This window comes from Synechococcus sp. M16.1, assembly GCF_014279895.1.
Taxonomy (GTDB): Bacteria; Cyanobacteriota; Cyanobacteriia; order PCC-6307; family Cyanobiaceae; genus Parasynechococcus.
In genome coordinates, this window is the sequence record NZ_CP047954.1 from 1624089 (window position 1) to 1849251 (window position 225163).

Annotated in this window: 237 protein-coding genes, 4 tRNA genes, 3 rRNA genes and 1 pseudogene (2 of these 245 only partly in view); 132 read left to right on the forward strand and 113 right to left on the reverse strand. The window is 58.7% G+C overall.

Features of this window, described 5'->3' with window-relative positions; all coding sequences use genetic code 11:
* Both rplU and rpmA read left to right on the forward strand, forming a co-directional pair.
* Positions 1-195, forward strand: the 3' portion of a protein-coding gene (gene rplU / locus SynM161_RS09385; protein ID WP_011365073.1) for a 50S ribosomal protein L21. It extends 171 nt beyond the left edge of the window; the window shows 195 of its 366 coding nt (coding positions 172-366); the start codon falls outside the window, past its left edge; its stop codon occupies positions 193-195.
* Between the two features lie 45 nt (positions 196-240).
* Positions 241-507, forward strand: a complete 267-nt coding sequence (gene rpmA, locus SynM161_RS09390) for a 50S ribosomal protein L27 (protein ID WP_114989469.1) — start codon at positions 241-243, stop codon at positions 505-507.
* An 82-nt stretch (positions 508-589) separates the two neighbouring features.
* Here the strand turns inward: rpmA and SynM161_RS09395 are convergent, their stop codons facing one another.
* Positions 590-1342, reverse strand: coding sequence for a bifunctional 2-polyprenyl-6-hydroxyphenol methylase/3-demethylubiquinol 3-O-methyltransferase UbiG (locus SynM161_RS09395; RefSeq protein WP_186541035.1), 753 nt, complete (start codon positions 1340-1342; stop codon positions 590-592).
* Between the two features lie 41 nt (positions 1343-1383).
* Between SynM161_RS09395 and truB the strand changes: the two genes are divergently transcribed.
* The 3 genes from truB (at position 1384) to SynM161_RS09410 (ending at position 3365) form a co-directional block, all read left to right on the forward strand.
* Positions 1384-2292 (forward strand): tRNA pseudouridine(55) synthase TruB, encoded by a 909-nt coding sequence (gene truB / locus SynM161_RS09400; RefSeq protein WP_186541036.1) that lies wholly within the window; start codon positions 1384-1386, stop codon positions 2290-2292.
* Positions 2293-2345: 53 nt separating this feature from the next.
* Positions 2346-3089 (forward strand): YebC/PmpR family DNA-binding transcriptional regulator, encoded by a 744-nt coding sequence (locus SynM161_RS09405; RefSeq protein WP_186541037.1) that lies wholly within the window; start codon positions 2346-2348, stop codon positions 3087-3089.
* 105 nt (positions 3090-3194) lie between these two features.
* Positions 3195-3365 carry a Nif11 family protein gene (locus SynM161_RS09410; RefSeq protein WP_071823080.1) on the forward strand — a complete coding sequence of 57 codons (171 nt, stop codon included), beginning with the start codon at positions 3195-3197 and terminating at the stop codon, positions 3363-3365.
* Positions 3366-3395: 30 nt separating this feature from the next.
* Here SynM161_RS09410 and SynM161_RS09415 read toward each other — a convergent pair whose 3' ends face one another.
* From SynM161_RS09415 to SynM161_RS09425, 3 genes are read right to left on the reverse strand one after another with little or no spacing between them, the layout of a single operon-like run.
* The gene (locus SynM161_RS09415; RefSeq protein WP_186541039.1) at positions 3396-3659 is read right to left on the reverse strand and encodes a hypothetical protein; all 264 of its coding nucleotides are present in this window, start codon (positions 3657-3659) and stop codon (positions 3396-3398) included.
* Between the two features lie 19 nt (positions 3660-3678).
* Positions 3679-4389 (reverse strand): glucosamine-6-phosphate deaminase, encoded by a 711-nt coding sequence (locus tag SynM161_RS09420; RefSeq protein WP_186542637.1) that lies wholly within the window; start codon positions 4387-4389, stop codon positions 3679-3681.
* Positions 4390-4405: 16 nt separating this feature from the next.
* Positions 4406-5893, reverse strand: coding sequence for a SpoIID/LytB domain-containing protein (locus tag SynM161_RS09425; protein ID WP_186541040.1), 1488 nt, complete (start codon positions 5891-5893; stop codon positions 4406-4408).
* Between the two features lie 5 nt (positions 5894-5898).
* On the opposite strand from SynM161_RS09425, the gene SynM161_RS09430 reads away from it, so the two are divergent.
* Together SynM161_RS09430 and psbV are read left to right on the forward strand one after the other, a co-directional pair.
* Entirely contained in the window at positions 5899-6858 is a 960-nt protein-coding gene (locus SynM161_RS09430) for a ribonuclease Z (RefSeq protein ID WP_186541041.1), read from the forward strand.
* A 73-nt stretch (positions 6859-6931) separates the two neighbouring features.
* The gene (gene psbV / locus SynM161_RS09435) at positions 6932-7444 is read left to right on the forward strand and encodes a photosystem II cytochrome c-550 (protein WP_222929014.1); all 513 of its coding nucleotides are present in this window, start codon (positions 6932-6934) and stop codon (positions 7442-7444) included.
* Between the two features lie 49 nt (positions 7445-7493).
* On the opposite strand, the gene SynM161_RS09440 is transcribed toward psbV, so the two are convergent.
* From SynM161_RS09440 to serA, 4 genes are all read right to left on the reverse strand, one after another.
* Positions 7494-7880, reverse strand: coding sequence for a hypothetical protein (locus SynM161_RS09440; protein WP_115010139.1), 387 nt, complete (start codon positions 7878-7880; stop codon positions 7494-7496).
* 99 nt (positions 7881-7979) lie between these two features.
* Positions 7980-8279, reverse strand: coding sequence for a ferredoxin (locus SynM161_RS09445; protein ID WP_006043345.1), 300 nt, complete (start codon positions 8277-8279; stop codon positions 7980-7982).
* Positions 8280-8434: 155 nt separating this feature from the next.
* Positions 8435-9322 carry a 50S ribosomal protein L11 methyltransferase gene (prmA, locus tag SynM161_RS09450; protein WP_186541043.1) on the reverse strand — a complete coding sequence of 296 codons (888 nt, stop codon included), beginning with the start codon at positions 9320-9322 and terminating at the stop codon, positions 8435-8437.
* Entirely contained in the window at positions 9322-10908 is a 1587-nt protein-coding gene (gene serA / locus SynM161_RS09455; protein ID WP_186541044.1) for a phosphoglycerate dehydrogenase, read from the reverse strand. The genes prmA and serA overlap by 1 nt, the downstream gene beginning before the upstream one ends.
* 106 nt (positions 10909-11014) lie before the next feature.
* Here serA and SynM161_RS09460 point away from each other — a divergent pair, with 106 nt between their 5' ends.
* From SynM161_RS09460 to SynM161_RS09485, 6 genes are all read left to right on the forward strand, one after another.
* Complete coding sequence (locus SynM161_RS09460; protein ID WP_114989480.1) at positions 11015-11515, forward strand: hypothetical protein; 501 nt, start codon at positions 11015-11017, stop codon at positions 11513-11515.
* Entirely contained in the window at positions 11515-12291 is a 777-nt protein-coding gene (locus tag SynM161_RS09465; protein ID WP_186541045.1) for a photosystem II S4 domain protein, read from the forward strand. Before SynM161_RS09460 ends, SynM161_RS09465 begins: the two co-directional genes overlap by 1 nt.
* A 72-nt stretch (positions 12292-12363) precedes the next feature.
* Positions 12364-12435: transfer RNA gene (locus SynM161_RS09470), tRNA-Val, on the forward strand.
* Positions 12436-12477: 42 nt separating this feature from the next.
* Positions 12478-13863, forward strand: coding sequence for a UDP-N-acetylmuramoyl-L-alanine--D-glutamate ligase (murD, locus tag SynM161_RS09475; protein ID WP_186541046.1), 1386 nt, complete (start codon positions 12478-12480; stop codon positions 13861-13863).
* Positions 13864-13948: 85 nt separating this feature from the next.
* Positions 13949-14395, forward strand: coding sequence for an EVE domain-containing protein (locus tag SynM161_RS09480; protein WP_186541048.1), 447 nt, complete (start codon positions 13949-13951; stop codon positions 14393-14395).
* Positions 14379-15107: a hypothetical protein gene (locus SynM161_RS09485; RefSeq protein WP_186541049.1), complete on the forward strand. Its 729-nt coding sequence runs from the start codon at positions 14379-14381 to the stop codon at positions 15105-15107. The genes SynM161_RS09480 and SynM161_RS09485 overlap by 17 nt, the downstream gene beginning before the upstream one ends.
* Here the strand turns inward: SynM161_RS09485 and SynM161_RS09490 are convergent.
* From SynM161_RS09490 to SynM161_RS09505, 4 genes are all read right to left on the reverse strand, one after another.
* Positions 15059-15304 carry a DUF2811 domain-containing protein gene (locus SynM161_RS09490; RefSeq protein WP_186541050.1) on the reverse strand — a complete coding sequence of 82 codons (246 nt, stop codon included), beginning with the start codon at positions 15302-15304 and terminating at the stop codon, positions 15059-15061. The genes SynM161_RS09485 and SynM161_RS09490 overlap by 49 nt on opposite strands.
* A 313-nt stretch (positions 15305-15617) precedes the next feature.
* Positions 15618-15989, reverse strand: a complete 372-nt coding sequence (locus SynM161_RS09495; RefSeq protein WP_186541051.1) for a DUF1818 family protein — start codon at positions 15987-15989, stop codon at positions 15618-15620.
* A gap of 10 nt (positions 15990-15999) precedes the next feature.
* Complete coding sequence (locus SynM161_RS09500) at positions 16000-16227, reverse strand: DNA-directed RNA polymerase subunit omega (protein WP_025362489.1); 228 nt, start codon at positions 16225-16227, stop codon at positions 16000-16002.
* 42 nt (positions 16228-16269) lie between these two features.
* Positions 16270-16554: a hypothetical protein gene (locus SynM161_RS09505; protein WP_186541053.1), complete on the reverse strand. Its 285-nt coding sequence runs from the start codon at positions 16552-16554 to the stop codon at positions 16270-16272.
* Between the two features lie 62 nt (positions 16555-16616).
* Here SynM161_RS09505 and SynM161_RS09510 point away from each other — a divergent pair, with 62 nt between their 5' ends.
* From SynM161_RS09510 to SynM161_RS09520, 3 genes are all read left to right on the forward strand, one after another.
* Entirely contained in the window at positions 16617-18191 is a 1575-nt protein-coding gene (locus tag SynM161_RS09510) for an Hsp70 family protein (protein ID WP_186541055.1), read from the forward strand.
* 101 nt (positions 18192-18292) lie between these two features.
* Positions 18293-19138 (forward strand): hypothetical protein, encoded by an 846-nt coding sequence (locus SynM161_RS09515; protein ID WP_186541057.1) that lies wholly within the window; start codon positions 18293-18295, stop codon positions 19136-19138.
* A gap of 30 nt (positions 19139-19168) precedes the next feature.
* Positions 19169-19390: a ferredoxin-thioredoxin reductase variable chain gene (locus SynM161_RS09520; protein ID WP_186542639.1), complete on the forward strand. Its 222-nt coding sequence runs from the start codon at positions 19169-19171 to the stop codon at positions 19388-19390.
* Here SynM161_RS09520 and pyrR read toward each other — a convergent pair.
* The gene (pyrR, locus tag SynM161_RS09525; protein ID WP_186542638.1) at positions 19374-19925 is read right to left on the reverse strand and encodes a bifunctional pyr operon transcriptional regulator/uracil phosphoribosyltransferase PyrR; all 552 of its coding nucleotides are present in this window, start codon (positions 19923-19925) and stop codon (positions 19374-19376) included. The two genes, SynM161_RS09520 and pyrR, sit on opposite strands and share 17 nt — an antisense overlap.
* Positions 19926-20032: 107 nt before the next feature.
* Here pyrR and gpmI point away from each other — a divergent pair, with 107 nt between their 5' ends.
* Both gpmI and secG read left to right on the forward strand, forming a co-directional pair.
* Positions 20033-21670: a 2,3-bisphosphoglycerate-independent phosphoglycerate mutase gene (gene gpmI / locus SynM161_RS09530; protein ID WP_186541059.1), complete on the forward strand. Its 1638-nt coding sequence runs from the start codon at positions 20033-20035 to the stop codon at positions 21668-21670.
* The gene (gene secG, locus SynM161_RS09535) at positions 21670-21900 is read left to right on the forward strand and encodes a preprotein translocase subunit SecG (RefSeq protein ID WP_006849683.1); all 231 of its coding nucleotides are present in this window, start codon (positions 21670-21672) and stop codon (positions 21898-21900) included. The genes gpmI and secG overlap by 1 nt, the downstream gene beginning before the upstream one ends.
* Before the next feature lie 268 nt (positions 21901-22168).
* Here secG and SynM161_RS09540 read toward each other — a convergent pair whose 3' ends face one another.
* The 3 genes from SynM161_RS09540 to groES form a co-directional block, all read right to left on the reverse strand.
* On the reverse strand, positions 22169-22588 hold the full coding sequence (locus SynM161_RS09540) for a hypothetical protein (RefSeq protein ID WP_255441768.1): 420 nt from the start codon (positions 22586-22588) through the stop codon (positions 22169-22171).
* 155 nt (positions 22589-22743) lie between these two features.
* On the reverse strand, positions 22744-24378 hold the full coding sequence (gene groL / locus SynM161_RS09545) for a chaperonin GroEL (RefSeq protein WP_006851861.1): 1635 nt from the start codon (positions 24376-24378) through the stop codon (positions 22744-22746).
* 77 nt (positions 24379-24455) lie between these two features.
* The gene (gene groES, locus SynM161_RS09550; protein WP_006850452.1) at positions 24456-24767 is read right to left on the reverse strand and encodes a co-chaperone GroES; all 312 of its coding nucleotides are present in this window, start codon (positions 24765-24767) and stop codon (positions 24456-24458) included.
* 223 nt (positions 24768-24990) lie between these two features.
* On the opposite strand from groES, the gene atpD reads away from it, so the two are divergent.
* Both atpD and atpC read left to right on the forward strand, forming a co-directional pair.
* Positions 24991-26454, forward strand: a complete 1464-nt coding sequence (atpD, locus tag SynM161_RS09555; protein ID WP_115010090.1) for a F0F1 ATP synthase subunit beta — start codon at positions 24991-24993, stop codon at positions 26452-26454.
* A 74-nt stretch (positions 26455-26528) separates the two neighbouring features.
* On the forward strand, positions 26529-26939 hold the full coding sequence (atpC, locus tag SynM161_RS09560) for an ATP synthase F1 subunit epsilon (RefSeq protein ID WP_186495957.1): 411 nt from the start codon (positions 26529-26531) through the stop codon (positions 26937-26939).
* A 169-nt stretch (positions 26940-27108) separates the two neighbouring features.
* Here atpC and SynM161_RS09565 read toward each other — a convergent pair whose 3' ends face one another.
* A complete protein-coding gene (locus tag SynM161_RS09565) occupies positions 27109-27624 on the reverse strand; it encodes a 30S ribosomal protein PSRP-3 (RefSeq protein WP_186541061.1) in 516 nt (171 codons plus the stop codon).
* A 54-nt stretch (positions 27625-27678) separates the two neighbouring features.
* On the opposite strand from SynM161_RS09565, the gene SynM161_RS09570 reads away from it, so the two are divergent.
* Positions 27679-28449 carry a TIGR01548 family HAD-type hydrolase gene (locus SynM161_RS09570; RefSeq protein WP_186541063.1) on the forward strand — a complete coding sequence of 257 codons (771 nt, stop codon included), beginning with the start codon at positions 27679-27681 and terminating at the stop codon, positions 28447-28449.
* A 41-nt stretch (positions 28450-28490) separates the two neighbouring features.
* Here SynM161_RS09570 and SynM161_RS09575 read toward each other — a convergent pair whose 3' ends face one another.
* The 3 genes from SynM161_RS09575 to gmd are packed head-to-tail and all read right to left on the reverse strand — an operon-like array spanning position 28491 to position 31919.
* Positions 28491-29816 (reverse strand): aminopeptidase P N-terminal domain-containing protein, encoded by a 1326-nt coding sequence (locus SynM161_RS09575; RefSeq protein ID WP_186541065.1) that lies wholly within the window; start codon positions 29814-29816, stop codon positions 28491-28493.
* A gap of 34 nt (positions 29817-29850) precedes the next feature.
* Positions 29851-30846 carry a GDP-L-fucose synthase gene (locus SynM161_RS09580; protein ID WP_186541067.1) on the reverse strand — a complete coding sequence of 332 codons (996 nt, stop codon included), beginning with the start codon at positions 30844-30846 and terminating at the stop codon, positions 29851-29853.
* Positions 30843-31919, reverse strand: coding sequence for a GDP-mannose 4,6-dehydratase (gene gmd, locus SynM161_RS09585; protein WP_255441769.1), 1077 nt, complete (start codon positions 31917-31919; stop codon positions 30843-30845). The genes SynM161_RS09580 and gmd overlap by 4 nt, the downstream gene beginning before the upstream one ends.
* Positions 31920-31986: 67 nt before the next feature.
* Here gmd and SynM161_RS09590 point away from each other — a divergent pair, with 67 nt between their 5' ends.
* The 5 genes from SynM161_RS09590 (at position 31987) to ald (ending at position 37764) form a co-directional block, all read left to right on the forward strand.
* Positions 31987-32991, forward strand: a complete 1005-nt coding sequence (locus SynM161_RS09590) for a CNNM domain-containing protein (RefSeq protein WP_186541079.1) — start codon at positions 31987-31989, stop codon at positions 32989-32991.
* Complete coding sequence (locus SynM161_RS09595; RefSeq protein ID WP_186542640.1) at positions 32988-34283, forward strand: GTP-binding protein; 1296 nt, start codon at positions 32988-32990, stop codon at positions 34281-34283. Before SynM161_RS09590 ends, SynM161_RS09595 begins: the two co-directional genes overlap by 4 nt.
* A 1-nt stretch (position 34284) precedes the next feature.
* Entirely contained in the window at positions 34285-34866 is a 582-nt protein-coding gene (locus SynM161_RS09600) for a nicotinate-nucleotide adenylyltransferase (protein ID WP_186541081.1), read from the forward strand.
* Positions 34866-36551 (forward strand): NAD+ synthase, encoded by a 1686-nt coding sequence (locus SynM161_RS09605; RefSeq protein ID WP_186541083.1) that lies wholly within the window; start codon positions 34866-34868, stop codon positions 36549-36551. Before SynM161_RS09600 ends, SynM161_RS09605 begins: the two co-directional genes overlap by 1 nt.
* A gap of 73 nt (positions 36552-36624) precedes the next feature.
* On the forward strand, positions 36625-37764 hold the full coding sequence (ald, locus tag SynM161_RS09610) for an alanine dehydrogenase (protein WP_186541085.1): 1140 nt from the start codon (positions 36625-36627) through the stop codon (positions 37762-37764).
* Here ald and SynM161_RS09615 read toward each other — a convergent pair.
* From SynM161_RS09615 to SynM161_RS09680, 14 genes are all read right to left on the reverse strand, one after another.
* Positions 37761-38189 carry a YchJ family protein gene (locus tag SynM161_RS09615; RefSeq protein WP_186541087.1) on the reverse strand — a complete coding sequence of 143 codons (429 nt, stop codon included), beginning with the start codon at positions 38187-38189 and terminating at the stop codon, positions 37761-37763. The genes ald and SynM161_RS09615 overlap by 4 nt on opposite strands.
* On the reverse strand, positions 38189-39214 hold the full coding sequence (locus tag SynM161_RS09620; protein WP_255441770.1) for a DUF3326 domain-containing protein: 1026 nt from the start codon (positions 39212-39214) through the stop codon (positions 38189-38191). The genes SynM161_RS09615 and SynM161_RS09620 overlap by 1 nt, the downstream gene beginning before the upstream one ends.
* Positions 39215-39237: 23 nt before the next feature.
* A complete protein-coding gene (locus SynM161_RS09625; RefSeq protein ID WP_255441771.1) occupies positions 39238-39378 on the reverse strand; it encodes a hypothetical protein in 141 nt (46 codons plus the stop codon).
* A gap of 41 nt (positions 39379-39419) precedes the next feature.
* Positions 39420-39749 carry a 2Fe-2S iron-sulfur cluster-binding protein gene (locus SynM161_RS09630; RefSeq protein ID WP_114989502.1) on the reverse strand — a complete coding sequence of 110 codons (330 nt, stop codon included), beginning with the start codon at positions 39747-39749 and terminating at the stop codon, positions 39420-39422.
* A 32-nt stretch (positions 39750-39781) separates the two neighbouring features.
* Positions 39782-40492 carry a TIGR02466 family protein gene (locus SynM161_RS09635; protein WP_186541091.1) on the reverse strand — a complete coding sequence of 237 codons (711 nt, stop codon included), beginning with the start codon at positions 40490-40492 and terminating at the stop codon, positions 39782-39784.
* 104 nt (positions 40493-40596) lie between these two features.
* The gene (locus SynM161_RS09640) at positions 40597-41547 is read right to left on the reverse strand and encodes a F0F1 ATP synthase subunit gamma (protein WP_186541093.1); all 951 of its coding nucleotides are present in this window, start codon (positions 41545-41547) and stop codon (positions 40597-40599) included.
* 13 nt (positions 41548-41560) lie between these two features.
* Entirely contained in the window at positions 41561-43081 is a 1521-nt protein-coding gene (atpA, locus tag SynM161_RS09645) for a F0F1 ATP synthase subunit alpha (RefSeq protein WP_011365131.1), read from the reverse strand.
* Between the two features lie 57 nt (positions 43082-43138).
* Positions 43139-43687 (reverse strand): ATP synthase F1 subunit delta, encoded by a 549-nt coding sequence (gene atpH, locus SynM161_RS09650; RefSeq protein WP_186541095.1) that lies wholly within the window; start codon positions 43685-43687, stop codon positions 43139-43141.
* Entirely contained in the window at positions 43687-44169 is a 483-nt protein-coding gene (locus tag SynM161_RS09655; RefSeq protein ID WP_186541097.1) for a F0F1 ATP synthase subunit B, read from the reverse strand. The genes atpH and SynM161_RS09655 overlap by 1 nt, the downstream gene beginning before the upstream one ends.
* Complete coding sequence (locus tag SynM161_RS09660) at positions 44169-44633, reverse strand: F0F1 ATP synthase subunit B' (protein WP_006851720.1); 465 nt, start codon at positions 44631-44633, stop codon at positions 44169-44171. The genes SynM161_RS09655 and SynM161_RS09660 overlap by 1 nt, the downstream gene beginning before the upstream one ends.
* A 69-nt stretch (positions 44634-44702) precedes the next feature.
* Complete coding sequence (gene atpE / locus SynM161_RS09665; RefSeq protein ID WP_006851467.1) at positions 44703-44951, reverse strand: ATP synthase F0 subunit C; 249 nt, start codon at positions 44949-44951, stop codon at positions 44703-44705.
* Between the two features lie 170 nt (positions 44952-45121).
* Positions 45122-45847, reverse strand: a complete 726-nt coding sequence (atpB, locus tag SynM161_RS09670; RefSeq protein WP_006852023.1) for a F0F1 ATP synthase subunit A — start codon at positions 45845-45847, stop codon at positions 45122-45124.
* A gap of 24 nt (positions 45848-45871) precedes the next feature.
* Positions 45872-46210: a hypothetical protein gene (locus SynM161_RS09675; protein ID WP_186541099.1), complete on the reverse strand. Its 339-nt coding sequence runs from the start codon at positions 46208-46210 to the stop codon at positions 45872-45874.
* Positions 46211-46256: 46 nt separating this feature from the next.
* Positions 46257-47426, reverse strand: coding sequence for a class I SAM-dependent methyltransferase (locus tag SynM161_RS09680; RefSeq protein ID WP_186541100.1), 1170 nt, complete (start codon positions 47424-47426; stop codon positions 46257-46259).
* Positions 47427-47572: 146 nt separating this feature from the next.
* Here SynM161_RS09680 and SynM161_RS09685 point away from each other — a divergent pair, with 146 nt between their 5' ends.
* The 4 genes from SynM161_RS09685 (at position 47573) to SynM161_RS09700 (ending at position 52150) form a co-directional block, all read left to right on the forward strand.
* Complete coding sequence (locus tag SynM161_RS09685; protein WP_186541101.1) at positions 47573-50524, forward strand: phycobilisome rod-core linker polypeptide; 2952 nt, start codon at positions 47573-47575, stop codon at positions 50522-50524.
* Positions 50525-50930: 406 nt separating this feature from the next.
* Positions 50931-51416 (forward strand): allophycocyanin, encoded by a 486-nt coding sequence (locus SynM161_RS09690; protein WP_114989510.1) that lies wholly within the window; start codon positions 50931-50933, stop codon positions 51414-51416.
* Between the two features lie 39 nt (positions 51417-51455).
* Entirely contained in the window at positions 51456-51944 is a 489-nt protein-coding gene (gene apcB / locus SynM161_RS09695; RefSeq protein WP_114989511.1) for an allophycocyanin subunit beta, read from the forward strand.
* 5 nt (positions 51945-51949) lie between these two features.
* Complete coding sequence (locus SynM161_RS09700; protein WP_006851140.1) at positions 51950-52150, forward strand: phycobilisome linker polypeptide; 201 nt, start codon at positions 51950-51952, stop codon at positions 52148-52150.
* A gap of 57 nt (positions 52151-52207) precedes the next feature.
* Here the strand turns inward: SynM161_RS09700 and SynM161_RS09705 are convergent, their stop codons facing one another.
* Positions 52208-53014 (reverse strand): TlyA family RNA methyltransferase, encoded by an 807-nt coding sequence (locus tag SynM161_RS09705; protein WP_186541102.1) that lies wholly within the window; start codon positions 53012-53014, stop codon positions 52208-52210.
* Between the two features lie 96 nt (positions 53015-53110).
* On the opposite strand from SynM161_RS09705, the gene SynM161_RS09710 reads away from it, so the two are divergent.
* The 7 genes from SynM161_RS09710 to SynM161_RS09740 all read left to right on the forward strand — a co-directional run bounded on the left by SynM161_RS09710 (position 53111) and on the right by SynM161_RS09740 (position 57736).
* Complete coding sequence (locus SynM161_RS09710) at positions 53111-53311, forward strand: hypothetical protein (RefSeq protein ID WP_186541103.1); 201 nt, start codon at positions 53111-53113, stop codon at positions 53309-53311.
* Positions 53312-53495: 184 nt separating this feature from the next.
* On the forward strand, positions 53496-54659 hold the full coding sequence (locus SynM161_RS09715; RefSeq protein WP_370593053.1) for an FtsW/RodA/SpoVE family cell cycle protein: 1164 nt from the start codon (positions 53496-53498) through the stop codon (positions 54657-54659).
* On the forward strand, positions 54659-55036 hold the full coding sequence (locus SynM161_RS09720; RefSeq protein ID WP_186541104.1) for a DUF6165 family protein: 378 nt from the start codon (positions 54659-54661) through the stop codon (positions 55034-55036). Before SynM161_RS09715 ends, SynM161_RS09720 begins: the two co-directional genes overlap by 1 nt.
* Positions 55037-55090: 54 nt before the next feature.
* Entirely contained in the window at positions 55091-55804 is a 714-nt protein-coding gene (locus SynM161_RS09725) for a cytochrome c biogenesis CcdA family protein (protein ID WP_186541105.1), read from the forward strand.
* Positions 55804-57135: a cytochrome c biogenesis protein ResB gene (locus tag SynM161_RS09730; RefSeq protein WP_186541107.1), complete on the forward strand. Its 1332-nt coding sequence runs from the start codon at positions 55804-55806 to the stop codon at positions 57133-57135. Before SynM161_RS09725 ends, SynM161_RS09730 begins: the two co-directional genes overlap by 1 nt.
* 32 nt (positions 57136-57167) lie before the next feature.
* The gene (locus tag SynM161_RS09735) at positions 57168-57395 is read left to right on the forward strand and encodes a ribbon-helix-helix protein, CopG family (protein WP_186541109.1); all 228 of its coding nucleotides are present in this window, start codon (positions 57168-57170) and stop codon (positions 57393-57395) included.
* Positions 57392-57736, forward strand: coding sequence for a type II toxin-antitoxin system PemK/MazF family toxin (locus SynM161_RS09740; RefSeq protein ID WP_255441772.1), 345 nt, complete (start codon positions 57392-57394; stop codon positions 57734-57736). The genes SynM161_RS09735 and SynM161_RS09740 overlap by 4 nt, the downstream gene beginning before the upstream one ends.
* 9 nt (positions 57737-57745) lie before the next feature.
* On the opposite strand, the gene queF is transcribed toward SynM161_RS09740, so the two are convergent.
* Positions 57746-58135: a preQ(1) synthase gene (gene queF / locus SynM161_RS09745; RefSeq protein ID WP_186541117.1), complete on the reverse strand. Its 390-nt coding sequence runs from the start codon at positions 58133-58135 to the stop codon at positions 57746-57748.
* A gap of 125 nt (positions 58136-58260) precedes the next feature.
* On the opposite strand from queF, the gene SynM161_RS09750 reads away from it, so the two are divergent.
* Complete coding sequence (locus SynM161_RS09750) at positions 58261-58599, forward strand: P-II family nitrogen regulator (RefSeq protein WP_186541119.1); 339 nt, start codon at positions 58261-58263, stop codon at positions 58597-58599.
* A 9-nt stretch (positions 58600-58608) separates the two neighbouring features.
* On the opposite strand, the gene SynM161_RS09755 is transcribed toward SynM161_RS09750, so the two are convergent.
* From SynM161_RS09755 to SynM161_RS09785, 7 genes are all read right to left on the reverse strand, one after another.
* Positions 58609-59361, reverse strand: coding sequence for a YdcF family protein (locus tag SynM161_RS09755; protein WP_186541121.1), 753 nt, complete (start codon positions 59359-59361; stop codon positions 58609-58611).
* 42 nt (positions 59362-59403) lie between these two features.
* A complete protein-coding gene (locus SynM161_RS09760; protein ID WP_186541123.1) occupies positions 59404-61287 on the reverse strand; it encodes a nucleoside-diphosphate sugar epimerase/dehydratase in 1884 nt (627 codons plus the stop codon).
* Positions 61287-62270, reverse strand: coding sequence for a glycosyltransferase family 4 protein (locus SynM161_RS09765; RefSeq protein WP_186541125.1), 984 nt, complete (start codon positions 62268-62270; stop codon positions 61287-61289). The genes SynM161_RS09760 and SynM161_RS09765 overlap by 1 nt, the downstream gene beginning before the upstream one ends.
* A 6-nt stretch (positions 62271-62276) precedes the next feature.
* Positions 62277-63170, reverse strand: coding sequence for a hypothetical protein (locus SynM161_RS09770; RefSeq protein ID WP_186541127.1), 894 nt, complete (start codon positions 63168-63170; stop codon positions 62277-62279).
* The gene (locus SynM161_RS09775) at positions 63170-63973 is read right to left on the reverse strand and encodes a glycosyltransferase (RefSeq protein WP_255441773.1); all 804 of its coding nucleotides are present in this window, start codon (positions 63971-63973) and stop codon (positions 63170-63172) included. Before SynM161_RS09775 ends, SynM161_RS09770 begins: the two co-directional genes overlap by 1 nt.
* Before the next feature lie 619 nt (positions 63974-64592).
* On the reverse strand, positions 64593-65054 hold the full coding sequence (locus tag SynM161_RS12235; protein ID WP_186541129.1) for a hypothetical protein: 462 nt from the start codon (positions 65052-65054) through the stop codon (positions 64593-64595).
* Between the two features lie 1251 nt (positions 65055-66305).
* On the reverse strand, positions 66306-67154 hold the full coding sequence (locus tag SynM161_RS09785; RefSeq protein ID WP_186541132.1) for a glycosyltransferase family 2 protein: 849 nt from the start codon (positions 67152-67154) through the stop codon (positions 66306-66308).
* 628 nt (positions 67155-67782) lie between these two features.
* On the opposite strand from SynM161_RS09785, the gene SynM161_RS09790 reads away from it, so the two are divergent.
* The 13 genes from SynM161_RS09790 (at position 67783) to SynM161_RS09850 (ending at position 85086) form a co-directional block, all read left to right on the forward strand.
* Positions 67783-69621, forward strand: a complete 1839-nt coding sequence (locus SynM161_RS09790; protein ID WP_186541134.1) for an ABC transporter ATP-binding protein — start codon at positions 67783-67785, stop codon at positions 69619-69621.
* Positions 69622-69754: 133 nt separating this feature from the next.
* Positions 69755-70573, forward strand: coding sequence for a hypothetical protein (locus SynM161_RS09795; protein WP_186541136.1), 819 nt, complete (start codon positions 69755-69757; stop codon positions 70571-70573).
* Between the two features lie 311 nt (positions 70574-70884).
* Positions 70885-71562: a hypothetical protein gene (locus SynM161_RS09800; RefSeq protein WP_186541138.1), complete on the forward strand. Its 678-nt coding sequence runs from the start codon at positions 70885-70887 to the stop codon at positions 71560-71562.
* 104 nt (positions 71563-71666) lie between these two features.
* On the forward strand, positions 71667-72590 hold the full coding sequence (locus SynM161_RS09805; protein WP_186541139.1) for a hypothetical protein: 924 nt from the start codon (positions 71667-71669) through the stop codon (positions 72588-72590).
* A 3-nt stretch (positions 72591-72593) separates the two neighbouring features.
* On the forward strand, positions 72594-73733 hold the full coding sequence (locus SynM161_RS09810; protein WP_186541141.1) for a bifunctional 2-polyprenyl-6-hydroxyphenol methylase/3-demethylubiquinol 3-O-methyltransferase UbiG: 1140 nt from the start codon (positions 72594-72596) through the stop codon (positions 73731-73733).
* Between the two features lie 226 nt (positions 73734-73959).
* Positions 73960-74673: a cytidylyltransferase domain-containing protein gene (locus tag SynM161_RS09815; protein ID WP_186541143.1), complete on the forward strand. Its 714-nt coding sequence runs from the start codon at positions 73960-73962 to the stop codon at positions 74671-74673.
* Between the two features lie 76 nt (positions 74674-74749).
* A complete protein-coding gene (locus tag SynM161_RS09820) occupies positions 74750-75655 on the forward strand; it encodes an N-acetylneuraminate synthase family protein (protein WP_222930176.1) in 906 nt (301 codons plus the stop codon).
* Positions 75652-77388, forward strand: coding sequence for a nucleotide sugar dehydrogenase (locus SynM161_RS09825; protein WP_186541145.1), 1737 nt, complete (start codon positions 75652-75654; stop codon positions 77386-77388). The genes SynM161_RS09820 and SynM161_RS09825 overlap by 4 nt, the downstream gene beginning before the upstream one ends.
* A 431-nt stretch (positions 77389-77819) precedes the next feature.
* Positions 77820-78917 carry a glycosyltransferase family 1 protein gene (locus tag SynM161_RS09830; RefSeq protein ID WP_186541146.1) on the forward strand — a complete coding sequence of 366 codons (1098 nt, stop codon included), beginning with the start codon at positions 77820-77822 and terminating at the stop codon, positions 78915-78917.
* A 138-nt stretch (positions 78918-79055) separates the two neighbouring features.
* On the forward strand, positions 79056-80054 hold the full coding sequence (locus tag SynM161_RS09835; protein ID WP_186541147.1) for a capsular polysaccharide synthesis protein: 999 nt from the start codon (positions 79056-79058) through the stop codon (positions 80052-80054).
* An 885-nt stretch (positions 80055-80939) separates the two neighbouring features.
* Positions 80940-82115, forward strand: a complete 1176-nt coding sequence (locus SynM161_RS09840) for a polysaccharide biosynthesis/export family protein (protein WP_255441774.1) — start codon at positions 80940-80942, stop codon at positions 82113-82115.
* Positions 82115-83749 (forward strand): Wzz/FepE/Etk N-terminal domain-containing protein, encoded by a 1635-nt coding sequence (locus SynM161_RS09845; protein WP_186541149.1) that lies wholly within the window; start codon positions 82115-82117, stop codon positions 83747-83749. Before SynM161_RS09840 ends, SynM161_RS09845 begins: the two co-directional genes overlap by 1 nt.
* Positions 83713-85086 carry a hypothetical protein gene (locus SynM161_RS09850; protein WP_186541150.1) on the forward strand — a complete coding sequence of 458 codons (1374 nt, stop codon included), beginning with the start codon at positions 83713-83715 and terminating at the stop codon, positions 85084-85086. The genes SynM161_RS09845 and SynM161_RS09850 overlap by 37 nt, the downstream gene beginning before the upstream one ends.
* A gap of 444 nt (positions 85087-85530) precedes the next feature.
* Here SynM161_RS09850 and SynM161_RS09855 read toward each other — a convergent pair whose 3' ends face one another.
* Together SynM161_RS09855 and SynM161_RS09860 are read right to left on the reverse strand one after the other, a co-directional pair.
* Complete coding sequence (locus SynM161_RS09855; protein ID WP_186541151.1) at positions 85531-86781, reverse strand: rhamnan synthesis F family protein; 1251 nt, start codon at positions 86779-86781, stop codon at positions 85531-85533.
* Entirely contained in the window at positions 86774-87250 is a 477-nt protein-coding gene (locus SynM161_RS09860; RefSeq protein ID WP_186541153.1) for a hypothetical protein, read from the reverse strand. Before SynM161_RS09860 ends, SynM161_RS09855 begins: the two co-directional genes overlap by 8 nt.
* A gap of 224 nt (positions 87251-87474) precedes the next feature.
* Between SynM161_RS09860 and SynM161_RS09865 the strand changes: the two genes are divergently transcribed.
* From SynM161_RS09865 to SynM161_RS09885, 5 genes are read left to right on the forward strand one after another with little or no spacing between them, the layout of a single operon-like run.
* Positions 87475-90180, forward strand: coding sequence for a glycosyltransferase (locus tag SynM161_RS09865; protein ID WP_186541155.1), 2706 nt, complete (start codon positions 87475-87477; stop codon positions 90178-90180).
* An 18-nt stretch (positions 90181-90198) separates the two neighbouring features.
* Positions 90199-93012, forward strand: a complete 2814-nt coding sequence (locus SynM161_RS09870; RefSeq protein WP_186541157.1) for a peptidase domain-containing ABC transporter — start codon at positions 90199-90201, stop codon at positions 93010-93012.
* Positions 93012-94283 carry an HlyD family efflux transporter periplasmic adaptor subunit gene (locus SynM161_RS09875; protein ID WP_186541159.1) on the forward strand — a complete coding sequence of 424 codons (1272 nt, stop codon included), beginning with the start codon at positions 93012-93014 and terminating at the stop codon, positions 94281-94283. The genes SynM161_RS09870 and SynM161_RS09875 overlap by 1 nt, the downstream gene beginning before the upstream one ends.
* Positions 94280-94561, forward strand: a complete 282-nt coding sequence (locus tag SynM161_RS09880; RefSeq protein WP_186541161.1) for a hypothetical protein — start codon at positions 94280-94282, stop codon at positions 94559-94561. Before SynM161_RS09875 ends, SynM161_RS09880 begins: the two co-directional genes overlap by 4 nt.
* On the forward strand, positions 94554-95324 hold the full coding sequence (locus SynM161_RS09885; protein ID WP_186541163.1) for a peptidylprolyl isomerase: 771 nt from the start codon (positions 94554-94556) through the stop codon (positions 95322-95324). Before SynM161_RS09880 ends, SynM161_RS09885 begins: the two co-directional genes overlap by 8 nt.
* Here the strand turns inward: SynM161_RS09885 and SynM161_RS09890 are convergent.
* A complete protein-coding gene (locus SynM161_RS09890; protein WP_186541168.1) occupies positions 95307-96344 on the reverse strand; it encodes a hypothetical protein in 1038 nt (345 codons plus the stop codon). The two genes, SynM161_RS09885 and SynM161_RS09890, sit on opposite strands and share 18 nt — an antisense overlap.
* Before the next feature lie 61 nt (positions 96345-96405).
* On the opposite strand from SynM161_RS09890, the gene SynM161_RS09895 reads away from it, so the two are divergent.
* Positions 96406-97605, forward strand: coding sequence for a glycosyltransferase (locus SynM161_RS09895; RefSeq protein ID WP_186541169.1), 1200 nt, complete (start codon positions 96406-96408; stop codon positions 97603-97605).
* On the opposite strand, the gene SynM161_RS09900 is transcribed toward SynM161_RS09895, so the two are convergent.
* Positions 97593-98753, reverse strand: coding sequence for a hypothetical protein (locus SynM161_RS09900; protein ID WP_186541170.1), 1161 nt, complete (start codon positions 98751-98753; stop codon positions 97593-97595). The two genes, SynM161_RS09895 and SynM161_RS09900, sit on opposite strands and share 13 nt — an antisense overlap.
* Before the next feature lie 118 nt (positions 98754-98871).
* Here SynM161_RS09900 and SynM161_RS09905 point away from each other — a divergent pair, with 118 nt between their 5' ends.
* Both SynM161_RS09905 and purB read left to right on the forward strand, forming a co-directional pair.
* The gene (locus SynM161_RS09905) at positions 98872-99441 is read left to right on the forward strand and encodes a hypothetical protein (RefSeq protein ID WP_186541172.1); all 570 of its coding nucleotides are present in this window, start codon (positions 98872-98874) and stop codon (positions 99439-99441) included.
* A gap of 118 nt (positions 99442-99559) precedes the next feature.
* Positions 99560-100855: an adenylosuccinate lyase gene (purB, locus tag SynM161_RS09910; RefSeq protein WP_186541174.1), complete on the forward strand. Its 1296-nt coding sequence runs from the start codon at positions 99560-99562 to the stop codon at positions 100853-100855.
* Here purB and SynM161_RS09915 read toward each other — a convergent pair.
* Entirely contained in the window at positions 100813-101529 is a 717-nt protein-coding gene (locus SynM161_RS09915; RefSeq protein WP_186541175.1) for an SDR family oxidoreductase, read from the reverse strand. The genes purB and SynM161_RS09915 overlap by 43 nt on opposite strands.
* 83 nt (positions 101530-101612) lie before the next feature.
* On the opposite strand from SynM161_RS09915, the gene SynM161_RS09920 reads away from it, so the two are divergent.
* Entirely contained in the window at positions 101613-101828 is a 216-nt protein-coding gene (locus tag SynM161_RS09920; RefSeq protein WP_115081034.1) for a Nif11-like leader peptide family natural product precursor, read from the forward strand.
* 118 nt (positions 101829-101946) lie between these two features.
* Positions 101947-102081 (forward strand): hypothetical protein, encoded by a 135-nt coding sequence (locus tag SynM161_RS12145; RefSeq protein ID WP_255441776.1) that lies wholly within the window; start codon positions 101947-101949, stop codon positions 102079-102081.
* A gap of 10 nt (positions 102082-102091) precedes the next feature.
* Here SynM161_RS12145 and SynM161_RS09925 read toward each other — a convergent pair whose 3' ends face one another.
* Both SynM161_RS09925 and SynM161_RS09930 read right to left on the reverse strand, forming a co-directional pair.
* The gene (locus tag SynM161_RS09925; protein WP_370593056.1) at positions 102092-102595 is read right to left on the reverse strand and encodes a DUF2808 domain-containing protein; all 504 of its coding nucleotides are present in this window, start codon (positions 102593-102595) and stop codon (positions 102092-102094) included.
* 104 nt (positions 102596-102699) lie between these two features.
* Positions 102700-103215, reverse strand: coding sequence for a hypothetical protein (locus tag SynM161_RS09930; RefSeq protein WP_186541186.1), 516 nt, complete (start codon positions 103213-103215; stop codon positions 102700-102702).
* A gap of 1236 nt (positions 103216-104451) precedes the next feature.
* Between SynM161_RS09930 and SynM161_RS09935 the strand changes: the two genes are divergently transcribed.
* From SynM161_RS09935 to SynM161_RS09960, 6 genes are all read left to right on the forward strand, one after another.
* On the forward strand, positions 104452-105363 hold the full coding sequence (locus SynM161_RS09935; protein WP_186541188.1) for a decaprenyl-phosphate phosphoribosyltransferase: 912 nt from the start codon (positions 104452-104454) through the stop codon (positions 105361-105363).
* Positions 105363-106925, forward strand: coding sequence for a flippase-like domain-containing protein (locus SynM161_RS09940; RefSeq protein ID WP_186541190.1), 1563 nt, complete (start codon positions 105363-105365; stop codon positions 106923-106925). The genes SynM161_RS09935 and SynM161_RS09940 overlap by 1 nt, the downstream gene beginning before the upstream one ends.
* Entirely contained in the window at positions 106922-107863 is a 942-nt protein-coding gene (locus SynM161_RS09945; protein ID WP_186541192.1) for a lysylphosphatidylglycerol synthase transmembrane domain-containing protein, read from the forward strand. The genes SynM161_RS09940 and SynM161_RS09945 overlap by 4 nt, the downstream gene beginning before the upstream one ends.
* Before the next feature lie 586 nt (positions 107864-108449).
* Positions 108450-109175 (forward strand): SDR family NAD(P)-dependent oxidoreductase, encoded by a 726-nt coding sequence (locus SynM161_RS09950; RefSeq protein ID WP_186541194.1) that lies wholly within the window; start codon positions 108450-108452, stop codon positions 109173-109175.
* Entirely contained in the window at positions 109112-110566 is a 1455-nt protein-coding gene (locus tag SynM161_RS09955) for an FAD-binding oxidoreductase (protein WP_255441778.1), read from the forward strand. Before SynM161_RS09950 ends, SynM161_RS09955 begins: the two co-directional genes overlap by 64 nt.
* 199 nt (positions 110567-110765) lie before the next feature.
* On the forward strand, positions 110766-112286 hold the full coding sequence (locus SynM161_RS09960; protein ID WP_186541196.1) for a hypothetical protein: 1521 nt from the start codon (positions 110766-110768) through the stop codon (positions 112284-112286).
* A gap of 360 nt (positions 112287-112646) precedes the next feature.
* Here SynM161_RS09960 and SynM161_RS12150 read toward each other — a convergent pair whose 3' ends face one another.
* Both SynM161_RS12150 and SynM161_RS09965 read right to left on the reverse strand, forming a co-directional pair.
* Complete coding sequence (locus SynM161_RS12150) at positions 112647-112769, reverse strand: hypothetical protein (RefSeq protein ID WP_255441779.1); 123 nt, start codon at positions 112767-112769, stop codon at positions 112647-112649.
* A 235-nt stretch (positions 112770-113004) separates the two neighbouring features.
* Positions 113005-113373 carry a tyrosine-type recombinase/integrase gene (locus tag SynM161_RS09965; protein ID WP_370593057.1) on the reverse strand — a complete coding sequence of 123 codons (369 nt, stop codon included), beginning with the start codon at positions 113371-113373 and terminating at the stop codon, positions 113005-113007.
* Between the two features lie 87 nt (positions 113374-113460).
* Between SynM161_RS09965 and SynM161_RS09970 the strand changes: the two genes are divergently transcribed.
* The 3 genes from SynM161_RS09970 to SynM161_RS09980 all read left to right on the forward strand — a co-directional run bounded on the left by SynM161_RS09970 (position 113461) and on the right by SynM161_RS09980 (position 116247).
* On the forward strand, positions 113461-113640 hold the full coding sequence (locus SynM161_RS09970; RefSeq protein WP_186541198.1) for a hypothetical protein: 180 nt from the start codon (positions 113461-113463) through the stop codon (positions 113638-113640).
* 1585 nt (positions 113641-115225) lie between these two features.
* Positions 115226-115624 carry a hypothetical protein gene (locus SynM161_RS09975; protein ID WP_186541200.1) on the forward strand — a complete coding sequence of 133 codons (399 nt, stop codon included), beginning with the start codon at positions 115226-115228 and terminating at the stop codon, positions 115622-115624.
* On the forward strand, positions 115624-116247 hold the full coding sequence (locus SynM161_RS09980; RefSeq protein ID WP_186541202.1) for a hypothetical protein: 624 nt from the start codon (positions 115624-115626) through the stop codon (positions 116245-116247). Before SynM161_RS09975 ends, SynM161_RS09980 begins: the two co-directional genes overlap by 1 nt.
* Before the next feature lie 561 nt (positions 116248-116808).
* Here the strand turns inward: SynM161_RS09980 and SynM161_RS09985 are convergent.
* Entirely contained in the window at positions 116809-117189 is a 381-nt protein-coding gene (locus tag SynM161_RS09985) for a hypothetical protein (protein ID WP_186541204.1), read from the reverse strand.
* Between the two features lie 30 nt (positions 117190-117219).
* Between SynM161_RS09985 and SynM161_RS09990 the strand changes: the two genes are divergently transcribed.
* A complete protein-coding gene (locus tag SynM161_RS09990; protein ID WP_186541206.1) occupies positions 117220-117471 on the forward strand; it encodes a hypothetical protein in 252 nt (83 codons plus the stop codon).
* Between the two features lie 2 nt (positions 117472-117473).
* Here the strand turns inward: SynM161_RS09990 and SynM161_RS09995 are convergent, their stop codons facing one another.
* The 3 genes and pseudogenes from SynM161_RS09995 to SynM161_RS10005 form a co-directional block, all read right to left on the reverse strand.
* The gene (locus tag SynM161_RS09995) at positions 117474-117671 is read right to left on the reverse strand and encodes a hypothetical protein (protein WP_186541208.1); all 198 of its coding nucleotides are present in this window, start codon (positions 117669-117671) and stop codon (positions 117474-117476) included.
* 188 nt (positions 117672-117859) lie between these two features.
* Entirely contained in the window at positions 117860-119290 is a 1431-nt protein-coding gene (locus SynM161_RS10000; protein WP_186541210.1) for a M48 family metalloprotease, read from the reverse strand.
* Between the two features lie 247 nt (positions 119291-119537).
* Positions 119538-120628 (reverse strand): annotated as a pseudogene (locus SynM161_RS10005) (tyrosine-type recombinase/integrase).
* A gap of 286 nt (positions 120629-120914) precedes the next feature.
* Between SynM161_RS10005 and SynM161_RS10015 the strand changes: the two are divergent.
* Complete coding sequence (locus SynM161_RS10015) at positions 120915-122057, forward strand: class I SAM-dependent RNA methyltransferase (RefSeq protein ID WP_186541211.1); 1143 nt, start codon at positions 120915-120917, stop codon at positions 122055-122057.
* On the opposite strand, the gene SynM161_RS10020 is transcribed toward SynM161_RS10015, so the two are convergent.
* Both SynM161_RS10020 and SynM161_RS10025 read right to left on the reverse strand, forming a co-directional pair.
* The gene (locus SynM161_RS10020) at positions 122058-122444 is read right to left on the reverse strand and encodes a phage holin family protein (protein ID WP_186541213.1); all 387 of its coding nucleotides are present in this window, start codon (positions 122442-122444) and stop codon (positions 122058-122060) included.
* A complete protein-coding gene (locus SynM161_RS10025) occupies positions 122444-122866 on the reverse strand; it encodes a YqjD family protein (RefSeq protein WP_186541215.1) in 423 nt (140 codons plus the stop codon). The genes SynM161_RS10020 and SynM161_RS10025 overlap by 1 nt, the downstream gene beginning before the upstream one ends.
* Before the next feature lie 59 nt (positions 122867-122925).
* Here SynM161_RS10025 and SynM161_RS10030 point away from each other — a divergent pair, with 59 nt between their 5' ends.
* The 3 genes from SynM161_RS10030 to SynM161_RS10040 all read left to right on the forward strand — a co-directional run bounded on the left by SynM161_RS10030 (position 122926) and on the right by SynM161_RS10040 (position 128117).
* Positions 122926-123282, forward strand: a complete 357-nt coding sequence (locus SynM161_RS10030; RefSeq protein WP_186541217.1) for a hypothetical protein — start codon at positions 122926-122928, stop codon at positions 123280-123282.
* Positions 123283-123332: 50 nt separating this feature from the next.
* Positions 123333-126941 carry a chromosome segregation protein SMC gene (smc, locus tag SynM161_RS10035; RefSeq protein ID WP_186541221.1) on the forward strand — a complete coding sequence of 1203 codons (3609 nt, stop codon included), beginning with the start codon at positions 123333-123335 and terminating at the stop codon, positions 126939-126941.
* A 90-nt stretch (positions 126942-127031) separates the two neighbouring features.
* Positions 127032-128117 (forward strand): PRC-barrel domain-containing protein, encoded by a 1086-nt coding sequence (locus SynM161_RS10040; RefSeq protein WP_370593143.1) that lies wholly within the window; start codon positions 127032-127034, stop codon positions 128115-128117.
* Between the two features lie 25 nt (positions 128118-128142).
* Here the strand turns inward: SynM161_RS10040 and msrB are convergent, their stop codons facing one another.
* From msrB to SynM161_RS10055, 3 genes are all read right to left on the reverse strand, one after another.
* Positions 128143-128544, reverse strand: a complete 402-nt coding sequence (msrB, locus tag SynM161_RS10045) for a peptide-methionine (R)-S-oxide reductase MsrB (RefSeq protein WP_114988670.1) — start codon at positions 128542-128544, stop codon at positions 128143-128145.
* A gap of 28 nt (positions 128545-128572) precedes the next feature.
* Positions 128573-129856, reverse strand: a complete 1284-nt coding sequence (locus tag SynM161_RS10050) for a glycosyl transferase (RefSeq protein ID WP_186541226.1) — start codon at positions 129854-129856, stop codon at positions 128573-128575.
* A gap of 9 nt (positions 129857-129865) precedes the next feature.
* Positions 129866-129947, reverse strand: a tRNA-Leu gene (locus SynM161_RS10055).
* Between the two features lie 120 nt (positions 129948-130067).
* On the opposite strand from SynM161_RS10055, the gene accC reads away from it, so the two are divergent.
* Positions 130068-131414 carry an acetyl-CoA carboxylase biotin carboxylase subunit gene (gene accC / locus SynM161_RS10060; RefSeq protein WP_186541231.1) on the forward strand — a complete coding sequence of 449 codons (1347 nt, stop codon included), beginning with the start codon at positions 130068-130070 and terminating at the stop codon, positions 131412-131414.
* A gap of 2 nt (positions 131415-131416) precedes the next feature.
* On the opposite strand, the gene SynM161_RS10065 is transcribed toward accC, so the two are convergent.
* Positions 131417-131737: a YggT family protein gene (locus tag SynM161_RS10065; RefSeq protein ID WP_255441781.1), complete on the reverse strand. Its 321-nt coding sequence runs from the start codon at positions 131735-131737 to the stop codon at positions 131417-131419.
* An 89-nt stretch (positions 131738-131826) separates the two neighbouring features.
* On the opposite strand from SynM161_RS10065, the gene psbX reads away from it, so the two are divergent.
* The 4 genes from psbX to SynM161_RS10085 are packed head-to-tail and all read left to right on the forward strand — an operon-like array spanning position 131827 to position 133940.
* Positions 131827-131949: a photosystem II reaction center X protein gene (gene psbX / locus SynM161_RS10070; RefSeq protein ID WP_006851281.1), complete on the forward strand. Its 123-nt coding sequence runs from the start codon at positions 131827-131829 to the stop codon at positions 131947-131949.
* Between the two features lie 49 nt (positions 131950-131998).
* Complete coding sequence (locus SynM161_RS10075) at positions 131999-132931, forward strand: Ycf66 family protein (RefSeq protein ID WP_186541235.1); 933 nt, start codon at positions 131999-132001, stop codon at positions 132929-132931.
* A 5-nt stretch (positions 132932-132936) separates the two neighbouring features.
* Positions 132937-133467 carry a hypothetical protein gene (locus SynM161_RS10080; protein ID WP_186541237.1) on the forward strand — a complete coding sequence of 177 codons (531 nt, stop codon included), beginning with the start codon at positions 132937-132939 and terminating at the stop codon, positions 133465-133467.
* Complete coding sequence (locus tag SynM161_RS10085) at positions 133464-133940, forward strand: hypothetical protein (protein ID WP_186541239.1); 477 nt, start codon at positions 133464-133466, stop codon at positions 133938-133940. Before SynM161_RS10080 ends, SynM161_RS10085 begins: the two co-directional genes overlap by 4 nt.
* Here SynM161_RS10085 and SynM161_RS10090 read toward each other — a convergent pair whose 3' ends face one another.
* Genes SynM161_RS10090 through SynM161_RS10100 form a run of 3 tightly spaced genes read right to left on the reverse strand, consistent with a single transcriptional unit; the run spans position 133941 to position 136524 of the window.
* The gene (locus tag SynM161_RS10090) at positions 133941-134141 is read right to left on the reverse strand and encodes a chlorophyll a/b-binding protein (RefSeq protein ID WP_114988677.1); all 201 of its coding nucleotides are present in this window, start codon (positions 134139-134141) and stop codon (positions 133941-133943) included.
* 9 nt (positions 134142-134150) lie between these two features.
* Positions 134151-136127: an ABC transporter ATP-binding protein/permease gene (locus tag SynM161_RS10095; RefSeq protein ID WP_186541240.1), complete on the reverse strand. Its 1977-nt coding sequence runs from the start codon at positions 136125-136127 to the stop codon at positions 134151-134153.
* Between the two features lie 55 nt (positions 136128-136182).
* Positions 136183-136524 carry a histidine triad nucleotide-binding protein gene (locus tag SynM161_RS10100; protein ID WP_115131770.1) on the reverse strand — a complete coding sequence of 114 codons (342 nt, stop codon included), beginning with the start codon at positions 136522-136524 and terminating at the stop codon, positions 136183-136185.
* Between the two features lie 74 nt (positions 136525-136598).
* Between SynM161_RS10100 and SynM161_RS10105 the strand changes: the two genes are divergently transcribed.
* Positions 136599-138140, forward strand: a complete 1542-nt coding sequence (locus SynM161_RS10105) for a YifB family Mg chelatase-like AAA ATPase (protein ID WP_186541241.1) — start codon at positions 136599-136601, stop codon at positions 138138-138140.
* Here SynM161_RS10105 and SynM161_RS10110 read toward each other — a convergent pair.
* The 4 genes from SynM161_RS10110 to def all read right to left on the reverse strand — a co-directional run bounded on the left by SynM161_RS10110 (position 138134) and on the right by def (position 139850).
* Positions 138134-138283 (reverse strand): hypothetical protein, encoded by a 150-nt coding sequence (locus SynM161_RS10110; RefSeq protein ID WP_006851286.1) that lies wholly within the window; start codon positions 138281-138283, stop codon positions 138134-138136. The genes SynM161_RS10105 and SynM161_RS10110 overlap by 7 nt on opposite strands.
* Positions 138284-138363: 80 nt before the next feature.
* Positions 138364-138984 (reverse strand): DUF3747 domain-containing protein, encoded by a 621-nt coding sequence (locus tag SynM161_RS10115; RefSeq protein ID WP_370593060.1) that lies wholly within the window; start codon positions 138982-138984, stop codon positions 138364-138366.
* Between the two features lie 59 nt (positions 138985-139043).
* Positions 139044-139241, reverse strand: coding sequence for a hypothetical protein (locus SynM161_RS10120; RefSeq protein ID WP_186541252.1), 198 nt, complete (start codon positions 139239-139241; stop codon positions 139044-139046).
* A 3-nt stretch (positions 139242-139244) separates the two neighbouring features.
* Positions 139245-139850 carry a peptide deformylase gene (gene def, locus SynM161_RS10125; protein WP_115009393.1) on the reverse strand — a complete coding sequence of 202 codons (606 nt, stop codon included), beginning with the start codon at positions 139848-139850 and terminating at the stop codon, positions 139245-139247.
* A gap of 49 nt (positions 139851-139899) precedes the next feature.
* Here def and SynM161_RS10130 point away from each other — a divergent pair, with 49 nt between their 5' ends.
* Both SynM161_RS10130 and SynM161_RS10135 read left to right on the forward strand, forming a co-directional pair.
* The gene (locus SynM161_RS10130) at positions 139900-141837 is read left to right on the forward strand and encodes a prolyl oligopeptidase family serine peptidase (protein ID WP_186541254.1); all 1938 of its coding nucleotides are present in this window, start codon (positions 139900-139902) and stop codon (positions 141835-141837) included.
* Positions 141838-141938: 101 nt separating this feature from the next.
* Positions 141939-142112, forward strand: coding sequence for a hypothetical protein (locus SynM161_RS10135; RefSeq protein WP_186541256.1), 174 nt, complete (start codon positions 141939-141941; stop codon positions 142110-142112).
* A 6-nt stretch (positions 142113-142118) separates the two neighbouring features.
* Here SynM161_RS10135 and SynM161_RS10140 read toward each other — a convergent pair whose 3' ends face one another.
* The 5 genes from SynM161_RS10140 to SynM161_RS10160 are packed head-to-tail and all read right to left on the reverse strand — an operon-like array spanning position 142119 to position 147209.
* The gene (locus tag SynM161_RS10140) at positions 142119-143399 is read right to left on the reverse strand and encodes a SufS family cysteine desulfurase (protein WP_186541258.1); all 1281 of its coding nucleotides are present in this window, start codon (positions 143397-143399) and stop codon (positions 142119-142121) included.
* The gene (locus tag SynM161_RS10145; protein WP_186541260.1) at positions 143396-144574 is read right to left on the reverse strand and encodes a SufD family Fe-S cluster assembly protein; all 1179 of its coding nucleotides are present in this window, start codon (positions 144572-144574) and stop codon (positions 143396-143398) included. The genes SynM161_RS10140 and SynM161_RS10145 overlap by 4 nt, the downstream gene beginning before the upstream one ends.
* Positions 144575-144576: 2 nt before the next feature.
* Entirely contained in the window at positions 144577-145365 is a 789-nt protein-coding gene (gene sufC, locus SynM161_RS10150; RefSeq protein WP_115080608.1) for a Fe-S cluster assembly ATPase SufC, read from the reverse strand.
* A gap of 42 nt (positions 145366-145407) precedes the next feature.
* Positions 145408-146847, reverse strand: coding sequence for a Fe-S cluster assembly protein SufB (sufB, locus tag SynM161_RS10155; protein ID WP_186541262.1), 1440 nt, complete (start codon positions 146845-146847; stop codon positions 145408-145410).
* A 5-nt stretch (positions 146848-146852) separates the two neighbouring features.
* The gene (locus tag SynM161_RS10160) at positions 146853-147209 is read right to left on the reverse strand and encodes a ferredoxin-thioredoxin reductase catalytic domain-containing protein (RefSeq protein ID WP_038553034.1); all 357 of its coding nucleotides are present in this window, start codon (positions 147207-147209) and stop codon (positions 146853-146855) included.
* Between the two features lie 158 nt (positions 147210-147367).
* Between SynM161_RS10160 and SynM161_RS10165 the strand changes: the two genes are divergently transcribed.
* The 6 genes from SynM161_RS10165 to SynM161_RS10190 all read left to right on the forward strand — a co-directional run bounded on the left by SynM161_RS10165 (position 147368) and on the right by SynM161_RS10190 (position 151358).
* Positions 147368-148012, forward strand: coding sequence for a metalloregulator ArsR/SmtB family transcription factor (locus tag SynM161_RS10165; protein WP_186541264.1), 645 nt, complete (start codon positions 147368-147370; stop codon positions 148010-148012).
* The gene (locus tag SynM161_RS10170; protein WP_186541266.1) at positions 148012-148350 is read left to right on the forward strand and encodes a hypothetical protein; all 339 of its coding nucleotides are present in this window, start codon (positions 148012-148014) and stop codon (positions 148348-148350) included. The genes SynM161_RS10165 and SynM161_RS10170 overlap by 1 nt, the downstream gene beginning before the upstream one ends.
* Positions 148351-148430: 80 nt before the next feature.
* Positions 148431-149024, forward strand: coding sequence for a phycobiliprotein lyase (locus SynM161_RS10175; RefSeq protein WP_186541267.1), 594 nt, complete (start codon positions 148431-148433; stop codon positions 149022-149024).
* A 108-nt stretch (positions 149025-149132) separates the two neighbouring features.
* Positions 149133-149903 (forward strand): phycobilisome rod-core linker polypeptide, encoded by a 771-nt coding sequence (locus SynM161_RS10180; RefSeq protein ID WP_370593062.1) that lies wholly within the window; start codon positions 149133-149135, stop codon positions 149901-149903.
* Between the two features lie 184 nt (positions 149904-150087).
* On the forward strand, positions 150088-151161 hold the full coding sequence (locus SynM161_RS10185; RefSeq protein WP_186541268.1) for a DUF4912 domain-containing protein: 1074 nt from the start codon (positions 150088-150090) through the stop codon (positions 151159-151161).
* Positions 151152-151358, forward strand: coding sequence for a hypothetical protein (locus SynM161_RS10190; protein WP_115080616.1), 207 nt, complete (start codon positions 151152-151154; stop codon positions 151356-151358). The genes SynM161_RS10185 and SynM161_RS10190 overlap by 10 nt, the downstream gene beginning before the upstream one ends.
* Positions 151359-151375: 17 nt before the next feature.
* Here the strand turns inward: SynM161_RS10190 and SynM161_RS12240 are convergent, their stop codons facing one another.
* On the reverse strand, positions 151376-151525 hold the full coding sequence (locus tag SynM161_RS12240) for a hypothetical protein (RefSeq protein ID WP_370593063.1): 150 nt from the start codon (positions 151523-151525) through the stop codon (positions 151376-151378).
* Positions 151526-151586: 61 nt separating this feature from the next.
* Between SynM161_RS12240 and SynM161_RS10195 the strand changes: the two genes are divergently transcribed.
* Together SynM161_RS10195 and SynM161_RS10200 are read left to right on the forward strand one after the other, a co-directional pair.
* On the forward strand, positions 151587-152798 hold the full coding sequence (locus tag SynM161_RS10195) for a phospholipase D-like domain-containing protein (RefSeq protein WP_370593064.1): 1212 nt from the start codon (positions 151587-151589) through the stop codon (positions 152796-152798).
* 54 nt (positions 152799-152852) lie between these two features.
* On the forward strand, positions 152853-154745 hold the full coding sequence (locus tag SynM161_RS10200; RefSeq protein WP_186541271.1) for a tetratricopeptide repeat protein: 1893 nt from the start codon (positions 152853-152855) through the stop codon (positions 154743-154745).
* Between the two features lie 675 nt (positions 154746-155420).
* Here SynM161_RS10200 and SynM161_RS10205 read toward each other — a convergent pair.
* A complete protein-coding gene (locus SynM161_RS10205) occupies positions 155421-156131 on the reverse strand; it encodes a hypothetical protein (RefSeq protein WP_186541273.1) in 711 nt (236 codons plus the stop codon).
* 462 nt (positions 156132-156593) lie between these two features.
* Between SynM161_RS10205 and SynM161_RS10210 the strand changes: the two genes are divergently transcribed.
* The gene (locus tag SynM161_RS10210) at positions 156594-156965 is read left to right on the forward strand and encodes a hypothetical protein (RefSeq protein ID WP_186541275.1); all 372 of its coding nucleotides are present in this window, start codon (positions 156594-156596) and stop codon (positions 156963-156965) included.
* Between the two features lie 12 nt (positions 156966-156977).
* Here the strand turns inward: SynM161_RS10210 and SynM161_RS10215 are convergent, their stop codons facing one another.
* A complete protein-coding gene (locus tag SynM161_RS10215; RefSeq protein ID WP_186541277.1) occupies positions 156978-157217 on the reverse strand; it encodes a hypothetical protein in 240 nt (79 codons plus the stop codon).
* Positions 157218-157234: 17 nt separating this feature from the next.
* The gene (locus SynM161_RS10220; protein ID WP_186541278.1) at positions 157235-157585 is read right to left on the reverse strand and encodes a hypothetical protein; all 351 of its coding nucleotides are present in this window, start codon (positions 157583-157585) and stop codon (positions 157235-157237) included.
* Positions 157586-157695: 110 nt separating this feature from the next.
* Between SynM161_RS10220 and SynM161_RS10225 the strand changes: the two genes are divergently transcribed.
* Positions 157696-159354: an alpha-D-glucose phosphate-specific phosphoglucomutase gene (locus SynM161_RS10225; protein WP_186541279.1), complete on the forward strand. Its 1659-nt coding sequence runs from the start codon at positions 157696-157698 to the stop codon at positions 159352-159354.
* 69 nt (positions 159355-159423) lie between these two features.
* Here SynM161_RS10225 and SynM161_RS10230 read toward each other — a convergent pair whose 3' ends face one another.
* From SynM161_RS10230 to SynM161_RS10240, 3 genes are read right to left on the reverse strand one after another with little or no spacing between them, the layout of a single operon-like run.
* Positions 159424-159717, reverse strand: coding sequence for a hypothetical protein (locus SynM161_RS10230; protein ID WP_186541280.1), 294 nt, complete (start codon positions 159715-159717; stop codon positions 159424-159426).
* A complete protein-coding gene (locus SynM161_RS10235; RefSeq protein WP_186541283.1) occupies positions 159717-163148 on the reverse strand; it encodes an efflux RND transporter permease subunit in 3432 nt (1143 codons plus the stop codon). The genes SynM161_RS10230 and SynM161_RS10235 overlap by 1 nt, the downstream gene beginning before the upstream one ends.
* Before the next feature lie 9 nt (positions 163149-163157).
* Positions 163158-164231 (reverse strand): efflux RND transporter periplasmic adaptor subunit, encoded by a 1074-nt coding sequence (locus SynM161_RS10240; protein WP_186541285.1) that lies wholly within the window; start codon positions 164229-164231, stop codon positions 163158-163160.
* A 154-nt stretch (positions 164232-164385) separates the two neighbouring features.
* On the opposite strand from SynM161_RS10240, the gene SynM161_RS10245 reads away from it, so the two are divergent.
* Complete coding sequence (locus SynM161_RS10245; RefSeq protein ID WP_186541287.1) at positions 164386-166551, forward strand: AAA family ATPase; 2166 nt, start codon at positions 164386-164388, stop codon at positions 166549-166551.
* Positions 166552-166599: 48 nt separating this feature from the next.
* On the opposite strand, the gene SynM161_RS10250 is transcribed toward SynM161_RS10245, so the two are convergent.
* Both SynM161_RS10250 and SynM161_RS10255 read right to left on the reverse strand, forming a co-directional pair.
* A complete protein-coding gene (locus SynM161_RS10250) occupies positions 166600-167232 on the reverse strand; it encodes an alpha/beta hydrolase (protein WP_186541289.1) in 633 nt (210 codons plus the stop codon).
* 303 nt (positions 167233-167535) lie between these two features.
* Complete coding sequence (locus tag SynM161_RS10255) at positions 167536-167964, reverse strand: thymidylate synthase (protein WP_186541291.1); 429 nt, start codon at positions 167962-167964, stop codon at positions 167536-167538.
* 160 nt (positions 167965-168124) lie between these two features.
* On the opposite strand from SynM161_RS10255, the gene bcp reads away from it, so the two are divergent.
* Positions 168125-168592, forward strand: coding sequence for a thioredoxin-dependent thiol peroxidase (gene bcp, locus SynM161_RS10260; RefSeq protein ID WP_186496137.1), 468 nt, complete (start codon positions 168125-168127; stop codon positions 168590-168592).
* Here the strand turns inward: bcp and SynM161_RS10265 are convergent.
* Both SynM161_RS10265 and SynM161_RS10270 read right to left on the reverse strand, forming a co-directional pair.
* Complete coding sequence (locus tag SynM161_RS10265; protein WP_186541292.1) at positions 168570-169295, reverse strand: type III pantothenate kinase; 726 nt, start codon at positions 169293-169295, stop codon at positions 168570-168572. The two genes, bcp and SynM161_RS10265, sit on opposite strands and share 23 nt — an antisense overlap.
* Positions 169296-170063, reverse strand: coding sequence for a phosphoadenylyl-sulfate reductase (locus SynM161_RS10270; protein ID WP_186541293.1), 768 nt, complete (start codon positions 170061-170063; stop codon positions 169296-169298).
* Positions 170064-170130: 67 nt separating this feature from the next.
* Here SynM161_RS10270 and SynM161_RS10275 point away from each other — a divergent pair, with 67 nt between their 5' ends.
* Genes SynM161_RS10275 through SynM161_RS10300 form a run of 6 tightly spaced genes read left to right on the forward strand, consistent with a single transcriptional unit; the run spans position 170131 to position 178072 of the window.
* Entirely contained in the window at positions 170131-171276 is a 1146-nt protein-coding gene (locus tag SynM161_RS10275; RefSeq protein WP_186541294.1) for an NAD(P)/FAD-dependent oxidoreductase, read from the forward strand.
* Positions 171273-172949, forward strand: a complete 1677-nt coding sequence (gene hflX / locus SynM161_RS10280; RefSeq protein WP_186541302.1) for a GTPase HflX — start codon at positions 171273-171275, stop codon at positions 172947-172949. Before SynM161_RS10275 ends, hflX begins: the two co-directional genes overlap by 4 nt.
* Positions 172937-174754, forward strand: a complete 1818-nt coding sequence (locus SynM161_RS10285) for an SLC13 family permease (RefSeq protein ID WP_186541304.1) — start codon at positions 172937-172939, stop codon at positions 174752-174754. The genes hflX and SynM161_RS10285 overlap by 13 nt, the downstream gene beginning before the upstream one ends.
* Positions 174755-174783: 29 nt before the next feature.
* Entirely contained in the window at positions 174784-176199 is a 1416-nt protein-coding gene (locus SynM161_RS10290; protein WP_186541306.1) for a TrkH family potassium uptake protein, read from the forward strand.
* A gap of 24 nt (positions 176200-176223) precedes the next feature.
* Positions 176224-176928: a TrkA family potassium uptake protein gene (locus tag SynM161_RS10295; protein WP_115160742.1), complete on the forward strand. Its 705-nt coding sequence runs from the start codon at positions 176224-176226 to the stop codon at positions 176926-176928.
* A gap of 4 nt (positions 176929-176932) precedes the next feature.
* Positions 176933-178072: an anhydro-N-acetylmuramic acid kinase gene (locus tag SynM161_RS10300; protein ID WP_186541312.1), complete on the forward strand. Its 1140-nt coding sequence runs from the start codon at positions 176933-176935 to the stop codon at positions 178070-178072.
* Here the strand turns inward: SynM161_RS10300 and SynM161_RS10305 are convergent.
* Positions 178069-178362 (reverse strand): hypothetical protein, encoded by a 294-nt coding sequence (locus SynM161_RS10305; protein WP_186541314.1) that lies wholly within the window; start codon positions 178360-178362, stop codon positions 178069-178071. The two genes, SynM161_RS10300 and SynM161_RS10305, sit on opposite strands and share 4 nt — an antisense overlap.
* A 105-nt stretch (positions 178363-178467) precedes the next feature.
* Between SynM161_RS10305 and SynM161_RS10310 the strand changes: the two genes are divergently transcribed.
* Together SynM161_RS10310 and SynM161_RS10315 are read left to right on the forward strand one after the other, a co-directional pair.
* A complete protein-coding gene (locus SynM161_RS10310) occupies positions 178468-178767 on the forward strand; it encodes a hypothetical protein (RefSeq protein ID WP_186541316.1) in 300 nt (99 codons plus the stop codon).
* Between the two features lie 47 nt (positions 178768-178814).
* Entirely contained in the window at positions 178815-179045 is a 231-nt protein-coding gene (locus SynM161_RS10315) for a hypothetical protein (RefSeq protein WP_186541318.1), read from the forward strand.
* On the opposite strand, the gene SynM161_RS10320 is transcribed toward SynM161_RS10315, so the two are convergent.
* The gene (locus SynM161_RS10320; protein ID WP_186541319.1) at positions 179023-179199 is read right to left on the reverse strand and encodes a hypothetical protein; all 177 of its coding nucleotides are present in this window, start codon (positions 179197-179199) and stop codon (positions 179023-179025) included. The genes SynM161_RS10315 and SynM161_RS10320 overlap by 23 nt on opposite strands.
* Positions 179200-179269: 70 nt before the next feature.
* Between SynM161_RS10320 and SynM161_RS10325 the strand changes: the two genes are divergently transcribed.
* The gene (locus SynM161_RS10325) at positions 179270-180994 is read left to right on the forward strand and encodes an ATP-binding cassette domain-containing protein (RefSeq protein ID WP_186541321.1); all 1725 of its coding nucleotides are present in this window, start codon (positions 179270-179272) and stop codon (positions 180992-180994) included.
* A gap of 114 nt (positions 180995-181108) precedes the next feature.
* Entirely contained in the window at positions 181109-181297 is a 189-nt protein-coding gene (locus SynM161_RS10330; protein WP_006849805.1) for a hypothetical protein, read from the forward strand.
* A gap of 10 nt (positions 181298-181307) precedes the next feature.
* Here SynM161_RS10330 and SynM161_RS10335 read toward each other — a convergent pair whose 3' ends face one another.
* Positions 181308-182444, reverse strand: a complete 1137-nt coding sequence (locus SynM161_RS10335; protein WP_370593066.1) for a trypsin-like peptidase domain-containing protein — start codon at positions 182442-182444, stop codon at positions 181308-181310.
* A 138-nt stretch (positions 182445-182582) separates the two neighbouring features.
* On the opposite strand from SynM161_RS10335, the gene SynM161_RS10340 reads away from it, so the two are divergent.
* The 8 genes from SynM161_RS10340 (at position 182583) to SynM161_RS10375 (ending at position 188285) form a co-directional block, all read left to right on the forward strand.
* Complete coding sequence (locus SynM161_RS10340) at positions 182583-182855, forward strand: DUF2973 domain-containing protein (protein WP_186541323.1); 273 nt, start codon at positions 182583-182585, stop codon at positions 182853-182855.
* A gap of 33 nt (positions 182856-182888) precedes the next feature.
* Positions 182889-183272 (forward strand): hypothetical protein, encoded by a 384-nt coding sequence (locus SynM161_RS10345; RefSeq protein ID WP_006851931.1) that lies wholly within the window; start codon positions 182889-182891, stop codon positions 183270-183272.
* A gap of 222 nt (positions 183273-183494) precedes the next feature.
* Complete coding sequence (gene hrpB, locus SynM161_RS10350) at positions 183495-185999, forward strand: ATP-dependent helicase HrpB (RefSeq protein ID WP_186542652.1); 2505 nt, start codon at positions 183495-183497, stop codon at positions 185997-185999.
* 88 nt (positions 186000-186087) lie between these two features.
* Positions 186088-186228: a chlorophyll a/b-binding protein gene (locus SynM161_RS10355; protein ID WP_011365253.1), complete on the forward strand. Its 141-nt coding sequence runs from the start codon at positions 186088-186090 to the stop codon at positions 186226-186228.
* Positions 186229-186340: 112 nt separating this feature from the next.
* On the forward strand, positions 186341-186517 hold the full coding sequence (locus SynM161_RS10360) for a hypothetical protein (RefSeq protein ID WP_186541324.1): 177 nt from the start codon (positions 186341-186343) through the stop codon (positions 186515-186517).
* Positions 186507-187670 (forward strand): exodeoxyribonuclease VII large subunit, encoded by a 1164-nt coding sequence (gene xseA / locus SynM161_RS10365; protein ID WP_186541329.1) that lies wholly within the window; start codon positions 186507-186509, stop codon positions 187668-187670. Before SynM161_RS10360 ends, xseA begins: the two co-directional genes overlap by 11 nt.
* On the forward strand, positions 187670-187939 hold the full coding sequence (gene xseB, locus SynM161_RS10370; RefSeq protein ID WP_186541330.1) for an exodeoxyribonuclease VII small subunit: 270 nt from the start codon (positions 187670-187672) through the stop codon (positions 187937-187939). Before xseA ends, xseB begins: the two co-directional genes overlap by 1 nt.
* Positions 187932-188285, forward strand: a complete 354-nt coding sequence (locus SynM161_RS10375; RefSeq protein ID WP_115009326.1) for a DUF2834 domain-containing protein — start codon at positions 187932-187934, stop codon at positions 188283-188285. Before xseB ends, SynM161_RS10375 begins: the two co-directional genes overlap by 8 nt.
* Here the strand turns inward: SynM161_RS10375 and SynM161_RS10380 are convergent.
* The 11 genes from SynM161_RS10380 to SynM161_RS10430 all read right to left on the reverse strand — a co-directional run bounded on the left by SynM161_RS10380 (position 188261) and on the right by SynM161_RS10430 (position 200522).
* Positions 188261-188611: a hypothetical protein gene (locus SynM161_RS10380; RefSeq protein ID WP_186541332.1), complete on the reverse strand. Its 351-nt coding sequence runs from the start codon at positions 188609-188611 to the stop codon at positions 188261-188263. The two genes, SynM161_RS10375 and SynM161_RS10380, sit on opposite strands and share 25 nt — an antisense overlap.
* Positions 188612-188664: 53 nt before the next feature.
* Positions 188665-189597 (reverse strand): YihY/virulence factor BrkB family protein, encoded by a 933-nt coding sequence (locus tag SynM161_RS10385; RefSeq protein WP_186541334.1) that lies wholly within the window; start codon positions 189595-189597, stop codon positions 188665-188667.
* Between the two features lie 130 nt (positions 189598-189727).
* Positions 189728-189844 (reverse strand): 5S ribosomal RNA (gene rrf / locus SynM161_RS10390).
* A 110-nt stretch (positions 189845-189954) separates the two neighbouring features.
* Positions 189955-192822: ribosomal RNA gene (locus tag SynM161_RS10395) — 23S ribosomal RNA — on the reverse strand.
* Positions 192823-193257: 435 nt separating this feature from the next.
* A tRNA-Ala gene (locus SynM161_RS10400) sits at positions 193258-193330 on the reverse strand.
* Between the two features lie 9 nt (positions 193331-193339).
* Positions 193340-193413, reverse strand: a tRNA-Ile gene (locus tag SynM161_RS10405).
* A gap of 184 nt (positions 193414-193597) precedes the next feature.
* Positions 193598-195083, reverse strand: a 16S ribosomal RNA gene (locus SynM161_RS10410).
* Together the 16S, 23S and 5S rRNA genes with 2 tRNA genes alongside form the textbook arrangement of a ribosomal RNA operon.
* A 607-nt stretch (positions 195084-195690) precedes the next feature.
* On the reverse strand, positions 195691-196494 hold the full coding sequence (locus SynM161_RS10415; RefSeq protein WP_186541336.1) for an inositol monophosphatase family protein: 804 nt from the start codon (positions 196492-196494) through the stop codon (positions 195691-195693).
* Entirely contained in the window at positions 196488-198218 is a 1731-nt protein-coding gene (locus tag SynM161_RS10420) for a TolC family protein (RefSeq protein ID WP_186541338.1), read from the reverse strand. The genes SynM161_RS10415 and SynM161_RS10420 overlap by 7 nt, the downstream gene beginning before the upstream one ends.
* A gap of 23 nt (positions 198219-198241) precedes the next feature.
* Complete coding sequence (locus SynM161_RS10425; RefSeq protein WP_186541340.1) at positions 198242-199639, reverse strand: TIGR03279 family radical SAM protein; 1398 nt, start codon at positions 199637-199639, stop codon at positions 198242-198244.
* Between the two features lie 19 nt (positions 199640-199658).
* Positions 199659-200522, reverse strand: a complete 864-nt coding sequence (locus SynM161_RS10430; protein WP_186541342.1) for an undecaprenyl-diphosphate phosphatase — start codon at positions 200520-200522, stop codon at positions 199659-199661.
* A 110-nt stretch (positions 200523-200632) separates the two neighbouring features.
* Between SynM161_RS10430 and SynM161_RS10435 the strand changes: the two genes are divergently transcribed.
* The 3 genes from SynM161_RS10435 to nadB all read left to right on the forward strand — a co-directional run bounded on the left by SynM161_RS10435 (position 200633) and on the right by nadB (position 203592).
* A complete protein-coding gene (locus SynM161_RS10435) occupies positions 200633-201343 on the forward strand; it encodes a DUF3120 domain-containing protein (RefSeq protein ID WP_186541344.1) in 711 nt (236 codons plus the stop codon).
* A 112-nt stretch (positions 201344-201455) separates the two neighbouring features.
* Positions 201456-201863 (forward strand): photosystem II complex extrinsic protein PsbU, encoded by a 408-nt coding sequence (psbU, locus tag SynM161_RS10440; RefSeq protein WP_115160837.1) that lies wholly within the window; start codon positions 201456-201458, stop codon positions 201861-201863.
* A 70-nt stretch (positions 201864-201933) separates the two neighbouring features.
* The gene (gene nadB / locus SynM161_RS10445; RefSeq protein WP_186542654.1) at positions 201934-203592 is read left to right on the forward strand and encodes an L-aspartate oxidase; all 1659 of its coding nucleotides are present in this window, start codon (positions 201934-201936) and stop codon (positions 203590-203592) included.
* Between the two features lie 13 nt (positions 203593-203605).
* On the opposite strand, the gene SynM161_RS10450 is transcribed toward nadB, so the two are convergent.
* Positions 203606-204535 carry a vitamin K epoxide reductase family protein gene (locus tag SynM161_RS10450; protein ID WP_115080497.1) on the reverse strand — a complete coding sequence of 310 codons (930 nt, stop codon included), beginning with the start codon at positions 204533-204535 and terminating at the stop codon, positions 203606-203608.
* An 85-nt stretch (positions 204536-204620) separates the two neighbouring features.
* Here SynM161_RS10450 and rimO point away from each other — a divergent pair, with 85 nt between their 5' ends.
* On the forward strand, positions 204621-205997 hold the full coding sequence (rimO, locus tag SynM161_RS10455; protein WP_186541350.1) for a 30S ribosomal protein S12 methylthiotransferase RimO: 1377 nt from the start codon (positions 204621-204623) through the stop codon (positions 205995-205997).
* Positions 205994-207217 carry an MFS transporter gene (locus SynM161_RS10460; RefSeq protein WP_186541351.1) on the forward strand — a complete coding sequence of 408 codons (1224 nt, stop codon included), beginning with the start codon at positions 205994-205996 and terminating at the stop codon, positions 207215-207217. Before rimO ends, SynM161_RS10460 begins: the two co-directional genes overlap by 4 nt.
* On the opposite strand, the gene SynM161_RS10465 is transcribed toward SynM161_RS10460, so the two are convergent.
* On the reverse strand, positions 207210-207302 hold the full coding sequence (locus SynM161_RS10465; protein WP_011365270.1) for a hypothetical protein: 93 nt from the start codon (positions 207300-207302) through the stop codon (positions 207210-207212). The genes SynM161_RS10460 and SynM161_RS10465 overlap by 8 nt on opposite strands.
* A 144-nt stretch (positions 207303-207446) precedes the next feature.
* Between SynM161_RS10465 and SynM161_RS12160 the strand changes: the two genes are divergently transcribed.
* On the forward strand, positions 207447-207848 hold the full coding sequence (locus SynM161_RS12160; RefSeq protein ID WP_255441783.1) for a DUF4070 domain-containing protein: 402 nt from the start codon (positions 207447-207449) through the stop codon (positions 207846-207848).
* Positions 207849-207851: 3 nt separating this feature from the next.
* Here SynM161_RS12160 and SynM161_RS10475 read toward each other — a convergent pair whose 3' ends face one another.
* From SynM161_RS10475 to SynM161_RS10490, 4 genes are read right to left on the reverse strand one after another with little or no spacing between them, the layout of a single operon-like run.
* The gene (locus SynM161_RS10475; protein WP_170951317.1) at positions 207852-208259 is read right to left on the reverse strand and encodes a DUF4346 domain-containing protein; all 408 of its coding nucleotides are present in this window, start codon (positions 208257-208259) and stop codon (positions 207852-207854) included.
* Positions 208260-208268: 9 nt separating this feature from the next.
* A complete protein-coding gene (locus tag SynM161_RS10480; RefSeq protein ID WP_186541352.1) occupies positions 208269-209444 on the reverse strand; it encodes a GNAT family N-acetyltransferase in 1176 nt (391 codons plus the stop codon).
* Positions 209445-209477: 33 nt separating this feature from the next.
* A complete protein-coding gene (locus SynM161_RS10485) occupies positions 209478-210155 on the reverse strand; it encodes a dihydrofolate reductase family protein (protein WP_186541353.1) in 678 nt (225 codons plus the stop codon).
* A gap of 11 nt (positions 210156-210166) precedes the next feature.
* Positions 210167-211087 carry a 6-carboxytetrahydropterin synthase gene (locus SynM161_RS10490; RefSeq protein ID WP_186541354.1) on the reverse strand — a complete coding sequence of 307 codons (921 nt, stop codon included), beginning with the start codon at positions 211085-211087 and terminating at the stop codon, positions 210167-210169.
* Between the two features lie 51 nt (positions 211088-211138).
* Here SynM161_RS10490 and SynM161_RS10495 point away from each other — a divergent pair, with 51 nt between their 5' ends.
* Complete coding sequence (locus tag SynM161_RS10495) at positions 211139-211714, forward strand: shikimate kinase (RefSeq protein WP_186541363.1); 576 nt, start codon at positions 211139-211141, stop codon at positions 211712-211714.
* A gap of 3 nt (positions 211715-211717) precedes the next feature.
* On the opposite strand, the gene SynM161_RS10500 is transcribed toward SynM161_RS10495, so the two are convergent.
* Positions 211718-211981, reverse strand: a complete 264-nt coding sequence (locus SynM161_RS10500; RefSeq protein WP_115009308.1) for a chlororespiratory reduction protein 7 — start codon at positions 211979-211981, stop codon at positions 211718-211720.
* On the opposite strand from SynM161_RS10500, the gene SynM161_RS10505 reads away from it, so the two are divergent.
* Positions 211980-212657: a DUF6816 family protein gene (locus SynM161_RS10505; protein ID WP_186541365.1), complete on the forward strand. Its 678-nt coding sequence runs from the start codon at positions 211980-211982 to the stop codon at positions 212655-212657. The two genes, SynM161_RS10500 and SynM161_RS10505, sit on opposite strands and share 2 nt — an antisense overlap.
* Here SynM161_RS10505 and SynM161_RS10510 read toward each other — a convergent pair.
* Positions 212623-213348, reverse strand: a complete 726-nt coding sequence (locus tag SynM161_RS10510; RefSeq protein WP_186542655.1) for a glutathione S-transferase family protein — start codon at positions 213346-213348, stop codon at positions 212623-212625. The two genes, SynM161_RS10505 and SynM161_RS10510, sit on opposite strands and share 35 nt — an antisense overlap.
* Before the next feature lie 59 nt (positions 213349-213407).
* Here SynM161_RS10510 and SynM161_RS10515 point away from each other — a divergent pair, with 59 nt between their 5' ends.
* The 5 genes from SynM161_RS10515 to SynM161_RS10535 all read left to right on the forward strand — a co-directional run bounded on the left by SynM161_RS10515 (position 213408) and on the right by SynM161_RS10535 (position 217680).
* Positions 213408-213614: a DUF751 family protein gene (locus SynM161_RS10515; protein WP_186541367.1), complete on the forward strand. Its 207-nt coding sequence runs from the start codon at positions 213408-213410 to the stop codon at positions 213612-213614.
* Positions 213614-214036: a 30S ribosome-binding factor RbfA gene (rbfA, locus tag SynM161_RS10520; protein ID WP_186541368.1), complete on the forward strand. Its 423-nt coding sequence runs from the start codon at positions 213614-213616 to the stop codon at positions 214034-214036. Before SynM161_RS10515 ends, rbfA begins: the two co-directional genes overlap by 1 nt.
* Entirely contained in the window at positions 214017-215618 is a 1602-nt protein-coding gene (locus SynM161_RS10525; protein WP_186541370.1) for a glycoside hydrolase family 3 N-terminal domain-containing protein, read from the forward strand. The genes rbfA and SynM161_RS10525 overlap by 20 nt, the downstream gene beginning before the upstream one ends.
* Positions 215619-215683: 65 nt before the next feature.
* On the forward strand, positions 215684-216886 hold the full coding sequence (locus SynM161_RS10530; RefSeq protein ID WP_186541372.1) for a glycosyltransferase: 1203 nt from the start codon (positions 215684-215686) through the stop codon (positions 216884-216886).
* Entirely contained in the window at positions 216883-217680 is a 798-nt protein-coding gene (locus tag SynM161_RS10535) for a uroporphyrinogen-III synthase (protein WP_186541374.1), read from the forward strand. Before SynM161_RS10530 ends, SynM161_RS10535 begins: the two co-directional genes overlap by 4 nt.
* Here the strand turns inward: SynM161_RS10535 and SynM161_RS10540 are convergent.
* Genes SynM161_RS10540 through zds form a run of 4 tightly spaced genes read right to left on the reverse strand, consistent with a single transcriptional unit; the run spans position 217656 to position 220041 of the window.
* The gene (locus tag SynM161_RS10540) at positions 217656-217967 is read right to left on the reverse strand and encodes a hypothetical protein (protein WP_186541376.1); all 312 of its coding nucleotides are present in this window, start codon (positions 217965-217967) and stop codon (positions 217656-217658) included. The two genes, SynM161_RS10535 and SynM161_RS10540, sit on opposite strands and share 25 nt — an antisense overlap.
* A 4-nt stretch (positions 217968-217971) precedes the next feature.
* On the reverse strand, positions 217972-218163 hold the full coding sequence (locus SynM161_RS10545; protein ID WP_186541378.1) for a hypothetical protein: 192 nt from the start codon (positions 218161-218163) through the stop codon (positions 217972-217974).
* Positions 218138-218575: an SRPBCC family protein gene (locus SynM161_RS10550; protein WP_115009301.1), complete on the reverse strand. Its 438-nt coding sequence runs from the start codon at positions 218573-218575 to the stop codon at positions 218138-218140. The genes SynM161_RS10545 and SynM161_RS10550 overlap by 26 nt, the downstream gene beginning before the upstream one ends.
* Positions 218575-220041: a 9,9'-di-cis-zeta-carotene desaturase gene (gene zds, locus SynM161_RS10555; protein WP_186541380.1), complete on the reverse strand. Its 1467-nt coding sequence runs from the start codon at positions 220039-220041 to the stop codon at positions 218575-218577. Before zds ends, SynM161_RS10550 begins: the two co-directional genes overlap by 1 nt.
* A 70-nt stretch (positions 220042-220111) precedes the next feature.
* Between zds and SynM161_RS10560 the strand changes: the two genes are divergently transcribed.
* From SynM161_RS10560 to SynM161_RS10580, 5 genes are read left to right on the forward strand one after another with little or no spacing between them, the layout of a single operon-like run.
* The gene (locus tag SynM161_RS10560; RefSeq protein ID WP_186541381.1) at positions 220112-220504 is read left to right on the forward strand and encodes an iron-sulfur cluster assembly accessory protein; all 393 of its coding nucleotides are present in this window, start codon (positions 220112-220114) and stop codon (positions 220502-220504) included.
* Positions 220505-220553: 49 nt separating this feature from the next.
* Positions 220554-220973, forward strand: a complete 420-nt coding sequence (locus SynM161_RS10565; RefSeq protein ID WP_115080526.1) for a hypothetical protein — start codon at positions 220554-220556, stop codon at positions 220971-220973.
* A 46-nt stretch (positions 220974-221019) separates the two neighbouring features.
* Positions 221020-221187, forward strand: a complete 168-nt coding sequence (locus SynM161_RS10570; RefSeq protein WP_170950923.1) for a hypothetical protein — start codon at positions 221020-221022, stop codon at positions 221185-221187.
* A gap of 14 nt (positions 221188-221201) precedes the next feature.
* A complete protein-coding gene (locus tag SynM161_RS10575) occupies positions 221202-222371 on the forward strand; it encodes a lipid-A-disaccharide synthase-related protein (protein ID WP_186542656.1) in 1170 nt (389 codons plus the stop codon).
* Complete coding sequence (locus SynM161_RS10580; protein WP_115160820.1) at positions 222368-222640, forward strand: hypothetical protein; 273 nt, start codon at positions 222368-222370, stop codon at positions 222638-222640. The genes SynM161_RS10575 and SynM161_RS10580 overlap by 4 nt, the downstream gene beginning before the upstream one ends.
* On the opposite strand, the gene SynM161_RS10585 is transcribed toward SynM161_RS10580, so the two are convergent.
* Positions 222588-223517: a TIGR01777 family oxidoreductase gene (locus SynM161_RS10585; protein ID WP_186541382.1), complete on the reverse strand. Its 930-nt coding sequence runs from the start codon at positions 223515-223517 to the stop codon at positions 222588-222590. The genes SynM161_RS10580 and SynM161_RS10585 overlap by 53 nt on opposite strands.
* Before the next feature lie 82 nt (positions 223518-223599).
* Between SynM161_RS10585 and SynM161_RS10590 the strand changes: the two genes are divergently transcribed.
* On the forward strand, positions 223600-223854 hold the full coding sequence (locus SynM161_RS10590; protein ID WP_186541383.1) for an NAD(P)H-quinone oxidoreductase subunit O: 255 nt from the start codon (positions 223600-223602) through the stop codon (positions 223852-223854).
* Here SynM161_RS10590 and SynM161_RS10595 read toward each other — a convergent pair.
* Positions 223833-225163 carry the 3' portion of a glycosyltransferase family 39 protein gene (locus SynM161_RS10595; RefSeq protein WP_186541384.1) on the reverse strand. The gene runs 736 nt beyond the window's last position, so the window shows 1331 of its 2067 coding nt (coding positions 737-2067); its start codon lies off the right edge, out of view; it ends in the stop codon at positions 223833-223835. The genes SynM161_RS10590 and SynM161_RS10595 overlap by 22 nt on opposite strands.

Sequence of the window (225163 nt, forward strand, 5' to 3'; positions counted from 1 at the left end):
GGCACCACCCTCGGCCAGCCCTACGTCAAGGACGCCACCGTGTCCCTGAAGGTGATGGCCCATCGCCGTGGACCCAAGGTGATCGTTTACAAGATGCGCCCCAAAAAGAAGACCCGCCGCAAGAATGGTCACCGGCAGGAACTCACCCGGGTGATGGTTGAGTCCATCTCCGTGGGCGGCAAGGCCATCAGCTGACCTCTCCCCCTCGCTCCATCAACCGCCCCACCAGCATCTCTTCTCATGGCACATAAAAAAGGCACAGGCTCAACCCGTAACGGCCGCGACTCAAACGCCAAACGCCTTGGTGTGAAGGCCTACGGCGGCGAAACCGTTACCGCCGGTTCCATCCTGATCCGCCAGCGCGGCACCTCCGTTCTGCCCGGCGTCAATGTCGGCAAAGGCAAGGACGACACCCTGTTTGCCCTCACCGACGGCATCGTGAAGTTCGAATCGATCCGCCGCGGCCTGCGCAACCGCAAGCGCATCAACATCACTGCAGCGGTCTGAGTTTCAAGGCCAACGTCAATCCAAAGCCCCGATGCCAGCTGGCACCGGGGCTTTTTTGTTGGCAACTTGTGTTGCAGCAGCCTCAGGAACGCCGGTAGAGCCGAGCCGTGATCAACAGGGGGTGAAACACCTCCAGGAACTGAGCCTGCAGGGTGCGGAAAAACCCATCCACCAGGGCCGGATCATCGAAATGGAAGGGGTACTCGCCCTGATGGCCTTTGAAGAAGTACCAGTTCAGAAGCGCGATGGCCCCGGGGGCCATCCGCTGGTGAAACTCCAGCAACTGCGCCGAGGGATCCGGCAGGTGTTCCAGCACATCGAGGCAGACCACCGCATCGAAACGAACATCGCCCGTGCTGCTGAGGTCGCGATGCACCGAGAGCTTGTCCGCCAGCCCCAGGCTTTGCGCCCGTTGCTGAACAAAAGCCTGGTTGTGGGGATTGAGGTCGACAAACCAGACGTGATCGACCTCCGGCAGCGCCGCCGCTGATAGGGCGTGGGTGCCGATGCCACCGCCGAAATCCAGCACCTGGCCCTGCACCGCCATGCCCTGCAGCCGCAGCGTGTCGGCGATGTAGTCCGCACTGGAGAGGTGCCAGGCCGCCAGCTCCAGCAGGTGTCCCGTGCCCACCGTGTCCTCATAGAAGGCGGTGGCGTCCTCCGGCCGGAACGCACCGGGATGCAGATCCGCCAGGTCGTCGGTGCTGCTGGGCAGACGCTGCTCAAGCTGATCCAGCGTCAGGTCGAGGTAGCGACTGAGGTGTTGCTTGATGCCCAAACCGTCCGCCAGGAAAGCGGAGACGTCCACGTCCGTGCTGCTGCGGAGCTGGGGCATGGATGGGCATCAGGGAGCGGCCAACCTACGCAGCCGGCGGAATGCAACAGTCAGGGCACCCCGCTCGAGCCCCGGTGAACGGCCCCTTCGGCTTCGTAGTGATCGACAAGCCCGCAGGCCTCACCTCCCACGCCTGCGTCAGCCGACTGCGCCGCAGCTATGGCCTCAAGCGCGTGGGCCATGGCGGCACCCTTGATCCTGCCGTCACCGGGGTTCTCCCCATTGCCCTAGGGCCCGCGACCCGATTGCTGCCCTACCTCCCCGGGGAGAAGACCTATACCGGGATGATTCAACTGGGCCGGCGCACCAGCAGCGACGATCTGGAAGGAGAGCTGCTGGAGCAGCAGGCCTGGCCATCCCTTCGTGAAGCCGAGCTCAACAGCAGCTTGGAGGCGTTCCGGGGCGCGATTGAACAGCGTCCTCCGCAGGTCTCCGCCGTGCATGTGGATGGCGAACGGGCCCACGCCAGGGCACGGCGCGGTGAAGCGATGGATCTGCCGCCACGGGCCGTCACCGTGCACCGGCTGGAGCTGTTGGATTGGGATGCGGCCCTGGGGCAGCTGAGCATCGAGGTGCACTGTTCCGCCGGCACCTACATCCGCTCGATCGCCAGGGATCTGGGGGACCGCATTGGCTGCGGAGGTTGTCTGGCCTCCCTGCGCCGCACGCAAGCCCTGGGGTTCCATGCGCATCAGGCCCATCCCCTGCCGGAGCGAGACGCTGTGCCGCCCGATCCCCTCTCGCCGCTGCTGGCCCTGGGGGCCCTGCCCCGGCGTGATCTCAGCGAAGCCGAGCAGATCGACTGGCGCTGCGGCCGACGCATCGCGATGGATCCAGGGCCTGGAGAGGCGGTGGTGGTGTGCAATGCGGATGGAAGCATGGCCGGCATCGGCCACCGCGAGGGCGAAGGTCTGCTGCGACCCAAGGTGGTCTTCGATGCAGCAGGCTGAAACCAACCGGTCGCTCAGTACTCTCCGAGCGCATCCTGCCCTGCCCTGACGCGATGGCTGGCCACAGCAAATGGTCCCAGATCAAACGCACCAAGGCCGTCGTCGACGCCAAACGTGGTGCGGTGTTCACCCGGCTGGGGCGAGAAATCATGGTGGCGGCCCGTGCCGGGGCCGATCCCGCCGGGAATTTTCAGTTGCGGACGGCCATCAGCAAAGCCCGGGCCGCTGGGGTGCCCGCCTCCAACATCGAGCGGGCCATCGCCAAGGGGTCAGGTCAGGCCGGTGATGGAGCCCAACTCGAGGAGGTGCGCTACGAGGGCTACGGCCCCGGCGGCATGGCGGTGCTGGTGGAAGCGCTCACGGACAACCGCAACCGCACCGCGGCGGATCTGCGGCTGGCCTTCAGCAAGAACGGCGGAAATCTGGGGGAAAACGGCTGCGTGGCCTACCTGTTTGAACACCGCAGCGAAGTGATCCTCAACGCCGGCCCCGACGACGAGGAACGTTTACTGGAAAGCCTCCTGGAGCTGGAGGCCGATGGCTATGAGCTGTTGGACGAATCATTGATGGTGCACGGCCCCTTTGAGGCCTTGGAGAGCCTTCAGGACGGCTTGCGACGGGCTGACTGGAATGTGCGGGAATGGGGCCATCACTGGTCCGCCCAGACCAGCGTCTCTGTGAAAGATCCCGACACCGCCCGCAGCTGCCTCAAGCTGCTGGATGCCCTCGACGGGCTCGACGATGTGCGCAGCGTCAGCGCCAACCTCGATCTCGCCGACGGACTGGAGCTCGACTGACGCCTCCTTGAAGTTTGTCGTCAGCAAATCCGCACCAAAGCTTGAGGCCCTGAGCCCCGATCGACCCCAGCGCTAGGCCGAAGACATCCCTTCTGGAGGATCGCCATGTCCATGAAACAGCTGGAGACGTTCATGTCGCGGGTGCAGAGCAACGACTCGATCCGCGATGAGGTGCAGCGCTGCGGCAAGGACAACTCCTGCGTGGTCAAGGTCGGGGCCAAACACGGCCACAAGTTCTCGCCAGCACACCTGAGCCGCTGGCAAAAGGAACACTGACACCCGACCAAGCCGGCGGCTGGGGCCCCCTCAGGGGGACTCAGCCGCCTTCTCCTCCTCGCCATCGGGTTGCTGACGGATCATCCGCGCCAGCATCTCCAACTTGGCGCTTTCCGATTCCGAGGCCCGGGTGGCCATCCAGGCACTGGCCGCCTTCTGCTGGGCCAGCTGCTGCACCAACGCCAGGGCCGTCTCGCGCAACTGCTCAAGGTCCTGACAGTCCTGAATGAAGCGCGTCCAGCGTTCCGCCTCAAAGCTCTGCTCAAGGCGCCGTTCCACGGGGTCGATGCTCATCGCCGCTGCTCTCGGCTGTTCAAACTAAAGCCGCTGCATCGCACCAGAGCCAGACATTGGGATGGGTCAGCAGCCAGCTGGCGGGCAGCGCAGGATCCGGCTCCCTTAAGTCCAACAACCGCTTGAGGATGCCGGCCTTGGCGGCGCCGGTCACCACCAGATGAATCTCAGCAGCCTCGAGGATCTCCCACAGGCCCAGGGTGATGGCCCGCTGCGGCACAGCCTCAACGCAACCATCGAAGAGCACCGCGTTCTGCTGCCGGGTTGCAGGGGTCAGCTCCACCTCATGGCAGTGCTGATCAGGGGGACAAGGCGGCTCATTGAAACCCACATGACCATTGCTGCCGAGCCCCAGAAGCTGCAGGCCGATGCCCCCGCAGCCGCTGAGCTGCTCGCCGTAGCGCCGCGCAGCAACCGCTCCGTCAGCGGCAGTGCTGTCGGGCAGATGCACCGCAGAGGCGGGCAAGCCCAGGGGTGCAGCGAGGTGGTGGGTCATGTAGGCCCTGTAGCCCCGGGGATCGTCCGCCGAAAGTCCGAGGTATTCGTCCAGATTGAAGCTGCACCATCGGGCCCGCAGGGCCTCCAGCTCATCGGCAGACCACGACAGCAGCCGTTCCACCAGGGTGCGATAGAGCGGCTCCATCGTGCGTCCCGTGGCGAGGCCCAAGGGCTTCAGGGGATCAGGCCCCTGCCAACTGAGCAGATGACGCTCCAGATGGGCCGCCAGCACAGCGCAGAGATCCGTGTCACTGGAATGGCGTTGCAGACGACAGGGAAACCGTGCCAAAGGGCGAAACCGGCATGTCTCTCCAGAGTGGCTTCGTTGGGGGCTTCAGCGCCAGCGATGGGTCGTGGTGCGGCTGGTAGGGAACAACCTCAGCCCCGCGGTAGTAGTGCCGAAGAATCGAGCGGAAGTGAGCCCCCTGCTCCGCCAGACCATGGGCTCCCCACTGACTCATGCCAACGCCGTGGCCATAGCCCTGGCCCTTCACCAGCAGCTGGAGTCCGCCAGCGGACCAACGACGCACCGACGTCTTGCTGACCAGCACCGGCGGAGGGGCCACCAACAGGGGCAGCCGTGCTCCCCGCTGGCGGGCCACCGATGCGGTGATCCGCTCAATGCGGGAGCCCGGGCGGGAGGTTGCAGTCACCCGCCGCACCGGAAGCTCCACGGGAGAACGCTGCCCCCCCGTCACCATCTCAAAGTTCACCAGCGTGCTTTTGAGGCCCAACCGCTTGCGCAGCTCGCCGCCGCTGAGCACCAGCGATCCGCGGGGCCCGCGCAAGCGGGCCTCACGCACCCGTCCGCTGGCGGAACGACTCAGCACCTCAACGTCCTGGAGCCCACCGGTTTCGGGCAGCCGCTGACGCAGCCCGGCCGAATCAAACCATTGTTCCCAGCGGTGCACCGGGCTGTGCTGATCGTGATCGGGGACGCTGACCAGATAGGGATGCTGGCGGCGCCAGACCATCCCACTCGCCTCGGTCACCCCGCCAGAACTGCTGTGGAAGACGGCATCGATCAGGCGACCGCCGTGCACGAGCACCAGCGAACGGGTGCTCGCCACCGCCTTGCGTGTGCTCGGCGTTTCCGACTCCACGCCGCGGTACACCTGACTCGCCACCGTGGCCTTCACATCCCAGGCACCACCGCGGCTGCGCTGTTTCAACGCATAGGTGCGCGCGGCCACGGCCTGGGCCTGCAGGGCAGCCAGGGGCCAGCGGTGGGGCATTTCGCTGCCGACAACACTGGCGAGATAGGTCTCAACGCCCAGGCTGTTGACCACCCGCAAGGTGCCGCCGCGGCCGCTGACGCGCAGCACACCCCGGTAGCGACGCCCTCCCACCCAGATGCCCCGTGGATCGTCGTTCTGCACCGTCACCAGGGTGCTGGGGGCCAGCCGCATCGATCGGCCATCCACGGTGGCGCGCAGGCGGGCCCCTTGAAGGCTGAGCTGCAGCCGCTGTGGCCGTCGCTCGCCGCCGGGGAGTCCCTGCACCCGCAGCGGCAGTGCACCATCGGAGCGCAGGCTGACCCGGTTGCTCTCCTGCAACAGCACGCGCATCTGCGGCTCGCGGCCGCGGGCCAGCGCCACCGGTGATGGAGCGATCACAGCGACGAGCACCAGACCGACGGCAACGGAGGCGCGGCGCACGCTGGAGATCAATAGGCGCCCCAGTGTGCCGCCTGTTCCTGGGTTCAGCCAGATGGCAGCATGAGTCCTGAGGAGCACCGGCCTTGCAGGTCACATTTCTCGGTACGAGTTCTGGGGTACCCACCCGGGCCCGCAACGTTTCAGCCGTGGCTCTGCGCTTGCCGCAGCGCTCGGAGATGTGGCTGTTCGACTGCGGCGAGGGAACCCAACATCAGTTTTTACGCAGTGATCTGCGGCTCTCGCAGCTGCGCAGGGTGTTCATCACCCACATGCATGGCGACCACGTGTTCGGCCTGCCTGGTCTGCTGGCCAGCCTCGGGCTCGCCGGCAGCAGCGCCGCAGGGGTGGATCTCTACGGGCCGGACCCGCTGGAGAGTTACCTGAATGGTGTGTTGCGCACCAGCTCCACCCGGATCGGCTATCCCCTCGCTGTCCACAGGGTCCGGGATGCAGCCGAGCAGGGCACGCTGCTGTTCGAGGACGACGACTTCACGGTGCGCTGCACCCCGCTCACCCACCGCGTGCCGGCCTACGCCTATCGCATCGAACAGAAGCCCCTGGCCGGTCGCTTCGACATTGAGAAAGCACGGGAACTGAACATCCCCCCCGGCCCCGTATACGCCCGGTTGAAGCGGGGTGAAACGGTGACCCTGGAGGACGGTCGCAGGATCGACGGCACCAGCCTCTGCGGTGAGGAACGGCCCGGTGTGAGCGTCGTCTATTGCACCGACACGGTGTTCTGCGAAGCGGCCGTGGAGCTTGCGCGCGGCGCGGATCTGCTGATCCATGAATCCACCTTTGCCCATGGCGAGGCAGAGATGGCGTTCCAGAAACAGCACTCCACCAGCACCATGGCTGCCCAGACGGCCGCCGAAGCGGGTGTGGGGCAGCTGGTGCTCACCCACCTCAGCCCGCGCTACGTGCCGGGCAACCCGGTCACGCCCCAAGACCTGTTGGACGAGGCCAAGGCGATCTTCCCGAACACGCTGCTGGCCAAGGACTTCCTCAGCATTGACGTCAAACCACGCTGCAACAGTTCGTGATCCGGCCACAGAGGGTCACTTCCCCGTGATACAAGAGCTTGGTGCGGTGAATGCGTCACACCCCCTTACCTTCATGGCCTCTGTGTTCTCTTCCTTGCGACGGTCCCTGAAGGGCCTTCTGGTCCTCATCCCGGTGCTGATCGGTTTGGCCGTTATCTCTCCGGCTCAGGCGGCCCAGTGGGACGCTGAGACCCTGACGGTTCCGGCAGATCCCTCCGGCACAGAGGTGACCTTCAGCGATCGTGAAATCGATGCTGGCCGCAAGGTGTTCAACACCAGCTGCGGCACCTGCCACGCCGGCGGCATCACCAAGACCAACCACAACGTGGGCTTGGATCCTGAGACCCTGGCCCTGGCCACCCCGGCCCGCGACAACGTTGAGGCCCTGGTCGACTACATGAAGGACCCCACCTCCTACGACGGTGAGTACAGCATTGCCGACCTGCACCCGAGCATGCGCGACGCTGAGCTCTACCCCGCCATGCGCGATCTCGATGATGAGGACCTGCGCCTGATGGCTGGCTACATCCTGGTGTCGCCCAAAGTCCAGGGCAGCGCCTGGGGTGGTGGAAAGATCTACTTCTGATCAGCTTCTGCCGATCAACTCCAATCAAAATCGTTCGTCCCCGGCGGCCTCAGGTCGTCGGGGCTTTTTGTTGGGGACTCACCTGCTCAGGGGCCATGGAGCTGGGATGGCGGCTGTACCACCACTCCTGCAGATCCCGGCTGAAACGAACGGAGAACAGGGTCAGCACTGTGGGTGTGGGTCGTCCTCCCGGCTGCAGCAGTTCCACGGCGTAGGAGGGGCAACGCCGGGCCGCCAGGTCGGGCACAAACCGCCGTCCGATCCGTCGCCAGCTCGGCTCCTTGCTGCGCCAGGCCAGACGACAGCAGGGCCAGGGCAGTTCTTCGCGATCAAACAACCGGCAACAGGGCCCGATGACGCGGAAGCTGTACTGACCGCCGGGGCTGGTGTGAACGCTGCCGGGCTCCAGAAGATCGTCGACTTCGGGGCGGCTCACGGCAGGAGAAGACAAGGGACACGCATGGAAGACGACCAGACCAAAAAAAACCACCCCCGAAGGGGTGGTTGAAGACACGTCCAGTTGAAGGACAGAGGCTCAATAGAGCTCTTCTTCGGCGTGGGTCTTGATGGTGCAGTCGCTGGTGGGGTAGGCGACGCAGGTCAGCACGAAACCAGCTTCGATCTGGTCGTCGTCCAGGAAGCTCTGGTCGGACTGGTCGACGGTGCCAGCGGTGATCTTGCCGGCGCAGGTGGAGCAAGCGCCAGCGCGGCAGGAGTAGGGGAGGTCGATGCCCTGCTCTTCAGCAGCGTCGAGGATGTACTGGTCGTCGGGCACTTCGATGGTCTTGTTCAGACCTTCGCTCTCGGAGACCAGGGTGACCTTGTAAGAAGCCATGATTGATGAATGCGTACAGGGTTCCGGAAAACCCGGTCCTGCAGAACGCCACATTTTTACTTCAAATAGGTGCTCAACCTGACGATTCCGGGGCAACTGGGGAGGAGGACCAATCGGAGACCCCACTCTGATAAGCCTGGCTTATAGGGCCAGGCCTAGCGGCGGCGGATCTCCAGCAGCCCCCAGCGGCCCTGTGCCGCCTCGGCGGTGACCAACCAGCCCAAGCCCCCCAGCACCTCCTTCAGGCGTGGTGCCTGATCCACCAGGAGCCCACTGAGCAGAGCGCGCCCATCGGGCTGAAGCAGCCCCTCGAAACCCGGGGAGAGGGCTTCAATCACCGGGGCCAGGATGTTGCAGAGCAGCAGATCAGCGCGGCGGGGCGCGAGCAGATCGCTCAGGGTCTCCACAGAACCGAGAGCCACCTGAAGCTCAGCCTCCGATCGGTCGTTGAGGCCGCGGTTGTCCGTTGTGGCACGCACCGCCAGGGAATCGGTATCAGCGGCCACCACCGACTCCGCGCCCAGACCCAGCGCAGCGAGGCCCAGCACCCCGCTGCCGCAGCCCAGATCGGCCACAAGCGCCCCAAGCGGAGGCGACTGTTCCAACGCCTCCAGGCAGAGCCGGGTGGTGGGGTGACTTCCGGTGCCGAAGGCACTGCCGGGGTCCATCTTGATCACCAGCCGAGCGGCATGCTCCGGAGGAACCTCCAGCCAAGCCGGCAGGATCAACAGCCCCGTACCGACAGGATCGGCCTGCCAATGCTGTTTCCAGCTGAGGCTCCAATCCTCGTCGGCCACATCGTCCCAGTGCCCATTGGGCAGGCTGAGTCCAAAGGGCTCCGCCAGCGGCTGCAGGCTGGCGACCAGCTCACGCCGCTGAAGCTCCGGCCACTCCGGCTTCGGGAGCCAGACCAACAGCGTCTTGCGATCAGGCGTTTCCGGAGCATGCTGCACCGCATGGCGATGCAGCCCAAGATCCGTCAGTTTCCACACCAGCGACTCCTCCAGCTCCGGAGGACACGGGAGTGTGAGACGCCACCACATCAGAGCGTGACCGGGTGTGCTTCCTGGATGCCATCGATGGCCGTGATCGTCTGCAGCAGATCTGCTGGGATCGGATCATCGATGCTGAGCACCATCACAGCATCGCCGCGAACGATTTTGCGGCCCACCTGCATGGAGGCGATGTTGACGTTGTGTTCGCCCAGCAGAGAGCCCAGGTGACCAATGATTCCGGGCATGTCCCGGTGCCGGGTGAACAGCATGTGGCTGCTGGGGGTCACATTCACCGGGAAGGCATCGATGCTGGTGATGCGCAGATCGCCATCGGCAAAAACGGCACCGGTGACGCTGCGGCTGCCCTGATCACCACGGGTGGTGATTTGCAATGAGCCTCCGGCGAAGTCGCGGCTGCTCTCATCTTTCACCTCCAGCACCTGAATGCCGCGGGCCTTGGCCTCGAGCGAGGCATTCACGAAGTTGATGCTGTCACCCAGACCAGCGCTGAGCAGACCCTTCAGGGCAGCAATCACCAGAGGCTGGGAGGGATGGCTGGCGAATTCACCTTGCAGGCGCAGTTCCATCTCCTTCACATGACCGCCAGCCAGCTGACTGACGAGCAGACCAACCGTCTCGGCGAGCTGGAGATGGGGCTTGAGCCGCTCCATGATCTCGGCGCTGAGGCCGGGAATGTTGACCGCACTGCGGGCCGGCAGACCCAGCAGCACATCACGGATCTGCTCCGCCACATCGATCGCCACATTCTCCTGGGCCTCTTCCGTCGATGCACCGAGGTGGGGCGTCAGCACCAGACCACGCTCCACCGCCCGCAGGGGGGAGTCTTCCGCCAGGGGCTCACTGGCGTACACATCCAAGCCCGCACCGGCGATCACACCGTTGTTGATGGCTTCAGCGATCGCCGCCTCATCCACCACGCCGCCGCGGGCACAGTTCACGATCCGCGCCGTGGGCTTCATCGTGCGCAGCAGCTCCGCATTCACCAGGTTCTCGGTGTCCTTGGTGCGCGGGATGTGCAGGGTGACGTAGTCGGCGGTGCGGAACAGCTCATCCAGCTCCAGCAGCTTCACCTGCATCCGTTGAGCCCGGTCAGCGGCAATGAAGGGGTCGTAGGCGATCACCTCCATGCCCATGGCCTGGGCAACCCGGGAGACGTGGGATCCGATCTTGCCGAGACCGACCACCCCCAGGGTCTTCTTGTAGAGCTCGTTGCCGACGTATTTCTTGCGGTCCCACTTGCCGGCCCGCATGCCGCCATGGGCCTGAGGGATGTGCCGCGAGAGGGTCAGCATCATCGCCAGAGCGTGCTCCGCTGCAGCGATGGTGTTGCCCTCCGGCGAGTTCACCACCAGCACACCCCGCTGGGTGGCGGCAGGCACATCAACGTTGTCGACGCCGACGCCGGCGCGGCCAATGATCTTGAGCCGGCCCGCCGCCGCGATCACCGCTGCGGTCACCTGGGTGCCGGAACGGATCATCAACCCGTCGTACTCACCGATGATCCCGATCAGCTCCTCCTCCGAGAGGCCGGTGCGCTGATCCACCTGCGCCACTTGGCCAAGGATGTCGATCCCGGCCTGGTCGATCGGATCGGAGACAAGAACTTTCGTCATCGAAAGGCGCAGAACTGCCGCGGTGAACTGTAGAGATCGACATCCACCAACCCCTCCACTTCTAAGCACAGGGTTCAGAATTCAGCGCATTGGATCTGAATGCCCCATGCCCGTCTGTGTGATGGTGATGGCCGATGCCCCTGCGGCAGAAGGCCTGACCCAGCGGCTCCGGGACACCGATCTGCCGCTGCTGAAGTGTCTGACCATCCCCCCTGATGGGGATGCCATCGACAAGGTTGCCCTGCTGAACCCCAACCTCACGCGCCAACAGCGGCAGCGAGGCATGGCCCGCTGGCTGATGCCCTTCGGTTTCCTGGCAGGGGTCACCTTCACCAAGATCACCACCCTCACCACCTTCGCCAGCTTTGGCCCCTGGGGCGAAACCCTGATCGGCGGCCTGCTGGGCATGGGCTCCGGTCTGATGGGGAGCTACGCCGCAGCTGCCAGCGTGGATTCAGACAACGATGCAGGCGTGCGGATCCTGCGCAACCGCCGCGACGAAGGACGCTGGCTGGTGCTGCTGGAAACACCTAATGGCATCGAAGCCCCCTGGCAGGTGATTCAAAAGTCGCGGCCGCAGCAGGTGGTTCGCCTCGACGACCTGTGATGCTGCCCCGGGAGGAGCTGCTGGCGGGGGCCCAGAACCCGGAAGAGCTGACGGTGCTGGTCGATCTCGCGGAGCAGGTGTTGCGCACCTGGCAACCGGCCTGGAGTCCCTTTCTCAGCGCACCGCTGCGGGAGGAAGCCTTGGCACGCCTGGGCAGCCTCAGTGAATTGACCTGGATCAGTGATGGCGGCTATCCAGGCGCCGAACGCCAACGGCTGCTCTGCCACCGTCGCGACGACAGCCCTGATCCAGCAGCCCCGGTTCAAGGCCTGCTGATTGAAGGCAATTTCCTCTTCGACCCCCTTTCCCCCGAGGACCTGCGCGAAGCGTTGAAGGCCATGGGCGTCGACGCAGACCACATCGGCGATCTCTGGGTGCGCGGCGATCGCGGCGGGCAAGGGATCTGCACCCCCAGTGCTGCCGAAACACTGCATGGCCGCCTGGGTGCCGTGCGCGAGGTGGAGATTCGCTGCGAATCTCGTCCCGTGGAGCAGTTGCAGCAGCCTGTGCAACGCAGCGTCCGCACCCTGCAGACGGTGGAAGCCTCCTGTCGCCTGGATGCGATTGCATCGGCTGGATTCGGGCTGTCCCGAGCCAAGATCGTGACCCACGTCAAAGCTGGGCGCCTACGGCTCAACTGGGGCAACGTGCGTCAAGCGAGCCGTGAACTGGTGGTAGGCGACCGGCTGCAGCTGCAGGATCGCGGCTCGGTGGAGGTGCTCTCGCTCACGCGCACCAAACGGGAGCGCTGGCGCGTTGAACTGCGCCGCAGTTGAGTTGAGCTGCCCACCAACTGCTACTGTTCAGCCTCGGTCGACGAAATCACGAGATTTCAAATGATCGATGTCGGGCGATTAGCTCAGGGGTAGAGCACTACATTGACATTGTAGGAGTCACTGGTTCAAATCCAGTATCGCCCACTTTCCCTGTCGGGACTGCGTTTTCGAACTTCAGACCTCGCGATGACACGCACGATTGTCGTTGGCTTGGGTCACTCAGGTTTGGGAGCTGCGCGTCTGCTCAAGCAGCAGAATCGCGACGTTGTTGTGTTCGAACGGGGCGATAACGAAGCCCTCCAACACACCTCGAAAACCCTCGCCAAAGAGGGCATTCAGGTGGTGCTGGGGCAGCCCCTGACCCTGGAGAGCTTTCACGCCTGGCGCGACAACCTGGACGCAGTGGTGATCGGCCCCGGCATCCCCTGGGATCATCCAACCCTGGTTGAGCTGCGATCCGAGGGCATCCAGGTGCGCGGCGAGATGGATCTGGCCTGGGATGCCCTTCAACAGATCCCCTGGATCGGCATCACAGGAACCAACGGCAAAACCACGGTCACCCATCTGCTCAACCACGTGCTGGAAGCCTCAGGCCTTACGGCACCGATGGGGGGAAACATGGGCCTCTCCGCCGCTGAACTGGCCTGCCAGATCAGCTCAGGGGCCACACCGCGGCCGGATTGGCTCGTGATGGAACTGAGCAGCTACCAGATTGAGGCGGCGCCCGCCGTGGCCCCCAAGATCGGCATCTGGACCACGCTGACCCCAGACCATCTCGAACGCCACGGCAGCCTGGAGGCCTACCGGGCCATCAAACGCGGGCTGCTTGAACGCTCGGCGTGCGCCCTCTTCAATGCCGATGATCCAGACCTGCGCCAGCAGCGCAGCAGCTGGAACCGCGGCACCTGGGTGAGCAGTGAGGGCGCGCGTCCGGACAACCAGCCCGCCGACCTCTGGATTGATGACGAGGGCATGGTGCGCAACACCACCACCCGCTTGTTTGCGGCTGATGCCCTGGCGATGCCGGGCTGCCACAACCGCCAAAACCTTTTGCTGGTGACCGCTGCCGCCCTCGAGGTCGGCCTCTCCCCCCAGCAAATCGCCGACGCCTTGCGCACATTTCCGGGCGTACCGCACCGGCTTGAGCAACTGGGCACGTTAGCAGGAGCCAGCGTGTTCAACGACAGCAAAGCCACCAATTACGACGCAGCCGAGGTTGGCTTGCGGGCCGTGCAGGGGCCCGTCGTGGTGCTGGCCGGGGGGCAGACCAAACAGGGCGACGCCAGTGGCTGGCTCGAGCAGCTGCACACCAAGGCCTGCAGCCTGATCCTGTTCGGTGCGGGGGCCGAGGAGCTGGCCAGCCTGGCCAAAACGGCTGGATACCCCGGCGAACTGCTGCAGTGCCTGGAGCTCGAGAGCGCTGTGAACCTGGCTGAAACGGCCGTACAGCGGCATCAAGCCTCATCGCTGCTGCTGTCACCGGCCTGCGCCAGCTTTGATCAATACCGGGATTTCGAGGCCAGAGGAGACCACTTCCGCACCCTGATCACCCCCCTGCTGGACGTCGCCTGAGACCAAACGAACGCAATGGGATGCATCTGGGCCTAACGGTCCGATGATGGTGTGAAACAAGCCTTGCGACGTGGCCTTCTGGTTGATGAAAAGCGAACCCGACGCCTACGGGATCGATGATCTGCGGCGCGAGGGCACCACGCTGTGGGACGGCATTCGCAACTACCAGGCCCGCAATTTCATGCGCAGCATGGAGGTGGGAGACCAAGCATTTTTTTATCACTCCAATTGCAAGCCCCCCGGGATCATCGGGCTGATGGAAGTGATGGAGACCGGCCTGGTGGACCCCACGCAATTTGATCCCACGGCCAAGTACTACGACCCCAAATCAAGCCCCGAGAAACCACGCTGGGACTGCGCACGCCTGCGATTCCTCGGCGAATTCGACGATCTGCTCAGCCTCGACCAGCTGCGGGAGCTCTACAGCGAAGAGCAGCTGCCCGTGATCAAACGCGGCAACAGGCTCTCGATCCTTCCGGTCCCCACCGATACCGCCAACGACCTCCTTTCACGGCTTGGCCAGCTCCACTGAAATCCCACTGGTCACGCTGCTGCCACGGGCCTGGATCGGCTTCAGCCGGGGGCCCTGGCGCTGTGTTGGCTTGGCGGCGCTGGTGTTGATCAGTGCCAGCGGCCCTGCGGTGATCGGCCACGACCTGCGCCTGGCGGGATCCCCATGGCTCAATCGGCTGGGGGACCTCTCAGTGTTGATCAGCCTGGTGCTTCCGCTGCTGCCTCTCCTGGGCCTGCTCCAACTGACGGATGGCCTGCTCCCCGACCGACGCGACGACCGCCCCCAACAGAGCTGGAGACAGCTGCTGCGCCAGGCCTTCACCCTGGTGCTGCTTGAGCTGGTGCTGGTGCTGGGGGGCGTCGGATTGATTCAGTCGTTGAGCTGGGCGCTCGGACGCTGGAGCACGGCCTTGGCAGGCCTGAGCGTGCTGCTGGGGGGAGTGGTGCTGCTGAGCTGGCTGTTCAGCCAAACCCTGGCCCTGCCCCTGCTCGTGCACGAGCGCTGCCGAGCGCTTCAGGCGATGGACCACAGCCGACAGCTGGTGCACCGCAATGGGCTCAAGGTGCTGGCGCTGCTGGGGATGCTGCTCGGCCTCAATCTTCTGGGGCTGATCGGGGCAACCCTGGGGCTGCTGCTCAGCCTCCCCTTCAGCGCGCTGGTGCTGATGGCCTGCTGCCGGCCTCAGACCCCATTGATCAGCGATTCCCGGCGGAACATATTTCCGACGTAAACCCGGGTGATCTCCCGCGATGCCTGGCCGTTCTGCACCAAGAAGCCGGCAAGCGCCGCCTGAATCAAACGGTATTGATCCCAGTTCGGATGTCCTTCGATGAACTGGTTCATGGCCTGCTGGAGGGGCTGTGGCACTTCCGATTGGAAACTCACAACACTGATCTCAGCCGCGGCTTGCTCAAGGCCTTCCGGCATCTTTTCTCTTCGAAACGAACACTAGTTCTCCACACCACGGCGCCGCCGTCAAGAACCCCCAACACGGGGCCATTCTCACGAATCTCCAAGCGAGATCCCTGCCAGAAAGCCGCTCCTGCACTGGTCGAAGCACCGGCTTAGACGGAACTGAGCAGCCCGCCGCCATCGTCAAGCAAAAACAACGACAAACGGGAGATTTCCACAGAAACCCGCCAGGGCGGCGTTAACGCCCCGCGACCTGTGGAAAAACTGTGCAGAGCACCAGGGAAAGGACGGGGGAAATCAATGACTCAAAAACGATTAGCTGGATTAATCAATGCTGCGAGTCCCACAACGTTCTCAAGGCCGCAACGGCCGCCGCCGCCGCTTGGGCCGGCCACTCCCCCTCCGCCGCACGTCCCTGCAGCGGGGTGAGCAGGATGCGCAGCTCCCATTGGCTGCGATCACCGCTCAAGCATCCCCACCACACGCCTCGATCCAGCTCCAGCTCGATCGATTCCTCGGGCATCAGTTGGTCAACCAGACCCCTGTGCTGCTGCTCCAGGGTTGCCACGAGATCCACCAGATCCCGCCACTCCGGCTCGGTCAACTCAAACGCCCAGCGTTCTCCTCCGATAAGAACGCAATACTCGCCGCGGGAGGGGTCGTGCGACACCCGCCAACCGTCCCCCTCCTGCTGGATCACAACCGATGGATCAACCAGGCAGCAAATCGGGCTGGTCTTGCTCGTCGCTCAATTCCACGATGGCCCGCTGCACCGGCTTGACGCTGGACTCCTCCAGCAGACCGTCAAAGTCGTCGAAGCGGCGCTGCTTGGCCCGGAAGGCAATACGCACCGTCGTCAGATAACGGTTGCTTGATTGACGAATCAAGCTTTCGCCACGTTTGGCGAGATCCTTGGAATCGACTCCGGCCGAAAGCACAGGCTTCTAGATCAAACAACTTGAGACTAAGCGGTGGCCGTCTCAGGCCAGCTGGTCGGTGTGAAAGGGCACGTGCATGGGGTAAGCCCGCTGACGGGAGCCTGGAACCCGCAACACGATCTGGCGCCCCATTCCCAAGGCCGCCAGGGGCAAGCGCAGATCACCGACCAAACCACTCAATTCCTCGAGATGTGCATCGTCGATGCACTCGATGCGGATGCTGCCCCAGCTGCGACGCATGCGACAGCTCCGCAGCGGCTCCAGCCTCTCCTGCAGTTCAGGATCTTCCCGGTAAAAGGAGAAGATCAGCTGTTGCAATCGATCCATCGCCGCCAGTCCCCCTAGTCTCATCCTGACTTCACCGTGCCCTGAGCACGGTCAGAGATCGCGTGGGCGAAGAAAAGCTTCAGCATTCAGACCAACGGGGCGGAACACTCGCCATCGATTTGGGCAGCACCACCACGGTGGTGGCCTATCAGGGAGCGACATCCACAACAGCCGATCTGCTGAACCTGCCCGCCATCTGCAGCCGGGCCGGTGAAATTCCCAGCCTGGTGTGGGAGGCATCCCAACGCCCCCTGATTGGCCGGCAGGTGCTCGAGTCAGGCCTCAATGACTCCGTGGACAGACGTCTGCATCGCGACTTTAAGGGCCGCATCGGTCAAGCGGATGCACCAGAGCAGGACGTAGCCCGCTGGGCTGGAGAACAGCTGCTTCAACAGATCTGGAGCCGGCTCCCCAGCGATCTCCCGGTGGAGCGGCTGGTGCTGACCGCCCCGGTGGAGTGCTATCGGGCGTATCGCAGCTGGTTGCTGCAGGCCTGCACCACGCTGCCGGTGGCCGAGATCGCCCTGGTGGATGAACCCACAGCAGCCGCCATGGGTGCAGGGCTTCCCGCTGGTTCCACTCTGCTGGTGGTGGACCTGGGCGGAAGCACCCTGGATTTGGCCCTGGTGGCTCTGGAAGGAGGGGAAGGTCGTGCTGCACCGATCGCCCAACTGCTGCGGCTGGGGGGGCGCAGCCTCGGGGACAACAGCCGCCAGATGCTGCGCACAGCAAAGGTTCTGGGCAAAGCGGGGCTGCGCCTCGGGGGCCGTGACATCGATCGCTGGATTGTGGACCGCTGTTGCCCGGGTCAACCCGCCAGCACCCCCCTGCTCAATGCTGCCGAACGGCTCAAATGCCGGCTGAGCGACACCGCCTTGGCCGAACGCGAGCCCCTGATGGAGTTGGCGGTGGATGAGCGGGAGCATGTGCTCCGCCTGTCGCGCAGCGAACTCAACGCGCTTCTGCTGGAGCGCGGCTTCGGAGACGCCCTCGAACAACTGCTGGAGAGCTGTCTCGCCGGCGGTCGCCGCAACAACTGCAGCCTTGAAGATCTGGAGGGCGTGGTGGCCGTCGGAGGCGGTGCCCAGCTGCCCCTCCTGCGCCAGTGGCTCTCCGAGCACACGGCGCCAGCGCCCTTGCTCACCCCGCCACCGGTGGAGGCCGTGGCCCTGGGTGCACTTCAACTCACGCCAGGGGTCGCCATTCGGGATGTGCTGCAACACGGCGTTTCCCTGCGTTTCTGGGATCAGCGCAGCAACAGCCACCGCTGGCATCCCCTCTTCGTGGCCGGTCAACCCTGGCCGAGCCCCGCCCCCCTGGAGCTGGTGCTGGCCGCCAGCCGCACCGGCCAACGCAGCTTGGAGCTGGTGCTGGGAGAGCCCATCCCCCAGGGGAGCCACAGCGTGGTCTTCATCAATGGTTTGCCGACCCTGCAGGAGCAGACCGCCGGGGAGGTCTCCCATCAGCCTTGGCCTGGCATCGAGCTGGTGCTGCCTCTGGAACCCGCCGGAGAGCAGGGCGAAGACTGCCTGCGGCTGCGCTGGAGCATTGATCAAGATGCGCAGCTTCAGCTGGAGATCAACGATCTGCGTTCAGGTCGGACGTGGTCCCAGTCAACGCTGGGGGCTGTCCGATAAGACCGACCCATAAAGACCGTCCGATAAGACGTCCGTCCACAGGCCCTTGGAACGGGAGCCGTCACTCCATAAAACAGAACCAACGTTCAGCTCCACCCTTCGTGGCGGCACCGCGTCAACTGCTGCTTCGGCTCTGGGGTGTTGGAACCCTGGGATTGGTGCTGGCGATTGCGACAGGTGCCTATTGGTGGGAACAACAACTGCCGAGGCGGCTGCAGAGCGCCCTCGCTGCCAACGACTACGAGGCCTGCATCCGCACCAGTGAGCAACTCGCCTCCCTGCGCTGGTTGGGGGAGGGCGCACCGGAGGAGCAGGCCCTCTGCCGCCAGAAGCACGCCGAACATCTCTGGGACCAAGGCGATTCGATCGCTGCCCTCACGCTGCAGAAACAATTGGTCGCATCGGGCCATGGCGACCTTGCCCTCCATCGCAAAACCCTCGAACGCTGGCGCCAGGCTCTGATGGATCAGGCGATTGCTCTGTTTCGTGAGGGAGACCTGCAGCAGGCACTCGCGTTGCTGGATCCCCTTAAAGGCAGCGCGCGCAGCTCCATCAGCCAACTCAGTGCAACGCTGATGGAGATCTGGAACCGCAACCAATTGGAACAGCGTCGGCTGGTTCAACTGGTGGAGCAAGAACGCTGGTGGGAGGCCTTGGACAGCCTCAACAAACTCGACCATCCCTGGTGGCAGCAGCGGACAAGTGCCACCCGTCAAGAGGTGGAGAGTGCCATTCAGGCCCTCGATGAGGCTCAGCAACACCAACAGCACCTAGCGGTGCGTGCCGACGTCATCAGCGGTGATCGGCTGGATGCCGCTGTCGAGGATCAGTTGCTCCAAGGTCTGGACCCCTGGACGGCCTTTTCGATGGGCTGCAGCGACCTTGGCGGTCGCGTCGAAGAGGACGGACCGGAAAGTTTCTGTCGACGCTCGTCCCCAAGCCCGTGACAAGATGAGTCCGTGGATGACTCAGGTGCAATGCAGGCGGGCGACAGGGTGACGGTGGAGGCATCCGTCGTTGTGTTCAACCATCCCGAACACCGGGGCAAAGCCTTTGACATGAAAGGGCAGACCGGAGAGGTGGCGAACGTTCTCAATGATTGGAGGGGTCGGGTGATCAGCCCAACGCTTCCTGTGATCGTTGCCTTCGGCCGCTACAAGGCCCATTTCCGCGCCGACGAACTCAAGCCTGCCGGCTGAATCGGCTGAGGAACACCCCCTCCTCACCATCAACATCCCTGAGGCGGAGCTCGATGGTTTCGCTGCGTCGGGTCGGCACAACGCGACCACAGAAATCAGGCTGAATCGGAAGCTCCCGATGGCCTCGATCCACCATGGCCAGCAACATCACCCGCTGCGGCCGCCCCCAGCTCTGCATGGCCTCCAGGGCGGCACGCACAGTCCGCCCCGTGAAGATCACATCGTCCACCAGAATCACCTGGCGGTCCTCAATGCTGGTGGGGAGAGTCGTGAGCTGGGGCAGACGGGTGCCGATGCGCTCCAGATCATCGCGATGGAACGTGGGATCAATGGCCCCCTGGGAGATGGCATGACCTGTCAACCGCTCCAATTCCCGCGCCAAAACCCTGGACAACTGAACGCCGCGGGTGGGGATCCCCAACAGCATCAACCGACGGCTGTCTTCGGCGCTCTCCAACACCTGCGACGCCAAACGCGACAGCGTTAGACCAAGCTCACGCTCCGAGAGAATTTCGATCCGTTCAGGGTCGGCCATGGAGGATTGAGCGCTGCGGGGTGTGGGAATTGGCTGAAACTGCAGCTTGAGGGCTGGCGTGGCGTTAAGTTGATTCTGCAAGAGTCCTTAAGAACCGTCGGTCGCGGGTGAACGTGGGGAAAAGCACTACCAACGGTTCAGGACGCTCCGGGACAGTGGCACCGGTCGTTCTCGCCATTCTTGATGGCTGGGGTTACAGGAACGCAAGCGAGCACAACGCGATTCAGCAAGGCGGCACTCCTGTGATGGATGCCCTGTGGCATGCCTATCCACACACCTTGATTGAGGCCAGTGGCTCCCATGTGGGCCTCCCCGATCAACAGATGGGTAACTCTGAGGTGGGCCACCTCACCATCGGAGCCGGCCGCATCATTCGCCAAGAGTTGGTGCGAATCAGCGACACGGTGCGCAGCAACCAACTGGGCGACACGCAGGCACTCAAGGAATTGGCAGAGCGCACCCAAGGTCGAGGCGGCACCTTGCACCTGCTCGGCCTCTGCTCCGATGGGGGCGTCCACAGCCACGTGGACCATCTCTGTGGACTGATCCAGTGGGCAGCGGACAGCGGCATCTCTGATGTCGCCGTGCATGCCATCACCGATGGTCGCGACACACCGACCCAGAGCGCACCGGGATACATCAGCCAGGTGGAAGCGGCCCTGAGCCGAAGCGGCGTTGGCCAGCTCGCCAGCCTCTGTGGCCGGTACTGGGCCATGGACCGGGACCAGCGCTGGGAGCGGATCGAAAAGGCTTACAACCTCTACACCGATCCCAACATCGCCGTCGACAGCCGAACGGCAGACCAGGTGCTGGCGGAGAGTTATGCCGGAGACATCACCGATGAATTCCTCGAACCGGTGCGGCTTCAGAACAGCCTCATCAAAGACTGTGACAGCGTTCTGGTGTTCAACTTCCGACCCGATCGCGCCCGCCAGATCGTGCAAGCGCTCTGCCTCCCCGATTTCAAGGGCTTTGAGCGCAGCCACACGCCGGAAGTGGATGTGGTCACCTTCACCCAGGTGGAACAAGACCTTCCCGTTCAAGTGGTCTTCCCCCCCGAGCCGCTCGACCAACTGTTGGGGCAGGTGGTGGCAGACGCTGGGCTGAAGCAGTACCGCACTGCAGAAACAGAAAAGTACCCGCACGTCACGTACTTCATGAACGGTGGCATCGAACAGCCACTGGCGGGAGAAGACCGTCACTTGGTGCCCTCGCCGAGGGTCGCCACCTACGACCTCTCACCGGCGATGTCGGCGGAGCAACTCACCGACAGCTGTATTTCAGCCATTGAGAAGGCGGACTATTCGTTGATTGTGATCAACTACGCCAACCCCGACATGGTGGGGCACACCGGTGTGATGGAGGCCGCCAAGGAAGCCATCCAAACCGTGGATGCCTGCATTGGCCGGTTGTTGGATGCGGTGGGACGCCAAGGCGGAACCATGCTGATCACGGCTGATCACGGCAATGCCGAATTGATGAAGGGTCCGGATGGCCAAGCCTGGACAGCTCACACCACCAATCCTGTGCCTGCGATCCTGATCGAAGGAGAACGGCGCAAACTGCCTGGCCATGGCAACGCCATCACACTGCGCGATAACGGGGGGCTGGCCGATATCGCTCCGACGTTGCTGCAAATTCTTGACCTTCCGCAACCGGCTGCCATGACTGGCCAAAGCCTGATTGCCCCCATGTCCAACATGGACCCCACCCCCAAGACCGCTCGCCTTCCTCTTTCCGTTTGATGCTCACCTCAATTTTGTCCTGGAGCTGGATCGGCACCGGCCTTCTGTTGATCGTCTTGGTGCTGCTGCATAGCCCCAAAGGTGATGGCATGGGTGGCTTGGCGGCAAGCGGCAGCTCCATGTTCAGCAGCGCCAGCAGCGCCGAAGCAACGTTGAACCGTCTGACATGGACATGCCTGGCGTTGTTTTTGTCCTTGGCTGTGATCCTGAGTGCTGGCTGGTTGAACTAAACCAACCCGCTCACAAACTCAATTTCCAGCACACATATTTTGAAGACAGCTTCAAGCTGATGGTCGTAATGCTGTTCATCAACTTGCCGCTCTGTTCCGATCAATTTTGCGACCAGAAGCCACACAAGAAAGCACTAATCAAGAAAACTGAGCCACGACTGAGGCGGTATTACAAGATCAACAAACCAAGAATTCTTCAAGCAGCCTGAATGGATGAGAGCCCTAGCGGCCTTGAACTTAAGCCGTGAGACTTCAGATTCCAGAAACATTACTCAGGGCTTTGCAACCCTGATTTCAGAAAAGCAATTTCCTTGTAGACCCGATCAAGCTCGTACAACGTTTTTGTTTCCTTCTTTTCAAGGATTTCAACCCGCTTCAACAGATCCTCCAACAACTTGTTTTGCAAAGATTCAACCTGAACTTGCCTTTTTTGCACGCCTTTTGAGGGAGCAGAAGCCGTGCTGGCCGGGGAAAGAATGCCTCCATCCGTTTCGACGTACAACAAGGCAAGACGCTCCAACACCTTGGAGTAGGCCTTGTCTTGTTGTCGGCAAAGGGCTTTGAAACGCTGCAGCGTCTCTGGAGCGAACTGGGCGGCGAAAGCTCCGGGGCGCTGGGGCATTTGTCCCGACACATCGATACACAGCAAGACGTTAGCCGGTACCTCTCCGCACCCCGAATCCTTCATGACCGGCAACCAACGCCGGCCCCCAGGCGCCACATATCTTGTAAAAACTAGTTCTTACAAGACAGCATCCGAACATAAAAAAGAGGCCCCGCAGGACCTCTTGGCATGACTTGAGTTGGGGTGATCGGGTGGTCTCCCGACCACCCGAAGGTCGATCAGTAGTCGAAGTCGCCGCCGCCCATGCCGCCGCCGGCAGGAGCTGCTTCCTTCTTCTCAGGCAGATCAGCCACGATGCACTCGGTGGTGAGCACCATGCCAGCAATGGATGCGGCATTTTGCAGACCGGAGCGGGTCACCTTGGCGGGATCTACGATGCCGGCAGCCAGCATGTCGACGTACTCGCCGGAGGCAGCGTTGAAGCCTTCGGCACCAGCGCGAGCCTTGACGTTCTCAGCCACAACAGCGCCGTTGGCACCTGCGTTTTCAGCGATGCGCATCAGCGGAGCGGTAAGAGCAGCAGCCACGATGTTGGCGCCGATCAGTTCCTCACCGGACAGGCTGGAGGCTGCCCACTGCTCCAGGGCCGGAGCCAGGTGAGCCAGGGTGGTGCCACCGCCAGGAACGATGCCTTCCTCAACAGCCGCCTTGGTGGCGTTGATGGCGTCCTCGAGACGGAGTTTCTTGTCCTTCATCTCGGTTTCGGTGGCTGCACCCACCTTCACCACAGCCACGCCACCGGCCAGCTTGGCCAGGCGTTCCTGCAGCTTCTCCTTGTCATAGGTGGAGTCGGTCTCGTCCATCTGCTTCTTGATCTGTTCGCAGCGGGCGCCGACAGCCGCCTCGTTGCCCTCGGCAACGATGGTGGTGGTGTCCTTGTTGATGGTGATGCGACGGGCGGTGCCCAGCATCTCGAGCTTGGCGTTCTCCAGCTTGAGACCGGCATCTTCGGTGATCAGCTGACCGTTGGTCAGCACAGCCATGTCTTCCAACATGGCCTTGCGGCGATCACCAAAACCAGGAGCCTTCACAGCGGCCACGTTCAGCACACCGCGCAGACGGTTCACCACCAGAGTGGCCAGGGCTTCCTTCTCGATGTCCTCAGCAATGATCAGCAGAGGCTTGCCGGTGCGGGCGATTTGCTCCAGCACGGGCACCAGATCCTGCACCAGACCGATCTTCTTGTCGGTGAGAAGGATGTAGGGCTCGTCGAGGACGGCTTCCATCCGCTCGGTGTCGGTGGCGAAATAAGGGGAGATGTAGCCCTTATCGAAGCGCATGCCCTCGGTGACCTCGAGTTCGGTCTCCATGGACTTGCCCTCTTCGAGGGAAATCACACCTTCCTTGCCAACCTTGTCCATGGCATCGGCAATCATCTTGCCGACTTCTTCATCGTTGCCAGCGGAGATGGTGCCGACCTGAGCGATGGCATTGCTGTCAGCGATGGGCTTGGCCATTTCCTTGATCTTGCTGACCAGGAAATCGGAAGCCTTGTCGATGCCCTTCTTCAGGGTGATGGCGTTGGCACCGGCAGCCACGTTGCGCAGACCCGCCTTGACCATGGCGTGAGCCAGAACGGTGGCGGTGGTGGTGCCGTCACCTGCGGCGTCATTGGTTTTGGAGGCGGCCTGACGGATCAGAGCAACACCGGTGTTCTCGATGTGGTCTTCGAGCTCAATCTCCTTGGCGATGGTGACGCCGTCATTGATGATCTGGGGTGCACCGAACTTCTTCTCGAGCACCACGTTGCGGCCCTTGGGACCAAGGGTCACGGCAACAGCTTCGCAGAGGATGTCGATGCCTTTTTCGAGAGCGCGACGGGCGTTCTCGTTGTAGATGATGCGCTTTGCCATGGAAGGCGGTTCCTAATGAAGAGGATGGTTAAAGGAGGCTGAGTTGAGGCTCAAGCCGCAATGCAGCAGGGCTGATCTCAGTTGACGACAGCCAGGATGTCCTTCTCGGACAGCAGCACGTATTCATCGCTGCCGAGCTTGATGTCGGTGCCGGCGTACTTGCTGTAGAGGACCTTGTCGCCCACACCAACTTCGGGAGCCTGACGGCTGCCGTCGTCGTTGCGCTTGCCGGGGCCCACCTGAACCACTTCACCCACCTGGGGCTTTTCTTTGGCGGTGTCAGGCAGAAGGATGCCGCCGGCAGTCTTCTCTTCGGATTCAGAGACCTTGACGAACACGCGGTCGCCGAGGGGTTTAACGGTCGAGACGCTGAGAGAAACAGCAGCCATGGGTACTTGCAGGAGCAGGGACAGGGCGCAATGCGCCAAGCATCGACGCGAGTTGGCACTCGATGCCGATGAGTGCCAACGTATGCAAGCGACCACCCCCTGGGCCATACCCCAAGCTGTGCGGGTGACCGAACCGGGGGGGGTGCAACCACAGCGGTGGTATGGTTGCGCCGCTCTGAATGGGTCCGAGCGCGCAGCGCCTGTTCCCGCAACTCTCCTTCCTATGGTCGCTTCTGCTCCTGCATCTGCTGGCACCAAGGGTGTGATCCGTCAGGTGATCGGCCCGGTTCTGGACGTGGAATTTCCCGCCGGGAAACTGCCCAAGATCTATAACGCCCTGCGCATCGAGGGGAAAAACCCCGCAGGTGACGACGTCGCTCTGACCGCTGAGGTTCAACAGCTTCTGGGTGATCACCGGGTTCGTGCCGTTGCCATGAGTGGCACCGACGGTCTGGTGCGCGGTATGGAAGCCGTTGACACCGGTGCACCGATCTCCGTGCCCGTGGGTGAAGGCACCCTCGGCCGCATCTTCAACGTGCTGGGCGAGCCCGTAGACGAGCAGGGCCCCGTCAACACCACGGCCACCGCTCCCATCCACCGGGATGCCCCCAACATCACTGAGCTTGAGACCAAGCCCAAGGTGTTCGAGACCGGCATCAAGGTGATCGATCTCCTTGCTCCCTATCGCCAGGGCGGCAAGGTCGGCCTGTTCGGCGGCGCCGGCGTGGGCAAGACCGTGCTGATTCAGGAGCTGATCAACAACATCGCCAAGGAGCATGGCGGTGTGTCTGTGTTCGGTGGTGTGGGTGAGCGCACCCGTGAGGGCAACGACCTCTACGAGGAATTCAAGGAATCCGGCGTGATCAACGCCGACGACCTGTCCAAGTCGAAGGTGGCCCTCTGCTATGGCCAGATGAACGAGCCCCCCGGCGCCCGGATGCGCGTGGGCCTCTCCGCTCTGACCATGGCTGAGCACTTCCGCGACGTGAACAAGCAGGACGTGCTGCTGTTCGTGGACAACATCTTCCGCTTCGTGCAGGCCGGCTCCGAGGTGTCCGCACTGCTGGGTCGCATGCCTTCCGCTGTGGGCTACCAGCCCACCCTGGGCACCGACGTGGGTGCCCTGCAGGAGCGTGTTGCATCCACCGTTGAAGGTTCGATCACCTCGATCCAGGCCGTTTACGTGCCTGCTGACGACCTGACCGACCCCGCACCGGCCACCACCTTTGCCCACCTCGACGCCACCACGGTGCTGAACCGTGCCCTGGCTTCCAAGGGCATCTACCCCGCTGTGGATCCTCTGGATTCCACCAGCACCATGCTCCAGCCAGCTGTGGTGGGTGACGAGCACTACCGCACCGCCCGCGCCGTGCAGTCCACCCTGCAGCGCTACAAGGAACTGCAGGACATCATCGCGATTCTTGGTCTCGACGAACTGTCGGAAGACGACCGTCGCACCGTGGACCGTGCCCGCAAGGTGGAGAAGTTCCTCTCCCAGCCTTTCTTCGTGGCTGAAATCTTCACCGGCATGCCCGGCAAGTACGTGAAGCTGGAGGAGACCATCGCTGGTTTCAACCAGATCCTTTCCGGTGAGCTGGACAGCCTCCCCGAAGCCGCCTTCTACCTGGTGGGCAACATCGAGGAAGTGAAAGCCAAGGCCGAGAAGATCGCCGCCGAAACCAAGTGATCCCTGCGGGGGTGTGATTCACACCCCCGATCACGTGTTTCTCGACAGTCCGTTCTCTTTTCGAACCAAGGTTCATGTCCCTCACCCTCCGCGTGCTGGCAACAGACCAGAACGTCTTTGATGGCAGCGCCGACGAGGTGATCCTGCCCAGTACTACCGGTCAACTCGGCATCCTGCCCGGCCACATCTCCCTGCTCACCGCCATCGACATCGGTGTGCTGCGGGTGCGTGCCAACGGTGCCTGGAACTCCATCGCTCTGATGGGTGGTTTTGCCGAAGTGGATGCTGATGAAGTCACCGTTCTGGTGAACAAGGCCGAACTGGGCAGCTCCATCGATGCCGCTGCCGCCGAAGCCGCTTTCCAGAAGGCCTCCACCGTGGTGGCTGGCATGGAAGGCCAACCTGCTTCGCCGGAAAAACTCAAGGCGCAGCAACAGCTGAATGAAGCCCGCGCTCGCCTTCAGGCCAGCAAAACCTCCGACTGATTCATCCCCCTGTTTCAAGGATGACGTCGCAAAAGGCCAGGGGTTAGCGCCCCTGGCCTTTTTTGTGGTGTGGTTTGTCCGTTCGTTTTCCCAACACCAGCCAAGCCACAGGAAGGCATAAAAAAACCTGCCCGAAGGCAGGTTTGCATCATCAAATTGAAAAGCGGAATCAGGCGGTACCGCAGAAGGTGACTTCGGGGAACTTGGCCTTGGCCTCGTCGAGGCTCTTGCCTTTGCCCTCTTCCTGCCAGTAGTTGATCACCTCAGTGGCCTGGTTGAGCACTTCAACCCGCTCGTTGTCGGTGATCCAGCTCTTGCCTTCCAGTTCGGTCTTCAGGCTTTCCCAGGCATCCTCACGGGGCCAGAAGAAGTAGGAGGTGAGGGGGCTGGGGCCACCGCCAACGATCTGATCAACCGCAAGGGCCACGTTGTCGGGAAGCCAGAGGATCTTCAGCAGGAAGCGGCCCTCATCGGCCTTGGGGGTGTAACCGGAAGGAACACCATCGGCATCGATGGTGGCCGTGGCCAGAGCCGCGGCGGCGCCCTTCAGCACAGGACGGCCTTCAGCTTCGCTGGCTGCAGGCTTTTCAGTAGTTTCAGCTGCCTGGGTGGCGCCTTCAGCCGCGTCGGCTGACGGAGTCGCGACCTCCTGGTCGGTAGGGGCAGCGCCTTCGGTGACCGTCATGGTGTCAGCGCTCAAGACAGAAATACAAACAACTAACCTAACAGCCGCTCCCCATTGGACGTTCTGGGATCCCCAACCATCCTGCTGTTCGACATCGATGGTGTGATCCGCGATGTCGCGGGCAGCTATCGACGGGCCCTTCAATGCACTGTGCAGCACTACTGCGGTTGGCAACCCAGCGCTGATGTCATCGATGCGTTGAAGGCTGAGGGAGCCTGGAACAACGACTGGGACGCCAGCCTGGAACTGATGCGGCGCCATGGTGCTGAGCTGCCGGATCGCGCCGCGCTGATCGATGTGTTCAGCGGCTTCTACTTCGGCGGAGATCCGGATGGAGACCCCAGCCAATGGACGGGCTTCATCGGTGATGAGCCTCTTCTGGTGGACGCCAGCTTTTTCACCACACTGTCGAAGCGCAAGTTGCGCTGGGGATTTGTGAGTGGAGCTGAACCACCCTCAGCCCGCTTCGTGCTGCAACAGCGCCTGGGGCTCCAGGACCCGCCCCTGATCGCGATGGGGGATGCCCCCGACAAACCGGACCCCACAGGCTTGATCCGCCTGGCCAAAGCACTGGGGGCCAGTGCCGAGGGAGTTCAGGTGGCCTATCTCGGCGACACCGTGGCCGATGTGAACACCGTGATCCAGGCCCGGGAACGCTGGCCGGAAAAACGATTCGTGAGCCTGGCGGTGGCACCGCCTCACCTACAAACCCCAGAGCAGGCTGCGGCGCGCGACATCTATGAGCAACGGCTGCGGGAAGCGGGCGCCGATCACGTGCTGACGACCACTGAAGCGGTCTTGCACTGGGAAGGAGCTGCGGGATAAGGGCAACTGCGGTCCGCGAAACTCCCCGCTGATCGAGGCGATCAGCGCTCCATCGCAGCAACGCTCTTGAGGGCACCGGCGGTGAGCACCTCATGGCCCGTCTCGGTGACGGCAACGTCGTCTTCGATGCGGATGCCGATGCCTTTCCAGCGATCGTCAATCTCTGGCTGTCCTTCCGGCACGCTGAGGCGATCGCTGACGTAAAGACCGGGCTCAACGGTGAGCACCATGCCTGGCTCCAGCGGCGCAGGTTGCTCACCTAGCCGGTAGGCCCCCACGTCATGCACATCCAGACCCAGCCAATGGCCGGTGCGGTGCATGTACAGGTGGCGGTAATCGCCTCGCTCGATGATGCCGTCCACATCCCCGATCAGCAGGCCCAGGTCCACCAAGCCCTCCACCAGAATTCGCAGGGCGGTGTCGTGCACCGCCTCCGCCGTGCCGCCGGGAGCCACAACGGCAACCGCAGCTTCCTGAGCCTCCAGCACCAGGCTGTAGAGCTCCCGCTGTTCCACCGTGAAGCGGCCATTCACCGGGAAAGTGCGGGTGATGTCGCCGTTGTAGTAATCCTCCAGCGAACAACCGGCATCGATCAGCAGCAGGTCACCGTCCTGCAGCGGGGCCGTGTTGGCGGTGTAGTGCAGCACGCAGGCGTTATCACCGCCGGCGACGATGGATCCGTAGGCCGGACCACGGGCCCCGTTGCTGCGGAAATGGGCCTCCATCGCAGCCTGAACCTCGGCTTCGTTCATGCCCGGGCGGGTGATCGATCGGGCCAGCTCGTGGGCTTCTGAGGAGATGCGGCAGGCCTCCCGCAAACGCTCCAACTCATGGGGCTCCTTGCGCAGCCGCAGGCGATGCAGGATCGGCGTTGGTGCCACCAGGCCCAGGGCCGCCGTCCCCGTGCGGGCATAGGTGTCCAGTTGCCGCCCCCAGGCCGAAAGCACCATCGACTCCACCGATGTGTTTCGGCCCACCCGGAAGGCGATGGCTTCGGCACCGGCGAGGTACTCGGGCAGTTTTTCGCTCAGCTGATCCAGCGGATGAGCCAGGTCCGCCCCATAGCGCTCCACGGCGCCTTCGGTGCCCCATCGGAAGCCGGTCCACACCTCAGCAGCAGGGTCCTTGGGCTGCACGAACAGCACGTAGCGCTCGCCTTCCGGTCGATGCGGCAGCAGCAGAGCCACCGCATCCGGTTCATCAAAACCGGTGAGATAAAAGAAATCGCTGTCCTGCCGGAAGGGCCATTCGCAGTCGGCGTGATGAGTCGCCAATGCCGCGGCCGGAATCACCGCGGCGGCAGCGCCGAGTTGCTCCATGAACAGAGCGCGACGACGCGAGTGGATGCCGGAGTCGAAACCGTTCACAGCAGCAGAGCGTTCAGGGGAACAGGATGGCAGCTCAGCCCCTCAATTGTTCCGTCGCCAGAGCTGCCTGGAAATCCGCGTAAGCACGCTGCAGGCCATCGGCCAGGGAAATCGATGCCGACCAGCCCATGGCCCGCAGACGGCTGACATCCAGCTGCTTTTTCGGTGTTCCATCTGGCTTGCTCGTCTCCCACAGCAGGTCTCCGCTGAAGCCCACCACGGCAGCGATCTGCTCCGCCAAGGCGCGAATCGTGAGATCAACCCCGGTGCCCACATTCAAAAAGGCCAAGGGCTGGCCGGCCTCGTTCAGTGGGGCATCGTCCGCCATTGCGCTCCAATGCTCCAAGGCGAATACACAAGCCGCACCCAGGTCATCAGCATGCAAAAACTCCCGCAGCGGAGTGCCACTGCCCCAGCAGGTGACCGACGCATCCCCACGGGTCTTGGCTTCATGGAAGCGGCGCAGCAGGGCAGGCAGCACATGGCTGTTGGTGGGGTGGTAGTTATCCCCCGTCCCGTACAGGTTCGTTGGCATCAGGCTGATGGCATCAAAGGCGTGCTGACGGCGAAGGGCCTCACACAGCTTGATGCCGCTGATCTTGGCGATGGCGTACCACTCATTGGTGGGCTCTAGGGCCCCGGTGAGCAGCGCCTCTTCGCGAATCGGTTGGTCTGCGAACTTCGGGTAGATGCAACTGCTGCCAAGGAACAGCAGCCGCCGGACACCACTGGCCCATGCCGCCTCGATCACATTGGTTTGGATCTTGAGGTTGTCCAGCAGGAAATCAGCCGGAAAGCTGTTGTTGGCCTGAATGCCACCCACCCTGGCAGCGGCGAGAACCACCACGTCCGGCCGCGACTGCTGCATCCACTGCTCCACTGCAGGGCGATCCAGACAATCCAAGGCATTACGGCCTGGTGTTAACAGCGATCCATAACCGCGCTGCTGCAAGGCCCGGGCGATGGCACTGCCCGCCATCCCCCGAGCACCAAAAATGGCGATCCTGTCGGATCCAGAGATCAGGGTCATTCGTGCGCCCCGACAACCTTGAAACCTTCCCGCTTCAGCAGCGCTTCCTTACGCGCCTCCTCGTGATCGGTCTCCACCATCTCCGCCACCAGCTGCTCCAGAGTGGTGGTGGGGGTCCAACCCAGTTTGTCGCGCGCCTTGGTGGGATCGCCCAGCAGGGTTTCCACCTCAGCGGGGCGGAAATAGCGGGGGTCAATCCGGACCACCACGGCACCGCTGTCGACACGGCGGCCTACCTCCTCCAGCGCAGCACCTTCCCAGGTGATGCCGCCCCAGCCGATCTTCTCCGCTGCAAGCTCAATGAAGCGGCGCACACTCTCCTGGCGCCCGGTAGCGATGACGAAATCCTCCGGATGCTCCTGCTGGAGCATCCGCCACTGCATCTCGACGTAATCGCGGGCGTGGCCCCAGTCACGCTTGGCATCAAGGTTGCCCATGTAAAGACACTCCTCAAGACCCGCATCAATGCGGCAAAGGCCCCGGGTGATCTTTCGGGTGACAAAGGTTTCGCCGCGGCGGGGGCTCTCGTGGTTAAACAGCACGCCGTTGCAGGCGTACATCCCATAAGACTCGCGGTAGTTCACCGTGATCCAGTAGGCGTACAACTTGGCCACGCCGTAGGGACTGCGGGGATAGAAAGGCGTTGATTCCTTTTGCGGAATTTCCTGCACCAGGCCGTAGAGCTCACTGGTGCTGGCCTGATAGATGCGGGTTTTTTCGGTCAATCCCAGCATCCGCACCGCCTCAAGAATGCGCAGAGTTCCGAGGGCATCGCTGTTGGCGGTGTACTCCGGTGCCTCAAAACTCACAGCCACATGGCTCTGGGCGCCAAGGTTGTAGATCTCATCGGGCTGCACCTGCTGGATGATGCGAATCAGATTGGTGCTGTCAGTGAGGTCGCCGTAGTGCAGGATCAGGCGTGGATCCTGGTCATGAGGATCCTGGTACAAGTGATCAATCCGGCTGGTGTTGAAGCTGCTGGAGCGGCGCTTGATCCCGTGCACCTCGTAACCCTTCTCCAGCAGGAGCTCCGTCAGATAGCTGCCGTCCTGGCCCGTGATCCCAGTTATCAACGCCTTTTTCACGTCTGGTGTGTTCCACAGGCGTCGATAGAGTAATTCGACTACAGACCACCTCTGGATGGCGCCCAACTCGGACCTCCTGGTGCTGTTGCTGCTGGTTTTGGTGGTGCTGCTGGGTTCGGCCCTCTGTTCCGGAGTGGAAGCCGCCCTGTTGACCGTGAGTCCGATCCGGGTGCACGAGCTGGCGGCCCGGGAACGTCCCGTGGCCGGGGCCCGGCGGCTGGCGCAGTTGCGTCAACGGCTGGGGCGCACCCTGTCGGCTCTGGTGATCGCCAATAACGGCTTCAATATTTTCGGCAGCCTGATGCTGGGCGGTTATGCCGCCTGGGTGTTCGAGCAGCGCAACATCAGCGGTGTTGCCCTGCCGGTGTTCTCGGTGGGACTCACCGTCCTGGTGATCCTGCTAGGTGAAATCCTGCCCAAAGCCCTCGGAAGCCGTCTGGCCCTGCCGGTGGCCCTGGCCAGCGCACCCCTGTTGCATTGGCTCGGCCTGGTGCTCAGGCCGCTGGTGCTGCTGCTGGAACGGATGCTGCCGGCCATCACCGCCGAAGCGGAACTCAGCACCAATGAAGAGGAGATCCGTCTGCTGGCTCGCCTGGGCTCCCAGAAGGGAGAGATCGAAGCCGATGAAGCCGCGATGATCGGCAAGGTGTTTCAGCTCAACGACCTCACCGCCCGCGACCTGATGACGCCGCGGGTGGCGGCGCCCACCCTGGACGGCAGCCTCAGCATCGAAGCCCAGCGGGCCAAGCTGATGAGCACCAACGACCCCTGGTGGGTGGTGCTGGGCGATCAAGTGGACAAGGTGCTTGGCGTGGCCAGCCGCGAGCGGGTGCTCACCGCCCTGTTGGAGAACCGCGGCCTGCTCACACCCGTTGACCTCTGCGAACCGGTGGAATACGTGCCCGAGATGATCCGGGCTGATCGGCTGCTGACGGGCTTCCGGCGCGACAGCGGTGGTGTGCGCGTGGTGGTGGATGAATTCGGTGGCTTTGTCGGCGTGATCGGTGCCGAATCGGTGCTGGCCGTGCTGGCCGGCTGGTGGCGCAAGCCGGCAGCATGAGCGGGATGCAACCCACCCCGCCCCATACCGTTGAGCGCTGCCAGCTGCTGCTGGAACACTGGCGCAGTCAGCTTCAGCTGAGCCCACGGGACCAGGGACTGCTGGGGGGTGAATTGCGGCTGCTGGATCGTCAGCTGCAACGGCTGCAGCAACGACGCCTGCGCATTGCTCTGTTTGGTCGGGTGGGGGTCGGCAAATCCAGCCTGATCAATGCCTTGATCCGCCGGCCACTGCTGGCAACGGATGTCGCCCACGGCAGCACCCGCCATCAGCAGGCGGTGGACTGGCCCGTGGAGATTGCCGGGCTGACCAGGGTGGAACTGGTGGACACCCCCGGCATTGATGAAATCGATGCCGCCGGGCGGGCTCGCTTGGCCTCCCGCGTGGCCATGGGGGCTGATCTGGTGCTGCTGGTGGTGGACAGCGACCTGACCCGAGCCGACCTGGAGGCCTTACGAACGCTGCTGGAGAGCGGCAAGCCCCTGCAGCTGGTGCTGAACCGGAGCGACCGTTGGCCAGAGCAGGAACGTGCCGAACTGCTGCGCAGCATCCGCGCCCGGCTGCCGGTTGATCTGCCGATCACCGCGGCAGCGGCAGCGCCCCGCAGCCCCCAGATCCAGGCCGATGGGCGGGTGCGCAGCACGATCACGACGCCGCAGGTGCAGGATCTGCAGAAGCAGCTCTGCCGGCAGCTGGAGAACGAAGGCACCCTGCTGTTGGCGATTCAGTCGCTGCGTCAGGCCGACCGCTTCCAGAGGGCCTGCCAAGCACTGCGGCTGCAACAGCACCGCCGCACGGCCCAGAGCCTGATCGGTCGTTATGCAGCCGCCAAGGCCACCGGCGTGGCCGTCAACCCTGTAGTGGCATTGGATATGGCCGGAGGCATGGCCTGCGACACCGCCCTGGTGCTGCAGCTCAGCCGTCTCTACAACCTGCCGATGACACCAGCGGCGGCACGGCTGCTGCTCACCCGGCTCTCCAGCCACAACGCCTTGTTGGGCGGGGTGCAGCTGGGGCTGGCGGCCCTCAAGCAGGCCCTGCTGCTGCTGGTGCCGGTGAGCGGCGGCGCCAGCATGGCCCCTGCAGCCCCGGTGGCCTTGGCCCAAGCCGCCCTGGCGGTGCATGCCAGCCGCCGAACGGGGCGTCTGGTGGCGCAGCAGTTGCTGCGACGGCGCGGTGGACAACCCGGTGCGCTGTTACGCCGCCTGGCCGAACGTGATCCCGTGGTGCACCACTGGCTGTTGCGCTGGCCCAAAGCCCTGGAACAAGATCTGCAACCACTGCTGCCCTGAGATGACCGCTGCTGCCATCGCTTTGCTGGGCACCAGCGCCGATCCACCCACCCGCGGCCATCAGGTGCTGCTTGAGGGGCTGTTGAACCGCTACGGCCAGGTGGCGACATGGGCCAGCGACAATCCCCTGAAAGAGCACGATGCCCCCCTGGAGTTGCGAGCGATGCTGCTCGGCCAGCTGGTGCAGCAACTGCAGGATGAACGTCTCGAGCTGGCCCAGCATCTGAGCAGCCCATACACCTTGATCACCTTGCAACGGGCTGCCCAGCATTGGCCTGATCGCAACCTGGTGTTTGTGGTGGGCAGCGATCTCGCTGGCCAGATTCCCCGCTGGAAACAGAGCGATTGCTGGCTGCCGCAGTGCCGCCTGGCCATCGCCCCCCGCAAGGGTTGGCCCCTCGAGGAGGCGACGCTGCAGGCCCTGCGCGATCTGGGCGGACAGGTGGAGCTGCTGGATCTGGAGGTTCCCGCCACCGCCAGTTCGCAACTGCGCCAGCAACCGAATCAAGCGCAGATCCCTGAAGCGGTGTGGCCGCTGTTGCTCCAGCACAATCTTTACGGCCTTTCGGGGAGCCTCTGCTGATGCGCATCGCCCTGGCCCAACTCAACCCCGTGGTCGGCGACTTCGAGAGCAACGCGAAGCGGATTCTGGAGGCCGTGCGCAGGGCAGAAGAGCAGGCTATTGAGCTGGTGCTCACCCCTGAACTCTCCCTCTGGGGGTATCCCCCCCGGGACCAGTTGCTCGAGCCCAGCCGCCTCCAACAGCAGGACACGGTGCTGCAGTGGCTGGTGAACCAACTGAACAGCAGCGTCAACCTGTTGGTGGGAGCTGCGCTGCCCGCATCAGATGCCCGCAGTCCACGGCTGCACAACGGTGTGGTGCTGGTGAATCGCCTGGGCTGGCGGCCGATTGCCCAGAAACAACTGCTGCCCAGTTACGACGTCTTCGATGAGCGGCGCTACTTCCGCCCGGGCCATGGGCCCTGCCTGCTCAGCCTGCCCAACGGGAAACGACTGGGCCTCACCATCTGCGAAGACCTCTGGGTGGATGACGGCCTGCAGCGCGAGCGCCTAGACGGACCGGATCCCATCGATCAACTGATCCCCGAACAGCCGGATCTGGTGATCAATCTGGCGGCTTCCCCCTTCGATGCCTCCAAGCCAGCCTTGCGCCAACAGCTGGCGGCGGCGGCGGCGCAACGCCTCAATTGCCCCCTGATCTACCTCAATCAAGTGGGGGGCAACGACGAGCTGGTGTTCGACGGGGCCAGTTTTGTGGTGGGAGCCGATGGCGCCGTGCAGCTGGAGCTCCCCGTCTGTGAGGAGCACCTGGCGGTCTGGGACAGCGGCCATCCCACCCCTGTGCAGTCCCGCGGCCAGATTCAACCCATGGATCCCCTGGAGCGGCTGTTCCGCGCCCTGGTGCTTGGGGTGCGTGACTACGCCCGGAAATGCGGGTTCAACAAGGCATTGCTGGGGTTGAGCGGCGGCATCGACTCAGCGCTGGTGGCCGTGATCGCCAGCGCAGCCCTTGGGAACGAGGCGGTCTCAGCGCTGTTGATGCCCTCCCCCTGGAGCTCGGCTGGATCCATCGACGACGCCTTGGCCTTGGCCGACCGGTTGGGACTGCAGACCAACACCGTGCCGATCGCCGGCCTGATGGAGGGCTACGACCAGGCCCTCACCGCACCGCTGGGGGCAACGCCCCAGGGCGTGACGGCGGAAAATCTGCAATCACGCATTCGCGGCACCCTGCTGATGGCCGTGGCCAACCAGCAGGGCCAACTGCTGCTCACCACCGGCAACAAATCCGAGCTGGCCGTGGGGTACTGCACCCTCTACGGCGACATGAACGGCGGGCTTTCGGTGATTGGCGATCTCTACAAAACCAGCGTGTTTGCCCTGTGCGACTGGCTCGACAGCGAAGCAGCCCGGGGCTGCCGCCAGGCGCTGGGACTCCCGACCCACGGGGAGCTGGTGGGGGAGGCGATTCGACGCAAACCCCCCAGCGCCGAGCTCAGGCCCAACCAGAAAGACAGCGACTCCCTGCCCGACTACGACGCTCTGGACTCCCTGCTCAAAGCCCTGATCCAGGAGCGCCAGTCTGGACCAACCCTGGTGGCGGCCGGCCATGATCCCGCCCTTGTTCAACGGGTGGAACGGTTGCTGAAACGGGCCGAGTTCAAGCGTCGCCAGGCGGCACCGTTGCTCAAGGTGAGTCCCCAGGCCTTCGGCAGCGGCTGGCGGTTGCCCATTGCAGCGGCCTAAAGCCATCCCACCCTTGAGATGTGGCGGGTTCCGCCCAGCGGAGCCAGATTGAAGGCATCCCCTTGAAGCCGCCATGGCAGCCTCCGTTCTCTCGGCCCCGATGGCCAGCATCGGTGTGCCGAAGGAGATCAAGCTCGATGAGCAGCGCGTGGCGCTGACTCCCGATGCGGTGCGGGAGCTGGTGAGCCAAGGCTTGGAGGTGCGCATTGAAACCGGAGCCGGGGCTGGAGCGGGAATCGGTGACGACGCCTTCGCCGCCGCCGGTGCCCAAATGGTGAGCCGCGACGAGGCCTGGGGCGCCCATTTGGTGGTGAAGGTGAAGGAACCGCAGGCGGAGGAATTTGTCTATCTGCGGAAGGACATGGTGCTGTTCACCTACCTGCACCTGGCCGCCTATCCCAGCGTTGGCGAGGCCCTGCTGGAGGCAGGCACCGCCGCCATCGCCTACGAAACCGTGCAGCTGGAGAACGGCAGCCTGCCGTTGCTGGCACCGATGAGCGAAATCGCGGGGCGCTTGGCGGCCCAGGTGGGCGCCCACCTGCTGGAGAAACCCCACGGCGGCCGCGGCGTGCTGATGGGGGGCTGCACCGGCGTGCAACCGGCCCGGGTGGTGGTGCTTGGCGCCGGCACCGTGGGATGGAATGCCGCACGAACGGCCGCCGCCATGGATGCCGAGGTGTTGCTGCTCGACCGCTCACCCCAGCGGTTGCGCAGCCTGGAGGCCGACCGGCGCGGTCGCTTGATGAGTGTGGTGAGCAGCCGCGGACTTCTGGAACGGTTGGTGCCGACGGCGGATCTGGTGATCGGAGCCGTGCTCACCCCCGGCGGGCGCGCCCCCACCCTGGTGGACGAGCAGATGGTGAAGCAGATGCGGCCCGGTTCGGTGATCGTGGATGTGGCCATCGACCAGGGCGGCTGCATCGCCACCAGCCAGGAGACGACCCACCGCGATCCCACCGTGGCGATCCACGGCGTGCAGCACTACGCCGTGGGCAACATGCCTGGTGCGGTGCCGTTCACCTCCACCGAAGCCCTGGTGAGCGTGACCCTCCCGTACATCCTGGGCATCGCCGGGCGGGGCCTGGAGGAAGCGGTGACGGAACGACCGGAACTCATCTCCGGCCTGAACACTGTGCAGGGATCGGTCTGCCACCCCGGCGTGGCCAAAGCACTTGGGGTGCCGCCGCGGCATCCGATGGCCTGCCTGCGTTAGCCCTCCAAGTGGAGTGCACCCACATAGAGCCAAGGACCATCCTCCGCGCCATCGCGCCGGCGAAACAGGGAGGTTTCCTTCAGCACCCCACCGCGGTAACAGGCTTCAAACTGCACCGTTCCCTCCAGGTCCCGCGGGCCGCCGGCGCTAACAGCCAGCACCGTCAAGCCGAGCCAACGGGTCTGCCGGCAACTTCGCTCCAGGGATCGACGCCGCTGCTGTGCTGGAACATTCGGCTCGGGATGGGTGGCCAGCAGATAGTCGATCTCGCCACGCGCAAAAGCTGAATATCTTGAGCGCATCAGCTGTTCAGCCGTTTCGGCACGCCGATCGCCGCGATGCAGGGGCCCGCAGCAGCTGCGATAAACAGCACCCCCACAGGGGCAAGGGCTCTGATCGAAGGCTCCACCAAAACCGCCAGGCATCAATCCAACCGTTGCAGCGCTGGTAGTGGCCGGCCCAGGGACGCCGGACTCAATCCCTCCCGCAGCGCCAGCACCAACCCTGCTGCCTCGCTGTAACTGCTGGCCTGAAGAACGCCCTGGCTCAAGCCAAGGGCATCGGCCGTGACCGACAGCACCGCGGAGTTCTCCACTGTGATCAGCGGAACATTCCGTTCCAGACAAGCCAGCACCGCTTCACCCCCCAGTGCGCCTGCGGGCGCCACAACCGCCCCCAATTGCGCCGCATCAAGATCGCCAGGCTGCCGGGGGGCGCTCACCAGATCCGGCGCCCGGCTCAGCCCCACCAGCACGCAGGCCAGGAAGGTGTAACCGAGCTCCTCACCTGCCGCCCTTGGATCCAGTTGCGGATCCAGGGGTAAGGGGTCCAAGGCCGGAGCGTGGGCACAGGGAATCTGCAGGTGCTGCACCAGCAGGTGGCTGATCACTGCTTCAGCACCGGCCAGACCATCCACGCCACTGCCCTGGCGATACGCCGCCAACGCGTCACTCTCCGGATCCTCCGGGAAGCGGGCCACCACCGCAATCGCCGTCGCCCCGGCCTGCTTCAAGCGTTCACCGGCCCGCAACAAGGCATCAGGACGCCCCAATCGCCCCCAGCTGGCGCCACTGGCACCACACTCAAGCGTCACCTCAAGCGGCGCATCCGTTGAAACCACCGGGCCGATCTCCAAACCCAGGCTGGCTCGGCAGCCCTCAGCCACCTGAATCTGGCGCTGGGCCAGCTCTGGCTCGATGCCGGCATCCAGCAGCAAGCCGATCCGTTGCCTTCGCACCGGCCGCAGGGCCCAGTCACCCACGGCAAACCGATCGAGGCCATAGCCCTCTACGTAGAGCACGCGGGAATCGCTCCAATACAGCGAAGCCCCGTTCATCACATTGGGATGGGTGATCAGGCAGCCGCTCGCTGCAGCAAGCAAGCGTGCAGACGGCAGGGCGTCACCGGCAAAGCCACCGATGTCGCAACCGATGCCCGTGGGCACCAGCATCAGCGTTGGCAGCGGTGCCGAGCTCACGCGCTGATCACTGCCTCCACTTGAAGGGTTCGGGCACCATCGGCACTGGAGTGCACTGCGGTAAGAGCCCAACGCAGCAGATCACCCTCCTGAGCCAACTGCTGACGGATCCAGCTGCGCAGCTCAACCAATGGCACATCAGCAGGCCAAGGAAACTGCCGTTGCAGGCTGATAAGCCTCACTTCTGGTATTGACCGAACTGGGCTTCATAGAGCGCATCCTCTTGCCCCGCCTTGAGGGTGAGATCAGCCCGCGGGAAAGCAACACAGAGCAGGCTGTAGCCCTGCTGCTGAAGCTCACCCTTCACGCCCATGGCATCGGGCTGCTCAACACTGCCCTCGCTGATCACCGCAGCACAAGTGGTGCATACCCCGGAGCAGCAGGAGCTGGGGAGGGTGATGCCAGCGGCCTCAGCAGCATTCAGCACCGTCTGGTCAGCGCGGCAGGGAAAGCTGTGGGTTTCGCCTTCGAACTCGGCGCGGACGGTGTAGGTGGCCACGTCGGACATGCCGGGCTCAACAAGGAAGACGCCGCATTCTCTCAGGCAATGGGCTCGTCCAGCGAGTCCCAGTGGCGGGGGTGGGGCGCCAGATATTCCGGCGAACCACCCTGCACGGGTGCTGTCAGCACGAAATCAAAACTGATGGAACAGCGCAGCTCGTCTGGTGCGTCGTTGGGCAGAACGCTGTGGTGCAGGCTCGACGGAAACAGCACCAGCAAACCGGGGCGTGGGGCCAGATCCCAGTGGGCCTGATTGAACGGGTGGCCTTCAGCAATCGGGCCGCCGTAACCCACCGCCAAACCCGCCACCAACTCATTGAGTTGATGGGACGCATGCAGCCGCAACACGCCTTCTTCTCCCGAGCCGTTACCCGTGAGGTACAGAACAGCACTGAGATGGGCATTGGGGTGATGGTGGCGGCCAACCGCTTGATCCCAATCACTGATCACCGGCCAGCAACGCTGCAGGTGCAGAGCCACTTGACTTCGCTCAAACCCAAGCGAATCGAGATAACTCCAGGCCTGCTCAACCACCAGCTGAGCCAAAGCCTGAAAGGGCTGCTGTTGATGCAGCTGCCACACCCCATGCAGGTCCCCCGTCCAGGCGCAGCCTTCATTGGGGTTGCCCTCGGCCTGGCCGCGAAGCTCAAGCAGAGCCTGCATGCAGGACGCCTGCTGCAGAGGGTCGAGAGGAAGTTGCGTCGTTGCCACCACGGTGGGGAAGAGCTGATGAAGCTGAAGCACGCCCACACCCTCAAAGCGCTCCGCTTCACCGTTAACACGGCACAAAAAAAACCGGCCCCGAGGGACCGGCTGTCTATGAATCGATCGACCGAAAAGATCAGCCGATTTGGTTAGCCAACAGCGGCAGCACCACCTGCAACTTCCAGGATCTCCTGGGTAATCGCAGCCTGACGGGCCTTGTTGTAGTCAAGGGTGAGGGTCTTGGCCAACTCCTTGGCGTTGTCGCTGGCGTTGTTCATGGCCGTCATCCGACTGGCCAGCTCGGAGGCAGCCGATTCCTGCAGGGAACGCAGCAACTGGTTCTGCAGATACAGGGGGAGAAGCGCATTGAGCAGCTGCTCAGGAGTCTGCTCAAACACGATGTCCGAAGGGATCTTCGGCTCGGTGTTGGCAGGGCCTGCACCAGGCTCCACTGTGAGAAGGCCGTCCTTGGTGGTGAGACGGAAGATCTCATCCTCAGGATCAGCGATGTCCTGAGGATCCAAGGGGAGGAGGGTCTGAACCACGGGCTTGCAGCTCACCAGGTTGATGAACTTGGTGAAGATCAACTCGACACGGTCGGTGCTTTCGGCCAGGAACTCAGCCAGCAGATCCGTGGAGATCGTGTTGGCCTCATCAGCGGTGGGCACCTGTTCCAGACCGGAGAAGGTGGCCTGGATCGGGTAGTCCCGACGGGTGAAGTAGCCGATGGCTTTGGTGCCGATCAGCAGCAGCTTCACGTCGAAGCCTTTGCCCTTCAGCTCAGCGAAACGCTGTTCCGTGCGCTTGATGATGTTGGCGTTGTAGCCACCACACAGGCCGCGATCGCCGGTGACCGCCACCAGGGTGATGGTCTCCACATTGCGCTGCTGCATCAGGGGAGATGCCGCATCATCGAAACCCATGCGGGACTGGAGGTTTTCCAGGATCCGTGCCAGCCGATCCGCAAAGGGACGGCTGCGGAGCACTTGCTCCTGGGCGCGGCGCACCTTGGCCGCAGCCACCAGGCGCATGGCCTCGGTGATCTTGCGCGTGTTTTTGACCGACTTAATTCGGTCTCGGATTTCCTTGAGATTCGCCATGTCGGCAGCTCCTTCAGGCCGCGGAGGCGACCATGGTGGACACGACTTCGGTGATGGCGTCCTTGAGGATCGCCTCAGCCTCAGGGCTCATCACTTTCTTTTCCTGGATTTCGGTGATGAACTCAGCCTTGTTGGACTTGAGGTACTCACGCAGTTCGCGGGAGAAATCAACAACCTTGTCGACAGGGACGTCGTCGATCAGGCCCTTCACACCGGCGTAAACGATGGCAACCTGCTCAGCCAGGATCAGGGGGCTGAACTGAGGCTGTTTAAGCAGCTCACGCAGGCGCTTGCCACGCTCCAGCTGCTGTTGGGTGGAGGCGTCCAGGTCAGAAGCGAACTGGGAGAAGGCGGCCAGTTCGTCGAACTGGGCCAGCTCCAGCTTGAGGGTGCCGGCAATCTTCTTGATGGCCTTGGTCTGGGCAGCACCACCCACCCGGCTCACGGAGATACCCACGTTGATCGCAGGACGCAGACCGGAGTTGAACAGGTCGGAGCTGAGGAAGATCTGACCATCCGTGATCGAAATCACGTTGGTGGGGATATAAGCCGAAACGTCACCGGCCTGGGTCTCGATGATCGGAAGGGCAGTCATGGAACCCTTGCCCATGGCGTCAGACAACTTGGCTGCACGCTCGAGGAGACGGCTGTGGCAGTAGAAGACGTCGCCGGGGTAGGCCTCACGACCGGGCGGACGACGCAGCAGGAGCGACATCTGGCGGTAAGCAGCAGCCTGCTTGGAGAGATCGTCGTAGATCACCAGGGTGGCCTTGCCCTTGTACATGAAGTACTCGGCGATGGTGGCACCGGTGTAGGGGGCCAGGTACTGCAACGCAGCGGGCTCGGAAGCGTTGGCCGCCACAATCACGGTGTAGTCGAGGGCGCCGCGCTCACGCAGCACTTCAACGACGTTGGCCACGGAAGCAGCCTTCTGACCCACGGCGACGTAGACGCAGATCATGTCCTGATCCGCCTGGTTCAGGATCGTGTCGATCGCGATGGCGGTCTTGCCGGTCTGGCGGTCACCAATAATCAGCTCGCGCTGGCCACGGCCGACGGGAATCATCGCGTCGATGGCGGTGATGCCGGTCTGCATCGGCTCATGCACCGACTTGCGCTGAATGATGCCGGGCGCCATGGATTCGATCAGGCGCGTCTCGCTGGTGGCGATTTCGCCCTTGCCGTCGATGGCACGGCCCAGGGAGTTCACTACCCGGCCCAACATGGCTTCACCCACGGGCACAGCGGCGATCTTGCCGGTGGCCTTCACCGTGCTGCCTTCCTGAATGCCGTAGCCCTCACCCATCAGCACCGCGCCGACGTTGTCGTCTTCGAGGTTCAGGGCGATGCCTTCAGTGCCGTCCTCAAATTCAATGAGTTCGCCGGCCATGGCTTGCTGCAGGCCGTAAACGCGGGCGATGCCGTCGCCCACGGTCAGAACGGTGCCGACATTGCTGACGGAAACCGACTTGTCGTAGTCCTCAATCTGCTTCTTGAGGATGGCGCTGATCTCGTCGGGACGGATGGAAACCATGGCGTGTGATCCCTGCTGGGAGTTGGGGAGGAAGGAGCGGTGGAGGAAAGAGTTAGGTCAGCTCGCCTTGGCGAGTGCCAGACCGAGGCGACGAACCTGGCCAGACAGGCTGGCGTCGATCACCTGAGATCCGAGACTCACGACGAAACCGCCGATTAGGGACGGATCCACACTGAGGTCGATGTCGACCTTTTTGGTGCCGGCCATGGCCTGCACCTTTTTAGACAGTGCCGCCTGTTGATCCTCAGTGAGGCTTTGAGCAGAACGGACCTGGGCCAGCGTGATGCCCTGCTGTTCCCGATAAAGCTCGAGGTAGCGAAGCATCACCGCATCGAAAGCAATGAGGCGTTGACGGTCAGCCAGCACCTTCAGCAAATTGAAAACTGAAGGAGTGACATCCTCACCCACAAGCGCCTTGAGAGCTTGCTTCTTGGCGTCCGGCTCAAGCACCGGGGAAACCATGGCGTCGCGGAAGTCTTCGGAGTCGTTCCAGATCGCAAGCAGTTGCTTGCATTGATCGGCAACGGTTTCAGACTCGCCACGCGCCTCAGTGACCTGAAGCAATGCTTCGGCGTAGGGGGTAGCCAGGGAGTTGAGGAGAGGCATCAGGCGTTCTCCAGATTTTTGATAGTGGAATCAATCAACTTGGCCTGAGCACTGGCATCAAGACGAGCCGGAAGTTCGGCGAGGGCCTTGTCGATTGCAGCCAGGGCAGCCTCACGACGGAGGCTGTCCTTGATCCGAGCAGCATCGGCCTCGGCATCGGCATCAGCACCGGCCTTGATCGCAGCCATCACGGAGACGGTGCGCTTCTCGCCTTCGGCACGAATGCCTGCGGCGCGGGCCTGACCATCAGCACGAATCTTCTCGGCTTTCTGCTGGGCAGCAGCCAACTCGGCCTGAGCCTGGCTCAGGTTTTCGGTGGCGGTCTTCAGGCGGGACTCTGCGTCCTGCAATTCCTGAAGGATGGCGGCGCGGCGGCGTTCCAGGATTCCTCCCAGGAAACCGCGCAGGAACCAAACCAGGAGACTGATCACAATGACCAGGTTGACCAGATTGGTTTCGAGCGGATTGAGATTGAGGGTCATCACGCGGCCAGCAAACGGTTGATGATCGTGGTGCTCAGCTGATCCACCTGGCCCTTGAGTTGGGTTCGGGCGGACTCACGCTCGGCCTCGATGGCACGACGGCTTTCCTCTTTGGTGCGGTTGGCTTCAGCTTCCGCCTGAGCCAGTGCTTCGCGGTAAAGCCGATCAACTTCTTGTTCCGCCTCAACGATCACGGCCTGAGCGGCCTGGCGGGCACCTTTCAGCTGTTCAGCCAGATCAGCTTCCAGGCGTTCAACCTGAGCAAGCTTCTGCTTGGCATCAGCGCGACTGGTGGAGATGTAGCCCTCACGATCTTCCACGACCTTGCCGACCGGACGGAAGAAGAGGACATTGAGCAGGAAGGTGAGGAGAACCACCTGAACCGCCATCAGCGGAAGGGTGGCATCGAGGTCAAAAAGACCTCCCTCCGGAACACCTGCTTCAGCGAGCAGAAGCCAGGTCATGGAAAGGTGCGCTGGGAAGGAATCGAAACAAGAAGTTCAGGAGGGGGATCAGCGATCCCCCTGCACTGATCAGCCGGCGAAGGGGTTGGCGAACAGAAGCACCAGAGCCACCACCAGGCCGTAGATGGTCAGCGATTCCATGAATGCCAGGGACAGCAGCAGGGTGCCGCGGATCTTGCCTTCGGCTTCGGGCTGACGGGCGATGCCCTCAACAGCGCCGCCGGACGCGGTGCCCTGACCGATACCAGGGCCGATGGCGGCGAGGCCGACTGCCAGGCCAGCAGCCACAACGGAAGCGGCGGAGGTGATGGAATCCATGTTGGGTGGTGTAAGGGGAAGCGCTGGGGAGCGCTGTACGGAATGGACTTGGGGATCGGTTCCCCCCGCGCAGGGACATTCCCGAAGGAACGGGCCCGGGTGCAATGCCGGACCTGCGCGCGGATGTGTTTAGCAGATCGCCGTTCTCAGGCGATAGAGGGGGTCGGTTTTTAGTGGGCCTCGTGGAGGCCTTCACCGATGTAGAAGGACGCCAGGGTCGCGAAGATCAGAGCCTGAATGGCACTGGTGAACAGACCCAGAAGCATCACAGGCAGGGGCACGATCAGCGGAACCAGGTACACCAGCACGCCCACAGCCAATTCGTCGGCAAGGATGTTTCCGAACAGACGGAAGGAGAGGGAGAGAGGCTTGGTGAATTCCTCGATGATCTTGAACGGGAGCATGATCGGGGTCGGCTCCACGTACAGCTCGAAGAAGCGCAGACCTTTACGGCTCAGGCCGGCATAGAAGTACGCCAGTGACACCAGCAGAGCCATCGCCACGGTGGTGTTGATGTCTGCGGTGGGAGCGCCGAGCTCACCCTCAGGGAGTTCGAAGATCTTCCAGGGGATCAGGGCTCCGCCCCAGTTGCTCACGAAGATGAACAAGAACAGGGTGCCGATGAACGGCAGCCAGTCGCGGTAGTACTTCTCGCCGATGTTGTCGCGGGCGATATCGCGGATGAAATTCCAGAGGAATTCGAGCAGGTTCTGCAGACCGATCGGGTCACGCTTCATCCCGCGGGTGCCGACAAGCACCACAGCCAGGAGGATGCCGATCAGGATCCAGGAGCTCAGGAACACCTGACCATGCAGATACAGATCGCCGATCTGCCAGTACAGGTGATGACCCACTTCCAGTTCAGCGAACGGGAGTGGTAAGGGCAACAAAGCCATGGGTGCAGAGAAAAGTGCTCAGACTCAGCGGTCGTCGAAGACGTGCTGAAGAATCAGGGCGGGCTTGTAGAGAAGGAATCCCAGGAAGGCCGGCAGCAGATCGAGCTGAGGCAGCTTGGCCGAACCAACCACAAGCAGGGTTGGAACGATGAGCTGAAAACGCCCCAGTCCACGGGACTGGTCACTGAGCCGGGCCACACTGCGAGCAAGCAAGCGCACGTACAGAAGTCCGGCGCAGGAGCCCACTAGAACACTGCCGGCCACCGAGAGATTCATGGTGAGAGCCACGATCGGAACCGTGACGAGTGACACCAGAAGGGTGGCCAACAGCAGGCGACGTTGAAGACGGTAAAAATCTTCCAAGCGCTGCCTGAAATGGCGCGCGGAATCTATCACGCGTTCGCTGCTGTTATTCCTGCAACAGCAGCAGCTGGCGATCCACAAGATCGCGGATCTGATCGGGAGACGCAAGGGCCCCCAGCCTCTGTTGCGGCTGCTCAGCGACAGTCCGCAGCAGGGAGCGGTCGGCATCCGTGAGCTGAATGGGCTCCATGTTGCGACCAAGAATCGGATCGGGTTCTCCCCAGAGGCAGGGCTGAACCAAACCCCTGGCGAGGCCCAGGGCCTCATCACTCCAGCAAGCTCGCTCCACTGGTGCCGCAGAGAGAAAGAACTCGAAGTGGCTGATGTCGGGATCCAGCTGCTCCACAAGCTCCCACTGCTGACGCGGTGGCAAGGCCTGGGCTCGCTCAAGCAGTTCTCCCTGCAGAAGGCGGGATGGATCCCAAACCTCCGGATTGGAGAAGCCGGCGAAATGCAGACCCGCCGTTTCGATGAACGCGAAAAGACGCTCGAGGTTGTAACTGGTTTCCTGCGGGTGCAGGTACATGTCCGCGAAATTTGCGTCAGGTGCGCAATCCACGGCCCAGCGTTCCCGGTGATGACGGGCAAGGCGGTTGCCCTCAGGCAGGGTCTCGAACAGCTCCCGCCCCAGATGCAGGCCCTCCGAGCCTGTGCCGGCATTCAGAAGACTCAGCGCTTTCTGGGTGCGGTGGATCTCCCAGCGACCGGCATCGGCATAAAGGAAGAGATGCAGCAGACCCGACGGAGCCAGGCGATCCGCCAGGGAGCGCAGCCCCGCTTCCGGCTGATCCAGGTGATGCAACACCCCCACCGAGTTGATGTAGTCGAAGGCCCCTTCGTCGGCCAGATCAAGAAGACTGCGCCGCTCCTGACGCAGGGAGGTCACTTGCTCAGGCGCCCCGGAGCGCTGGCACCTTTCCCGCGCCACCGCCAGAGCCCCATCACTGATGTCCACCCCGAGCACGTCAGCACCCGGATTGAGATGGCAGAGGTAATCGGTGCTCACCCCGGTTCCGCAACCGGCATCGAGGATCCGCGGCGCCTCCATCCCTGCAGGGATCGAGCCGTGCACAGCGGCCAGAACGCTGCGATGACACCAACGCCAGTTGTATCCAGGTGGGGGGCCGTCCTGCAGTGGATCCCCCGGGAAGGGGAAGCGGTCATAAAACGCACTCACCACGGGAGTCGCAGCATCACTGGGCTTGGGGTGGGTCATGCAGCGCTGATTTCGCGCCTGCGAGCTTTTCACGTCAGACCCGTGGATCCCCTGCAGCACCGCAAGGCCTGCAAACATTTGTTCATGGGGCCACGGAGGGCCATCCCAGCAGCCGTAACGTGGCGCGATCCGGCTTGCTTTCGTCGATGACAGTGACCGCCAGCAGCGGCAGCCCGCGCGTGTCTCCCCAACTGTTCGACACGCTGCCGCTCTCCAGCGTCCGTCAGGCAGAGCAGCAGGACCGTTTCCCTGACAACGGGGAACTGGACAGTCTTGTGACCTTCTTCCGAACCGGTCAGGACCGGATCGAAGCGTCCCGGATCATTGCGGCCAACGCCGAGGCCATCGTGGCCCGCGCCGCCAACAGAATTTTTGTGGGAGGAACGCCCCTCTCCTTCCTTGAAGCGCCTCTAACAACGGGCGAAACCGCACGTTCAACAGGTAAGGAAGGAACTCCCCTGGCTGCTGACCAAGCCGCGTTTGAACAGTCGGTGCGCACCTTCACCGGCGACAGCAACAGCACCAAGCGGGGCAACTTCCTCACCCGCCTGCTGGAAGGAGCTGGTGGCGATGCCGACGTGCGGGTTGTGCTCCCCACCGGTTTCAACGCCATCAGCGTGGCCAAGTACGGCCCGGCCTTCATGCGCAAGTCGGTGCGCGACATGGGTTGGTTCCTGCGCTATGTGGGCTATGCCCTGGTGGCAGGTGACCCCAGCATCCTTGCGGTGAACACCCGCGGCCTGCGGGACATCCTTCTGGAGAACTGCTCTCTGGCGGCCACCAACGTGGCTCTTCAGGAGATGCGGGCTGCTTCAGCGGAACTGCTGCGGGATCGTCCTGAAGCCCGTCAGATGACCATCGACTGCTTCAACGTGCTGTTGCAGGAGCTGGCCATCCCCACCCCCAGCACGAAGCAGCGCCAGGGGAGTGCAGTGCAGCAGGGCCTGCAGCTGCCGGCGATCTATGCCCTGGCCTCAGAGGGACGCCAGCTGTTTGAAATGCGTCCCGGTCTGTCCGGAGCCGAGAAAGCTGAAATTATCCGCGCCGCCTACCGCCAGGTGTTTGAGCGCGACATCGCCAAGGGCTACTCCCAGACCCCCTGTGCGGACAAAGCCAGTGCCGTCGCCCAGGGACAGATCTCAATGCGTGAATTCGTTCGCGCCCTCGGCCGCAGCAAGGAGTATCGCCAGCAGTTCCACAACGGTTTCGTCAACAGCCGCGTGGTGGAACTTGCTTACCGCCACTTCCTCGGCCGGGGCATCAGCTCCCTCGAGGAATTCCGCAAGTCGTTCGCGATCCTCAGCGACCAGGGCCTGAACGGTCTGGTGGATGTGCTGGTGAATTCCTCGGAATACGCCCAGGCCTTTGGTGAGGAAACCGTTCCCTACCTGCGGGATCTCGGCACTGAAGCTCAGGAGAGCGCCGGTTGGGGCTCCAATCGCAAGCTGTTCAAATTCAGCGCCCCCTTCGATGGCGCGCCGCAATACGTCACCCTCTACGCCTCCTACCGCCAACCCTTTGCCGATCAGCACGTCTACGGCGGCGGCAATGATCCGGTGGCCAACCAGTACGGCGCCATCTTCCCCAGCGGAACCGCTTCGGTGGCCACACGGCCGGCACCATACGGCTACGACAGCCGCCGCCTGCTGGTGAGCAACGGTCTCAACAGCCCCGGACAGCTGGACAGCGCCAGCTTCCGCGGCAGCCGCCCTCGCAAGGTGGGACCACGGGTGGTTCGGCTTCAGCAGATCGCAACCGGGGGAACCGTCAATCCCCGTCGCAGCGGAAACCCCAGCGTTCGTACCACTGAAGCCAGCACCCAAGCCGTGATCAAAGCGGTGTATGTGCAGGTGCTGGGCAACGGTGGCTATGCGGGAGAACGCATGGGTTCAGCCGAAGCTCGGCTCGAGAACGGTGACATCTCCCTGAAGGATTTCGTGCGCGCGGTCGCCCGCTCTGATGCCTTCCGTCGCCGCTACTGGAGTGGCCTTTACATCGTGAAGGCGATCGAAGTGATGCACCGCCGTCTGCTGGGACGTCCCACCTTCGGCCGCTGGGAAATTGATGCCCTGTTCGACACGGCTGCCCGCCACGGCTTCTACGGGGTGGTGGACGCCCTGATAGACAGCCGTGAATACAGCGAAGCATTCGGATCCGACACGGTCCCCTTTGAGCGATTCATCACCCCAGGCGATGTGAACGCCCGTCGTGCCCCCGGCTGGGCCCGCCCGCTCAATCTCGCCGCCGTAGCCGATCTCACCCAGAGCAGCCGCCCGGAAGCGCGGCCATCGGAAGGCTTCCGCAGCAGTGGCACGATCACACCCCGCAACCTGGTCGACACCAAGTCGGCATCGCAAGGAACCTGGACGCCCACCAGTGGCGCCAGCGGTGCCGACTCCCGTTGGCTGTCGGTGGTCCGCCAGCAAAGCCTGGCCTCGAAGCAAACCGGCTTCCCGATGCGTCGGGCCAGCGGATCCGAGCCCAGCAAGCTTGATGGCCCCTCATGGACGGTCAAGAGCCGCTCCGTGGCGACCGGCAAGACCCAGGCCCTCTCGACCATGGGGCAGGCACTGGCCAACGCCGATGCCTCTGGATTCCAGCTGCGGGAAGGGCTCCCGGCCATGCTGGAGCTGAAACAGCCCTGCAGCGAGTCTGAACTTCGCACCGTGCTCGATGCGACGTATCGGCAACTGCTGAACCGTGTCCCAACGGAAAGCGAGCGCCTGGTCTCCGCCGAGTCCCGACTGCGCAATCAGGACATCGACCTGCCTGATTTCATCGCTGAAGTGGCCATGAGCGAAGCGTTCCAGAACCGCATCGCCTCCATGGCTCCGCTTCGGGCCGCATCCGCCGCAGGCCTGGCGCTGCTGGGACGGGCCACCACCCCAGCAGAGACCAGCCGCTTCTTGATCACCCGCGCTCAAGCAGGTCAGGGTGCAGCTGTCACCGAACTGTTGGCGGAACGGATCAGCACAACCGTGCCCCGCATCGACGGCATGTCGACAGCCTCAGGGGTCAGCCAGGCCACCATCCAGCGCACGGCTTCGCTCTACCGCGGCAATGCCGGCCTGAATCCCCCCACGGGCGACGCGATCTGAGCCAAACGGCGATTTTCCTGACAAACAACCGCCCCAATTGCCAGCGGTTGTTCTCATTGGATCCCGGTGAAGTGCCGCTTCATCGGGATCATTTTCTGCGTCTTGGGAGCCTCTCGAACCATGACGCAAAGCGCAGTCATGGCAACGGCTTTCGAGCCACGGTCGATGCCGTGAAGAACTGTTACCCGGGCAAAAATCCCAGGCCGTCGCCAGCGCAGAATGCCTCAGCCGATCCCAACGGAGCGGGGCCACAACGATCAGTGTTGACCGTTGTGAACAAGTCTCACTCCCGACGCTTCGACCCCCTGTCTCAGCCTTTAGTCTGAGACGCGATCCCTCGGGATCACCCCTTATTCACCGGATACCGGTCTCCTACGGGCGGCCGCTTGTTTCGAGGCAGAACTGCATGAGCATCGTCTCCAACTCGATCATCAACGCGGACGCCGAAGCCCGCTACCTCAGCCCTGGCGAACTCGACCAGATCAAAGCCTTCGTCACCGGCGGTCAACGCCGTCTGCGCGTGGCCCAGGTCCTGTGCGAGAGCCGCGAGCGCATCGTCAAGCAGGCTGGTGGTCAGCTGTTCCAGAAGCGTCCCGACGTCATCTCCCCCGGCGGCAACGCCTACGGAGAAGAGATGACCGCCACATGTCTGCGTGACATGGATTACTACCTCCGTCTTGTCACCTACGGCATCGTCGCCGGTGACGTCACTCCGATCGAAGAGATCGGCGTGATCGGCGCGAAAGAGCTCTACCGCTCCTTGGGCACTCCCCTGGAAGCCATGGCAGAAGCCGTGCGCGAGATGAAGATCGTCGCCATGGGCCTTCTCACCGGAGCCGACGCAGAGGAAGCCGGCACCTACTTCGATTACGTGGTTGGCGCCCTCGCCTGAACCGCTCGCTGAATTTCCCTCTCGTCTCCTCACGGATCCATGCAAGACGCCATCACCAACGTCATCAACAAGTCGGACGTCCAGGGCCTCTACCTGGACACGGCTTCGATGAGCAGCCTCGAGTCGTATTTCGCCAGTGGTGAACTGCGCGTGCGCGCTGCCGCCACCATCAGTGCCAATGCTTCGGCCATCATCCGCGATGCCGTCGCCAAGGCCCTGCTGTACTCGGACATCACCCGTCCCGGCGGCAACATGTACACCACCCGCCGCTACGCAGCCTGCATCCGCGACCTGGATTACTACCTGCGTTATTCCACCTACGCCATGCTGGCTGGCGACACCTCGATCCTCGACGAGCGTGTTCTGAACGGCCTCAAGGAGACCTACAACTCCCTGGGTGTGCCCATTGGCGCCACAGTTCAGGCCATCCAGGCCATGAAGGAAGTGACCGCAGGCCTGGTGGGCCCTGATGCTGGCAAGGAAATGGGTGTCTACTTCGACTACATCTGCTCCGGCCTCGGCAACTGAGCCCCATGCGGTTGTTCAAAGTCACCGCCTGCATTCCCAGCCCTGAAAAAGTTCGGACGCAGCGCGAATTGCAGAACACCTTCTTCACCAAGTGGGTGCCCTACGACAGCTGGTTCGCTGAACAGCAGCGCATCCAAAAGCAGGGTGGCCGCATTATCAAGGTGGAGCTCTGCACCGGGGGTCAGCAGGTCAACGTCGGCAACTGAACTCCGCTCCAAAGCGAATTCCGAGCCCGGTTCAATACCGGGCTTTTTTATTGGCCATCAACTCTGGAGGGTCTGCGCCACCAAAGCATCGAGATCCGGAAGAACAGCGGCATCTCCCTCCCCCAACCAAAGCACATACTCGTGGTTGCCGGCCGGTCCGGTGATCGGCGAAGCCACCAAGCCCTGGGGCTGCCACCCCGCTTCTGCTGCCGCTGCAATCACGGATTCAATGGCATCCCGGTGGGCCGCAGGGTCACGCACCACGCCGCCCTTGCCGACGCGGCTCTTGCCCACCTCAAACTGCGGCTTCACCAGCACCAGCGCATCGGTATCGGGACCCCGCAACAACCGGCGCAACGCCGGAAGAATCAACCTCAGGGAAATGAATGACACATCGGTAACCGCCAGACTGGGCCAGAGGTCGTCGGCCCCATAGAGATCGTCGGGCTGCAGATGGCGCAGGTTGGTGCGTTCCCGCAGCACCACCCGTTCGTCGGTTCGCAGGCTCCAGGCCGTTTGGCCATAACCCACATCAACGCCATAAACACGGGTCGCACCGTGCTGCAGCAGGCAATCGGTGAAGCCTCCGGTGGAGATGCCGCCGTCCAGGCAGACGCGCCCCTCCACCGGCACAGGGAAAGCCTTCAAGCCCGCCAACAGTTTTTCGCCACCTCGGGAGACAAAGCGTGGGGGCTGCTCAACCCGCAGTTCTCGCTCCGGCGTCACCTCCGTTCCGGGCTTGTCCAACAGGGTGCCGGCGCCATCCCGCACCTTCCCAGCACGAATCAACTGCTGCGCCTGTTGGCGCGAACTGACCAATCCACGGGTCAGGAGTTCCAGATCAAGACGCTGTTTGGACGCCATTGCGACATAAAAGCAGACCGATCCCGAAGAAAACCGGCGATCCAGCGGCTGGAACGTGTTCTGCCTGGAGGATTTCCTTAATTCGCGTCGAGGGACGTGTCCAACCACCGCCCCCAACCCGCCAAGGTGGTGCCGCTGTTGCAGCCGGGCAGCTTTGTGCGACTCGACAACCAGCCCTGCGACCTGCCGCCTTTCCAGGTGCTTCACTGCCGCGGCGGACGCTGCTGGGTGCGCCAGCAATCCTGGGGATCCCACGTGCAATGGGAAGTTGAGCAAGAGCGGTTGAACGTTGCATAAGCGAAACAGCTGCTCATCAAGCCCTGCAAAGACTCCCAGCCAACAATTCTCTTCAATCAGTGCCTTGGCAAGGCAACCATTTCACGGCTCAATGGTGCATTGATTCTGGTTGAGCAAACGTTTGGGTCAGGCGACAGCCCTACAAAGAGCTTCGAGACGACGGGGTAAGCAAGAAACTCAGACGTTGGCTCTGATTCAGCGGCTGCTGCCCTTGCCGTGGCAGCTCTGGCCAGCAGAAGCTCGCCTGTTAATGGGGCTGGCGGGATTCTGGAGTGTGGCAGGGCTGGTGGTGTTGGCGTCCGCCAGTTGGTGGGTGGCCCTGCGGGAAATGGGCGATGGCGGTTTCTATCTGAAGCGGCAGGCGATCTGGCTCTTGGCCAGCTGGAGTTTGCTGGGCATCACAATCTCCACCAACCTGCGGCGATGGCTGCGCTGGTCAGGCCCAGGGTTGTGGATGGGCTGCCTGCTGATCGCCGCCACCCTTGTGATGGGCACCACGGTGAACGGCGCCAGCCGCTGGCTGGTGCTGGGTCCGCTGCAGATGCAGCCCTCGGAGCTGGTGAAACCCTTCGTGGTGCTGCAGGCCGCCAACCTGTTCGCCCCCTGGAGCCGTATGAGCCTCGACCAGAAGCTCCTCTGGCTTGGGAGCTTCGGAGGGCTGCTGCTGCTGATCCTCAAGCAACCCAACCTCTCCACAGCGGCCCTGATGGGACTCACCCTCTGGATGGTGGCCCTAGGGGCCGGCCTGCGCTGGCGCAGCCTGTTGGGCACCGCCCTGGCGGGATCGCTGCTTGGCACAGCAAGCATTCTGATCAATGAATACCAGCGGATCCGGGTGGTGTCGTTTCTGGATCCCTGGAACGACCCGATGGGAGATGGCTATCAGCTGGTGCAGAGCCTGCTGGCGATCGGATCGGGCGGTTGGATGGGGCAGGGCTATGGCCTCTCCACCCAGAAGCTCCAATACCTGCCGATCCAGAGCACTGACTTCATCTACGCGGTGTTCGCCGAGGAATTTGGATTCGTGGGTTCAGTGCTGCTGCTGCTGTTCCTGATGCTGGTGGCCTGGGTGGGGCTGCGGGTGGCCCTGCGCTGCCGAAGCAACCAGGCACGGCTCGTGGCCATCGGCTGCACCACGATCCTGGTGGGCCAGTCGATCCTGAACATCGCAGTGGCCTCTGGGGCGATGCCCACCACCGGTCTGCCACTGCCTTTGATCAGCTACGGCGGCAACTCGCTGATGTCGAGCCTGGTGATCCTGGGTCTGCTGATCCGCTGTTCACTGGAATCCACCGGCTTGATCGGGGGACGACCAAACAGGCGAGCGCGCCCCGTGCGCCAAGGCTGATGGAGGTGCAAATTCCCGTTTCAGTTGGGGAGTTGGTCGACAAGATCACCATCCTGCAGATCAAGGCCAACAGGTTCAGCGGTGAAGCCCTGGCCAACGTGCAAAAGGAACTCGCGCTGCTGGAGAGTGTCTTGGCGGGCTGTGGGGTAGAGCTGCCAACGGAGCTCGTTGACACGCTCTCTGAGATCAACCAGCGGCTCTGGACGATCGAAGACGCCATCCGTGAACAGGAAGCCAGCGGCTGCTTTGACGCCCGCTTCATCGAGCTGGCCCGCTCGGTGTACCGCTGCAATGACCAGCGGGCTGAGCTGAAACGGCAGATCAACACCGCCACCGGCTCCCACCTGATCGAAGAAAAGGGCTACACCGCCTATTGAGCCTGACCTTTGCAACGGCTTGCCTGGATAGGCTTTGGGCACTCAAGGGCACCTGTGGACCTGCTTCTGCTCTCCGATCTGGCCCAGAGCAGCGAAGAGCTGCTGCGGCGCGCCCTGGCAGAGCCTGGCCCGCTCACCCTGGCGCTGGTGTTCGGCGGCGGTGCCCTCACCAGCCTCGGCCCCTGTTCGCTGTCGTTGCTGCCGGTGACGCTGGCCTACCTAGCGGGCTTTGACGATGGCCAGCCGGCCTGGCAGCGCAGCCTGGCCTTCTGCGGCGGCATCGTCGGTGCCCTGGTGATGCTGGGGAGCATCAGCGGGCTGCTGGGCCGGATTTACGGCCAGGTGCCGGCACTGATCCCAACGTTGGTGGCACTTCTGACGGTTGCAATGGGGCTGAACCTTCTGGGGGTGCTGCGGATCCCCTTGCCCAGTGGTCCGGATCCGGAGCAGTGGCGCCAGAAGGTACCAGCGCCACTGGCGCCGGTGGCGGCAGGGCTGGCCTTCGGGCTGGCGGCCTCCCCCTGCACCACCCCGGTGTTGGCGGTGCTGCTGGGCTGGATCGCCCAGAGCGGGCGTCCCCTCGCGGGGGTGGCCCTGCTCAGCAGCTTCGGGATCGGCCAGGTGCTGCCCCTGCTGCTGGCGGGCACCTTTGCAGCAGCCATCCCCAAACTGCTGGCCCTGCGGGGCATCAGCCGCTGGGTGCCACCAGCCAGTGGCGTTGTGCTGCTCACCAGCGGCCTGCTCACCTTGCTGGCCCGCTGGAGCTGATGGTGATAGAGAGCGGCACGGCACTGCTGAAACGCCTAGCGGCCTGGCTCAGTGATCTGCGTCTGGCCATCGTGCTGCTGCTGCTGATTTCCCTGGCCAGTGCCGTGGGCACCGGCATCCCCCAGGGGGATCCCCCCGCCAGCTACATCGATGCTTATGCCAACACCCCCTGGCTCGGGCTGCTCCACGGCGAGCAGGTGCTGCAGCTGCAGCTCGATCACGTGTATTCCAGCGGTTGGTTCCTGGCCCTGCTGGCCTGGCTGGGGCTCGCCCTGATCCTCTGCAGCTGGCGGCGCCAGTGGCCGGCCTTGGTGGCGGCCCGGCGCTGGATCGACTACCGCACCCCGCGCCAGCTGAGCAAACTGGCCATCGCCGAATGCCAGCCCTGCGCTGACCCCAGCCAGAGGCTGACGCAGCTGGAGACGGTGCTGCGGGCCGGCGGATGGGAGGTGCAACGCAAAGATCAACGGCTAGCGGCCCGACGCGGCGCCATCGGCCGAGTAGGCCCCCTACTCGTGCACACCGGGCTGGTGCTGCTGATGCTGGGTGCCGCCTGGGGTGCCCTGGCGGGGAACCGCCTGGAGCGATTCCTAGCCCCCGGCCGCAGCCTCGACCTGCTGGATCGCGATGGCACCAGCCAACTGACGATCACCCTGGACCGCTTCGCCATTGATCGGGACCCGGCGGGCCGCACGGAACAGTTCCGCTCGGCGCTGCAGCTGCAGGGACCCAACCAACGCTTGGATGCCGAGATCAGCGTCAATCACCCGCTGCGGCACCGGGGCATCACGATTTATCAGGCGGATTGGTCGCTGGCGACGATCAGTTTGCAGATCGGGCGCAGCCCCGTTCTCGAATTGCCGTTGCAGACCTACCCGGAGCTGGGGGATCAGATCTGGGGCCTGGTACTGCCCACCCGCCCCGATGGAACCGAACCGGTGTTTCTGAGCCTGGAGAGCGAACAGGGGCCCGCCACGGTGTTCGATGCCGACGGCCAGCAGCTGGCACGGCTGCGGCCGGGCGGTCCCGCCGCTGAGGTGAAGGGCTTGCCGATGCGAGTGAATGCGGTGCTTCCGGCCAGCGGACTGTTGCTCAAACGAGATCCCGGCGTGCCGCTGGTGTATCTGGGTTTCGCGGTGCTGCTGGTGGGCGGTGGATTGAGCCTGGTGGCCACCCGCCAGCTGTGGGCCATTGCTGCCGACGGAACACTCAGCGTGGGCGGGCTATGCAACCGCAACCTCGCGGCCTTCGCCACTGAATTGCCAGAGCTGCTGGAGCGGGTGGTGGGTACTGAAGACGACAACCGCCCCCAGTCGACAGGAGCGAGCTAGGTTGTTCAACATATCGTTGAACACTTTCAACCATGGCCATTGGTGTTCGCGTCGAGCCTGAACTCGAACAGCAACTGGATCAATTGGCAGAACGCATGGGGAAAAGTCGCAGCGCCTGCGTCCGTGAAGCCATCGCTCAATACGTGCAACGGTTCGGCCAAAACGATGAAGCACTTCGGCAGTCGACCTTGATTGCCCACCATGCCCATCAGACGGATTGGAGCGAGCAAGTGCCGGACTGGAGTGACTGGACAGCATGAGCGCCGTGGTTTTGCAGCGTGGACTGATCGTGACCGTGGCCGCAACAGGGGCTTATTCCGGCAAACCAAGACCCGCCGTAGTAGTGCAAGCCAACCGTTGGCTGCAGGGACATCCCAGCGTCACGCTCTGCCCCCTCACCAGCACCCTGCTGGATGCCCCGTTGGTGCGTATCCCGGTCACACCCAATGCGAGGAACGGATTGAAGAAGGCGTCCCAACTGATGGCTGACAAACTGTTCAGCGTGCCCACCACAAGCATTGGTGAGCTGGTGGGCGTTCTGGAGCCCGACCGACTCAGTGCTCTCGATCTCGCCCTGCGCGGTTGGTTGGACCTTGCCTAAAGCAAATCGTCAGCAAGGCTGACGAGTGCCGTGGCTGACCCGCACCACCGTGTGGACATTGCCGCGGGGATTGAAATCCGCTTCCAGCTGCATCCAAACCGGATCGGTGGCCGCCACCAGATCGTCGAGGATGCGGTTGGTGACCTCCTCATGAGAGATCGACTGGTCGCGGAAGCTGTTCACATACAGCTTGATCGCCTTCAGCTCCACAACCCGGGGCCCGGGTTGGTAAATCAGGCGCAGCACCGCGAAGTCGGGATAGCCCGAGAAGGGGCACTTGCAGGTGAATTCCGGCAGCTCGATCGACACCTCATAGGGGCGCCCGGGGCGGGGGTTGTCGAAGCAGATCAGCTCGGCTTCGGCGATGGCGCGCTCGCCGTAGAGGGGGGTCTGGGTCAAAGGACGCTTGAAGCCTGTTCTGTTCAGCGACCTTAGGAAGTCAAGCTTCGGCAGCGTTCTGTAACAGCGGCCACGCACGGCTCTGGGGAGCGCGGCATCCTTGAAAGCAGATCTGTACTACCCCCATGAAAAAGGTCGAAGCGATCATTCGTCCTTTCAAGCTGGAAGACGTGAAGGTGGCGTTGGTGGAAGCCGGCATCATCGGCATGACCGTGAGCGAAGTGCGGGGCTTCGGCCGCCAGAAGGGCCAGGTGGAGCGCTACCGCGGCTCAGAGTTCACCGTGGAGTTCCTGCAGAAACTGAAGATCGAAGTGGTCGTCGAAGACGACCGGGTGGAAGACGTGGTCAAGTCGATCGCGGATGCCGCCCGCACCGGTGAGATCGGTGACGGCAAGATCTTCATCAGCCCGGTGGAGTCTGTGGTGCGTATCCGCACCGGCGACCGCGACAGCACAGCGCTCTGAGGCTCGGTCTCACCAGGCCCGATACACCAACCGCCCCAAAAGTTCCCGCAAGGCGCGGGAGCTGTTGTACAGGGCTGTAGCGCTCGGCAACCACTGGGTGGGATCACGCCAGAGCGGACCTGCCCAGCGGCCACGGGCCTGGAAGTCCACCGGGAACGGCAGCACCTCCATCCCCTGGCGTTCGAACAGGCGTTGGGAGCGACGCATGTGAAAGGCGCTGGTCACCAACAACACCCGGGATTGACGGACAGGCAGCAGCCGGCGAATGGCTACTGCCTCATCCGCTGTGTTGCGCACCGGCGGAGTACTGGCCATAGCCGCTTCAGGCACGCCGAGCAATGCAGCTTCCTGGCGATAGTGCTGTCCTTCGGGGGGCTGACCAGGGCTAAAGGGGCTGACCCCCCCAGTGAACAGCAAGCGCGGCGCCCTACCAGCGCGAAACAATTCAAGGCCAGCAATGAAGCGGTCGGGATCGTGCCACTCGCTTAATCGAGCCGGGCCGGGGGCGGGATGGCGACCGCCGCTGAGCACAACGATGGCATCGGCCTGGGGGGCCTCCAAGGCGGAGCGGCGCTGCCAGGGGGCTTCCAGCCAGCACCAGAGGCTCTGACTCACTAACCCGAGGGAAAAGACCCAAAGCAGCAGGGCGGCGATAATCACAGGCCAGCGCCAACGGAAAACCAAACTCACCGCTAGAAGGATCAGGCTGAATCCCAGGGGCAACAGAGCCAAGGGAAGAATCTTGCTAAGGAGATAAGACATCAAGAGCATTAACCAATCCGGCGCTCAGCCAATACCAGAGGCTCATAGCTGACATCCGGTCTCGCACCGTTGCCACTCCGGCACCAGTCGTGACAAAAGCCCAAGGGCCAGATCAACATCCTGGGCTGCAATCGCTGTTTCCAATTCACTCAATTGTGGCCAGAGATCCTCTGGAGACAAGGATCTCTCTTCTGCCCGGTAAATCAGGGGATGGGATGTGGGCTGGGATTGAGCATCGATTAAGAGCTCCTCATATAGCTTCTCGCCAGGTCGTAAACCGGTACAAACAATCTCAATATCTCCATCCGGATGGGCTGCATCGCGCAGGGATAAACCACTCAATCGCACCATCTGCTCGGCCAAGTCTTTGATCCGCACTGGTTCACCCATATCCAGCAAGAAGACATCACCACCTTGAGCCAGCACGGAGGCCTGCAACACCAGCGAGGCCGCCTCAGAGATGGTCATGAAATAGCGGATGATCTCTGGATGGGTGAGGGTGATCGGCCCGCCTGCCGCAATCTGGCGACGGAATAGGGGGACCACAGACCCTGAGGAAGCGAGCACGTTGCCAAAGCGCACCATGGCAAAGCAGGTGCTGCTGCACCTGGCAGCGTGGGCCTGCACAACCAATTCGGCGAGACGCTTGGACGCACCCATCACGTTGGTGGGACGCACGGCTTTATCGGTAGAGATGAGCACCACCTGGCAGGCACCGCTGGAAACTGCGGCGCGGCAAACCTGATCTGTAGAGAGCACGTTGTTGGCCAGGCCCGCCAAGGGATTGGCCTCCACTAGGGGAACGTGTTTGTAAGCAGCCGCATGGAACACCAGCTGCACTGACTGATCGGTGAACAAGTGCTGGAGCAACTGCGGGTCGGTAGCACTGCCCAGCACTAACTGAAGCCGCACGCCATCAGGCACCAGAGAACGAAGCTCCTGCTCGATGGCATAGAGCGCAGGTTCACTCCGCTCCAGCAGGATCAACAGCGCCGGCGACAACGCCAGGATCTGACGGCAGAGCTCTGAACCAATCGAACCACCAGCACCAGTGACGCAGACAACCGCACCACGAATACCTGGCCCAAGCAGCTGGAGATCGGCGGGCACCTCATCACGTCCAAGCAAATCTTCAATCAAGATTGGCCTCAAGGCATCAATGCGAGCGCGACCAGAGGTGAGGTCATCCACCGACGGCACCTGCAACATGGTGATGCCAAGACGCTGAAAACTATCGACGATGCGGCGACGTTCACTGCGGGGAAGAGAAGGAATCGCCAGGAGAACCTGATCAATGGAGCTCTCCTTTTCCATCAGGACGTGGGGTGGCCTAATCGCAACACCGTTAATGGATCGGCCCCAATAGGCCGGATTGTCGTCGAGGAAGGTGACAATCCTGTGGTTGCCCGCCAAACGCAAAGACGCTGCCAGCTGGGCACCGGCTTCACCGGCGCCGTAGATGGCTACACGCAACTGGTGCTTGTGCTGGGTATAACGAAGATTGAGCAACACATCCCGCAGAGCAAAGCGAACCGCACCCGTGAATCCGGTGAGCAAAAACCACAAAAGAACCCAGCTGCTGCGGGGAGGCATCGGCAACCGCAGAATCACACCGATAACAACCAGGAACAGCACCACAAGGCCATTGCGAACGGCTAGCTTGTAAAAGGCGGAACTCCCCACGTAACGAGTTAGACCTTTGTATTGCCCCGTTAATGCATAGATAGGTAGGCCAACGAGGAGAATGGCAATCAACAACCAACTACCAGCGTTGACGAAGCTGCCATGAAATGGGTGCGATAATCGCATCCAAAAGCTCAGCCAAACCACTAAGGGCAGAAAAATCGCATCTATAGCTACAAGCAGAAGACGCCTGAAGGCTGGCGGCAAATTTAAAAGTGCATTGGTAGAAAATGAATAAAGCATCAGCTCTTGGATGCCACGGAGAAGGACACCGCGAACTTTTGATCCAACCAAACTCCGAGCAACAACTCAACTACAGCAAAAACAAAAACCAAGGGCCAACCTCCCGTGACCATGGCCAAAGCCAGCAATGCCGTGGCCGCAACATAAGTAAGAGAGACCCGGCAATGAGGCCAGCCGGCCTGGTGCAGACGCTGGAAAAGGTGAAGACGATGGGCCTGGAAAACCCGATGTCCAGCCAGTAAACGGCGGAGCAAACAAAAAAAAGCATCTCCCAGGAGGGGTGTGGCTACCAGAAGGCAGCCAAACGCATCTGCCCAGCTGGTGGCCTGAAGCACTAGGCAAGCGAACACCGCACCAAGAAAGGTACTACCAGCGTCGCCCATGAACACCTTGGCGGGGCTCCAGTTCCAAGGCAGGAAGCCAAGCAAGGAACCCACCAAGGCCCACAATGGCCAGGGCGCATCGAGAACAATTGCCATTGCCGCAATGATCAGAGCCATGCAACCAGCCACCAGGCCATCGAGTCCGTCCATAAAGTTGGTAAAATTAACTACGGCTGTTATGACAATCACAAGAAAGCCAAAGGCAACAGAGAAAAATAAAGAGCTAAATACTCCGGGGAAAGCAATGAATGGGACAAGAGGGCTAAAATAAAGAAATGCAGAAGCAGTCAAAAGCTGAACGCAGAAGCGCCAAAACGCTGGCAAGTTATAACGGTCGTCAAGCAAGCCAACAACAGCAAGCGAAACGGAGAGCAAGGGGGCTAATGCGGCAACGTCGGATTGGCCACTAAATAGCGCAAAAAGTGAAGCAACAGAACTGACTAAAACAAAAGAGATGCCACCACCACGCGGAGTAGGGACATGGTGGGAACTGCGGGAATTGGGCTGATCAAGAAAAGAAGCACGCAATTTCGGGATAAGTGCACGGAGAAGCAGCGAGGAAATAGCTGTTCCGGCGGAGAGGGCTAATACTGCAAACAACTCTTATCAGAGAAGGGGAAGGACAGGAAAAGATTGAGGATTGGAATTTAGTAGATGATGAGCCTTGGTGAAACCAGAAAGATCAGAACCAACACGTAAAACCGCCTCAAAAGACTTGGGCGACAGAAAGAGCAAAGGAAATGCTAAAGAATAAAAAAGACGGTTAGGAACAGGGAGCAAAAAACAACGGCGTGCAGAATCAGTGAGCGGTAGTGACTGCTGAAGGGATCTCAGAATAGAACCATAGCTGGATTCATAATCCCCACCGATGTCAACGATCTGCGAATCAGAAGGATTACAGCTGCCGATAGAAAATTGGCGTACAAACTCCAATACAACATCAGCAAGTTGACTGGCATGGAGAGGCTGACGCAAGCCTGAGTCAACCGGAAAGGGAAGGAGTGGAAGCCTGCGCATAAAAAGAATCAAGCGGTGAAGGTTTTTGTCTACATATGGACCAACTCTTCCATAAACAAGGGTAGGACGAAGTACAAAACAGGGAATGTCGAGGAATTGAGACGATTTTAAAAGTTGCTCCTCGGCTGTAATCAGCCGATCCACAAGTTGACGATCAAAACGATTGAAAGAAAATCGTTTGGTGATCGCCGAGGAAGAGGAACAGGCAACAACACCTGATAAACCATTAAGGCGTTCGGGAAAATCAAGAATTAGCCGATGAAGAAATGGAGCAAATAACCATATAGGCGCAAAGCTAATCAAGAAAGAGGGAGAATCAAGCTGACTAGTTTGAAAAAAGCCAGATGGGTTGCAAAGGTCAAAATGCGCGAGCGGAGAACTACGCGAATATGAATGAAGTATCCAAGAAGGCTGAGTAGAGGATACACAGCGACGAAAAGCCTCGCCTGATGGAGTGGAAGCTCCAAAGAGATGAATATGCATTAGCTCTCGAAAGCCAAAAGATTGCTAAAACGGCGAACATAACGACTGAAAAATGAAAAAGGACAAAGCCATCCAAAAGCATTCCAGTAAGCAGTGAATACCTCAATCAATCGACTCAAGAAGAATCGGCTACTGACTCCACCAGTGCTCATATGTACCAATTCCAAGTCTAAACAACGGACAGTAAGACCTGGCATTCGGCTCAGCTCAAGGAAATAATTGAGATCTGCAGACAAACTGAATCCAGAACTATAGGAGGCAAGAAGATTGTAGGCTCCAGGGCCGAAAAAAGTTGCTTGATGCGGTGGCGTTGAACCCCAAAACAAAATTCTTCTGAATAAGGAGGAATCCAACACACAAGGTTTAGTAAAAGAGGAATATCGCTTGAGATCACCTGTGAGACCGTTAACGTAACGACCAACACAAACCAGAAGATCAGGCAGCGTTCCAGAAGATTGATCCATAGAAAGTACAGATGCCGCCTGAGCCAATACGGTGGAAGCGGGGGCCCAGTCATCAGATCCCCAAAACAAAAGCCAATCAGATGATCTTGCAAACTGAATGCCATAATTCATGGCACCAAAAATCCCTGGCATTGAGGGGTCTTGTTCAACCCACTGGAATCGTGGATCAGATGAAGCAAGATTATTCAGATAACTACGATGAGAAGAAGAAGAAGGACCATCAACAAAAAGAACACGCCAATTAAGGTATGTTTGAGAAGTTAAAGATGAGACTAGTACTGGCAATAAACGATAAGAATTGTAGGTTGGTACGACAATCAGAAAGGAGGGGACAGCCAAGACACAAATGAAATAATTAAGTATAATCAGGAAAAGAAAAAATCACAAGAAAAAAACATAAAGAAGATATGTTCAAGCTCAGTTTAAATAAGACAATAAAAGACTTAAAGCATTTCTGCAATTATTGAATCCAAGCAATGGCCTTGAGCGTCCCAATCAAAATAGAAATCCAAAAAGCTATTGCAAGATTCAATCCATACAGAAGAATCCACTAAACTTATGTCTATAAAAGATGAAATAGTCTGAGAAGAGGAAAATGAAGGAATAATTCGCCATTGAAGAAGCAAAGAAGACCATTGAAGCTGATGGTCATCAATGTGCTCATACCATAAAGGTGATCGAGGAACACAGAGAAATTGCCTACCGAGACGCATTAAATGGGTAGTACAACCAATACCGGCATGAGAAACAATGACATCAGCAGAGGAAATAAGAGTGTGAAAGTTCGTAGGATCGGCTCTATTAATGAGAGTAACGTGACTAAGGGACTTAAGGTCGAAACTACAATGAAAATTACCTATAATAGTAATACTAGGGTTTTGAAACCGAAGTGATTCAAGAATAAGAGACTCAACGCCAAAAAAAGGGGAGTTTAAGCTACCGACAAGGAAAAGAATATTCAAGCAATCGATCGCGTTGGGAAAACATTATACTTAGAGTCGCAGACTGAGCTATGCCTAACATAAAATCTCGTCGCAAGGAAAGAAGCAAGGCGACCCGAAAGACCGAGCGAATAGACCCTGGTAGGGGTATCAATAAAAACTGAAGGGATGTTCATTAAACGGCTAACTATGAGGAAAGGGATAGCAATAGTAGCACCAGTAGAAAAAACGAGTTTAATATTAAAACGTCTAATTAGAATGTACGCGTAAAACAAGGAAGATAAGACTCGAAAAGGATTACGACCAATTTCACGAATAGCGAAGAAAGGAATATCAAGATTCCAACTATTTTTTATATCGATGAAATCGGGAGAATCGACACAAACAATATAGCGACAATAGTAACGGCTCTTTTTCATCATGTTGAGTGCAACACTAAAATGACCTCCGCCTGAGGCTACTACTAAGATGTCATTCATTAAGGATCAGAGAAAGAGTATAGATTATAATTTGAATGTAGGTTATTTTGGCGATTAAAGGGAATTGAAAACAAAGCAATAAGCAAGGATAAAGAGAAGACAAGAAAAAACCGTGGTATCAAAAAAACCTCACCTCCTAGAGCAGTTAGCAGAAAAAGAGAACCATACCAAGCGAAGACAATAGATCTAAGTCTATGGCTAAATAGAGGAGAAAAGCGAGAGCAAGAGATAATGGAATAGATGCTATAAAAAATTGAAGTAAGGAACACGAAGAGACCAAGTAAGCCAAAAGACAATAGAATAAACAAAAGGCCTTGGTCAGTGTGAGTCAAGGTATTAGGATCAAATATACCAACAATCCAATCCGCTAGGGTAAATGAAGAAAGCTTGGAAGAGAAAAATTCGAAACTTAACCTTGAAGATCTACTAAGATCGTTTCCACTAAACAGGTCAATTAAACTAAGCGAACGGTAAACAATTGGATAAATGGAGGACACATAAAAAAATGACAGAGTAATTAATGAGACAATAGAAAGGACAAGGATAGATAATTGCTTTCTAATAACAAAAAGGCGCGAAAGGGATATGTAAAAAGAGGGATTTTTGTAGACAAAAGCAGACAAACTCATGAGAAAAACAATAGGCAAGAAAGCTCTAGAGCCAGTCAGGAGGCCTGAAATTAAACAGAGTAAGAGAAGAAGATACTGGGGAATGTAATAAATGTAAAACTTAAATGGGGAGTTAAATTTAAAACTTCCACCAATGATGGAGAAGGTCAAAGATCCGAAGATAAAGCCAAGTGCAGGCCCATATACGTGCCTATCAAGCATAGACGAGGTATACAAGGGAAAACCTAAACCAAATGTCGGACGAGTGAAAAAAATAATTAAAGCAGATATCAACAAAACGGAAAAAGTGTGGAGATATAGACTATGGACGCGATGAGAGGCATTGACACGAGATTGATTGTGTGAAAATGCAAGCGACAAAGGTAATAGCAAAGAAAGCAAGGAAGAAATGTATCTCAAAAGATAGCCTAAATTCTCATAGGAGGGATATTTGAGAACAATATAAAAACCAATATATGTCATGATTAGAAGTATCAAAGGGGAACGCCAAAGGCGTAATGATGCAGAATAAATGGCGACAAAAGGGATAATGAAGATATCAAAATTAAAATATGAAAGTTTAAAGCATGATAAAAGGAAGAAAAAAGGGAGAGCAAAAAGAGATAGAGTGTGAAGAGATGGCTTATTCATGAGAGGATAGGAAAGCTCTTAGATAGGGGATTAGGAAATAAAACGGCCAAAGAAGACCAGAATTGCGCCAACAATAAAGAAGACGATATTTAGGAGGCTGGCGTTTAATATGACAAATATGCTTGAGCCTTAAAAAAGAACTGATAAGAAAGGATTTTGAATGGATTTGCGAAGGGGGGTGATGCTCGCAGATTCCTTGATAGCCTTTACAAAGAAGTATTTTCCCGCCTCGTTTCGAAAATTGTAAGCCAAAATCGTAGTCAGCATATCCATGTTGGTATGCATGATACAGAAAATCATCATGTAAAAGACAAATACGGGGAATCAAAGCAAGATTCATGTTAAGAGTATCAACTTGAATACAACATTCAAATGAGGGTGTCTGTTTAGAGAATTTGAATAGATATCGAGACACTCTTTTTAAACCACCATAAGAAACAAAAGAGAGAGTTTTGTCAAGAAAGGAACCACATATGACAATTTGATCATCAGTTGTTTTAGTGTTAAATTCTAACTCTTTAAAAAGCTGTGGAATGGCATTATCAAAAAGATCAATATCGTCGTTAAAGACCAAAAGATGATCGAAATTATAGTGAGTGGAGATAAAATCAAAGCCTTTAGACATTGCACGGGCCCAGAAGTCATCTGATTTAGCAGGAATAATTTGAACTAATGGTAGGTGTTTGTTTAGTACAATTACTGTATCGTCGTCAGATTCAGAATCAACAACAAAGATCGTAAAGTGAAAACCAGTTGATTTAAGCTGATAAAAAACTTGTTGAACTGAACGAAGAGTGAGGTGAGAACGGTTATGAGAGGCACAAAGTGCTGCAATATTCATGAAAACAGAAACAAAAACAAGGAGAAAAGTATATGTTTTATTATAATACACAAACAAGCAAAGAGCCAATAAGGTGGCAAAATATTAAAAACAAAAGTGAAAAGAAGGAGTAGAAGACTAAACTTATAATAAATACACAATTGAGGCAAAGAGCGATAATGCAGACATCAAGATATGATCATAGAAATAAAGAAAAAACAGTATGAGAGCATCAGATAAAATCGAACATAACAGTAATAGCGAGCATCTAATGAGGAGTAAATGAAAAGTTACTGAGGGATTGAGTAAACTAGGTAAGTTAAAATAGAGTAGGTGAAATATCAAAAGGGATAATGCATACCAATGATTAACTCAAATTATCAGAAAGAGTGAAAGTTGATAGTAAGATAAAAGAGGGGAGGTGAAGTAATAACAAATAAACTAAAGGAAAAGGAATATGATGATCAGCTACATAATAAATATGGATACGTTCAATCACAAAGTTGAAAGAATGAAAAAAGCAGAGAGTTGGGGAAAGAGATAATACACAGAAAAACTAAATCGATTCAGGAGAAGACATAGATAAATGTAAGTTGGAGACTAAATGTAAGGTGAAGAGAAGAATAGAAAAAATTAATACCAAAAAGTGTTGAAACGATTGGTGGAATGCGTGCTAAAATTTAGAGAACAGAAAAAAAAAAGAATGATAAAAAGATCTAAGAGCAGAAGTTCAACAATGATGCTGTTCTTAATAATATGGGAAATGTTAAAGGCTAAGCGAAGAATACAACTGTCATTGTTAGTAATATTAGCCTTTGTGAGTGCACTAGCTGAGCTTATATCATTAGGTACCGTCATACCTTTTCTAGCAGTAATCAGTCAACCAGAGAAAATTTGGAATGTACCTATTGTTCAAAATATTTCAGGTTTATTGGAGATTACATCAAAAGAGGGGTTATTGGCACCAGCTACAATTTTATTTATAGTGGCAACAATAGCATCTTCATGCATAAGAGTATTAAATGTATGGGCAAATGGAAAGGTAGCATCCGAGATCGGATCCGATATAAGCTGCATGGCGTTCAACAAGGTTTTACAGAGAAACTATCAATACCATATAAATACCAACACAAGTAAAATCATAAGTACGATAACAACACAAGTAAATCAATTAGTTGTTGCGCTAAATGCCCTACTACAACTGACAATATCAACAGCTATAGCAACAAGCCTGATGGTAGGAATGCTAACAATAAGCTTTAAAATAACGTGTATTTCAATTGGAGTTTTAGTAATTATATACTGGAATATAATCCTGATCGTAAAAAAGGATCTACAATTAAACGGTCGCTTGATAACAGATGCATCATCAAAACAAATTAAAGTTTTGCAGGAGTCACTGGGCATGATACGCGAGGTTATTCTTGGACACCATCAAGGGATATATTCATTGTTGTACAGAGAGATAGACTTACCTCAACGAAAACTACAGGCACGAAATAAGTTCCTAGGGGTATTTCCAAGATATTTATTAGAAGCAACCGGGATAACGGGAATTGCAATAATTGGATATGTGCTTACAGTTAACCAGCCTGAAAAAGGGCTTTCTTCTATTGCACTGTTAGGAGCACTAGCTTTAGGCGCACAGAGACTATTACCAACAATACAACAGATATATACAAATTGGAGTACATTTAATACACGAAATGCAGCGATATATGATGTCATAATACTTATAGGGGGTGAAAAGGAATCAACGGTAATGACAAGCTATGGCAAAATAGAAAAAGTTGAAAAAATTGAGATGAGAAACTTATGCTTTAAGTACAGTACCAATGAAAGAAAAATTCTTGATAATGTAAACTTTGAAATAAAGTCTGGCGAAAAAGTAGCAATTATTGGAACTACGGGTAGTGGTAAAAGCACAGCAATTGATATGCTGATGGGATTAATACAGCCAACTTCTGGGAAAATAATGGTAAATGGAAAAGATATTAATGATGGCGACAAAAGTATGAATTTAAAAAGTTGGAGAAATAGCGTGGCACATGTACCTCAATCAATCTATTTAATAGACAGTACTATCGCAAAGAATATAGCATTTGGTATTCCAGAAAGAGATATTGATATGGATAAAGTTAAATACGTAGCCAAAAGGGCTCAAATATCAGGATTTATTGATAGCCTTGATGATAAATACAGTCATTTAGTAGGCGAAAATGGGGTAAAGTTAAGTGGAGGGCAACGTCAAAGATTAGGAATTGCCAGGGCACTCTATAAGGATGCACAAGTTTTGATATTGGATGAAGCTACAAGTGCTTTAGATGATAAAACCGAGGGAGTGTTAATGAAATCATTGCTACATAGCTACAAAGATATGACAATAATTATGGTTGCACACAGACTGTCATCAATTAAATACTGCGAGAGCGTGTACAAGTTGGAGAAAGGAAGGCTTAATAAGTGGGAAAAGGAGGATAAAAGTTGAGGTCATGCAAGAGGGAAGAAAGAGGTATGATAGAAATAGATTAATGTAGGTAATGGAGAAAAAATTAGCGATTATAGTGTGCGATAATGGCTTAGGTCATTTACGGAGATCAATAATAATAGCTGAACGTGAAATGCCGAAGGGGTACACGCCAACAATATTTGCGCCAAAAAATTCAATTGCAAAAATTAGAAATGTGACTCCAATTCTGGAAAACATAGAAAATATCAATTTTGAGACAAGAATGACAATTAAAAGTCTAAAAGATATAAGCAGTTCTGGAGTACCAGATTGGGTAAATAGACTACCACCTATAGAAAAATATGATAAAATAATATGTGACAACTTGCCAGAAATACTCCTAATCCGGAATGATGCAATAATATCGGCTCAATTTTTTTGGCACGATATCATACCGAATATATCGGAATCATATGGATTATTGTGCGACAGACTATTGAGTGAGTACAAGCCGGAAATAATAGGTTGCCAATATTTTTCAATGCCAAAAGTAAGATGTCAACCGGGATTTAGGCCTGTGAAGCCCTATCTGAAGGATAAGGATATGGAAGCTCTGAAAAGGATTGACAAGGAAAAAAGGGATTCACTACTAATTACTTGCGGAACAACAGATGCAGCGAGAGATAGGTACCACAAAATTATTAGCGAAATTATCAAGACTGGGAATATAGCATATAGAGAAGTATATGTGGATTCAGAGCTTATGCCTATTATGCATCCTAAATGGATGAAGAAGGCGACGTATTCATTTGAAATGTTCAGCAGGTTAAAAGCTTGTATATGTAGGCCAGGCTTGGGAATATTGAACGATGTATTGCCACATCAGATAGACATCAGATGTATTTATGAAAAAGGAAACAAGGAGATGCAGTACAATGCTGGGGTGGTAGAATCTATAGTGAATAAGGATTTCGAAGGCTTTTGTCCATAATATGCACTGGTCTAACACCTCTACTCAATCTATGTGCATCGAATTTAGTTAACGATTCGGAAGATATTAATTATCTTCTATATCAAAATACATATAACACTGAAAGATATTCGGCGGATATAGAACTAAGAAAAGTCTATGCCAAACAAATTGCTGCATCATTTAATAAAAAAATAAAGTTTCACGGTCCATTCACATGGGAATGTCCACCTCGAGAGAACCGAAAAAAAGGACAGGAAGTAAAGTATGAATACCCAAGTGGAGTACCTATTGATGAATGCAACTTGATAACAGAAAATTGTATTCTATTCTTGAAAGATAAGATAAAAAACTCAAAGTTACATATTTTTCCGGAAGGTGCATCTTGCTTCTCTCAATTTGGAACGCGTTTGCCATGGTCACTTTATCGATATGGAATAAAGCCATATCTACATATGCACGCAATTAATATAATGAAAAAACTAAATATATCAAGAAGATACTTACTGGGGTCACAGTCAGTCAATTTAAAGGAGTATATAGGGAATTCAAAATATTTTTGTGTATTAGACCAACAGATGTTGCAGCAGGGCTATAAAAAGTGCGCAAAGTACATCACTGAAATCTACGATGATTTGAATTATAAGGATTTTGATAATTGTTATTTTCACCCATGCCTAAGTGAATTAAATACGACAGCTTATGGACGGTGGTTCGAACAGTTTTTACCAATTATCGAAAGTTCGTTTGTGGTAGCCAAGCTTGCTCCCAAAGATAGAATAAATCATCCTCTTCAGTTCAAAGAGAGGGTAAAGTTTATTGATCCAAAATATTCTCTTTTACCGGGTGAACTGATAACTATACAAGCCAATATGAGTTATATAGGTTACTACTCCTCAATGATACTATCATTCAGAAAGAACAAGATTCACCTTATAGCACCACCAGATGATAAAATAAAAAAGAGTAAAGACAAGGTCTTTAAAGGCCTAAAAACTATACTAAACTAGACTTAAAGAGTTAAACGGGAAAGATTATGCAAATGTTTATAGCATAGAAGACAGAAAAAAGCTAGATTTTAATTAGAATCAAACAATGTGATCTTAAACACAACATGTTCGAAACCCCGGTTCTTCTTCTTCTATTCAATCGCCCAAAAGAAACTCAACAAGTAATTGATGCTTTACAAGTTGTAAGACCAAGCAAAATATATGTAGCTATTGATGGACCACGTAAAAATAATGAAAAAGATATAAAACTAATATCTGAAGTAGAATCAATAATAGAAAATATTAACTGGAGTTGCAATATTCGCACCTTAAAAAGAGTTAATAATGTCGGATGCAAAAATGCAGTAAGTGATGCAATAGATTGGTTATTCAATAATGAGGAGGAGGCAATCATAATTGAGGATGACTGTTTACCATCTGAAAGCTTTTTTTTCTTCTGTGAGAAAATGCTCGCAAAATATCGACACGATAGCCGAATAGCACAAATATGTGGCTTTAATCCGCTAAATATAGATAGGGCGATGAAGTACGATTATTTTTACTCGTACCTTGGTAGTGTATGGGGATGGGCTACATGGAAAAGAGCATGGCAGAACTACGACATAAGTATGCACGACTGGCCGGATATTATGAGTAAGAATCAGCTACAGTACCAATATATTAGTTCTCTTTTGAGAAATCAAAGGTATATTGCATATGAGAAAACTTATAATGGCAAAATAAGTACATGGGACTATCAATGGGCATACACTAGAGCAATAAATAATCAACTATGCGTCATTCCATCAAAGTCACTTATCAAAAATTTGGGCTGCAATGATGATGGTACTAATATTAAAAGAAAACCAAGATGGTTAGAATCAAATGTCTGCAATGAAATCGACTGTGATAGGCTCATATCACCTCCCAACATGTTACCAAATGTTAAATATGAGAAACGATTCTCAAGGAGAGCAAAACCTTGGTTTGGGGCTGAAATATATTATTTGATAAGAGTAAGCCAGCTAAAACTAATGGATCGTAATTGAATCGTGTCAAGACTCTATCAGCGGCTAATCAGTTCGCTTCCCGAAGTATATCAACCAATAATCTTAAAAGATAAGGTCTTGGCAAGTGGCCTAAGGAACAATTGTGAAGATAGATTTAATGCAATATCGCACCTGATAGGTGACAATCAGACGATTCTAGATATTGGCTCAAATGCCGGATATTTTTCGATAAAGATAGCAAACGAATTTAAGAATAGCCTAATCGTATCTGTTGAGTCTTCTCCGCATTATGCAAATCTACAGCGCCAGCTTATAACTGACTCAAAAATAAGTAATATTGTATTGATAAATGCTTCTATGAACCTAAATTGGTTAGATGAAGCCTATAAAGCATGTGTTTATTTTGACCATGTTCTTGTACTTTCAGTAATTCATCATTTCGATCAACCAAGAAAGGTGTTGAAAGCACTATCAAAAGTATGTAAATCAATAATAATTGAAATGCCTCATGCGGAGGAAAAAGATGTCTGCGGAAAAAAAGGTATTGAATCAATTGATATTGATTTCATGAGACAATTAAAGCCCTACTTTAAGAAACTAACATTTGAGTCTGATATACATACAGATGATAACAGGAAGCGCTGCTATTACCATTGCTATGAGAATGAATACGAACGTAAAGCATACTACCCATACATCGGCTATCCTTACTCTCAACGAAAATATGAGATAAGATCCAATAAAGAATTAAAATATTACAAACATCACTTGGATAAAGAAATTGAAGCAACTCCAGGCATAAATCTAGTTGACTGTTATCAACTAGGACCCATTCTTTCGCCAAATACTCGAAGGATATTTATGACAATAAGGGCTCAAATAGATGAGTTATCAAAAGGAGATAAATCTGGATATGGTGATATAAGACCATGGAATATAGTTTTAGGATCTAGAGGTCCCTTCCTTATAGATTATATAATGACAAATGATCTCAATCCTTCTCTCAAATTATCGAGGGATAGAGATATAGCAAGAATTGGTTTATTCCTTATTAAAAAACACTATAAGCTCTCCCTAAGCTTTTCATTACCTATTCTCAAGAATTACTTACTATACAACATCAGGAATTTTACAAAGACGTGCGTTTCATATTTTAAGAAAATAAAGCGAAAGGATGGATAAATAGAGTTTACGTGAGTAATGCACTAAGGAAGAAGTTAAAATAATAATCGAGATACTGCCAATAAAAGCACAATAGTATTGGCTAGATGCAAACGATAAGCTAAATAATAAAGGATTTATGTTGTAAATGCTTAAAACAGCAAAACTTAGATCTTATTTGAAATTGAAAATAGTCAAAAGCAAGGAGATTATAATGTGATATAATAAAAGGACATTGGATCTCGGCGTGGCTAATTCAGTATTATTTGTAATAATTGCAAGAATGGGTTCAAAGGGTATAAAGAACAAAAATTTATGTGAAATTGGAGGGATTACATTAGTAGAACATACAATTCGTGCTGCAAAAACTGCAGCATCACAAATACATGGATCAAGGATTGTAGTAAGCACAGATGGACAAGAAATCATAGATATCGCACTGAAGAATAAAGTTGATGCTCCTTTCGTAAGACCAAGTTATTTATGTGGTGATGATGTTGAATCATTGCCCGTAGTGCAGCATGCGGTAAATTTTATGGAACTGGCAAGCAATACTCAGTATGAGATTATTTGCTATATGCAGCCAACATCACCTCTTGTTAGATGGCAAGACATCATGAAATGCTACAAGAAATTGCTTGAGAAGAAGTCACTTAGTGCAGTAACAGTAACAACAGTCTCTACGCATCCATTTAAAATGAAGAGAATGCTTTCTGATGGAAAACTAATCAATTATATTGATCAGGGTTTTGATGATATGCGTCCACGTCAGAAGCTGCCACCGGTTTTTAGAAGGGCTGGCAGCGTTTACATGAGCCGAAGGAAAGTAGTAATGGAGGATAATACACTCATATCAGATGATTGCATGGGTGTGGTAGTCCCTCCTCATACTGCAATAGATATTGATAAAAAAGAAGACCTTGAGCTGGCAAGAATTTGTTATGATAACTACAAGAATTAATTAAAAAGTGGCGGAATTTTTCTTCATAGCAGAGTTGTGCCAAAACCACAATGGTTCTGTAGACATGCTTATGAAGATGGCTGATGCTGCGGCTAAAGCTGGTGCGACTCATGTCAAAGTCCAGCATATATTTGCAGACAAACTGGTCTATCGCCCTCAGTTCGAGGAGGACAATAAAGCAGCGAGGTCGCTATTCCGTCCATGGGAGAGAGAATTTGAACGCCTAAAGGGACTGGAATTAACGACTAGGGACTACGAAAGATTTGTGGGTCATGTGAGGGATCAACTAGGTTTAATCCCAGTAACGACTTGTTTTACACGAGATACTATACCCAGGATAATTGATGAGGGATTTCGTGAAATCAAAGTAGCAAGTTACGATTGTGCGTCTTATCCTTTAATAAGAGAGTTGGCTGATAAGTTTGATGGACTAATAGTATCTACAGGCGCAACATTTGAAGACGAGCTAATGCACACAATATCTATTTTAAAAGAATCATCAAAGCCATATTCACTCTTGCATTGTGTAACACAGTATCCAACACCAATGAGCAATAGCAATCTAAGCCGCATAAAAAGACTCCAAGAATTGTGCTCAAGAGTGGGATACAGTGACCACAGCAATCCCTCAAATGATGGAACATATGCATCGAAAGCTGCAATTTATCTAGGCGCAAAAATTATTGAAAGGCATTTTTCGATCCTAAGTGCCGAAGAGACTAAAGATGGACCAGTATCAGTTGGATTAGAAGAAACAGCCGATATTATTAATTTTGCGAAGAAATCAACAGATGAGCAAATTGATGAGCTATTGACTGGATGCCCTGAATGGGAGCAGATGATTGGTTCATCTGAAAGATTGCTGTCTCCAGATGAATTAATAAATAGATCCTATTACAGGGGGCGTTTTGCTTCATTGCGGAAAGGATACACTAATCATTACTCGGAAGTTATTAACAACTGGGAGGAAACACCACTATGAGCGAAAAACTATCACGTTTTTTGATTTGTTATGAGCAGGATTTTCTTGATGATGTAATCAAGAGGATAAATGGACAAAAAGATAAGTTTCCAGGTGTTATATTTGTGCAAAATAACAAGGGGCAGCTACGTGGAGTCTTGACTGATTCAGATATCATTAAAGCTATATCACAATGTACAGATACTCACATACCAGTAAGTGATCATATGAATAGAAATCCTATAGCGTATAAAGAATCACTACCACGCTCAGAGCTACTTCAGGAAGTAAGATTAGAAGTAAATAAAAGGAAAAGCACTTCTGGGAAGCTTGTAAGATACGTTCCAATCATTGATGAAAAACAGAGGATATTGGATATAATAGATATATATTCCTTGGCAGAGTTTAATCTTGATACAAATTATACAGTATGTATAGCAGGTTTAGGATTTGTCGGACTTACTCTGGCTGTCAAGATTGCCAGCCTTGGTATAAGTGTAATTGGCTACGATACCAATCAAGAACTTATTGATAGCTTGGCAGAAAGAGAAGTGACGGTTTATGAGCCACGCTTAAAAGATATGTTAGATAAAGTACTAGACGAAAAATCTTTATTTTTAACACACAACTCAAAAGATATAAGTCTTTGTAACATATATATCATTTCTGTAGGAACCCCAACTAAAAACGATATCCCTGATTTGAATTATATCAAAGCCGCGTTAAATGTTATAGGCGATAATCTGTCGACCAATGATCTTGTAATGCTAAGGTCAACAGTTCCAGTTGGAACAACGAGAAACATTGCTTCAAAGGTACTTACAAAGAAATCTGGGTTGCGCTGCGGCGATGAATACTATTTAGCCTTCACGCCTGAGAGAACAGTTGAGGGACGCGCTATGGATGAGCTATCTCAGTTACCGCAAATTGTAGGCGGAATATCGAAACGTTGTGTAGAGAAGTCATCACAGTTTTGGTCCAACATTTCAAATAGTGTTGTCCCTGTAAGTTCCGTTGAAGCTGCGGAATTCGTCAAGTTGTTAAATAACTCATACAGGGATCTTCGATTTGCTTTTTCAAATTCATTTAGTTTACTTGCTGATAACTACAATCTAGTTGCACGAGAGGTAATAGAGGCCGCCAATGATGGCTATCCTAGGGATCCAATCGCGTTGCCTAGTCCTGGTGTTGGAGGATATTGTTTGTCAAAAGATCCATACTTATATGCATCAACGTGCCCAAAAGAACATACTCATTCTGAATTAGCATCACTAGGGAGAACCATAAATAAGCTTTCGGGACTTTATCCTCTATCTCTTGCTAATGAATATGCGGAAAGGAATAATCGCAGCTTAGAAACTTACTCCATTCTTATTATTGGTATTGCATTTAAGGGTGAGCCGCAAACAATGGATTTACGTGGATCTTCATCCATTGATCTTGCTTATGGACTAAAAAAAAGGGGAGCTAAAGTTTATATATATGACCATCTTGTGCCATCAAATAAGTTAGATCATTTACCGTTTGAACAAACTAGTTTTGATGACTCATGCAATAAATGCGAAATAGTAATGATCATGAATAACAATCCCAATAACATTTCTGATGAGCTTTTGCATCTCCTGAATAAGAAACCAACTCTACTTTTTGATGGATGGTCACAGTACGATAGTATACAAGTTTCCAAATATAAAAATATTTGTTATTCTACAATGGGCTTTATGCACGGTCGAGAACAGTTGCCGACCAATTAATATATCTCGACCATGCAAACAGATCAGCTTTTCACTACCAAAACGCACTTATTTAATTTTTACCGATTAGTCTCATCGGGAAGTACTTAACAGTGTTAAGATAATCGAGTAGACGAGAACAGCGCCATGGTTTACAAGTCAATTATTCCATTAAAAATTTATTAATTGATTAATTTTTGAGATAAATATTGTAATTATTGTCTCTGCTATTATGGCACTACATAGTAAAAGCATGATCAAATATATAGGCCATTCTATTTATGAGTTAAAAAATCGAGTGGATTGGTACAATGATAGAATCCATTATTACACATCAATGAAGTTCAGAATTGGTACATGACCAATTTCAATAGATGCTTTGAAAAGCTAGACGTATTGGCATTACCAGTCACTTTGTGCTGTAAAATTGTTGAAAGATCCTTGATGTACCATTGCACGTCGGCTTCGATAGGCAAGCATTTCTTCGTCAAAAGCACGGAGGTATAAGTAGATATTTTTCTGATCTTTATTTTGAAATAAAAAAACGTCAAGACAATAAGATTTCAGCTCTTCTCTTATTTCAAAAACATCAAAACTCTTATCTTTCAGAAGAGGGAATAGGAGTAAATCTTAATTCAATTAATGCCCGTTTTTATATTAAGGCTTTAGAGTCGTTAAATCCCAGGATTAGGATTTCTTCAAAAGTCGATGTACATCATGCGACTTACTATATGGGAAGACCTTACCGTAAGAATTCTAAGGCAATCCTTGTATCTACATTGCACGACATGAATCCTGAAAAGTATCCTAGATATTTTCGAAAAAACCCACATCTTAACAAAAGAGAATGGTTGAGTGAAAGTGATTTAATCGTTTCTGTAAGCAAGGCTTCTGCAGAAGATTTGTTAGAAACTATGCCACAACTATCTACACGCCTTAAGGTAATACATCTTCACTCCAGATTTAACTCCCATAGCGATAAGAAAAAACCAGGAGTTTTTTATTTAGACGGCAGAGAATATTTGCTATACATTGGATCAAGAACAGGTTGCAAAAATGCTTCTATATTACTAGAAGCATTTGCAAAGTGCAGTCCGAAGCGCAATAATTTGAAGCTTATCTTTGCTGGTGGTGGTAGCTTTGTTAAAGAAGAAAAAAAACTAATTAATGCACTTGGGTTGTCGACACATGTACAGCAAATGAATGTAAGTGATGAAGAATTATGGTACTTGTATACATATGCCAAGGCAGTCGTTGTACCTTCTATCGGCGAAGGTTTTAGCTTGCCCCTTGTTGAAGCATTGTCTGCGGATGTCCCTGTTATTTGTTCAAAAATATCTGTTCACTGGGAGGTTGCAGGTCTATACGGTGAATTTGTTGATCCAAGAAATATACAGGAGTGGGTAGATATATTTAATTCGTTAGATAAACTAGCAAAACCATCACACAAATTAAAATCGAAAGAATACAGGAAACTTTGTGAATATTATTCTATAAGCAGAATGGCCAACCAGCATATTCAAGAATACATAAATTTGTGTCCTCAATAAAAATACAACACTGCAGTTAATTGCTGTTTTAAGCCCTATTCTATAGATTCAGGGCATAATATTTATCAATTAATCTCAAATGGTGACTAGAGGTTTTTACAGTGTGTGATACACTCAAAGATACTTAAGACAATCAAGATGCTCTTTAAACCTATTTTGATAAAAATGAGGGCATTGGTAATTATTTTATATTTAAATTTCAAGTTTTTTCGATCAGGGAAGCGTAAAGAAGCTGAAAAGTATAAGTATCTTGAATTAAGCAATAGAGAAGAGAAAGAATTTTTAGTAATCTTTTCATGGCTAGAGCATAATTATAACTTGATCCGAAGATTATGTCATGAAGAAGTATTCAAGATAGATAGACTACATGATTCCAGAGATAATCATATTTTTTCTTTTTGGAACTCGGGCCACAATCTATCTCCCAAATTAATAAAATGGTGTAGTAAAGAACTAGAAAATTCAAGCAATAATGTGATATTGTTGAATGAAAGAAACATAATTAAGTTCGACAAATTAGATCTATCATACTTTAAGTATGTTCGGAAATGGTGCAATAAGATTGATGTATTACGGTTTGAGCTATTAGCAAAATATGGCGGGGTATATATAGATGCAGATTTATGGTGTAGAGAGGATGCACAGTTTTATATAGAACAGTTGGAAAAGAAAAATAGCAACTTTTTTGCTTTCTCAGAACCTTCAATATTTAATATGAGAATTGGTTTTCTTGCAGGGAAAAAAGGGAATTATATAAGTGTTATGCTATATGTTGCTCTTAAGCATTTATGGCAAAGAGAGAAGCCATTTTTTCTTGAACAAGTCTGTTTTCATCATGTACGTTGGTTATTTATGGCGCTTTGCATCTACGATAATGAGTTTGCGGAAAATTGGAAAAGATCTCTAACAAGAAATGTCTTACCAAACTATGCTCTTATCAGAAACCTGAGAAAACATGGAAACAAAGCACATGTATACAAAAGTATTTCTCAAAGTGACATCCATATACTATCTCATAAAAGAAGCGATATTAAAATTGAGCAGCTAGTTTACTGGTCCAAACAATATAAATTTGTAGATGATAGAAAGTGTATAACAGTAGCCGAATTCAATTCAAGACCCAAGGAAGCATCTTAGCATTTGCTCAACAATATTGATTTATAGTTTAATAGAATAATAAAAATTTCTTCTGGCTTGATAAGGAATATCGACGATTTTTTAATTGTATTCATATCAACCGGACGATTGGTTAATAATTTAAATAATCCTAATATAGAATGAGAATCCATAATCTTTGTCATTTATATGAAAAGCTCGAGTTATGGAAAACAATATATATTCTCGTCAAAACATCAAACTATACTTTCCAATTCAACTAATTAAAAATTTCAATAATCATAGTTGCACCAAGATCGTGACATCCAAAATTTGCTTTTAACATCAATCACAAAATAGCAGAAATTATATTTGGCAAGGAAATCTTCAGTATATATATTTTAGTGCACTCCTCAGTGGATGACAAATTTGGTTATATGTAATATATTCATATCTAAAAATATAAGCAATATCATTTCTAAAACTAAAACAGAAAGCGTTTATTAGTCAATACTTTTTAATTAAGTTATAGCAATTAGTTATTTGTTGATAAATGCTTTTTGATTATATTAGAGATGTTTTTAATATAGGGTATCAAGAAATAGGGGCACACCTCAACAGAATCAATACAGAGATGGAAAATCCTCTTCAGAAGAGGACGTTGGTTTTTATCAATGGCTGGCTTTGAAAGTATTATAAAATGTAGATGTCAAAAGTCCTGTTAACGCCTAAAAAGATGCGGTAAGATTTGCTTTTTCTCCGAAGGAAGAAATAAAAGAATGATATATCAAGCTAAAATTGAGGATTTCGGGAAAATGAGAAGACTGGTTCCATGTTGATCTTATGAGACAGGTCAGAGTCCGTCCCAAGGTGTGTTTTCAAGCCTGTGATAACAAATATAATTGTTCGAGCTCTGTTCCTTTAGAATTGAAAGCTAAGAGGATTTTCATTGGTGCATTGCTTGCTTTTGCAGGAATCATTTATTCACCTTGTGCTAAAAGTGAAGAAAACAAGAGTTTATTTACCAATCAGTTAATACCAAAACGAGTTGAAGCAAATTTCAATAATGAATATATTCTTGGTTCTGGTGATATTTTAGAAATCGAACTTGTTGATATCCCAGATCTGAGTGGTCAATTTTTTATTGGTCCGGACGGAACAATATATCTACCCCGACTACGTGCTCTGAATGTAGAGGGTATGACTGTTGATGAACTTCAGTCACTCCTTACTATCAAGTATAAAGAATATTTAATCGATCCGCAGGTTTATGTCAGGCCTGTCGCCTATAGGCCAATTCGTGTTTACGTAGGAGGTGAAGTTAAGCGTCCAGGCTATTACACTCTCTCCGGCAATCAAAGTCTTACCTTAAGCAATAATCAGCAACTTAATCAGATTATTAATGATCCAAAAGTACCATACTCAGGGGCTTCTCCTCAAACATTCAATCAACCTCAGCTTAATATCACCAGGTCCACATTTTCTGTTTTTCCCACTATTTTTGATGCCATCCAGAATGCACAAGGAATTACTCCATATTCTAAGCTTTCTGAAGTACAAGTAACAAGAAGGAAGCCCCAAAGTAAAGGTGGTGGGCGTATACGCACTGAGCTCAATTTCCTTTCCCTGATAACAGAGGGAGACGAATCTCAAAACATTCGTCTCTTCGACGGAGATGTTGTTAATGTTGGTAAAAGCCAAAAAGTTTTGCTAGATCAATTAATTAAGGCAGGTAAGTCAAACCTTACTCCTGAGTTCATGCAGGTATATGTAACTGGCCGAGTCAAAGAACCTGGACCAGTCATCTTGCCTCAAGGGTCAAGTTTAGTACACGCAGTGGATCTTGCTGGTGGAACCCAGGTACTGCACGGAAAGGTTGAATTCATCAGATTTACGCGTGCAAGTGAAATGGATCGACGGATCTTCGGTCTGAATAGCGATACTCCTTCAGGTGATTACCGAAACCCAGTTCTGATGGCAGGTGATGTGATTCGAATTCGTGAAACTCCTTTGACAAAATCTGTCGCTGTAATCAATGAACTAACTACCCCAGTACTAGGTGTGTATTCGCTCTATTCAATCTTTGAAGACTTCAGCAACTAATGACAAGTAAACTATCTACCAACTTGGTTCAGCCACAGATTTCTCCAGTAGGGGATGAAATCGATCTCCGACAGTTTGCTAGTGCCCTGGGGCGCCAAAAAAAACTGATCGCCCTTATAGCCGGTGGGTCTGTCTTATTAAGTGGTTGGTACGCCTCCACCCTCCAACAGGTTTGGCAAGGTCAATTTCAGATCGTTCTCGAAGAGCAAAATTCTCCTAAGAGCGGGCTAGGACAACTCGTCGCTGGCAAACCAGGACTAGCCAACATAGCTGGGTTACGTATCGGAGGGGGAAATCAATTGATGACAGAAGTAAAAATCCTTGAAAGCCCCTCGGTGCTCAAACCCACCTATGACTTCGTTAAGGCAAGCAAGGCAAAAGCCGGTGAGAACACAAGCAGCTTGTCTTTCCGTGACTGGCGCGACGCCAACCTAAAGATTGAACTACTCCAAGGCACATCAGTTCTCAACATTATTTATCGAGATACTGACCAAAAATTAATTCTCCCTGTGGTCAGAAAAATCTCAAGTGATTATCAACTTTACTCCGGTCGGGATCGATCAAAGTCAATCACTAATAGCCTTGCCTTCATCAGAGAACAGGTTGAACGGTTTCGGAAACGTGCAGCAGAATCAAGCCGCGCTTTGGATTCTTTCTCCATAACTTATGGTATCTCCACTAGTGGAGAATCAGTAAGTAGTTCTGGTATTGATGCTTCAAATCTGGTAAGTTATAATTCAAGCTCAAGATTAAGAACCTCAACTAGTCAATCCAACACACAAAGCTTTCAGGGAAATGCTCTTGGACAACTCGCAGCAATCAATCAGGAACTTATACGCAGACAACAACGATTCACCAGCCGTGATCCAGGGGTGCTGGCCCTGATACGCGAGCGAGACGCTCTGCGTCGGTATATCGAAGTTACTGCCGGGGGAAGCCTGACATTGCCAGGCCTGCAACCAGCGACCAAAGAGCAAGCCCAAGAGGTCATCCTGCAATTTAAGGAACTCAATCGCACTGCAAAAAGAGACGCCGCCACCCTTGACGAGCTGGAATCCTCTCTCCTGGCCCTACAACTCGAGCAGGCCCGCCAAACCGAACCCTGGGAGCTTATCTCAGATCCCACCCTGCTCGATCGGCCTGTGGCTCCCAGGAAGAAACGCATCGTCACCCTTGGATTGTTGGTAGGTCTAGTGCTCGGCTGTGGTGCTGGGTTAATACGTGATCGCCGGAGTGGCCTTGTGTTCAGCGACAACGAGTTGCGTTCATCGTTGCCGGGCCCAATGCTGGATCGCCTAAAACTTCATCAACCCGACACCTGGCCATTGTCCTTCGCTCTGTTGGCACAAGGTCCTCTCAATCAGGCAAAGAGCGTCGGCTTAATTCCCGTTGGCGTAATCGATAACAATAGATTGAATGACCTTGCCAAAGCTCTCCAAATGGCTTTAGGCCAAAAAACTCTAGTGATCAGCAAAGAGCTCGTTCAAACTCGAAGCTGCGACTCACAAATACTGCTGGTACAAGCAGGCAACTGCAGCCGTTCAGAATTAGCCCAAATCAAACAAAGCTTGACCCTTCAGGGCACACCCGTAGTCGGGTGGCTGCTGATAGATTCCACAACGGAGGCTTTGTGAAACTGCGATGGCATTTGCCACTGGCCTTCAGTCTCGCTCTTCTGGATATTAGCCAGATCGCAAAGAGTGATGAATGGATCCCAGTCAAACAACAAACACCCACCTCACAAAGAGACGATGATTCAGGACCTTACCGCTGGGTTCAAGTAGAGGCCCCTACAAAAACAAAAACCTCCACACCAATCCGATGGCAAGAGCTAAAAGCTGAACCCAACAATGGACTAAAGAAAGCGGTGATTTGGTCACCCGTTGAACCCAGCCTATCTACTGATATTGAGCGAAAAATCGAAGAAGAGGCCCCAATCCAGAATCCGGCCAATGCAGCAATTAAAATTCAACCCCCTGTGATGCCAAGTGGCACCACCTTTGCAAATGAGAAGAGTATTTGGCGTGATGATAACTGGCATCCTCAGATTTCTGGGACTGTACCTATTGGATTTGGACCCAAAGGGTTAATGATCAGTGGCTCGTTATGGGCAATCGATTGCATTACAGGTGCTGGCTACTGCAAGAATACAAGTGGGTTGGATGAATATCGAGACCAATTTGAAAAAATAGGCGAGGCACAATACAATCTTTCAATTGGCATTGGTGATACAGAAAAAATTGCTGGAATTACTGTCACCTCCCGTTTTGAAGAGACAAGCCTCCAAATTGGCGAGAGAAACACTGAAGAGGAAAAAAATATCTTTAGCAACTTCTACATCGGCACACATATTAGTCGCAATTTTGGTTCTGATACAGCATTTAAAATAGGTATAGACAATTGGCTCGATTTTCGTGAGTGCGGTACGTGTGGCTTCGCCAAAAGCGCTTATGGAGTCATTAGCCAGCGTTTTCGCTTAAAAGATGATCAAAATAGCATCTTCCCTAATGCATATTTAACATTCGGCGTGGGGAACGGGCAGTTTAGACCTTTGGATGAATTGGTTCTTGATGGCATCCGCAAACAACGCAATGCAGGCTGCGCAACCCCTGGCTTTACGCCAAACAAACCATGCAGCCCTGAGGCACTGACACGAGCCTCTCTGCGTGCGAGAAGCTATGGACAAATCAACCCAATTGGGGCCGTCGCACTCGAGACATTCCCAGGCTTGAACTTAATTGGCGAATGGAGTGGTAGAAACCTGAATGCAGGATTTAGTGTTCGCCCATTCGAAGAATTGGGCTTAATATTAACAGGTATGTGGGAAAATATTCTCCCTAACTGCGACTATGGCTGCACAGTTTCTGTATCAGGGGTCCCCGATGGAATCGACCTAAAGACAAGCCTTCCACAGGCCTTAACACAACGGCCACGCTTTTCTTTCCAAGCCGCACTGGAATTAAAATTCTAGCAATAAATCTCACCTAACTAATTATGCCTAGCCCCGAAGAAAATCACAAAAAACCTTGTCCGGACAAATCAAACCTCAAATCACTTCAGAAAGATCTCGCCAAAACCAATGAAATCTACAAATTGCAAGAAAGCAAATTTGAACACCTCCGAATACAAGCAAAACAAATAGAGCAAAACAGCCAGAACAACCCAAAACCAAAGAAAGAGTCAGCCCCAATCACATTCAAAAAATTAAAGCACGATCAATCACCAATCAGTAGCGTAAACAAGTGACAAATCAAAAAAACATCGAAATCATCAAAGAAGAGCTTGACCATTTCATCCGCCTCAGTCATGCCCAAGCCGAGCAACTCAAACAGTACGCCGAATTACAGAAGCGTAGTCATACGCTAATTAACACCCTGCTTCAGCGTTTAAATGAAACGGGGTCGACTGACTCGGCTTAAGGCATACATGCGCTCCAATCAACTTTGAACTCGGTGAATCGCTCGAAATCAAATAGAAGTTCACGACGCCATAACCTTGGCATCCCATCAACAATATCCACATCGGGTTGTTCAGCAAGACGCCGCAACTGCAGCTGAAGAGACGCAAAATCACGCCATAAATTATTGGAAGAAACCGTAATCCAATCGACATCAGCACATGCCACAAGCTGCAGAAGAGCCTGATCACTCATAACAGAACATTCACAGACCTGAACAGAAAGAAGTCCATCTTCAATATCTTTCTTGAATTCTTTTAGCATCTGAGCCCGTTTCTTGGTCTCAGTTGTATGAACGGTGATGCAGCACCTCAGCTTGGGATGATGGTGCTGTTTAACCCAGCCAATACGCTCAGCCAAAACATCATATTCGCAACTGCGCAGCAAGATGGCGACAGAGATTGATTCCTGCCAAAGGCGTCGATGGGGTGAAGCTTGCCACATTTGCTCCCAAACCTCAGGGAACTCACGAGCAACAACCGCACAAGTTCGAGCAAGGCCATCTTGATTCGCCTCATCTTCCTTGAAAGCACGGGTTTTAATCACTGGCATCTTCTCCAGCAAAGAACAGATCGGATAGGCCGTTGAATTGCCCATCATCTCTCCATTCCGTGGATCGAACATCTCAGCTGCCGGAAGCAAAGCTTTCCAGGAGAAACCCAGACTCTTGATAAGCCGTGAAAACCCCAATTCATAGGCCTGAATCACATCATGGCGACTCGACTGCGGCACCACAGAAGCAAAGAAATCTCGAACAGCAGGATTAAGGATGACCTCAGACTGAATCAACAAGAAATAACTTTGCAAGTGCGGCGAATACAAATAAGATTCGGTCAATCCCCAAACAGGAGTCGCTAGATCAATCATCTTCAGGACAACAGCCCCAAAATCAAAAAACGGTCCAATCACACTGTCATTGCACAACAACACATGAGAGGCAGAGGCCAACCAACCCCGAGAATCAGCCTCAGCCAACCCCAAGCGATAGGAGCCAAAATCATAGGCACGATGCCGTCTTGCTAGAAAAAAAGTACATTCATCATTTGCAAATTCAGCCGGTGCAGATAGATCATCTTGATCAGCCACCAGAATAAGAAAATCGCTAACGGAGCGCACAGCCCGAATCCAACGCAGGGTGACCGGGGACCATTCCCCACCATGGGCATAGCCCGCCATCACCGTGACCAGCCGATGATGCGGTTCAGTCATCAATGTTCTGCTCCCAATGCTCGAGCTGCTGGGCATACAGCTCAAGCATCAAATGATTGGTGAACAACGTGCGATCCCAAGGGAATTCATTCGGTACCGGCATTTTCAATGCTGTTTTTTCCAACACTCTTTGCAACCAAGATTCATCCAAATCCTTGCTCTCAAGCAACGCCTCGATCAAGAGAGCCTTCACGCGATCTATCTGATTGCGATCAAACGCATGAGCCACGTCCGTTGCCAATATTTCACCAGTCTCAATCTTTTTTTCAAGCCTCTTGAGCGCCGTCTCGGCGATCTCCCGCATCACCGGATTGGAGTGATGCAGCAACGCTCGCCAACGCTGTTCCGCCCGCTCCCATTCGCCGAGGACCATCCAGATCCGCGCCTGCACATCCTCAAACAGTGCCAACCACTGTTGGTGCCGCAAACAGCAATCGATCAACGCTTGCGCCACATCAACAGCGCCCACCTTCTGCAAACAGCGCAGCTCCGCGTAGATCTCTCGCGGGCCCACCTCACCATCACCCGTGCCGATGCATTGCGGCGTCCAGGCGAAACGATCACAGATCAGCAGCGCTTCGGCCCTCAACGCCAAAGCACGTTCCTTCGCTGTGGTTGCCGAATCAGCCATCGACGAAATTGTGCTTCAGTTGATCAATTGCTGGCAAGCTGCATGAAACGCTGATCCCTGTCATGGCGCAAGATCAGCGCCCAACCACCTTGGACGACACGCCCGAATCCCTTGAGATCGCCAGGGGCTTAATCCGCCAAAGGCGGTGGTTGGATGCTGATGAACTTCTCCAAACAGCACTGCAGCACAGCCCCGGCAGTGTGGCTCTGCGCGCTGAATACGCTCAAGTCCAGCTGCGCTTTGGCAACCCCAACGGCGCTCTTCAGTTGCTGACGCCTTGCATCAACCAAGGCATCAGCAGCATCGCCATAAACGGTTTGGTCTGGCGCGCTCAGGTGCGCGCCGCCCAAACCTCTGAGCAGGCAGCGCAGCTCGTTGGCAAAGCCTTGAGCGCGGGCGAGCCACTGCCGAACTTCCTTATCGAAGAATGGCGAATGATCGCCCAGGGCCTGCTGCAAGCCGGCTGGCAACACGAGGCGGAGGCCTGGCTGCAGGCCCTTGGAACAAGGGCTGAAGAGCTCAAGCTCACATCAATCTGGCTGGAACAGAGAGGAGCCAAGGCCTCCAGCGCAGAGCTGAATCTCGATCACCTCAGCGCACAGATGGTGCTGCATCCAGCCAAAGAGCTGCAACGCAAGGCTCAAGCCTTCAACGAAGAGATCTGCCAAGCGTGGCTTGAAGCACTGCCGCCCCGGTTGGCGCTGCGCCCAGGCCCCAGGCTCCGCTGGCTGCTCTGCGCCAACGACAACCTGTCGCAATGCTGGCTCTACCGCGTGGAACAGAAGCGCCAGCAACTGCTCCAGCTGGGATGTCAGGCCACCGTCCTCACTTTCAACGAGCTCCAAACCGTCGCCTCCATCCCGTCGCTGCTGCACGACATGGATGGCCTGCTGATCCATCGGTTACCCGCCAGTGGGCCGCTGTTTGGCCTGATCGCTGAGGCGCGCCGGCAGGGCATTCCCGTGCTGCTTGATCTCGATGACCTGCTCTTCGATCCAGAGCATTGCCCACCGCCGCTAGCCAACTACGGCGGCAGCGTGCCGCCCGAATGGCACCGCAAGGTGACCGCCACCCTTCCTCAACTCCAAGCCAGCTTGAGGGCCGCCGATCAGCTGTTGTTCAGCACCAGCACACTGCGTGACCGCTGGGCCGCAATCCAACACCAGCAGGGCCATCCGGCACAGCCCATCCAGATCTGGCCCAATTTGATCCCCATTGAGCTGCTGCAGGCCCAACGAAAGCCGCGGCTGCGCTGGTTACGCCAACGCAGCGGTCGGCTGCGCCTGCTGGTGGCCAGTGCCAGCACCCCTCACACCCTGGTCTGGCACCAACAATTGGCACCAGCCTTGGCCCAGCTGATGAGGCAACACCCCCGGCTGCGTCTAGATCTGCTGGGCAGCCTGCAGTTGCCGTTGGTGCTGGAGCCGTTTCAAAGCCGCATCCGCTGCCGCGGCCACTGCCCCTTCCCGGACTACTTGCGACGATTGCGGGAGGGCGACATCGGCCTGATGGTGCTGGAGCCCGGCCCCTTCACCGACGCCAAGAGCCCCAACCGCTGGATGGAATGCAGCCTGATGGGCCTGGCCACGGTGCTCAGCCCCATCCGCAGCTGCACAGAGCTGCTTCGCGATGGGAAGCACACCCTGTTCGCCAACAGCCAGCAAGCCTGGGTAGATCAAATCAACCAATTGATCAAGCAGCCCCAACAGCGCCTGGATCTGGCGCGGCGGGCCCAGCAGCATGCCCTGGAGCATCTCGGCGCCGATCAGGCCGCAACATGCTGGGCGCCGCTGCTGCAACGGGATCACCCGCGCCCCCAGCAACGGGTGGCCTTGATCGTCGATGCCGACAGCCCCAATGCGATTCAGGGCGAAGCTCGCCTGGCCAATGCCCTGGCCCAGACGCTGCGACAAGACCCCAAGAGACGGGTCGACTGGCGACAACACGGCTGGGACACACCAGCGGACTGTCTACATATCACCGGCACCGGGGCCCAGGCCCAAGCCGCCGTGGACCGAGCCATCGAGAGACAGATTCCCTATGTGCTGCACCTCCACGACGGCAGCTGGCTCAAAGCGGAGCAACAAACGCGGCTGCAACGGGCCGCCTGCTGCACCGCCAGCAGCCACCAGCTGCATCAGGCCAGCCGTGCAAGGGGCCTCACCAACGTGACCGTGATCGCATGGCCATGGCAGGCCTTCCCCAGCCAAAAGCGCCCAAAACAAGACGGTCCACTCCGGGCCCTTGTGCCGCACCACCGCGGCCATGAAAGCGGGCTTCTGGCTCTGAAGGCAGCGATCCAGCAATTGCCCCCACAGGCGTTGGAGTTCACCGTGCTCGACGACGCGCCAGCACCGGTCCAACCATGCCATCAACGCTGGGGGGACTGTGATGTGCACTGGTGCAGCCCGCTGACCAGAACTGATCTAGCGGAGCTGCTGGCCAGCCATCAGGTGTGGATTGAACCCACCCTTAGCGGGGGCGATGACCTTGCGCTGGCCAAGGAGGTGCTCAGCGCAGGGCTGTGGCTACTGGCCAGCGACGCCAGTGCTACGGCCGAACTGCTGAACAACGGCCCGTTCGGAACAAAGCTCCAATGCGAACGGCGCTCGGAATGGCCCCTGCAGCTGCTGCGGATGCAGGGGCACGACCATCCACCAGCCCCGCTGCTCCAGTTCCGGGCCACCCAGCCGAACCTCACTGACGTTCTCGAAAGCCTGCACAAGCGGCTTGGGATCTGGGCTGATCAAAGAAAGCCGGTACTCTGAGCACCGCAACAGAAGGTGATGACGGCCCACCTGGCACCGCCCCAAGACTGGAACGCGCTCCTGCCAGCGGACGTCACGACGCGCAGCCTTGCCCCTGGCGAGACCCTGCTCGCCCCAGGAGATCAACCCAAGCAGATTTGGCTGATCCGCAGCGGCTCGGTGCGCAGCCTTGCGGCCCTACCCCCGCAACATCAGTGGCGCACGGTGGAGCGCCACGGCGAAGACTGTTTCGTGGGCTGGTTGGGATGGCTGCACGGCCGGCCGGTTGAGCATCTACGCGCGGCCGAAGCCAGCAAGGTGATCGAACTGAGCCTCCAGCAATTCGAACAGCTCTGGCACAGCCAACCAGCCCTTCGCCACTGGTGCGCCAACCAGACGCCGACGGCGGAGGCGCTGCATCTGCTGCTCCAGCTCAGCCACAGCAACCCAGCCCGAAGCCACCAGCTCGATGACTGGCGCAACCTCCAACCCTCCCTGCGATGGGCCATTGATGCAACTCCCGAGAGCCGGCCCGGGGGGCAGTGGCATTGGATCAACGGCGCCGTGTGGCCCGAACGCCCCAGTGATCCAGCACAGCAGCAACGGCTGATCTGGCTGCCCGATCCCGACGACGACGCCATCCAACTGGGCCTACGCGAGCTTGGCCCATCTCCACGGGAGCAGCACAATGCAGGTCCCCTGCGCCTCAAACGGGCCAGTGGCCCGCGGGACATTCCTCTCGCCATCTGCCAAAGCCTTGCATCGTTCTACGGCGTTCCTGCCAACCGCGACAACCTGCTCGATGAAATCGATGCCCTGCTGCAGCGTCAACGCCAGCTCAACCTGATCAACATTGGCCAGCTGCTCAGCGGCCTGGACCTTTCGGTTTCGATGGTTGAGCTGCCGATCCAGCAACTCAGCCGCGTCCCCTGTCCGGCGGTGTTCATCCACCAAGGTCACATCACCCTGCTGGAAGGCATTAGCGAAGACGGCCAGCTGCGCTTGCTCGACCCGGAACTCGGACCACTCACGCTGAACGCCGATGTGATCCAGCCTGAGCAGGACGACCGTTTACCGATCCTGCTGCTGCGCCGCCGGCCCGACAGCAAAGAGCAACGCTTTAGTTGGGCCTGGTACGGCCCCTTCCTGCGCCCCCACCGCCGCGAATTGATCGAAGTGCTGGTCAGCTCCGGTGTGGTGAACGTGCTGGCCCTGGTCACCCCGTTGGGGATCATGCGATTGATCAACGCCCGCACCGGCGGCAGTGATTCGCTCGATGCCGTGATCAGCATCGGCGTGATCCTGATCGGCGCCAGCGTGGTGGCCGCCATCGCCTCAGCTCTGCGCAGCCTGATCTTCACCGGCGTGGCCAACCGCGTGGACATGGACACCCGAGAAACAATTCTCGATCGGTTGGTTCGGCTTCCCCAGGGCTTCTTCGATGCCCGGCCCGTGGGCCGCATCACCTACTACTTCAACCAGCTCGATCGCCTGCGCGATTTCTTGATCGGCCGGGCCCTCACCACCCTGGTGGACTTCAGCTTCAGCTTGCTCTACCTGGTGGTGCTGTTCAGCCTTAACCCGCTGCTCACCCTGGTCACCCTGAGCACGCTGCCGCTGTTCATCGTGCTGGCCCTGATCGCCAACCCGATCGTGGAACACCAAATCGAACGGGTGGTGCAGGAGGGCGTTAACACCAACAGCTATCTCACAGAAGCGATCACCGGCATCCAAACGATCAAGTCCCAGAACGCCGAGTTGAAGACCCGCTGGGATTTCCAAGACCGCTACAGCCGTTTCATCGGAGAGGACTTCAAGCTCAAGGTGAGCGGAGAAACCGTGGGGGCCTTGGCCAAATTCCTCGGCGACCTCACCGGCATCGCGACGATGGTGGTGGGGGTCTGGCTGGTGTCCCGCAACGATCTGACGATCGGGGCCCTGTTCGCCTTCCGAATCATTGGCGATCGCGTCACGGGTCCTTTGGTGCAATTGGTGCAGACCTGGCAGCAGTTCAAGATCCAGTCCCGCAATCTCACCCTGGCGGCGGACGTGGTCGACCGACCCACCGAGCAGTCCGAGCGCGAAGCGGAGAACATCCCCATGCCGCCGCTCACAGGCGAGGTGGCGATCGAAAAGGTCGACTTCCGCTATCAGGAGCGGGGAGCGATGACCCTTCACAACGTGTCGCTGAACGTGCCCGCTGGCACCTTTGTGGGACTAGTGGGCGGCTCAGGATCGGGCAAATCCACCCTGTTGAAACTGCTGCCCCGCTTCTACGCCCCGGAATCTGGCCGCATCAAAATCGATGGGCTGGACATCAGCAAGGTGGAGCTCTATTCCCTCCGCCGCCAAATCGGTGTGGTGCCCCAGGACTCCCTGCTCTTTGACGGCACCATCAAGGAAAACCTGCTGATGGTGAAGCCCGATGCCACCACTGAAGAGCTGATGCGCGCGGCCAGGATCGCCTGCGCCCACGACTTCATCATGGAGATGCCCCAGGGCTACAACTCTCCGGTGGGCGAGCGCGGTGCTGGCCTCTCTGGTGGCCAACGCCAACGCATGGCCCTGGCTCGGGCGGTGCTGCAGAACCCACGGATGCTGATCCTCGATGAGGCCACCAGTGCCCTCGATGCCACCACGGAACGGCAGGTTTGCCTCAACCTGTTTGAGGCCTTCCGCGGGCGCACCGTGTTCTTCATCACCCACCGGCTCTCCACGGTGCGGCCCGCCGATCTGATCGTGCTGATGGACCAGGGAGTGGTGATGGAAACTGGCGACCACGACACCCTGATGCAGCGTCAGGGCTGGTATTCCGCCCTGGTGCAAAGCCAGGCCATGGAGGGACTGAACTGATGCCCCCAAGCGACAACAGCTCCTGGAGCTTCAACCAACCGGTGCTGCTGAAGAAGAACCGTCGCACCTCTTCGGTGTTGGTCTGGACCCTGGCGGGCGGCACCGCATTCGGCACAGCTTGGGCCTTCCTGGCCCCCCTTCCCCAGACCGTGGCCGTTCAAGGCAAGCTCCAACCCGCTAGTGGCGTCCAAGCGATTGAAGCCTCCGTGCCCGGTGTGGTGGATGATGTGGCCGTGGTGGAGGGCCAGCGGGTGGCCCGCGGCGATCTGCTGCTGCGCTTCGATGCCCGCGATGCTGAAACCCGGCTGAACTCAGCCCAGCGCAACCGCGACCGGCTGCAGAACCAGGTGACGATCAACCGCGTGGTGCTGGGCGAACAACCCGAATCCAGCCTCAGCGCTAACCAAAAGGCCCTGCTCAAGAGCCAACGCCAAGACAACGACGGCAACTTGCAAGCCGAAAGCGCTGCCATCCGCCGCAGCAAGGTGAGCATCGCTGGTTTGCGCCAATCGCTGAGCACCGCCGAAATGGTCGCCGACCGCTATCAGGCCCTGCAGCGCGAGGGCGCGAGCAGCGAACTGCAAGTGGTGGCGGCACTGGCGAAAGTAACCGAGTTCCGCACAAGCCTCGATGCCGAAGAAGAGGAACTGATTCGGCTTCAGTCACGACGGGACGCGGACCAAGGCGGCCGTGAAGCCCGCCTGCGCAAAGAAATTGAGGCCAACCTCAACCGCATCGCCAGCCTCGACACCGAGATCCGCAAAGCCGAAGTGCTGCTCTCCCGGATCAGTGTTCAGGCGCCCATCTCCGGCCTTGTGTTCGATCTCAACGTCAGCCGCGGCGATGTGGTGACTGGCGGCAAAGGCGTCAAGCCCATGCTTCAGATCATTCCTGAAGACGATCTTCAGGCCAAGATCTACATCCCCAATGAGGCGATTGGCTTCATCCGCAAGGGTCAGCGGGCCGACATTTCCTTGGCGGCCTTCAACGCCAGTGATTACGGCTATCTGCCAGCAACCGTGCAGCGGATCGGCTCCGATGCCCTCACCCCCAAGGAACAACAGCGGGAGCTGGGGCAAGACGCCAAGGGCTTGTATTTCCCCGCCACCCTGAAACTTGATAGCCAAGCGCTGATGGTGGGGCAACGGTCGGTGCCGCTGCAGCCAGGAATGAGCCTGACGGCGGATCTGCACCTGCGCACCCGGCGCTTTATTTCAGCGATCACCGACATGTTTGATGACAAGCAACGCAGCCTTCAACGCCTGCCGTGATCGACCGCCGCGACCCCCATCCGCTCTGGCGACACCTGCCCCCGGAACGCCGCAGCCAACGCGCTCGGCTTCAGCTCAAGGCTTGGCGCTGGTGGGCCTGGTTGCACCAGCGGCGCCAACGCATTGGCGTTGCCATTGGCCTCTACGTTCTGATCTGGCTGATTCCGCTGCTGCTGCAACAGCCCCTCATCACCAGCTTTGCCCTGCTGCCTCTGGTGCTGGTGCCCCCGGTGGGTTGGCTGATCTACTGGCTGGTCTGGCAGGAGTTCCATGGCTGAGATTGAACTGCATCCCGGCACGCCCTACTGCGATGTCGCCACCCTCAACCGCATCGCACGCCAGCAGGGCCTCTGCCTGGCGATCGCCCAGGCCTCCATTTACGACGAAATTTGCCAGGCCGTATCGCTTCCCGAGGAAGACGTCACGGCGTTAACGCGCGCGTACTTGGAGCGCCAGGAGCTGGACCCCGACGACGGGGAGGCCTGCGCTGCCCTGCTGCGCGCCAAAGGATGGACCCAGGAGGATCTGCACTACTTCGCCAGCAAAGGAGAACGCCTTACCCGTTTTCAACAGCGCGTGTTCAACGATGAGGTGGAGCAGCATTTCCTCAGCCGCAAGCTGGCCCACGACCAGGTCACCTATTCGCTGATCCGGGTCCGGGATGGAGACCTGGCTTTTGAGTTGCACCAACGCCTGCTGGAGGGCGAAGCCGACTTCGCCACCCTGGCCAGCCGCTACTCGGAAGGAGCAGAACGCACCTCAGGCGGCCAATGCGGGCCGGTGCCTTTTGATCAAGCCCACGAGACCGTGGTGGAGAAGCTGCGCGGATGCCAGGAGGGCGAATTGCTGGAACCGTTCTTCTTGGTGGACATCTGGCTGATCCTGCGCCTGGACCTCTGGGAGGGTGCGCGCCTGGATACGGCCATGCGCGAAACCCTCTTGGAGGAATTGTTCGAGCAATGGCTGCAGCGACGGGTGAACCAATTGCTTGCTGGGCAGCCCCCCGAACCGCTGCCGCTGCACTTATTGGAGCGTCTCTAACTCCCGCTCTAGCCAGGTCGGCAGCGACGCGGTGTCTTTCACAGTGACGGCGCCAGCGGGATAAAACAAAAGCATCGCGATCAGCGATTCCGGGGATTCGGGTGCTGAGAAGGCAGCGCAGATTCGCTGGTCCTGATCGTCAACCAACTCCTGCCCGAAATTGGCCGTGATCAAACTGCGGGTCACCAGACCGACGGGCGTGTCGTACAAGCCCTGGGCTTGGGTTGGTTCGATGTCTAACCAGAGCTGGGCCACGATGCAACGGAGACCGCTGAGTTCCTCCAGCACATCCTGATCCTCAGCGTCCAAGCTGTAGCGGTTAATCAAGCTGGTCATCCGGCTGAGAGCCGCTTCATCACGGAATAGGGCCATCGCCTCCTCCCCGCGTCGGCTGGCCAGCGGTTGCAAGCTCGCGATTGAGTCCGTGGGGCTCTCACTGGCGGCTTCCAGCAAGGCCACCGGCTCCTGCAACGGCAGATCTGGCTCGCAATGGGCGGCGTAATCCGGCAGCAACCAATCCGGCAGAACATCAAGCGGCGAGGACACGCATCGCTGCCGCGGCCGGGTGTAGGGCATCAAGGCCAGGAGCAGATTGCAATGCCGCGGCTTTTGCTTGGGGTCGTCCAGCTGCTGCTGGAGCTGATAGCACCAGGCCTTTTCGTCACGCGCCAGCTCTTGATGAACCAGGGGCCCCTCAAGCTGCAGCCGCTGCAGGGCTCCGATCGCGCTGCAGTACAGCAGCTCCAGCTGATCCGAGGGGGCCGACAACCAGAACACCGAGAGACAGTGCCGGGCTTGCCGGGCCGCCTGCAACGTGGCGGATGTGGGGTTCACCGCGGCTTCGCGCAGAATCGCCTCCAGGCGCGCCACAGACCAAGGACGAGCAGCACCGCTGGGATCAATCCCCGCCAAAGCGGGCAGCTCCACGTGTCCTGTCGGACCCGACAGCAGATCTAGAGCCGGGGCTGACACTTGGCTTGGCGGCGCAAGCGTCTGCAGCAGCCAGCGACGCAACCCCATGATGGATTGAATGACGTGCCGGAAGGTTATCGGCACCTATCGCAGCCCGACGCACGCTCCCATGCATCTGCTGCTGATTCATCAGAACTTTCCTGGTCAATTCCGCGACCTGGCTCCTGCCTGGTTGGCCCGGGGGCACCGGGTCACCGCTTTGGGCTCAGCCTCGGCTCCCGAAGATGACCCGCGCTGGGACGGTCTCACTTATGTGCGCTACAGGCTGGATGGCATCGAGGAGCCGTCGGTGGAGGAGCGGGGCCACGCCGTAGCCGAAGCCTGCCGGCAGCTGCAGCAACAAGGATTGGTCCCCAATCTCGTCATGGTGCACACCGCCTGGGGGGAATCGCAGCAGTTGCGTGAGGTGTTTCCAACAACCCCGCTGGTGGTGTTCCCCGAGTTGTGGGGGCATGCCGAAGCTCTGGGCTTTGGCATCGATCAGCAGCTCACAGGCCAAAGCGCCGAAGACAGCTGGTTCGAGCAAGAAAACCAACTGGCGGCGACGGCCATCGATGAAAGCGATGCTGCGATCGTGGCCTGCGAGGCCCAACGTCAGAGCTTCCCGCTGCCCTGGCGAGATCAACTCACGGTGTTGCCAGAAGGCTTGGAGCAGAGCAAATACGGAGCTGCCCCCTCCGCCGAGCTGCGCTGGAACAACCACATATTTGCGGCCGGTCAGCCCCTGGTCACCTTGGTCTCCCGAAATCTGGAACCGCTGCGCGGCCTACGCCAAGCGCTGCTGGCCTGGCCCGCCATCGCTGCTGCCGTTCCGGACGCACAACTGCTGCTGGTGGGAGATCGCGGCCAGGGCTACGGCATGGAAGCGCCACCCGCTGGCGACGACCACCTCAGCGCCGCCTTGAAAACGTTGCCGAAGGGAGTCGACCACCAGCGCATCCATTGGCTGGGATCATTAGATCACTCGATCATGGTACGGCTGCTGCAGGTCAGCGCCTGTCATCTCGCCCTCAGTTACCCCTACACCCTGTCCTGGAGCGTCCTGGAGGCGATGGCTTGCGGCGCTGCATTGGTCAGCAACCATGGCAGCCCGATCGCCCGTGAGCTGATCGATGGACACAACGGCCTGCTGGTTCCCTTCAACGACCATCACGCCCTGGCACAAGCCGTAATTGAGCTGTTGAACCATCCTGCGCGGCGAGCCCAGATCGGGACCGCCGCCCTCCACACCATCGAACAACGCTTTTCCTTACCCAAGAGCCTTGAAGGCTTTGAAGAACTCTTTCAGCAGCTGAATCAAAACGGCTGAGAATCGCGCCAGTCATCAACCGCCGTCAGCAGCTGAGCCATCAACCCCGACCAATCGCCATGGCGCGGCTGCCGAAACAGCCGCATCGAGGGATAAAGCGGTGTTGTTGGTGATGAACGTTGCCAGCGGGAAGCGGCGGCCCAAGGCAATAACAGCCAAGTGGGATGGCCAATCACCCCACCGAGATGGGCAGCGGCGGTGTCCACCGACAGGAGCAAATCACATTCCTGCATCATCAAGGCCTGATCAAGAAAATCAGCATCGCGGGCCAAATCAAAGCCCGGTTGCAGCATCACCAGCTCCAAGCCGCGGCTCTGAAGGGCAGCACAGAGCTCCTGACGCTGCGGCTCAGGGATGCTCTTACGGCGGAATTCCAAAGCCAACGAGGGATCCTCGAGATAGCGGCCCGACTCCCAGACCAGAGCCACCCGGGGGCGCCCGGATGCACGCGGGCGCTGCGGCAACCGCAAGACCTCGGGAGTCCACCAGGTCTTGGCCTGAAGCAGCGACGGCAGGCTGAGCAAGGACCCGTGGCAAAGCCCCGTCCAATCTCGTTCGTCACGAATGCAGACGTTGAGATTGCCCTCCAGCCAAGACAAACCCTGTTGAAACAACCGCTGCAGAGGAGGGCGCACCGCCAGGGTCAAGCTCAGATCAGGCCTGCAAACCCCTGGCAGCCAACGCAGCGCTTGGAGGCTGTCGCCAAAGCCCTGTTCATCCCAAAGGGTCAGCGCAGTGGCTTCGGGCCAGCCCTGGAAATGGGGCAGTGGCGGACTCTCGGTAGACATGGTGTTCTCCGTCCAACGCTGCTCGGCCAACGCCCAGGCGTTCAGCCAATCCCCCTGCCCCAGAAGAGCACGGGCCTGGCTGTGCTGCCGGCATGCGCGCCTGTAAGCCAACTCAGCCTGTTCAAACCAGCCCACATCGAGACAGAGATGCCCAAGCAGCGTCCAGGCGCGGGAATCGACCTCGTGTTCAGGCCACAGCTCAGCGCGCACGGTCCAGCGGGCCCAGCTCAAGGCCTCGGCAACCTGATCGTTCAGCCGAAGACGGTTGGCAAGCTCCACCCAAAATAGGGGTTGTTCAGGATCCGCTGACACAACCTGCCGCGCCTCGTGTATGGCCTGCTGCCTTGACAGATCCGACATCTCACAGCTCCCTCATCAGATGGCAGCACGGCTCGATGCATCGAGTAAAAGCTTTTTTAGCCGTAGACGGGAAAAGAAGTAGAATATTTCCGTCTCACCGTGTTCTTAGGCCTCTTCCATGGCAACTCTCGGTACTGATTCCATTGATGTAGTACTGCCTGCTGGCGTGTCATCAAGTGACGTTGCTGTAACAACAGGCCCCGACGGCAGCAGCGATGTTGTCCTCTCAAATCCCGTGTCTGGCCTTGAAATCAAGGCAACGTCAGGCACCACCGATATTTCAGGATCGCAGCTGTCGAAGAGCACCGTTACCGGAAGCACCACTAAGGGTGTTGCTGTGACTGTCAACATTTCCGATACGGTCGCCAAAAAGCTCACTGTCGATTTCAGTGCATCCAAGAAAGCCGCGGATTCCGTCAGCTTTAGTGGAGCGACTACCGTCAAGAAGGGCACCATTGACCTTGGCAAGGGCAATGACAGCATCACCTTCGGAAGCAACGTCAAATTCAAAGGCACAACTACTATTGACCTTGGCAAAGGCGGGAAAGACGTAGTTGTCATTGAAGCAAACAAATTGAAGAAAGGTAAGCTTGAAATTACAAACTTCGGCAAGAAAGACAAATTAAAAATCGGTGACGACACCTTCAAGAAGGGTGACGACATGCCCAACTACATTAAGTTGGATTGAGATTTTCTGACTCATTTCAGTAGTCTTTCTCGATTTCATCAAACCCCTCCTCTGAGGGGTTTTTTTATGCGACCGGGTCACCTCATAGATTTGTTGGGTTGTTCAACCGAGCGCGCCGGTGATTGAGCGTTACACCCTTCCTGAGATGGGAGCCGTCTGGAGTGAGCAGGCCAAATTCCAAAGCTGGCTGGATGTTGAGATCGCTGCCACCGAAGCCAACTGCAGGCTCGGCCGCGTGCCCCAAGAGGCCCTCGACACCATCAAAGCCAAAGCCAGCTTCGAGGTGGAGCGCATCCTCGAAATCGAAGCCGAAGTGCGCCACGACGTGATCGCCTTCCTCACCAACGTGAATGAGCACGTGGGTGATGCAGGGCGTCACATCCATGTGGGCATGACCAGCAGCGACGTGCTGGACACGGGCGTGGCCCTGCAGCTGAAACGTTCCGTGGCCCTGCTGCGCACCGAACTCGATGCCCTGGCCGATGCCCTGCGCGAACTGGCCCGAGCCCATAAGGGCACCGAAATGATCGGCCGCTCCCATGCCATCCACGGCGAACCGATCACCTTCGGCTTCAAGGTGGCCGGCTGGTTAGCGGAAACCGAACGCAACCGCATCCGGCTGGAACGGCTTGAGCAGGATGTAGCCGTGGGCCAGGTGAGCGGCGCCATGGGCACCTATGCCAACACCGATCCCCAGGTTGAAGCCATCGCCTGCGAGATCCTCGGGCTGACTCCCGACACCGCCAGCACCCAGGTCATCTCCCGCGATCGCCATGCCGACTACGTGCAGACCCTCGCCCTGGTGGGCGCCTCCCTGGAGCGCTTCTCCACCGAGATTCGCAACCTTCAACGCACCGACGTGCTGGAAGTGGAGGAGAACTTCGCCAAGGGCCAGAAGGGCAGCTCCGCCATGCCCCACAAACGCAACCCGATCCGCAGTGAGCGGATCAGCGGTCTGGCCCGGGTGCTGCGCAGCTACACCATTGCTGCTCTTGAGAACGTGGCCCTCTGGCACGAGCGCGACATCAGCCACAGCTCCACGGAGCGAATGATGCTTCCCGATTGCTCAGTGACCCTGCACTTCATGCTGCGGGAAATGACCAGCGTCGTGAAGGGTCTTGGGATCTACCCCGAGAACATGCGCCGCAACATGAATGTGTATGGCGGCGTGGTGTTCAGCCAACGGGTGCTACTCGCTCTGGTCGGAACAGGCATGAGCCGAGAGGAGGCTTACCGGGTCGTTCAACGCAACGCCCACACAGCCTGGAACACCGCCGGCGGCGACTTCCGCGCCAACCTTGAATCGGATGGTGACGTCACCAGCCGCCTCTCCGCGGCGGAGCTAGCGGACTGCTTCAGCACCGCATTGCATCAGGAGAATCTGGGCGTGATCTGGGAGCGGCTGGGCATCTGATCCAAGCACTGCCCCAGCGGCTGCTGGGGCTGAGCAGGGGAGCTGGTGATTTCCAAGATGCGACCGCAGGCCTGTGGCTGCTCCAGAGCATCCAGGCACACCTGTGCCACAAGGCGGCGAGGAATGCTGTTGCTTTGTTGTTGATCGGCGTTGGTCACCAGCACTCCCTCCGTGGTGCTGCGGCTGTCGTCCTCACTCAGGCCTCCAGGCCGGATCACGGTCCAATCCAGACCACTCCGCTCCAGGCAGCGCTCCCCCACCCGCTTCCAAACCAGGATCAGGCCGAACAGATTGAGGGGATGCAGCCAACGGCCAGCGCAGAGGGAGCTCACCAGCAGCACCCGCTTCAGCCCCAGAGAGCGGCAGGCCTGCACCTGCGCCTGCACCCCCCAGGCGTCCACCTGCAAGGGACCGGCCAGGTTGATCGAAGGGCGAGCACCCGTGGCGATCACCAGTTCCGTGCAGCCCTGCAGCGCATGGAGCAACGCTTCCGCCGAGTCCAGCTCCAGGCGACGCACCTCGAGGCGCCCCTCCTGCTCGGCCTGGGCCAGGGCAGAGGGCAGCACGGAAGCAGGCCGAACAATGGCTCGGACCGATCGACCACGCTTGAGCGCCTCCTCCACCACGCGCCATCCGGTTTTGCCGGAGGCGCCAGACACCGCTAGTTGCGTCATCCCATCAGACCTGACCTGCGCACCAGTCAACAGGCAAAGGGAAACACCAGACCGGGCAGAATCGACACGACATCCCCAACCGCATGAGCACGGACCAACTCCGGCAATTTTTTGCTCACATCTCCAGAGATCCTTCGCTCAGGGAGCAAGTTCTGCAGGCCGTGAGCGCCGATGCTGCGGCCCTTATTGCCCAAGAACTGGGTTATGAAGTCTCCGGCGATGAACTGCTGCGGTTCTCCGGCAAGAGTTCCTCCGGCGTCAGCGTCACCAAGATTCAGCACCCCGGGGAATATCACTGAAAGGACTGGAGCACGACGTTCGGATCTGTCGTGACGCCCTCAACGTATGAGGGCTCGCAAACAAGACTGGAATTTGCCCTCCAGCTGAGCCAGAACCGAAGGGCTTGCATTCCTTCTGATGGCACGCCTTCTTCAGCTTTTGCAAGGGTCCAGCAACAACGCCGATCTGGCGGCATGGACGGCCGTGATCTTTGCCTCGATCACCGCACTGGTGATCTGGGGACTCCTCAATGCCTACCCAAACTTGCTCTAGGAATCAAGAACTAACGGTACGGATCCTGCTGATAAACATTCAGACGCAAGGTGGGTCCGAGATAACGGACGGGGTCCTTACCATCCGCCAGGAGCTCTGTTGACCATTGATAAATACTGGACTGAGGATTAAAGCCACGGAACACAACATTCACGGTGTGCCCCGGCTCAATCGCTGGATTGAATTCGATGCTCAAATCCTCTTCAGGGCCTGAGACAACAGCCCTGGCCAATCCTCTTGCTCCTTTGCCGCGAAGGGAATAATCGCCGAGATAAACCCGAGGCTCCAGGCGACCCCAATCCCACTGATCAAGATTGGGCAACTGCCGCAAAACAATCGCGCCCAAGGCATTGCCAGCATCCTCAGGAACCACAACCGAAATCGTGGTGCGATTGCGCAAGCCTTCAGTTGATTCAGGGTTGTGAATCATCACCCGGGTTGGGGGACGATCAAACAACGATTGCGCGAACGATGAGGGCACCTGTAGCCACATCAATGGGCCCCACAAAAGCATCGCAATCCACCGGTGCTTCACCCGGTTGTTCCAACGAATCAATCAACCCTAGCCCGATCAAACAAAACAACATCTCAGGCGGAAGCTCCATCCTTCGATGGGAATCAGCAATGCCTGGCCAGCAAGGATTCGACCATGCCGGACTGGCTCTGCAGCGCATAGGCCTCCACTTCACGCTGGCGCTGCAGCGGCCCGAGCGACTGGGTCACCGTGAGCACGTGGGCAGCCGTTGAACGGTCGAGATGATGCGCCAAAAACCGATCTACCTGCGTGGGGCTGAAACCACCCTGCGCCTGCAGCATCAAGCTGATCGTGGAAGACGACGGCGTCTCCAAACCATCCAGACAATCTTGAACGACGTGGATGGCCTCATGGGTCAGAACATCCAACTGAAGCCCTGGTTGATCGCGCAGCCCCTGCGACAAACAGAGACGGTTCACGCCCATGTTGTAAGCAGCACGCTCGAGCCCGGGGCCGCACCGCTCGAGCCGATCGATCACAACACCAAGCTGCTCAAGCCGATCAATCAACCGATCCGTGCGCGCCGAAAGCGAAGTCGCTCGAGCAGGGGTTGCCCAGGCCGCCAGCAAGGCAAAAGCGAGAAACAGACGAATCAGCAAAGGCGAGACGCATCAGACGCAAGCTGAGCCTACGCTTGTGCGCGGTTCCGCCATCGGACTTTCAACAGTTTCAAGAGTGCTGTGCCGTTCAAACTGCGTCTGAGCGCATCGGAATGGCGGTTTGCCCTGACGTCATTTGCAGCAAAGGTGGGTTTGTTCTGGTTATCCGAATTGGTGATCTGCCAATGGGATCAGGAACGCTGGGTTTGCAATGTTGTGGGAAAGGTTTTGTCCCCTGCCTGATCACATTCGCACTAATGGATCTTCTGGTGATCCCACAGATCAGGCGCTTAAGAAACCGCTGAAATTCAAGATCTTGGCCTGAAGAAGGGGCTAATCACCTTCATGAGCAGGGTTTTACAGGACCAAGCCAAGCAGTGATCAAAACCTCAGACCATGAGCTTGACGGAGTTGCTCCTTACTGACCAAGCAAGTGCCCAGATCAGGATTGGTTGCACCTGGCCGGTATTCAGCGTTCTTCAGAAGCTCCGTTGACTTACCCCGCAGCCAGAGCAGCTGCCCTGTGGAAGCATCACGCTTGCAACTCACCCACGCATCAGAACGAGCAGCCGGAGCACATGTCACCAGCACCCAAACAGCAATCAACCCAAAAGAGCAGCGTGAGGACAACATCTGGTTTCAAGAATCCTTGTTAGGTGGCCAGCAACTCAAGCCAGAACAATGCAATGAGCGCAGTGGCGCCCAACGCCAAAGCGAACCATTGGTCTTTGAGGGTGCGGACCACGTTGCGATAGCTGTTGCCCCAATAAAACGAGCTTTCAACCAGAAGCCAACCTCAGCCGATCCTCTGTCGACCAACCGATGTCACCATCAAGATGCTTCTCTTTCCGGAGCGCATCAGGCGAGACGCGGTTCCATGTCAGCGCCAAACTGATCACATGGCTCAAAAACCCTGGTTCCAAGCCAACATCCACGCCCCCGGCACAGGCTTCGCCTTGCTGGTCATTGCGTTTTGCTTGCTGCTTCAGACCATCCCTTCAGCGATCTGCGTGTTGACCCCCAGGGCTGGCTGGGACCCACCGTTGTCTCCGGAGAGGGTGAGGTACTGCAAGGGCGGCTAGGGATTTCACCAAGCGCCTGGTCACATCAAGCCGGACTCAGAGATCCACTGTCCTGAAATGTTTGAGGGGGCCTTCCAGCCCCCATGAGTCATCGGAGCTGTTAGTGAGGTAGAGATAATCGGGAGGTGAGCCACACAGCGCGCGTTTGATTGGCATGAATCCATCGGCTATAGCGCGAGCCTGCCGTCCACGGCAGTGGACCAAAAACTTGCTGGTATTTGCAGCACCGCTGTTCGCCTTCACGGTCGATGCAGAGATTTGGCTTGCCGCTTCTGGGTCACTGGTGGCGTTCTGCCTGATTTCCAGTTCCACCTACCTGCTGAATGACAGCCTTGATGTGGAGGCCGATCGGCAGCATCCCCGTAAGCGCTATCGCCCGATAGCAGCTGGACAGGTGCCTGTGCCCCTGGCACTGACCACGTCGGCGCTGTTGGTCGTTCTCAGCCTGATGCTGGCTGCCGCTGTATCAGTCCTGCTGGCAGGAGTGATCTTGGCGTATGGGCTGATCCAGGTGGGTTATTGCCTGCGGCTCAAACGAGAGCCACTGTTGGATTTGTTCTGCATCGCTGCAGGTTTTTTGTTGCGGTCCATGGCCGGCGGCGTGGCTGCAGGGCTAGCCCTGTCTCCCTGGTTCCTCCTAACGGTTGGTCTGCTGGCGTTGTTTCTGGCGGTGGAAAAACGTAAGGCCGAACTGCAAATTGCCCTTGGGCGTGGGGTGATGACACGCCAAGTTTTGGAGCGCTACACACTGCCATTAATGCTGCGGATGGAAGGCCTGCTGTCGACCAGTGCGTTTATGAGCTATTCGCTCTGGTCAGCAGGCCCTGCTCTAAATGGCGCCTCAACCAGCTGGATGCTGCTGACCGTGCCGTTTGTTCTGGTGGGGATCTTTCGCTATCAGCTGCTCAGTGATCCAGAGGAAGCCGAGCGCCGTCGTGCATCGAATCCCGATCGAACCAGCGAAAAGCCCGAGGAAATTTTGTTGGGCGATCGAGGCATCAAGCTGACCCTGCTCGGTTGGTTGATCACAACAGCGGTAATCGGTGCATCAATCCACGCCAGCTGATGACGCCGCAGAGGAAGCAACGGATTGCTGTTTTTGATGTTGATGGCACGTTGCTGCTGGGCGACTGCCTCTGGCTTGCTGCCCGCCGAGCCAAGAACGCTTGGGGGCAAGTCGTTGCGGTTTTGGCCTGTTTACCCTGGTTGATTGGCTGGCAGTTGCGGCTGATCAGGACCGGGCGGTTCAAGCAGCAGGTCGTTGCCGCTTTTGGCATCTGCGAAGCGGTCAACCGCGCAGAGGCGGCGGATCGTGCGGACTGGCTACTTGATGATTTGAAGGCCCAGATCAATCCCGAGGCTCTGCAGAGGTTGCACTGGCACCAGCAACAAGGTGATCGGGTGCTCCTCTGTTCAGCTTCCCCACGGCTGTTGCTGCAGCCCCTGGCCGATTGGCTGAAAGTGGAGCTGCTCTGCACCGAACTGGAGCAAAAGAATGGCCTGTGGAGACCCGGTCTGGCGACTGCGAACTGCAAAGGCCCTGAGAAGGTTCGCCGCCTTGAGGAGCATCTCGGATCACTGAAAGGTCGATCGATTGAGGCCTACGGCGACAGCAAGGGGGATCGGGAGTTGCTGAAGGCAGCTGCCATTCCGCACTACCGGAGCTTCCTTGCCCAACCCACGCCTTATCCAGCGTTTTCGCTGGGGCCACTGCTGCCGGTGGTGGCGATTGCAGTGCTGGGTTATGGGCTGCTGGGCATCTGGAGCCAGGGCGATCAGCTTTTGCCGCTGCTGCGCAGCCTGTGGCCGCAGATCGGTCTTGGACTGTTGCTGGTGTTGTTGGGTTACGCCATTCGCTATGGCCGCTGGCGCCTCTTGCTAGCGGCCGTGCACCAACACCCGCCCATGGCGTCTGACGCCAGGATCTGGATGGGCTCCTACGCCTTCACTGCCACTCCGGGTAAATCAGGGGAAGCAGTGCGCTCGCTCCTCCTGAAGCAAGAGTGCGGCGTCCCCATGCCGCCAACCTTGATGGCGCTGGTGGTGGAGCGGATCAGCGATGGCACAGCCGTGCTGCTCCTGCTGTTGATCAACCTGCCGTTGCTGCTGCGCTGGCAGGTGCCGCTGGCGGTGCCCATCAGCCTTGGGGTCGCGGCTGTACTCGCGGGGTGGTTTGCGGTGCGTAGCCCTTGGGCGACGGAGCAGCTCAAAAGCACCGTCAAACGACTGCTGCCCCGCAAGCTGGCCAGTGCCAGTGGTGATGGCTTGATTGCCCTGCGCCAATTGCTCCAGCCATGGCTGCTGTTGCAAGCCACTGCGATTAGTACCGTGGCCTGGAGCCTGGAGGGCGTGAGCCTCTGGCTGTTGCTACGGGGAATGGGTGTGGGTGAGGTGGGAATCGGCGGAGCCACCATTGCCCATACGGCCGCGGGCCTGATCGGCGCGCTCAGCCTGCTTCCAGGAGGCCTGGGCAGCACGGAAGCGGGCACGGTTGGACTGCTCGCACTACAGGGTGTTGGCGTGGCAGCGGCCACTCCTGCAACGTTGCTGATTCGGCTGATGACGCTGTGGTTCGCGACTGCGCTTGGGGTGGTCTTCTTACTCTGGCAACCGCGACATAAACCGTGAACAACAAGCGCATTCCCTGGCTGGGGCTGATTGCACTTGTTCTGCTCGCTCTTGCAGTGGCAGGCCTGGTGCAGCTTCCCGCTGTTCAGCAGCAAGCCCTGCTCCAATCGCTTGAGTCACTGCTTGTGTGGCTGCCGGTGCTTTATGGGGTGGTGGCCCTGAGCTATGCAGGCCGCTATTGGCGCTGGAGACTGCTGCTGGGGAAACTGAGAATCGGCAGCACCAACTGGCCCGACCTGCTGTGTTGGTTCCGGGGTTTTGCCCTCACCGCCACCCCCGCCAAGGTGGGCGAGCTGAGCCGGGTTCAGCTGCTGCATAAACAGCTTGGCTATCCCCGTCTGCCCCTGGTGCATGTGTTTGTTGCTGAGCGCTGCGCAGATGCAGCAGCAGTGGGTCTGTTGCTGTTGCTGCTCATCCCCAACCAGCTCCTCGGCAGCATTCCATCACTGAGTTCAACCTGGCTCCTGGCCGTGGCCGTGGCCGTGGTAGCGGCATCTGCCCTGCTGCTCGCCAGTCGACGTTCCTGTCGTCGTTGGATGCAGAACCAGTGGCACCGCTTTCGCCACCACTTCCCCAGCGGCGCTCTGGCTCAAGGCTTACTGCCCGCCACTTTGATTTCGGTGGTGGTCTGGGCGAACGAGGCCCTGGTGTTGTGGTTGTTGGTGCGGCTGCTTGCACCTGCTCCTATCACCATTCCAGCGGCCATAACTATCTACTTAGTGTCTGGGACTGCGGGCATGGCTTCCTCCCTACCGGGCGGGATCGGTGTGAATGAGGCAGCCACCGTGCTGCTGCTAGGCCAGCAAGGGGTTCCAGCGGCTGTGGCGCTACCGGTTGCGATGCTGCGGCGGCTGATCACGCTCTGGTCGATGGCAACTTTGGCAATTGTTATGGGTTTCCATCCACTACCCATTAATGAGTCAGACAATTTAAGATAATTTTGGTAGCTAAATTTTTCAATATTGCTGATATCAATTAGGTATACTTGCTGGAATGCTTTTAAAAAGCACGCATTATTAATTTACGCTTTTTAAATGTTAATTTCAGGGTGCCATCACGAAACACCGTCATTTCCTTTCTTGCTCCTTGCTAGGGGCTTCAGCAGTTGTCGGAGCAACTGGATGCGGTAGTTCACCGTGGACGGTCGCACCATCGACAGTTGCGCATGACAGAGAGCATTGCACTCCCTGCTCTCTAGCAAAATTAGGGCTAAAATAGATAAAGAAAATACTTTAAATCTAAAAGCTTTTAGTTCAGGAATGCAGGCAATGATTACCAAATTAATAATGCTGCCTGGGTCAATTCTTCCTTATATTTTTTATGCAATTAAGGCCTAGACCCGCAATTGATTGGATAGCGGCAAAATCGTCTTTGCGGTCATCGTAATCGATAAAAATTTATGGTACCTTTTGATGGAATCTGCAGCTTACTCTTTTAATGTTAATTCTGTAATTCATTCGCTTCGGCTATATGTAGTGTTTAAGCCCGCAAGCAATTATCTTCGTTGGAGCCATTTGTCAGGTCGTGATTCGTAGTGCTTTTATTTTAGGAAGCACCAGCGAGGTGGCCAAGGCCATCTGCAGGGAGCTAGCCTGCCGCGGCTGTGGGCATTTGCACCTGGTGGCCCGGAATGAAGAAGCCAACCAGGCCTTTGCGAGAGAGTTGGAGGCGAGCTACGGAGTAGCAGTCAGTACCGAGTACACCGACCTGCTGGCCGATAGTTCTCTGTCCCCAGTCCGCCGGCCTCAGGTAGGTGATTTCGATCTCTATCTGATCACAGCAGGTGCGCTGGGCAATGCCGAACTGGCGCGCAGTGATACCGCTGAAGCGATGCGGATCCATGCAGCCAATGTGGGCGGCCTTTTGCCTTGGCTTACAGCTATCGCCACTTCCGAACGACTGTCCCGGCCCGGACGGCTGTGGGTGTTTAGTTCGGTGGCGGCCGATCGTGGGCGGCCATCGAATTATCATTATGGCGCCGCCAAAGCCGCCCTGACGGCACTCTGTGAGGGGCTGTTGTTGCGCTGCTACGGCAAGCCATTTGCGGTGCGCATCATCAAGGCTGGTTTTATGGCAACGCCGATGACGGTGGGCAAGGCACCACCAGCCTTATGCGCCAGCCCTGAATCGGTTGCGCAAAACTTGCTGCGTCGACCGAACAGACGTGGGATCGAATACTTGCCCTGGTGGTGGTCACCATTGATGCGGCTGATTCGTGTTCTTCCTGCTCCCATCGCGTCCAAACTCTGAAGTTACCTATGACCATTTCTCTTCCGGAAGGCTTGACAGCCGAAACCAAAATGCTGAGCGGCTGGGGCCGCACAAACCCCGTCACCTGCCAGGTGGTGCAACCCAGCTCGGTGGAACAGCTGCAGGAACTGATCCGAGGAGCACCACCCAATTCACTAATTGCAAGGGGTTTAGGCCGCTCCTATGGCGATGCAGCTCAGCTCAAAGACGGCACGGTAATTGAGCTACCGGCCTTTGACCGGATCGAGCTGGATCCCAGCAGCAGCACGGTCACTGCAGGAGCTGGAGTGAGCTTCGATCAGATCCTGCGGGTGATTGTGCCAGCGGGGTTCTTTCTGCCGGTGACGCCTGGTACTCGCAACGTCACCGTTGGAGGAGCGATTGCCGCTGATGTTCACGGCAAAAACCACCACGTAGATGGCAGCTTTGGCAACCATGTGCAGCGGTTGCTGCTGGTGGATGCCAATGGCGACTTGAGAGAGCTAACCCCCAGCGGACGTGGCAGTTTTGATGAAGCGGAGTTTTTCTGGGCCACCGTTGGTGGCATGGGGCTCACGGGCGTGATCGTGGAGGCGACGTTTTCGCTGATCCCAATCACCAACTCACTAATCAGTGTCGATACCACCCGCTACCAAGATCTGGAGACGCTGATGGCGGCAATGGTGGAAGCAGATTCCAAGTACCGCTACAGCGTGGCCTGGGTCGACAGCCTCGATCCCAAAGGCCGCGGCGTGTTGACCTGCGGAGACCATGCCACCGCAAAAGCACTCCCGAAAGACAAGCAAGCGGATCCTCTCTTCTACGACCCCAAGGCACGGGCCTCAGCCCCACCGTTTCTACCCGGAGGATTGCTCAACAAGTTCACGGTACGAGCGTTTAATGAAGCTTGGTATCTCAAGGCTCCTAAGCATCGGGTTGGCGAGCTGCAGGAGATTTCACCGTTCTTTCACCCTCTCGATGGCGTACAAGACTGGAACCGGATCTATGGCGCAGCTGGCTTCTTGCAATATCAATTCGCTGTGCCAAATGAAGCAGCTCATCTGGTAGCCCACACCTTGGAAGCACTACGGAAAGTTGGAGCCCCAAGCTTTTTAACAGTGCTTAAGAGATTTGGCCAAAGCAACCCAGCCCCGTTGTCATTTCCAATGCCTGGGTGGACCTTGGCTGCAGATGTGCCGGCTGGAGTTTCCGGGCTGCTGGAGGTCTTGGATGAGCTGGATGAACAAGTGGCCGATGTTGGCGGTAGACTGTATCTAGCGAAAGACTCCAGACAGTCCAAAAAAATATTTAAGCAAAGTTACCCGAGATTTTTTGAGCGGAATAAACTTCATACCAAACAAGAAATAAACAGTGCTTTCAAATCAGACATTTACAATAGATGCATAGGTTAAGAATAATATTTAAAACTATTGGCGCGGAAGGTACTCCCGCCTTATGCAATATTTAGTGATAGACTACTGTAATCTCAAAAATGCTCTAAAAGTCAAACCTCTAACCAAACCCTTTCTGAAGTAAAACATGATTTCTCCAAATACAAATACGAAAAGCAGCATACTAATTGCCACTATTTCAGGGTGTTTGTTTTTTTTGATGTGCATTCTCGTCATGAGAAATGGACATCTCCACGAAGATGCCTATATTTTATTCCAATATTCACGCAATTTTTCGCAAGGGCTAGGTATTTCGTTTGATGTCGTAAATGGACCGGCTGAGGGTGCAACTGATTTTTTATGGATGTGCCTATTAGGAATATTTCATCGTATTTTTATGGGCAATATTGAAATTGGAGTCATTGCAGCTTCCCTAAATTCCATAGGACTTGCATATATAACCAGAGAGGTAATAAATATCAGAAAATCTGTAGATCTGAACACAATAGCTATTTGCATACTCCTAATTGTTTCGGGCGGAGCGGCCGCAGCTATAGGCGGCTTTTCCACAGCTGCTTTCGGAGCTGTGTATGTAGCGACAATCTTGTCATTCTTCAGAAATAAATTTAATCAAGGCTTGGTATTTTCAACGCTTCTTGCTCTTTTTCGCCCAGATGGATTTTTTTTAGGAAGTGCAACCATTATAGCTTATCTTTTCCTTGAATTACCTGAGCTGGACGCAAAACAAACAGCAAAGAAATTAACAATATTTTATTTGATCCCATTGATTACATATTTCTTTTGGAGGTATACCTATTTTGGACTGCTTCTTCCGCTTCCTCTAATAGTAAAACAAAACACTGATTTTATGTTTGAAGGCATTCGTCCTAACATGAAATCATTGGTTGGATACAGCCCCGTAATTACAGGCATTCTATTATACTTCAGAAGCTACATTGAAGCCAATACAAACAAAAGATTCTTCATCCTTGCTTTCTCAGGGTCATTAACACTTTTCATGCTACTTATATTCGCCCATCAATCCCAAAATGTCGGGATGCGATTCCAATTCCCGCTTCATCTTTCAATAATCTTACTTGCTTCATCAATATTTCCTAAAACAACAAAAACTTCTATCCTATCCAGCGCCTTAATATTTATAAGCATAGTGTATTTTTCTAGAGGATTCCATGCAAACATAAATTATTTGACAAATAGCGATTACATAAATTCATTCCCGCAAATCCTTCGTCAACGCCTTGATATCAATTCAATAGCAGTTACTGAGGCCGGAAGATTTCCTTACTGGTACAATGCGGATAGCATGGTTGACCTGGTAGGTCTCAATAGCAAAAATGTAGTGACAAACGGTCCCATAGCAGAGCTCGAAGAAAAAAATCCTGACCTTATTTTTATTCATCATGCGGGAAGATTCATCTATCCTGATGAATTAATTGGCACAGGAGATAATTTTGTAATTTTCGACCCAAACTCTATTAAGTTATCTGAATACAATGGATCTAATCCTGTCAAACTTGCTCCTGCTGCTGCCTTAGAAAATGCTATCAACAGATCATTGACGGGAATTGCAGTTAAATATGGCAAAAAAAACAAATACTTCTCACATGTTTATTTTGTTCCAGATTCTGTCAACTTGAAAAAATTCAAAACAGCTGTTGCCGATAGTTTTCTGACAAAAACGAATTACTTTGCATCCGAGAAACCAAATAAAAATCAATAATATCCTTAAGTAAATCTCTTTTCTTAGGCACGGACAATAAGTCTACTGCCTATAAAGGCAAAATTCGATTAAAACATTCGCTTCTGATGGGGTGTCAGATAACAACCTCATTGTCATGAACGAAGCGACTGCCCCATACCTTGGAGGCCAATGTCAGAGATATTCTTTCTAAGAATACCTGCAGGTTGCGGTCGAGAGGGCTAAAGAGCAGAAGCAGAAGGTCATCGCGGTGAGTACGGTTTTGCGCGGTGCTCGCACCAGCGGTTCCACAATTGGTTCATGAACCATTAGATCCGCCCCAAGCATCCAGCAACGGAGCCAATCCTTCGAGCGATGTGGATGAAGTCAGCGGGGCAGCTCTCACGCCTGGCTGGAAACCTCCACATCACCAACACCCAGAGCAGCCCAGACCCGGTCAGCGATCACCACGCCGAGCTGGGGATGGCTCAAAGCAAAGCCTGGAAAACCTTCAGGGTCTTTCACCCCGATGCTGAAATCTCAGGATCCAAGATCTGCCCAGCATCAATCAGTTCAAGCGCGTACAAAGCAGACAAGCCCCCTAAATCAATGACACCTGAGACGAGTCACTTATACCCAAAAGCAGCAACGTCGCAGGCACCAAGTTCGTCCACATTCAGGTCAGGTGCACCTTCGACGCCCCACCTAGTGTGGAGGGTCCAGCAGTAGAGCATCGCCAGTTGCTCGTCAGAAGGGTCCATTAACCCAACTTGAGAGATGAACTCTCACCAGGCTCAGCAAGAACGTTGTTAGACGTGGTTCCCGTTGAGCTCTGGCCGAGCGTCGCCGAGAGCGTGAAAACGTCCACCCCCCGCCGAATTGCATGAGTGGCATGAGTGTGGCGGCAACGGTGCGGGTAGAGGTGCACTTCGGCAGCCTTTCCCCATCTGGCCATGCGAGCGGCCACCCCCTGCCGGGTCAATGGCCCATTCCTTTTATTAGTTGGAAAGAGCCAGTCCTCAGCACCGCCGCGGCCCAACGACACGAACAGCGCCACCCTTCGGCATGAAGGATGGATGCGTCTGGCTTGAACTGCACCACCTTCTGCTGATGAGCGTTCACAAGCCACCTCTCACCGCCAGCCCTGGCCGGATTGTCTCCGTAGCGGGGCCCTTCCTTAAACATGGCTAAAACTAAGGACTGACACCCCTCCGCCATGGAAGAGGCCACGTTCTGGGAACCGACCGACAAATTTCTGAACCAAGCCGACTACGACCTGAAGCTCTTGATGAAGACCTGGAAAGACGAATACGGCGCGGATGACTACGCGTGCTCCATGGTGCTGCGGACCATCGCCGACAGCGTTTATCTGCCTGAGGGCCAACCGCTCGTCTAGCCATGTTCTTGGACATAATCGGCGTTCTTCTACTCGTTGCCCTTCTGGCGTTTGGTGCCGGGGCTTTGTGGAAACCCCTAAGAGCACTCTGGGGATTTATCTCCCGGCGTCAGGCCCTGGGTTGGTGGACAAGAAAGCCCATCCTCCCAATCGTTCGAGGCAAGAGCGGCGGCCGCTTTAAGCGCATCTACCGCAAGAGGACACGCCGCTCCTTCTATGGACGCTTCTAAGTAGCCGTAACCGCAATTGCGCATGAAAAAGCCGGGTGCAGTTCCCCCCGCAACCCGGCTTCGACGCAATCAGTCGTTTATGTAGCTGGACTTAGCCCGTCCCGTATTGACTCTGTTCTGGCTCAACTGTTCAGCTGAATACATGAGCTGACTGGCGCATTGACTCAGGGGGCGTCATCACCACCACATCTGTCCAAGGGCTTGAGCAGTCAGGGGTTGCTGACCCTGAGTATTTCTACTCGCTAGTCAGCTGCCTGTGGTTCCTTATGGTTCGCCAGTCTTCTGTTCCGTAGGCCCCCTTTCAACAGCATTAGGCAATGCGCCTCCGCTTTTGGAAACGCCAATCGATGACTGACCACACCCTCAGCATCTCCGCCGCACTGCGTGAAGCACAGTTGCAGCGTCTTGAGGCTTCTCTGGCTTCAAAGTCAGCAGCCAAGCCTGAGCCTCAAGTCGAGGCCCCAAAAGACAAGGACGAATCAGTTCGCGACTGAGAGTTAACGGTCGCTCTTCAGCCCTTGATCAGCACGGCATATTGAGGACATCCAGCTCCGGCTGATGTTCTCTGAATACTTGTTGTGGAGGCGCTTGTCTCGATAGTTCTGGGCGTCTTGCTCGCCTGGTTCACAACCCGGCTGATCATTTGGTTTTTCAGCCCTGATCGGTATCGGCGAGATCGCAGGTCAGAGGATGGATGAGCGCCTAAAGATCGCTCTTGGTGCGACGGTCATCGCGGCGATCTTCGCTTTCGGGGCCGGTGGGAACTGGTTGGTTTTCCTTGTCCTCACCTCTATGGCAATCCTTATGACCTGTGAGTTCGGCTAAGAAGCAGATGAAAACCCTTCTCCTGCTTTTGGTTATTGCGGAATCCATCTGGGCTGGAATTGCTCTGGACCGAGCTGGTTGGAAGTACCGGAAGCAGCTTTGACAATTTCAAGGGGCCGCTACTGGCCTCGTTGCGGGATACCTCTTGGGTCGTTCCAAGCTGATCTGAGTTCTCAACGCCGTCTTTGGGAACGCAAATTGATCACCGTGTTTATGGCCGCCAAAGTGACCAGACAGGTGAGGCAAAAATCCTTGTAATCCATGCGGGCATTGCACAAGCCCCGCAGGCTGCCAGATCAGCGCCGGTTGCCCTAAAGACCGTTGAGATGGCCGATAACTCCCGCGAGTACTGCTAATTTCAAATTGTCCGACGAGACATCCCCGCTATGGCGGGTCTGAGGACATTCGAACTAAACCGAACACCTCGTACCGCCTTACAGGCGGATTGATTTCTAATGCGCAAACAACTTGGTTCCGATGGCCTCGGCGCAACCGATGGCCACTCGCCTCGGACGTCTTCGCCTGCTCGCTTGAGCGGGATCCCCCTTATCTCTTGTCTCGCTCTGTCTGCAATCGCGCTGCATCAGAGTGAGGGTCAAGCTCAATCCTTTCTGCAACGTCGCATTCAACAGCGAATGCAAGAACGACAGTTGCAAGAGGAAGCAAAGCTGACTGAGAACCAAAAGCAGCAGCTTTTCCAAGTGAGGCGCGATTGGTTGCTCAGCAGCTATGAACAGAGACTTGCCTTGTTCCAGTCAACTCAGGCTTGCCTGAAGGATGCTCAGACTTTTCAGGACGGCAAGGAGTGCAGGTCAAAACGACGGAAGGCAGGGCGACAGCTCCTTGAAGAAGGTCGCCAAGTCATGAATGCCGAGCGTCAGCGTTTAGGTCTCTCGCCTTTGCCTACTGGCTTGCCGCTGTCGTTCTGATGGGTAGTGACTCCCTCTCTAGTGGCATCGGCACAGACGAGAGCCAACTGGATTGGACTCCATGGTCCGTCACAGAAGACGTTGCTCTTGATGGGACGTGTTCAAAGCGAAAGCGGGCCTTTTTTAAAACAGCCTTGCCACGCCTTTTGACGTTCCTAGAAAAATCAGCGCGTCATGCTCATCCCAAGCCAGCGCCATGGCACATCACCACTGGTGTTTGTGCTGTGGATGAGGTTGCTGACCACGTAATGGAGATGAACTGGTCTGGTTGGTGGTTTCGCCATATGTGCAGAGCCGCCGACATCCTCAAGATTCCCTGTCCTGACCAGCGTTTTATGGATGATCAACGTCCTTGGAATAGTTGGGGGGAAGTTATTGACCTCAAGCTGGAGCACCAGATTGCTCGGCCAGATGGGGATGGTGAGGAGCTGATTTCTCGCGATTGGGAGTTGCCGCCCTTTTTTCTGGGCAATCGCTTCCCTCGCAAAAAAGAGAATGTCTGCGAATGCAGCATTCCCCTTCCAGAGGAATCAGTTGCTCTCGCGCAGCTTGCTGAACAAGCCAGCCAATGCGACTCACCAGCGGACTTGGAGATTCCTGCTGTCTTGCAGAAGTTCTTCTAAGGACGAGCACGTCAAACCCAACATCAGATGGTCGGGGCCCACAAGGCAATGAGCGTTAAGGCTGATTGCCTTGTGCGTGCCCACTAACGAGAGTGAGTCCATTGAGATCGGAGGCGTCAATGAGAGACGACGGTCCAACCGAGCAGGTTTTAGAAGTCGCCTGACCTTTCGAGTATCTGCTCCACAAGTTTTCTCACCATCCATGGGCTTGCCCTAAATCCCGGCACCATCACTGCCGGGGGGCACTCAACACTGAGTCAGAAGGTCCATCACCTGGAACCTTGGCCCCAGGGGCTTGAAAGGCCCGACACTTCGCCCGACGCCAGAAATGGCATACGGCATGGCCCCTGTTCCGTCATCACAGGGGTGTCGGAAGCGAGCAATAGGAGAGGTCACCCCATTCCTGTCGTAGGTGGGCTGGCCTCTCAACCCCTGATCACATCGCGGGTTAAAGATGCACAAGCGAGCGAGCTAGGCCGTCTCTTCCACCTGGGAGGGGCGGCCTTCCTCCTTAAGTGAATGCAGTACTGCAGCCAGGCAATACGGAAACACAGTTGAGGGTCATCGCCGGTGGTGGTGGTTTGAGTGACCACGGAAGCCCTTCTGATCAGCGCCCAACGCCATCATTCGATTCAGCGCCGTAATGGCACCGACTGCCGCTGAAAACTGACCTGCATTTTCCGCCTTGCGGGCGATGCGCTCTAAACGTCCAACCTGCTGGAAAAGCAAGTCCCGCTGGTCGATCTCCTCAGAGCCGTAGCAAGCGTCCAACCAGTCCTTGTGGGCCGAAGCGACGACATCACGAACATTTCTACGGCTACACCCCCATGTTTCGGCGGTAAAGGCAGTTAATTCGCTTAGACCCATTCCGGCGTCTATCTGCCGGATCGCCCATTCATGGCGTTGTTTCTTCTCGCTGGCGGTGACTCTCTTGCGGGTCATGGCTACCTAGATGCCAGTGGATAACTGGTGATGCAGATTTTTTATTGGATCTGGATCGTTGCCATGGCGTTTGCCTGCTCTGTCTGGGCAGAAGAAATCGCCAAGTTGAAGGGCCACAACTCCAAGCAGTGGTTGGTGTTGGGATTGCTTTTTGGACCCGTCGCACTGATTGCATTGGCTGGGTACCCAGACCTTGAAGACAGAAAGCACCAGCGAGACTCCGCTGCTGAGCTGTCGTTGATCAAGGACGACATTGATGCCATTCGTCGCAGCAAGGACTGAGGTCACAACAAGCCAGCTCCGATAAACGCCTCCTCGACCTCAGCCAAGGCGGCAGGGTCCAGGTCCATGTCGGCGATGGTCTGCCGAATCAGCTGCCTGGTGATGGCGAACCACTCGCGTCTGGAAGTCGATGCGGGCCACTCAGCAAGGCCATCAAGCACGGAGCCTTCAAGTCCCAAGCCATCAAGGATTGAAGCCATCAGTTCGTCTCAACCTCACTTACCGCAAGTTGCGCCAGCTCATGAGCGAGCCGTTCGTGTTCAGCCACAGCAACATCGGGGTGAACCAAAACTAATCCAGCCTGATACTCACTATCAGGACATTCAATTAACATCTATCTGAACAGGCACCACATCAATTCTATTCACAAAACAACCAAAAAGGGTTTCTAAAAACCTAGAGAAGCATCTACATCAATCCCTGTAATGCCAGCATCTTTTGAACCTGCCTTCTCAGGTCGCGTAAAGCTATCGGATATGACAACAGAATCAGAATCTTCATCGTAACTCCAATTACGCACGAAAATAGTATTCATTCGCGAGAGCCCCTGCCGTTCAAGGCGCGAGAGCTTGGACTTTTGCAAGATATGCTCGCGGATTGCCGCTGCTCTACTTTTTCCATCGGGATGCGATTTTAAAGATGCAAGAACATCTTCAGGAACCTTCTTATAGTCATCCTCTTTTTTCTCGTCTTTCTCATCCTTTGCCGCAGCTACAGTGCTCTGCATTGCAGCCCTTCTAATTTCCTCGAGAGTCATTCCGGAATAGGCACCATCTTTAGAACGGGAGATACCCGGGTCTTCAACTCCTTCGGGGAGCAGTCTTTTTATCAACTTGCTTTCATTGTGATTCATAGTTTCAGTCCACAACTTTATGCATTCTCGAGGATTAAAACCTGCAGCCGCAACATACTCAACTCCTAGCAAATCAGCCTCATATTCAAGCTTTCGACTAAAGCCAGCAAACTCAATAGCATGATCGCGCAAATTATATTGAATCCTATTCCATGCTTGCTCAGCAAAATTAGCAGCCAAGCCCTGCATTTCATTAATCGAATCAGATATATTTGGGGTGTAATTTAGCGCAAGCTTCGCCACTTGCGGCCTTGTCAGCATTGCACTTATTTGCAGATTATTTAAAGCCATATCAGTGGAATAAGTACTATTTCCAAGTCCAGCATTAATTCCCCCAAGAATAGCCATACCAGTAACGTATGCATTCTGAGCCCCCCTCGCTTTCGAAACTGAGCGGGAGACGTGCACGGATGTCTTCTGATCTAATTCAATCTGTTTTTTCCTTTTTTCTTCACCATGATTTTGAGTTATATGAGCAATTTCGTGTGCAACAACACATGCAACTTGATCAATTTTTCCAGTTAGCTCCTTTAGCATTGCAGTATTTAAAAATAGCGTTCCAGCATTGCTCAACGCAAATGCATTTGCATCTCCACTCATTGTCCCAACAACCTGAGCAGCCCAAATATCAAAGTTAGTGGCTTTATCAATTTTGGGAAGCATTTGCACCGATTGACACTTTGCGCTATTAGGATCCAAACCAAGAATACCGGCGCAATCAACGTTGTTTCTTACGGCAACACGAATTGGGCGCTTAATATCATTTGTAGTAATAACCCTATCAGCGACTCTATATACAAGATACAAGTCTGGCGGCATTACTGACTTAGCACTTTTATAAGCGGCCGCTCGCTTATCTTTAACAGTCTGAGCATCCGCAGGCAAAACACCATTTACCCCAAGTAGTGACATGCCCAAGGTGACGGCAACAAAGATTTTTTTCACTGTCAAACCTGCCTCCTTCAAAGCCTTATACAAGAAGGTAGAATACTGGAATTTAATACGCGAAAACTTAATTAATATTCACCCATGGGCGCCAATTTGTCTCCTTGCTTATGCAATGCATTAACCAAAAAATGACGGCAAATTTCTGCCATTACTCGTGCAAAGTAATTCAATAATTTTAAACACAAGTCATATCGAGTCACCACTTGTCTTCTGATCCCATTGTCAACCGACAGGCGGGATTGCATCAACCATGGCAGGGCCCTAACTAACCAAGCCGAAGAGAAGAACTATCCCGAGGGTTGCTAGCGACGTAATGACCAGTCGTCGCGCTCGAAGAGTGTCCGGGCGTCGCTTGGAGAGTAAAAACATCAACTCCACGCTGAACGGCGTGCGTCGCATGGCTGTGCCTTAGCTGGTGCGGGTGGGGTGGACGTGGAATCCAGCGGCTCGTCCCCACTTCCGGCAGACATCTCCGATGGCTTGCCGCGTGAGGTGTCCCTTTCCGCGGGGGCTAGGGAATACATAAGCCTCAGCTTCGCCGCGGCCCAAGCCCTCGAATAAAGCCAGCGTGTCGCTTGAAACGCGGACCACTCGGCGCTTGGATCCTTTGCCGAAAAGGTGGATTTGGCCTCCGTCATCGAGAACCTCGATGTCCTCCCAACGAATAGATGCGATCTCAGAGACCCTGCAACCAAGAAGGTATGAACATCTGATTAAGGCGTAATCACGCTTGGCATTGCGGTCGAGATGAGCTGCCCTGGCGATGGTTGCCATCAATAACCCGAACTGCTCTTCACTGAGCGGCCTGGTGCTCTTCTCAGCGTGGAGAAGCGATCGAGGCGGCATCGGGTTACGCGGCACCCCTGTAACCGCTGAGCGGCTTGGTTCAGCCGCCCATCGGTACAGGGAGCTGATGGCAGCGATCCTGCGGTTAAACGTCCGGGGCTTCATGAGTCCGGCCTCGACTTGTTCCCGCAGTTGGGACACCCAGTCCTGACAGAACGCCGCGTTGATCTCGCGTAGATGCAGGTGTGGGTGGTGGCGATCCCGCCAACGCGTGAACTCGCGGATCTCGAAGCGGTAGCCGTCTTGTGTCGCCTTGCTGCCGGTGCGGCTGCACTGGCTAATGAACCTCTTGATCAGCAGAGCGTCGCCCCAAAGGACGGCACCTGCTTCTGCGGCATCAAATAGTCGGGAGACGTATGCGAGCGCCTCTGCCTTATCCATGCCGCCCAAGACGGGCGGCAGTGGTTTGCGTGCAGATTTGCGTGAAAGACCATCTGGAGCCTCCGTCTTAATTTCGGAGATCTCAGTGGTGGGAATGGTTGAGGGGGCCTTCCAGCCCCCGCGAGTCATTTGGGTGATAAGGCTGACCTCACCCCATCTCCCTTAAAGGGTCAGGCAGCAACAGGGGCTGCTTGACGGGAGAAACGAACGATGTTGTTCGCAGTTACGGGTTTGCTCTCACCGAGCAGGCTTCAGTCACCCTCCTCATGCCCCGTCGAAACCATTGCAGCCCCGTGAGGGGGAATGGAGCTGAGCGGAATCGAACCGCTGTCCGAAACACTGGTGTGGATCACCTAGTCCGACGAAGCCGGACCCTGTCATTCTGACAGGAGTGGTGGCCTGGAGCACAACGCCCTTGGGTCGAATCAACCGGCTATCCGCCGTGGCCGTTGTGCCACAAGGCCTGGAAGCAGCCGCTGGCGACGAACTCAGCACCCTTGGAGCCCATGCCGTGAGACCCGGCAGGCGTGCCGTCAGCTTCCAGGCAGACATGGCCTGCCTCTACCGGCTGCACCTGCAGGCTCGACTGCCCTTCCGGCTGCTGCGCCAGGTGGCGCGCTTCCCCTGCCAAGGCCGGGACGACCTCTATGACGGCATCCGCGAAGCGCTCGACTGGGAGCGCTGGCTGCATCCCTCGATGAGCTTCCGGGTGGATGTGACTGGAACAGCACCAGGACTGAACCACAGCCATTTCACGGCGTTGCAGGTCAAAAACGCCCTTGTGGACGCACAACGGGATCTCTGGGGCGAGCGATCCTCGATTGATCTCGACGACCCCGATCTCTCCCTGCACCTGCACCTCGGCCGCGGGGAAGCCCAGCTGAGCCTCGATGGCAGTGGCGGCAGCCTGCACCGTCGTGGCTACAGGGCCGCCATGGGTGCGGCACCGTTGAAGGAAAATCTGGCGGCCGGGCTGATCCGCCTGACGGGCTGGGATGGGAACCAACCCCTCGTGGACCCCTGCTGCGGTTCAGGAGTTCTCCTGATCGAAGCGGCCCTGGCCGCCTTGCAGCAGGCCCCGGGGTTGGAGCGCCGCTTTGCCCTCGAAGGATGGGCCGATTTCCAGCCGGAGCTCTGGGACAGAGAAGCTGATCGCGCCCGGCAACGGCGCAGGGGGGACCTCACCCTTCCGCCGCTCCTAGGGATTGAAGCGGATCCCGCCATTGCCGATCAGGCCCGGGCCAATGTGGGCGCCGCTGGGCTGAGTGGAGTCATCCGCATCTGCACGGGCACGTTCAGCGATCAACCCCTCCCGGAGGGGCCGGGGGTGTTGGTTTGCAATCCCCCTTACGGTCAACGGATCGGCGATGAAGCGGAGCTGGAGGCGTTGTATCGAGAGCTTGGCAACTACGCCAAAGGCCAGGCCAGGGGTTGGAAGCTCTGGCTGCTCAGTGGAAATCGCAACCTGACGGGAGCCCTGCGTCTGAAGGCCGAGCAACGGATTCCCGTGAGCAACGGCGGCATTGACTGCCGCTGGCTGCACTACGACATCCGCTGATCAGACCCGGCCCATCACTGCCCGTACCGTTTTCATCAGTCCCTCCAACGTCTGAGGCAGGAAGGGGCCCTTCAGCACCTGGCCGCCAATGCGCAAGCTGATGCCCGCCAGCACCAGGTTGGCCACCGCGAGGCTCAACAGTGCGCGCATCCAATCCAGATCCCACTGGGCCTGAATCCAAAGCAGCAACGACGCTTCGCCCGCCATCAAGGCCAGGAACATGGCCGTGCCTCCGATGGCGAGGAACAAGCCACCGCTGATCAGTCGGCGTTTTTCCCGATCCACTTCCTGCAGGGCAATCCGCACGTGCAGATCCATCACGGACGCCGCCAGTGCGGTCACCCGAGCTGCCGCTCCAAATCCGCGGGGTGAGTTCTGATCGGCCATCAGGAACGGCGCCCCCCGCGAAGCATGCTGCCCAGCAGCAACCCAACACCAAGGGCAACACCCACAGCCAGCAGCGGTCGCTGGCGCACAGGCGCCTCGATCTTCGGCCGCAGGGTGCTGTTCAACTCATCCAGCAACTGTTCCAGTTGCTCTTCGAGGGGATCAAGGCTGTCAGCCCAGTCGCGGCTGCGATCACCGGCGCTATGGAAAAGCTCCTCCAGTTGCTCCCGAACCCCTTGGGGCGTCAGGCCTGTGTTCTGTTCAATCAAACGAACCAACTCATCCACACTCCCCCGGGTGGCTTCAAGGGTGTGCTCAGCAAGATCCGGCCAGCGCTCCTGGATCGTCGGCAGCAGGCTTTCAAAGCGCTCACGGAAGTGGTGCTCGAATCTGCCGTTGGACTGCGGCGATGGCGAGGCCATGAAGACCGTTGGCAGGACGCTTTAGAAGAGTAGGGAGACTGAAGGCTGAGGGAAAGTCTTTGCCGCGATACGCCCTACTGCGTCACACCGGAGCACCGGACGACCACAGCGGATGCCATATCGATCTGCTGCTGGAGGACGGGGACAGCTGCCGAACCTGGCGACTGGCCACAGTGCCGCAGCTCAACGCTGCAGCCCAACCAGCGGTTCCCCTGCCTGCCCATCGAAAGATCTGGCTGGAACCCCGCAGTGCTGCCGTTTCGGGCAATCGGGGCTGGGCCGAACGCATCCATGCCGGCAGCTACTGCGGAGTGCTCCCCAACGCCACGGATGCAGACGTCACCCTGCAGCTCGAAGGCGACCTCCAGGGCTGCCTGCGCATCACATCCGGGCGCTGCTTTTTATCGAACCCTTGAGCTTTTCGTGGGTTCCGCTAGTTTCTACTCGCTGACAGCCCCAGATCCTGTTGGTTCATATCAATCAGGTTGGGCTGACGCACTTCAAGTCGTTCGGTGGAGCGATGACGATCCCTCTCGAGGAGGGATTCACCGTCGTGACCGGACCCAATGGCTCCGGCAAAAGCAACATTCTTGATGGCGTTCTGTTCTGTCTGGGCCTGGCCACCAGCCGTGGCATGCGGGCTGACCGCCTGCCGGACCTGGTCAACAGCGGCATGCTCAAGGCCGGTAAGGCTGCTGAAACAACCGTCAGCGTCCGCTTTGACCTGAGCGACTGGACACCCGATACCGCCGAGGAAGGCCTGGAGGCACCAGCGGAGGGACCCTGGATTCAGCCGGGACAAACGGAATGGACGGTGACCCGCAAACTGCGGGTGATGCCGGGGGGCTCCTACAGCTCCAGCTACAGCGCCGACGGGGTGCCCTGCAACCTGCAGCAGCTTCAGACCCAGCTGCGCCGCCTTCGGATTGATCCCGAGGGCAGCAACGTGGTGATGCAAGGGGACGTCACCCGCATCGTCTCGATGAGCAACCGCGACCGCCGCGGCCTGATCGATGAACTGGCTGGTGTTGCCCTGTTCGACACCCGGATCGAACAGACCCGCCGCAAGCTCGATGACGTGCAGGAGCGTCAGGAGCGCTGCCGGATCATCGAGCAGGAACTGCTGGCCAGTCGCCAACGGCTGGAGAAGGACTGCGCCAAGGCCCGGCAATACCAGGACTTGCGGGAACGGCTGCAACTTGGACGCCGCCAGGAAATGGTGCTGGCCTACGAAGCCGCCCAGCAGGCCCTCAAGGATCTGGCCACGCGCCAACAGGCGCTGGAAGCCCAGGAACATAGAGACGCCGCGGCCATCGCCAGCGGCCGGGAGCAGCTGAACAAGGCTGTTGCCGAACTGGACCTTCTCCAGGAGCAGGTGAAAGCCCTGGGGGAAGACCAACTGCTGGCCGTTCAGGCGGAACTGGCTGGCCTCGACACCAGCAGCCGCGAACTGGAGCGCCAGGCCAGCCTCCACCAGGACGAAGGCCAGAAACTGCAGGCGCAGCGCCAGGACCTCGCCACCCGTCGCCAGCAGTGGCAGCTGCAATCACGGGAGCTGGAACGCGATCCCCATCAGGACGCCCTCAGCACCGCCGAAGACAACTGCCGGGCCGCTGAAGCCGCTGTGGAGATGTCCCGCCGCCGGCTGGCGGATGTGGCGGGCCGCTCCGGCGCCTGGGTGGAGGAACAAAAGCGCCGCAGCGGTCGCCGGCAGGAGTTGCAAAGCAGCGTCGCTCCCTTACTGGAGGAGCAGCAGCAGTTGCAGGAACGGCTGCGCCAGGAACGGGAACGGCTGGAAGAGCTCACCCAAGAGCAGCACCAGGACGGAGCCGACGGCGACGCCGTGCAGCAACAGCTCGCAACCCTGGAGGAGACCTGGCAAACCCTGCTGCAAGCCATTGCCGACGGCAAGCAGGAGCTCCAGCAGACCGCCGAGTCGCTGGCCATCCAACAGCGCACCCGCAGCCGGCTGGAGCAGGAGCAGACCCGCTTGGAACGGGAGATCGCTCGGCTGGAGAGCCGGCGGGATGCCCTTCAGGAAAGCCGCGGCACCGGAGCCCTGCGCCTGCTGCTGGAGGCCGGCCTCGATGGCATCCACGGCCCTGTGGCCCAGCTGGGAGAGGTGGAGGATCGCCATCGCCTCGCCCTGGAAGTGGCCGCGGGGGCCCGTCTCGGCCAGGTGGTGGTCGACGACGACCGCATCGCCGCCCGCGCCATCGAACTACTCAAGAGCCGCCGTGCCGGACGGCTCACCTTCCTGCCCCTGAACAAGATCCGCGCGCCAGGAGGCGGAGGCTCTTCAGCCGCCTTTGCCCGAGGTGCACGCCCCGGTGGGGACAGCGGTGCCGGCCTGATCGGCCGGGCCGTGGAACTGGTGCGCTTCGAACCGGTCTATGACCAGGTGTTTGCCTACGTCTTCGGCGACACCCTTGTGTTCTCCGACCTGGCCAGCGCCCGTCAACAACTGGGCCGCTCCAGGGCGGTGACCCTGGATGGGGAGCTGCTGGAGAAGAGCGGCGCCATGACTGGCGGCAGCTTCTCCCAGCGCAGCAGCAGCCTCAGCTTCGGCCGCAGCAGCGATCAGGACGAAGCTGAACCCCTGCGGCGGCGCCTGCTGGAACTGGGGGAATCCCTGGTGGCCTGCCGGCGGGAGGAGTCGAAGCTGGCCCAACTGATCGAACAGCAGAAACCCCAGCTGCGCGAACTGGAAAAGCAACAGGCGGCCTTGATCGCCGAGCGCAATGCCGCCCGGCGCAACCACGGCCCCCTGCTCGAACGCAGCCGCCAGCGGGCCGAACGGCTCAGCAAATTGCAGCAGGACCAGACCGAGCAACAGCAGCGGCTCGAAGCCATCAGCACTGCACTCACCCCACTTACCGCGGAACTGCAGGCCTTGGATGAGGCGGAGCGCAACAGCGGCAACAACGACGATGCAGCCGCCTGGGCCCAACTTCAGACGGAACAGGAAGCCGCCGACCAAGGGCTGGAGGCGGCCCGCCGCGAGCGCGACCAGCTTCTGAATGCCCGCCGCGAGCGGCAGCTGACGATCGAACGCCTGGGGGATCAAGAAAAGGCTCTGGCCGCCGAAGAAATCCGCCTGCAGGAGGCGGTGAAGGCCCTCGCCAGTGCCCATGGGGCCTGGCGCCAGCAGCAGAGCGACCTCCAGGAGAAGCGCAAAGAGCTCGAGCAGCAGCAGACCGACCTGCAGGAGCGCTTCGGCAGCCAGCGCCGGGCCCGGGACTCCGCGGAAGCCGAGGTGGGCCGCCAGCGTCAGGCCCTGCAGCAGGCCGAATGGAATCTGGAGCGGCTCAAGGAAGACCGCGAAGGATTGATCGAAGAACAGCGCAGCGGTGCGGTGCGCCTGCAGGAGATGGAACAGGCCCTGCCGGACCCAAGGCCGGAGATCCCGGAAGCCCTGCGGCTGGCGGGCTTGGAAGCCTTGCAGACCGATCTGCAGGCCATCCAGCAACGCATGGAAGCGCTGGAGCCCGTGAACATGCTGGCGCTGGAGGAACTCGAGGCCCTCGAAGAGCGGCTCAACGAACTCAACGAACGGCTCGACGTGCTCAACAGCGAGCGGGAGGAACTGCTGCTGCGGATCGAAACCGTGGCCACCCTGCGCCAGGACGCCTTCATGGAAGCCTTCACCGCCGTGGATGGGCATTTCCGCGAGATCTTTGCCTCGCTCTCCGATGGTGATGGCCACCTGCAACTGGAGAACCCGGAGGAGCCGTTGGAAGGTGGCCTCACCCTGGTGGCCCATCCCAAGGGCAAAACCGTGCGGCGCCTGGCCTCGATGTCGGGGGGAGAGAAATCACTCACCGCCTTGAGCTTCCTGTTCGCCCTGCAGCGCTTCCGGCCGTCACCGTTCTATGCCCTCGACGAGGTGGACAGCTTCCTCGACGGCGTCAATGTGGAGCGCCTGGCGGCTCTGATCGCCCGTCAGGCCGAGGCAGCCCAATTCATGGTGGTCAGCCACCGCCGCCCAATGATCGGCGCAGCCCAGCGCACGATCGGGGTGACCCAGGCCCGCGGCGCCCACACCCAGGTGGTGGGTTTACCGGATGCCGCCTGAACGATCGGAGTTTTCGCTGTGCAATCTGAACGTGACAGGCGGAACCCCTGCGCCACAATGGTCTGAATGTCCATGGCCGAGGGCCCGCGCTTGACCCCGACCCCTACCCCAAACGACGCCATCACCACTGGCGTACCCAGCGATCGCCTCTGGTTACGATCCGAACTGATGGGCACCCAGGTGATCACCCGTGACACCGGCCGCCGCCTGGGGGTGGTCGGTGAAGTGATCGTCGATATCGACCGCCGTGAAGTGGTGGCTGTGGGGCTGCGGGACAACCCCCTGACCCGTTTCCTGCCCGGCCTTCCGCGCTGGATGCCGCTGGACCGGATCCGTCAGGTGGGCGACGTGATCCTGGTGGATTCGGCCGACTCCCTCAGCGAAAACTTCAACCCTGAGCGCTACAGCCGGGTGATCAACTGCCAGGTGATCACCGAGTCCGGTGAACAGCTGGGGCGGGTGCTCGGCTTCGCCTTCGACATCGAGACCGGCGAGCTCACCACCCTGGTGATGGGTGCCCTTGGCGTGCCCCTGCTGGGGGAAGGGGTGCTGAGCACCTGGGAAATGCCGGTGGAGGAGATCGTCAGCAGCGGGCCGGACCGGATCATTGTTTACGAGGGAGCCGAAGACAAGCTCAAACAGCTGAACAGCGGCGTTCTGGAAAAACTGGGCGTCGGTGGCCCCAGCTGGGAAGAGCAGGAGCGGGAGCGCTACCGGGTCAACCTGGTGCCCGTGGAAAATCAGCTCACCTCCGGACAACCCCAGGAGCAGGAGCAACGGCGTCTCCAGGCTTCAGAAGCCGAGCGGTTTGAGGCTGATGCAGAACTGGAATATGTGGAGCTGGAGGACCGGCGGCAGGAGTCGATGCAGCAACGCCGTTACCTCGATGAGCCCCAGAGGTACGACGAGCAGCGCTACGCCGAACCTGCCCGCTACGACGAGCGGCCGGCTGAGCGAGCACAGACCTACAACGAGCCCGCACCCTTCGATCAGCAGCCTGCCTACGAGGAACAGCCTGCTTATGAGGAACAGCCCGCCTACGAGGAACAGCCTCCGCGGCGTGCCATGCCTGCCTCCCGCCGCGCTGTTCAGCAGTCGGGTGAACCCCTGGATGTGGAACCGATGGAGGATGCAGCGCCCCAGCGCCGGAGCCAGGATCTCGACGATCCCTGGTGATCGGGGCTGAGGCGCTGAACGGTGTTCAGGACGCCTTGAAGTTCAACGATGCGCTGTTGACGCAGTAACGCTGGCCCGTGGGGGCGGGACCATCCGGGAAGACGTGTCCGAGGTGGGCATCACATTGAGCGCAGTTGATTTCGGTGCGCACCATCCCGTGGGTCAGATCCTCTTTGGTGGTGATCGCCTCGGCACTCACACCGTCCCAGAAGCTGGGCCAACCCGTGCCCGAATCGAACTTGGTCTCAGAGCTGAACAGCGGCGCACCACAGCAGACGCAGTGGTACATCCCCGTGGCCTTGTTGTTCCAGTAAGCCCCGGTGAACGCCCGCTCGGTACCGCCGCAGCGGGCCACCTGGAACTGCTCCGGCGTCAGGGATTGCTTCCACTCCTCTGCGCTGCGTTCGACCGGATTGGACGGGGACATGGTCGTCGGAACCAGAGTGGGGCGCAGCCTAGGAAGCGTTGAGCTCTCGGGGAAGCAAACCCCTCACCTCGGCGGCCAATGCGGCCACCGCCCCGGGTTCTCCCCGCAACGCCTGGAGGTCCTGGCGCTGGCCCTCAAGCCGCTCGGGGGCGTTCAGCCAATCGCAGGCCTCCTTCGCAATCTCCTCCGGGGTGATCGCCCCCACCCGCTCCGGCACCACAGCACGGCCTGCACTGATGTTGGGCCAGGCCATCAACCCGTTGTTGCGCAAACGCCAGAGGGTCAACAGAACCCCGATCAGACGCCGCAGACCCGGCAGACGCGCCAGCAGCCCCAGCCCGCCATCCCAGGCCTGCATCACCTCCAGGTGCTGGGTGGGAACAATCACGATCATCGGCACCGCAAGGGCGCCGAGTTCAGCCGTGTTGGCGCCGACCGTGGTCAGGGCCAGGGCGCACTGGCTCAGGGGGCCATGGGCCGGATGCTGCTCCAGCAGACGAATCCGTGTGCCCGCACCCGTCACCAACTCCGTCACCGACTCCCCATGCTCCACCGAAGCAACGGTGGCGCTGTAGCGGGCAGCAATCGCGTTGGATGCGCCGGCGAAACGCAGCAGTTCATCCACGCTGGTGGTGGGAGCCAGCGGCAGCAAAAAACGGCATCCGGGTTGCAATCGGGCCAAACGATCGGCGGTATCGAGCAGAAACGGCATGCCGACGCTCAACTTGGCCGGCTTCGATCCCGGCAACAGGGCCACCCACTGGCCCTCGGGGAGAGGCTCCTCGCGACGAGCGAAGGACGACAGATCCGCCATCAGATCACCGACCACGCGGCACCGGGGCTGGTAACGGACCGGCAGCTGGCGCCGCACCGCGTCCGACATCGCCGCAATCCGATCGTTCCAGCCCGGCCAACGCGCCACCCACTCGGCATAGGTGATGTGGCGGTAGCCGAGACGAGCCGAAAGCAGAACGGTCCAGAACTGATCACCGCCCAGGAACACCACCACACCCTTCTGCGGCCATGGGCCGTAGCGCTGGGGACGCAGCAGCAGCGACCAGAAGCGGCCTGCCGGCACGATGCGCTCGAACAAACCCCAGGGCTCCGCGGCCGCACGCTCTTGGCCCGTGGCATTGGGGCAGGGCACCAACACCAAATGCAACGAAGCTGGCGCGCTCTGAGACCGGGGACGCAGGCGAAGGCTGGCGTGCAGCCGTTCGGCCAGGGGACGAACCCAGGTGGTCAGTTCGCCGGGACCGTTCGAAACGAGAACAACGGCCGGTCCTGGTTCTGCTGCGCGGAGACGGGCCAAAGAAAAAAATGCGGATGGCGAGACTTGAACTCGCAAGGCCGAAGCCACACGCCCCTCAAACGTGCGTGTCTACCAATTCCACCACATCCGCGTGGTCGACTTCACCGCTCGGGTGTTGTCGAGGTCAGATCATACCGGGCGGGGTCTTCGCTCCTCGGCAACTTCGGTCGGCGCTGATACGATCCGGCGTCAGGCCTGAACATGCTGCGGGATGCCCATCGGCAAAGTGCTGATCGCCAACCGCGGCGAGATTGCCCTCCGGATCATTCGAAGCTGCCGCGAGCTCGGCATCGCCACCGTGGCGGTGTACAGCTCCGTTGATAAGGACGCTCTGCACGTGCAGCTCGCCGATGAAGCGGTCTGCGTGGGCGAAGCCCTGAGCAGCAAGAGCTACCTCAACATTCCCAACATCCTGGCGGCCGCCACCTCCCGCGGTGCTGACGCCATCCATCCCGGTTACGGCTTCCTGGCGGAGAACGACAAGTTCGCCGAGATGTGCCGTGATCACGGCCTCACCTTCGTTGGGCCGTCCCCCCACGCGATTCGCTCGATGGGGGACAAGTCGACCGCCAAATCGACCATGCAATCGGTGGGCGTTCCCACGGTGCCCGGCAGCGAGGGTCTGCTCAGCAGCACCAGCCAGGCGGCCGCCCTGGCCGAGGAGATGGGCTATCCCGTGATGATCAAAGCCACCGCTGGCGGTGGTGGTCGCGGAATGCGCCTCGTACCGGACGCCAGCCAGCTGGAGAGCCTGTACAAAGCGGCCCAGGGGGAGGCGGAAGCCGCCTTCGGCAACCCCGGCCTCTACATGGAGAAATTCATCGATCGGCCCCGCCACGTGGAAGTGCAGGTGCTGGCTGACCGCCACGGCAACGTCGTTCACCTGGGTGAACGGGACTGCTCGATCCAGCGCCGTCACCAGAAACTGCTGGAGGAGGCCCCCAGCCCAGCCCTGGATCCTGACCTGCGCCGCCGCATGGGCGAAGCCGCCGTTGCTGCCGCCCGAAGCATCAATTACGAGGGCGCCGGAACGGTGGAATTCCTGCTTGATCGCAGCGGTGGCTTCTACTTCATGGAGATGAACACCCGGATCCAGGTGGAGCATCCCGTAACTGAGATGGTGACGGGTGTGGATCTGATCGCTGAACAGTTGCGCATCGCAGGAGGCGAAGCCATCAGCGTGCGCCAGGAGGACATCCAGCTCACTGGCCATGCGATCGAATGCCGAATCAACGCTGAGGATGCCCGGCACAACTTCCGTCCCGCCCCCGGACGCATCACGGGATGGCTGCCCCCCGGCGGACCAGGTGTGCGCGTCGACAGCCACGTCTACACGGGCTACGACATCCCGCCCTTCTACGACTCCCTGATCGGCAAGCTGATCGTGTGGGGCAAGGACCGCGACCACGCCATGACCCGGATGAAGCGGGCCCTGAATGAATGTGCCGTCACCGGGATCCCAACAACGGTGGAATTCCATCTGGAGATGCTGGATCGGCCGGAGTTCATCAACGGCGACGTGCACACCAAATTCGTGGAGCAGGAAATGCTGCCCTGAGCTCAGGCCACTGCCTGGGCGTGCATCAGGAGTTGAGAAAGCAGACCCTGCTGACCAACCAGCAACTCACGCACGAGGCTGATCAAGCCCACCCAGATCACAGGAGTGACGTCAACTCCACCGATCGGGGCGATCACGCGGCGGCTAAGCGAGAGCACAGGTTCCGTTGGCCATGCCACCAGGGGCCAGGCGCCGTTGCTCAGATCGACCTGGGGGTACCAGGTGAGCACGATGCGCAGCAGGAACGCCAGGGTCCAGGCCGCTAGCAGCAAGCCCAGAAGCAAATGGAGGACTGGCAGGGCCTGCAGCAGCAGCGGCGTCACAAAGCTCAAAGCAAATCGTCCCCTCATCGTAGAAAGACGGCATCGCTTCTTAAGATCGGCGCGGCTTTGAAGCAGACGGCAGCAACCCCATGACCCCCTCCCTCTCCAACTTCCTGAGCAGCCTCCTTTGGGGAGGTGTGATCGTCGTGATTCCTGCCTCCATCGCCCTGTTCCTGCTGAGCCAGACCGACCAGGTCGACCGCAAGCTCTGATCCGCCCCTGGCGCCCCTCGTAGACTGACTCCCAAGCGGGAGCAGAGCTTTGGTTAACGCCAGTCTCAATTGGGCCAGCATCGTCGGCATCGTTTTGGCCGTCGGCGGCGCTCTGCTCTATTTCATGCGGTCGTTCAAGCCCGCCCTGGCGCGGGACTACGACGTGTTCTTTGCAGCCATCGGGCTGCTGTGCGGCGGCATCCTGTTCTTCCAGGGATGGCGCCTCGACCCGATTCTTCAGTTCGGCCAGTTCCTGCTGGCGGGAACCACCGTGTTCTTCGCCTACGAAAGCGTGCGACTGCGCGGCGTGGCCACGGAGCAGGCCCGGCGTTCCGCCTATTTCGATGACGAACCGGCACCGGCCCGGGGCGGAAGCCCTGGGGGCCTACGGGGCGGCTGGGATGACGGCGGTTACGACCGTTTTGATGAGCCCCAGCCGGTGCGGCGGCGCTTCTCAGGCCGTGACGATGACGCCGAAGAACGGCCGGAAGAGGAGTTCTACCGACCGCGCCGCGCCAGCCGTGCCGCCATTCCTGAGGAAGCCGCCAGTCGTCGCTCCGCAGACCGTGAACAAGGCGATTCCGGCTGGGACCAAAACGACGAGCGCTCCCGCCGCATGGCTCGCTTCCGTGCGGGCGAAGCCCGGGATGAGCGGCGTCCTGACTTTGGCTCCAGACGGACGGATCGAGAGGAACAACGCCGTGGCAGCCGTCCCATGGGGCGGCCTGAGCGTCCTTCCGGCGAACGCGCTCCTTCAGGAGCCGAGGATGCCGCCTTTGCCCCCAGCCGCAGTTCAGCGCCGAGCAGTTCGGCCCCGAACCGGGGACGCCCCAGCGCCAACCCGAACGCCGCGAGCGACTCCAGGCGATCCCCTGAGCCGCCCCTGGCCTCGAACCGGCCCAGCAGCAACCGCCAACCCCCCCGCAGCTCACGGCCTTCGTCCGGCAGACCGCGGGACAACAGCTCCCGCTTCGACGACTGAGCCAGTTGCCTCGTCCGCTGCTGATCCTGCTCGCCAGCCTGGCGCTGATGGGCTGCAACGGTCGTAGTGAACGGGCCGGTGGTGGCTTGCTCGCCACCAGTCAGGAGGCCCCAGCCCTGAGTGGCAGTGGTGAGTGGCTGGCGGTCGTCAGCGATCGCGGCGGCCGACCCACGGTGCAGCTGCGCCGCCTGAGCGACGGATCGGTTGTCTCCGTGCCCCAGCTGAGCCGACATCAGCCCCACAGCTCGCCCTCCTTGAGCTGGAACGGCCGTTACCTGGCAGCGATCACGCAGCGGGGGCGCCGCCGACTCGCGGTGGTGACCGACCGCCTGAACGGACGCATGCATCCCCTGCCGCTGCCGGGGGGGAGGGACCCGGTGCAGCTCAGTCTGGCGCCGGATGCCCAGCAGATCGCCCTGCAGGTGACGGATCAGGGGAGATGGCGCGTGGAACTGCTGGATCTGAGTGATCTGCTCGAGCCGGACCGTCCTCCGGGACAGAGCCTCTCCACACCGGCGCTGTCGTCAGAGCCATGATCCGCGTCGCTCTGCTGTTCAGCCTGGTGTTGGTGAGCGGGTGCAGCAGCCCCAGGACCACTCCCCGGCCCGACCTCAACGGCCTGCTGCGTCAATCCGTGAACAGCCGGCGGGGTCCCTCCCTGGGGGGACGCTGGCTGGCCAGCCTGGGCCAACGCAATGGGCGGGAACGGGTCGAACTGATCGACCTGCGCAGCCGTAGCCCCGTCCCGTTGCCGGGCCTCAACCGTGCTGATGCCCAACCGATCAGCGTCAGCGTCAGTGCCGATGGACAACGCCTGGCCGTGGTCCAGCAACGGGAGGACCGCACGGAACTGGTGCTCTACCGGCGCAACGTCGGGGCGACGCAACGGCTGCCCCTGGACCCACCGGGGGTGCCCCGCAGCGTCAGCCTGGATGGCTCGGGCCGGCGGCTGGCGGTGCAGGTGAGCCGGAACGGACGCTGGGATGTGGATCTGATCCGCCTGCCCTGATCAGGGCAGCAGCCCCGCCCAGTGCAGAAAGGTGTCGCCGCTGAGCACCTCGATCAGCAGCACCGCCACAAAACCCACCATGGCGAAGCGGCCATTCACCCGCTCGGCATAGCCACTCCAGCCGAAAGCAGGCACGTCGTTGGTGGTGGCAGACGTCTCCGGAACGGACGTGGTGTCAGGGGTCTCGCTGGTGGAGGTCATCCGGCCGGTTCAAGAACGCCCGAAGTCATAGCTGGTCGCCGGGATCAGCCGCCAGTCGTGATCACCGCTGAGCTCCAGAACGGTGTCATGGAAGTCCTTCAGGGTTGGCCGGTGGCCCACGCTAATGAACGCCACCTCCCGATCCCGCAACAGGGAATAAAGGCGGGATTCGGTCTCGACATCCAGGGCACTGGTGGCTTCATCCAGCACCACGACCTTGGGCGAATTGAGCAGCAGCCGCGCAAAGGCCAGTCGCTGCTGTTCACCTAGAGAGAGCAGCCGCGGCCAGTCCTGTTTGATGTCGAGGTCGGGATAGCGCTGCAGAAGTTTGCCCAACATCACCTGATCCAAAACAGCCCGTAGCTGTTCATCGCTGAAACGGGCCTGATCGAGGGGATAACAAAGCTGTTCGCGCAGAGATCCCAGTGCCATGTAGGGCTTCTGAGGGATGAAAAGGAGATCGCCCTGACCCGGGGAATAAACGGTGCCCGTGGGCGAGCCCCACAGGCCACTCACCACCCGCAGCAGAGACGTCTTGCCACAGCCGGAGGGTCCCACCACCAACAGCCCCTCAGCGTTGCCCAGGGAAAAACTGAGGTCGCGCACCAGCACGTTGTCGGTACGCGGTGTTTTGACCGTCACCCCCTGCAGCGCCAGGCGCTCAGAGGGCACGATCCGCGGCACGTAATCACTCCACTCCTCCGGATCGAGGTTGGAGATGTTGGATTGAAAGCCTTCAAGCCGGTTGATGGATGCCGAGAACCGGGCCAGGGCTTCGATGTTGTAAATGATGAAAAACAACGATCCCTCAACCAGGTTGTAGGCGACGTTCGCCTGGGCGAAGCCGCCGTAATCCATCTCACCGGCGAGAATCGGTGCCGCAAGAATCAGATAGGGGATGAAATTGCTGGCGTAAATGCTGGAGCGCTGCAGCACCCGCAGCAGCACTTCCCAGACAATCAGCAGATTGAAGTTTTCAACGACAGTGGCCAGGCGACGCGTCACCTCCTTGGCTTCCTGCTGCTCACCGGCGTAGAAGGCAATCGACTCGGCGTTGTCACGCACCCGTACGAGGCCATAGCGGTAATCCGCTTCAAAACGCAGTTGGAAATTGTTCAACCGCACCAACTTGCGGCCAGCCACAATCATCAGGACAGACACCGCGGTTGCATAGGCCAGAAGGGCAAAGGTGAGCCCCTCACTCACCGAATAAAGGATGAGGATATTGAGGGAAAAGGTGAGGATCGAATCAAAAATATTCAGCGCAAAACCAAGGGCCTGTGCCGTGAAATCACGCACATCCTCGGAAATACGTTGATCGGGGTTATCAACATTGGTGGCCGCTTCATCATTGGGATTGAGCACGTAATAGGCCCGATCCCGCAGGTAATCGTCCACCAGGCTCAGCGACAACCATTCGCGCCAGAACAACCCAAGTTTCTGAGTGAAATAAAACTGCAGGCTGCGAATCGGCAGTGCCACAGCAAAACAGGCGCCGTAGATCCAGAGGTTGCGATACGACGCATCGCCATCCCTGGCGATCAACGCATTGGTCAGATCCCTGGCGAGGAATGTGATACCGGCGTTGATGCCGTTCACACTCAACAGCATCAGGATGATCAGGCCGAGAAACAGCCAAGGCAACCAGCGGCGATGCCTGAGTTGGCCCCGCACGGAGGCAAACACCACAGCCCCCAGCACGAACAGGGCACTGATGCCCGCCCCCCATCCACGGGACCAGAGCATGGCCAGGGACGACTGGACGCCACCGAGGTACTGGCCGGACAACTCCGGCAACAGCCACGACAGGCCGTTCATCAAGCCGGTGACCAGGAACAGCACGATCCCAGCCACACAGAAGAGCAGGCTCACCAGCAGTCCAAGGAACTGCCAGCCGTTGTCTTCGGTGTAGGGGAAGAAGTAGGGCTGCGAAAGCCGACGCAGCTTGGCGGCCTGATTGCGCAGGTTCTGAAGCTGGTGGGTCATGCCACTGCTGAACTGTGCTCAGTCTGGCTGTCGCCGCGCCGCTTCGCCGCTGACCTCAACCGGGAGGCCACGCCAGAGGACGTCCACCGATCACGTGCACATGAAGGTGAAACACCGTCTGGCCAGCACCGGCGCCACTGTTGATCACCGTGCGGAAGTCGTCCAGACCCTCCTGTTTGGCCACGCGGGCAGCCACCAGCAACAAATGGCCCAGCAGGGCCGCATCCTCAGCAGCACCGGAGCGCAGACTCTCGATCGGCTTGCGCGGAATCACCAGCACATGAACGGGGGCCTGGGGCGCGACATCGCGAAAGGCCAGGCACTGCTCATCGCTGTAGACCTCATCGCACGGGATCTCGCCACGAAGGATCTTCCCGAAGATCGTGTCGTCTGCCATGGGCCTTGAAAAGAGGGAACAGCCGGACCGGTGTGACAGCAGGGGCATGAATCTCCTGCGTCACCCACTCCAGAATGCTGGCACGTTGTCTCAGTGCATCCCTGCAAGGTCTGGAGGCCAGACCGGTGGTGGTGGAAGTAGACCTCGCCCCAGGCCTGCCGGGCGTTCAGCTGGTGGGTCGGCCGGACAAGGCCATTCAGGAATCCCGGGAGCGGGTCCGAACCGCCCTGCGCAACAGCGGCTTCCGCGGCCCCCTCGTCCGCGTGGTGATCAACCTGGCTCCGGCCGATCTGCGCAAGGAAGGCCCCTCCTTTGACCTCCCCATCGCCCTGGCCCTGTTGGTGGCCAGCGGGCAGCTCGCCCGCCCTCCGCTGGAGGGCCTCTGGTGTGCGGGCGAGTTGGGGATCGACGGCAGCCTCAGGCCCTGTCGCGGGGTGATTGCCCTTGCTGAAAAGGCCCAGCAGCACAAGGCCCAGGCCCTGGTGGTTCCTCCTGAGAACGCTCAGGAGGCCAGCCTGATTGAGGGGCTCACGATCCGCACCGCAGCCAACCTACGCACGCTGGTGGAGCAGCTGAAAGGCGAGCGCCCCTGGCCAGCGACCGGTTACAGCAGCACCCGATCCTCAACCCGGCCAACCAAGCCGGAGCCTTGGCCCTGCCTGGACAGCAGCCTCGCCTCCCGCGCCCTGGCCCTCTCGGCAGCCGGCAGCCACCATCTGCTGCTCGTGGGTCCCCCCGGCTGCGGCAAGACCCGCCTGGCCCATCAACTGCCGCGACTGCTGCCGGCCCTGAGCCACAAGGAAGCGCTCTCGATCACGCGCATCCATTCCGTCGCCGGCCAACTGCATGGCATCGAACACCTGCAGCAGCAGCGCCCCTTTCGATCGCCGCACCACAGCTGCTCCGCCGCCGCCTTGCTCGGCGGCGGACGCTCACCCCGTCCTGGGGAGGTGAGCCTGGCCCACGGTGGCGTGCTTTTCCTTGATGAGCTGGCGGAATTCCCGCGGGCGGTCCTGGATCAATTGCGGCAGCCCTTAGAAAACGGCGCTGTACAGATCAGCCGTTCCCAGCAGAGCACGGTGTTCCCGGCCCTGGTCACCCTGGTGGCTGCCACCAATCCCTGCCCCTGCGGCTGGCATGGCGACCGCGACCATGGCTGTCGCTGCAGCATCAGCCAGCGCTACTGGCAGCGGCTCTCGGGCCCGCTCTTGGATCGGCTCGATCTGCAACTGCGACTGGAACGGCGCTCCGCCAAGGAAGTGGCAGCGGTGCTGAAGCAGCCCAGCCCCACGCAAGCTGCAGCGTCCTGGTGCACCCCCGCACAAATTGAACGAGCCCGGCAGCGGATGCAGAGACGCAATCCCGGTGGAGACAGCAACGGGCGGCTGTCGGCAGCAGCGCTGCGGCAGACCGGAGCCATCGAAGCGGCGGCACTCGAGCTCTGGGAACAGCTGATCAACCAGCGTGGGCTGAGCACGCGCAGCAGCCTTCAACTGTTGCGCGTGGCGCGCACCATTGCCGATCTCAACGACCGGGCCAGCGTCGATCGAAATGCCGTGGCGGAAGCGAGTTGCTTCCGCTGCACTGATCTGCTCAAGCAGCCTGGTGCTCAGTAGTCGCGGGCACGCTTGTCGGGCGTGTCCCGGTAGGGCTGGGTGCCGATCGGCGGGGGCTGGAGATGGCGGTCGTTGAACGAACCCAGGGCATGGGTCATCGCTTCACCGAACCACTGGAACCACTGAACAACCGTTGTTTTCATCACGTCCTCCGGGGTCTGTCTTCAGTGTGAAATCACTGACAGATGACGACAACAGGTGTTTTCACTGGTTCTTGGCCAGCTCAGTAGGACGGAGCTACGGAACTCTCACTCTGTTCAGTCTCAGCCGGCTCGCTGGCTGGGCTGGATCCGGCCACTGGCGCACTGTCCCGATAGACATAGAGATGGCCGAGGCTCTTCTTGCCGTAGGCCCGTCGCTTCAAGGTCCAGCCCGGCTCAAGCCTGAGCTGAACGAATCCGCTGGCGGCACCACCGGCCCGAGCCACGAGCATGGTCGGTTGGGAGGGATTCTTGGTGGGCGTGGCCAGCAATTCAATATCCCGACCGGTGTTCACCACACTGAGCCGGTAGCGGGTGCCGAGGTCGTCACCACCGATCCGCAGGGAATAGCCGTTGCCATCGATGTAGCGGTTGCAGACCCCGCTGAAATCAAACGTGGACAGCAAGGGATCCACCATGGCCGGTGATCCCGCAGCCACAGCGAAACAGGGGCGTTTTGTGGTGCGCTGCTCGTAGATGTTCAACTGAGAACGCTCGCCCTGGCCAATCGGGGCCGACACCAAAACGAAATTGCTCAACTCCACGGGCACCGCCGTGAACAGCGAACCCTGGGCCAGGGCCACCGGTGCAGAGGTCGCTGCGAGAGCGAGGCCGGCAGCAGCCACAGTTCGAAAGCGTGCCATCACGTCCAAGGAGGAACTGAGCGGATCGTAAAAGTGATGCCTGGATCGGTCGCCCCCAATCAGGCCGGTTTGTTCAGGCGAATGGCGAACAGAAGGGTCCCCACGGTTCCAGGGGCCGCCAGGGCCAGGATCCAGCTGGTGGTTTTGACCCCGAGGTCGGGATCGCCGTAGGCCAGTTCAAACACACATCCGGTGCTGGAGATGCCCAGAACACAGGCGAGGGCCAGAAAAACGCCGGCCAGGGGTTTCATCGGCATAACTCAGGCGACGCTCCGCACATCTTGGCGCTCGAAGCCCTTCTCCTTGAGCTCCTTCTGCAGACCGTCTTCATCAGTGACGCGATCGACAAACAACACGCCATTGAGATGATCCATCTCGTGCTGAATGCAACGGGCCATCAGGCCATCGGCCTTCATCTTCCTGGGCCGACCCATCTCATCGCGGAAGCTCAGTTCAATCGCGGTGGGGCGCACCACATCGAGATACACCCCAGGGATGCTGAGACAGCCCTCTTCATAGGTGTCGAGCCCGGCGCTGGCCGCCGTGATCTCCGGATTGATCAGCACCAGGGGTGGCGTGGCTGCATTCTCCAAATCCAGATCAATCACCAGGAGCTGCTGGTGAATCCCCACCTGAGGAGCCGCCAGGCCAATGCCCTTGGCGGTGTACATGCTGCGCAGCATGTCGCGAGCCAGCTCCCGAACCTGCTCATTCACCTTGCCGATGCGGCGCGCAGGCTGCCGCAACACCTCATCGCCCAGGGTGTGAATCTCCAGCGGCGGGGTTTCCAGGGCCGTCTTGGGCACCAGCATCGTGTCCCGCGACTTATCGGCCTGACGGGCCAACTCTGCAAAGCTTCCTGCCAAGACCAACGCCGCGTTGATTCAGCATGGTAAGCGGCCTGAATCAGCCGTTATGGGAGCCGCTCCGTTATCCGCGCAACATGCCGTCGGCCGTTTGCCGGGTCTCAAGGAACCGGCCCTGGTCAGTGGCCCCGATGCAACGCTGTGGCTGATCTGGCTGGAACAGCGTCCCCAGGAGCGCGGCCGCACCACTGCATTGATCAGGCGTTTCGGTGATTCCGAAGCAGAACCACAGGAGCTGACGCCGGCCCCCAGCAATCTGCGCAGTCGGGTGCATGACTACGGCGGCGGCGTACTCGCCACCGCTGTGGAGCAGGACAGGCTGATCCTGGCCTGGATCGAGCGGGGCTGCCTCTGGCGTCAGGACTGGCGCCTGCCGCAGACCGACCCCCAGCAACCCACCCCCCTGGCTGCACCCCAAAGGCTCAGCCGGGAAGGGGACTGGGAGCTGGCGGATGGCGTGCTCGATCTGCCCAGGCAGCGCTGGATCGGAATCCGTGAAATCGAGGGCCGTGACGAGCTGGTGAGCCTGGCGCTGAACGCAACGGATCAGACGCCGCTGCTGCTGCACCAACCGACGGACTTTGCCGGCTATGGCTGCCTGAGCCCCGATGGCCAGCGCTTCGCCTGGGTGGAGTGGCAGCAACCTGCCATGCCCTGGGACAGCAGCCGTCTCTGGTGCGCGGAGTTCAGCGACACGGGCGAACTGGTCGAGACCCGTCAGCTGGCCGGAGGCGATGGCATCTCAGTGTTTCAACCCCAATGGCTGCCCGACGGGCAGTTGCTTGTGGCGGAGGACAGCTCCGGTTGGTGGAACCTGATGCTCCAGCCCAGTGCCGACGCCGCCTGGGAGAGGCCCTGGCCGATGGCTGCCGAAACGGCCATGCCCCAGTGGATCTATGGGATGAGCACCACAGCCTGGGATGGCGAGCAGCTGATCGCCGCCGTCTGCAGCCGCGGGGCCTGGTCGTTGCAACGGCTCAGCCTGGATGGAACGGTGCACCCGTTGCCGCAACCGTTTGACGACCTTGCGGGATTGAGCGCCTGCCACGGCCGCGCCGTGGCCGTGGCCAGCAACAGCACCAGCGTGGCCGGGCTGCTGGAAATCGATTTGCGACCGGCCACCCCGATCTGGAGCCACAGCCCCGCCATCACGTCACCTTTGTCGGTTGAGGCGATCAGCGTGGCCGAACCGCTGTGGTTCAACGGTCACCAGGGCGAGCGCACCCATGCCTGGTACTACCCCCCCAGCGGCAAGCCACCAGGGCCTGCGCCACTGCTGGTGAAAAGCCACAGCGGACCAACGGCCATGGCTCGCCGCGGCCTCAGCCTGGCGATTCAGTACTGGACCTCCCGGGGCTGGGGCGTGGTGGATGTGAATTACGGCGGCTCAACGGGGTTCGGCCGGGACTACCGGGAGCGCCTCAACGGGGGCTGGGGCCTGGTGGATGTGGCCGACTGCGCCTCCGCAGCGCAGGCCCTGATCGAAGCCGGTCGCGCCGATCCCGGCCAGATCGCCATCGAAGGTGGCAGTGCCGGCGGCTTCACCACCCTGGCGGCGCTGTGCTTCACCGAAGTGTTCAGGGCCGGCGCCTGCCGCTATGCGGTGTGTGATCTCACAGCCATGGCCGAAGACACGCACCGGTTTGAGGCGCGCTACGTGGATGGTCTGGTGGGGGAATGGCCCGCAGCGCGTGCTTTGTACGAGCAGCGGTCGCCACTGCTGCATGCCGATCAAATCCGCTGTCCGGTGCTGTTTTTCCAGGGTTTGCAAGACAAAGTGGTGCCGCCGGAACAGACCGAACGCATGGCGGAGGCGCTGCGCAGCAATGGCATCCCGGTGGAGGTGCGGCTGTTCGAGGAAGAAGGCCACGGCTTCCGCAGCCAAGCCACCCAGATCGAGGTGCTCGAGCAAACCGAGGCCTTTTTCAGGAGGGAATTGGGGCTAACAGACGGTTACAAAGCACACAACCCCGTTCAGCAGATGTGATGGGTTGAGCGAGCAACCAGCAGGAACCATCAACCTGTGCTCCACGGAACCCATCAGGAAGCGGTAAGTCTGAAAAGCTGACGGCTGTTTCGACAGCACCGATGCGGATCCTGCGTTATCGCGGCAACAGCTATGCCAGCCCTGAACCGTCCGCTGAAGCTCCCCGTCCCGGCGCACGCTCCTACCGCTGGGTGAAGTACGCCATCGACACCAACAAGGTTGTTCCCCTGCGGCAACGCGAGGCCGCAGCAAGCAACGATCAGCTGGAGGCCTGAGCCAGCTCAGCTGTGCTCGCGCAGGAAGGAGACCGTGGAAGCGAGCTCTTCGCTGAAGCGGTCGATCTCTTCAAAAGTGCTGGTGAAGCTCAGGCTGGCCCGCGCTGAAGCCGTCACGTCGTACATGCGGTGCAGGGGCTGACAGCAGTGGTGACCACTGCGGATGCAGATCCCAGACGCATCGATCAGAGCGGCAATGTCGTTGGCATGCACGCCATCCACCAGGAATGTGGCGAGGGCACCTCGCTCAGGCTGCTGATCCGGCGTCGGCCCCAGGACCCTCACACCATCAATGGCCTGCAACCGGGTGAACAGATGCCGGGTGAGCTGAGCTTCCCAGGCCTGAATCGCCTCCAGACCCACCGCCTGCAGGTAGCGAATCGCGGCACCCATGCCCACCGCCTCGCCAATGGCAGGGGTGCCCGCTTCGAACTTGTGGGGCAACACCGCCCAGGTGCTGTGGTCCAGGAAAACGTCCTGAATCATCTCCCCGCCGCCCAAAAAGGGAGGCATCGCCTCCAGCAGCGACTCCCGCGCCCAGAGGAAACCCATGCCGGTGGGGCCACAGAGCTTGTGGGAGGAGCCGACGAGGAAGTCGGCGTCTATGGCCGCCACATCAATCGGCTTGTGGGCCAGGCTCTGGCAGGCATCCACGAGCACACAGGCGCCAACGGCATGGGCTGCGGGGATCACCTGATCCAGGGGATTGCAGCAACCGAGGGAATTGCTGATGTGCACCAGGCTCACCAGTCGGGTGCGCTCATTGAGCTGGGCCCGGAAATCCTCAAGATCCAGCTCACCGAATTCGGTGATGCCCACATGGCGCAGCACGCAGCCGGTGCGCTGCGCCAACAGCTGCCAGGGCACCAGGTTGCTGTGGTGCTCCATCACCGTGAGGAGAATTTCGTCCCCCTCCTTGAGGCTGGCGTCCCCCCAGGTGCGCGCCACCAGATTGATGGCTTCGCTGGCATTGCGGGTGAAGACAATCTCGCGGGAACTGGCCGCACCCACGAAGGCCGCCGTCGTACTGCGGGCCGCCTCAAAGGCATCGGTGGCACGGGCACTGAGCTGGTGCGCACCGCGATGCACGTTGGCGTTGTCGCAGCTGTAGTACTGCTGCAGCGCTTCGAGCACCTGACGGGGCTTCTGGCTGGTGGCAGCGTGATCGAGATAGATCAGCGGGCGGCCATCCGGAGCCAGCTGCTCGAGAATCGGGAAATCGGCACGATATCGAGACGATAAATCCACGAAATCAGCACTGGATCGTGCTTCGGCGGCGATCGTCATGGGGCGAGGCTCTCCGTCACGCGCTCCAGGGGGCGCCACGCCTGCGCGGCAGCAGGTAGCTGGGCGATCACCTCCTGGCAGGCCCCGCGCAGCAGCAGCGCCGTTGCATCCGCCGCAGCGATGCCCCGGCTCTGGAGATAGAACAGCTCATCGCCCTGAAGCTGTGACACGGTGGCGCCGTGGGCGCAGCGCACATCGTCCGCCACGATCTCCAGCTCGGGCTTGGTGTCCACCCGGGCCCGATCAGACAGCAGCAGGTTGCGGCTCAATTGGGCGGCGTTGGTGCGCTGAGCATCGCGGGGAACACTGATGGCGCCGTTAAAAATTGCGTGGGACTGGCCGCCGGCCAGGCATTTCTGCAACTGATCCAGCTCCCCCTCCGGCCCGTCGAAGCGCACCGCGGTGTGGGTGGCCAGCTGCTGCTCGGCGCCGGTGACGGCCAAACCCTTGAGCACGGTCTCTGCCTGGCCATCCACCTGCACCACCCGGGGCTCCACCCGTCCCAGATTCCAGCCCTGAACCACCGAAGTGAGGGCATAGGAGCTGCGGGGCTCCTGCTCCACAGCCAAATGGGCCATCAGCGATGACGCACCATCCGCCGTCGCCAGCACGCCATGGCGCAGTTGGGCCTCCTGCCCCAGATGCACTTCCAGCACATGGCTGTGGGCCGACGCCCCCTCAGCCAGCAACACCTGCATCAACTCAAGCTCAGCTTTTTCCTCCAACAGCAGCAGCACCCGCGTGGCGTTCAACCCGGCACCGGCCGCCAGCACCAGCTCCAACGGGCCAACCCGTCCCCGCACCCTGAGGGCCAGGATCTGTTGGGCTTTGGCGTGGTTGAACTCCACGGGCCAGACCTGGGCACAACCGCAGCGATCCAGGGTGTGGCCGAGGGCCTGCTGCAGCTCTTCAGCATTCAGCGCCGTGATTCCTTCCGGAAGCACCTGGCCGGCCAGGGGATCATCAAAACCATTGAGCACCAGACGGGTCACCCCATCCAGGCTGGCCGGCAGGGGCTCGGACAGTGGGGAGGAACTGGCCGGCAATTCCGAGACCGCCGCAAGCCGTTTGAGATCGGTGAGGCGCCAGGGCTCCTGGCGACGGTTGGGCAGACCAAGCTGTTCAAGCGCGGCTCGTCCGCGCTCCTGCACTGGCGCCAGCACACTGCTCGCCATGGTCAAGCGGCTCCTTGAGCGGCCAGCTCCTGATCCACCCAGTCGTATCCGGTCTGCTCGAGCTCCAGGGCCAGCTCCCGTCCGCCGGTGCGCAGGATCCGGCCTGCCGCCATCACATGCACATAGTCCGGGGTGATCTCGTCGAGAAGACGTTGGTAGTGGGTGATCAGCAGCGTGGCGTTGTCTTCCGTCGCCAGCTGGTTCACACCACCGGCCACGATGCGCAGGGCATCAATGTCCAAGCCGGAATCGGTTTCATCCAGAATCGCCACCACAGGCTCTAGCAGCGCCATCTGCAGGATCTCGTTGCGCTTTTTCTCGCCCCCGGAAAAGCCTTCATTCACGCTGCGCTCAAGGAAGGCAGGGTCCATCTGCACCACCTTGAGCTTGTCGTGCACGTGATCCTCGAAGGCAAAGGTGTCGAGCTCCTCTTCGCCCTGTTTTTCGCGCCGGGCATTGGTGGACACCCGCAGGAATTCCAGGTTGCTGACGCCAGGGATTTCAACGGGGTACTGAAATCCGAGGAACACCCCCAGACGGGCCCGCTCTTCAGGCTCCAGCTCAAACAGATCCTGGCCGCGATAACGAACGCTGCCGCCCGTGACCCGGTAGGCCGGATGCCCGGCCAACACCTTGGAGAGCGTGCTCTTGCCACTGCCGTTGCGACCCATCACGGCATGGACTTCACCAGCCCTCACCTGCAGATTCACGCCCTTGAGGATGGGCTTGTCCTCGACGGAGGCATGCAGGTCTTGAATGTCGAGCAGCAGCTCAGCGTCAGGGCGAATCACGGAAAGCGTCGTTAAAAAACAAAGACAAGGTGGGGGAGGGGATCAGCCCACGGACCCCTCAAGTTTGAGGGCCAGCAATTTGTCGGCCTCAGCGGCAAACTCCATCGGCAGCTGATTGAAGACGTCGCGGCAGAAGCCGCTGACCATCATCGAGACGGCCTCTTCAAACCCGATGCCACGGCTCTGCAGGTAGAAGAGCTGATCTTCGGAGATGCGACAGGTGCTGGCCTCGTGCTCGATGGCCGCCTGCGGCTGCTGCGAACGGATGTAGGGATAGGTGTTCGCGGCGGCTTGATCGCCGATCAGCATCGAATCGCACTGGCTGTAGTTGCGGGCGCCCTTGGCATTGGGCCCCATCTGCACAAGACCGCGGTAGCTGTTGCTGGAGCGGCCTGCACTGATGCCCTTGCTCACAATCGTGGAGCGAGTGCGCGGTCCGACATGGACCATTTTGGTGCCGGTGTCGGCCTGCTGGCAGTTGTTGGTGAGGGCCACGGAATAGAACTCACCCACCGAATCAGCACCCTGGAGCACGCAACTGGGGTACTTCCAGGTGATGGCAGAACCGGTCTCCACCTGGGTCCAGCTGATGCGGCTGCGATCACCGCGGCACTGGCCTCGTTTGGTCACGAAGTTGAAGATCCCGCCGACGCCGTTTTCATCACCGGCGTACCAGTTCTGAACCGTGGAATATTTGATTGAAGCGTCGTCGAGAGCCACCAGCTCCACCACCGCCGCATGCAGCTGGTTGGTGTCGAACATCGGTGCCGTGCAGCCTTCGAGATAACTCACCGAGGCACCCTCTTCGGCCACGATCAAGGTGCGCTCGAACTGTCCGGTGTCGCCGGAATTGATCCGGAAGTAGGTGGAGAGCTCCATCGGGCACTCAACGCCCTTCGGGATGAAGACAAAGGATCCGTCGCTGAACACAGCTGAGTTCAGGGCGGCGAAATAGTTGTCGTTGCTGGAGACAACCGTGCCGAGGTAGCGCTCGATCAGCTCGGGATGCTCCTTGACCGCCTCACTGAAGGAGCAGAACACCACACCGTGTTCAGCCAGCTTCTCCTTGTAGGTGGTGGCAATCGAAACGCTGTCGAAAACAGCGTCCACCGCCACGTTGCTGAGGCGCTTCTGCTCGCTCAGCGGGATGCCGAGCTTGTCGAAGGTTTCCAGCAGCTTCGGATCCACTTCATCGAGGCTGGCCTTCTTCTCCTGCTGCTTGGGAGCCGCGTAGTAAACGATGTCTTGGTAGTCGATCTCGGGATAACCCAAGGCAGCCCAGTCCGGTTCCTCGAGGGTGAGCCAGTAGCGAAACGCCTTGAGCCGGAACTGCAGCAGGAAATCCGGCTCCTCTTTTTTGGCCGAGATCAGGCGAACGACCTCTTCACTGAGACCCTTGGCGATCTTGTCGGTCTCGATCTCGGTGACGAAGCCGTACTTGTACGGCTGGCTGACGAGATCCCGTGTGGAGGTACTGGTCATTCAGCTCAGCCGGCGGTGGCGTTGATCGTTTCGGTGGTGATGGTCTGCGTCTTCTCAGGGCAAGCGAAGGGGTTGTCCTCGGTGAGAAAGAGCATGCAGTGGCATTCCTTGCGCTCGCGCATCGGAACGCAGGGGCAGTTCCAGAAGGCCTGCGAGACCTCGGCCTCCTTGTCTTCGTAATGGCGGCAAGGGCACAGCGCGCCCCCCAGGTCGTCCTTGTGGCGCGCCAGACCCTTCAGAACAACAGCGGTGACACTGGGGTCGGCACAAAAATACGTGCCGGTGCGCTGGGCGTAGGTTTCAGCGAACTTGCGGATGACCTCCAGGCTTTCTGCTGTCGGCTCTTGAGGGGCGTCGGACATGGAAGTGGAGGGAGCGGCGAATTACGAAACCCCGCGGTTTCCTTACTGGAAGCCTAGGCCAACAGGCCTCCGGTCAGCGGGCTCCCCATTGTGACCCTCAACACGGCCAACATGGCGTGGCAATTCGATGGCATCGTGTGGGGAGGTTTCGCCTCCTCATGAGCGCCTCGGCCCCCGCCAGCACCCGCGACGCCGTGCTCTCCCTGCTGCTGGAGCGCGGGGAGGAGGACGCTGGCACCCTTGCCGATGCCGTGGGCATTTCGGTTCAGGCCATGCGGCGGCACCTGCGCTCCCTCGCCGACAGCGGCTTGGTCTGCGCCAGCAGCAATGCCAGCGGCCCGGGGCGCCCCAGCAACCGCTGGTGCCTCACCGACGAAGGACGGGCCCAGTTCCCCGATGGCAGCGGCCGCTTCGCCCTCGGCCTGCTGGATTCGATGCGCAGCCATCTCCCCGAAGCGACCGTGCGCCAGCTGCTCAATCAGCAGGCGGAGTCGAAGGCCAGCCAGTACCGGCAAAGCCTTGGCGAAGCCTCCCTGGAGGCTCGCCTCGAACACCTGGCTCGGCTGCGGCGCGACGAGGGCTATGTGACCGTCTGCAGCCGGGACGACGACGGCGTGAGCTGGCGGCTCGAGGAGGCCCACTGCTCCGTGCAGCGCATTGCTGAAGAATTTCCCGCGGTCTGCGACCAGGAATTGCTGCTGATTCGGCGCACCGTGCCGGACTGCCGGGTGGAACGGGTGCATTGGCGGCTCGAGGGCGGTCACGCCTGCGGCTTCCGCATCACTCCGTTGGCGCAGGGCTGATGGCCATCGACCGAGCCGCGATTGAACGCATCGACTCCACCCTGCTGCCCCAGCTCGATCGCCATCACCTGCGGCTGCTGAGCCACTGCCTGGACAGCTTTCAATCCATGGCCGCTCCAGGGAGCACTGGTGCAATCCCCGACGAAAACCAACGGCGCCGCTGGTGCCAGAAGCAACCCGTGGTCGCTGAGGACCCGGCATTCCTCCACACCTTGCTGCTGCAGCTCAATGCTGCCGCCGATCAGCTGGATCAACTGGCGCTTGAGCTGGGCAAGCCTCCATTGGCGCTGACCCTCGACGATCTGATCAGCGCCGCCGAAGCCCGCTGCCGTGGCTGACATGGCCGTCGGGGGTGGCCTGGCTGTCGTGACTGACCTGGTCGGGCTGCCATCATCACTTCACTTCCTCAACGCCGGCGATGCTTGAGATCTCGGACGCCCTCAGCTTCTTTCGTCTGAGCTGTGGCCGCTGGACCTCACAGCGCAGCCAGCACCACCTGCTGCATCGCCGCGCCGAAGCCGGCGCCTCCTTCATCGTTGTGGAGGAACTGCTCAAGGGCGACGAACGCCTTGCGGAGATCGCCGAACGCAACAACGCCAGCGTTGAGCAGATCGTGGGGGGCTGCTGGGTGCGCTGGAGCGGATCGATGGCCTGGGATCGGGCCGGTGAATCCCACGAAGACCAGACCATGTTCGGACTGATCCCCGAAGACGAAACGGGGCGACGGGGACTGCTGCTGCGGGATCGCGGTTACGCCGAGAAAGCGCCGGTGGCGGGTCAGTTCCGCATGGATGACGAAAACGGCCTGATCCTCACAACCGACTACGAAATGATGAGTTCCCTGGAGCGCTTCTGGTTCGCCAGCAAAAACGTGCGGCTGCGCACCAGCACAGTGCAGGGACTTTCCAACAACGCCTCCTTCTGCATCGAGACCCGGCAGCTGGACGATGTTGATCAGCCCAGCCCAGCCATGGCTTCAAACGGGGCCGCCCTCGCCCCCTTCGGCTGGTAAGCAGAAGTACTTAGAGAAAGTATTACGGCATGTAATCGCTGCAACAGCAGCTGAAGGGGGCAAGACCCAGCACTTCTACGATCGCCAGCAGTGGATGCTGTAGCTCGCGTGGCCATTCCTCTTCTGGAGTACGCACCGATCACCCAGAACTCCTTGAGAGCGGGTGTTCCGAATCTCCGTGTCGGCTCCGACGAGGGATCACGGGCTTACTCCCTGGAAATTGCAGACGACCGGGACAACCTCGACACCGTTGTGGAAGCCGCCTACCGGCAGATCTTCTTCCACGCCTTCAAAACAGATCGGGACGTCAACCTTGAGTCCCAGCTGAAGGATGGCCAGATCACGGTTCGCGACTTCATTCGTGGCCTGGTGCTCTCTGACACCTTCAAGCGCACCTTCTACGGCTTCAACAGCAACTACAAGGTTGTCCGTCACCTCTGTGAACGGATTCTTGGCCGCAAGGTGAACGGCAAGGGCGAAGAGCTCTCCTGGTCGATCGTGATTGCGACCAAAGGCCTGGAAGGGCTTGTCGATGTGTTGCTGGACAGCGCCGAGTACCTCGACGCCTTCGGCTACGACACGGTTCCTTACCAACGCAACCGCGTGCTTCCCGGCCGGGAGCTGGGCGATACGCCGTTCAACATCACAACCCCCCGCTACGACGAGTACTACCGGGGAATCCTGGGCTTCCCCCAGATCGTCTTCACCGGAGGCCCCGCCAAGAAAGTTCCTGCCCGCGCCAAAATCCGCAAGGGCGGCTCACCTCAGGACTACATGGCCTGGGTGGCAGAAATGGGCGGACCCCGTGGAGTTGCCCCCAGCGGTGGCGCCGACATGGACTACATGTCGAAGGTTCCCTACCGCAGCATCGGCCGCTGATCCCGGCCTCGACCATGTTCAAAAAAGCGGGGCTTCGGCTCCGCTTTTTTTGTGTCTCTGACTGTGATCCCCGGGATCGACGTTCACCCAGTGGTCAGCATCCACTGACCCTTGGCCGCTTCACGCTTCGAAAAGGAATTTTTCAGATCACAATGATCCCAAACGAAACCTGGAGTTTTTGGACGTGTCCCAAACCCTTTCATCCCTGGCACGTCTCACCCTTCGTCAACTGCGTCAGATCGCCAGCGACCTAGGGGTGCCGCTCTACAGCCGCAAAAGCAAAGAGACCCTGGTCGACGAGGTTGCCCAGCGTCAGCAAAAGCGTGGTGGAGATCTGAAGGCCATCGAGGCGGAACTCAACGCGCCGGCCATGGGCAGCAGCGACACCCGCGTGGTGTTCCTGCCTCGCGACCCCCAGTGGGCCTACGTGTTCTGGGAAATTTCCGACGCCGATCGCAAGGTGGCCCAGAAAGACGGCGCCAGCCGACTTTGCCTGCGCCTGGCTGACGTAACCGGCATGCAAGACGGAAATGCCCATCCCCACACCCTCCAGGAAGTCCCCGTCGACAGCCACAGCACAGAGTGGTACCTGCCAGTGCCTCTCTGCGACCGGGATTACCGGGTGGAGTTGGGCTATCGCATCGGCGCCAGCTGGATGTCCCTGGCCTTCTCCTCCGTGGCCCGCGTGCCCGCTCTTCACCCGAGCGAGCAGATCCTTGATCAGTTCGTCCCCTTCAGCCTTGAAGCAGCACCGGCTGAATCCGCTCCAGCTCCCGTCGCGCCGATCGAGTCGAGCAACAGTGGCCTGCACGAGCGGCTCTACCAAAGCGCCACGGTTCAGTTCCGCCGCCGTCGGGTTGGCTCGGAAGAATTCCAGGAGGGCTTTGACGTTTCCGGCGACAGCAGTGGCTTGAATGACTCGGGGGCTGGCCTCTGGGCCAGCGGCCGCAACGAGTCTGGCCTTGGTGGCGTGGCTCCCCGCCAACGCTCCTTCTGGCTGGTGGCTGACGCCGAACTGATCGTCTACGGCGCCACCGACCCTTCCGCTCGCCTCACCATCGGTGGCGAAGAAGTGCCTCTCTCCACCGACGGTACTTTCCGAATTCAGGTGCCGTTCCGGGATGGCGAGCAGATGTATGCCATCGAAGCCACGGCTTCCGATGGAGAGCAGAAGCGCAACATCACGCTCAACTTCAAGCGCGAGACCCCTGAAGACAACAGCAACCCTGCCAGCGAAGCCCGCGCCGAGTGGTTCTGAACCCTTCCGATTCCAAAGCACCAGCAACCCTGCGCTGGTTCGTGGCCATCACCCCCCTCGCGGGGGCGATGGTCTTTCCATTGGTGGTGCCTTTGGTGATGGCCCGGGTGGGCATCGGAGCCGGTGTGGGCGTCGCCCTTGTTCTGAGTGGACTTTGGTTTGTGGCGATGCTGAAGACATCGGAGATGCCCCACTGAAAATCGGGGAACTCTGATCAAGGCAAGGTCTTGGTCTCGATGTTGAAGAACACGCTGGGTTGGATGGCAGCGGCTCCTGTCTGCGGAGGTTGCAGCCAGCCGGGATCGATCGTGGGCATGGCTCCGGCAGAACTGCCGATGCCCAAGCAGATCGATGTGGTCTTCAATCACAACGCCAGATCGCGCTACCGCTCACCCCTGACAGGGGAGTAGCGCAATGGTGACGACATGGAGGCATGGCTGATTGAAGCCATTGATGGCGCCACCGAGGAGGTGCTGGTGGCCGTTCAGGAGCTGAGCCTGCCAAGGGTTGCCCAGGCCCTGATCGCGGCAAAACACCGCGGTGTTCTTGTTCAGGTGATCCTCGAGAACAACTACCGGCAGGCCTGGAGTCAGCAACGACCCAGCCGGTTGAACCAACGGGAACGACAGCGCTGGCATCAGTTAAACCGCCTGGCCGACAGCGATCGGAACGGCACCACCACTGCCGACGAAGTCTTCCAAGGTGATGCCGTGGCGCTACTCCAAGCAGCGAACATTCCACTGATTGACGACACCGAAGACGGCAGCAGCGGCAGCGGCCTGATGCACCACAAGTTGCTGGTGATCGACCAAACAACAGTGATTACAGGCAGCGCCAATCTCACCAGTTCTGGCCTTCACGGTGATGCGGGCCGGCCGTCCAGTCGCGGCAATGTGAATCACCTGCTGCGGGTCAACAGCCCTGAGCTAGCCCTGGTGTTCCGTCAGGAATTCACCCAGATGAGGGGCGATGGTCCCGGCGGCAAGCAGGACAGTCGCTTTGGCCTGCAGAAGGCAAAAGGGAGCGTGCAAACCGTGAAGGTGGGCGACATCCGTATGGATGTGCTGTTTTCACCGCATCCCAGGAGGGACAGCAATCACGGGCTCAACTTGTTGGCAGAGCAGCTGAAAGCCGCAAAGAAGAGCCTTGATATGGCCCTGTTTGTGTTCTCCGCTCAGCAACTCACCAACGTGCTAAGGGAACAGATGAAGCGAGGCATTGAAATACGGCTGGTCGCCGATCCTGGGTTTGCGAGCCGCCCATTCTCTGAAGTGCTCGATCTGCTGGGGGTCAGCCTTCCAGATCACACCTGCAAGGTGGAGGCTGGCAATCAGCCGCTGGAGCAAGCACTTCAAGGCGTCGGCACCCCCCGCCTTGCCCGTGGCGACAAACTCCACCACAAATTTGCCGTAATCGACAAGAAAAGAGTGATCACAGGATCCTTCAACTGGTCGCCTTCAGCAGCACACACCAACGATGAAACCCTGCTGGTGATCCACTCACCGCAACTCGCCAAACACTTCACCCGAGAAATGGATCGACTTTGGGAGAGCGCTGAACTGGGGATCACACCGCACATCCAACGCAAACTTGAGCATCAAAAGATTCGATGCGGAGATGGAGTGGAGAGGGGCTGAGAGGATGGGGGAGTGGCTTGAGAGGTGACTTAAGATGCAGGAAAGAACGAGCTGATGATGGCGGGATTTGGGAATAGTAATCCAAACACAAAAAAACAAAAGATTCCTAAAAATGGGCCTCAACTTCTGGAAGCTGCGATCGGAGCCCATAAAACAGGTGACATCACAAAAGCAGAGGCGCTATATCTCAACGCCATAAATAGTGGCTTTCACCATGAAATAGCCTTCTCCAATCTTGGAATTATTTACAAAAATACTGGCAGAAAAGAAAAGGCACTAACTATATATAAACGGGCTGTCGCCAAAAATCCAAACTTCGCAGATGCCTACACAAATCTGGGGAATCTATACAAAGATCTCGGTAATCTAGATCAGGCGCTTACCTCCACTCTCAAATCACTCGAGCTCAATCCTGATAACCCAACTGCCCTCATAAACCTGGGCAGCATATACAAAGATCTCGGCAATCTAGATCGGGCTCTTGCCTCCACCCTCAAATCACTCGAGCTCAATCCTGATAACCCCAGTGCCCTCATGAACCTAGGCGGCATCTACAAAAACCTCGGCAACCTCGATCAGGCGCTTACATCCACTCTCAAATCACTCGAGCTCAATCCTGACAACCCCAGTGCCCACATGAACCTGGGCGGTATCTACAAAGATCTCGGAAACCTTGATCAGGCTCTTGCCTCCACAATCAAATCACTCGAGCTCAAACCTGACAACCACAATGCCCACATGAACCTGGGCTGGATCTACAAAGATCTCGGCAACCTCGATCAGGCGCTTGCATCCACTCTCAAATCTCTAGAACTCAAGCCTGAGGGATCCGAAGCATTATGCAAACTTGGACTTATCAAAATGGCGCTTGGACAGACCAAAGAAGCCAAAAGAGATTTACTGAATTCAATCAAATGCAATGAACAAGAATGCGAAGCACACCATGCATTAAGCACATTGCTAGAAACAACAGAAGAAGCAGAAGAATTGATTGAGATCATGAAATCAGTCAAAACATCGGTCCTGACTCCGCTGAAAAGAGCATTTGCCGAATTCGCACAATCTAACTGTTTCCATAAAATCAAAAACCATGACCAAGCCTCTAAACACTTAGTATTAGCAAATAAATATAAATTAATAACATCCCCTTCCAATGCCGATTCTCTTCTTGAAAAAATAGCACTGAGCGTTTCACAAATCGAGTCTACGAAAACAACTAATAGAAATGCGAATAGCGGCAAGGGCAGGATTTTTATTGTTGGCATGCCCAGAAGCGGCTCGACCCTGCTAGAAACAATATTGAGTATGAATCCAGAAAACAAAGACTTAGGCGAAAGCAGATCCCTGGAGAAAGCGATTGCGAAAGCGAAACAACAACAACAATCATGTAACAGCAATCATCAAAACATAGACGAGTATTACTCAAAACTTGAGCCCATCAACAACACCCAGCACAAATATACAACAGACAAACAGCTATATAATTTTATTCACATCAATTGGATTGCAAATCACATGCCCGCTGCCAAGATTATTCACTGCCGCAGAAATCCAATGGACAATATCCTTTCAATGCATAGAAGCAATTTAATGGCTGGAAATAATTTCACAGCAAACCTGGAAGACTCAGCCAAAGTACTTGTAGCTCATGAGAAAGCTATGCAAATTCAGAAAAATAGGTATCCTAAAAAAATATTTACCTTTGACTACGACCAATTTGTCAACGCACCCGAGGACAACCTTCGGAAACTTCTAGGATGGCTAGATCTAGAATTCGACAACAACTATCTTCACCCTGAGAAAAGCACTAGAATCGTCAATACAGCTAGCGTAATGCAAGCCAGAAAACCAATTAGCAACAAATCAGTAGGTGGATGGAAAAACTACGAGACCCTACTAAAACCTGCGTTTAAAATTATTCAAGAAAGCGGAGTTAAAATAGGCTAAAACAACAATTAACCACCAATATTACATAATAACATCCTGCTACGAGTCTCGGTTGGCTATCAGATCTCAACGAAACCCTTTCTTCTTCTCTGAGACATAGAAAGATCCTACTGCCTCATTAGTAATTGCATGCACTGATCCATAACGAGAATTCTTTTTAAGCATCTCCTTGAGCAGAACCTCACTCTTCTTGTCGAGCTTGATATTCATTGCCTTGGGAAGTGCTTGAAGTAAAAGTCTTCCATTGCCACCTTGTAACAGCCAGACCTTGTCAATCTGGTCTGTCGCATCAAGGCTTCCTCCATCTGACGAAAAGCATTTACTTCTCTTCGATTGAAGGAGACATTTGTAGAGGTGGTTTTAGTGATATACATAGTTTTTGAATAGAAAAGATAGTGATATCAGCGATCAGGAGTCAAACTAAACTCAAGAGGATGAAGCCTCAGACAACAAGCACACTTGACTTCTGAAAAGCATTTGAATCTATTTATATGATTTCAACCTTGTAATTAATCACTTTTATATCAAGAAGTACTCCAAAGCGGTCTCAAGCAGACTTAACACGGCGTCGACATTTACCCGAAGAAAAGCGACAAGAAAAGACATCTCAAACAAAAAGTGGCACAAATAAATAATAAAAAACCTTTCTCTAAATTATATCCACCACTCGGACATCTACTTCACCGTAAAATTATATTCCAATCGAACAAAGCGCGATCGCAATTCCAAAAGAAGCGCATACAGAAAAATGATCACACCGAGCATCTCAAATAACTCCTCAAACCCCGAAATCAACTCATAATAAAAACCGCTTCGGGATATTTGGTCCGTCCTGACAAGCCAGCTATTAAGAGCCTCAAAGACTATTGCTCCCGTAACGTAAACACCGCCAGCAATCAAAGCGAAAACAGCAACCCGCCTTCGAAGCCTCAAAAAAAACGGGATGAACTTTAAAGCAAATAGCGCAAACAAAATGCCATAGGGAATCACCCAAATCGACGCAAGAGAAGGATGCACATACTGCCTTAAATCAGAAATCACAAAAAGCTCATGAACCTGAAAAACCTCGTCAAATGCAAGAAATAAGAATACTTTGCTCAACAGCATCCAACCCCTAATATCACCACCTCGGCAGGACAGGGCTATCTGTTTCAACAGGAAAGAAGACACACAAAGCAGCAAACCGCTGTATATTGCAGTCAAGTTGAACTCCTCATCAAGATTGATCGCATCGAAAAAATCTTGGTAAAACCTTTCCGAAACTCCCCCAAAATTTATCAGCGCCTCGCTTATACAGTGCAAGGCAAAAAAATTGAAAGAGATGACAGCAAGGATTGAGCAAATTTTTTTAGGGCTAAAGCATCCAAGCGAAACTGCTGCAGTCATCGACGCGTGCAATATTATTTACAATAATAGCTGGGCAACATGATTCAAGCAAGTCAGGCAAACTAATCCAACAAAACCACTCATCACCCCGAACAATTCACCCATGAAGACAAACTTCCATACAAACTTGTCGCAATCAGCCATGAAGAATTGATCAATCGCGCACAGCAGGGCTGAAAATCAACAGCCAAGAGGAACAACATCCTTCCCTATTTGCAAGTATGTATCAATTCTGGGCCCACAAACCCTTGTAGGAAGATTCGCGAAGGCAAACGAGGACCAAAGCAACTAATAACAAAGCCACTTATTGCCATCAACGAACGCAAACGAATGACTTTTCTGACCTGAGACAAGCAGGCCATTCGGAGGCTTTCATCATCAAGACATCGCCCAATACTTCGCTGATTGATCTTCCAAACGATTGATTGGCTCAACTGCGCAAAAGAACGCCAGACTAGTCCCATGACATCCACGATCACACGCGTCCTGCTGCTGCTCACCATGGCCAGTCCCGCGACCGCGGCTGAGACCTACGAGCCCTGGCCCAGCCAGGATCAACTCCGCAGCATTGAACAGGCCGCCTATGCCTGCTCCCGCGACAACTCAAAGCAAGCCTGCACGCTGGTGCGTCAGCTCTCCGACCCTTTGATGGATCACTCCAGGTTACCGGGGCTCTGCAAAGACGTGCTGTGGTCCCTAATGGATGAAGCCAAGGTTGCCAACACCAACGACTTTCGCCGTAAGGACGCCATCACAAACACCGCCCGTCGGATCCCAAGGGTTTGCGCCGAGCCGGTGATGAAAAAGGGAAAGCCCAAATCGCGTCAGGCCTGAGCCTGACGGGCATCAATCAAAGTCGAAGCTGAACCGCTGGCCTTGCATCAGGGTGGCCACCTCACCGCGAACGGCATCCAAGAGCGCAAAGCTGACGTCGGGGTGCTTCTTGATTTCGTCCACAAACATCTGCACGTCGGCAGCGGTCAGTCCGTGGCTGGTGATTCTGGAATCCACCTTGCAGCGAAACGTCTCGAGAAGACTGAGTTGATCAGCGTCGAGGGGCTTGGAACCGGGATGGGTGACGTCCATCGAAGAAACAGAAGCGATCAGTGGGATGTCTCCGAATCACCAAGCAGATCAAGCAGGTTCTCGGATGTGGCGAGCATGTCACCCATGCTGAGTTCGCTTTCCTGACCAACAATTTCGGAGGCCAACTCACACGCGGTGGAGGAGTGGCCCGAGACATCACAACTGTTGGACAATCTCAAGATTGCATTGGAAAACTTGCCGCGCAGGCATTCTTCCGAACCTGACTGATTGAGTACAGCATTGGCCGCAGTCACGGCCTCCTGAGAGGCCTCCGGCAGGGGAAGGGCCCGTTTCCAGCTCTGTGATGCAACCACTGACGATGTCGTACAGGCCATTCCGACGAACCACAGCAGCAGACAGCGATGCATGGTCGTCGCAATAGGTGCGGGCCAAAGGGTAGCGACGTCAACTGGTCGCGACCGACGCCATGCAAATGGATTTCCATGTTTAGGTTCCGCATACAGACCCCTCCGTCGTGATGACCACCTCGGCCCCTGCGGAATCGACCCAACGCCAGGTGACCTTGGCCACCCCTTTCACTGACCAGAAGCCAGGGACTTCTGGCCTACGCAAGAGCAGTCGCCAGTTCGAGGAGCCCCATTACCTGGAGAGCTTCATTGAGGCGTCGCTTCGCACGCTGCCGGGCGTACAGGGCGGCACCTTGGTACTGGGGGGCGACGGCCGTTACGGCAACCTCCGTGCCATCGACGTGATCCTGCGGATGGGCGCCGCCCACGGCCTCAGCAAGGTGATCGTCACCACCGGCGGCATCCTCTCCACGCCTGCCGCCTCCAATCTGATCCGACAGCGTCAGGCCATCGGCGGCATCATCCTTTCCGCCAGCCACAACCCGGGTGGTGAGAACGGTGACTTCGGCGTCAAGGTCAACGGCGCCAACGGTGGCCCCACCCCCGCCTCCTTCACCGATGCGGTCTTCGAGTGCACCAAGACCCTGGAGCAATACACGATTGTTGAGGCTCCAGAAATCCCACTGGATGCCCCTGGTCTGCACAGCATCGGCGCGATGCAGGTGGAGGTGATCGACGGTGTCGACGATTTCGTCGACTTGATGCAGGAGCTGTTCAACTTCGATCAGATCCGCGATCTGCTTCGCAGCGACTTCCCCCTGGCCTTCGACGCCATGCATGCCGTCACCGGGCCCTATGCCACTCGCTTGTTCGAGGGGCTATTGGGTGCACCGGCGGGAAGCGTGCGCAACGGCACACCGCTGGAAGACTTCGGCAACGGTCATCCCGACCCCAACCTCACCTACGCCCACGACCTGGCTGAACTGCTGCTCGAGGGAGATGAGTACCGCTTCGGCGCCGCCTGCGACGGCGATGGCGATCGCAACATGATTCTGGGCCAGCGCTGCTTTGTGAACCCCAGCGACAGCCTCGCGGTGCTCACTGCGAACGCCACGGTGGCTCCGGCCTACGCCGATGGCCTGGCCGGGGTGGCGCGTTCGATGCCCACCAGCGCTGCGGTGGATGTGGTGGCCAAAGAGCTGGGGATTGACTGCTTCGAAACCCCCACGGGCTGGAAATTCTTCGGCAACCTGCTGGATGCCGGCAAGATCACCCTCTGCGGTGAGGAAAGCTTCGGCACCGGCAGCAACCACGTGCGCGAGAAAGATGGCCTTTGGGCCGTGCTGTTCTGGCTGCAGATCCTGGCCGTGCGCCGCTGCAGCGTCGCCGAGATCATGGCCGAACACTGGAAGCGCTTCGGACGCCACTACTACTCGCGTCACGACTACGAGGCCGTCGCCAGCGACGCCGCCCATGGCCTCTACAACCGCCTCGAATCCATGCTGCCTGGCCTGGTGGGCCAATCCTTTGCCGGGCGCAAGATCCGCACAGCCGACAACTTCAGCTACACAGATCCGGTTGATGGTTCTGTGACAACGGGCCAGGGTCTGCGCATCCTTTTGGACGACGGCAGCCGGGTGGTGGTGCGCCTCTCCGGCACAGGCACCAAAGGCGCCACGATTCGCGTCTACCTGGAGAGCTACGTGCCCAGCAGCGGTGACCTCAACCAGGATCCCCAGGTCGCCCTGGCCGACATGATCAGCGCCATCAACGACCTGGCGGAAATCAAGCAACGCACGGGCATGGACCGACCGACCGTAATCACCTGAAGCCAAGGCGATTCACACACAGCAAAGCCACCCCCAGGGGTTGCTTTTTTGATGGCTCTTATGGATCCCTCAGGGACGACGGCCGCGGTTGGACTTGCTGTGCCGATAGGCGGGATCAGTGGCTTCCTCCTGCAGCTGACGCATCGTCTCAATCGCAAAGCCCCCAAGACCACCTGAGCTGATCACCATCAGATAAAAGAGGCGCAAACGGCCCAGCGCAATCTCGGCCGGGCTGTTGTCGATCAGCACCTTGAGGAAATAGGCCACCGCCAGACCAAGACCGACACCAATGGCCACTGCAATCAACACACGCATGCCACTGAAGGGCTTGCGCTGATTCACCTCGGAGTTCAACTCAACCATCAGCTCGGTTGCGGGGTGGGGGTAGGACCGTCCTCAGGAGGCTTGGCATCGGCCTGGCCCAGCAACGTCTTCATCACCACGTAGAAGACAGGCACCACAAGGGTGGAGAGGAAGGTGGCCACCAACAGACCACCGAACACCACCAGGCCCAGGGACGACTGGCTCTGGGCACCCGCACCACTGGCCAGCATCAGTGGCAGGAAGCCGGTGAGGGAGGAAATCGCCGTCATCAGAATCGGCCGCAGACGGGACTTGGCGGAGAACTTGGCAGCCTCAAGCGCCGACTCGCCCTCACCCATCTTCTGGTTGGCCAGGTCGACGATCAGAATCGCGTTGCCGCCCGCCAGACCGATAAGCATCACCAGACCCACCTGGGCGTAGATGTTGAGCACCTGGCCGGCACCGCCGAGAAACACCAGGGCCCCCAGCAACGCCGTCGGCACGGTGAGCAGGATGATGATCGGGTCGGTGTAGCTCTCGTACTGAGCCGACAGCACCAGGAACACCGCCAGGATGCCGAGCGCGAAGATCACCACCGCCAGGGATCCAGCCTTCACTTCTTCGCGGGAGATGCCGGTCCAGTCGAAACCAAGGCCTTGATAACTGCCAGCATTGAAGATCTGCTTCATCGCCCCGATCGCCTGACCGGAGCTGTTGCCTTCTTTGGGGGTGCCGTCGATCTTGATCGAGCGGTAGAGATTGAAGTGGGGAATGACGCTGGGCCCCACCGTCTGCTTCACGGTGAAGAACTCCGAGAGGGGAATCTGCTCGCCCTTGGCATTGGCTACATAGATGGCGGACAGCCGCTGGGGTGTGGCCCGGCTGACCTCATCGGCCTGCACATACACCCTGCGCACCTTGCCCTCCTGGAAGGTGTCATTCACGTATTGCCCACCGAAGTTGACGCTGAAAACAGACATCGCGGAGGCGAAATCGACACCGAGCGAAGCCATCTGCTCCCGGTCCACATCGATCTTGTATTGCGGAGCCTGGGGGGAGAACAGCGTGTAGACCTGATTGAGAACGGAATCGCTGTTCGCCGTCTGAATGATCTGCTGAGCAGATCCGAAAAACTCATTCAACGAATAGACGCCACTGCTTTGGTCCAGCAGCTGGAACTCGAAGCCACCACCGGTGCCATAACCGGGAATCGACGGGGGCTCAACAACAAAGACCCGACCCCCATCAATCGCGCCATACAACTTGGCGTTGAGACGCTTCACCACCGCTCCCACGGTGTGGTCCTTGCCGGGCCGATCATCCCAGTGGTTCATCCCGATGAAGAACAGACCCTTATTGGGCGCGTTGCCATCGAGACTGGCGCCGCTGAACAGAGCCGCTGATGCGATGTCCTCCTCGGAACGCAACACCTCAGCCACCTGACGGTTGATCGCCAGGGTTTTCTCGTTGGAGACACCCTCAGGAGCCTGCACGAAACCAATGGCATAGCCCTGGTCTTCGATCGGCACGAATCCACCAGGAATTCTGGTGAAAGCGAATCCCGTCAGCAGGATCCCGGCAGCCAGGGCCGCCATCACAATCGGGCGGGCTTTGAGCACAGCATCGAGGATCGACGCATAGCTCTTCTCAAAGCCGCCATACAAACGGTTGAAGTTGGTGAAGATCACCGGGATGAAGTAGCCAACGCCGCCTCCAATGGCGGTGAACAACACCACCGGGATCGGATTAGAGACGATCACACCTGTTGTGATCACACCCACCGCAGCACCACCGACGGTGAAGGGAAGACGCAGGGGCAGACCGCTGATCTTGCCGGCGATGAAGCCGACCACCGCACCGATCACCGTTGGGATCAGCGCTGCTGCCGCTCCATTACCAGCACTGAGCAAGCTGTAAATGAAACCAAGCACCACACCGGCCGTGGCGTACTGATTGCGGCTGAGCTCCTTGGTTTCGCGAGACAAAAGCAGGGCCGACAGCATCGGCGAGAAGGTGAGGGCGTTGAAGGTGGAGATGCCGATCGAGAAAAGGATCGTGGCGGCGAACTGTTTGTAGATGGTGCCAGTGGCACCTGGGAAAAACAGCACCGGCAGGAACACCGCCATCTTCACCAGGGAAGTGGCAATCACAGCCCCGAACAGCTCATCCATGGTTTCCATGGCGGCCTGCACCGAGGTCATCCCTTCCGCCTTCTTGGCAGAGGTGTCTTCCACCACGGTGATGGCGTCATCCACCACAAGGCCGGTGGCCAGCACAAGACCAAACAGGGTGAGCTGATTGAGTGAAAATCCGAAGGCCAGCACCAGGGCGAAGGTGCCGATCAAGGCCACCGGAATCGCAATCGCGGGCACAAGCGTGGCTTTCCAGTTCTGCAGGAACAGGAACAGGATCAGCACCACCAGGATCACTGCGTCCCGAAGGGAGTTGGTCACCCCTTTGATCGACTGGTTGATGAAGTCGGTGGTGTCGTAAATCTTCTGGACCCCGAGGCCAACCGGCAAGGTTTGCTCGAACTCATTCAGCACCTCCTTGACGCCATTGGAGACCTCGATGGCATTACTTCCGGAGAGCTGGTAGATCGCGATACCAACCGAAGGTGTGCCTTTGAGATCCATGGCATCAATGCCGTAGGTCTCACCGCCGAGCTCAACGCGGCCCACATCCTTGAGCCGCACCAAGCCACCGGCATCAGTGGTTCTGAGAATGATGTTCTCGAACTCCTGGGTGCTGGTCAGACGACCCTGCAGCTGCACTGTGAAGGTGTATTCCTGACCTTCAGGGGCAGGGGCGCCGCCGATCTTGCCGGCGGGCACCAGACGGTTCTGGCTTCGCAGCTGGTTGACCACATCGGTGGCCGTGAGGTTGTTGGCGGTCAGCTTCTCGGGGTCCAGCCAAAGGCGGAAGGCGATCTTGCGGTTGCCGAAGTAAGTGACATCGCCGACGCCCTTCACTCGTTTGACGTTGTCGGTGAGGTTCTTGTCGAGATAACCGCTGATCGTCTCCACCGAATATTCGGTTTTGGCGGGGTCTTCGTTGACGAAGTTGTAGACGAGCAGGATCGAGTTGGAGGCCTTGTTCACCGTCACACCCGACTTGCGCACCTCCTCCGGCAACTGAGGTTCCGCCAGGGAAACGCGGTTCTGCACGTTCACCTGGTTGATGTTGCCGTCGGTGCCGCTGTCGAACGAAACGGAGATCGAACTCACACCATCGGAGGAGCTGTTGGAGGTGATGAAGTCCATGTTCTCCACACCGTTGATCTGCTGCTCGAGCACGGAGGTGACTCCCTGCTCAACGGCAACAGCATCAGCACCCACGTAGGTGGCCTGCACCTTCACCGTTGGAGGTGCAATGTCGGGGAGGTTTTCAATCGGAAGGATCGGAATCGAGATCAAGCCGACGATCACGATCAGCAGGCTGCAGACCGTGCTGAGAACCGGCCGGGTGATGAAATTATTGGAAGCAGACATCGATCAACCTCAGTTCGCCTTGGCGAGTTGCACATGCACGGGCATGCCGTGTTTCAGGTTGAGCAGATTGGTTGTGGCCACCATCTGATTGGCTTCGAGGCCTTCGGTGATCGGATACAGCTGGTTCTCCAATTTCCCCACCGTGACCGGCGTCTGGAGGGCGAACTTGGCATCAGCGGGAAGCTTGCCGGCCTTGATGCCCTTCTCCAGCTTCTCGAGATCAGCCTTGCCCGGATTCGCTTTGAGCTCATCAAAGCTGCCGAGACGGAAGACGAAGCTCTGACCGGAGGTCTGGGTGACAGCGGCGAAAGGAACGGCCAGTTGTTGCTCAGCCTTGATCTGCACTCGGGTGCGCACACGCTGGCCATCCTTCAATTGCCCATAGGTGTTCGGGAAGACCGCCTTCACCAACAATCCCTGGGTCTGTTTGTTGATCCGAGGATCAATCGAGCCGACTTGCCCGGTTGCGATCACATCCTCACTGCCTGGGGCACTGAGCAACACCGGCTGCCCAAGGGACAGACGCGTTGAGAACACCGCCGGCACCTCCACACGGGCTTCCAGTTCGTTGTTCTGCACCAGGCTGGTGAACACCTGGCCCTGCTGAATCACGTCGCCCACCTTCACTTTCACGTCAGCGACCGTGCCGGCGGAGGGTGAGGTGAGATTGCTGTAGTCGAGCTCCGCCTTGGCGGAGATGTATTGGGTGCGATAGCGATCCAGATCCTTCTGCGACGCAGCGCCCGTCTCAGCCAGGTAGGCGTAGCGCTCGTAGTTGGCTTTGGCGTTGTCGGCTTTGGCTTTCTTCTCGACTTGATCGAGCACCACCAACAGCTGACCGGGCGCAACTTCATCACCCTGGCTGATCTTGAGTTGCTCAATCCGACCCCCCGATTGAGCGGCGAGCTCGACAAGGTTGCTGGCCTCCAACGTGCTGACGGTGTCGATACCCTCGGTGAATTCGGCCAACTGGGTGGAGACGGCCTGCACCTTCGGCGGCGGCGGCTTCGGCGCTTCGCTCTTGCAGGAACTAACCGTAATCAGAGCAGCGAAGGTGATCAGAAGACGCTGCGGATGACGCACGGCAAAAAGTCTTTTGTCGGATTATGGGGAGTTCGTGAGAGCTTGTCCGCGAAGGTTTCGACGTGTCGAAACTGGCCTGCAAAAAGATTCGATTTGGACCAGCTCAAGCGCTGATTGAGAACGTCAGGGAAACTGGGTCAACGCCGATTGTTCGTTGGGCCAGGACCTCTTCGCTTTTCACGGTGAGCAGCAACGGAGGCGGCTGGCCCCCCTGGCCGACCGCATGCGCCCGCGCACGCTGGAAGAATTTGAGGGCCAGAGAGGGATCCTTGCCGACGGACGGCTCCTACGCCGTGCCATCAAGGCTGATCGGGTCGGTAACCTGATCCTGCATGGCCCCCCCGGGGTCGGCAAAACCACCCTGGCGCGGATCATCGCCAACCACACCCGCGCTCATTTCAGCAGCCTTAACGCCGTACTGGCGGGCGTCAAAGACTTACGAATCGAGGTGGATGCTGCACGCCAACGCCTTGAACGGCATGGCTTGCGCACAATCCTGTTCATCGACGAAGTGCACCGCTTCAACAGCGCTCAGCAGGATGCGCTGTTGCCATGGGTGGAGAACGGCACCGTCATCCTGATCGGCGCCACCACAGAAAACCCCTATTTCGAAGTCAACAAGGCGCTGGTCAGCCGCTCGCGGCTGTTTCGTTTACTTCCTCTGGAACCAGAGGATTTGCAGCGGCTGCTGCAACGCGCCCTTGCAGACGACGAGCGGGGCTACGGCAACCGCGCCATCGCCATCAACAGCGATGCTGCCAACCATCTCGTTGATGTAGCGGGAGGAGATGCCCGCAGCCTGCTCAATGCCCTTGAACTGGCGGTAGAGAGTTCCGAACCCGATGGCGACGGAGTGATTCAGATCAACCTGGCCATCGCCGAGGAATCGATTCAGCAGCGGGCAGTGCTCTACGACAAACACGGCGATGCCCACTACGACACGATCAGCGCTTTCATCAAATCGCTACGGGGCTCCGATGCCGATGCGGCGCTGTTCTGGCTGGCACGCATGGTGGAAGCCGGTGAAAACCCCCGCTTCATTTTTCGGCGGATGCTGATTGCAGCGGGGGAAGACATCGGCCTGGCCGATCCGCAGGCCATCGTTGTGGTGGAGGCCTGTGCCGCAGCCTTCGAACGGGTGGGGCTGCCAGAAGGCCTGTATCCCTTGGCCCAGGCTGCGTTGTACCTGGCAGGCACCGAAAAGAGCAACAGCGTTCTGGGCTTCTTTGATGCCCTCAAAACCGTGCGCGATGCGCAAAAACAGGACGTGCCTGGGCATTTGCGCGATGCGAACCGAGATGGAGCCGCCTTCGGCGATGGCGTGGGCTACCGCTACCCCCATGCCTACGCAGAACACTGGGTGGAGCAGCAATACCTCCCCACACCCCTGCAAGGCGAGGTGTTCTGGCAGCCCGGACAACTCGGTTGGGAGGGGGAACGACGCGAACGGATGGCGGAACGCCGGGCAGCCCAACTCGCCGCGGCCGCGGAACTGGCAGCCGACCAGCCTTTACTTTTGAGCAGCGGGCCCGACCGTCCGGGCGTGGACCGCTGGGTCCAGCGCCAACTAGGACAGGAGGGGGAGCGACTGCAGCGCCTGCGAGAGCGGCTCTGGCGGGAGATCCCCTGGACCCGTCGAGATCGAGTGCTGCTGCTGGGGGTGCGCTCGCTGATCTGGGCCCTCGATCCATTGAGGGCCGCCCCGGAAGGTGGCGTCACCGTGCTTTGCGAGAACGAAGCAGACCGGAGCCGGCTAGCAGCACAGATGGATCTGCTCGAGCCGGAGCATCGGCCAGAGCTGCTGACCGGCAACCTCGACGCTCTGCCCGCACTCCAGGCCTTCGATTGGATCGCAGGACGCCTCGCCGCTGCCGACCTGCAAGGGCAGAACTGGACAGCACTGCTGGAGGCCATCAACAAACATGCCGAGCCGACAACAGGCTTACGGCTGCTGATCAGCCGCGCCGAACTGGGGCCCGCTGGTGCATTGCTCCAAGACGGCGATCCAAAAGAGCTGTTCAGCGATCTTGTGGCTCAGGAACAGCAGTGGCTTGAGCAGCAGCAGCGGCCGGACGAGTCCTTAAAGAACGCCGGCTGGCAGCTCCGTTGTGATGAGTGGCTGGAACATCTCACGCTTCCAGGGGGCACGGAACTGGCTGAGCGATGGCTGACCGAAGGGTCGCCCTACCGGCAGGCCATGGGGGAGATCAGCAAGGACGTGATGAAGGAATTGCGCCGGTCACTGAACAGCCTTGGAGAGGGTGGTTTACGACTGCCAATGCGCCATCAATTGATCACCGGCGAGCGAAACACGCCGTAAAAAAGCCCCGGCCGTAGCCGGGGCTGAGGCGCAGCTCTCAGGAGCTGATCACCAGAGGAGACGGACGGGAGCGATGCGAAGTGCAGGATCGGGCAGCGCGGTGTTGGCCTGAACGCAGGCAGGCAGAAACACATACCAGGAGAGCAGCGAGGTGCACTGGGCGTCTCCTTCGCAATGGTTTGGCGCACAGAGGTTCTGGATGCCGTCGTAAGTACCGCAGGTGTCTGCCAGACGGAAGTCCACGGGCAGCTCGGCCAGGATGCCGGCGGCAGAGATTTCACCGTCGATGGAGTCGGCGATGATCGCGGAACGCAGAGCTACCACGGAGGTGGACTTCATCTTCCAGTTGGGGAAATAAGAACGGGTCTGGTCCTTCAGGAACTTGACGCCGTCGTCGGAGTACAGGAAGCGGGAGACGCCGATGATGTCAACGGCATAGGTTTTGGTCATGCCTTCCTGAATTTCCTCGGCAGTCCAACCGGAGCTGCCGATGCCGGAGCTCAAAGCACGATCGGTGATGTCACCGGTGCTGAAGAAGGTTTTGAATTCAGAAGACGTGGTGGTCCACACGGCGCCGCCGGTGTTCCAGCGAACGGGGCGGGAGGTGCCTGCTTCAGCAGGAACGGCCAGAGCGGCGAGGGATACACCAGCCAGCAGGCCAGCAGCGAGACGAGAAAACACGGGACGACAAATAAGCACGTCAATAAAAATTAGCCCCCTCAATAAGAAACACCGACATCACCCAATCGCTTAAGAGTTGGCAAACATTGAGAGAACCGGCTTCCAGCAAAAGAGACACGAGAGACTCGCTAGCTCAGCTCGATCTGGACCAGCTCGAAATAAAAAAGCCAGAGAAGTTTGCCCGAACTAGGCCACCTACAAAGCATGGATAAGGTGAAAACCATCTTGCCGGGGAGAGCCACCTGAAACCCATTACTTGAGATCAGTTCGTCCTAACGAGGAATCAAAAGTAGATCGCTCTGATCACTTCAAAGAGATGCGTTGCCAGCCATCCGGACAATGCCCCTCCGCGGCCTGGCCTGCTACTTTCCGATCACCACGGCAGTAGTACATCCGCAACCGACCACCGGAGCGCGCCACCTCCGCCAGATAGGCCTCTGTCCCGTGATGGGGTTCAAGCGACAGCCGAGTCCGAACAGCATCGCGATTCACCATTGTCTGGAACTGCGACCCGGACGACAGCCCCAGATCCTGAAGCGAGCCTGCGAATTCACCCCAGCAATGGCGCGTCATTTGCGCGCGGGTGAACTCTTTCAGCAGGGTTTCGGCTTCGCTGCGTTGATGCAGGGTGACCTCGCGCTGCATCAGCCGCCGACTGAGATTCGCCGCCGACGGCTGAGGAACAGCGTGATCCAACGGGAAACCATCTCGCGGAGCAACAAGTGCGCTCAAGCCCATGGCCAGAAGACCCAGAGCTGCCAGGGAGCGCGCGATTTACTCAACCCGGATCCGCGACGCCATGGCCCAACAGCTGCAGGTTGATTGCAACGTAGGCCGCACGGACAGTCTTGTCCTGAGGGCCGTACGCTGCCGCCACTGACAAAACCTTTTCGTGAGTCTGCAAATCGGCGACGCCGCCCCCGACTTCACCCTTCCCGATCAAAACGGTGATCCCATCAGCCTCGCTTCACTGCGCGGGAAGAAGGTTGTTCTGTACTTCTATCCCAAGGACGACACCCCGGGCTGCACCAAAGAAGCCTGCAACTTCCGCGATCGCTGGGAGCAACTGAAAGCCAACAACATCACCGTTCTGGGTGTCAGCAAGGACGGAGCCACCTCCCACAACAAATTCATCAACAAGCACGAACTTCCCTTCACCCTGCTCACCGATGAGGAGCCCTGTGCCGTGGCCAGCCTCTATGAGAGCTATGGGCTGAAGAAGTTCATGGGGCGCGAATACATGGGCATGATGCGCCACACCTTCCTGATCGATGAAGAAGGAAAACTCGAGCGGATTTATCTCAAGGTGAAAGCGGCCACCATGGCCGACACCCTGATCAGCGATCTCGGGCTGAGCTGAGCCCAGCGCCCAGGCTCAGCAGTGCTTGCAACTGAAGATCACCCTCCAGCTGCAACAACTCCTTTGCACCGCACCAATGACGCTTCAACAGGGCAGCGTCCCCACCGCAGATCCACAGCAAGCCTTGGGAATGCTGCTGAGCCGCCGCAATGGAGGCCAACATCGCCTCCAGAACACCGCGCTGCATGGCGGCCACGGTTTGCTGTGGGAAGACCTCTTGCAGAGCGTCGTTGTCGAGATCCTCAGGGGTTGATGGCAAACCCAGGGTTCCATCGGCCATGGCCTGAAGCTGGAGCCGATAACCCGGGATCAGCTGTCCGCCTCCAAAACAGCCGTCTGCCGTCACCCGGGTGAGGCTCAACACGGTGCCGGCATCCACCAGAAGCAACCCCCTGGAACAGTCGAGCTGTTGCTCCTGACTGCAACGCCAGGCCATCCAAGCCCCGAGAGCTCGGTCCACCCCCAACCAAGGAGGAGCCTGAGGCAAGGGCACATCCCCAAGGCGAATGCGCAGATCCTGGTGGGCCATGAGCGGCTCGGGCACCGGCCCCACCGCCGCCCAAACCGGAGGGGCATTCCCGATGCGACCAGGGTCAGGAGGACCGTGCTCAATGCGGACAGTGTTGCCCTGCCGCTGCGCCCAATGCCAACGGCTGTTGCCGATCAGCAGGGCGCTGTCGACGTCCCGTGCAGACCCCGTCACTCAGATGCCTTCACCCATCAGCCCTTCGTTGGCCTCCTGGGGCACATGAATTCCACATTCCTGCTTTAACCCACCGAAGCGGGTGTCGCGGCCACTTAGATCTCCCACATCAGGGCCACTGGAATGCCAGTCGCCAACGGTGGAATAGCCCTGCTCGAACAACGGATGCTGGGGGAGGTTGTTGGATTGCATGTAGTAGTAGACGTCCCGCTGCGTCCACTCCAGCAAAGGCCTGAGAGACCAACGCTCCCGAATCGGATCCAACGCGGTCATCGAGCGGCGGTGATCGGTCTGGCCACGCCGCACGCCGCTGGCCCAGCAACGCGTCTCCAGGCCGTTGAGGGCTCGCTCCAGGGGTTCAACTTTGCGGATCCGGTGATAAGTCTCCAGATCGTCCACACGACCGGATTCCCAAAGCCGCCCGTGCAGGGCCTCCATCCGAGCCGGAGACATCTCGCTCTGACTCACCACCAGACGAATCCTGAGCTGCTGGGTGAGTTGATCGGCGTAGGTGTAGGTCTCAGGAGGCAGATAACCGGTATCGATCCAGATCACCGGCACAGCATCACCGCCGGGGAGGGTGCTCAGCATGTGCAGGAGCACAGCCGATTGGATGCCAAAACTCGTGGTGAGAGCAAAAGTCTCACCGAACTGTTCCAGCCCCCAGGCAAGACGCTGCTGCGGCTCCATCGACTCCAGCAGCTTGCGCCCTTCGAGCAACTCGTTTTGCACCGCCATGGGCACCATGGCCTCAGGAGCCTCCGTCATCACGCCATCTTCCCCTGTCGTGGGACCGGGTGTGGTTCCTATCGTTTAAGAACCGGCAGATCCCTTCATGCGTTCACCCTCGTCCCCATCGGATGCCGTGGTGATCGTTGGCGGTGGATTCGGAGGCCTGTTCACAGCACTTGCTCTTCAGCGACGGCAGCCCAACTGCCCCATCGTTCTTGTCGAACCGCGGGATCGCTTCGTCTTTCAACCGCTGCTGTACGAACTGCTCAGCGATGAACTTCAAGCCTGGGAAGTGGCCCCCCGCTATGACCAACTGCTGAACAACGGCATCTGCTGGATCCAAGACAGCGTTGTTGATGTCGACCAAACCAGCCAAAGCATCGAACTGGCCTCCGGAGAACGCTTGGGCTGGTCACAACTGGTGCTAGCGACGGGCTCGAAAGCCAATGATTTCGGCATTCCAGGCGTCAAGGAACACAGCTGTGGCTTCCGTGACCTCGGCGATGTGCGCCGCCTCAAGCAATGGCTCAGCAATCTGAACCAGCAACGGGGAGAAGATGCCGGACTGATCATTGTTGGCGCGGGACCCACCGGCGTTGAGCTGGCCTGCAAGCTGGCGGATCTGATCGACGGTGCCGCCAGCATTCGACTGGTGGAGATGGGCGATGAAATCCTTCCCGGCAGCACAGCGTTCAATCGCGAGCGGGCCCAGGCAGCACTGGAACGCAAAGGGGTGGTGGTCCAGCTCAACACCAGCGTGAGTGAAGTGAAGTCCAGCTCTGCTGTTCTTGCCGACGGTGCTGTTCTGCCTCACGCAGGCCTGATCTGGACCGCAGGAAGCAGTCCCACCACCCCCGCCATCTCACCCACACCTGTGCTGGAAAGGGGGCGCCTGGCCGTTGACGATGACCTGCGCCTGGTGGGCTGCACCAACACGTTCGCCCTCGGGGATCTCTCAGCTCGGCCAGGCAGCCCATGGCCCGCCAGCGCCCAGGTGGCGATGCAACAGGGCGATGCAACTGCCGCAGCCATCGCCCAGCTGCGGATGGAGGAAGAGCCACAACCCTTCCAGTTCGAGGACCGCGGCGAAATGCTCAGCCTCGGCGTTGGTGAGGCCACCCTCACCGGCATGGGACTCACCCTGGCCGGCCCCTTGGCCTTCCAGTTGCGGCGGGCCACCTATCTCACGCGCCTGCCAGGCCTCTCTCTGGGTCTGCGCTCAGCAGGCGCCTGGTTGCTGAACCGTTGAAGCAATCCCACCTCGGCGGGCGTTGCCGTGGTCTGCGCCCCAGCCAGCAACGGCAGCTGGAGCGGTTGAGCCATCGCCGTCATCCCGAAGACTGCGGCGCCGATCTGCTGAGCCTCGAACGCTTGGCCGACCTTGTGCTGGATCTGGAGATGGCATTGCATCTGGTGCTGGACGGCCGTGGCCTCTGCCGCCTGCTCTGGCTGGGGCCTCTCACCGGCGGCGATTCGCTGTTGCAGCACCTACCGGCGACGCCGCGACGGAGCAGCGGGGGATGGCGACTGATCAGCTGCCCTTTTGCCCGCAAAGGGCTGCACTCAGATCCCCGCGACGCCGTGGTCGCCCTCGACATCGCCCCTCGGCACTGGCTGCGCTTTGCACCATGCCCGGCGGCCGATGGAGCGCGCCCGGCCGAACTCTTGATTCCAGACCCGTCTCAAGCCGATGGCTGGAGACCGTTTGAACAAGGCAACCTGAGGGATCTTTGCGTCCTCACACCGGACGAACCCCATCAGCCAAGCATCAACGCCGCGGCCGGAGACGAGCGGGTGCTTCTGCTCACGCTCACCAGTGGCGATGAACAGCGCGACCAGCGGGATCTGGCTGAGCTGGAAGGATTGGTGCGCAGTGCCGGTGCCGAGCCAGTGGCCCGGACCAGCCAGCGCCGGGGCCAAACCAATCCCCAGACGCTCTGGGGCTCCGGAAAACTTCAGGAAGCCGCCCTCGAGATCCGCCGCTGCCAGGCCTCCCTTGTCATCACCGACAGGGAGCTCACCCCCGTGCAGGCCCGCAATCTGGAACGGCTGCTCAGCTGCCCGGTCTCCGACCGCAGTGAGCTGATCCTCGACATCTTTGCCCAGCGGGCCGGCAGTGCTGCTGGACGACTTCAGGTGGAACTGGCTCAGCTGCGCTATCGGCTGCCGCGCCTGCTGGGACGGGGCAGCAGCCTGTCGCGGCAGGGCGGCGGCATCGGCACGCGCGGCCCTGGAGAAACACAGCTGGAAAAGGACCGTCGAGCCATCAGCCGACGCATCGAACGACTGCTTCGAGATCAACGCCAACTTCAATCCCACCGCAGCCGCTTACGGGATCAGCGGCGTGGTCTGCCGCGGGTGGCTCTTGTGGGCTACACCAACGCGGGCAAATCCAGCCTGCTCAATGCCTTATGCGGCAAACGAGCCAGTGATCGCGTGCTGGCGGAGAACAAGTTGTTCGCAACCCTGGACCCCACCACGCGCAAACTCGACCTGCCCTGCCCTGGGGCACGCCCTGAACGGCTGCTGCTCACCGACACGGTGGGCTTCATCCGCGATCTCCCGGCCCCACTTGTGGAAGCCTTCCGCGCCACCCTGGAGGAGGCACTGGATGCCGATGTGCTGCTGCTGGTGGTCGACCTTGCTGACCCCGACTGGCAAGGCCACCTGGACACCGTGCATCGGCTGCTCGATGAGCTTCACAGCACCGCCCTGCGCAGGGTGATCGCCAATCAGATCGACCGTTGTGAGGCGTCTGAGATCGAAATGATTCACCAGCGTGAACCCGACGCCCTGTTTCTCTCAGCGGTGCGGGGGGATGGGCTGCAGGGCCTGAAGCAGTGGCTGCGTGAGCAATTTTTTGATCCCGGGGCAGAATCGCCACAATTGACGACCGGCGACTCGCCGCCATGGCCGAGCTGAGCAGCGCTCTTCATAACCCTCAGGCCTTGATCACCCTGGGCGTGTTGGCTCTGGCAGTGGTGCTGTTCATCACCGGGTTGATTGCACCGGAGCTCACCGGCTTGCTGAGTTTGAGCCTGCTGATCGCCACCGGGGTTCTCAATCCCCAGGAGGCTCTGGCGGGGTTCGGTAGTCCTGCACTGATCACCCTGTTGGGCCTGTTCCCGGTCTCCGCGGCACTGTTCAAGAGCGGTGCCCTGGATCGACTCAGAGATCTGATCGCCTCAGAACGGATCCGCTCCTCGCGCCGTCTGATCGCACTGATGGCCTTCGTGATCGCCCCGGTGTCAGGGATTGTTCCCAACACCCCCGTGGTGGCCTCGCTTCTGCCCGTGGTGGAGGGCTGGTGCCAACGGCGCGGCATTTCGCCATCCCGGGTGCTCTTGCCCTTGTCGTTTTCCACCGTGCTTGGGGGCACCCTCACCTTGCTGGGCAGCTCGGTGAACCTGTTGGTGAGCGACATCAGCGAGCAACTGGGCTACGGCTCCCTCGATCTGTTCAGCTTCACGCTGATCAGCCTGCCGGTCTGGCTGGCCGGGGCCATCTACCTGGTGATGGCTCCGAGAGTGCTGCTGCCGGACCGCGGTGCCACGACGGATGAGCTGGGAAACACCAGCAAAACAAGCAGCTACTGCACAGAAGTGCGCATCCCCCCCGACTCGGAGCTGGTGGGTCGCTCACTGCTGAACAGTCGGCTGCAGCGCCGTTTCGACGTGGACGTTCTGGAGCTGCAGCGCGGTGGAGAGCGGCTGCTGCCCCCCCTGGCGGACCGTCGTCTTGAAGCCGGCGATCGTCTGCTGCTGCGGGTCACCCGCCCCGATCTGCTGCGTCTCCAGCAGGATCACACGGTTCAGCTCACAACTCAGGGGCAGAACGCCGGGTTCAGCGTCTACACCGAAGAGTCAAGCGGTCAGAAGACCGTGGAAGTATTGCTGCCGGCTGGTTCCACCCTGGCCGGCGCCAGCCTGCGGGAATTGCGGTTCCGGCAACGCCACAACGCCACGGTGCTCGCGCTTCGCCGCGGCCAGGAGACCGTTCAGGAACGCCTCGGCCAGGTGATCCTGCGGGAGGGCGACGTGCTTCTGCTGCAGGCACCCATCGACTCCATCCGCGGCCTGCAGGCCAGCAACGACCTCTTGGTGCTGGACCGACTGGAGGATGACCTGCCCACCGTGCGGCGCAAGCCGGTGGCCGTCAGCATTGCCCTGGCGATGCTGCTGCTGCCGACGCTCACCCCCATCCCTCTGGTAGCGGCGGTGCTCCTGGCCATGGTGAGCGTGGTGGCCACTGGCTGCCTTCGCCTCGGCGAACTGCAGCGCTCGATCCGGCTGGACGTGATCCTGTTGCTGGGATCCCTCACCAGTTTCAGCGTTGCCATGCAGAGCACGGGCCTCGCCGATGCCCTTGCCCTGGTGCTCCAGCAGGGGCTGGCGGGCTGGCCGAGCTATTCCGCTTTGATGGTGGTCTTCATCGGCACCACGCTGCTCACCCAGGTGATGAGCAATGCCGCCTCGGTAGCCCTGCTGGCGCCTGTCGCGGTGCAACTGGCCCCGTCCCTGCAGCTGTCTCCCACCGCCTTGCTGATCACAGTGCTGTTCGGTGCGAGTCAGTCGTTTCTCACCCCCGTCGGGTACCAGACCAATTTGATGGTGTTCGGTCCAGGCCGTTATCGCTTTCTCGACGTCACCCGCTACGGAATTGGCTTGACGCTGATCATGACCATCATCGTGCCGGCCTTGATCCTCTGGCATTACGGCGGATCCTGAACAACACTGGTCAGATCTCGCGCGCTCCTGTGCCGATCGGAAGGGCCATCGAACGCAGCCAGAGCTGGCATCGTCGGCTCACGGTTCCCCAGTTCACCGTGGTGACTGGATTGCTGGTGGTGCTGATCGGCACGTTGATGCTGGCCACTCCGCTGTGCTCCTCAAGCCGCGTGGGGCTTTGGGAAGCTCTGTTCACAGCCACATCAGCCATCACCGTGACGGGCCTGTCGATCATCGACATCGGCACCGATCTCACGACCTTCGGCCAGGTGGTGCTGGCCCTGATGATCCTGGCGGGGGGCCTTGGCTTGATGGCCATCACCACGTTTCTCCAGGGCTTCGTGGTGCAGGGAACAGCCCTGCGCCGCCGGCTGGATCGGGGGCAGGCCCTGGATGAATTCGGCGTTGGGGGCGTTGGGCGCACGTTTCGTGGCATTGCCCTGACGGCGACGCTGGTGATCCTTGTAGGGGCTGTGATCCTGTATCACTTCGGCTTCGATGACATCCCCAACCAGGGCGAACGCCTCTGGGCTGCGGTGTTCCACAGCATCTCGGCCTACAACAACGCGGGATTCGGACTCTGGAGCGACAGCCTCGAGCGCTACCGCAGCAACGGGGTTGTAAATGCCGTAGTGATGCTGCTGATCGTGGCCGGCGGCCTGGGGTGGCGGGTCACCAGCGATCTGACCACACAGCTGCTGCGCAGACGGCGAAGCCGGCGGCGGCTGAGCCTGCACTCCCGCCTGGTGCTGCGCACCACCCTTCTTTTGATCGTCTTCGGGGCAGGGGGGCTGGCCCTGACGGAATGGTTGAACCAGGGGGAGATCTTCGCGGGCATGCCCTGGTCTGAGCGCTGGCTCACAGCCCTGTTCAAATCCGTCACGGCACGCACAGCCGGCTTCAGCACCCTTCCGCTCTCGCTCGACACCGTCACCGAATCAAGCCTGCTGTTGATGATGGTGCTGATGTTCATCGGGGCCAGCCCGGGCGGCACCGGTGGCGGGATCAAAACCACCACCGTGGCCGCCTTGATGGCGGCCACCCGCTCCACCCTGCGGGGCCGGGAGGTGGTGGTGATCCGCAACAGAAGCATCAGCGACAAGGTGGTGCTGAGGGCCGTCGGCATCACGGTGGGCTCCCTGCTGTTCGTGATGGCCATGGCGATGCTGATCAGCATCGCCAGCAATTTGAACGGGAAGGATTCATTCACCTTTATGGAAATGCTGTTTACCTGCATCTCCGCTTTTGCCACGGTGGGGCTTGATCTGGGAGTCACCGTCGAACTCCCCCGTTTCGGCCAGGCGGTGCTGATGGTGGGAATGTTTGTGGGACGGCTGGGGATCCTGTTGCTGCTGAGTGCGATCTGGGAAGCGATGACGCAGGAACAAATCCAGATGAATCGCCAGAATCGAGTCGGTTACCCCAGCGAGGATCTGTATGTCTGAGCGCGATCAGCGGGGGAGGCAGGGATGAAGGAGTGGTGGCAGTGGAGCCCGGCCCAGGGCAGCGAAAGACTCGGCTTCGCGATCATCGGTGTGGGCCGTTTCGGCATCGCCGTTTGCCGGGAACTGCTTCAGAACGGAGCAGATGTGCTGGCCGTGGACCGCTCTGAGCGGGCGGTGGATGAACTGCGTCAGGTGGAGCCCAGCGTGGAGGCCCGCGTCGTCGACTGCACCGACGAAGAGGCCCTGCGCGAGGCCGGCGTGCTCGACATGGGCACCGTGGTGGTGGCAATCAGCGAACCGATCGAGGCCAGCATCACCGCCACCTTGATCGCCAAAGACAGTGAAGGAAGCCGGGTGCGCCAGGTGATTGCCCGGGCGACGAGCGACCTCCACGAAAAAATGCTGAAGCGGGTGGGGGCCGACCGGGTGATCTTCCCCTCGCGCATGCAGGGCGAGCGCCTCGGCCTTGAACTGGTGCGCCCCAACCTGATGGAGCGGCTGGCCCTGGATGAACAGCACTGCATCGAGGAGATCAAGGTTCCGGAACCGTTTGTGGGGCGGTCGCTCCGGGATCTGAATCTGCGCAAGAACTTCAGGGTGAACGTGCTGGCGGCAGGACCGCAAAGCAGCCTGATGGTGAATCCACCGGCATCCCACGTGCTGGAGGAGGGGCACCTGCTGGTGGTGATGGGACTGGTGGACGACCTGCAACGGCTCCCCAAAAACTGAGCCGATGCACTGCCTCGGGCTGATGAGCGGAACCAGTGCTGACGGTGTGGATGCCGTGCTGGTGCACTTCGACGGCTCACCCCAACATCCGAAGTGGTCCTTGCTTCGCCACCACCATCAGCCCTACCCGCTCGAACTGCAGCAGCAGGTGGTGGCAGCCGGCCAGGGTGCAGCGATGCCGGCATCCAGCTGGCTGGAGCTGGCGGAAGCCATCACGGAGGTTCAAGCCCAAGCAGTGCAGGCCTGCGACCCCACTGCAACAGCTGAGCTGATCGGTTGTCATGGCCAGACCGTCTGGCACCGCCCGCCGGCCCAAGGGGCACGGGGGGCCAGTTGGCAGATTCTTCAGGCCCCGCTGCTGGCCCATCTGCTGCAGAGGCCGGTGGTGCATGACTTCCGCGCCGCTGATCTGGCGTTAGGGGGACAGGGAGCACCGCTCGTACCTCGGGCCGATGCGGCACTGCTGGGGCGCACGCAGGGCTGGCGGGCACTGCTCAACCTGGGCGGCATTGCCAACCTCACCCTCATCCCCCCCTGCGGTGGAGTGGATCGCCATGCCGCGATCTTGGGATGGGACTGCGGCCCCGCCAACAGCCTGATTGACCTGGGCATGCGCCAGTTCACCAATGGCGCCCAAAGCTTCGACAAGGGTGGAGCGATGGCAGCGCAGGGCCATGCGGATGAGGGCTGGATCCAGCGGTGGCTCCAGGAGGAGTACTTCCAGCTGGCACCACCGAAATCCACTGGACGGGAGTGCTTCGGGCAGGACGACCTCAACCGGCGGCTACATCAGCTCGATGGAGCCTCAGCGGCAGATGCCATCGCCACCCTGACGGCCTTTTCCGCCGCTGTGGTTGCCCAAGATCTGGCACGTCTGCGCCAGAGCGTTGGGATCGCACCGATCGAACTGATCACAGCCGGAGGTGGCAGCCAAAACCCGGTGTTGATCGATGAGCTGCGGCGGCGATGCCGAGGCGCACAGATCGATGAAAGCAGCAGTCTGAGGGTGCCGACGGAAGCCCGAGAAGCTCTGGTCTTCGCCTTGCTGGCCTGGTGGCACCACAGGGAGCATCCCGGCAATGCCCCCACCGTCACAGGAGCCAAACGAGAAGCCGTGCTCGGCGTGCGGGTGAATCCGGCCTAACCCGGCCTGTGCAGGCGCAAACGACGGGGCGCACCCCGCAGACGGCGGGGCTGCTGTGATTCCAGAGCGGACCGCAGGCGCTCCTCGCGGGTCGGCGCCGGAGCGGACGCGTCCAACTCCTGCTCATGGCGTTGCACACCCTGCTGGATCAGCACCCTCGCCATGTTGCTCACCGTGCGGGATTCCAACTCCGCCATCGCCGTGAGCCGCGCACAGAGGTCCTCAGGAAGAACCACCTGAATTCTGGGGGACTTGGGCTTCCCGCTGGATGAGGTCTGACGGGTGGGCACGACCGGATCCCCAGACAGGGGCTCTGCTACTAAAAAGTGTACAGAGATGGTCAAGGGTAGTATCCATGACTATGGTGGGGGCATTGGTCCTCCTCGGAGTACCCCATGACACAAGCCACACCACGCCCCCGTCGCAGCCCAGCCGGCTCACGCACTCGGTCCCGACGCCCCCGTCGCAGCGCTGAAAACAGCGACGTGCTGGTGTCAGCCGTGATCAGCACCTATTTGCTGACCCACCTGCACCACGTGTTGCAACGGGCCGAATACGGCGCCTCCCAGGAGGGGCGCAGCACCCAGGCCGCCAACTACGCGCAACTGCGCAAGGTGCTCTGCATGGATGCCCGCAGCATGAAGGACGCCTCCGCTCTGGGGCAGCACGATGACGGCCTCGAACAAGCTGCCTGACAAGACTCTCGGTGCTGAATAGCGTTTGAGCAGTTGCTCAGATCGCGATGGCTTCCAACGCCGCATCGCTCTACGCCCGAATCAGCAGCAATCCGGAGCAGACCCAGGCGCTGTTCCGTCAGGCGCTGCAGGATCCCAACGGTGCCATGGCCAGCATCTGCAACCTGGGCGATCAGCTGGGGCTACCCGTCACGACCGAAGAGGTGCGCGAGCATCTGGCCAGCCTTGACGACGAGGACAGCAAACGCTGGCTGGTTAAGGCGAGAGGCGGTCTTTGAACCCAGGCGCTTCGGACATCAGAAACGCCTGGGGTTCAGTGCGCTGACGGCGTTCGTAGCCACCACCCCCGGCCCAACTGAAGAAGAGCAAGTAGCTCACGATCGCCAGACCTGCGGCCACCACGAGAGCGGCCAGCTGCTCCAGTTTCCGCATGGCGACCAGCCTCCGGGAACACTCACCAGTTTGCCGACAGGGATGATGGGGGGCATCACGCCTTCCGCCGGTGCTGCGACTCGAAAACGTCAGCAAGATCTACCCCACGGGGGAAGTGCTCCGCGCCGTGACCTGGGAGGTGAAAGCCGGAGACAGGATCGGACTGGTGGGGGTGAACGGCGCCGGCAAGTCCACCCAGATGCGTCTGATCGCCGGACACGAAGAGCCCACCAGCGGCCAGGTGGTTCGGCAAGGGGAGCCCCGCATCGCCTACCTCCAGCAGGAATTCGACGTGGACCTGGAGCGCACCGTGCGCCAGGAACTGTTTCAAGCCTTCGGCGAAGCGGCCGAAGTGATGAACCACCAGCAGCAGGTGGAAGAGGCGATGGGCTCCGAACGGGCTGCGGAGGATCCCGACCATCTGGACCAGCTGATCCAAGAACTGGGAAAGCTGCAAAGCCGTTTCGAAGCACTGCATGGCTACGAACTCGATGCCCGCATCGACAAGCTCCTGCCCACGATCGGCTTCACCCCGGAGGGCGCTGAGCTGCAGGTGAAGGACTATTCCGGGGGCTGGCAGATGCGGATCGCCCTGGGGAAAATCCTGCTGCAGGAACCGGATCTGCTGCTGCTCGACGAGCCCACCAACCATCTGGATGTCGAAACCATCCAGTGGCTGGAGAACTACCTGCTGGAGCAGAGCGCAGCCCTTGTGGTGATCAGCCACGACCGCACCTTCCTCGACCGGGTCTGCAATCAGATCGTTTCCACCGAACGGGGCGTGTCCCGCACCTACCTCGGCAACTACACCGCCCACCTGGAGCAGAAACAACTGGAGCGGGAGGCCACACAGGCGGCCTTCGAACGGCAGCAGAAGGAGATCGCCACGCAACAGGCCTACATCGATCGCTTCCGCGCCAGTGCCACCCGCAGCACCCAGGCCAAAAGCCGTGAGAAGCAGCTGGACAAGGTGGAACGGGTGGAGGCACCGATCGAATCCGTGGCCGGGCCGAGTTTTCAGTTCCCGCCTGCCCCGCGCTCCGGAGCCCAGGTGGCCCTGATCGACAACGTCACCCACAGCTATGGAGACAAAATCCTGTTCCTGGGGGCTGAACTGGAGGTGGAGCGGGGTGACCGCATTGCCTTCGTCGGCCCCAATGGTGCGGGCAAGTCCACCCTGCTGCGACTGGTGATGGGGGTTGAAACCCCTGATGAAGGCAGTGCCCGGCTTGGGGAGCACAACGTGATTGCGGGGTACTTCGAACAGAACCAGGCCGAAGCCCTGGATCTGTCCAAGACCGTGATCGACACGATGTACGAAGCGGTTCCCGACTGGACCCAGACCCAGGTTCGTTCGCTGCTGGGCAGTTTCTGCTTCAGCAACGACACGGTGTTCAAGGAAGTCGGGAAGCTCAGCGGCGGCGAGAAAGCCCGCCTGGCCCTGGCCCTGATGCTGCTCACCCCCTGCAATCTGCTGGTGCTGGATGAGCCCACCAATCACCTCGACATCCCCGCCAAACAGATGCTCGAGGACGCCTTGATGGCCTACGAGGGAGCCGCGCTGCTGGTCTCCCACGACCGCTATTTCATCTCCCGCGTCGCCAACCGCATCGTGGAACTGCGGGACGGAGAGCTGGTGATGTATCGCGGGGACTACAACTACTACCTCGAGAAAAAAGAGGAGGAAAGGGCAGCTGCCAAGGAGAAAGAACTGGCTGCAGAACGAGAAGCCAAGCGGAAGGCCAACAAGGAGAAGCAGAAGGCACGCGACGCCCGCCGTAAAAAGGCGGCCTGACTGGCATCAGACGACGGCAACGAAAACTTCACACAGGTTTAGGCAGGAAGACTTATTTCGCTTTACCTGGTGTTTTCATCTGCATAGGCTGACAAAACAGACCTTCCAGCCCCGATGAGCATGGTTCCCGGCCCCGGCAACAGTGAACCCGTTGGCGGTTCAACAGCCCCCGGTCCGGCACCCCATGAGCAGACCTGGGACGCCGTGGAAACCTATTTCCAGTGCATCACCACCTGTTCGCTCGACGATGGCGACTGCATCACACAATGCGTCGAACAACTGAGGGACGCCGACGACGCCTGAGCCCAAAGCTTCAGCCAGGGGGCAAGGCCGACAAATCGACGGGCTTGACGTTGATCGAGACCCGCTCCTGAGCTCGCTGCACCTCGAGCGCAACCGTGGCACCGACACCGCGGCGTTCAATGGCACTGACCACCGCAGCTGGGCCCTTAACCGCCTGGCCATCGAAGCGAAGGATCACATCATCCACCTTGAGCCCGGCGCGGTCCGCCGGCCCCCCAGGTTGAACAGCGCGAATCACCGCACCTGGCGGCACCGGGGATGTGGGGGTGGGCCGGGGCACCGCTGACAGACGGATGCCGATCACCGGATGACGGACCTTGCCGCTGGACACCAGCTGCTGGGCAATGGTTCGAGCGCGATTGATCGGGATGGCAAACCCCAGACCCGCCCCAGGCCCTGATCGCACCAGGGTGTTGATGCCGATCACTTCACCGGCGGCATCGAGCAGTGGCCCGCCCGAGTTACCGGGATTGATCGCTGCATCGGTCTGAATCAGATCCAAACGCTTACCGGAGATCCCGAGCTGGGCAACGTTCCGGTTGAGGTTGCTGATGATCCCGAGGGTCACCGTGCTCTCCAGCCCGTAAGGATTGCCCACGGCAATCGCCCAATCGCCCACGCTGAGTCGGTCGGAATTCCCCAGATCGGCGACAGGCCAGGGCCCGGGGCCCTCCAGACGCACCACCGCGAGATCAGTGAGGCTGTCTTTGCCCACCACGCGGGCAGGCACCCGCCTTCCATCGGAGAGCCCCACGGTGAGTTGATCCGCCCCCTCCACCACATGGGCGTTGGTGAGCAGCAGGCCCTTGGCATCGAAGATCACCCCACTGCCTTGGCCGCGCTGCACCCTGGAGCCTGGGGCTGTGGGGCGTGGGATGCCGAAGAAGTGGCGAAACAAAGGGTCCTGCATCAGGGCCGGCGGCACACCCGCAGCACTGGACTGATTGACGGTCCGCGCCGTCTCCAGGGTGACCACAGCCGGACCACTGCGCTTCACAGCAGCCGCCACAAACGATTCGCGACGGATCGCCGGGCGCGCCTCGAGTTGCTGAGGGCCAACGAGCAAGGTAAGCGACGACACGCCGGCCACCAGCAATCCCCCCGCCAGAGCAGAGACGACGAGCGGGCGGGATGGGGAGCTGACCACAGTGTCAAGGCCATCGGCTGCCTCGACGATACGCAGAGCAGAACCAAAAACAGCCACATTCCATGTCAGAACTGTGACCACATGCGACCGGGGTCCCGATAGCGTGAGGATGCAGACATTCAGCTGGGTCGGAGGGTCATGCTCGGTTCGCTGTTTCCCCTCATCTACGGAGCGCTGTTCGTGGCCCTGTTGTGGCAGGCCTTCCGCGTGATGAGCAAAGGCTTCCGCGCTGCCAGCGGTCCGATCAACAGCGTGCCAAGCAACGCTCCGAACGACCGCACAGGCCAGGTCACCGTTCACCCAGAACTGCTGGACAGCGAGGGACGCATCACCGAAGAGGCCCTGCTGACGGTGCGCTTTGGCGGTGACGATGACGAAGCCTCGACGGCCGCTGGACCCGGCACTGAATAAATTGGGCGCTTGGAGTCGACAGGGGTCGCCTGAGTGGATCAGAGAACACGCATCGTTGCCGCGGTCATCAAGGGCCTCAAACTGCCCCCCCGGTTTCGGCTTCGGCTGATGAAGGAAGACCCCGTTCGCCTGGAATTGAGCCTGACTCCGGCCTACGGCAAGGACCCCATCACCGTGGGACTTGTGGAATCTCTTGATCTGGTGGCCCGTCGTGACCGGGAAGGCAGGATCCCCCGCGACCTTCAGGGCACCTGGGACTGGACGGTCCGCCACGGCCAGGTGAGCACCGGAGGCTGGAACCCCTATCTCAAGGAAGCACTGCAGACCATGTTCGAGACCGGTCTCCCGGCCATCGTGTTTGAGGAGCTCACCGGAGAGGAGTACCACCCTGTGGATGGGACCCGTCACGTGCGCTGATCCAACACGGGGCTTCTGTAAAGGCGTGCGAATGAATGCAGCAATGCCACTGACAAGGGGGCTAGACCGGAATTAATCCGGCCTTTAAGAAAGTCTTCATGGCCTCCCTTGTTGTTTCCATCGGCCCGCTGGTGCGGCTTCTGGCGGCCGTCGGCGCCATAAGCAGCCTGGTGGTTTTCGGCCTGATGAATCTCATCCCGTGAATTGAGCGGCAACACCGCGTTGAGCCAGTTCCCGATCGACGCCCTGTTGGAGCAGATCTGTTCTGCGGTCCGCCCAGGGAAAACGGTTCTGCTCCAGGCACCGCCCGGGGCGGGCAAGACAACACGGGTTCCCCTGGCGCTGATCGGAGCCTTAACAAAAGGCCAGGGCGTTCTTGAAGAGCCTCAGAAAATCTGGATGATCGAGCCGCGGCGGCTGGCCGCCAAAGCGGCCGCTGCCCGCCTTGCCGCGAGCCTTGGAGAGGACATCGGTGCGCGCATCGGCTACGCCGTGCGCGGGGAACAGAAGCGATCCGACCGCACCCAGGTGGAGGTGATCACCGACGGCCTCTTCCTGCGGCGCTTGCAGAGCGACCCCTCGCTCGATGGGGTGGGGTGCGTGATCTTCGATGAATTTCATGAGCGGGGGCGCGATGCGGACCTGTCCCTCGCCTTGCTGCGCGAGGCAAGGCCTCTGCTGAATCCAGATCTCGCCGTGATCTTGATGTCGGCCACGCTGGATCTCTCCGATCTGAGGGAACGGCTGCCCGAAGCGACGGTGCTGGAAAGCCCGGGCCGCTGTTACCCGGTTGACACCCACCACCAACCACCCCGACCGGAGGAACCCCTGCCGAAGCAGGTGCTACGTGCCATTGAGCAACACGCCCTCGACCAACCGAAGGGCAGCGGTGTTCTGGTCTTTCTGCCGGGGCTGGCGGAGATTGAACGCTGCAGGCAGACCCTGACGGCCGCCCCTTCCCTGCAGAACTGGAAGATTCAGGCGCTGCACGGTCAACTGCCCTTGCAGCAGCAGAGTTCAGCCCTGCAGCGCTGCGACCCAAACCAGGACGGCAGCATCATCCTGGCCAGCGCCATTGCCGAGAGCTCCCTCACGATTGATGGGGTGCGCCTGGTGATTGACAGCGGCCTCAGCCGTCAACTGCGCTACGACCCCAACACCCGCATGGAGGGCCTGGAGACCACCGCCTCCAGCCTGGCCAGTGCAGAGCAGCGCCGGGGCCGGGCAGGCCGGCAATGCCCGGGCCGCTGCATCCGCCTCTGGTCACCGGCAGAGCAACAACGACGGCCACCCTTTCACCCACCTGAACTGCTGCTAGCCGATCCCCAGCCCGTGCTGATGGAACTGGCCCAGTGGGGGGCTGGGCTGGGGGAAGAGCTGCCGTGGCTGGACTCTCCCCCCGCAGCAGCCATGCAGGAGGGACAGCACAGCCTGCAACAGCTCGGCCTGCTGGAGCTGGACGGCCGGATCAGCGAGCGGGGACGGCTGATCGGCGGCCTCGGCGTTCACCCTCGTCTCGGCATGCTGCTGGTGGAAGCCCATGAACAGGGCGCCCCCCAGCTGGGGTGTGATCTGGCGGCCATCCTCAGCGAACGAGATCCCTTCGATCGCCGTCAGATCGGCAGCGATCTCGAGGCCCGGCTCAACAGCATCCAGCGCCATCCATCCCTGCGAACGCTCAGCCAGCAACTCCGCCGCCAACTGAAGCGACTGGGTACCTCACCCCAGAAACGAGACGCTTCCGTCAATGCTGGCGATCTGATCCTGGCGGCCTTTCCGGAATGGCTGGCGCAACAGCGTCCAGACCAGGCCGGTCGCTATCAACTGCGTCAGGGACGCGGAGCAACCCTGCTGCCCTGGGATCCGCTCCAAGGCAGTCCGGCCCTGGCCGTCGCCAGGGTCGACATGGGCGGCCGGGACACGCGGATCCAGATGGCCGTGGCTCTGAGCCGGAGCACCCTGCAGAGCATCGCTGAGCGGGACGGCCACTGGCAGGACGAAGCCAGCTGGGATCCCGAACGACAGCGGGTCCGTGCCGAACGCCAGCTCAAACTGGGGGCCTTGGTGGTGCGCCGAACGCCACAGCCTTCACCAGCCGCAGCGCTGTGCCGCACCCTGCTGATGGAGCAGCTGAAGAAGAGTGCCAGTCTTGATGCCCTGCCCTGGACGGACAGCAGCCATCAGCTGCGCCAACGGCTGGCATGGATGCACCAACAAGTGGGCGCCCCCTGGCCTGATCGCGATCTGACAACCCTTCTGGAGCAGGCTGACAGCTGGCTTGGCCCCAGCCTGGAAGGCTGCCTGGGCTGGAGCGACATCAGCGCGACAGCCTTGGAAGAAGCACTCTGGGGCGATCTGGACTGGAGCTTCAGGCAACAGCTGGATGCTCTGCTGCCGCGCCGGATCCCGATCCCCTCCGGCCGGCAAGCCGCGCTGCTCTACACCACCGACGAAGTGATCCTCGCTGTGAAATTGCAGGAGATGTTCGGATCTGACGACGGCCCCCACGTGCTGAATGGCCGCATCCCCGTCACGCTGGAGCTGCTCTCACCAGCCGGACGCCCCCTGCAACGCACCCGCGCCCTCAAAGACTTCTGGGAAGGCAGTTACCAGGAGGTGCGCCGGGAAATGCGAGGGCGCTACCCCAAGCACCCCTGGCCCGAAGATCCCCGCCAGGCGCTGCCGACGGCCCGGACCAAGCGCAAATCAAATGGCCAGCAGCCCTGACCAGGAAAAGCCCGGCGCGTAGCCGTTAACACACTCAACAAAACTCCAACCTTTGTTACATTTGTCCCACACCAATCGGTTCACACACATGTCTGACAACGCACGCTTCGGCTTCGTCAACTTTGCTGAAACCTGGAACGGTCGCCTGGCCATGCTGGGCATCGTGATCGGCCTCGGCACCGAGCTCCTGACCGGCCAGGGCATCCTGTCCCAGATCGGCCTCGGCTGATTTCCGCACCGCGGAATTACAGAACCCCTCGGCTTGCCGGGGGGTTTTTTGTTGCCTTTCCACCAGCCACCGCTGATGCAGCACAGTGGGGAGGATTCCACTGAGGCAGTCGTTGGCACCGCTTTACGTTCAGAACAGACGTGATGGATCAAGGCTGCTCAGCAGCGCCTTGGTGATCTGCACGGTTGGTGCCACCCAGATCCACCAACACTGGGGCGTTCTGTTGACCAGCATCTCAGCCGTTGTCTGCATCTATTGGGGTTACGCCTACAGCCGCCTTGAGCGTTGATCGTCTTCCGACCTATTCCGTTGCTGAGCTGAACACAGCCATCGGCAGCCTGCTGGAACGCGGTTTTGCGCCGCGTTTTTTACTGGAAGCAACGGTCTCCCGGCCACAACTTAAAAAGGGCCACCTCTGGCTCACCCTCACCGACGGCTCCGCCAGCATTTCCGGTGTGGTGTGGGCTTCGAAGCTGGCCCAATTGAGCTATCAACCCAAAGACGGTGACGGCGTCACCGTGGTGGGCAAGCTCAATTTCTGGGCAGCCCGAGCCAGCCTCACCGTTCAGGCGCTGGATATCCGGCCCAGCCTCAGCACGGTGCTGCGCGACTTTGAACGGGTGCGGCAAGTTTTGGAACAGGAAGGGGTGATCGACCCAAGCCGTCAGAGGGCACTTCCAAGCCAACCCGCCTCGATCGCGGTGCTCACCAGCGTGCCCAGTTCCGCCCTGGCCGACATGCTCCGCACTGCGGCGGAACGCTGGCCCATGACGCAGCTGATCGTGGTGCCAATTCCAGTGCAGGGTTCCGTGGCACCGACGATCATCAGCACCCTGGAAGCCTTGGCCGAGCGCACAGATGAGTTGGGACTGGACGCTTTGGTGCTCGCCCGCGGCGGTGGCAGCCGGGAAGACCTGGCAGTGTTCGACAACGAAGCGCTTTGCCGCCTCCTGGCGAACTACCCCATACCGGTGGTGACAGGCCTGGGACATGAGGATGATCTCACCGTCGCCGATCTGGTGGCAGACCATCGTGCAGCCACGCCCACGGCAGCGATCGTGGCCTTGCTGCCTGACCGCGAGGCGGAACGCCAAGGACTAGCGCAACGGCAAAGCCGATTGAAAGAGGCGCTGCTGGGGAGAATCCTTCGCGAACGTCAGCGCCTTCAGGATCGAGACGTAGCCCTTCAGCAACAGTCTCCACTGGAAAAGATCCAACGCCAACGCCAGGCACTGGCTCAAAGGCACCAATTGCTCAAGGCACTATCACCGGAACGCTGGCTGAAACGCGGCTTGGCTCTGATCAGCAACACCGCCGGCGAGTCCATTTCAGACCTGGAATCCGTCAAGATCGGTGATCAGCTCAACATTCGAATGAGCAACGGAAGCCTTGAAGCTCGAGTCGATCAGATCCAGCACAATGCACCCACCACCTCCTCCTGATGAGCAAGCGCCAAGTCAAGAAAGAGCAACGCGATCGCATCGAAGCGTGGCGAAAGGATGCCGAGACACTGAGCTACGAGGAAGCCATGCAGGCTTTGGATCTGCTGCTTGCTGAACTACAGAACGAGAGTGTTCCGTTGGCGGACTTGCAGCAAAAGGTGCTCCATGGCGAGGTGTATCTGAACCGGTGTCAGAGCCTGCTCGACAGCGTGGAGCAGTCGATTGTCGAGCTTGATCCCACAACTCTCAAAGCCACACCCGATGCGTAAAGCCCTGCCTTGGATTTATCTGCTTCTTGCTGTGTTGGGAGCGATCCTGCCCTGGAAGGCCAACCTGGAATTCATCGCCGAAAGCGGTGGACAGGCCTTTGATCTGGCACGATTCATCGCCGATGCCAGCAGCACAGCCGCGTCACGCTCCTTAAGCGCTGATCTACTGGTGGGGGCCAGTGCCGTCACGCTCTGGATCTGTGTGGAAGGACCACGTCAGAAGATCAAAGGTTGGTGGCTGGCCATCCCCCTGAGCTTCGGTGTGGCCTTTGCCTGCGCTGCTCCGTTTTTCTTGTTCCTGCGGGAACGACAGCTTCAGGCTCAGGAATCGGAATCCACATCCTGAGCCACCACGTCAATGGTGAGATCACTGGCAGGTGGAGACGGGGCTGCCGCACTGGCCGGGCTGCCTCCAGCACTGGCGTAGGGAGTGCCGCAGACGGCACAAACTGCAGCCCCCTTCAGACCCGTTGCACCGCAAGCAGTACAGCTGATCATCCGGGACTGCAAAAGCTTCCAACCAATCCAACCAAGACCGGAAAGGATCAAAGGAAGTGCCAAAAGAGCCAGCAACACGCCACCGGCGAGATCAAGCAAGAGTCGACCTGCAGCGGTTGGCAGCAGCAGGAGCAACACAACTCCGATCCACAACACTGCTGGTGATCGATTCATGGGCTTCAACGGAAGAGGTCCGCTGAATCAGCTTCGCAGAGTTAAATCAAAGTTCAAGGCGCCGCGCTGTTCGGTTCCCCGAGCCGGGGTTTCGCAAAACGAACTGCGGCCAATTCCACACTCAAACACTGGCCAAAATAAAGAATCACACCCACCAACCAAACCCAAAGCGTTAACACTAAAACACCACCAATCACGCCATAGGCCTGATAGCGATTACCCAGAGAAACAATACTCAAACTCAGAATTTTATTGAGAAAGGCGAGACCGAATCCAATCAACAACGCGCCAGGAATGAGTGGAATTGCAGGAACACGACGACTGGGCAACACCACCTGAAGCAACCAAGCCATCAAAGACAAGATCAACGCGGGAACAAGAATCCGCCCGAGAGGAAGAATGGGACTGGAGCGCACGATTCCCATTAAGCCAGGAACGACGCTATCCAATAAGCTAAGAATGTCCTCAGGGAGCTGCCCAATACTGAGTACCAACTGTTGAAAAACGATCAAAATAGATATGGCAAAAACCGTCATGAAGGCTTCAACACGTGTTCTACAAAACTGTCCAACCTGTTGCCACCAAGACAAACCGATTGATGGCTCGGGCAGAATCTCAGACCACAAGCGATCAGCTCCACGCTGGAGCGTTAAATAAGCATTACTGGCCGTAAGAAGCAAAACGACAACACCGAGGATTCCAGCGCCAAAGCCTTGATCCACCAACCCACGCAAGGTCGAATCGACAAGGCTGGTTGCTGACGGCGGTAAGACCTGCGTCACCGAGGCCAACACATTATCCACACTGTCCGTTTTGCCAAACACCCTTGCGGCAACAGACAGCGCAATCAGAAGCAGCGGAAAGAACGACTGAAGAACGAAATATGCAAAAGCAGCACTTAAATCAACACACTCAGCATTATTCCAACGCTGACAAGCCTTCCAAATCTGGCCACTTAAACGTCGAACTAGTGAACGTCTTGGCACAGATGAGCGCAAAAGACTACTAAAACCTTACAACAAAAAAGCCACCTCATGGTGAGGTGGCTTTTTCGCGGGTGGTGATGGTGATCGCTTCAGCAATCAGCACATCATCAACCTATTTGGAGAATGTTTTACCTGGCATCGAGCTATTTTCTCAGGGGGCTACCCCCCAAATATCGTCGCCGCTGATGCGTTTCACAACCGAGTTCGGGATGGATCGGAGTGGGACCACACCGCCATGGACACCAGGATAGATAAACATTCTCAAGGGATGAACCCTGAGAACTGCATAGGATCTGCAACTAAAGCTGCACGTCTGAATCAAACAAAGAAATGAGTCTTCAGGCAAGAACCAAAATGTTGGTCAAGCCCTCGGTCTATTAGTACTCCTCCGCTGCATCCATTACTGGACTTCCACGTAGAGCCTATCAACGGGTGTTCTTCCCGTGACCTTACTGGGTTACCCCATGGGAACACTCATCTTGAGGTGGGCTTCCCACTTAGATGCTTTCAGCGGTTATCCACTCCGCACATGGCTACCCAGCGTTTACCGTTGGCACGATAACTGGTACACCAGAGGTGCGTTCCTCCCGGTCCTCTCGTACTAGGGAGAAATCCTCTCAATGTTCCTGCGCGTACACCGGATATGGACCGAACTGTCTCACGACGTTCTGAACCCAGCTCGCGTACCGCTTTAATGGGCGAACAGCCCAACCCTTGGGACCGACTTCAGCCCCAGGTTGCGATGAGCCGACATCGAGGTGCCAAACCTCCCCGTCGATGTGAACTCTTGGGGGAGATCAGCCTGTTATCCCTAGAGTAACTTTTATCCGTTGAGCGACGGCCCTTCCACTCAGAACCGTCGGATCACTAAAACCGACTTTCGTCCCTGTTCGACTTGTAGGTCTCACAGTCAAGCTTCCTTCTGCTTTTGCACTCGTCAGCTGATTTCCAACCAGCCTGAGGAAACCTTTGTGCGCCTCCGTTACCTTTTAGGAGGCGACCGCCCCAGTCAAACTGCCCACCTGATACTGTCCGCTCCCCGGATAACGGGTGAACGTTAGAACCCTAGCTCTGAAAGAGTGGTATCTCACCAGTGACTAACTCATAGCCGCAACCATGAGATCAACGTCTCCCACCTATCCTGCGCATTCAGAGCCCGGGCACAATACCAAGCTACAGTAAAGCTTCATAGGGTCTTTCTGTCCAGGTGTACGTAGTCCGCATCTTCACAGACAATTCTATTTCGCCGAGCCTCTCTCCGAGACAGCGCCCTGATCGTTACGCCTTTCGTGCGGGTCGGAACTTACCCGACAAGGAATTTCGCTACCTTAGGACCGTTATAGTTACGGCCGCCGTTCACCGGGGCTTCAGTCGCCAGCTTCGCTTACGCTGACCGGCTTCCTTAACCTTCCGGCACTGGGCAGGCGTCAGCCCCCATACATCGTCTTGCGACTTAGCGGAGACCTGTGTTTTTGGTAAACAGTCGCCAGGGCCTCTTCACTGCGACCACCTTGCGGTGGCACCCCTTCTCCCGAAGTTACGGGGCCATTTTGCCGAGTTCCTTAGAGAGAGTTACCTCGCGCACCTCGGTATTCTCTACCACCCCACCTGTGTCGGTTTCGGGTACTGGCAGTCATGCCTTAACGGGTATAGAGCTTTTCTTGGAAGCTTGACGTCACCAACTTCGCTGCCGTAGCAGCTCGTACTCACGCCTCAGCTCGGAACGTTTTCACCGCTCCTCAACGCCTCGAACGCTTGAACCAGTAACCAACATCTGGCTTGGCTAGCCTTCTCCGTCCCTCTTCCCAAAACATGACCGGTACAGGAATGTTGACCTGTTATCCATCGACTACGCCTTTCGGCCTCGCCTTAGGTCCAGACTAACCCTCCGCGGACGAGCCTGCCGGAGGAACCCTTAGGGTTTCGGTGCATGGGATTCTCACCCATGTTTTCGCTACTCAAGCCGACATTCTCACTTCTATGCAGTCCACGCCCGCTCACGCTAACGCTTCGCCCCACATAGAACGCTCCCCTACCATAAAAATCCGCAGCTTCGGTACAACACTTAGCCCCGTTCATTTTCGGCGCAGGATCGCTCGACCAGTGAGCTATTACGCACTCCTTTGAGGATGGCTGCTTCTAGGCAAACCTCCTGGTTGTCTATGCAATCCCACCTCCTTTATCACTTAGTGTTGATTTGGGGACCTTAGCTGGCGGTCTGGGCTGTTTCCCTCTCGACCATGGAGCTTATCCCCCACAGTCTGACTGCCTCGCTACACACAGGGTATTCAGAGTTCATCTCGATTTGGTACCGCTCTCGCAGCCCGCACCGAAATGGTGGCTTTACCCCCCTGCTGGAGCACGAGACGCTACGCCTCAACGTATTTCGGGGAGAACCAGCTAGCTCCGGGTTCGATTGGCATTTCACCCCTAACCACAGCTCATCCGCTGACTTTTCAACGTCAGTCGGTTCGGACCTCCACTTGGTATCACCCAAGCTTCATCCTGGCCATGGTTAGATCACCCGGGTTCGGGTCTATAAACACTGACAAACGCCCTATTCAGACTCGCTTTCGCTATGGCTCCACCATTTCCGGTTTAACCCGCCAGTGCCTATAAGTCGCCGGCTCATTCTTCAACAGGCACACGGTCACCCTATAAGTAGGGCTCCCATTGCTTGTAGGCTCACGGTTTCATGTTCTATTTCACTCCCCTCCCGGGGTTCTTTTCACCTTTCCCTCGCGGTACTGTTTCGCTATCGGTCACACAGTAGTACTTAGCCTTACGAGGTGGTCCTCGCGGATTCACACGGAATTTCACGTGCTCCGTGCTACTCGGGATACAGCTAGCTCAGTTCAGTTTTCGGTTACGGGGCTTTCACCCTCTGTGGCGTGCCATTCAAGCACTTCTCCTAACTTCCCTGATACACGTTGCTGTCCCACAACCCCGATACTCGAAAGTATCGGTTTAGGCTCTTCCCCGTTCGCTCGCCGCTACTTAGGGAGTCGTTTTTACTTTCCTTTCCTCCAGCTACTAAGATGTTTCAGTTCGCTGGGTTGGCTCGTGCCAGCCTATGGATTCAGCTGGCCGTATTAAGGGTTGCCCCATTCGGAAATTCCCGGATCAAAGCGTGCTTCCAGCTCCCCGAGACTTATCGCAGGTAACCACGTCCTTCATCGCCTCTGTGTGCCAAGGTATCCGCCGTGAGCCCTTTGTAGCTTGACCAATTAACCTCCTAAACGCTTACCGCCGTTGAAAGCAGATTCTCAAGTTTTTATTGCTAAAAACAAGATCAAACTCTGATTGGCTCGACACCAACCAAAGAACGTTTAAGAGTCTCGGCTCTTGCTCAAAAGAATTTTCATTGTTCTAGATCCAATCTCCCTTTCGGAAGATCAGATTCAAAACAATGCATCTGTAAGATGCTTTGTTTTTTCCAGACTCACCTATGCAGTTGTCAAGGTTCTGCTAGAACTTCAAATCAAATCATCAATTGCTTGATCATTTGATCCGAGCCCAGCATCTTATCAACCAAATTCAAGACTTAAAATCTGAAACTTGGAATGACAGGAAGCTGGGGTCATCCAGCGGACACATCTAAATCACACTCCAATCGAGCTCAACTCCAAAAAATTGGAGATGGGAATCAAGTTCGGTCAGTGGAGGTTAGGAGACTCGAACTCCTGACATCCTGCTTGCAAAGCAGGCGCTCTACCAACTGAGCTAAACCCCCAACACCGAATGGGCCATCCTGGACTTGAACCAGGGACCTCACCCTTATCAGGGGTGCGCTCTAACCACCTGAGCTAATGGCCCAGGAGTCTCATCCCTTTTGGGGTGTGACCTAGACAAAGTTTAGGAACTGAAAATCTCCATCAAGCAATCAACATTGCTGCTGATCCTTGACTTCAAAGCTGAGGTACCGATCGACCTAAGGTGACAGGATTTCGGCCTAAGAATAAAAGCACTCAGGCATCAAAATCATTGTGTTGTCTCCCTGTTAGGAGGTGATCCATCCGCACCTTCCGGTACGGATACCTTGTTACGACTTCACCCCAGTCATCAGCCCCACCTTCGACGTCCTCCTCCACAAGGGTTGGAGTAACGGCTTCGGGCGTGGCCAACTTCCATGGTGTGACGGGCGGTGTGTACAAGGCCCGGGAACGTATTCACCGCAGTATGCTGACCTGCGATTACTAGCGATTCCGCCTTCACGTAGGCGAGTTGCAGCCTACGATCTGAACTGAGCCACGGTTTATGGGATTTGCTTGTCCTCGCGAACTTGCTGCCCTTTGTCCGTAGCATTGTAGTACGTGTGTAGCCCAGGATGTAAGGGGCATGATGACTTGACGTCATCCACACCTTCCTCCGGTTTATCACCGGCAGTCTCTCTAGAGTGCCCAACTAAATGCTGGCAACTAAAGACGTGGGTTGCGCTCGTTGCGGGACTTAACCCAACATCTCACGACACGAGCTGACGACAGCCATGCACCACCTGTCACTGCGTTCCCGAAGGCACTCTCCTGTTTCCAAGAGATTCGCAGGATGTCAAACCCTGGTAAGGTTCTTCGCGTTGCATCGAATTAAACCACATACTCCACCGCTTGTGCGGGCCCCCGTCAATTCCTTTGAGTTTCACACTTGCGTGCGTACTCCCCAGGCGGAACACTTAACGCGTTGGCTACGACACCGAGGGGGTCGATTCCCCCGACACCTAGTGTTCATCGTTTACGGCCAGGACTACAGGGGTATCTAATCCCTTTCGCTCCCCTGGCTTTCGTCCATGAGCGTCAGTGATGGCCCAGCAGAGCGCCTTCGCCACTGGTGTTCTTCCCGATATCTACGCATTTCACCGCTACACCGGGAATTCCCTCTGCCCCTACCACACTCAAGCCCAACAGTTTCCACTGCCATGATGGAGTTAAGCTCCACTTTTTAACAGCAGACTTGAAGGGCCGCCTGCGGACGCTTTACGCCCAATAATTCCGGATAACGCTTGCCACTCCCGTATTACCGCGGCTGCTGGCACGGAATTAGCCGTGGCTTATTCATCAAGTACCGTCAGATCTTCTTCCTTGATAAAAGAGGTTTACAGCCCAGAGGCCTTCATCCCTCACGCGGCGTTGCTCCGTCAGGCTTTCGCCCATTGCGGAAAATTCCCCACTGCTGCCTCCCGTAGGAGTCTGGGCCGTGTCTCAGTCCCAGTGTGGCTGATCATCCTCTCAGACCAGCTACTGATCGATGCCTTGGTGAGCCATTACCTACACCAACTAGCTAATCAGACGCGAGCTCATCCTCAGGCGAAATTCATTTCACCTCGCGGCATATGGGGTATTAGCAGCCGTTTCCAGCTGTTGTCCCCCTCCTGAGGGCAGATTCTCACGCGTTACTCACCCGTCCGCCACTAACCCGAAGGTTCGTTCGACTTGCATGTGTTAAGCACGCCGCCAGCGTTCATCCTGAGCCAGGATCAAACTCTCCGTTGTAGATCATTTCCTCTTAGACGTTTTCACGTCCTCAAAATGATTTGCGTCACCCATTACTCAGTTAAAACTGGCAACAGTTGAGGCCTCCTTTCGCTGACACAAAAGGGTTCTTAAGAGTGCATCTCTAGATTTCTCTATCAATGACTTTCCGGGATCTCAGATCCGGTTGTTGCTCCACAATTCGCACACCGGCAACAAGAGAGCTCGTGAAAACCCTCTCGTTGCAGCGAATTGCTTCAGCGCAACGAAATTTTTTGACGGGACCTCACACCTTCATCGCTCTTTCATTCGGCTCCTCACCTCACCTCTCGGTTCGGCTCAGAACCAAACGCGATGAAAGCGTCAGTTCCTAAACTTTTCAATTGTCCAGGTGCGACCAGACTGTTCCTCACTCCCTCTCAGGAGATCGGTTGGTTGGTCATCGCGGCCTCTCGCGACCGCTTGAAGAACTTACAACACCGTGGGATCGCTCCCTCTTGGTCTCGTAAGCCGCCTCAGACACATCAAGACTTTCGCCTCAAGCGCTTCGGCTTGCGCGCTCGCCTCTCGGCTCCCGCGCAAGACAAAACCATAACACCACATCCCCCGCTGTCGCAATAGCGACTCTTCAGGGCTGCACTAGGGCCTCTCCCCAGGGGAGAAAACGCGCCAAATGAGCCCATGAACCGGCCGCCAGCACAGGGAAGCCAAGGTCGGCAACGTCCTCTCCTGGAGAGAGCTGCGCTGGATCCGCATCCAACCAACGAATCGGACAACCCAACTCATCCAGCACCAACCAAGCCGCCGCCAGATCCCAGATCTTGGGCGTGGCTTCTAGGGAAGCGATGGTCTGCCCCATCGCAACGCTCACCAAATTGAGGCTGGCGACACCAAGCAAACGGATCTTGCCGGGAAAACGCTGATCCGGTTTGCGCTGCAACACACGAATCGAGCGGCTGCACAGGGAAACGCAAGCACTGGTTACCAGAGCTCGGGTCTCCGAGGTCAATTGCTGATTGTTTCGAGTGGCACCCCGACCACGCAATGCGACAAAGCGTTGATTCAGCGCTGGCACATCCAGGAAAACCTCACTGGGACGGCCATCGACGAAACGGGCCACGGAAATCGCCCAATAAGGAATGCCCGCCGCAAAGTTTGTGGTCCCGTCCAAAGGGTCCACCACCCAGTAGGCCCTCGTGTTCGGAACTGTTTTAGATCCTTCCTCACTGAGGACGCCTTCACCGGGAGCGATGCTGGCCAACCCCTCCACCAGAGCGGCATCGCTCCAGCGATCACAGTCAGTAATTAAAGAACCATCGGGCTTCACATCGGAACTGATCTGACCAAAGTCCTGAAGCTGACGAGCACGGATGCGATCCAGCAACAGATGAACAGCGCCCAGTTGATCGTCACTGAGCACCGACGTCACCACAGAGGCTGAACAGGACTGCTCTCAGTTTGATCGACCGACGAACTATCGGTGGCCACCAACGGGCAAGCAGTCTTCAGCGGCGTGGGCTCAATTGGAATCGGTTGCGGATCGGATTCCGACTTGGTTCCCGAAAGTGAGGCAGCGTCGCAGGCGACTAGGGCATCCAAGCCCGTGCGGCGCTGAAGCGTTGCCAAATTGAGGTTGTAGTCAGTGATGGCACGTGCGTATTTCAGCTCTGCCTGGGTGAGATCACGTTGGCTATTGACAACCTCTCTTTGAACCCCAACTCCAGCTTGGACCCGCAGCTGAGAGAGCCGAAGAGATTCACGTGATGCCAAAACCTCAGTGGCTGTGGTCTCAAGACTCTGGATGGCGGCTCGCAGACCAAAAAAGCTGCTCTCCACCTGAAAACGGATCTGATCGCGAGTTCTCGCAAAATTGAGACGACTCTCCTCAGCAGCCTGCTTGGAGCGCTTGTATTCAGCACGAGCTCGCCCGCCGTCAAACAAACGCCAACTCGCCGTAAGGGCCGTGCTGTTCTGAACTCCATAGGTGAAATCACCCATATCAATATCACTTAAAGATGTCCGGCCGTTTTGCCCTTCCGTGCGCGAAGCCGAGGTTGAATTCACAAAGCGCACAACAGGTTGTACTGCCGCCAGAGACGCATTGGCTTGACTGTTATTAATGGAGATATCGAGGATGAGTTGATCAAGTTCTTCGCTGTAGTTGTAAGCAGCAACGATGCTTTCCTGAAGTGAGGGTTCCCATGAACCCATGGGTCGAGCGGGGGTCGCAGCGGTGGGAGTGACGTCCTGCGGAAGATCGAGCACCCTGGCCAAGTTGCGACGCTGTTCGTTCTGATCACGCAGATTGGTTGTCAAGATATTGCGGTCACGCGCCAGCTGGGTCTCCGCTTCCAGGACCTCCAGCTTTGTGTTGACACCTGCGTTGAAGCGCGCGCGCGCATCGCGATAGCTGACCAATGAAGCCTTGACAGAATCCTGGCCAATACGCACGCCCGCATCGGACTGCTGCAACGCGAAATAGGCCGTCTGCACCTCGAGACGAAGATCACGAAGTGCAATCAGGTAAGCGTCTCCTGCTCGCTCGAAGCGGTCTCGAGCAGCAGCGATCTGAGGAACGCGTGCGGGATTGATCAAATCCCAACTCACCTGCAATCGACCATTAACCCGCCACTCACGGCCATAAAACTCATTATTTGGTTTTCCGGTCAGAGGATCTGGACTGACGAAATCTGGGTTCCGATAGGAATAAGAAGCGAAATATTCGGGAAGAGCACTTGAGGTGAGGTCAACGGTGGGATACCAGGATGCAATTTCTGAGCGCAGTGATGACTTGGCCTGATCCACCTGGCTTGCAGCAGCCTTGAGGGTTGGACTGTTGAACTCCGCGAGCTGAAGCGCTTCCTCGAGTGTGAGCGGGCGCAGCTCATGGATGCGCACCTGCGCCGGCTCCTCGGGAAGAGCAAGTGGAGGGGGAGCAACCAACGACTCGAGGGATGGCGGCAAGCCCTCCACTGCTGGAGTCAAATCAGAGGGGTCTGCCTTGGGACGGGCACCCTTCGAGTCGATCGCGTCCGGCAGGGTGGCCTGATCAATCAAGACCGACTCAGATTGAACTGCGTCTTCGCTGAGCGCAGGGGGAACACCGGAAGAGACAACGCCCGCTACGAGACAAATACCCGCGGAGATCCGGCGCACAGCAATCAAAACTTTTGCGGAGTTTAGGGACTTTTCCCTACGACACCCAAAACTGCGTCCACGATGTCAGCCGCCCCATGAACGATCCGAATGGGGACCGTCAACTGCGCGGCCAGGGCTTCCAGGGTCATGTCATCCAGGAAAACGGGCTCCCCCTGCCGCAACATCACTGATGGCAGCAACAACTCATCGCCCAGCTCTCGGCCTTGCAGGCCTGTGAGCAGATCCTGTCCCGTCAGCAATCCAGTCACCACTTGCTCCTGCCCCCAGTAGGGACTCGGCAACCCGATCAGGTGAAACTCGACGCCATCAACTGCATTCAGCCGTTCAGCCACAGGCTGCAACGCCTGCGCCACGATCTGACCGACCACCCAGCTGCAACGACGGGGCTGAGAAACCGCGCTGGGCAAGTCCTGAGTTGCCGCATCCAACGCTTCAAGGAAGGCACGGATGCTGCCCACGCCGTTTTCCTGCTGCGGAAGATCCTCGTAGTTATCCCGGGGCGGCAAGGGCAATCCCGCCACCAGGTACCACTCATCAGAGAGCCAGGCGAAACGGGTGCCCAAAACCTCCTGAAAATGCTGCTGCATGGGTTCCACCTGAGCAATCACCCTGCGGGCGCAGTCCGGATCCACAGGAACCAAGCCATCGTCAGCCGGCCTGAAACGGGTGAGCCCCACCGGCACCACCGCCGCAGACAGCACCGCCGGCCAGGGACCAGCCGCGAAGGAGGCGAGGTCATTCAGCGTTCTCGCCAAGGCAGGACCGTCATTCAGTCCCGGACAAACCACCACCTGGGCATGGATTTGCAGATCGCGCTGATCAAACCAGGCGAGCTGGTCCATCACCTGGGCAGCTCGCGGATTCACCAGCAGTCGTGAACGCAGCTCGGGATCCGTGGCATGCACCGACACAAACAACGGCGATAAACGCTGCTCTTCAATTCGCTGCCAGTCGGCCTCGCCCAGGTTGGTGAGCGTCAGATAGGAGCCATAGAGAAAACTCAGGCGGTAATCGTCGTCTTTGAGATAAAGGCTGTCGCGCCGCCCGGGGGGCTGCTGATCGATAAAACAGAACGGACAGTTGTTATTGCACTGGCGCAAGCCATCGAACAGAGCCTCTGTGAAAGCCAACCCAAGGCCGTCATCGGCATCCTTCTCCAACTCCACACGATGCAGCGCACCCTTGGCATCACGCACCTCAAGGCAAAGCTCCTCCTCCACACAGAGGTAGCGGTAATCGATCAGATCACGCGGGCGAATGCCATTGATGCTGAGCAACTGATCGCCCGGCTCAAAACCCAGCTCCTCCCCGATCGAGCCGGCCTCCACCGAGGCCACCACCGCGGGCTGCGGCTGACGACCACTGCTATTTGGATCCAGGGCTGCAACAGCAACCCCTGCGGATGGCTCATTCCACACAAGCCGGCTTCATCTGAACTCAGTGTGCGCCGTGAACGCCCCACCAGACCAGCAACAGCAGCCCGAACAGCATCCGGTAAGCGACGAAAACCCAGGTGCTGTTGCGCTGCAGGAACTTCAGCAACCAATCGATCGCCAGCCACGACACCACTGCAGCCGAACCAATTCCGACCAGCAACGGCAGGGGACCGTTGCCAGGGCTGGAGGCCAAAGCATCCTTGAGCTCCACCAAACCTGCGATGGTGATGGCGGGAATGCCCAATAGAAAGGAAAACCGGGCTGCATCAGCACGCTGCCAACCGTCGAACAAGGCCGCCGTGAGGGTGCTGCCGGAACGCGAGACCCCCGGGATCAATGCGAGGGCCTGGGCCAGCCCCACCAGCAGGCCATCGCGGCCTGAAACCTCTGAAAGCTGCTTGCGCCGTGCGCCGACGCGTTCAGCCAAGGCCAGCAGCAACGCCATCACGATCGAGACGATGGCAATCGAGGGAACACTGCGCAGGGGTGACTGTTCGTAGCCCTGGGCCCAGGCGAATTTGATCCCCAATCCGATCAGCAAGATCGGCAGGGTGCCCACCACCATGGCGAACCCGAGGCGCGCCTCGGGTTCGCGCCACTGGCCATTGCGAAAGGCGCGGCTGATGCCCCGCAACACCTGGCTGAGATCGGTGCGGAAATAGGCGATGACGGCAACGATGCTGCCCAGCTGAATGGCGGCGGTCACGGAGACACCCGGATCGCCCCAACCCAGGAGCTCAGGCACCACTTTCAAATGAGCGGTGCTGCTGATCGGCAGAAATTCAGTGAGTCCTTGAACCACCCCCAACACCAGATCACGCCAGCAGGCCTCAAGCAGGGTGAGGGATGCAGAGGGGTCCGCCATCAACGTGGGAGTGTCGCTCTGACGGTATCCCCGGTAGGCAAAGCGGGCATGTCAGCCGCGTCACTTGATGATGTCTTCTAAGGTTCCGTGACTTTCTTCACAAAGGACATTTGATCGGCGGCACCTGGCAAACATCAGCCCCCGCTCGGTCGTGGTCCTTTCCCGTGGCCCGCATCGCCGCAGCCATGGTGGTGCTGCCGGTGTTCCTGCAAGCCCCCTGGGTAAGGCTTGATCCGTTCTCAGCCACCTTGTTCACCGGAGTTCTGGTTGCAGCTGGACTGGTGATGCACCAGAGCCGCTCCCAGACAACATCCGACCTGGGTTCCCTGCTGGTGGGTTTCAGCGGTAGCTGGCTGGCAGGTTGCATTTTCTGGGGTTGGCTGCGGGCCCATCCCGTTCTGCACCTGCCGGTGGAAGCCTTCGCCGTGCCCGTGGCCTTGGGCGGCCTGCAGGGGCGCTGGCGCCTGGCGGCAACGTTTTATTTGTCATCCCTTGTGGGCACAGCTTGCACCGACCTGGCCATGGCGGCCACCGGCGTGATGCAGTTCTGGCCCGCAGTGGTGACAGCCTCCCTCGATCAAGCGCCGCTACTGCTGCATCAAGCGGGGACACATCTGCTTCAGCCCCTGCCCCTGGTCACTCTGGTGGTCTCAGCAGTTCTCGTTCTGTTGGCTGGACGTCGCCTGAGCAGGAACAGCGGCGGTTTCACCGGTGATGTGGGATCCATGGCTGCTGCCGTCTTGATCACCACCCTTTGGGTGGATGGCTTGTTCTTGCTCTCAGCCTTGCTTCAGCCCGGGCTCAGTGGCCTGATCGAGTGAAACGAACTGCAAAAGCTGCCACGATTCAAAGGCTTGAACAGCGCAACGACTTGTAGTCTTCCGGAGCCGGCACTGCCGGTCGACCCGTTCCGACCCCTGATCGAGAGTTGAGATGAAGCGGCTTCTGAGCTGGCTGACCGGCGCACTGGTGATGGCGAGCCTGATGGCAGGCCTTGTGCTTCCGAGCAGCGTCTACGCCGACGACGACCTTCGCGGCAAGTATTCCGGCAATGAGATCCGCAACATTGCGGATGACAAAATTGCCGCACGGGACGGCAAGGTGGATTTGAACAATTCCTCCGTGCGCCGTTTCCAGCAGTTTCCAGGGATGTACCCGACCATGGCCGGCAAGATCGTGCTGGGTGGCCCTTACGACAGTGTTGACGATGTGCTGTCTCTTGACCTCACCGAGCGTCAGCAGGAGCTGTTCGCGAAGTACCGCGACAACTTCACCGTCACCCCTCCCTCCATTGCTCTGAACGAGGGCGACGACCGCATCAACGACGGCCAATACCGCTGATTCCTGATCTCGTCACACTGACTGTGACTGCTTGAACCGCCGGACCACCGGCGGTTTTTTTGTCCCCGTGATGGCCCAGCCCCGCAGCTCTGATCGCATCCCATCAGGTCCCTGGGACGTGGTGGTGATCGGTGCCGGGGCTGCTGGCTTGATGACCTGCCTCGATCTGCCGCCGGAGTTCAAGGTGTTGCTGCTCAACCGCAACACGGGACGGCGTTCTTCCAGCCGCTGGGCTCAGGGGGGCATCGCCGCGGTGACCCGCAAGGAAGACAGCGCCGACAGCCATGCGGAGGACACCGTTCTGGCTGGAGCCGGCCTTTGCGATGGCGATGCGGTGCGGCTGTTGGTGCAGGAAGCACCCCATTGCGTGGAGCGCCTGGAGCAGCTGGGCATGGCCTTCGACCGGGATCAGGACGGTCTGGCCACCACCCTGGAAGCAGCCCACAGCCACAGGCGGGTGCTGCATGTGCAGGACCGCACAGGGCGAGCCCTAGTGGATGTGCTGCGGGATCGTGTTGAGCAACGGCCAGGATTGCTGCATCGCCGCGGCGTGCGCGTGACGCAACTGCTGGTGCGCGATGGGCGCTGTTGCGGTGTGCAGGTGCTGGATGGGGCCCATCTTCACGGGATCGAAGCCCGCGCCGTGGTGTTGGCCAGCGGCGGTGGTGGTCATCTGTATGCCAACACCACCAACCCAGCCCAGGCCTGTGGCGAAGGCATCGCCCTCGCCTGGCAGGCGGGCGCAGACGTGGAAGATCTGGAATTCGTTCAGTTCCATCCAACGGCCATCCGCCTGGATGACGCCCCCTGCTTTCTGATCTCCGAAGCCGTTCGCGGAGAGGGCGGCGTGCTGGTGGATGCCCTGGGGGGCAGCCCTGTGGCCCACCTGCCCCAACGCGACCTCTCACCGCGGGACCAGGTGAGCCGAGCCTTGATGCAGGCCATGCAGCGGCAGCAGGTGAAGCAGATGTGGCTCGACTTCGCCGCCATCCCGCGGGAGCAAGCGGAACGACGCTTCCCAACGATCCTCGACCGCTGCGACGAACTCGGACTGAATCCATTGGAACGGCCCATCCCCGTGGCCCCAGCCGCCCACTACTGGATGGGAGGGGTGGCCACGGACCTGCAGGCCGCCACCACACTGCCGGGGCTCTATGCCGTTGGAGAAGTGGCCTGCACAGGCCTGCACGGCGCCAACCGACTGGCCAGCAACTCCCTGATGGAGTGCCTGGTGTTCGCCCATCGCCTCCAAGAGATCGAGCTCGGCCCCGTCCCAGCGGCCCTCGCCAGCGACAAAACGCAGCCGCTTGCCTTGGACCTCGACGGCTGCAGCAGTTCGCAATTGATCGACGCCATCGAGCAGCTGCGGCAGCTCTGCTGGCGACGGGCGGGGGTGGAACGATCCGCCGCTGGACTGCGCCAGGCCATCGGCAAAGTGAAAGCCGACGAACAACATCTGGAGCAGCAGGCACTGCTCCAGGCCCTGCTACGGCAAGACCCCTGTGCCCCCAGGCTGTTGGCTGAAAACAGCCGGCGCGATCTGAACCTGTTGCTGGATCTCCACCACAGGTTGCTGACCAGCCGGCTGATGCTGGAGGCCTGCCTGTTTCGCGGAGAAAGCCGGGGAGGCCACTACCGCAGCGATGCTCCTGCGCCGCTACCGCAATGGAGGCAGCATTCCCGGCAACAACGGCAACGGGGCATCGTCACCCGTGCCGTCCGGGACTGAAGGCAGTCCTGATTCAGAAGTCGGTGTCGCCCTTGTAGCCACTGAGTTCCGCAAGCGTGTCGAGCCCTTTCACTCCGGAATCGATGCTGCCGTTGATCTCCCAGCTGGGGAAACCCTCCAATCCCTTGCTGCGGCAGAGATCGGCCTGGTTGTTCTCACCGTCTGGCGCACACTCCACCACGTTCAGCTGGTCCGAGGCCTGCTTGCCGAACAGCTCCTTCTGTTCGTGGCAGTGGGGGCACCAGTAGGCGGAATACATCACGGCGCCGCTGCTGGTGAGGTGCTCAGCCAAGGCGATCGAAGCGGACGTGCTCTCAGTGGTGACGACGGGTGCAACGCCGGATCCGCTGGCCACAGCGTCGGGCCGGTTTGGATCCACCACCGATGCCCAGATCAGGCCCCCCAGCAGCACCGCCAGGGCCAGAAGCACGCCGCGGAACAGCAGCTGACCGAAGTCGTCCCAACCACCACCAACGATGGACAGCACAAACAGGGTGAGGGAGAGCGCAGCCGAAAGAACGCAGAAGAAGCAGAAGGCCTGGATCTTGAGCAGCATCACCCCCAACAGCACACCGCTGAAGACGGCCATACCGAGGGACACGGTGAACAGCCCCCACCAGGTGCGACGGGACAAGTCACCCTTGTTCTCTTGCAGCCCTGGCAACAGGGGCAGCAGCGCCATCAGCAGCACAGCGCCATAGGCCAGCACCCCCACCAACGAGAGCGGAATCCCGGCGAACACCGTGCCCCAGGCGCTGTTCAGCACCTTGTCGCAACCGTCGGCCCCCATCGGACAGGTGAGGTTGCCGAGCAGACCCCAGCGCTTCAGGGTGATCGAACCGGTGTCGATCAGCCCAGCGGTGGCCAGCACCGCCATGGCGATGCGGGCCCACTTAGCGCCGGAATCCTGACGGCGACGGCTGACGAGACGGGTGGTGCCCATCCTTGAACATCAAGTGATCGGATTCTGTCAGTTCCGGCGTGATCAGGCCGCTTCGTAGGCTGATCTTTGGCCTGCCGGCGACGTGATGACCAGCACCCCGACGAAACCGACGGTCGCCTTCGCCCACCTGGGCTGCGAGAAGAATCGGGTGGACACCGAACACATGGTGGGGCTGCTGGCGGAAGCGGGCTACGGCGTCAGCACCGATGAACGGGATGCCGCCGTTGTGGTGGTGAACACCTGCAGCTTCATCCAGGACGCCCGCGAAGAATCGGTGCGCACCCTGGTGGGACTGGCGGAACAGGGCAAGGAATTGATCATCGCGGGATGCCTGGCCCAACATTTCCAGGAGGAGTTGCTGGAGTCGATCCCCGAGGCCAAAGCCATCGTGGGAACCGGCGACTACCAGCACATCGTGGATGTGTTGCAGCGGGTGGAAGCGGGGGAGCGGGTGAACCAGGTGAGCGCCGTTCCCACCTTTGTGGGTGACGAACACCTGCCACGCCAACGCACCACCGACCAGGCGGTGGCCTTCCTCAAGGTGGCCGAGGGCTGCGACTACCGCTGCGCCTTCTGCATCATTCCCAAGCTGCGCGGGGATCAGCGCAGTCGGCCGATCGAATCAATCGTGGCTGAAGCCCACCAACTGGCGGAACAGGGGGTGCAGGAGCTGATCCTGATCAGCCAGATCACCACCAACTACGGCCTTGACCTCTACGGCAAACCCAAGCTGGCGGAACTGCTGCGAGCCCTTGGCGACGTGGAGATCCCCTGGATCCGGGTCCACTACGCCTATCCCACCGGGCTGACCCAAGACGTGCTGGCGGCCTACCGGGAGGTGCCCAATGTGGTGCCTTATCTGGATCTGCCTTTGCAGCACAGCCATCCGGAGGTGCTGCGGGCGATGAACCGCCCCTGGCAGGCGGATGTGAACGACCGCCTGCTGGATCAGATCCGCGACCAACTCCCCGATGCGGTGCTGCGCACCACGTTGATCGTGGGGTTCCCCGGCGAAACAGAGGAGCACTTCCAGCACCTGATGGGCTTCCTCGAGCGCCAACGGTTCGATCATGTTGGTGTGTTCACCTTCTCTCCGGAGGACGGCACAGCAGCGGCGGACCTGCCCGATCGCGTCGATCCCGAGGTGGCCCAAGCCCGGAAGGATGCCCTGATGGCTCTGCAACAACCCATTTCGGAGGAACGCAACAGCCGCTGGGTGGGGCGCACTGTTGACGTGCTGATCGAACAGCACAACCCGCTAACCGGCGAGATGATCGGGCGCTGCGCCCGCTTTGCGCCCGAAGTGGATGGTGAAGTGCGGGTGCAACCCGGCGCCGATGGTCAACAGGCCGCGCCGGGCAGCCTGGTGCCGGTGGAGATCACCGGGGCTGACATCTACGACCTCAGCGGGAGGATTGTTGGTGCCCGCGCCATGGTGGCCGCAGCGAAACGCCAGGGTTGACCCTTCTCAAACTGCGGGCCGAGCAGCAACGCCAGCTTTTTCTGATCGCCTCCGGCGTGAGCACGGCTGGGTCCTTCGCCGGCATCACCGCCAAGGGCTGGATTCTGATGAAAGGGGGCGTGGACCCCTTCGTGCTGGCGTTGAACTTTGCCGCTCTTTCACTTCCAAGCTTGCTGGTGAGTGGTCCAGCGGGGGTGCGCACCGACCGGGTGGGCTGTGAACGGGTGCTGGTGCAGGCGCAATGGGCACTGCTGACTGCCTCTGGACTGGGGGCCCTGGCGATTCCCCTGTTGGAGGGCACAGTCCAGGTGCTGCTGCTGCTCTGCAGCACCCTTTTGGTGGGCATCGCCGGCGCCTATGAGTTAACGGCGCGCAACAAGTACTGCTCGATCCTGGTGGAGCAGCCGGAACAGCTGGCGGGCTACCTCACCAGCTTTTCGGTGGTCTTCAACGTGGGCAAGCTGGTCGGCCCCCCGATCGGCGGGTTGTTGCTGGCGGCCACTGGCCCGGCCTGGGCCCTGGGCATTGATGCGGCCAGCTACCTGCTGCCAATCGCCAGTGTGATGTTCTTGCTCAACCCGAATCGGGATCAGGAAGTGCGCAGCAGCAGCGGGCAAGACGCCAGCCTGCTCAACGCCTGGCACCACTGCGGTGGCACCCTTCAAGGGGTGCTCAGCTTCACCGCTGTGCTGTGTCTGATCGGGTTCTATCACCCGGGACTGGCCCCGTTGATCGCCTTCGATCAACTGGGACCCAATCCCACGGATCTGGGGCTGTTCACCAGCGTGCTGGCGGGCGGGAGCATCGTGGGCGGGCTGGTGCTGCAACGCAACAGCCAACGTTTCTGCCGGCGCCCTTTCCTCACTCTCGGGGGGTTTGGCTTGATTACCGCCGTGGCCCAGCTGGGAATGGCCCGTACTCCAGGGCCTGTGTTCAGTCTGGCCATGGCCTTTCTGATCGGAGCCGGCACAGCCGGGCTGCTGAGCAGCTGCAACCTGATCAGTCAGATCGGATCACCGCAGGTGATGCGAGGCCGAATGGCTGGGCTCAGCCAGATCGCCTTCCTCGGCGGTGGCGGGCTCAGTGGATTGATCGTTGCCCTGATGGTGATGTTCACCAATCTCTCCACGGCTTTCGCCGTTACCGGTGGCCTCAGCGCTGCTGTGGCTGTGCTCTGGATACGAAAGAGAGGGGGGAAGACGTTGGAACCGCTCAGATGAGCTTGATTCCCTTCAGAAGCTTGGTGAGCACAAAAGCCGTCACCAGACCGGAACCAACCAGGCCGAGATAGATGCCGACGCCCATGTGCAAGTACGGAGGTGACCACCATTAGATCAGACACCGGCCTGGGTTCCGGCCATTGCGCTTAGGGTTTGTGAAGAGCTGATACCGACTGAAAGGTATCTCCAGCACGGCTGACCGGACGTCCATCCACCAACGCCCAACGCCATGCGCACGCTTTTCGTTTATCCCGAGTTCCCGAAGACCTTCTGGAGTTACGAAAAGATTCTCGAGTTGGTGAATCGCAAAGTCCTGCTTCCCCCCCTGGGGTTGGTCATCGTGGCAGCACTTCTCCCTCAGGAATGGGAGATGAAGCTGGTGGACCTCAAGGCGCTGAGCATCGTGGTGTGGCGGCATGGCATCAAGCGCAACACCCGCACCCGTTTCTGGCGTTACCTGCTCGGCATGGCACGCAACAATCCTGCCCTGCTTGAACAGTTCCTATCGGTGCTGGCCCACAACGAGCACTTCCTCGAATACCGCTCGATCGTTCAGAAGGAAATCCGCGAGCAGCTGGAATCACTGCCCCCAGAAGAACCCACAGCAGCCAAAGAACTGGAGCCGGCCTGATCCTCAGTCCTGCACATAGACCGTGCCGTCACGCAGGCACTGCTCAGCCTTCTGCAACTCCCGTCCCAAATAAAGGGCATGGTCGAGGCGACTGACCGGGTGTGGTGCTTCCCCTTCCGTGAGCTGGATGCCCAGCTGTTTGGCCGTACTGCCGCGGTAAACCGCTGAAGGGCGCCGAGGAGCATTGCCCCCGTCGCAGCGCAACACCTCACCGGTCTCGGAATCTCGGGCCAACCCCTTGTCATCGATGGTGTTGCCGTAGTGCTCAAGCACCAATTCGGCCGCATCACGATCCAGTTTGATCAAGAAATAGCCACTGGGATCCAGAGCGATGAACCGCTGGGACAGGCGCTGATCAAGAGCATCCATCGCCGCAGCGGTGGATGCCGGTGCTTCCGGGGTTGTGGTCATGACTTCAACCTACAAAGCCAAGGCCGGAGGTTCTGCTTTGAAGGGCAGCTCCGCATTGATCGCCTCGATCTCCTCAAGCATCAAGCCATTCACCTTGGGCAACCAGGCACGGATCAACTGATCCATCTGGGGCTGATACCAGCGGTGCAGGCTGGCGTGGGGACGGGCCACAAAGCCTCGCCGGCGTTTGTGGCTGCCACCGGCTCCGGGGTCAAAGCTGACGATGCCGTTGGCCAAAGCCCATTCGATCGGAGCGTAATAACAGACTTCGAAGTGAAGACAATCGATCTCCTCGTGGCTGCCCCAGTAGCGGCCCCAGAGCTGTCGACCGTCCTGAACGCACATCGACATGGCCACCGGATCGCGCGGGTCACCTCGGTGGGCAGAAAAAAGCACCAGCTGATCGCGGTGCAGCCGTGCCAACGCTTCAAAAAAGCCCTCTTCCAGGTACTTGCTGCCCCACGGTCCCCAGCGCGCGCAGTGCTGCTCGTAGAAACGATGCATGGATTGCAACAGCGGCAGATCCAGCTGATCGCCGCTGAGGGGTGTCACGGTGATCCCGGCTTTGGCCACGGCCTTGCGTTCCCGCTTGATGTTGCGGCGCTGGTTGGCATTGAAGCCCTTGAGGTAATCCTCAAACGTCTGGTCGTCGCCGCGGCTCCACAGGCTCTGCTGGTTCAGCCAGGAGGCACAGCCGGCGGCCTCCGCCAGGGGCCGCCACTGCGGATCCACGTAGAGGAAATTGCAGCTGAGGATCCCGTTCTGTTCGCAGAAGCGATCGATCGCCCGCAGCAACTCCCGGGTGAGCAGAGCTTCATCTTCTCCAGATCGCACATGGAAGCGGTAGCCCAGCACTGGGCTCACCGGACTCATGCCCAGGAGCTTGGGGTAATAGCGCAGCCCCAGATCCGCCGCCAGACGGGCAAAGGTTTGGTCGAACACGAACTCGCCATAGCTGTGGCCCTTGAGGAACAGTGGAGCCACCGCAATCGGGATGTCATCACGCCAGAGGGCCAGATGCAGGGGCTGCCAGCCCTGCTCGGGAATGATGCTTCCGGAGCTTTCCAAGGCCTCCAGCCAACTCCAGCGGTAGAAGGGGATCGCAGCGTCTCCAACCAGGCTGTTCCACTGCTGCTCCGGGATTTCATTGATGGAGCGATGCCAGCGGGCCGTGAGTGACGTCATTGCGACGATGCCTTTGGCCGTGGTGGGATGACCTTAACCAGATCGAATCCGTCGGTAGCGAACAAGCCACTCACCGTCCCCGAGATCCTCAGCACCATCGGACTGCCAAGCACCCGGTTGCGCCAAGGCAGCTGGCAACGGCACATCGGTGCAAGGCAACCAACTGAAGCGGCCTCCCAGGAGCTGGGGCACCAAGGTGAGCTGGAGCGCATCGACGCAGTCGGCTTGCAACAGATCCGCACTGAGCTGGGCGCCACCCAGAAGCACCAGACGCTGAATCCCAGCTGCTCCAAGCGCCTTGAGCCGCTCCGGCCAGGTTGGGGCCAAAGGGAACCAACGATCAAAACCTTGATCCACAGGTTCAGGAGCCAGCAACCAACGTTGAAGCGGCTGATCAAAAAACCGCCAGGTGCTTGAGAAGTCGGGGGATCGGCTCACCACCACAGCGGCCGGCTGCTCGGCGCGCCCCTCGCTTCGGCGTTGCTCAAGCAGCTGAGGGCTGCGGATCAAGCAGGTGCACTGATGGGCCCGCAGGGTTCCAGCACCGATCAAGCAGGCATCCCCCCAGGCGAGCGCCTGCTCCAGGGCGCGACGGTCACCCTCACCGCCCAGCTGGGCTGCACCCCCTACCGGCGGTGCCAAGCGACCATCAAGGCTGATGGCCAGCACCAACCGCACGAAAGGGCGTGATGGGGCGGGGCGTTGGGGCATCAAGCCGTCGATCAGACGGCAGCCACGGCATCAAGGGCAGCTGGGGACATCTCCAGTTGCGGTGCTTCGGCGTAAACCTCGGCCGCATTATTCGGGCTCTCCTGCAGTCGCACCTTATGCAGGCTGGCGCCGATGGCCTTGATCGGACTGGAAAGACGATCAGCGATGTGCAGGGCGATGTTCTCAGCCGTGGGCACGCACTCCTCGAAAAAGGGCACGTCCTTGTTGAGAAAAGTGTGGTCGAAGGGCTCCACCACCAAATCATCCACGAGGCGCTGCAAGGCAGACAGGTCACAGACCATGCCGGTGCGGGGATCGATCTGACCGCGCACGGTCACGTCGACCAAGTAGTTGTGGCCATGGCCATGGGGACGTGCGCACTTGCCGTAGATCGCTTCGTTCTCCTCCTGACTGAGCTCCGGACGGGCCAGTCGGTGAGCGGCGGCGAAGTGGGTGCGGATGGTGAGGAAGGCGTCCATGGGATGTCCGAGATAGTCGGCCCAAAGGCCCGGTTGTTCGTAAAGGCGCATCGCCGTGATCGGCAGATGAGGGCTGAGGCGCTGCCAGATCAGCCGCACCAGGGCCTCGGTGGTGGGGAGGCACCCTTCAGGGGTGGCAACGTCAAATTCCGGCCAGGCCTCATTGAGGAAGCGGAAATCGAGCTGGCCCGTCACCTCGTTGCGGATGGCGTGCTTCACCTCCGAGAGGTTGAGCACCATGCCGTCGGCGTCCAGACCACCAGCCATGGAGACAATCAACTCGTAGTTGTGCCCATGGCCAGGAGCCAAAGCGCAGGGCCCGAAACGGGCGGCATTGTCATCGGCAGACAGTTCTGGCAGCCAATAGCGATGGCTGGCACTGAAACAGGCCCTCCGGGTGATGACACAACCACGACCTTGGCCGTGCCGTGCTTGTGACTTCGTTTCAGTCATGTGACGTTCCGGCCGCGAGGCATCCTAATGAGCTATTGCCGTTTCCGAGTCATGGCGGATTCCACCCCCACCCTCAAGCAGCGTCTTGCCGGGCGCAGCCTCTATCTGGTGGGAATGATGGGCAGCGGCAAGACGAGCACGGGCCGCCCCCTGGCCGAACGCCTGGGCTACGGCTTTGTGGATGCCGATGCCGTGATCGAAAAGGCGGCGGGCTGCAGCATCCCGGACATCTTCGATCGGGATGGCGAAGCGGGCTTCCGCAGCCTGGAAAGCCAGGTGCTCAGTGCGATCAGTCAGCGCCACTCGCTGGTGGTGGCCACCGGAGGCGGTGTGGTGACCCAGCCGGAGAACTGGGGATTGCTCCACAGCGGCATCGTGATCTGGCTCGATGTGGTGCCCGATCAGTTGCTGCAGCGGCTGAACGCCGACAGCACTGTGCGCCCGTTGCTGCAAACCGCCGATCCGGAGGCGGCTCTAAACGCGCTGTTGAACGAGCGTCGTCCCCTCTATGCCGAGGCCGATCTGACGGTGGTGATCAACGACGAAACCCCAGAGGCCGTGGCCGACGGAATCCTGCAACTGGTGCCAAGCCTGCTGAAGGATCCGACCCAACGCCGAACCGACTGAATCTCAAGCGGTGGGCGGCTCCAACCGCACCGCAAACCACTGCAAGGTCACCCCGGGGCTGATCTCCAGATCACAGGCCGTATCGATCAACCGCTGCGCCGCTGCATCGACATCCGGTTGATCTGCCAGATCGGCCGGCAACTGATCGAGGCTGCGCAACCAACCGCTCAGCCATGTCAACGTGTCGGCAGCGCTGAGCAGCTGCTCCGGCTTGCCGGGCTCCAGCACCACATAGTCATCAAGGGCACGGATCAGGGGATCAGACATGGAACGGCGGTTGTGGATGCTGCTGATCAGCCTCACCATCCTGCTCAGTGGCGGCCCCGCCTGGGCCCAGACAGGTCTTGAGCAGCGGTTGAACAGTTGGCCCGACTGGAGCCTGCCGGCACCGTTGCCGCGGCCCTCAAATCCGGACGACCTGATTTACCCCGACTGGTTTGCCGGGCTTTGGCAGGTGGAGAGCATTGATCTCGATGCCCCAGACGATCCACCGCTGCTGCATCAAGCACGGTTTCAAGCCGACCGGCGCGGTCGACTTGTCGGCGATCGCAGCTTCAACGCCACAGCCATCGGTCGTGCCCTGCTTGGCGAGCAACTGCTGAAGGTGGAAGAAGACCCCGACTCCGCCAACCGCCAGATTGCCCGACTCAAGGGAGATCTCTATCTCGAGACCACGGTGACGGGCCGCCGCCAGGAGAGCCCGAGCACCGACACCTTCCTGGCCGATGAATTGGTGCTGCAGATCCTGCATGCGCCCGGACCGCCGCGGCTGAGCCGGATCGAAACCCTGAGCCGCTACAACCGCTGCGGCAAGGACATCTGCGCCGAGCAATGGCAAGGGCGCTACGCCTCGCCGGGCGAGAGCCTGCGGGATCAGGCCATCGCCCAGCACCACTACCGATTGCGCTTCACACCTCTTCCAGGGTCCGCTCCATCAATTTGAGTTCGATCTGGTCGCGCCACTGAAACAGGGGCTGCAGTTTGGGGTGATCGCTCAGCCCAGGCACGCCCTTGCCGGCCAGGGCCGAACCCGCAGAAGAGGGGAAGCGAAGCAGCGACAACTGAGCGGCAACGGCAATATCGGCCAGGGTCATGCTGTCGCCCACCAACCAAGGGCTGGTCTGCACGGATGTGGCCAACTGCTCCAGGCTGGCCAGCAGCTCGGTGCGCTCCTTCTGGTTGACCAGTTCAGTGATATTGCTGACCCAACCGCCAGGGATCACGCCCATCACCGAACGCACGGGGTCGGGCAGATCGTCGGGCAGCAGAGCAACCCGAAGCTCGGGGTCCAGTGCCGCGGCCTGCACCAAAGAGGAGCGACCTGCCATGGCCAGGGTGGTATCGGCCCAATCCTCCAGCAGATGCACCTGGGCAGCCTGGCGCGGATCGGTGGGAATCAGGGCAGGATCCGGCTCCCGCTGATCCAGATGCAGCGCAATGGCGCTGGAGTCGGCAATGACCTGATCCCCATCCACCAGCACGGGCACCTGCCGTTGGCCGGACAGCCGGAACACAGCCACCTGGCCGACACCGGGGGTCACCTCCACGGTGCGGAAACTCAGCCCCTTGGCCTGCAACACCATCCGCACCTTGAGACAAAACGCGGAATGGCGGAATTGATGCAGCTCCAACATGTCCAAAACAGCCATGGGCCCGGCAGAGTAGCCAGCAGATTTGCAAGCACGCCAGAACCATGCGGGAGTTTTTCCTCAACGTCTCCCGTTACCCCCGTTACTTGATCGCCTTCACCCTCGGGGTGATGAACTCCGTCGCCGAACCCCTGGCCGCACGCCGGAGCAATCCCGTCACGGCCGTGGCCTTGATCGGTGCCTTGATCAGCGGTGGAATCAGCCTCACCTTGGTGCTGCGTGCCATGGTGAATTCAGCACCGATAGCGTGATGGCACAGGGGCGTCGAGTGGAGCGGGTGGCCGCCCTGATCCGTAAAGAAATCAGCGAACTGATGATCAACGGCATCCGTGATGAACGGGTGCACCAAGGCATGGTGAGCATCACCGAAGTGGAGGTGTCCGGCGATCTGCAGCACTGCAAGATCTTCGTGAGCGTGTTTGGGGAAGCTCAGGAACGCGACCAGGTGCTCGAGGGGCTCCAGGCCGCCAGCGGCTTCCTGCGGGGAGAACTTGGGCGGCGGCTGCAGATGCGACGCGCCCCCGAAGTGGTGTTCCAGCTGGATCGGGGTCTGGAACGCGGCACCTCCGTTCTGGGACTGCTGAATCGCCTCGAAGACGAGCGGCAGCAGCGGGGCGAGATTCCACCCGGGAGTGATCAACAGCCAGGCAGTGATGAACAGCCGGCCCGCTAACAGCCTGCGGCGCCGCGTAGCGGAACTGCTGGTGGTGCGAGCCAGTGGTCATCTGAGCGACCAACAGCGTCACTACCCGCAGTGGGAGCTTCCAAACAGCGAACTGCAGCGCCTGCTGCGGGACGGTGTTGGTGGCGTGATCCTGCTAGGGGGCAGCGCTGTTGAGCTGCAACAACGCACCCAGCAACTGCAGGGCTGGAGTGAGCAGCGGTTGCTGGTCTGCGCGGACGTTGAAGAGGGCGTTGGCCAGCGCTTCGAAGGGGCCAGCTGGCTGGTGCCGCCCCTGGCCCTCGGGCGACTCCACCAGCGGGAGCCCGAGCTGGCCCTGGATTTGAGTGAGCGCTATGGCCGCTGCACCGGCGAACAGGCCCGCCGCTGTGGCCTGAACTGGGTGTTGGGGCCGGTGTGCGACGTCAACAACAACCCCGCCAACCCTGTGATCAATGTGCGGGCTTGGGGCGAAGATCCCAACACTGCCAGTGCCCTGGCGGTGGCGTTCCAGCGGGGGCTCAAGCAAGCGGGGGTGCTCGGATGCGCCAAGCACTTTCCCGGCCATGGCGACACCAGCAGCGACTCCCATCTGGACCTGCCGGTGATGCCCCACAGCCGCGAACGGCTGGAGCAGATCGAACTTCCGCCCTTTCAGGCCGCCATTGCCGCCGGCGTGGAGAGCGTGATGACGGCCCATCTGGTGCTGCCGGAATTGGATCCGCAGCAGCCCGCCACCCTCTCCAAAGCCGTGCTCACCGATTTGCTGCGGCGCCAGATGAGGTTCAACGGGCTGGTGGTAACCGATGCCCTTGTGATGGAAGCGATCAGCGCACGGCACGGCGCCGCCGAAGCAGCTGTGCTGGCCTTTGAAGCCGGGGCCGACCTGATCCTGATGCCGGCGGATGCGGATGCCGCCATCGATGGTCTCTGCGACGGTTTCAGCAGTGGAAGGCTGTGCCTCGAGCGGTTGGACGAGAGCCTGCAGCGCCGGGCCCACGCCCTGGCATCAATCCCCACCAGCACAGCTACAGGTCCGATCGTCAGCGCAGACGAGCAAGCCCTTGAGGCTGAGCTGGTGCGCCACAGCATCACGGTCGGCGAGGCAAAGGTTCTCCCACAAGCAGGAATCAACCTGGTGCGGGTGGATGCCATGGTGCCCAGCGCAGCCGCCCTCAGCGGCTGGTCCCCGGCCCTGCGCACTCCTGAAGCACAAGGATTTCGCTCAATCGTGCTTCATGGCGAAGGGCTATCGCCCTGGAGCGGCCAAGCGGACGCTCCCCTGGCGATGGACCGCCTCGGCGATGGAGCGGTGCTGCTGCAGCTGTTCCTGCGAGGCAACCCCTTCCGCGCCGGACGGGATGCCCAAGAACCCTGGGCCGCAGCGATCCAGCAACTGATCGCCCTCAACCGGCTGGTCGGAGTCGTGGTCTACGGCAGCCCTTACCTCTGGGACAGCCTGAAGCCCCTTCTGCCGAACAGTTGCCCTGCCGCCTATTCCGCCGGCCAAATGCAGGAAGCCCAACGCCAGGTGCTCACCAAACTGTTCCCCAGCGCGACGCCGACCGGCAACAGCGGTGCGTTCACCGACTGACCACCACCAACCAACCGCACTGGCCAACCGCACTTAACCTCGCGCCAACCCCAAGCCGGCCGGCCATGCTCAGCCTCTCGATGATCGTGCGCGATGAAGAGGCGCGTCTCGGGGAGTGCCTGCGCTCCGTGCAGGGCTTCGCAGACGAGATGGTGGTGGTGGACACCGGCTCCACCGATGCGACGGTGGCCATCGCCGAAGCGGCCGGAGCCCGGGTTGAGCAGATTCCCTGGCCGGGTGACTTCGCCCCAGCCCGCAACCAGGCCCTGGAGTTTCTCAAGGGCGACTGGGTGCTGGTGCTGGACGCCGATGAACAACTGCGCCCCGAGGCCATCCCAGCCCTGAAGGCGTTGATGGCCCAGCCCGATGTGCTGGTGATCAACCTGCTGCGCTACGAGGTGGGGGCTGCCATGGCTCCCTATTCCAGCGTCAGTCGTCTGTTCCGCCGCCACCCCTCGATCCGGTGGAGCCGGCCCTACCACTCGAAGATCGACGACAGCGTTCGCACCCTGCTGGACGTCGAACCCCAATGGCGCATCGCCGATTGCAGTGAGCCGGCAATCCTCCATGACGGCTACCGACCGGAACTGCTGGCGGGCAGCGACAAGGCCGATCGGCTGCGGCAGGCCATGGAAGCTGATCTGCAGGAGCGTCCCGGTGATCCCTACGCCAGCGCCAAGCTCGGGGGGCTGTTGATCAGTGAGGGCAAGAACGAAGACGCCATTCCCTTGCTGGAAAACGGCCTGAAGCAGTGCGGTTCAGCCGGTGCCGAACGATATGAACTGCTGCTGCACCTGGGATTGGCCCTGACCCCCAGTGATCCCGACAAGGCGGTGAACTGCTACCGACAAGCCCTGGAGATTCCCCTAGGCACTCGGGTGAGTCTTGGAGCCCGCCTCAACCTGGCGGCTCGACTGATGGACCAGGGCAACCTGGAGGAAGCGATCAGCCTCACCCAAACCGCCGCCCAGCGGGCACCGGAAGTGGCCCTCGCCTGGTACAACCTGGGGCTGATGCAACGGAGGCGCGGCGACCTCGCCGCGGCCCTGGAGGCGTACGGGCGCGCCCTCAGCCTGGATCCCAACAACGCTGAGTGTCATCAAAACAATGCCGTGGCCCAGTTGTTGGGCGGCAACATCGACGCCGCTCGCGGCAGCTTCATCCGCGCCATCAACCTGCTTCAGGCTCAGGGAAACGCTGACGCTGCTAAGCAGCTGCGCGAAAGGGTGGAGGGGGTGGTGAAACTGGACGGGGAGGCTGTCGCTTGAGCCAGCCCTTGCAAAGCCGAACGGTGGTCGTCACCCGCGCGGCCGACCAGCAGGGAGCCGCGCGCCAGCTGCTGGAGCAGCGGGGGGCGACGGTGCTGGATCTCCCTGCCCTTGTGATCGGACCACCCGACCACTGGGGTCCTCTGGATGACGCCCTCGAGGACTTGGAGAGCTTTCACTGGCTGGTGTTCTCCAGTTCCAATGGCGTGCAGGCCGTGGAACAGCGGCTGCAACGCCTTGGCCGTTGCCTGGCCAGACGCCCCGCCAGTCTCAAGATTGCCGCGGTGGGCCGCAAAACGGCGCAGGTGCTGGACGACCTTGGGGCGGCCGCTGATTTCGTGCCTCCAAGCTTCGTGGCCGACAGCATGATCGATCACTTCCCGGTGTCGGGCTGGGGTCTCAAGATGCTCCTTCCACGGGTGCAGAGCGGTGGTCGCACTCTGCTGGCGGACGCCTTCGGTGAAGCCGGGGTGCGGGTGGTGGAAGTGGCGGCCTATGAGTCCGGCTGCCCCGCCACGATGCCGGAGCCAACAGCGACCGCCCTGGAGGAAGGTGACGTTGATGCCATCGCCTTCAGCAGCGGCAAGACAGCGGAGCACACCGCGCAGCTGCTGGAACAGCGCTTCGGCCCAGGCTGGGCTGAACGGTTGGAGGGGGTGAAGCTGGTTTCAATCGGCCCTCAGACCAGCCGCAGCTGCCGCCAATGCTTCGGCCGGGTGGATGCTGAGGCCGACCCCCACGATCTCGAAGGGTTAGCCGAAGCCTGCGCTCAGGCGATGCAGAAGGGATCCTGAGGCTCATCGTTCAGCGCGAAGCGAATGCAACCGCCCGCCACATCGATGCTGAGCACCGACCATCCAGTCGGCAGCAACAGCGGAGCATCAGCGCCGCAGCGGCCATCTGCGCCCACACAGATCACACCACTGCCGTTAGGGGTGGTCACGATGGCTCGTTTCTGATCTCCCACCAACAAAACGCCAGTCAGGGCAAGGCCAGTCGTGGGGTCCTGAGCATCCGCAGCCTCCACACCAACAAGAGGAGCCAAGGGATCCGCCCGGCCGCCGGGGGCAGCCTGCTGCACCTCCTCAGCCGAAGGCAGAGGGGTCAGGCCTATCGGTGGGGGCCTGAACCGCTGAGGTTTCCGGAAGCGGCTCAGGTTTCACTGGAACCGATGGCAGCGCCGTGGCCGTTGGCGTTTCGCCACCACAGCCCCCCACGACCACCAACACGGCAACGGGGGCAAGGCAATGCTTAGCCGCCTGCTTCCACCAGGTCACGGAAACGGTCAAGATTCGCCTGAAGCTCCTTGGTCACGATGCCCCCCAGGATGCTGGGTTCCATGAGCGGTGCCAAGACCCGCGGCAATTCGTAGGTCACGCTCAACTTGACCACAGTGCGGTCGTCGGCTTCGGGATAAAAGCGAACGGCACCCTTGGTGGGCAGACCACCCACTGATTCCCAGTGCAGTTGCTGGGCTTCAACCCGCTGAGTGATCCGGGCCTTCCAGCTGAAGCGAAAGCCCTGTGCCGCCAAAGTCCAATCGGTGAGATCAGGGTCGTCGAGTGGTTTGACCGACTCAATCCAGCGCATCCAACGGGGCATCGCTTCGAGGTCACTCCAGACCTCCCAGACCTTGGCGGCAGGGGCCTGCACCTCGGAGGTGACCGTGTGTTCGAGCCAGCGTCCCATCAGGCCACCGCCGCGTTGGTGGCCAGCTTCACCGGCTGGTCGAGGATGGCCGCCGCCGCCAGATGACCGCTCATCGTGGCCCCCTCCATCGAATCGATGTAGTCCTGGCGGGTGTAGCTGCCGGCCAGGAAGAAATTACGGATCGGCGTGCGCTGCTCCGGGCGGTAGGGCTCCATGCCAGGGGCTTCGCGGTACAACGACTGCGCCAGTTTCACAACGTTGCTCCAGGTGAGCTTGAGATTGCGGGCCGAGGGGAACAGCTCGCGCACTTGACGGTCGGTGTGGGCCACGATCTCATCCACCGACTTGGGAATCCAGGGATCACCAGGGGTGAGCACGCATTGGAGCAGAGAGCCCTCTCCCTCCTTGCGGTAATCCTCCGGACTGGCCAGGGCCAGATCGGCAAAACAGCTGAAATCGGCATCAGCCGTGTACAGCAGGTTGTTGAGACCCGTGGGTGTCGCCACATCCCGGCGCTGGGCTTCCTGGGCATCTCCCAGCTCTGTCACCCAGCCGTCGTAGCGGAGCTGAACGGTGGCCACGGGTACGGCCTCCAGCTGATGAATCGCCTTGAACTGGGGGTACCGGTTCCAGGCTTCGGGCAGCAGCTTCTGAATCCCGGGCACGTCACAGGCGGCCAGGTAGGCGTCAGCCTCAACACGAATGTCTCCTTCGGGCGTTCCCAGCTGCAGGCCAGTGATCTCAGGGGATTCACCCTCGCTGTAGTCCACCTGCTTCACCCGATGACGCAGATGCAACTTGCCTCCACGCTGCTGGATGTAGTCGAGGATCGGACCCGTGAGCCAGCGATGGGGTGATCCCTTCAGCAGATTGAGCTTGGAGGCTTCCGTCTTGGCCGCAAACATCATGAAGATGGTGAGCATGCAGCGGGCGGAGATGGCCTCGCAGTCGATGAAGCCCAGGGCATAGGCAATGGGATTCCACATCCGCCGGATGCTTTCGGGGCTGCCGCCATGGCCCACAAACCAGTCCTGGAAACTGACGGAGTCGAGGGCTCGGATGGTGCGCATCGCCCCCTCGTAATCCACCAGACCCCGCACGATCGGACTCGTGCCCAGGGCCAGGGCATTGCGCAGCTTGTCGATCCAGCTGAGCTGCGGTGTGGTGAAGAAGGCCTTGAGGCCATTGAAGGGTGCGCCGATGGGGAAGCGGAAATCCAGCTCCCGCAGGTCGCCCCCCTTGTTCACGAACAGGTGTGTGTGCTGCTTCGGCAGAAGGTTCTCGAACGCTCCCACCTTGCGCATCAGAGCGAAGAGGTTGGCGTAATTGAAGAAGAAAACGTGCAACCCCATCTCGATGTGGTTACCGCCCTCATCCACCCAGCTGCCCACCTTGCCGCCCATGAAGGGACGGGCTTCGTAGAGATTCACCTCATGGCCCGCATCCACGAGGTCCACTGCAGCGGAGAGGCCGGCGAGGCCGGAACCAACGATCGCGACCCGCACATGATCTGGTCAACTAAGGCGACTCTATGTATGAGCGTTCATAGAGTGAGAGCGCGAGCCTGCGTTGACCATGACTTCCACCCCCGATACCGCGCCGGCCCATACCGCCAAAGACGGCAAGGGCATCCTGATCACCGAACCGGCGATGCAGCAGCTGGCCAAGCTGTGTGGCGAACAGGGTGAGAACCAGGTGCTGCGCGTCGGGGTGAGGTCCGGGGGCTGCAGCGGCATGAGCTACACGATGGATTTCGTGCCCGCCTCAGACACCCTCGACGACGACGAGACCTACGAATACATGGCGGCTGATGGTCACAGCTTCCGGGTGATCTGTGATCCCAAAAGCCTGCTCTACATCTACGGAATGCAGCTGGACTTCAGCACGGCTCTGATCGGTGGTGGCTTCAACTTCACCAACCCCAACGCCAGCCAGACCTGTGGCTGCGGCAGTTCCTTCGCCGTGTGAGCGAAGCCACGTGGGAATCTGAGGGGAGATCACTGCCCTCTCCCTATTGATGGAGACTTCCCAGGACAGCCTGTTTGAGCAGGCCATGGCCCGATATCAGGCTGGCGCCGCGGCCGAAGAGGTTCTCCCTGATTTCGCCCGCATCGTTGAAGCCGCTCCTCGCCAATCGGCGGGCTGGACCTGTCTGGCCTGGCTGCAGCTGCTTTGCGACCAACCAGAGGAAGCGCTGCGGTCGGCACGTTTCGCGGTGAGACTCAACGGCCAGGACCCCCAGGCCAGGATCAACCTGAGCCTGGCGTTGCTGGAAACCCAATCCAAGGGCGTGCGTGACCACATCCAGGTGGTCCAGCAGGTGATGACCCTGGCCCCAGAGGTGTCCGGCGAACTCAAGGCCTCGATCGCCGATGGGCTTGAGCGCAAACCCGGCTGGAAGGCCCTCGAAAAAGTGAAAGCCTGGCTTGAGCTCTGACCCTAACGGACGCGCTGCCTGACAGCCACTGCCTGACAAACCCTGCATGACAGCCACCTGGACCATCACCCGTCTGCCGTCCCAGGTTCGCGTGCGGCCTCCAGCGGATCGTTCGGCTCAATTGCGGCAGGAACGCCTGGCCAGCGAAGCGCGGCGGTTGCAACTGGCCAGGCGCGCCAACGGCATACCGGATCCGAGCACCTGGATGTGGTGATGGGCAGCCCGGCGATGGCACGCATCCTGCTGCTGAGCAATGGCCACGGTGAAGACCTCTCCGGCGCCCTGCTGGCCCAGGAGCTTCAGCGGCAGGGCCACAACGTGCAGGCGCTTCCGCTGGTGGGCCTTGGCAGCGCCTACCAAAAAGCCGGCGTGCCGCTGCTGGGACGCAGCCATGAATTCAGCACCGGCGGCATCGGCTACACCAGCCTTCGCGGCCGCCTCACCGAGATCGCCCAAGGGCAAGTGCTGTATTTGCTCCGACGCCTAGTGCGTCTAATGCGGTACCGCCGTCGCTTTGATCTGATCCTGGTGGTGGGAGACGTGATCCCTGTGATCGCGGCATGGCTCAGCCAACGGCCTGTGGCGACCTACCTGGTGGCCTACTCCAGCCACTACGAAGGGACGCTGCGGCTCCCCTGGCCCTGCGCAAACCTGCTGAAAAGCCGCCGCTTCAAAGCGGTGTACAGCCGCGATCAGCGCACCGCCGAAGACCTCAGCAGACAACTGCAACGGCCGGTGACCTTCCTGGGCAATCCGTTCATGGATTCGGTGCTCACAGCGGACACCCCGCCGCCCAGCAGCACGCCACGCATCGGTCTGCTGCCCGGCAGCCGCCGACCGGAACTGGAACAGAACCTGCAGCTGTTGCTGCGGCTGATCGAGCTGCTGCCCAGCACAGTTCGCTGCAACGTCGATCTGGCCTTGGTGCCCAGCCTCGATGACGACAGCTTGCGGCGGATGAGCGAACGATGCGGTTGGCATCTGAACAACAGCGTGCTGCAGCGTGAGGAAGCCCGGGGGATCAACGTTCGCCGCGGGGCCTTCCGAGCCGTGCTGCAGCACAGTGATCTGGTGATCGGAATGGCAGGCACGGCCATCGAGCAGGCCGTTGGCCTGGCCAAACCGGTGCTGCAGCTGCCGGGCCAGGGGCCTCAATTCACAGCGGCATTCGCAGAAGCCCAACGGCGCCTACTGGGCCCCACGGTGTTCTGTGCAGACGGAGAGAGTGGCAGCCATGAGGCTTTGGAGGGAACAGCGGAGCTGGCCATGGCTCTGCTTGAACGTGCGCGACGGGATCCTGACTTGCAACAGCAATGCCAAGAGGAGGCCAAATGGCGCCTCGGGGAAGCTGGTGGAGGCCCGAGAATGGCGGCAGCCATTTGCTCACTTCTTGCATGAGTGCGCCGCCTGAACCGGCCTGGAAACGCTGGCTCGACCGCCTGCTGATGGTGAACGTGCTGCTGGTGTTTATCGGCGCAGGGGTCTTCGCCGTTGCCGTGGTGCAACAGGGCCAAGGCCATGACTGGCTGATGGACCAGGTTCAGCTGCTGTGGCAACCCCTGTTCGCCCCAGCCATCAGCCTGCTGATCATGGCCGCGCTGGTGAGCGGCATCTTCAGCTGGTGGCAGCGGCGAGTGCTGAAGCCAGATCGGGGTAGCGGAAGCTGAAGTTCAGAGCGTCAAGCCGCTCCGAGGCAACCTGCTGACCCTCCAACACCACCTTGGCGCCATCCCCGAGGAGCACTTGAAGCACTGGAGCGGGCACCGGCAACAAACTCGGACGGCCCAGGCTACGCCCCAGCTGCTTGCAGAAGGCCGTCATCGAGACGGGCTCGGGAGCCACGGCATTGATCACGCCACTCCAGCTCGCGTCCGTGAGGGATTGAAGGATCAGGGCGCAGAGGTCAGTGCGGTGGATCCAGCTCATCCACTGCCGGCCACTACCGATAGGACCGCCAAACCCTGTGCGGAACACCGGAAGCATTTTTCCGAGTGCACCGCCGTCGGCCGCTAGCACAATGCCGATCCGCAGGGTGACCTGCCGTACAGCGGAAGGCACCGCCTCAGCCGCCGCTTCCCAGCGCTCACACAAGCTCGCAAGGAAGTCGTCGCCAGGGGTGCTCGATTCAAGAAAACGCTGGTCCAGGCTGGAGCCATAGAAGCCGATGGCTGAGGCATTCACCAGCACCTTCGGTGGCGTTGCACAGGCCTCGATCGCCTTCACCAACTGAGAGGTCGTTTCCAGACGGCTGGTTTCAATCAGCTGCCGGTGGGTCGGGGTCCAACGCTTCTCGGCAATCGGTTCCCCCGCCAGGTTGACCACTGCATCGGCCTGATTCAGGGCGTCCAGCAGGCCGGCGTCGGTCCAGGTGTTGCTGCTGGCGGGGTCGAACTGCATCCAGATCAGTCGCCCATCCGCCCGTTCAGCGTCGTAACCGCGGGCCAACCGGCGGCTCACCACTGTGAGCTGGTGCCCGGCCTCAAGCAGGAGCGGCAGGAGCTCACGGCCAACAAAACCTGTGCAGCCAAACAGCAGCAGACGCATGAACGCGGGGGTGGTGCGGCTGGGAGGCTAAGGGGGTTCGTGGGCGATTGGTTTTAGCCTGGTGCCATCACCGTCCCCTGTCATGGCCGAATCCGACGCCGCTGCCCCCGCCAAGGCCAAGCCTGCTGCGCTGCGCAAAGGTGCCTTGGTCAAGGTGAACACAGCCGCATACAGCTCCAGCCTTGAGGCTGGAGCAAGCGATCCCACAGCACCCGATTACATCTTTGAAGGTCCCGGCGAGCTGCTGGTTGTGAAAGGGGACTACGGCCAGGTGCGCTGGAACCGTCCGGTGCCCGATGTATGGCTGCGAATGGATCAGCTGGAAGCTTGCTCCTGATCCAGATCCTGTTTGGAGGGAGGCTCCAGGGCCTCCTCCACGGCTCTGACAGCCGCTGGAACTGACGTGATGGCGGCGGGGATGCGCCAAACAGCACCGGAGAGGACGCCGCTGAGATCCCCCAGCGCCGCCAGCACAGGATTCGAAACGCCGGCCCCATCTGCAGCGGCGGCGGCCTGCCAGGGGTTCCACCCCGCCAGGCTGACCACACTGCGGTAGGCCGCTGGCCAGGGGTTATCGGGCAACAGCCGTTGAAGGGCCTTGAACTGCTCCGCTGCCTGCACAGGGCGGTTTTCCAGCACGGCCAGCAGCGCCAGGGTCCAACGCGGTTGCACAGCATCGGGATCCTGCGCCAAGGCCGCCAAGGCCTCAGAACGCACCGGCTCCCGATAGCTGAAATGGCCATCAAGCATGTGCTCCTGCCCCACCTCAGCGAACACCGGATCAAGCCCTACAGGCCCTGCCGCCAGGCCAGCAGCAAGCTCGGGGAAGCGCTCCGCAAAGGATGGTCCTTCCACCGGGTGCGTTGAACGGCGTCGCCAGAGGGAATAACTCCCCCCCCGGGGACGCTCAAACTGATGAACCAGTTCGAACACACCGCTGCTGCGCACCGCTTGATCCAGCCGTCGCGCCGCTTTGCGAACGGATCCCTGCTTCCCTTCCGCCAATACCACCCATTCCGTCCTTGCCAGGACAGGCTCGCGGTCCTGGCGGCTGCCCCCCAGCTGCCGGCCAACGGTCTGTCCCCCATGGCGACGACCGTAAAAGCTGACGTTGTGCTGGTTGAGATCAGAGGTGCTGGGCACCACGATCAACGTGGCGGGAGGCGTGCTGGGATCAGCACCGCCAGCGGCCTTCACCACCGCTGCCACCGGGCCACGAGGCCGGTCTTCAAAGCGATGCAGCTGATGGACCCAACTCGCTGGGACACAGGCCAGCAGCCCCACACCGAACAGGGGCCACACCAACCTCGAACGCCTGGCTTCCAACCAGTTGCCCCATTGCCACCACCCTCGGGCCAGCAGCAACACAAGAGACGGCAGTAAGGGTGTGATGTAGCGAGCATCCTTGTTCGGACTCAGGGTGGTGAACACCCAGGCCGCCACCAGATTGATCAAGAGCCAGCGCCAAGACCAACCGTGATCGGTTGAGGGCTGCTGGCGCTGCCAGCACCAGAGCAACAACCCCGACAGACCCACCACCAACAACACACTGCCCAAGTGCTCCGGCAAAACGCGGGGATACCAGAGCCAGCCAGCCACACTGAGCACGCCCGGATCCCCCTCCCGGGCCGCCGACTCGAACACAG

Coding starts and splice junctions, on each gene's coding strand:
- rpmA (WP_114989469.1), top strand. CDS start 241: ATGGCACATAAAAAAGGCACAGGCTCAACCCGTAACGGCCGCGACTCA.
- SynM161_RS09395 (WP_186541035.1), bottom strand. CDS start 1,342: ATGCCCCAGCTCCGCAGCAGCACGGACGTGGACGTCTCCGCTTTCCTG.
- truB (WP_186541036.1), top strand. CDS start 1,384: ATGCAACAGTCAGGGCACCCCGCTCGAGCCCCGGTGAACGGCCCCTTC.
- SynM161_RS09405 (WP_186541037.1), top strand. CDS start 2,346: ATGGCTGGCCACAGCAAATGGTCCCAGATCAAACGCACCAAGGCCGTC.
- SynM161_RS09410 (WP_071823080.1), top strand. CDS start 3,195: ATGTCCATGAAACAGCTGGAGACGTTCATGTCGCGGGTGCAGAGCAAC.
- SynM161_RS09415 (WP_186541039.1), bottom strand. CDS start 3,659: ATGAGCATCGACCCCGTGGAACGGCGCCTTGAGCAGAGCTTTGAGGCG.
- psbV (WP_222929014.1), top strand. CDS start 6,932: ATGGCCTCTGTGTTCTCTTCCTTGCGACGGTCCCTGAAGGGCCTTCTG.
- SynM161_RS09445 (WP_006043345.1), bottom strand. CDS start 8,279: ATGGCTTCTTACAAGGTCACCCTGGTCTCCGAGAGCGAAGGTCTGAAC.
- prmA (WP_186541043.1), bottom strand. CDS start 9,322: ATGTGGTGGCGTCTCACACTCCCGTGTCCTCCGGAGCTGGAGGAGTCG.
- serA (WP_186541044.1), bottom strand. CDS start 10,908: ATGACGAAAGTTCTTGTCTCCGATCCGATCGACCAGGCCGGGATCGAC.
- SynM161_RS09460 (WP_114989480.1), top strand. CDS start 11,015: ATGCCCGTCTGTGTGATGGTGATGGCCGATGCCCCTGCGGCAGAAGGC.
- SynM161_RS09465 (WP_186541045.1), top strand. CDS start 11,515: ATGCTGCCCCGGGAGGAGCTGCTGGCGGGGGCCCAGAACCCGGAAGAG.
- murD (WP_186541046.1), top strand. CDS start 12,478: ATGACACGCACGATTGTCGTTGGCTTGGGTCACTCAGGTTTGGGAGCT.
- SynM161_RS09480 (WP_186541048.1), top strand. CDS start 13,949: ATGAAAAGCGAACCCGACGCCTACGGGATCGATGATCTGCGGCGCGAG.
- SynM161_RS09490 (WP_186541050.1), bottom strand. CDS start 15,304: ATGCCGGAAGGCCTTGAGCAAGCCGCGGCTGAGATCAGTGTTGTGAGT.
- SynM161_RS09505 (WP_186541053.1), bottom strand. CDS start 16,554: ATGGATCGATTGCAACAGCTGATCTTCTCCTTTTACCGGGAAGATCCT.
- SynM161_RS09520 (WP_186542639.1), top strand. CDS start 19,169: ATGCAGGCGGGCGACAGGGTGACGGTGGAGGCATCCGTCGTTGTGTTC.
- pyrR (WP_186542638.1), bottom strand. CDS start 19,925: ATGGCCGACCCTGAACGGATCGAAATTCTCTCGGAGCGTGAGCTTGGT.
- secG (WP_006849683.1), top strand. CDS start 21,670: ATGCTCACCTCAATTTTGTCCTGGAGCTGGATCGGCACCGGCCTTCTG.
- SynM161_RS09540 (WP_255441768.1), bottom strand. CDS start 22,588: ATGAAGGATTCGGGGTGCGGAGAGGTACCGGCTAACGTCTTGCTGTGT.
- groL (WP_006851861.1), bottom strand. CDS start 24,378: ATGGCAAAGCGCATCATCTACAACGAGAACGCCCGTCGCGCTCTCGAA.
- groES (WP_006850452.1), bottom strand. CDS start 24,767: ATGGCTGCTGTTTCTCTCAGCGTCTCGACCGTTAAACCCCTCGGCGAC.
- atpD (WP_115010090.1), top strand. CDS start 24,991: ATGGTCGCTTCTGCTCCTGCATCTGCTGGCACCAAGGGTGTGATCCGT.
- atpC (WP_186495957.1), top strand. CDS start 26,529: ATGTCCCTCACCCTCCGCGTGCTGGCAACAGACCAGAACGTCTTTGAT.
- SynM161_RS09565 (WP_186541061.1), bottom strand. CDS start 27,624: ATGACGGTCACCGAAGGCGCTGCCCCTACCGACCAGGAGGTCGCGACT.
- SynM161_RS09580 (WP_186541067.1), bottom strand. CDS start 30,846: ATGACCCTGATCTCTGGATCCGACAGGATCGCCATTTTTGGTGCTCGG.
- SynM161_RS09590 (WP_186541079.1), top strand. CDS start 31,987: ATGGCGCCCAACTCGGACCTCCTGGTGCTGTTGCTGCTGGTTTTGGTG.
- SynM161_RS09595 (WP_186542640.1), top strand. CDS start 32,988: ATGAGCGGGATGCAACCCACCCCGCCCCATACCGTTGAGCGCTGCCAG.
- SynM161_RS09600 (WP_186541081.1), top strand. CDS start 34,285: ATGACCGCTGCTGCCATCGCTTTGCTGGGCACCAGCGCCGATCCACCC.
- SynM161_RS09605 (WP_186541083.1), top strand. CDS start 34,866: ATGCGCATCGCCCTGGCCCAACTCAACCCCGTGGTCGGCGACTTCGAG.
- ald (WP_186541085.1), top strand. CDS start 36,625: ATGGCAGCCTCCGTTCTCTCGGCCCCGATGGCCAGCATCGGTGTGCCG.
- SynM161_RS09615 (WP_186541087.1), bottom strand. CDS start 38,189: ATGCCTGGCGGTTTTGGTGGAGCCTTCGATCAGAGCCCTTGCCCCTGT.
- SynM161_RS09620 (WP_255441770.1), bottom strand. CDS start 39,214: ATGCTGGTGCCCACGGGCATCGGTTGCGACATCGGTGGCTTTGCCGGT.
- SynM161_RS09630 (WP_114989502.1), bottom strand. CDS start 39,749: ATGTCCGACGTGGCCACCTACACCGTCCGCGCCGAGTTCGAAGGCGAA.
- SynM161_RS09640 (WP_186541093.1), bottom strand. CDS start 41,547: ATGGCGAATCTCAAGGAAATCCGAGACCGAATTAAGTCGGTCAAAAAC.
- atpA (WP_011365131.1), bottom strand. CDS start 43,081: ATGGTTTCCATCCGTCCCGACGAGATCAGCGCCATCCTCAAGAAGCAG.
- atpH (WP_186541095.1), bottom strand. CDS start 43,687: ATGCCTCTCCTCAACTCCCTGGCTACCCCCTACGCCGAAGCATTGCTT.
- SynM161_RS09655 (WP_186541097.1), bottom strand. CDS start 44,169: ATGACCCTCAATCTCAATCCGCTCGAAACCAATCTGGTCAACCTGGTC.
- SynM161_RS09660 (WP_006851720.1), bottom strand. CDS start 44,633: ATGACCTGGCTTCTGCTCGCTGAAGCAGGTGTTCCGGAGGGAGGTCTT.
- atpE (WP_006851467.1), bottom strand. CDS start 44,951: ATGGATTCCATCACCTCCGCCGCTTCCGTTGTGGCTGCTGGCCTGGCA.
- atpB (WP_006852023.1), bottom strand. CDS start 45,847: ATGGCTTTGTTGCCCTTACCACTCCCGTTCGCTGAACTGGAAGTGGGT.
- SynM161_RS09680 (WP_186541100.1), bottom strand. CDS start 47,426: ATGACCCACCCCAAGCCCAGTGATGCTGCGACTCCCGTGGTGAGTGCG.
- SynM161_RS09685 (WP_186541101.1), top strand. CDS start 47,573: ATGACAGTGACCGCCAGCAGCGGCAGCCCGCGCGTGTCTCCCCAACTG.
- SynM161_RS09690 (WP_114989510.1), top strand. CDS start 50,931: ATGAGCATCGTCTCCAACTCGATCATCAACGCGGACGCCGAAGCCCGC.
- apcB (WP_114989511.1), top strand. CDS start 51,456: ATGCAAGACGCCATCACCAACGTCATCAACAAGTCGGACGTCCAGGGC.
- SynM161_RS09700 (WP_006851140.1), top strand. CDS start 51,950: ATGCGGTTGTTCAAAGTCACCGCCTGCATTCCCAGCCCTGAAAAAGTT.
- SynM161_RS09705 (WP_186541102.1), bottom strand. CDS start 53,014: ATGGCGTCCAAACAGCGTCTTGATCTGGAACTCCTGACCCGTGGATTG.
- SynM161_RS09720 (WP_186541104.1), top strand. CDS start 54,659: ATGGAGGTGCAAATTCCCGTTTCAGTTGGGGAGTTGGTCGACAAGATC.
- SynM161_RS09730 (WP_186541107.1), top strand. CDS start 55,804: ATGGTGATAGAGAGCGGCACGGCACTGCTGAAACGCCTAGCGGCCTGG.
- SynM161_RS09735 (WP_186541109.1), top strand. CDS start 57,168: ATGGCCATTGGTGTTCGCGTCGAGCCTGAACTCGAACAGCAACTGGAT.
- SynM161_RS09740 (WP_255441772.1), top strand. CDS start 57,392: ATGAGCGCCGTGGTTTTGCAGCGTGGACTGATCGTGACCGTGGCCGCA.
- SynM161_RS09750 (WP_186541119.1), top strand. CDS start 58,261: ATGAAAAAGGTCGAAGCGATCATTCGTCCTTTCAAGCTGGAAGACGTG.
- SynM161_RS09755 (WP_186541121.1), bottom strand. CDS start 59,361: ATGTCTTATCTCCTTAGCAAGATTCTTCCCTTGGCTCTGTTGCCCCTG.
- SynM161_RS09760 (WP_186541123.1), bottom strand. CDS start 61,287: ATGCTTTATTCATTTTCTACCAATGCACTTTTAAATTTGCCGCCAGCC.
- SynM161_RS09770 (WP_186541127.1), bottom strand. CDS start 63,170: ATGCATATTCATCTCTTTGGAGCTTCCACTCCATCAGGCGAGGCTTTT.
- SynM161_RS12235 (WP_186541129.1), bottom strand. CDS start 65,054: ATGAATGACATCTTAGTAGTAGCCTCAGGCGGAGGTCATTTTAGTGTT.
- SynM161_RS09785 (WP_186541132.1), bottom strand. CDS start 67,154: ATGAATATTGCAGCACTTTGTGCCTCTCATAACCGTTCTCACCTCACT.
- SynM161_RS09795 (WP_186541136.1), top strand. CDS start 69,755: ATGCCGAAGGGGTACACGCCAACAATATTTGCGCCAAAAAATTCAATT.
- SynM161_RS09805 (WP_186541139.1), top strand. CDS start 71,667: ATGTTCGAAACCCCGGTTCTTCTTCTTCTATTCAATCGCCCAAAAGAA.
- SynM161_RS09820 (WP_222930176.1), top strand. CDS start 74,750: ATGGCTGATGCTGCGGCTAAAGCTGGTGCGACTCATGTCAAAGTCCAG.
- SynM161_RS09825 (WP_186541145.1), top strand. CDS start 75,652: ATGAGCGAAAAACTATCACGTTTTTTGATTTGTTATGAGCAGGATTTT.
- SynM161_RS09835 (WP_186541147.1), top strand. CDS start 79,056: ATGCTCTTTAAACCTATTTTGATAAAAATGAGGGCATTGGTAATTATT.
- SynM161_RS09845 (WP_186541149.1), top strand. CDS start 82,115: ATGACAAGTAAACTATCTACCAACTTGGTTCAGCCACAGATTTCTCCA.
- SynM161_RS09855 (WP_186541151.1), bottom strand. CDS start 86,781: ATGACTGAACCGCATCATCGGCTGGTCACGGTGATGGCGGGCTATGCC.
- SynM161_RS09865 (WP_186541155.1), top strand. CDS start 87,475: ATGGCGCAAGATCAGCGCCCAACCACCTTGGACGACACGCCCGAATCC.
- SynM161_RS09870 (WP_186541157.1), top strand. CDS start 90,199: ATGACGGCCCACCTGGCACCGCCCCAAGACTGGAACGCGCTCCTGCCA.
- SynM161_RS09875 (WP_186541159.1), top strand. CDS start 93,012: ATGCCCCCAAGCGACAACAGCTCCTGGAGCTTCAACCAACCGGTGCTG.
- SynM161_RS09885 (WP_186541163.1), top strand. CDS start 94,554: ATGGCTGAGATTGAACTGCATCCCGGCACGCCCTACTGCGATGTCGCC.
- SynM161_RS09890 (WP_186541168.1), bottom strand. CDS start 96,344: ATGGGGTTGCGTCGCTGGCTGCTGCAGACGCTTGCGCCGCCAAGCCAA.
- SynM161_RS09895 (WP_186541169.1), top strand. CDS start 96,406: ATGCATCTGCTGCTGATTCATCAGAACTTTCCTGGTCAATTCCGCGAC.
- SynM161_RS09900 (WP_186541170.1), bottom strand. CDS start 98,753: ATGTCGGATCTGTCAAGGCAGCAGGCCATACACGAGGCGCGGCAGGTT.
- SynM161_RS09905 (WP_186541172.1), top strand. CDS start 98,872: ATGGCAACTCTCGGTACTGATTCCATTGATGTAGTACTGCCTGCTGGC.
- SynM161_RS09915 (WP_186541175.1), bottom strand. CDS start 101,529: ATGACGCAACTAGCGGTGTCTGGCGCCTCCGGCAAAACCGGATGGCGC.
- SynM161_RS09920 (WP_115081034.1), top strand. CDS start 101,613: ATGAGCACGGACCAACTCCGGCAATTTTTTGCTCACATCTCCAGAGAT.
- SynM161_RS12145 (WP_255441776.1), top strand. CDS start 101,947: ATGGCACGCCTTCTTCAGCTTTTGCAAGGGTCCAGCAACAACGCCGAT.
- SynM161_RS09925 (WP_370593056.1), bottom strand. CDS start 102,595: ATGCTTTTGTGGGGCCCATTGATGTGGCTACAGGTGCCCTCATCGTTC.
- SynM161_RS09935 (WP_186541188.1), top strand. CDS start 104,452: ATGAATCCATCGGCTATAGCGCGAGCCTGCCGTCCACGGCAGTGGACC.
- SynM161_RS09940 (WP_186541190.1), top strand. CDS start 105,363: ATGACGCCGCAGAGGAAGCAACGGATTGCTGTTTTTGATGTTGATGGC.
- SynM161_RS09960 (WP_186541196.1), top strand. CDS start 110,766: ATGTGCATTCTCGTCATGAGAAATGGACATCTCCACGAAGATGCCTAT.
- SynM161_RS09970 (WP_186541198.1), top strand. CDS start 113,461: ATGGAAGAGGCCACGTTCTGGGAACCGACCGACAAATTTCTGAACCAA.
- SynM161_RS09980 (WP_186541202.1), top strand. CDS start 115,624: ATGGGTAGTGACTCCCTCTCTAGTGGCATCGGCACAGACGAGAGCCAA.
- SynM161_RS09985 (WP_186541204.1), bottom strand. CDS start 117,189: ATGACCCGCAAGAGAGTCACCGCCAGCGAGAAGAAACAACGCCATGAA.
- SynM161_RS09990 (WP_186541206.1), top strand. CDS start 117,220: ATGCAGATTTTTTATTGGATCTGGATCGTTGCCATGGCGTTTGCCTGC.
- SynM161_RS09995 (WP_186541208.1), bottom strand. CDS start 117,671: ATGGCTTCAATCCTTGATGGCTTGGGACTTGAAGGCTCCGTGCTTGAT.
- SynM161_RS10020 (WP_186541213.1), bottom strand. CDS start 122,444: ATGGCCGATCAGAACTCACCCCGCGGATTTGGAGCGGCAGCTCGGGTG.
- SynM161_RS10025 (WP_186541215.1), bottom strand. CDS start 122,866: ATGGCCTCGCCATCGCCGCAGTCCAACGGCAGATTCGAGCACCACTTC.
- msrB (WP_114988670.1), bottom strand. CDS start 128,544: ATGTCCCCGTCCAATCCGGTCGAACGCAGCGCAGAGGAGTGGAAGCAA.
- accC (WP_186541231.1), top strand. CDS start 130,068: ATGCCCATCGGCAAAGTGCTGATCGCCAACCGCGGCGAGATTGCCCTC.
- psbX (WP_006851281.1), top strand. CDS start 131,827: ATGACCCCCTCCCTCTCCAACTTCCTGAGCAGCCTCCTTTGGGGAGGT.
- SynM161_RS10085 (WP_186541239.1), top strand. CDS start 133,464: ATGATCCGCGTCGCTCTGCTGTTCAGCCTGGTGTTGGTGAGCGGGTGC.
- SynM161_RS10090 (WP_114988677.1), bottom strand. CDS start 134,141: ATGACCTCCACCAGCGAGACCCCTGACACCACGTCCGTTCCGGAGACG.
- SynM161_RS10095 (WP_186541240.1), bottom strand. CDS start 136,127: ATGACCCACCAGCTTCAGAACCTGCGCAATCAGGCCGCCAAGCTGCGT.
- SynM161_RS10100 (WP_115131770.1), bottom strand. CDS start 136,524: ATGGCAGACGACACGATCTTCGGGAAGATCCTTCGTGGCGAGATCCCG.
- SynM161_RS10105 (WP_186541241.1), top strand. CDS start 136,599: ATGCTGGCACGTTGTCTCAGTGCATCCCTGCAAGGTCTGGAGGCCAGA.
- SynM161_RS10110 (WP_006851286.1), bottom strand. CDS start 138,283: ATGAAAACAACGGTTGTTCAGTGGTTCCAGTGGTTCGGTGAAGCGATG.
- SynM161_RS10115 (WP_370593060.1), bottom strand. CDS start 138,984: ATGGCACGCTTTCGAACTGTGGCTGCTGCCGGCCTCGCTCTCGCAGCG.
- SynM161_RS10120 (WP_186541252.1), bottom strand. CDS start 139,241: ATGCCGATGAAACCCCTGGCCGGCGTTTTTCTGGCCCTCGCCTGTGTT.
- SynM161_RS10130 (WP_186541254.1), top strand. CDS start 139,900: ATGGGAGCCGCTCCGTTATCCGCGCAACATGCCGTCGGCCGTTTGCCG.
- SynM161_RS10135 (WP_186541256.1), top strand. CDS start 141,939: ATGCGGATCCTGCGTTATCGCGGCAACAGCTATGCCAGCCCTGAACCG.
- SynM161_RS10140 (WP_186541258.1), bottom strand. CDS start 143,399: ATGACGATCGCCGCCGAAGCACGATCCAGTGCTGATTTCGTGGATTTA.
- SynM161_RS10145 (WP_186541260.1), bottom strand. CDS start 144,574: ATGGCGAGCAGTGTGCTGGCGCCAGTGCAGGAGCGCGGACGAGCCGCG.
- sufB (WP_186541262.1), bottom strand. CDS start 146,847: ATGACCAGTACCTCCACACGGGATCTCGTCAGCCAGCCGTACAAGTAC.
- SynM161_RS10160 (WP_038553034.1), bottom strand. CDS start 147,209: ATGTCCGACGCCCCTCAAGAGCCGACAGCAGAAAGCCTGGAGGTCATC.
- SynM161_RS10165 (WP_186541264.1), top strand. CDS start 147,368: ATGAGCGCCTCGGCCCCCGCCAGCACCCGCGACGCCGTGCTCTCCCTG.
- SynM161_RS10170 (WP_186541266.1), top strand. CDS start 148,012: ATGGCCATCGACCGAGCCGCGATTGAACGCATCGACTCCACCCTGCTG.
- SynM161_RS10175 (WP_186541267.1), top strand. CDS start 148,431: ATGCTTGAGATCTCGGACGCCCTCAGCTTCTTTCGTCTGAGCTGTGGC.
- SynM161_RS10195 (WP_370593064.1), top strand. CDS start 151,587: ATGGAGGCATGGCTGATTGAAGCCATTGATGGCGCCACCGAGGAGGTG.
- SynM161_RS10200 (WP_186541271.1), top strand. CDS start 152,853: ATGATGGCGGGATTTGGGAATAGTAATCCAAACACAAAAAAACAAAAG.
- SynM161_RS10205 (WP_186541273.1), bottom strand. CDS start 156,131: ATGACTGCAGCAGTTTCGCTTGGATGCTTTAGCCCTAAAAAAATTTGC.
- SynM161_RS10210 (WP_186541275.1), top strand. CDS start 156,594: ATGACATCCACGATCACACGCGTCCTGCTGCTGCTCACCATGGCCAGT.
- SynM161_RS10215 (WP_186541277.1), bottom strand. CDS start 157,217: ATGGACGTCACCCATCCCGGTTCCAAGCCCCTCGACGCTGATCAACTC.
- SynM161_RS10220 (WP_186541278.1), bottom strand. CDS start 157,585: ATGCATCGCTGTCTGCTGCTGTGGTTCGTCGGAATGGCCTGTACGACA.
- SynM161_RS10225 (WP_186541279.1), top strand. CDS start 157,696: ATGACCACCTCGGCCCCTGCGGAATCGACCCAACGCCAGGTGACCTTG.
- SynM161_RS10230 (WP_186541280.1), bottom strand. CDS start 159,717: ATGGTTGAGTTGAACTCCGAGGTGAATCAGCGCAAGCCCTTCAGTGGC.
- SynM161_RS10235 (WP_186541283.1), bottom strand. CDS start 163,148: ATGTCTGCTTCCAATAATTTCATCACCCGGCCGGTTCTCAGCACGGTC.
- SynM161_RS10270 (WP_186541293.1), bottom strand. CDS start 170,063: ATGACGGAGGCTCCTGAGGCCATGGTGCCCATGGCGGTGCAAAACGAG.
- SynM161_RS10275 (WP_186541294.1), top strand. CDS start 170,131: ATGCGTTCACCCTCGTCCCCATCGGATGCCGTGGTGATCGTTGGCGGT.
- SynM161_RS10285 (WP_186541304.1), top strand. CDS start 172,937: ATGGCCGAGCTGAGCAGCGCTCTTCATAACCCTCAGGCCTTGATCACC.
- SynM161_RS10295 (WP_115160742.1), top strand. CDS start 176,224: ATGAAGGAGTGGTGGCAGTGGAGCCCGGCCCAGGGCAGCGAAAGACTC.
- SynM161_RS10300 (WP_186541312.1), top strand. CDS start 176,933: ATGCACTGCCTCGGGCTGATGAGCGGAACCAGTGCTGACGGTGTGGAT.
- SynM161_RS10310 (WP_186541316.1), top strand. CDS start 178,468: ATGACACAAGCCACACCACGCCCCCGTCGCAGCCCAGCCGGCTCACGC.
- SynM161_RS10315 (WP_186541318.1), top strand. CDS start 178,815: ATGGCTTCCAACGCCGCATCGCTCTACGCCCGAATCAGCAGCAATCCG.
- SynM161_RS10320 (WP_186541319.1), bottom strand. CDS start 179,199: ATGCGGAAACTGGAGCAGCTGGCCGCTCTCGTGGTGGCCGCAGGTCTG.
- SynM161_RS10330 (WP_006849805.1), top strand. CDS start 181,109: ATGAGCATGGTTCCCGGCCCCGGCAACAGTGAACCCGTTGGCGGTTCA.
- SynM161_RS10340 (WP_186541323.1), top strand. CDS start 182,583: ATGCTCGGTTCGCTGTTTCCCCTCATCTACGGAGCGCTGTTCGTGGCC.
- SynM161_RS10355 (WP_011365253.1), top strand. CDS start 186,088: ATGTCTGACAACGCACGCTTCGGCTTCGTCAACTTTGCTGAAACCTGG.
- xseB (WP_186541330.1), top strand. CDS start 187,670: ATGAGCAAGCGCCAAGTCAAGAAAGAGCAACGCGATCGCATCGAAGCG.
- SynM161_RS10375 (WP_115009326.1), top strand. CDS start 187,932: ATGCGTAAAGCCCTGCCTTGGATTTATCTGCTTCTTGCTGTGTTGGGA.
- SynM161_RS10380 (WP_186541332.1), bottom strand. CDS start 188,611: ATGAATCGATCACCAGCAGTGTTGTGGATCGGAGTTGTGTTGCTCCTG.
- SynM161_RS10430 (WP_186541342.1), bottom strand. CDS start 200,522: ATGGCGGACCCCTCTGCATCCCTCACCCTGCTTGAGGCCTGCTGGCGT.
- psbU (WP_115160837.1), top strand. CDS start 201,456: ATGAAGCGGCTTCTGAGCTGGCTGACCGGCGCACTGGTGATGGCGAGC.
- nadB (WP_186542654.1), top strand. CDS start 201,934: ATGGCCCAGCCCCGCAGCTCTGATCGCATCCCATCAGGTCCCTGGGAC.
- SynM161_RS10450 (WP_115080497.1), bottom strand. CDS start 204,535: ATGGGCACCACCCGTCTCGTCAGCCGTCGCCGTCAGGATTCCGGCGCT.
- rimO (WP_186541350.1), top strand. CDS start 204,621: ATGACCAGCACCCCGACGAAACCGACGGTCGCCTTCGCCCACCTGGGC.
- SynM161_RS10465 (WP_011365270.1), bottom strand. CDS start 207,302: ATGGGCGTCGGCATCTATCTCGGCCTGGTTGGTTCCGGTCTGGTGACG.
- SynM161_RS12160 (WP_255441783.1), top strand. CDS start 207,447: ATGCGCACGCTTTTCGTTTATCCCGAGTTCCCGAAGACCTTCTGGAGT.
- SynM161_RS10475 (WP_170951317.1), bottom strand. CDS start 208,259: ATGACCACAACCCCGGAAGCACCGGCATCCACCGCTGCGGCGATGGAT.
- SynM161_RS10480 (WP_186541352.1), bottom strand. CDS start 209,444: ATGACGTCACTCACGGCCCGCTGGCATCGCTCCATCAATGAAATCCCG.
- SynM161_RS10485 (WP_186541353.1), bottom strand. CDS start 210,155: ATGCCCCAACGCCCCGCCCCATCACGCCCTTTCGTGCGGTTGGTGCTG.
- SynM161_RS10490 (WP_186541354.1), bottom strand. CDS start 211,087: ATGACTGAAACGAAGTCACAAGCACGGCACGGCCAAGGTCGTGGTTGT.
- SynM161_RS10495 (WP_186541363.1), top strand. CDS start 211,139: ATGGCGGATTCCACCCCCACCCTCAAGCAGCGTCTTGCCGGGCGCAGC.
- SynM161_RS10505 (WP_186541365.1), top strand. CDS start 211,980: ATGGAACGGCGGTTGTGGATGCTGCTGATCAGCCTCACCATCCTGCTC.
- SynM161_RS10500 (WP_115009308.1), bottom strand. CDS start 211,981: ATGTCTGATCCCCTGATCCGTGCCCTTGATGACTATGTGGTGCTGGAG.
- SynM161_RS10510 (WP_186542655.1), bottom strand. CDS start 213,348: ATGTTGGAGCTGCATCAATTCCGCCATTCCGCGTTTTGTCTCAAGGTG.
- SynM161_RS10515 (WP_186541367.1), top strand. CDS start 213,408: ATGCGGGAGTTTTTCCTCAACGTCTCCCGTTACCCCCGTTACTTGATC.
- rbfA (WP_186541368.1), top strand. CDS start 213,614: ATGGCACAGGGGCGTCGAGTGGAGCGGGTGGCCGCCCTGATCCGTAAA.
- SynM161_RS10525 (WP_186541370.1), top strand. CDS start 214,017: ATGAACAGCCGGCCCGCTAACAGCCTGCGGCGCCGCGTAGCGGAACTG.
- SynM161_RS10530 (WP_186541372.1), top strand. CDS start 215,684: ATGCTCAGCCTCTCGATGATCGTGCGCGATGAAGAGGCGCGTCTCGGG.
- SynM161_RS10550 (WP_115009301.1), bottom strand. CDS start 218,575: ATGGGACGCTGGCTCGAACACACGGTCACCTCCGAGGTGCAGGCCCCT.
- SynM161_RS10560 (WP_186541381.1), top strand. CDS start 220,112: ATGACTTCCACCCCCGATACCGCGCCGGCCCATACCGCCAAAGACGGC.
- SynM161_RS10565 (WP_115080526.1), top strand. CDS start 220,554: ATGGAGACTTCCCAGGACAGCCTGTTTGAGCAGGCCATGGCCCGATAT.
- SynM161_RS10570 (WP_170950923.1), top strand. CDS start 221,020: ATGACAGCCACCTGGACCATCACCCGTCTGCCGTCCCAGGTTCGCGTG.
- SynM161_RS10575 (WP_186542656.1), top strand. CDS start 221,202: ATGGCACGCATCCTGCTGCTGAGCAATGGCCACGGTGAAGACCTCTCC.
- SynM161_RS10580 (WP_115160820.1), top strand. CDS start 222,368: ATGAGTGCGCCGCCTGAACCGGCCTGGAAACGCTGGCTCGACCGCCTG.
- SynM161_RS10585 (WP_186541382.1), bottom strand. CDS start 223,517: ATGCGTCTGCTGCTGTTTGGCTGCACAGGTTTTGTTGGCCGTGAGCTC.
- SynM161_RS10590 (WP_186541383.1), top strand. CDS start 223,600: ATGGCCGAATCCGACGCCGCTGCCCCCGCCAAGGCCAAGCCTGCTGCG.